The following is a 206,300-nucleotide window of genomic DNA, read 5'->3' on the forward strand; positions in this document are numbered from 1 at the left end:
GCCTTTCTTTTTAAAATCCTCATCATGTATTTGATGGGGATTTTTTTGTTTTATATTGAGTCGTGGAATTTAACCGCAAAGCCCGCAAAGGAGTTCTTGAATGGTATTAAAGCGCAAGGGACGCAAGGCTGGAGGGATTCTTTTGGAAACAAGATCTCAAATTACCCTTAAAGTGCGTTAGGGATCGCAGCGATATCCTTTTGCGGCAACTTAAATCTCCCAAAGCCCCCAAACCAATCCCGCAAAAGATTTAGTGAAGAGCCCGACCCACTGGGAAACGCCTATAAACAATAACTGAGGATATGATGGAGATAGATTGTGTCGAATTACGATCCTTTGGGTTTAGACCAGTGAAAAGCGAATAGGATATTTACTCAGAATGTACTAATCTAGCGACCTGTAAGATCTTAATTAAAACTATTCGCTAAAAAGCTAGTTCCTTCAAAGTTTTTAGTTGTAAATGTAGTGTAATTATTCAATTGAATACTAAAGGTGAAAATATCAAATTAACAGCTGCTGCGGCTGGAATTCAGGGTCTGGGAAGGGATATAAAAGTAAAACAATGTATAAAATGACAAAAAAAAAACTCCACTTTTAAAAGTGAAGCTTTTTTTTCTTTTATTTACCCAATCTTCTTTTCTCTTCTTCATTTCCGAAATCTCTTTGTTTAACGCTTATTTTAGTATTTCCGAAATTGTAAATTACAGAAAATCTAAAAAAACGACTGCTTTCATTCTGGCTGTAAACCTGTTTTATGCCATTCACTACAGAAACAAAATCTTTTAAATAAGCGGTATTGAATATATCATTGGCCAGAAAGGCAATCTGCATGCTTTTCTTAAAGAGATTTTGTTTTAAGGCAATATTCAAACCTGACATATAGCCTACAGTATATAATCCGCTTTTTACGGGAGAACTATAGGTGTAATCTACCTGTAATTTCGTTGCTTCGCCTAATGAAAAAGTATTGCTGGTAGAAAAATCAAGCTGAAGACCGTTGGTCGGAGTAGCATTGATTCCTGAAGTAAACGTCGTTTTCGAACCCAACAGATATAAAGTATTTTCTGTAGACCACCAATTCGTAATTTCAGCGGTATAACTTTCTCCGAAACCATAATTGATTCCTTTATAATAATTTTCTCTGGTGACCACCTGTGTATTCGTTGCCGGATCTGAAGTGAAGATTACACCATAACCATCGGTAATAGTATTTATGAAAAAACTGGTTCGTAAAACTTCTTTATAAGAATGTGATACTTCAAAATTATTACTAAACGAAGGTTTTAAGAATGGATTCCCCTCAGAATAGCTGTTACTGTTGATGTACGTGCGGAACGGATTTAATAAGTCAAAACGGGGTCTGTTGATTCTTTTTCCATAATTGAAGTTAAAACTGTTATTCTCGTTCTTTTTGTAAGTAAGATAAAAGGTTGGAAATAACTTAAAATAGTTATTTTTGATCTCCTGATTTAAATTCGCTGAATATCCATTGGTTTGTGTGTTTTCGGCTCTTAATCCTAATTGAAGATTAAATTTATCATTGAATTTCTTATTTCCGCTGACGTAAATTGCCTGATTGTTTTCTTGGTATTCAAATTCATTAGATTGATTCAGGTCTACTACGGGAGTTCCGCTCCTGTTGTCGTAAGACAACAGACTGCTTTCGCTTTTTGTAAAACTTACTTTAGCGCCATAAGACAAATTCACAAATTCAAGCGGATGTTCCATATCGGCTTTTACACTTCTGTTGTCAATATTCTGATTAGAAATATTTCTTCCGTATTGATCCAGACTTATAAAAATCATGTCCGGTGTATATTTTCTTGTGGTGAAATCACGATCGAATTTAGAATCGTAATTGAAATAATCAACATCTACTGAAAATTTTCGATTCAACGTATCTAATTTGGTCAGCAAGTGAAAATTGTAGGTTTGATTACCTGAATTTTTGTTGTTGAAACCATCATTCAAAACAATGCTGTTCATCTTGTTTTCAGTATCATAATTCTTAATGATAATGTCTGATTTGAAATTTGGGTTTTTACGATCGTTCAGATACTGAAAACCAACTGTAGTACGTTCAGAGATATCATAATCTAAAGCCAATTTTCCCGAAAGATTGTCTTCGTTGATTTTTGATTGTGCATTCATATGCTGTAACCCGTCAGGGAAATATAGTTTTAAATTTTCATCAGCATTTCTATAGCCTGATTTTGCATTTGCACTCATACTAAATCGAAATTTGTTTTTGTTGTAAAAGAAGTTGTTTCGCAGCGTATAATTACCATATTTGTTTTGATCGTAAGAAAGCGTGGTAGTATTCTTCCAGGAATCCCGTGTTCCTTTTTTTAAGTTGATATTAATAAGTCCGCCAGTGCCATTTGCGTCATATTTTGCTGGCGGATTAGTTATAATTTCGATGTTTTTGATGTCATTTGCCGAAATTGATTTCAGGAAACCATTTAGTTCTTCACCTGACAACTCCACAATACGGCCATCGATCATGACACGAGAGGAACCTTTTCCTAATATATTGATGGTATTGTTTTGTACGACTACTCCGGGAGCTGTATTGATCGCGCTAAGGGCATCGCCTCCGGTGGTTGAAACATTATTTTCAACATTATAAATCAGGCGGTCAATTTTTTGTTCGATGGTTCTTTTTTTTGTGGTAATAACAACTTCATCCAGGTTATTTGTCTTTTTAGTCAGGAGAATTAAACCCAGATCAATGTCTTTTTCAATAAGAATATCCTTTTCCCAATTCATTAAACCTTGCGGGCTTATCTTTATTTTGTAAAATCCTTTACTGATAGTGATTTCAAAAGTACCATCTTCTTTACTGGCAGTTCCGTCAACGATTTTTCCTTCCGGAGAGAAGACTACAATATTTTCCCAAGGTAATGCAGCGGTTTCGTCTGTTATTTTTCCTTTTAATTGGAATGTTGATTGCGCTAAACAAAATAATGGCAACAGTAAAAAAATAAAGAGGTTTGCTTTTTTCATGATTTCTAATTTTAAGCTTGTGATTAATTTGAGACAAAGTTGCTTTAGAAATATCCGGCAGGCGACCGATAAAAAAAAGTCGAACCAATTTCATCTCTAGAAATTGGTTCGACTTTTATGGCTGTGGAGTACGACTTTTTACAAACGGCTTATAAAGAGCTGTTTCTGTATGCAGTTGGGGTGAGTTCCGTGTATTTTTTGAAAGAAGTATTAAAAGATGATTTTGAGTTAAAACCCACTTCATATAAGATTTCTAAAATTGTAAGATCTTTTTTGGCCTGGTTTTTTAAAATTCCCATGGCTTTTTGAATGCGGTATTCATTCACAAAATCAAAAAAATGCTGATTCATATGATGATTGATCAAAACCGACAGCTCACGAACTGGTATGTTAATCTGATTTGAAAGTTGCTGAATGGTAAGGGAAGGATCAAGATACGGTTCCTGGGCGGTCATGTATTGTGTTAAGCTTTCGATTTGAGAAGCGATAACAGGATTTGCACTATTGTTGACTTCAGCCGAAATCTTGTCTGATTTGGGAAGAATATCTTTTGCCAGTTCTAATTTCGAGTTGATGCCTCTAAAAAGTTCAGGGTAATTCAGTGCCTTTAAAACAAACCAGCAGGTAATGCATAAGGCAAACAATCCTACGAATACATTTGCCCAAAGAAATATATCATGGAAAGCCGTATAACGCAGTAAATTTTTGGTGGCTACAATGCTGTGTGCCGCAAAAAAGACAATGGTCATTTGCATGAGCCATTTATAGGTCGAAGTGCTGGCATTAGCATAATTTTCAAGATAGACTTCTCTGTACTTTTTGAGAATCAGTAAGACACTTATGATGTAGAATACGTACTGAATTTCGACTATAAGCTGGAAAGAATACATTTCCGGCATTTTATTATGAACTTCAAAAACACGGCTTTTTTCGATACCATCGGCCAGATAGAATCTCGGAGTTAAAATTAAATTGACCAGTATAAATGGAATCGTATGCAGTAAATGTTTTGCCTTTAATTTAAAGTCAGTATAACAAACCGATAAAACGTAGAGATAAAACAAAGGCATGCCGAGTAGAGAAGTGGTCCATCTGAAAATCTCTAAATTTAAGTGGCTGCTGATAAAATCGAAAATAAAGAAACCACTGAGGTCAATTGCTGATAAAATAAGAAAAGCGGCAAATAATCGGTTAGCCTGTTTATTGCTTGTCTTTATGGTAAGTAAGAAAAAAGCAAGAAGCAGCGAAACAGAAATACCAATGGCAGCCACAATACTTAAAAATACCAATCTATTCATTGCTGTTTTTTTATCAAAAATAAGGTTTAATTGAAGAAAAACTACAATGGAAGTAAATTTGTTGCTTTCACTGAAAAGGAAGTATTGACGGCTTCTTTAAATAGTAATTGGTTTTTTATTACATGCCCGGCCAATACAAAACATTAAACTTATGGCCATCCGGATCCGCAAAGCAAAAGGTATAACCCTGTTCGTAATTTTGAGGTTCAGAGAAAACGCTTCCGCCGGCTTCAATAACTTTTTCGCGCCAGCCGTCAACTTCTTCTCTGGTGGTTGCAGAAAGTGAAAAGATAACTTCACTTTGTGTTTTCCAGTGTCCGATTGCGCCATTGATATCCGTTTCCAATTTTGATCTTTTAAAGAAATTGATAATGAATTTGTCTTTGCCAAAGTTGAAACTTGCATTCTCATCCGAACTGTATTTGTTGTTCGATTCAAATCCCAGTTTGGTATAGAATTCATATGTCGCTTTTAGATCGTCTGAGGCTAAATTTCCCCATATCATTTTAGGTTCCATGTTTCGAAATTTTGAATTAATAGAAAGTAAAAGTATGATTTTTAATGGTTTGCGTTGTTATGTTTAAATTAGGGAATATTCCGTTTTTATCAGGTTAAAAGTTCTCTCTTTACTTCTTAATTATTTTTTGTAAACCTCCGGATTGAAAAGTTCCATATAAATTTCCGGTTTGGGTAATGGAGTAAAACCATATTTTTATATAACCAGTCCGCGGTTGAAGTTAGTAAAATCCAGCGTCTTAAACCTTGCAGATTGGGATGCGTCATCACACTTTCCATTAGTTTTTTCGAAAGGCCCTGTCCACGATAAGCGTCCAAAACATAAATGTCGCCTAAATAGGCAATCGTAGAAAAGTCAGATATAACCCTGGCAAAACCTATTTGTTTGCTGTTGTGGAAAATCCCAAAATTCAGGGAATTATCGATGGACGTTTTTACTTTTTCAAATGGAATATTATCGCTCCAGCCTGAATCTTTCGACAGAAAATCATGAATGGCTACAAGATCCAGTTTTGTTTTGTCTGTTGTAATAAAGAACTCTCCAAATGTTTCTTCAGTGTTTTCCATTTCAATCAATTTAGATTTGTAGTGAACTTGTTTCTACGGTTGGATTAACGGTTATTTTACGAATTGAGTAATAAACAAAAATACAATTTTTCAGTTAAGTACTAAATTTGGATGATTTGCAGGTTTTGGTAGTATTACTTATCTTTTTGTCTGTTTTTTTTATAGAAGATTTAAACAATTTAAATAAACCAATTCTGAGCAAACATTTCTGTTTCGATTTAAAAAAAGTTATTAAATTGTAGTAAAAATATTTCTTATATTCGCTTTAGGAAAAGTAATCTTATTTCTTAAAAACCGATTATAAAAAGTTGATATTGTGTTATTTTACAACTTGAATTTGTAGGTTATTGGCGATTTTATAATAAAAAACGTAAATAAAGAATTTTACAAAATTACTAGAATTAAACAAATGAATTGTAAAAATTGTAATGCAGAAGCAACTCAGAATTACTGTCCGGAGTGTGGGCAGCCAATGAGTTTAAAAAGAATTGACAGACATTATATAACGCACGAAATCGAACATGTTTTGCATTTTGAAAGAGGTATTCTCTATACCATAAGAGAATTAATCACCAGACCGGGAGAAAATATAAAACAATTTCTCCTGGAAAACAGAAGTCGACTTGTAAAACCTATTATTTTTATAATTATAACTTCTTTGATTTATTCATTTGTAAATCATTTTTTCCATATTGAAGACGGCTACTTAAAACCGGACGAAAGTAGTACATCAACTGTAGGTGTAATTTTTAAATGGTCCCAGAATCATTATGGTTATGCGAATATAATAGAAGGGGTATTTATTGCGATCTGGACAAAGATTTTCTTTAGAAAGTACGGTTACAATTTTTTTGAGATTCTAATTCTGCTCTGTTTCGTAACCGGAATTGGTATGCTGATTTTTACAGTTTTCGCCCTACTCGAGGGTTTGACAAAAATTAACTTATTACAAATTGCAACTATTGCAAGTTTAGCTTATTGCAGTTGGGCTATTGGACAATTTTTTGACAAAAATAAACCAATGAGTTATGTGAAGGCCTTTGCAGCCTATCTGTTGGGAATGATAACTTTGGTAATTCTTGCTATTGTAATAGGAATACTAATTGACACACTTATTAAACATTAAAATTATGGAAAATAGAAAACCAGTATCCTTTACTCTTTTAGTTGTAGCAATCATTTTAGGGGTAACATTGTTTAAGCAATTCGACTTTAAAACGCTAAGATTTGAGCAGCCGGCCCTGGCAGTTATTTACCTGATTGTCTTTGTAGTTTGTGTTTACTTTCTAATAAAAAGACCCAAAAATCAATCTGAAAAATAAAAAAACTGTCAGTGACTGATTTTTTTTGAAAAATAGATTCCTGTCTTTTACATAAGTTCAATTATAAAAACCTCTCAGAAACGGGAGGTTTTTTTGAGCTCTTGCCAGGATAGCAGGAATAATTAGGAGAGATGGGTGTTTTATGATGGTCCTTGCAATTCATTTTATTCAGGATTTGAAGAAAATTTCTATAAGATTAAGTTGGGCAGTTTTTCTTTTCAATTTGGAAAAGTTTATAACTGATAGCAAAAATATTTTTTACATTCGCTTGCAGGAAAATAATTTATGTTGAAAAGTTAGCCAGAACAAGGGATATTGATATTATTTAATTGCTGCTATACATAAGTTAGCTGACATCTGGAAGAAAAACTCTCAAAAAAAAATTTAAATGAAAAATCATTTTTTATTATCGTTACTTTTTATAATTCTGGTTATTTGTCAACCGCAGCTTGTTAGCGGCCAGCAAAAGAATGCAATTTCAACTGCTGAATCTATTAGATTAGAGACTGACAGAATTTTTGAAAAATTAGTTAAATTTAGAAGAGACTTTCATGAAAATCCTGAATTAGCAGGCAAGGAAAAACAAACCCAGGAAACTATCAAACAATATTTGTTGGGTTTAGGACTTCAGGTTAAGACCGATAGCTATGGATACGGTGTTGTAGGCATTTTAAAAGGAGGTAAAAAAGGGAAGAGAATTGCCTGGAGAGCCGAGATGGACGCTCTTCCAAATGATTTTCCTGATAAAGCTGATTTCAAATCTACTGTAAAAGGTGTACAGCACGGATGCGGTCACGATGTTCACATGGCAATTGCATTAGGAATTGCTGAAGTACTTGCAAAAAATAAAAGTGCCTTGCATGGCACAGTCTATTTTATTTTTCAGCCTGAAGAAGAAACATTTATTGGAGCAAAAAATATGATTGCCAAAGGTTTGCTTTCCCAAATTAATCCTGACGAAATTTATGCATTACACGTAACAGCATTGCCAGTGGGGCAGATAATGGTTAAAACAAATGAAATGTTTGCCTATCAAAAAAGAGTACGGATTCAGCTTAAAGATGAATTATCTAATGGCGAAGCAAAAGAACTGACAAAAAAAATACACCACTTTTTATCTCGTGCCAGTACTGGCAGTAAGCCCTGGGAAATACAGCAGATCAGTGATCCCAACATCGGACTGATGAACTCCAATACAATTTTCAAAGATTACCTCATAATGGATGAGAATTTTATCACGTATTCTAAAAACGGAGCATTTTTTTTAGAAGCATATTTGTATGAGGCAGATTCCTCTAAACTGGAAGCCATTATACCTAAAATTAAACAAGTAATAGAATCAAGCGGTTATACCGACAAATTGCTTTCTGTTTCCTATATACAGGAAAACCCGACAATCCTTAATGACGAAAAGTTAACGAACATCGCAGTTAAAACTCTTGATAATATTTATGGAAAAGGTTTCGTGGTTATGGATTATGGCCAGGTTCCTTTTTTTAATGATGATTTTGCCTATTTTCAACAAAAGATTCCCGGAGTTTACTTTTTTCTTGGAGGTTCTAACATTCAAAAAGGCATTACTGCAATGAATCACGCTCCAAATTTTGAGGTTGATGAAGAGTGTATAAAAACAGGAGTCAAAAGCTTTTCCTTCTTAATTCTTGAAAGACTAGAATGAAGTGAAAACAAAAACCGGCTGCTTTATGAAATGTTTTTGTGAAAAGATATTATAAAGTCTCTAGCCGTTATAATGGTAACTATTGGCAAAACAGGTTTAAGAAATTATAACAAGAATATTGGGGTTCGTACCAAGTAAAAACTTGATATAATAATACTAATATTTCAAAAAAAATCATAACTCTTAGAAATAGCAATAATTTTTAATCATCTTTGACTTATTTATATCACTTTACTTTGAGTAAAATATAGTATCAAACATTTACAGAATTTTCATAGCAAAAATTAGATTTTTAATATAAAAAAAGTATGACACAAACTACCATAAAAGACAATGAATATATATCAATTTCCTTAAGCCCGTTATTCATTGTTTTAAAAAGGGAGTATAAAATTATTTTATCAGTTACTTCATTTTTTTTAATTATTGGAATTTTTTATCTCCTAAATGTTTCCAGGGAATATACGGCTACCAGTAAAATAATGCCTGAAGTCTCGTATAAAGCTTCCAATGGTATGGCAGGAATATATGACGTGTTAAAAAAATATAATAGCAATATTGATTTATACAATACCGAAATTACCAGTTCAGAACTTTATGCCGAAATTCTCAAAACAAATGACTTTTACGAATATATTCTTAAAAAGGAAGTAACCACAAATACTAATAAAAAAACAAGTTTTAAACTCTATTACGATTCTATTTTAGAAAATAAAAGTATCTTTTTTGGAAAAGGAAAATCATACTCTTCAACTAACATACAGGATATTCAAAAAAGAATTGCAATAAGTACTGCTAAAAAGAATAATCTTATTTTGGTCACGGTGAATCTTCCGGACCCTTCGGTTGCAGCAGATATTGCCAACTTTACAACTACATACCTGATAGATTATATTACCAAATACCGAACTGAAAAAGCCCGGCAAAAATTAAAGTTTATAGAGAATTTGCAGAAAGACGTTTCAAAAGATTCCGCTAAAAGCGAGGATTTAACAAAAGAAATTCAGGAAAATTTAATAGCATTAACGATACAAATGAAAATACAAATACAGGAAGATACACCTGTTTTTCAAATATTAGAAAAAGCACAGTCTTCTGTAAACAGCAGCGAACCTTCAGTACCTTCAACTCTTGCAATGTTTATTTTTGCAGGTTTGCTGGCGGGTGTTATCATTTCATTTTTAAAAAACGGTAATTATAAAATGCTGTTGAATTCGAATTAATTATTACAAGTAACAGATAAAAAAATTAAAATCTTTTCCATGGGTTCAGACCTTCTTTTATTAATTGTTTGTATAATAATTTTGCATAGTAAAGTTCAATAACCACGCTAACCGTAATAATTAATACTAAAAAAGGATTACTCCATTTATAATAAAAAGGATTAATGAAAAACTGAAGAATAAAGAAAAAATTACCTAAAAGCATAATGCTAATTATGATAAACGATTGACCTTGTGAGTTTCTTCTCTGAAAAAACATAGCTAACATACATGCCGGAGTAGCTAAAAGAATCAGCCATGCTGTCAAAACAGGTATTTCTGCCGAAGGAAAGTGATTTAAATATTGAGAAAAAAACTTATAACCCAAAAAGTTAATTAAAAAGCCAATCAAAAAAGCAAATACACTTATAAAATACCACTGTTTTTTTTCTAAGCCATAAAATTTATTAAAAGAGCTGTATCCGTATTTAAAATATGTATAAACAATACCCAGATCACAGAAAAACCAAAGTGCATTTGTAACCTGGGAATATAAATTGAGTGGAAAGCAAAAAGAAAAAACAAATTCCCAACCTAAATTTAAGGCAAGCGGTATAAGAGGCATACCATAGGTTTTGTCCTTTAACCCTCTGCGAGTGATAAGTACATAAGCAAAAATCCAAGAAAATACTCCCAATAATCCTAATAGTGCATTTATGTATTTCATTTTAATTTTTAATTTTTAAAAACTTCATTGCATTAAACAAAGTAGGTACATTAAATAAAATAATGGAAGCTACTAATAGTATTCCGTTTTGATGATTTTTAAAAGTGAGTAGTGCCAAAAGTGCAAAGGGAAGAATTGTGATATAAAAATCGAAAAATAAACTTCTGGACCTTTGATTTTGTAATGGTTTAAAAAAATAAAAATTTAGCTTAAGAATGATTTTAAAGACAACGACCAGCAAAACATAAATTAAAATCGGAAATACAAAAATTTTCCAGTCTATTGCCCACATAAATACCATAAAAGATATAATTTCTACAAACAAAATAAATCCCTGAAATAAATTTCCTGACAATTTAGATGTGCTGTTTACAAAAGTAGAAACGCCGGCTTTTATATCATTCTCATAATCGTCATATTGATGAATAATCAATGACCGCATCCCGAACGAAAATGTCATCCAAATACTTCCACTAATTATGAATACTAAATGATTCCCAATATCTCCTTTATACAAAAAAGAAAAAATAAAAAGTGAAGGGAAAAATTGAGAACCTAATCCGTCAAAAATGACACCCAGATATGTTTTTTCTTTTAAACGAAATTGTTTACAGGAATAGATGTAAAAACAAAACCAGCTTAGCCAATAAAATACTAAAGCATAAAAATTAGGAAATATAAAAAAAGAAAATAACATCCCTGCCAATATACTACTTCCCAAAACTAAAAATTGGCGATTTTTACCAAGATTTATCATTTTATTTTCTTTTCCTGCTACAGCATCATCTTCCTGGTCATAATAATTATTAATCAGACTCGCGAATACAGCTATACTTATTACACCAGATAAGAGAAACAAAATCAGAAAAATTTCTTGTCCAAAATCTTGTATATTTTCTTTGATAAAATACAAATAAATAAGCACCAAAAAAGGCGGCAATTTAAACCACCAGGTAGCTATTCTAATATGTTTAAAAAAATTCATCAGTTCTTAGAAATTGTAAATTGATGCCTTTTTCTGGTAATCTCTTTCTGAACTCCTTTTTTTACAGCTATTAGAAATAATTGCGGTTCTTTAACAAGGTGTGCTGCCAACTGTCTCATTTCTATTCCAATATTGCCTTTGCACAGCATTAAATAAGTTATTAATATTTTATTTTGAATAACTTTCAGATTAATAATGTCACGCTCATCATTGTCCAGATAAGAATTAAAGTTGTCGAGAATCAAATTCAAATCGTTAATATGTAATTTTCTAAAAGTTATTCCTTCCCTGCCATCACTTATATTTGTTTTGTCTCTGTTTTTTTTCCAAAAAACTTCATTAGTAAAACCAACGCGGCAGTTTAAATTTCTAAAAATCATTTCGAGTTGTAAAACCCAATCATCACCAATGTTTACCTGAGCATTCCATCCAAAAGTAATAGAAGATTTTTTGATGATTAAACCAGAGCTTGGTGCTATAGAATCAGTTAACAAAAGTTTTCGAAATTCAGTATAATCAAAATTATAAAAGCCTTTATTGGGAATATTTTTATGGTTTAAAAAGTTAGGAAAAATATTAACATGGTAATTATTAGAAAGATTGTGTTCCCAATTTGAAAAAAACATATCTAATTTATGTTCCAGCATGTATTCAATACTCTTTTCAAGATATTTAGTATGCCAAATGTCATCTGAATCAAGGGGAGCAATAATTTCTCCCCTGGCATATTGTAAACCCACATTTCGGGTATCAGATTGCCCGGTATGTTCTTTTTTGATGTATAGAATCTTGTTGCCAAAAGTCGAAACTATATTTTTTGTATCATCTGTAGAACCATCATCAACTATAATAATTTCAATATTTTTATAGGTTTGGTTTAGAGCGGCCTCAATTGTATCATGTAAAGAATAGTAACGGTTATAGGTAGGGATAATAACCGAAACAAGAGGAGAATTAGCAGAATTAATCAATTGAGATTATTTTTATTTTTAACAATTTATTTATTTTTAAAGGCACAAATCTAGTCAATTATTTAGATATCTAATGAAAATTATGTATTTATCAAAGAAATTTGAAATAAAAGACTCTTTAGCCTTAAAACAGTCAGTTTCAAGTGCTCATTGTTGTACAAAACAAGGTATTTCGGTTCATTTTAATTGAACTAATACTATGTCTAATCAAATGCTTAAATTATAAGCAGGGTTTAACAGCATACCAGACATGAGTGAAACATTCGGCTTTAAGAATACATGAAGAAAGGTGGGTACAGAATAAAAACAGATTATTCTTCTATTATTTTTTTTCGGTGCTCGATTCCCCAATCGGTCAGATTGTTAATTATAGTCTGAAGGGTTTTACCATGGTCTGTAAGTACATATTCAATACTTACTGGCTGAGTATCTAAAACGGTGCGTTTGATTAGTTTGTTGATTTCTAATTCTTTCAATTCCTTGCTCAGCATTTTGTTCGAGATACCCACTACATCGTTGAGAATATCAGAAAATCTTCTTTTGTTATAATAACAGATCGAGGAAATAATAGCTATTTTCCATTTTCCACTCAACACATCCATTGAATCCTGGACGGCCATCATCTCTTTTTTGTGCTTTTCTTTTTCGCGGTAGTTACAATCCATAAGAGGTTACTTTGTTACTTCAAGGTTACTGTTACTTTTAGTTACAAAGTTACTAAAAGAAATTAATGTGATCTACATTTGCATCTTTAATATTATAAAAAAGTATAAAATGAGTAAATTAAATAACAAAGTAGCCATAGTTACAGGCGCTTCAAAAGGAATCGGAGCTTCTATTGCCCAATATTTTGCAGCAGAGGGCGCAAAAGTGGTGGTAAACTATGCATCAAGTAAAGAAGATGCAGAGAAAGTAGTAAAAGCCATAACGTATAATGGAGGAATTGCTATTGCGGTACAGGCAGATGTATCTGTAGAAGCAGACGTGACAAAACTGTTTGAAGCAACAAAAAATGCTTTTGGAACATTGGATATTCTGGTAAATAATGCCGGTATTTATCAATATGCACCCATCGAAGAAGCCTTAGAGGAATCCTTTCACAGGCAATTTAATACCAACGTTTTGGGATCCCTGTTTTCCATTCAGGCTGCTCTGAAATTGTTTGGTGAAAAAGGAGGGAATATTATCAATATCAGTTCCGGTGCAAGTAATACACCGTTGCCAACAGGTGCCGTATATTCTGCTACCAAAGCAGCCTTAGATGCGATTACGATTTCTTTGTCGAAAGAATTTAGCGGAAGAAATATCCGTATCAATTCTATTTTACCGGGTGTAGTAGAAACAGAGGGTTCACATAGCGCCGGCTTTATTGGCAGTGATTTCGAAGCAAAATTGGTGGCCACTACACCACTTGGCCGTGCAGGACAGCCGGAAGATATTGCAAAAGTTGCCGTATTTCTTGCCTCTGATGACGCTGGGTGGATTACGGGAGAAAAAATTTCTGTTTCAGGAGGTATTTACGGAATATAAATTTCAGCTGTTAAAAAATTAAAACAAACAAAATGAGCAAACTAAAAAATAAAGTAACAGTAGTTACAGGCGGTAATAGCGGCATTGGATTCGGTATTGCGGAAGCATTCAGAAACGAAGGAGCTGTGGGTGCCATTACGGGAAGAAATGAGAAAACATTAAACGATGCTGTAGCAATCCTGGGTGCAGATTTTATAAGTATTGCGGGAGATGTCACGAATAGCAATGATCTGGAAAATACATTCAAAAAGACTTTCGATACATTCGGTAAAATCGATGTCTTGGTCGTAAATGCAGGAGGTGTTGTAGACGGTCAACAAATGGGTACCATAGATCAGGTGACAGAAGAAAATTATGACAGCTATATGAATCTTAATTTGAAAAGTGCCTATTTCACCGTACAAAAATCGCTTCCGTATTTAAATGACGGTGCATCGATCATATTAATCGGATCGAGTGCGGCTCATCGCGCGGCACCCGGTATGGCTATTTATGCAGCAGCAAAAGCAGCTATTTTAGCATTGGCCAAAGGTTTATCTCTGGATTTACTGCCAAGAAAAATAAGGGTGAATGCGCTGTCGCCGGGTTCTATTGACACACCTGTTTTCGGAAAACTTGTATCGGAGGAGCATCTGGAACAAGTCAAACAAATGTGGATAGACATTACGCCGGTAGGCAGACAAGGACTTCCGTCTGATATTGGGCATGCCGCTGTATTTTTAGCCTCAGATGATTCATCTTTTATAGTGGGTACAGAAATTCTTTCCGATGGCGGTCTTACCAATATCAGTTTAATGAAATAATTAATATGTTTTGTGGTTTTGCAATTTGTGTGGAAAGACGGAAATAAAATAGAAGCAATAAAAACTTTGTAAAGCGGGTTTTAAAATTTACAATAATTCTGAAGTTGTTGAAATAAATTTGTCAAATTATGTTTTTCCGTAATAAATAAATGTATTAATTATTGTTATTTGTTTTTAGATCGATTTGATCTTAACTTATAAACATATTATTATGGAAACAATCAGAGCTATTAAACCTGGTCCAAAACCAAAGACTGATGAAGGAAAAGATGACAGGAGACAACGAGTGACTCCTGACAATAAACCTAAACATCCTTCTCTCAAACCTCATGTCCATAAGCCTAAGGATTGAGATTAATTTAACAAAGTCATTTCATCATGGAATGGCTTTGCTGTTTTATTTCATAAAGTAAAAATGACTTGTAATGCAAATGGTAATTGATTTTTAATGAATGTTAGTTTAATGGTTTAGCTCCTAACTTTTGAATTAGTTCTAATTTCTTATATTCGTAAAAAAGTAAATCTAACTTATGATGAAATTTGGATAGATTAAGCAATCTTATTGTTTCTGTAAACTAGTTATAGTTATGAAATATTTAAAGTAAACTTATTGGTACAATTTGTCTTTTTGAGTTTTTAGGCGATTTCAAGAAATGTGAAATTGGTTATGAGCTTCTTACTGAATATCATGGTCAGGGAATTATGATCGAAGCCGCGGGTAAGGTTTTAGAATACGCAGTTAAGACACACGGACTAAAAACGATAGATGCACAAACGCATAAAGATAATTACAGTTCAGCTAAACTTCTTCAAAAATTAAATTTTAAGAAATTGGACGATGTCATCGAAAATAATCTAAATCTTATTTTATTTAGATTCACAACTTAATCAATCCGTATGCACAGCAGAAGTTACAAAAAATATAAAGGCATAAAAAAACTCCTTAATTTCTTAAGGAGTTTTTTTGTGGGCGATGAGGGGTTCGAACCCCCGACCCCCTCGGTGTAAACGAGGTGCTCTGAACCAGCTGAGCTAATCGCCCTATTTTACTAGGTTGCTATCGTTTCGTGATTGCGAGTGCAAATATACGTTAGTTTTTGAGTTCTGCAAAGAAAACACCGTAAAAATTTAAAGTTTTTTCGGGAATGTTTCTATCTCACTGGGGTTGAATTTATTATAAAACATATAAATTTCAACTTTTAGCAAGGATTTCGGCTTTGTTTAATTCAAAGGCAATTCGGCTACTACAAAAGTGCTTCCGCCCACATAAATAAAATCATTTTGGCCTGCGTTTTTCTTTGCTTCCAGAAAAGCAGCAATAACAGAATCGTATCGTTCTCCTTGTAAATCGTATTTTTTGGCGGCACTTTGCAAAATTTCGGTGCTCAGACCTCTCGAAGAATCCGGTCGGCAAAAATAGTATTGTGCCTTTTTAGGGAAAAGTGGTAAGATAGCATCCAGGTCTTTGTCGTTTACCACACCCAAAACAATATGCAGGTTATCGAAAGTTTCTTTCTGAAGCTGATTCATCACTACCGTCAGTCCGTGTTGGTTGTGTGCCGTGTCGCAAATTATTTTCGGATTTTCGCCCAACTGCTGCCATCTTCCTTGTAAACCGGTATTTTTTACAGTATTTAGTAAACCGCTTTTTAAATTATCAATCGAAACTTTAAAATCAGTTTGTGAGTTTAAAACAACAACAACCTGCTGAACAGTTTTTTTATTATGAAATTGATAATCGCCAAGCAAATCAGACGGAAAAACTCCGGAGATTAAATCGGCAGCAAAATAAATAGGTGCATTATTTTCTTCAGCTTTAGCTAAAAATACCGCTTCTGTTTCCTCCGTATATTCTCCAATTACAACGGGAACATTCGGCTTAATGATTCCGGCTTTTTCTCCTGCAATTGCAGTAGTGGTGTTTCCTAAAAATTGTGTATGATCTAAGTCGATATTCGTAATAACCGAAACGAGCGGAGTGATGATATTGGTAGCATCCAGACGTCCGCCCAGACCCACTTCAATAATGGCGATGTCTGTTTTTTCGGAAGCAAAATAATCGAAAGCCAGGCCCACCGACATTTCGAAAAAACTCATGTCATTAGACTCGAAGAAGTCTTTGTGTTTAGCGACGAATGCACAGACAAAATTTTCCGAAATTTCGGCGCCGTTTATTTTAATCCTTTCCCTGAAATCTTTGAGGTGTGGAGACGTATACAATCCGACTTTGTATCCCGATTCCTGTAAAACCGAAGCCAGCATATGAGAGGTCGAACCCTTACCGTTGGTTCCTGCCACATGTATGCATTTTAGCTGACGCTCGGGATTGCCGAGATGTGCCGCCAAAAGTGTAATGTTGGTTAAATCTTCTTTGTAGGCCGAAGCTCCCTGAAGCTGATACATGGGCAATTGGTTAAACATCCAATCTGTGGTCTCTTGATAGTTCATTTTATTTGATAAAGTAGTGTTGAATTGAAATAATTTCCCTTTTTTTTAGTTTAATACTACAATGAAAATTATCTTTAGTGCAAAATTGAAATATTTTTTAGAATTAATTATTAAAAACACGAATTAAAATATGTTTACCTTCCTTCAATTACAAGCAGATACTCTCGCAAACGCCGCATCTAACGTAGTAGTCGAAAAAATTGCTCCAAATACCGAAATCTCTGTTTTAGGATTTATCTTAAAAGGAGGTTTTTTTCTAATCCCGATTGCCCTTTTATTATTTTATACTTTTTATGTCATCATAGAACGTTATTTATACATCAGCAAAGCGTCTAAAATTGACGGCAGACTGATGCAGGACGTAGGCGATAAGCTGAATTCAGGAAATATTGAACTGGCCAGAACCATTGTGGAAAGAAGCAATACCGCTGCCGGAAATATCCTCAAAGAAGGCGTTTTAGTCATAGGAAGGCCAATTGCTGAAATCGAATCCAACATGGACCGTGCTGCTGATATTGAAATTGGTGAAATGGAAAGACGTCTGGGGCATCTTGGTCTTATTGCCGGTATCGCACCAACATTAGGTTTTATCGGAACTATTTCGGGAGTTATTAAAATTTTCTACAGCATTTCGGTTACAGAGAATATCAGTATTGGTAATATCTCGGGAGGTTTGTATGAAAAAATGATCAGTTCAGGATCCGGATTAATTGTGGGTATTATTGCGTATAGTGCCTATCACTTACTGAACGGAAAAATTGATGATTTTGCCTTGAAAATTCAAAAGCAAATATTAGAATTTGTCAATATAATTCAAAGAGCATAAGGTATGTCTATTAAAAGAAAAAGAAGATTTCATGCCGAGGTAGCGACTTCGTCGTTAAGTGATATTATGTTTTTCCTGCTGTTGTTTTTCTTAATTATCTCAACGCTGGCAAATCCTAATGTGATCAAGATGACTTTGCCGAAAGCCAAAGCCAATGAAAAAACAAATAAACAGCTGATCAGTCTGTCTGTGACGGAAGATAAAAAGTTTTACATCGACAAGGAACCGGTAGATTTTGAAAACCTGGAGACTTCGTTAATGTCAAAAATCGGTGACAACAAAGAACAAACGGTTGTAGTCAGAATTCCGTTTAATTTGCAGGTTCAGGATTTAGTAGATGTGCTGCAGATAGGAGTGAAGAACAATCTGAAGTTTGTGATTGCTACAAGTCCGAAGTAAGATTGATCAGTAGGGCGTGACCACAATAAAAAAATGGGCGAATCAGCATGATGTTGATTCGCCCATTTTTTTATTGCGGTCGGGCTATCCGCGCTACTTCGGTAGCCAGCTCCTATCCCTCACGCAAAAACAAAAACACAATCTTGTCATTTCGACGAAGGAGAAATCTTCACAAGTAGCTCCGCAACGAAAGTCCAATCTTTGTCGATCTTGCAACGAAGATTTCTCCTTCGTCGAAATGACAAAATGATCAATAAAAAAAGGCTTTCAGATGTACTGAAAGCCTTTTTTGTTATAATCGTTCTGTTTGCTAATCTGCATTCAGACTGAAATTGTAAATAATTTTCCCGACTTGTTTCGCAGGGGCATTGCTGTCAGCATCCCATTTGGTATTCATGGCAGCAATCTTGGCCTGGTCTAATAAACATCTGGCTAAATTGGTTGTTCCTTTTATGCCTGCGGTTGCGCTGATGGTTCTTCCGTTTTGGTCTACTGTGACTTCTACGACTACTTTTCCGGCTTCGTCACAGGTGTATTTTGGCGCAGGTTTAGACAATGCCTTTCGGTTTCCGAGAGAATAACCTGATCCGCCACCAGAACCTCCTCCGCTTCCGGCTCCGTAACCGCTTCCTGTACCAATTCCATTTCCGGTTCCGTTACCGCCGCCTGTTCCTCCTCCTGAACCACCACTTCCGTAGTAGCCGTTAGAGCCTAAGCTTCCGTTTGCTTTTCCTTTATTTCCGGCTGTTTTGTCATTACCGTCTCCTCCTTTGTTTGATCCTTTTAAAATGCTTGATAACGCATCATTGGTAGAATTGGAAACTTTTGGTTTCTCAGGAACAGGTTTTGTTACGGGTTTTTCAACCGGGGTATTTTTTTTTGGTTTTTCTTTTACGGGAATAACAACACTTTCTTCTGTGGATGTGTTTTCCTGGGTGATAATAGCTTCTTCAGGTGTTGCCTTTACAGGTGTTTGCCTGGCTTCGTTTTTTACATTCAAAACCTCACTTTTATAATTGGCTCCCGATCCTAAATCACTGTCTCCAAAATTTATGGTCACACCACCGCCACCGCCACCGGAAGCAAGTGCTGCATTGTTTTCCGGATTGTAAGGAGGCCAGAAACGAATAAAAAACAACAATAGTAAAATTACTGCGTAGATTACAGTCGAGATTAATAATGATTTCTTTTTATCGGAAGAACTGGCTGAGCTCATTTTGATTCTGAATTTTGGAATTGTATTAATAAACGTTTAAAAGTAGTAAAAATTGTTTAGAATCAAAGTGGGGTGGGAATTTAACCGCAAAGGACGCTAGGCATTGTGCAAAGTCCGCCAAGTTGTGATTTAATTTAATCGCTTCATTTTGTGGATATTTTTTTTACTCGCAGATTTGGAAGATTGAGCAGATTTTATTTCCTAAATAATTTTTTAAAATAGATCTGCTCAATCTTCCAAATCTGCAGGAAAGCTTAACTGCAAAGTTCGCTAAGCTGTTTGTATTTAATCTCGCAAAGACGCAGAGGCGCAAAGTTTTTTTAATCGTTTTTAATCTGTGTTTATATGTGGCAAAATTTTAATCCGCAAAGTTCGCTAAACTGTTTGTATTTAATCTAGCAAAGTCGCAAAGTTTTTCTTTTAGGTTTTTAAAATTGGCGTCTTTGTCACTTTGCGAGAAATATTCAATCGCTTTATTTTGTGGATATTTTTTTTGCTCGCAGATTGAGCAGATTTTATTTCCTAAATATTTTTTTTAAAATAGATCCGCTTAATCTACCAAATCTGCGGGAAAAATTTATCCCAGAGCTTGAAAAAATCATCATAAATCCTTAAATCTGTGGCAAAAAAAACGAGCCAGAAATGATCTGGCCCGTTTAGAAAAAATGTATAAAAAAATTATACTAACTGTTTCAGTGCAATTTCAAAAGCAGTTGCACTTATATTTGTTTTCGATTGATTCAGGGCATGTGCTTTGACAATCGCATTTTTTATAATCTCTGAAGTATCATTAAAAATAGCCTCATCTGTCATTTGTACTTTCTTCTCCATGAAATAAGCAAAAACTCTTGCCATCCCGCAGTTTGAAATGAAATCAGGAATCAAACTTACTTTGCTGTCTACTTCTTCCATAATAGAACCGAAGAAAATTTCTTTGTCTGCAAAAGGAACATTCGCCCCGCAGGAAATTACTTCCAGTCCGTTTTGAATTAAACTGTCGATTTGTGTTTGGGTTACCAGTCTGGAAGCGGCACAAGGTGTGAAAATTTCAGCGCCAATAGCCCAGATTTTAGAATTGATTTCTTCAAACGGAATCATGTTGTCAGCCACCAGTTTGTTTCCGTCTTTGTTTAAAAACAATGTTCTGATTTCTTCAAAAGAAAAACCCTCTTCTTTAATTAATCCACCATCACGGTCAATAATTCCGATTACTTTTGCACCCATTTCAGCCAGGTAAAATGCTGCGGCAGAGCCTACATTTCCAAAGCCCTGTACAATTGCTTTTTTACCTTTTATATCACCACCGTAAGTAGCATAAAAATGACGAACAGCTTCAGCAACACCGTAACCTGTAATCATATCGGCTACTGTATATTTGCGGGTAACATCAGGTGAGAATTTAGGGTTTTCGATTACTTTGATAACGCCCTGACGCAACTGACCAATTCTGTTGATTTTATCGGCTTCGGTTGGCTTAAAGTGTCCGTTGAAAACACCTTCCTGCGGATGCCAGACCCCGCATTCTTCCGTCATTGGGATTACTTCGTGAATTTCATCAACATTTAAATCTCCACCGGTTCCGTAATAACTTTTTAATAAAGGGGATACGGCTTTGTACCAACGTTGTAAAACTCCTTTTTTACGCGGGTCGTTAGGATCAAAATTAATTCCGGATTTAGCACCACCAATTGCAGGACCAGAAACAGAGAATTTAACTTCCATAGTTTTAGCCAGAGACAGAACTTCATTCATATCCAGACCTTTTCTCATTCTTGTTCCTCCACCAGCGGCTCCTCCACGAAGTGAATTAATTACTGTCCAACCTTCGGCTTCTGTTTCAGAATCTTTCCAGTTAAAAACAATTTCAGGTTCCTTATTTTCAAATTGCTGTAATAAATCTTTCATTTTGTTGTGATATGTTTATTTTGCGTAAAAGTATAAAATAGAATAATGCGAATAATGTATTTGGTATCAATTTTATTGAAACCCAAAAATAAAGCCGGAAAACACTATCGTTTCCGGCTTCATATTATATTAAAATTTAGGAATTTTATTTCCCCAATAAGTTTTCTTTTAAGGTTTGATCAACTGGTTTGTCTGAAAGCCATATGCCGAACAATGCTTTTTTGAAATCAAATCCCGGGATTTTTCCTTTCAAAACTTCATTTTTGTAAACATTGATGGTTTGGTCAAAAGGATTGTAGGCTAAAACAAATACATCTTTTTCTGTAATAGGATCACTTAAAAGTTTTTTGAAATCCTCAATTCTTGGACGTAATTCCTGAAGATTGCTTCCTGCTGATTTTTCAAAACCGGTATTCATGGCTTTAGTCAGTTTATTGGAAGAAACCATCGAAGATGTAATTTCTATACGAACTGCCATTTCGGTATCACTGTCAATAATAAATTGCGGGTCCTGACTTAATTGCGATAAATACAACGCCTGAACATACACTTCCAGCCACATTTTTGATCTTCCGCCAGCACCGTTAAGCTGCAAAGTTTTGTTTTGGAACTCAATTTTTCTGGGAACTGTAACACCATTAACTTCTAATGTATTTTGTGCAGAAACAGTCGAAAATTGTAGACTTAAAAGGAGTGTAAATGCTAGTAAAATCTTTTTCATACGCTATCAATAATTTATTTTTTTTAGGCAAAAATAATGTAATTTATAATTTTTGACTATTTAAAGTTAGTATTTTTTTTTAGTAAAACGTTTTTTTATTGCTGTTAGGCTATTCATAATCAAAATAGTAAGAGTTGTTTTACGTACATATACGTGTTTTTGTCTTTTTTGGTTTTTTTGAGATTATAATAATTTAAGGCATTTAGAAGATATCATTTTAAGCCATAATTTAACGCTTTAGTTTTAAAGAAAATGTTGTAAAATTGACGTTCATCAGACTAAAATTCAATATAATCACGAAAACGTTATCGTGATTCTTGATAATATCTTAAAATGATATGCGCGCATTGTTAATTCGCATTTAAAAATTATCTTTGGAAGCCTTTATTTAAGAAAAAAGACGGGCTTCAAAAAAAACAAAACAACAAAAACACAGAATATGGATTTCAATCTTACTGAAGAGCATTTAATGATTCAACAAGCCGCAAGAGATTTTGCTCAAAACGAATTGTTGCCGGGTGTTATCGAGCGTGACGAAAAGCAAATTTTTCCGACAGAGCAAGTAAAAAAAATGGGGCAACTGGGTTTCATGGGAATGATGGTTGATCCGAAATACGGCGGAAGTGGTCTGGATGCTATTTCTTATGTAATCGCTATGGAAGAAATTTCAAAAGTAGATGCGTCAGCTTCAGTAGTAATGTCTGTAAACAATTCATTGGTTTGCTGGGGATTACAGGAATTTGGAACAGAAGAGCAAAAACAAAAATATTTACCGGGCCTGGCTTCAGGTGAAATTCACGGCGCTTTTTGTTTAAGTGAGCCGGAAGCAGGTAGTGATGCGACTTCACAAAAAACTACTGCGGTTGATATGGGAGATCATTATATTGTAAATGGTACCAAAAACTGGATTACCAACGGTAACACAGCATCTGTTTATTTAGTAATTGCTCAGACACATCCGGAATTAAAACACAAGGGAATTAATGCCCTGATTATGACCAAAGATATGCCGGGCTTTTCTATCGGGCCGAAAGAGCAAAAAATGGGAATTCGTGGTTCAGATACCCACTCGTTAATGTTTAGCGATGTAAAAGTTCCTAAAGAAAACAGAATCGGTGAGGATGGTTTCGGATTTAAATTTGCAATGAAAACTTTAGCTGGAGGGCGTATTGGTATTGCTTCTCAGGCTTTAGGAATTGCTTCCGGAGCTTATGAACTGGCTTTGAAATATTCTAAAGAGCGTAAAGCTTTCGGAACAGAAATCTGCAATCATCAGGCGATTGCTTTTAAACTGGCGGATATGGCGGTAAATATCGAAGCAGCACGTCATTTATGTATGAAAGCGGCATGGGATAAAGACCAGCATAAAAATTATGATGTAAGTGGTGCAATGGCGAAGTTATTTGCTTCTCAGGTAGCAATGGATACGGCTGTTGAAGCAGTTCAGATTCACGGAGGAAATGGTTATGTGAAAGAATATCACGTAGAGCGTTTTATGCGTGATGCCAAGATTACCCAGATTTATGAGGGAACTTCCGAAATTCAGAAAATTGTAATTTCAAGATCCGTTATCGCAGGATAATTTCTTCTGAAATAATTATTATAAAAACCCTTTTGAAGTTTACTCTTCAAAAGGGTTTTGTTTTTAAGATGAAAATTTAATTACTTTTACAACAACTGAATTCGATTTTTATGTACGAAGATTTAAAATACTGGTATTTACGCGATCACAAATTGTTCCGCACGCTTAGTTTTGGGCAAATTAAACAATTGTGTATTATTACAGGTTTTAAAAAAGCATCGAAAGGAGAAATCATTTATTTTTCATCTTCTGATGTGCCCCGTATTTTTTTGCTTAAAAAAGGGAATATCAAAATTGTTGCCGTTGATGAAGACGGAAACGAAACCATAAAAGACATTATCCAGAAAGGGGATTTGTTTGGCGAACTGACTCTGGAAACAGACGATAAAGCCAATGAATATGCCAAAGTACTTTCTGATGATGTTGCGATTTGCAGTTTCCTAATGTCTGATTTTGAAGATTTATTACTGCGAAATCCAACATTGGCACTTTCGTATACGAAGTTTGTGGGTCTGAAAATGAAACGCATCAAAAACAGCTATGCCAATTTAATTTCTAAAGATGCCAAAACCAGATTGTATCAGTTCCTGAAAGACTGGGCAGAACAGGAAGGCGTCAGAAATGGCGATTCGGTTGTGATTGAAAATTATTTAACCCAAAATGATATTGCCCAGATTATCTGTACTTCAAGACAGACTGCCACTCAATTGCTGAATGAGATGGAAACCAATCATCTTTTAAGGTATACCAGAAAAGAGATTTTTATACCTAATATCACGCAATTATAAACTATTTTGCCTCAAGTGTAAATTAGCCGACAAATAGTTTTTTCATACCACAGTAGTTTTACATCATCATAAAAGATGAAAAATTATACACTATGAAAAAAGTACTCTTCATTCTATTCGCAGCATTCAGTACTGCTGCGAATGCACAAAATGCAGTTCCAAAATCTGCAACCGATATAGCGCCCTTGTTAATAGGAGAGAAAATTCCCAATTCGATTTTAAAATCATCAGAGAATGCAACAGTCAGTCTTTCTGATGTAGTCAGTAAAAAGAAAACTGTATTGGTTTTTTACCGTGGCGGATGGTGTCCGTATTGTAACCTGCATTTGTCTGCTCTGGCGGAAGCCGAAAAACAAATTCTTGATTTAGGTTATCAGATTGTTGCGATAAGCCCCGACTCTCCTGAAAATTTAAGGAGCACAGCAGAAATAGATAAAGTACAATATATGTTGCTTTCCGATGCAAACGGCGTCTTAATCAAAGAATTTGGAATTGCTTTTGAAGCTCCCGAAAACTATAAATCAGTTATTAACGTACATTCTAATGGAATGAACACGAGTCTTTTACCCGTTCCTTCTGTTTTTGTAGTAAACACAAATGGTGACATTCTGTTTGAATACGTTTCGCCTGATTTTAAACATCGTATAACCGCTGAATTATTGGTTTCAGTATTAAAAACCTTAAAATAAAATCAAGATGAAAAAGTTAATTGTACTACTATTTGTTTTAGCATCGGCGGCTGTTTTTTCGCAAAATGATGCAAAGAGAATCGCCCAGTTTAATTTAGAAAATAAAGTGGCGATTCAGGGATATGATCCGGTGGCTTACTTTAAACAAAATAAAGCGATAAAAGGTAAAAATGAGCTGACGGCTTCTTATATGGGAATTACCTATAAATTTTCGTCAGCGGCGAATAAAGAGTTGTTTTTGAAAAATCCTGCCGGCTTTGAACCGCAATTTGGTGGCTGGTGTGCGTATGCCATGGGAAGTGCCGGTGAAAAAGTGGAAATAAATCCGGAAACTTTTAAAATTACTGACGGTAAACTGTATTTGTTTTACAACGCCTATTTCAATAATACCCTGAAAAGCTGGAATAAAGACGAAACCAATCTGAAAGCGAAAGCGGAAGTGAACTGGAAAAAAATATACAAATAAACAGTTATGAAAACACAATTAATAAGCTGGATACTGCGAATAACTGCTTCAGTTATTTTACTGCAGACTTTGTATTTTAAATTTACCGGCGCACCCGAAAGCATTTATATTTTTTCGACTTTAGGAATAGAACCTTACGGAAGAATCGTATCGGGAATTGCCGAATTGATTGTAGTGATTTTACTTTTAATTCCCAAAACAACGTGGCTTGGCGCTTTGGGCGGATGTGGCGTTATGACCGGGGCAATTCTTTCGCATTTGTTTGTGTTGGGGATCGAAGTTCAGGGCGACTCCGGACTGCTTTTTTCTCTGGCTATAATCACATTATTCTGTTGCCTGATATTACTTTATCTGAATAAAAATATAATTATGAACCTTTTAAGAACGAAATAATTATGCTGCTAAAATCAATAAACCACAGTTTAGAGGAGTTGACAAATTTGTTAAATCAATTGTCCAATCAGTCGTATTCAAAATCGTGTACGGCTTTAAGTGACTCCAGTATCGGCGAACATACCCGTCATATTCTTGAAATGTTTCAATGTCTTGAAAATAGTTACGAATCGGGAATTTTAAATTATGATCATCGGGAACGCAATAAACGCATTCAGACCGAAACCCAGTTTGCAAAACAATGTATTCTTGATATAAAAATGGGTTTGCAAAAAGAAAATAAACCGCTCTATTTAGAACAAATGATCGACGGGCTTACTTTTAGGATTCAAAGTAATTATTACAGGGAATTGCTTTATAACTTAGAACATTGCATTCACCATCAGGCGTTGATAAAAGTGGCTGTTTTACAATTGGAGGATATTTTACTGAATGAAAATTTTGGTGTGGCACGTTCCACCATAGCCTATAGAAATCAATGTGTACAGTAAGTTTTGTATGTAATAACGACACCGTAATCATCACTTCTAACCGTGATGAAAAAGTGATTCGGCCCAGTGCCATTCCACCCAGAAGTTATACCTGCAATGGTAAAAATGTAGTATATCCGAAAGATCAAAAAGCAGGAGGAACCTGGTTTGTGGCTGATGCAAACGGAAATGTGTTGGTGCTTCTAAATGGTGGCATCACGAAACATACGGTGCAGTTTTCGTACAGGAGAAGCCGTGGGCTAATTGCCTTGGATATTATTTGCAGTGACTCTCCGAAAGATTTTTGGAGCGTGATTAATCTGGAAGAGATCGAGCCTTTTACGCTGGTGCTCTATCAGGATAAAAAATTGTACGAACTGATCTGGGATGGTTTAACCAAAATAACGACTCCGCTAGATGAAACGCAAAATCATATCTGGTCGTCTGTAACCTTATATCCGGATGAAATCAGAAAGAAACGATCACGTTGGTTTTTTGATTTCCTGAAAAATAAAAATGAAATTTCAGCTTCAGATATGCTCGGTTTTCACCGGAATACGGAAGGGGATGATTCTGAAAATGGCCTGATCATTAACCGGGAAAATACGCTGAAAACCTTAAGTATTACACAAGCGATCATCGGGCAGAATAAAACGGCAATAGCATATCATGACTTAGTTCTGGAACAGGAATTTTCGACAGCATTTATTAGTATTTAAAATCATATAAGATGAAGCTCTTTTTTCATAAAATCGCAAATTGGGAATATTGGCCGTTTCAGGTAGTGTATATTCCGATTTATTTTCTTTGGGCCTATTATGCCATCAAAGCAAGATCTATTTTTTTCTTTAATGCTTCCAATCCAAGAATTAAAAACGGAGGGTTTATTATGGAAAGCAAGAAGCAGATTTATGATTTGATACCCCGTAAATATTACCCTAAAACAATTCTGATTCCCAAAAATACGGATCTGAAAAAAATCGTTCAGCAGGTCATAGAGAAGCAAATTTACTTTCCGTTAATCGCAAAACCGGATATTGGTTTAAGAGGTTCGGGAGTGAAGAAAATCCACACCGTTTCGGAGTTGCAGCGTTATATGGAAAAAGCCAATTTCGATTTCCTTTTGCAGGATTTGATTCCCTACAAAAATGAAGTGGGTATTTTTTACGTACGCCATCCCAATGAAAAAGAAGGCAGGATTACAGGAATTGTGTCGAAGGAATTTTTGACTGTGGTAGGTGACGGAGCCTCAACAATTGAAGTGTTAATTCATAAAACGCCAAGATTTCAATTACAGCTGGATGCTTTACAGGAAGAATATGGGGATTTGTTAAATAAAATTTTAGCAGATGGTGAAGTATTCAACTTAGTGCCGTTTGGGAATCACGCCCGTGGTGCCAAATTTTTAGACGGAAGTCATTGGATTACCCCAAAATTGACCCAAACCATCAATCAGATTTGTGCGCAGATTCCGGAGTTTTATTTTGGGAGATTTGATATCATGTACGATTCTTTTGAAGCTTTAGAGAGAGGCGAGGATTTTCAGATTGTCGAATTGAACGGTGCAGCAAGCGAACCGACACATATTTACGATCCGAAACACTCTATCTGGTTTGCCTGGAAAGAACTGGCAAGGCACATTACGTATATGTATGAGATTAGTGTGGCCAATCATAAAAGGGGTTTTCCTTATTTAGATTATAAAGCCGGCATGCACGAGTATCGTTTGCATCAGGTTCAGAATAATAAAATTTTAAATTTTTAGAAATGCTGCAAAGAGCGCAAAATATTTCGGTGGGGTTTCTGGTGAGTTTTATTGGCTCTGTTCCTTTGGGTTATCTCAATCTGGCTGGACTGGAAATTTATTCCCGATCCGGACTTCACCATTTAATTTTATTTTTGTCAGGAGTTGTTTTCGTAGAAACGTTTGTGATTTATTTTACACTGCTTTTTGCAAAACGACTCGTAAAAAATACAAAACTGATGAAAATTATCGATCTTTTTGCGGTCGTGTTTATGTTCGTTTTGGCGTATTTGTTTTATTCAAATTCGCACGATACATCAGGTTCGAATGATAAGCTGAATTCCTATCTGATGTATTCTCCTTTTGTAATTGGAGTCATATTGAACTGTTTTAATTTTTTGCAACTGCCTTTCTGGACGAGTTGGAATTTATATTTAATTAATGCAAAGTATATTACGACCGAAAAAAAGTTAAAATATTATTATATTGCAGGAACTTTGGCGGGTGTTTTTTCAGGAATGTTAAGTCTTATTCTAATTTTACAGACTTTATTTCAAAAAACAAATTCATTTTCAAAGTATGTAATGCCTGTTTTTATTCCGTTGTTTTTTAGTATCATGGGAAGTATTCAGGTATTTAAGGTGTATAAAAAATATTTTAAATCAACTGCTTTGGAATCGTAGCTTCTGAAGCTAAAATTCTATTCATGAAAAAATTATACTTTCTGCTTCCATTGGTTTTATTAGCTTGTAAATCCAATAATTCAGCCGTAAACGACCCATCATCTTCAAAAGTAAGTTCTCAACCGGTTGAAATTACGTATAAGGTAGAACAGACAAACGTTTCGGATTTCTTAAAATACCTTTCTTCAGATGAATTGGAGGGGCGCGAAACCGGAACAAAAGGAATAGAGAAAGCGGCTGAATTCCTGGAAGGTTTTCTTAAGAAAAATAACGTAAAACCTTATTTTAAAACCTATCGCGACACGCTGACCAATTTTAAAACACCGACCTTTAATATTGTTGGGGTTATAGAAGGAAATGATCCTGAACTTAAAAAAGAATTTGTGGTGCTGAGTGCGCATTACGATCATATTGGTGTAGATAAAAACAAAAAAGAAGATGTGATCAATAACGGAGCCAATGATGATGCTTCCGGAGTAACAGCGGTGGCCGAAATGGCGAAATATTTCAGCGAAACAAAATCGAATAGGAGAAGTATTCTTATTGTGTTTTTTGCCGGAGAAGAAAAAGGTTTGCTTGGGTCTAAAAGCTTAGTGGAAAAACTGAAGGTTCAAAAATTCAATTTATACGCCCAGCTGAATATCGAAATGATTGGCGTACCTATGAAACGCGATTATCTGGCCTACATTACAGGTTTTTACAAATCGAATATGGCGGAGAAAATAAATGAATATACCGGAAAAAAGACAATCGGATTTTTGCCAAAGGAAGCCGAATATAAATTGTTTTACAGATCTGATAATTATTCGTTTTATGAAGCTTTCAAAAAACCATGCCAGTCAATAAGCACTTTTGACTTTGAGAATTTCGAATTTTACCATCATCCATCCGATGAATTCAAAGTGATGGATATTCCGCACATGACTTCTTTTATACAGGAGTTTTTACCGGCCGTAACTCAGATCGCAAATTCTAAGACGCAGGAAATTACAATGAAGAATTAACGGTTCGTTTTGAGTGTTTTGCTTATTTTTGCTTCATGAAAAATATTATTATTACAGGAACGAGCAGAGGTATTGGTTATGAATTGGCCCTGCAGTTTGCAAATGCCGGAAATCAGGTATTGGCGATTTCAAGAAAAATACCTCAGGCACTTTTGGAACATGAAAATGTAACGTGCCTGTCTGTCGACTTATCAAACGAATCAGAATTATATAAAGTAGAAGATTTTCTTTCTTCTGCCTGGAAAAAAGTAGATGCCCTGGTGCATAATGCCGGAGCTTTGCTTTTCAAGCCTTTCGCAGAAACCACCCAGGCAGATTTTGAAAGTATTTATAAAGTAAATGTTTTTGCAGTCGCCAATCTTACCCGAATTTGCCTGCCGTATCTTCAGAAAGGAAGTCATGTGGTCACAATCAGTTCAATAGGCGGTGTACGCGGAAGTCTGAAATTTGCAGGTTTGGCTGCGTACAGTTCCAGCAAAGGAGCTGTGGGTACCTTAACGGAATTACTGGCGGAAGAATACAAAGAAAAAGGGATTTCCTTTAATGTTCTGGCATTGGGTTCTGTTCAGACCGAAATGCTTCAGGAAGCTTTCCCCGGATATCAGGCACCCATTTCTGCCGAAGGAATGGCAACTTATATTTATGATTTTACTCTTAATGGCCATAAGTATTTTAACGGAAAAGTTTTAGAAGTTTCTTCAACGAACCCTTAAAGAGTTATGAGTTTTGAATTAGGAATGAAAGTGTGTGAAAACTAAAAAATTTAGAGGTTTCTTTTGCGAACCTCATGGAATTGTAAATTATAAGTTTTGAATGATGAGTGAAAGTATTGTGAAAACTAAAAGTTTTGAATTAGCGATAAGAGGCGTTAATTTTTATAAATGGTTAGTGTCAGAAAAGAAGGAATTTATAATGAGTAAACAATTTTTGCGTTCTATAACTTCAGTTGGAGCAAATGTTCGTGAGGCAGTAAATGCGCAGAGTAAAGCCGATTTTATTCATAAATTGTCAGTTTCTCAGAAAGAATGTGATGAATCGATGTATTGGCTGGAAATTTTAAATGCCACAGATTATATAAATAAGGTTGAATTTGAATCCATTCATCAACAATGTAATGAAGTTTTAAAAATTATAAAAAGCATTATCATTACATCCAAGAAAAATTTAATTTAGAAACTTATAATTCATAACTCATACTTCATAATTATTTTGAACGAAACTCTAGCAAGATATATACCCGAACATGCTGTAAAGCCTGTTTTTGATTTGATTGTGGCCAATCAGGTTCATCTGAAAATTGTAAATGAACGCCAGACGCGTCATGGCGATTACAGGAGAGGACCCAGTGGTAAACATGAAATCACGGTAAATGCCAGTTTAAACAAATATCGTTTTTTGATTACGCTGATTCATGAGATTTCACATTTGGTAGCGTTTGAAAAGTTTGGGAGAAACATCAAGCCACACGGAAATGAGTGGAAATATTCGTTTCAGCGTATGATGGTTCCTTTTATTCGTCCCGAAATTTTTCCCGCTCATCTGCTGCCGCTTTTAGCGAGGCATTTTAAGAACCCTTCGGCGAGTAGTGATACCGATACCACTTTGTCGCTGGCTTTAAAGCAATACGATCAGGAAAACGATAAAAATTATGTTTTTGAAATTCCGTACGGAAGTGTTTTCAGAATCAAGAACGGTAAAATATTCAAGAAACTGGCCGTTCGCACGAAACGTTTCGAATGCATCGAACTAAGTTCAGGTAAAACCTATCTTTTTAATCCAAATGCTGAGGTAGAGTTGATTAAAAATTCCAATTAAAAAAATTCAAATTCCAAGTTTCTAATCTCAATAAAAAAATCCCAAATCCAATTTAGACAGTTGGAATTTGGGATTTTTTTTATTGAATTTTAAAAAAGGTTTATCCTTTCAAATACGCTTCTCTTACTTTTTTGAACAAATTAGAAGAATACACAAATTTAACAATGTCTTTATTGTCAGTTCTGAAGATTTCTTCTTTAGTCCCCTGCCAGGCTTTTAGTCCTTTTTTCAGGAAAACAATATTTTCCCCGATTTCCATTACCGAGTTCATATCGTGGGTATTGATTACGGTTGTGATATTGTACTCTTCGGTAATTTCTTTAATAAGGTTATCAATCAAAGTGGAGGTGTTTGGATCCAGACCGGAGTTAGGTTCATCACAAAACAAATATTTTGGATTGTTTACAATAGCGCGGGCAATGGCCACACGTTTCTGCATACCACCTGAAATCTCTGAAGGTAATTTTTGATGGGCATCGACTAAGTTTACTCTTTCGAGCACAAAATCAACGCGCTCTTTTATTTTGGCTCTGTTGTCGTTGGTGAACATTCTTAAAGGGAAAGCTACGTTTTCTGCAACAGTCATCGAATCGAATAGCGCACTTCCCTGAAAAACCATCCCGATTTCAGTTCTTAATTCTCTTTTTTCATCCGGATCTAATTCAGAATAAACACGTCCGTCAAACTCAATAGTTCCGGAGTCCGGTGTATGAATTCCTAACAATGTTTTTAATAAAACGGTTTTCCCGGATCCACTCTGTCCAATAATTAAATTGGTTTTTCCGGATTCAAAAACGGTCGAAACGCCTTTTAAAACTTTACTGTCAGCAAATGATTTTTCTATATTTTTTACTTCGATCATTATCCTAATAATAATTGGGTTAATATATAATTAAAAAGAATGATACAAACCGATGTCCATACAAACGATACCGTACTTGCCTTACCCACTTCAAGAGCTCCACCTTTCATATAATAACCATGAAAAGAAGGGATTGTAGCCAATAACATGGCGAAAATCAGGGTTTTGATAAAAGCATAAGTGATATGAAAAGGAATAAATTCCATCTGGGCTCCCTGAATAAAGTCCTGACTTGTTGAAAATCCTCCGTAAGCACAAGCAAGCCATCCGCCAAAAACACCCAGAAACATACTAATTCCGATTACGAAAGGATACATTAATAAGGCTATTATTTTTGGAAAAACAAGATAGTTTAAGGAGTTAACACCCATAACTTCCAAAGCATCAATTTGTTCCGTAACACGCATGGTTCCGATACTCGAAGTAATGTAAGACCCCATTTTTCCTGCCATAATAACAGAAATAAAAGTAGGGGCGAACTCCAGAATTACGGATTGGCGTGTCGCAAAACCAATTAAATATTTTGGAATTAGCGGATTAGTTAAATTTAGCGCCGTCTGAATCGCTACAACTCCTCCGATAAAGAAAGAGATAAAGCAAACAATTCCGAGGGAGTCAATAATTAAATCGTCTATTTCTTTAAGGATTAGATTTTTCATGACAGGCCATTTGGTCTGTTTGTTGAAAATTTCCTTCAGCATTAAAAAATATCTTCCTATTTGGGATAAATAACGAATGAGCATCATAGTTTTTACAAATATTGGCTAAGGTAAAAAGAAGTTATGAGTTTAGGGTTATGAGTGAAGTCTTTTCGGCGGTTTCCGAATCAAATTAACTTTTCTTTCATTTTCTTCAAACGATAATTTCTAATAAATTTAGCCTGTTCCGGGGTAACTAGTAAAGGTGTTTTGGCTTTTTTGGCTTTCCAGAACCCTCTGATATAATCAAAAAAGAGAAAAGGTTTTTTCTTCATCATCGCCAGCTTTGCAGACGCAATTGCTGTAATCAGGAAGCCGTATCCCAGCGTATAAAAAGCTTCTCCCTGTTTGTAACGGGCTGTTTTGTTGTAGTTTGCACCTGTTGGTTTCAGGTGTTTTACGTGTAAGGAAGCATCTGTAACGATTTTCCAGTCGTAATATTTACACAGTAATTCGTCTACCGTATCCCAGCCCATAGCAGGTTTCAACCCTCCGATTTGCTGAAAAGTGGCTGCACGATACGCTTTTAGTGCACCACGGATGTGATCTTTATCGGTTAGGTTTTCTAAAATCCATTCGCCATTTTTTTCTATATAACAAAATCCTCCTGCCATTCCAATTTTCGGATCAGATTGAAAATGTTTGATAATAGTCTCGAAATAGTTGGAAGGGAAAATTAAATCGCCATCTATTTTTACGATAATGTCATAATCGGAATCTAAAGTTTCGAAACCTTTCTGAAAGGCCTGAATTACTTTACTTCCCGGCATATGAATAGCGTCTGAAGTTTTATTGACAACAGAAATAAACGGATTTTCCTTTGCGTAATTCAATACAATTTCCTCTGTTTTATCTGTCGAATTATCGTTGACAACAACAACTTTTGCCGGTAAAACAGTTTGCGAAATTAAAGAATCTAAGGTCAGACCAATAAGTTCTTGTTCGTTATGTGCGGGAATGACGATGTAATATCTCATAAATTTTCAAATTAAATCCCAGTTTTTTAAAATTCCAAATTCCAACAATTGAATATAAATCCCAATTTTCTAAAATTCCAAATTCCAATTTTTACCTGTGTGGTTTAAATTGGAATTTGGAATTTATCCCAAGAATTCGGGATGAAATTTGTTTAGGCTTTTATTTTTTCAGCGTAAACAATATAATATCTGTTGGTAAAGCTGCGTAAAAGTGGTCTTAGTCCAAATTTCTTTACCGGATTGGTCCATTTTTGTCTGTCGATAATTTTCCAGCCGGTTTTTTCTAAAAGCCAGTCCAGCTGCCAGTCTTCAAATTCGTGATAATGTCTGTCCCACATGTCTGTTTTGCTGCGGTATGCCGGAGAAAACCAAAGACGCATCGGAATTGAAATTAAAAGTTTGTCAGATTGGATTTCGCTTAAAATTGTAAACGGATTTAATAAGTGTTCGAAGATTTCGAAGGCTGTTACAACAGCTGTTTTTTCAGTTTTAAAAACATCCTGGTTCAAATCTAAATCTTCTCCGGTGGTGTTTTTTACAGAATAGCCTTCTTCTTTCATGATTTTAGAAAACGGATTTTCTACTCCTAAATCGAGGATGGATTCTGAGGTATTGATATGTTTTTGTAAAAATTCTAAAGTAAGTTTGAATCTTTTATTCGGAAACGTTTTTTCGTACATCTTATATTTTTTAACGGCAAAGGCGCAAAGATACTAAAAAGTCCGCATTTTAAAATGCGGACTTTTTAGTATTCAGTTTTCAGTCGCAGTTTTCAGTTTGAGCAGACTGAGAACTAAAAAATGCGACTGAGAACTATTCTTTTAGTATCGGTATACAAATGCGTTGACATTCATTCCGGCTCCAACAGAAGCAAAAATAACAACGTCACTTTTGTTGATTTCATGATTTTCTAATTTGCCTTGTATCAGCAAATCAAAAAGAGTAGGTACGGTAGCCACACTGCTATTTCCTAAATCATGAATACTCATTGGCATAATGTTTTCCGGTGGTGTCTTGTCGTATAATTTATAAAAACGGGCAACAATTGCTTCGTCCATTTTTTCATTGGCCTGGTGAATAAGGATTTTCTTTACCTCCTCAATTGCAATTCCGCTTTTGTCGAGGCATTCTTTCATGGCGCATGGCACCTGACTTAAAGCAAACTCGTAAATTTTACGGCCATACATTTTAATGTATTTAATATCCGGATCTAAATCGGGATTGTATGATTTTCCGAAGTATAAAAAGTTGGCTTCATCATTAGCGAAAGTAGCGCTTTCATAAGATAATAATCCTGCTTCATCATCAGACGCCTCCAAAATAGAAGCACCCGCACCATCAGAATAGATCATGGAATCACGATCGTGATCATCAACAACTCTAGAAAGGGTTTCTGCTCCAATGACCAAAACTCTCTTTGCCATTCCGGATTTTATAAAAGCATTAGCCTGAAGTACACCTTCAATCCAGCCCGGACATCCAAAAAGAATATCGTAAGCTACGCATTTAGGGTTTTTAATATCCAGTTTATTTTTAACTCGGGTTGCTAAACTTGGCAGAATATCCGTTTGATGTGTTCCGGTTTTTACATCGCCAAAATTATGGGCGAAAATAATATAATCTAAAGTTTCACGGTCGATGTTCGCATTTTCAAGTGCTCTTTCAGCAGCAAAATAGGCTAAATCTGAGGAAGTATGATGGTCTTCGGCATAACGACGATTTTCAATTCCGGTTATTCCTTTAAATTTTTTAATTACAACTTCATTTGGGTAAGCAAAAGGAGTTCCGTCTTCATTCAAAAAAACATGCTTGTCAAAGTCAGTATTGCTCACTTCTTTATTAGGAATGTAACTTCCTATTCCAATTATTTTTATTTTCATTATTCCTTACTAATTATCCGATAAATTTATCGCTAAATTATAAATAAAATTATGATAACCATCATAAAATATACTATGCATGCATATAATTATGGAATAGTAAATTTTTTATGTAATTATTGTTTATTTTTTAATGAATTTTGATTTTGCCTGAGATTTCAAACGTTTGAGATGAAAGTTGGGCTGAAGTTTTTTTTGTTTGAAACATGAAACTTCAAATAAAAAATAAACCCGACAGGTTTTAGAACCTGTCGGGTTTGGATATGTAATAAGAAAACGTATTTCTTAGTTTTCCATATAAGCTTCAATTGGAGCACAGCTACAGATTAGATTTCTGTCTCCAAAAGCATCATCGGCTCTGCGGACAGAAGGCCAGAATTTGTTTTCAGCGATATATTCTAACGGGAAAGCAGCTTGTTCTCTCGTGTAAGGGAAATTCCAGGTCTCAGAAGTCAGCATCGCTAAAGTGTGAGGTGAATTTTTCAATACATTGTTACTGTCTTCGATTGTTGCAGCTTCAATTTCTTTTCTGATCGAAATCATAGCATCGCAAAAACGATCTAATTCTTCTAAGTTTTCACTTTCGGTCGGTTCGATCATCAAAGTTCCGGCAACCGGGAAAGATACAGTTGGTGCGTGGAAACCGTAATCCATTAAACGTTTTGCGATATCGGTAACTTCGATTCCTTTTTGTTTAAAAGGACGACATTCCAGGATCATTTCGTGTGCTGCACGACCCATTTCTCCGGAATATAAAGTATCGTAATGTCCGTTTAGTTTTTCTTTGATGTAGTTTGCATTAAGGATTGCATGCTCTGTAGCGCTTTTTAGGCCTTCAGCTCCTAACATCGAAATATATCCGTAAGAGATCAGACATACCAAAGCAGAACCCCAGGGTGCAGCAGAAATAGCGGTAATGGCAGTTTCTCCTCCTGTCGGGATTACCGGGTTTCCTGGTAAGAAAGGAACCAATTGCGGTGCTACGCAAATAGGACCAACACCAGGACCTCCTCCTCCGTGAGGAATAGCGAATGTTTTGTGTAAGTTTAAGTGACAAACGTCAGCTCCAATGGTAGCAGGATTTGTTAATCCTACCTGTGCATTCATGTTAGCACCATCCATATAAACCTGTCCGCCATTATCGTGAATTAATTTTGTAATTTCCTGAATAGCACTTTCAAATACACCATGTGTAGATGGATAGGTTACCATTAAACAAGAAAGATTATCTTTATGAAGAATCGCTTTTTCGCGTAAATCTTCAACGTCGATATTTCCGTTTTCAAGAGTTTTAGTAACAACAACTTTCATTCCGGCCATAGCAGCAGAAGCTGGGTTTGTACCATGAGCCGATGAAGGAATCAAAGCGATATTTCTGTGATTGTCTCCACGGGATTGGTGGTACGCACGAATTACCATAAGTCCTGCGTATTCTCCTTGTGCACCAGAGTTTGGCTGCAAAGTAGTTCCGGCAAAACCAGTAATTACATTTAATTGCTGCTCCAGTTTTTTCAACATTTCCTGATATCCCTGTGCCTGGTCAAGCGGGGCAAAAGGGTGAATGTTGTTCCAGTTTGGATTACTTAACGGCAGCATTTCAGCAGCAGCGTTTAGTTTCATGGTACAAGAACCTAACGAAATCATCGAATGATTTAACGCTAAATCTTTACGCTCTAACATTTTAATATAACGCATCAGCGCTGTTTCAGAATGATATTTGTTGAAAACGTCATGCTGTAAGAAAGCAGAAGTTCTGTTTAAAGTTTCAGGATAATGGTTGGTTTCTGTCAATTCAGAAATTGATGTTGCTTGCGTACCAATTTCCTCAGCAAAAATAGCAAGAATCTCATTTACATCAGAAACGCTTGTAGTTTCGTTTAATGAAATTGAAATCGTGTTTTCGTCTGCGTAGTAAAAGTTTACTTCTTTCGCTTCAGCAACCGATTTTACTTTTTTCGAATCTGCTTTTACTAAAATAGTATCAAAGAAAGCGGAGTTCAATTGTTCAACGCCTAATTTTTTCAATTCATTTGCCAAAGTAGCTGCAGATGCATGTACTTTATCAGCAATGTATTGTAATCCTTTTGGTCCGTGGTAAACGGCATACATTCCGGCCATTACTGACAATAATACTTGTGCTGTACAAATATTTGAAGTTGCTTTATCACGTTTGATATGTTGTTCACGAGTCTGCAGTGCCATGCGTAAAGCACGGTTTCCGTTGGTGTCAACAGTAACCCCGATAATACGTCCCGGCATGCTTCGTTTGTATTCGTCTTTAGTTGCAAAGTAGGCAGCATGTGGTCCACCGTAACCTAACGGAATTCCGAAACGTTGTGTTGTTCCAACCACTACTGCAGCTCCCATTTCTCCGGGAGGCGTTAATTTTGCCAAGCTTAAAATATCGGCAGCAACCGCAACTTTAATTTCTTTTGCAGCCGCTTTTTCAATAAAAGCAGTATAATCGTAAACTTGTCCGTATTTTCCAGGGTATTGTAAAATAGCTCCGAAGAATTCAGTTGAAAAGTCAAAAGTTTCATGGTTTCCGATTACTAATTCAACACCAATCGGAGTTGCACGAGTTTGTAAAACGGAAAGTGTCTGAGGTAAAATTTCTTCTGAAACGAAAAATTTATTGACATTGTTTTTCTTTTGGTCACGGGAACGAACGTCCAGTAGTAAAGCCATCGCTTCGGCAGCGGCAGTTCCTTCATCTAATAAAGAGGCATTGGCGATTTCCATTCCTGTCAATTCGATTACGGTAGTCTGGAAATTTAAAATTGCTTCTAAACGACCTTGTGCAATTTCTGCCTGATAAGGCGTATAAGCCGTGTACCATCCCGGGTTTTCGAAAACATTACGCTGAATTACAGCAGGAACAATTGCCTGATTGTAACCTAAACCAATATACGTTTTGAAGATTTTATTTTTATTACCTAATTGCTGGATATGGTTGGAAAACTCATATTCCGTCATTGCCGGATCTAAGTTTAAAGGTGCTTTTAAACGAATATCATCTGGAAGGGTTTCGTAAACAAGTTGTTCGATCGATTCAACTCCAATTGTTTGTAACATGTGTTGAAGATCTGTTTCTCTTGGACCAATGTGTCTTAAAGCAAAAGCATCTGTTTTCATATAGTTGTAAAAGTGTTGTTTTTTGTCGCGCAAAATTAAGTATTATTAATAATTTAATGGGTATTTTTAACTTCAATTTTTATGAAATTTATAACTAAAGAGTTGATTTGTTACCAATTGATTAGATTTGAGCTATGAAACTTCCAAAGCAGGTATTAGATTTTTATTTAAACAGCAGTATTCACGTGGCTTTATCGTGTTATGCTTTGGTTCGGATAACCTTCCATGTATTTCATATTCAATATGATGAAGCTATGGCTTTGTTTGTTTTTTTCGGCACAATTGTGGGGTATAATTTTGTTAAATACGATGCTTTGGTCCGGGTTAAAAAAAAGCCGATCGGAAATCAGCTGAAAATTATTGCCTTTTTAAGCTTCATTTCCCTGGTTTTGGTCGGATACTATTTTTTTCATTTAAAGCGAATCACACAAATTGTTTCGGTTGCGATTTTTGCGATTACGGCACTTTATACCTTACCCTTTTTTCCGAATAGAAGAAATGCCCGAAACTGGGCCGGAGTAAAAATTTATATTGTAGCCCTTTGCTGGGTAGGGGCGACGCTGGTATTGCCTTATATAAATGCTGAAATTCCGTTTACAGGTAATTTTTTTATAAAATGTATACAGCGTTTTGTGTTGGTTTTTGTGCTGATTTTGGTTTTTGAGATTTTAGATCTGGCTAATGACGATCCGCATTTAAAAACGGTTCCGCAGACCATCGGTGTGAAACGAACTAAAATCTTAGGATTTTCACTGTTGATTCCGTTTTGGATTTTGGGGATATTGACGTTTACATTTCACGATCTGATTATTAATCTGATTATGGTGGTCACACTGATGTTATTTATTCTGTTTGCCAATCCAAACCGCTCTAAATATTACACTTCTTTTTGGGTAGAGAGCGTACCGATTTTTTGGTGGCTGATGATTGTGTTTCTTTAAAATAAATTTTAAGCTTTAGCCGAAATATAAAGTTAGGATAAAGCCCACAACGTTGTATTGTGTTTTACCTCCGGCTAAATCTGCAGCATCTGCTTGAAAAACTCCCTTTAGTTTCTTCCTGAAAAATAAATGATTTATTTTACTTTTTGTTGCCGGCTTTTTTCGCAACTGTTCATTAGAATCTTCATTTCCTGCAGAAAATATGCATATCTGAAGGTTATTAATAAATAATGCTTATGATGTTTTAAAATCATAAGCATTACTGTTAACTGTTATTTTAATACTATTTTTTAATAAATGTAATATTGGAGACGCCGTTATCTGACTTAACTTTCATAAAATAAGATCCTGACGATAGTTTTGAAACGTCAATTGAAGTAAGGTTTTTAGCATTTGGATATGCTAAAACAACTTGTCCTAAAAGATTGTATATCGTTAAAGATACAATTTCGATATCTTCTTTCTTGTCTATAAATAACACATCATTTACCGGATTTGGATACAAAACAAAAGTCTTCGCAGCTAAGAAATCCGGATTGCTAAGGTTTGCTTCAATTTTGGTAGTAGCTGTATTTGTTATTATAGCCGAATTATAGTCAAAATAAATACTGGATGAATTACTAAATTCATCTCCTGGTTTTAAAGTAGATTTTGTTTTGATCTTAAAGGCTACATAACCGTCATTATTAGCATCAGTAAAAGGTAAATTAATGCCCTCAAATAAAAACTCAACTTTTTTTCCTTCTGAAATTTTGGTGGTAAAAAGATGACTGCCCGTTTGCGGAATTAATGAGTTAATATCAAACTTACTGGTGTCAATAATATCGCTTACTGTTATATTTTGTGCTTTATAGGTGCCTGAATTCTCAAAACGAATGACATAATGAACATATTCTCCAACCTTTGAAGACTGAATTGTTGCTCCTTCTAAACAGGTTTTGTCATTAGGATCTAAAGAATTTATTACAATCTGGGCAAAAGTAAAAGCATTGTCTTTAGGAGTATCATCAGTTGCCGATGATAAGATTTCAACTTTATATTTTAAAATCGTTCCCGCATTTGCCGGAGGTGTATCTGTAGGCTTATTAACACGAATACTAAGTAGTATTTCACGACTTTCAAGTGGTGCTAAATTAGTAAAATTCCATTTTAAATTATCTGTAGACTTAATGGCTGTTGTTGGAGTTGTTGCTATAACATCCAATACGCTGTCATCGAAAGTTAAGTTTACTGAGCCCGACTGAAGCTGATTTCCTTTGTTTTTATAAAGGATCTTGTATTTGGAAGTAAAGCCCGGTACTGCTGCACTTATTGGAATTAAAGTAATTTCTAAATCAGGATGTGTTCCTATTGGTGTGATACAGAAATTAGAAATTAGCGGACTGATTTGAGAAGGGAAGTCCGTAGTTATGTTTTTAGGCTGGATATTAAAATAGCCCGGATTTTCTAAGTTTGGAGTGATTATATGTTTTCCGGACGGCAATGAAATAGCGTAGTCACCAGTATTATTTGCAATCAGTTCTGTGTTTAACCCAGCTGAAGCAATAGAGAGTTTTAAGTTGGGAAATGCTGCATCATTTACATTACAACCATTATTGTCTGAATCAAATTTGTTTTGGCCGGTTACCAGAAATGCATCTCCGCCTAATAGGCTTACAGACCCGTTACACCAGGTCCCATTGTAATTAGTGAAAGAACCCGCGATGAATATTTTTCCGTCAGGTTCTATTAAAATAGATTCAACAGGCCCATTAAAGCCTGACCCGATATTGAAACTGCTGTCCACAGTTCCATCATTATTTAAGCGTACTAAACGTTGCGTCATCAGATCGTTAAAATAGTTGAAGCTTCCGCCACATAAAATTTTCCCATCAGATTGAAAGGCAAAAGTGGCCCTGCTTGTAAAATTAAATGTTCCGGTATTAAACGAAGTATCGATACTTCCATCATTAGTAAGGCGTCGCAATTGGTAGGAACCCGCTACCAATATTTTTCCGTTGCCTAATAGTTCGAATTTGGTAACCAGAGTTGAACCAGTTTCATTTTTGAATGTTGTATCTACTGTTCCATTAGTATTTAATCGTATCAAACCGGGTCCGTTTATTAAGATTTTACCATCTGGCTGTATCACAATTTGTTTGGTATATAATTCCGAATCCGGAATATAATTAAAAGTGTTATCGCGCTCCCCATTACTGTTTAAACGAACGATTCCGCCAGTAACTGGAAGGCCTTTGTAGCTGTCAAAATAACCACCCACCAATATTTTACCATCAGCCTGTAGTGCGATGCAACTTACCTCCGGAGACTTTCCGTAAAATTTAAAATTCTCACCTATACTAAATGTCGGATCAATAGAATAATCGCTGTTTAACCTGATTAATCCATCGGCAGGGACAGTATTGTATTTCGTGAAATTACCTATTACCAAAAGTTTACCATCTGATTGTATAACACCATCTCTGCAGGAAGAAGCCTGATACTCATCGTTTGTATTCTTTTTATTATCGAATGCATCAAAGAGATTTTTGTTGACAGAAAGAGTTCCCTGACTGTTTATTAGTTTTATACCTCTGTGGTAAGGCGATCTTGATTCCCCTAGAAGAGCAATTTTTCCATTTCCTGTCCTAATTGCTTTTTTTACGGCTATTTTTGAACTTTTCTCACGATTTACCAGAGTACCATTGCGATCTAATTCGAAAAAAGATCCGACGCTGTAAGTATTATAAAAAGAATATTCACTTGGAGTAGAGATATCCGCTGCACAAACTAACATGTTACCATTTGGGCGGAGAATGATTGAATTTATTCCTGCATTGGTTCCTGTACCTGTTACAAAAGTTTTATCAAGACTTCCGTCACTATTTAAACGTATCAGGTTTCTTGAAGGAGCTCCATTATAGGGTGGAAATACTCCTCCAACCAATATTTTTTTGTCGGGTTGTTCCTTTACATAGGTTACTATACCACTACTACAGTAACCCAGAACTTCTCCTACTAGCTCCGGACAGGAAAAAGAGGTGTCTAAAGATCCGTCAGTATTTAATCTTAATAAGTGATTAACAGGTATATCTGCCGGTGCATTCTTTCCGCCGTAGGTACTAAACAATCCTCCTACTAATATCTTTCCATCCGATTGGATAGCCATAGTTCTGATAGGGCAGTTAAAATTATAATATCCGGTTTTAAAAGTAGTGTCAAAGCGACCTGTTGTAGTTAATCTGTAAACTTGTAAGTCCTGTAACGAATAATCACCTCCGGCTATAAATATATTGCCATCCTTATTTGGTGCAGAAGCTAATACTGTATTTGAAAAACTTCGGCTTAAATAGGAAGAATCAACTTCACCATCAGGATTTAATCTTGTTAAAGATACACCTGAGCCATAGATTAAATATAATCTGTCGTTTGAATCTACCTGTACTTTGTTGGCAATGCCTGCTGCTACGTTTTTGAAAGTCGTATCCAGACTGCCGTCAACATTTAGCCGGATTAAAGAAGTATTTAATTCCTTACCATCATAAGAATCAAAGAATCCTGCTAAAATTACTTTTCCTGTAGACTGTATTCCAATTGAAATAATTGATCCTTTTAACCTTTTATTCAGATCAAAAGTGCTGTCGTTGGATAAATCGGGATTGAGTCTTACAATACTGCCTGTTTTTTGACTTGTTCCATTAATTATGATGTATCCTGTAAATTTACCAATAATTATAGTTTTACCATCAGGGAGAGTAACACCATCCCATACATTGTCATTTAGGAATAAATCATGATCTGCAAAGTCATAAGTTATGTCAATAGCAGTAGGATTTTGAGAATGTAGTATAGAAAAAAATAAAAAAAATAATAGTAAGTAGAGTTTTTTCATTCAATAAGGTTTTTGATTGTGGTATTTTTAATTGGTTGTAAATGTATATAAAAACTCTATTTATTTTGTAGAACCAGGAGTGTTTTTAATAAGTTTATTTCTCTTAAAATATAGCCATAGCTTTATTCTTGAATCTGTTGTTCAGAAACTTCCTTTAAAACTTTATTTCTTGCCAAAAGAAAATTAGTTAGGTGTTTTTCGAGGAATAAAATGTCAAATAATTCTCCGAAAATTCCATAAGGTGTTTCATATTCTAAATAGTCTTTCATGATGGTAATGCCGTTTTTTTCTTCAAAAAAAATGCTGGTGCCGGAATGATTTAAATTTTCCTTCTTCCATTTCGTCCAGAAAATAATCATACAAATCCATTTGGGTAATTCTGCTTTTATGGGTCAGATAAAAACCAAAATGTTTGCCGCGCCAGGTAACGGTTTCATTGTAATTGATTAAGCCTGAGGTTATGCCGGCAATCGCTTTTTCATTGGAAGTAGCAGCTGATTTTTGATGTAAATCAATATCTCTGGCAGTATCAAAAGTGATTTGTTTCGAAGCGTTTATTTGGGTAACTAATTGTATTGTGGTCATGAGATGAGGTCTTTTAAGGTTTTTTCTAAAGTGTCAAATTCAAATTGAAAGCCATTTTCCTGCAATCGTTTCGGAATCACATTTCTGCTTTTTAAAACCAGTTCAGGTTCTGTTCTGATTATGGAGGATCCAAATTTCAATAAGGTTTCACTGATGGGAATTCCAAATGACGTTCCAACCGCTTTTCGTAACAGTGACATGAAATTTTTGTTTTCAATTGGTTTCGGGGATACTATATTTACAATACCTGTTATTTCTTTTTCAATTATAAAAGCAATAGCGCGGGCAAAATCGGCTTCGTGAATCCAGCTTATCAACTGATTTCCTTTTCCCTGTTTTCCGCCAAAACCCATTTTGGACAAAGCTTTTAACGGAATTAATGCACCGCCGTTTTTCCCTAAGACTATTGAAGTTCGTAAAGCCGTTTTTAAGGTCTTTGGAGTTTCGGTTTTGAAAAATGATTTTTCCCAGGACTGAGCAACATTCATAGAGAAATCATTTCCTATTTCGCCGGTAACCTCATCCATTTCCCGGTCTAAAGAAAAACGGTAGATCGTTGAAGTGGATGAATTCAGCCAGTGTTTTGGAGGATTGGCACATTGTAAGACCGCTTTATTCAAAACCTTTGTGCTTTCAATACGGGACAAGAGAATCTCCTTTTTATTTTCTTTGCTATAGCGGCAATCCACAGATTTTCCGGCAAGATTTATTAAAACGGTGGCGTTTTCCAATTCATTTTCCCAGCCGGAAAAAGTTTTAGCGTTCCAGTTTACATATTTGATTCCGTCAATTTCTTTTGATTGTCCTCTGGTCAAAATAACGATTTCTTCAAATTTATTTTTAAAGTGAGTGAGCAGACTTTGACCTAAAAAACCGGTTCCTGCTGCAATGATAAGTTTATTCATGATCTTTAGTAATTCAAAATTAATAGTAGAATAATAAATCGGTAAGCCACCCAGGTAAAGCATAAATAAGTTGGCAATTGTAATATTTTGACTCTTCTGAAATGCTCTATAAACATAATAAAAGCGGTAATGGCAAACCAGGCCAAAGTGATGTTTTCCGGAACATTTACTACAGTCTGCAGTGCGAGCATCGGAAGCAGTAATAAAGATCCCATTAAAGAAACCGTCATTAAGTTTCCGGCGTAATTCAGAATCGTCTTTTTGTCAGATTTCAACATAAACAGACTCTGGAAAAGAAGCTGACCTAAAGCAATCAGTATTTCTCTGGTACTGCCGGCTTGTGGCAAAACCGGGAGTAAAGCAGCATAATAATACAATACTATTGACGTGATTATACTTGCAAAACCAATAAATAAAAAGCGGTATTTATAATTGAAATCCGGAACACATTGCAATTTCACGTCTTTATTGATAGTACTTGGAATAATGACTTTTCGATTGTAAGAAATAAATGAATACAGTTTTTTCAAAAAGAACTTAACGGGTTTCAGGTTCCCGATTTTTTCAATTAAGGGAAAAGAAAAACCGATTACTTTTAGCAGGCTGTCAATCCCATAAAGAACTGTTTTATTTTGATTGTCAATTAAGGCAATTTCGTTTGAAGCACGTTTTATATCTACAAAGCTCTGTTCGTTTTCACTTAGCTGGCAATAAGATTTACGGCCATTTTCGTCTAACATTTTTGCTTTTATAAATCCTGTCGTATACACCTGACATAACGGACAGTCTTCGTCATAGAGTAAAGTTTGGTTTTGTAGCGTTTTCATCATTATTGATTGTTTTAAACTTTCAGAAAAAAATGAAAGTTTTAATTAAATTTTTTTAGTTTGGGACTTACTTCATGATTTTTAAAACCAGACGGCCTAACCAGTTTTCTTTAAACTCAGTCATTTTGTCTAACATATTATCTGCTTTCAAAACAAAGTCATACAGTTTATTGGTTTGATCCACAAAGTGTTTTTCTTCAGCTGAATCTTTTGCTTCAATAGAGGAGACTTCTTTAAGGATTTTAAGAGCCGGTTTAATTTCTCTTTTACTTCTTTCCCTGGCAATTTTGACAGCCAGTTCATCCAGATCTTTTTCAGCAGTAAAAAACTCTCTTCTTTCTCCGGCTTTGTACTCTTTGTAGACAATTCCCCAATCCATTAGGGCGCGTAGGTTCATGCTGGCATTTCCGCGGGAAATCTGTAATTCTTCCATAACATCTTCCATAGAAACGGGTTCGTTCGAAACCATCAGCAAAGCATGAATCTGAGCCATGGTTTTATTGATGCCCCATTGGGAACCTAATGCTCCCCAGGTCTGTACGAATTTATTTTTTGCTTCTTTGAATTCCATAGATCAAATGTAAGTAAAAGTTTTTAAACTTTCAAAAATAAATGAAAGTTTGTTTTAGGAAAAACGCAGTACTATTTTTTTTAAGAATAGTCTTATAGCTGTTTTCGCCTGCTTTATGACAAAGAATCTTTTTCTTACAACATTTTTTTTATTAGTTCTACAGGACTCATCTAATTTTGAGTCAGAAAAGAAAAGTACGCTAGCAAATTTATTTTCAAATTTTGTTTTTAAGTGAATTGGTAAATGATTCGTCTAATTTTTATGCTAATCCTTTCAATATCCGGAACAAAACAAATCAATCAAAAAGTGGAGCAGACCCCACTCTAATAAACGAGGCGGATTCTGAAAAGCCTTACGAGTAAGAAAACCCAAAAAAATTAAGTCATGCCAAAAAGTAAAATTATAAACGTGAATATCATTATAGACTCTAGTCGTTTAATTAATGATTTTAAAAGTCCTAGTAAGGATCAGAATAATCCAACAGGAATAGGTCATAACTATCAGTTCATGGTAGTTTCAGACGGTGCCAGCATCACAGGTCAGGGTACGGGAGATTTAAGTTTTGTTGCAAAACAAGGAGATATCGTTCGTTTTTATGCCACTTCAGAGTATAATAATTTCGATAATCCGGTAATATTATACAACCTATTTAAGTTTGGCGGGGATGATGTATTTCAAAACCCAAATTTCACCCTGGAGAATTTTCCGGGAGCAGATATCGTTGTGCCGACAAAATTTAATCCGTTAGACACTAAGAAAGCAACTCAGAATTTCTGGTTTGCCCAAAACACTGTAAATGCAAAAGGTGTAGAGAATTATGGTTTACGATTTGCATTATATGATTCCGATTTAAATATTTACGGATATTTCAGCTGGGATCCACAAATTACAGCCAAATAAATTTTAATTTTTAAGAGAGGTTCAGGTTTATGCTGAACCTCTCTTTTTTAATACAAAAAGGCCATGTCAAATTTGCAGATTAATATAGTAGTAGAAACATCACTTTTGTTAGAAGAGCATCCGAATGTTAGTATGGATATTGATAATCCTGCTCCGCTTTCTAATCACTATGCCTGTTTGGTTATAACAGGAGAGAAGGAAAAGATCAAAGGCTTAAAAAAGAATAAATTAAGTGTTGAAAGAACTTCTGTGGATGAATTAAGTTTTAATGTAGTTTCTGTAAGTGGAAATTTCGATAACCCTGTTGTTTTATATGATTTTACCGTTGATGAAGGAAATGATATTTTAGAACCGCTTTCCATTTTCAGTACAGAAATAGACACGATAGTTCCGGAGCGTTTTAATCCTTTGGAAACGGTTGCGGTTAAGCGGGTTTTTAGCACTAATAAATGTACGATACTGACTTCCGGTAAGGGGTCTTTCGGAGTACGATTTGCTGTTTTTGATGATGATTTAGCTATTGCAGGATATTTTGAATTCCCTGTTCTGTTATCCGTGAAATAGTTTTGATTCAGTTTTATCAAAAAGTTTGGAAGGAAAAAAAATTCCATGACATCTTTTTCCTCTTTCATGACTAAGAATTTCTGTCTCATGACATTTTTTCATTTAAAATGCTGTATCTAATATAGTTTTGAGTAAGGAAATTTTAAACCAAAGAACCATGGAAATTTTATTAGGAGATGATTATTTTGTAAAAGGTACAATCGGAAATATTAAAATACCAGGTGCACCGGTTGCTTCATTTGCTTTAGAAGTTTTGCCATTAAAAAATTCCGTAAAAGGAACAATTGTCATTACGCAGGCTATCAACATGCTGGAGAGTGATATTGTTGTGCAGGTAAAAGGTAAAATCCATGCTACCGGATTCGGACAGTTTACAAAAGTAGTGAGTTTGCAGGGACAATATCTTCAGTCTTTCTCCCCACTGGAAAAAGGTTCTTTTTTAGCTGATTTCGATGCTCATTTCGCTATCGATAACGCCTGGAATGGAATTGGAGGTTTTTCATGCTACAATTATCAAATCGAAAATGAAACAGTTGAGCCTTCAGAATGCTTTAAGGCGGAATTGGTATAAATTAAACTTCATCTTAAGTTCCGGAGTAGTCATTTTCAGAAAAGAGATTGACCAAAAAACAACCAAATCAAAACTATAAAAAAATGAAAAAAACAACCACAAAAATTATTACTCTATCCTTTATGGTAATAATCATCCTGTTTTTAGGATGCAAAAAAGAAAAGGGGCTTCTGGCGTCTAATGATTCCGAATATTTGCCTCAGGATGTGAAACAGAGCTGTACGGTGTCTGAGTCCGAATTTAACTCCTGGTTTGCGTCAGGTTCTGTAACCGAAAACGGATTAGTGACGCCGGCTAACAGCGTTACGTTTCCTCATAACAACAACTGTGATTTCTATAAATGGTCCGAACAAATGTTTTTGTGGGTAACATCGCCTGCTTCCGGAGCCTATGATGGAAAAGGAACAGTTTTGGAATCTTCTGTATTTTACAATGTTTCTCCTCCTGATTCCTTAAATAAACGTACACTGACGCAGCACAAACCGAATCAGGTGTTGCGTGCCGTAAGTAATATTAATCAAAGCGGACCCAACAGACTGCCAGTTTTGATCGATAAGTCCGGGAAAATGTTTGAGATTGAAGCTGAAAAAAGTGATGAAAAAGTTAAGGATGAATCTAATAAATTGATTCAGGTAGATCATATCGTGACTAATGCTTCAGGTTTGCATTCTTTTTTTGACACAAAAGGAAAAGTAATTAAAAATCCAAAACCGGTTATCGACAGTAAAATTAAGCCGTCAGAGGTGGTGCAGCAATTTAAAGTAGGTAATAAATCTATTTTTCTTGATTCCACTGGAAAAGAAGTGCAATCAGAACAAGGGCAGGCAGGTTCCCACGGAGCCTTGATGGGTGAAAATAAATCATTGGTATATTACATCACAATGGTTAATGACGTTTATGCTTATTTTTTAACCGGAGTGAATGAGAACCAGTTAAACGGAAATCAGTTTCCAACAACAGCCGCTGCAAGAGACAGTATCCTTGCGTATGCCAAAACAAAAGGCTGGGCGACACCTCCGGATCCGGATGCCCTGGCAATGGAATTAAAAACATCATGGGTAGAAGTTAAAGACTTGCCAAATCCGGAAACTTATGTAACGATCAAAGCGGTAATTCCTACTTACGATAAATCCAATCCAAATGCATGGGTAGAAAATGGAGAGACCACAACAACATTAGCACTCGTTGGAATGCATGTTGTAGGAAGTGTAGCCGGACATCCTGAAATGATCTGGGCAACATTCGAGCACGAGAAAAATTCACCAAATGATGCGTACACCTACAGAGATATCAATGATAAAATAAAACAGGTAAAAGCGGATACGGGTAAAGGATGGCTTTTTAATGCCAATGCGAATGATACAACAGGAGCTCAGAATATCCAGAATATGACAGTGGGTCACGATTCAATTTTGATTAAAGATCCATCTGTTAATAGCCCTACGGCGAGAAGAATTATGGCCTGGGGAGTTGCCTCCAATACAGTTCCTAACGGAGAAGATAAGACACCGGCCGATTCTAACAGTGAGATCATATCCATAAACAATGCTATTCGCAGCATGCTTGTCGGAAATGATATCAGAAAAAATTATTTATTAATAGGAGCAACCTGGACTTTTGGAGGCGCAGGACCCAACGGAAATGTGTATCCGTATGGAGCTGTTAATGACTCCATTCCTGCCGGAGATGCGATAGGTACAGGACAACTTTCTAATAGTACTATGGAAACGTATGTTCAGCCTTCGTCAACCGCTTCAACAGACAGCACGGCAATCTCTTGTTTTTCTTGTCACAATCAGAATAATGGTGTAAAACCAGGTGATTTAAGCCATGTTTTTGATGAACTTATCCCATTGCCTGCAAATAATAATAAGAAAGTTAAGAAAAAAAGTTAATTACAATTCTTGGTTAAAAAAAGCCAGTACTTCTGTACTGGCTTTTTATTTTATAATGAAACCCTGTGTTTTTTATCTTTTATCGTCTTTAGAATAATTAGATTCCGCATTGATATTGATCGGATGTCCTAAAAAATGCGGTTCCCGATTTCTCAGAACATCAAAAAAGGATTTAAAGGTAGAAAGATATTCCCTGAACGTAACGTATTTATAACCTCTGTATTCGCCTTTGTTTGCAGAAAATCCAATCGATTTTATATCAAGACTGTTCCCGATATAAATGGCACGGTTTAAATGATATTCCTGAGATATTAATGTTGCCTTTTTGATTTTAAAAATATGCTTTGCCCTGTACATTGTTGAATAGGTATCAAAACCGGCGTAATCAATAAATATCTTTGTTGTATCGACGCCATGATTGAAACAGTAATTTTTCATCACCGTCAATTCATCATATTCCTCGCGGCCATTATCTCCCGAAAGCAAAATTTTATTGATTTTTTTGGCTTTATATAAAAGAATTCCGGCGTCAAGTCTGTCTTTTAAATATTTGCTTGGCTGATCTCCATTAATTCCGGCACCAAAAATAATTCCGACATCATTTCTTGGAAACTTTTTAATCGAATAATAAATGTGTTTTTTGGTTGAAGATTTTACGTAATAGTTTACGGAAACAATTACAACCAATCCAATAATTGCAAGGTAAAGAATGATTTTAAAATATTTTTTCACTACTATATTTAGTATTAATCTTTAATGTCTACTGCATTTATAGTCTGAATTTTTCCATCAGCATAAACAACAATTTTTCCATTGATTTTCTTTTTGTTCTCAATCATTTTTTTTGAAGAAACCTTAAGGCCTTCAACTATTTTATTTTGTAACTCTTTGATTTTATCTTTAGTCATGTTGTATTTTTTTTATTTCATTAAATAGATCTTCATTAATAATAATTGGTTCCTCATTAATTTCTTTTTCTAAGATAAGAACAGGTGATTTATTAGAATTATCAAAAAGCATCACATTATCACATACATTTAAATAAATATTGAAAAAGTTTTTAATTCCTCTTATATACCTTCTTTCAATAACATCTTCGGGAATATTATGTCCTCCCTCGCTTACTCTGATTATTACTCTCTGTTTTGCAAGTTCGATCGAATTTAACCAAAAGAAAACCAATGTTACAAAATAACCCTGGTTTTGAGCTTTTTTTACAATTGAAATATAACTTTTTGCAGAAAGAGTTGTTTCAAATGCAAAGTCAGTTTCTTTTTGTAATAATTCATCAATACGATGAAGCATAATTCTACCAGCTTCAAAACTGACTTTTTCCGGCTGAAAAGGAGATAAACCTTTGGCAATTTCATCAGCATTTACAAACTCTTTACAATCCAGAATTTCAGGCAGGATTGTATATGAAGCAGTTGTTTTTCCCGCTCCATTACAGCCAGCAATTATATATAGATTTTTATCTTTCAATAGTTTTGAATATTAACAAAGGTATCAAATAATTACAGCAATCCCGCTCTCTTCAACAAAGCTTCCGGTTTCGGTTCCTGGCCTCTGAAACGTTTGTATAAAACCATCGGATGTTCTGTTCCTCCTTTTGAAAGTACATTTTCCTTGAATTTTGTTGCGACTTCTGTATTGAAAATTCCTTTTTCCTGGAAATATTCAAAAGCATCAGCGTCTAAAACCTCAGCCCATTTGTAACTGTAATATCCAGACGAATAACCTCCCTGGAAAATATGCGAAAAAGCAGTACTCATGGCATTCTCTTTTACATCAGGATACAATTGCGTATTGGCAAATTGCGCCGTTTCGAAAGTTTTAAGATCGGTAATGTTTGTCGGATCTTGTCCGTGCCACGCCATATCCAGTAGTCCAAAACTCAACTGGCGTAAAGTGGCCAGTCCCTCCTGAAAACTGGCGCTCTCTTTGATTTTCTGAACATATTCAATCGGAATGATTTCTCCGGTTTCATAGTGATTGGCGAACAAAGCCAACGCTTCCGGCTCGTAACACCAGTTTTCCATAATCTGACTTGGCAATTCTACAAAATCCCAGAAAACCGAAGTTCCGGATAAACTTGGATAGGTTGTGTTGGCCAGCATTCCGTGTAAACCGTGACCGAATTCGTGGAATAAAGTTGTTACTTCATTAAAAGTCAATAAGGATGGTTTGGTTTCTGTTGGTTTGGTGAAATTACAAACGTTCGAAATATGCGGTCTTTCGTTTACGCCGTCTTTTATAGCTTGTGATTTGAATGAAGTCATCCAGGCGCCGTTTCGTTTTCCTTTTCTCGGGAAGAAATCAGCGTAGAAGATCGAAACTAAATTATTTTCAGTATCCGTTACTTCATAAGTAGTTACTTCTTCGTGGTATTTATCAATGTCAAAAACTTCTGTGAAGGTTAAGCCGTATAGTTTTTTGGCGACAGTAAAAGCTCCGTTTAAGACTTTTTCTAACTGAAAATAAGGTTTTAGTTTTTCATCATCTAAATTGAAAAGCTGTTGTTTCAATTTCTCGGAATAATAAGCGCCATCCCATTTTTCCAATTGTTCAATTCCGTCCAGTTCTTTTGCGAAAGCTGTTAATTCGGCAAATTCTTTTTGAGCTGCAGGTTTTGCTTTTGCCAGTAAATCATTCAGGAAAGTGAACACTTTTTCCGGACTTTCAGCCATTCTTTCTTCCAGAACAAAGTGAGCATGTGTTTTATAACCTAATAAATTCGCCCTGTCGAAACGTAATTTGGCAATTTTCAACACATTTTGCTGGTTGTCGAATTCATTATGCTGAAAGGCTCTCGCTCCAAAAGCAATCGCCATTTTTTTACGCAATTCGCGATTATCCGCATACGTCAGAAACGGAAGATAACTTGGATGATCCAAAGTGAAAATCCAGCCTTCTTTTCCTTGGTTTTTAGCCAATAATCTTGCCGCTTCAATTGTTCCTTCCGGTAAACCGGATAAATCTTTTTCCTCTGTTAAATGCAATTCGAAAGCATTGGTTTCTGCCAGGATGTTCTCTTCAAATTGTAATTTTAATTTAGATAACTCCTTGTCGATTTCGCGTAATTTCTCTTTTTTATCTTCCGGTAAATTAGCTCCGTTTCTGGAAAAGCTTTTGTATTTTTTATCCAAAAGGGTTGTTTGCTCCGGCGTTAGATTCAGTTTTTCTTTTTGGTCGTAAACCGTTTTTATTTTAGCAAATAAAGCAGCGTTTAGCGTAATGTCATTTCCAAATTCAGATAATAAAGGTGAAACTTCCTGTGCAATTTTCTGCATTTCGTCATTCGTTTCTGCAGAATTCAAATTGAAGAAAACACTCGAAAGGCGATCCAGAATATCACCGGAAAAATCCATTGCCACAACCGTGTTTTCAAAAGTTGGCGCTTCGGGATTGTTTACGATGGCATCAATTTCGGCCTTGGCCAAAGCAATTCCTTCCTGAAAAGCAGGGATGTAATCTTCAATTTTAATTTGTGAAAAAGGTGCTGTATTATGTTTGGTGTTGAAATATTGTGTTAAGATGCTCATTATGATGTAATTATTTTATTTGTTGAAGTCGATATTTTTGAATTTCAAAGGTAGCAATTTATAAAAATCCAACGACCTAAACAAGATTGATTCTCGGTATTAAAGCCGAATCAAATTGTGTTATAGATATGTTATTTATTGCTGTAGCAGGTTTAAAAAGCTTAAATTGTAAAAATACGATTAGAATTATAAAATGCTGATCAGAAATTATAAAAACAGAAAACGATGAATTATCAAATTGTAATAAAGAATATAGAGACAGTTAATGAAGTAGAAGGATATTGGTCTGATGAAGATCTTGTTCAGTTATTAGAAAAATTCAATTATCCTGATGGGGCAACAGCAGACAAAGCAAGTTTACCGGAATTGCTGGAAATGGCTATATCAGATTACGAACCTAACGAAGCTGCCGAAATAGTCTTAAAATATAAATTTGCTGACCGATTAGGTGATGGCCAAATTGAACAAATATCGCACAACATGTTAATTGATAAGGTATGCGAGGAATATCCCGAAATAGACATGCAGGGAACTTTATTTCATATCAATCAATTACTTTTTAAAGCTTATAATGGAAAATTTCCAAATGCAAAAGCATCTGTTGTTCATTTTTCAATGACACCAACTGATGGCGAAAAACAAAAGTTGACTGCTGAAAACGTGTTGAAATTATTGAATAACGGTCTGTCTGATAGAAATCTTATCAAAAGATTGTTTGAAAATCAAATCTCTCAAAATATTCCGTTTCCTGAAGCTGAAGCTATTATTTGGGAATTGACCACCGAAGATGATATCAATTACAATTTGGTTACTTCAGAAAACTGGATAAATAAAGAGGATATAACGGAATATGAATTTGTGTCTGTTCTGGAAGAAATTGAAGATGAGGTTTAATTTCAAAAGAGATCCTATTTTAAACAACAAAGGCCTCACGTAATGTGAAGCCTTTGTTGTTTTAGTTTTCGGTCGACGTTTTCAATCATAGTTTACACTGAAAACTGTGATTGAAAACTGAAAACTATTTCAAGCCTTCCGCTGCTTTATTAACTGCAGCTTTCAGTTCTTCCTTGTATGAAATAATGGTATCAAGTACTTTTTTATCATGGCTTCCGATGATTTGTGCCGCTAAAATTCCCGCATTTTTTGCCCCGTTTAAAGCTACAGTGGCAACCGGAACTCCGCCAGGCATTTGCAGAATCGATAAAACCGAATCCCATCCATCAATAGAATTGCTTGACTTCACCGGAACTCCAATAACGGGTAGTGGTGACATCGAAGCAACCATTCCGGGTAAATGTGCAGCACCTCCGGCTCCGGCAATAATTACCGAAATTCCGCGGGTATGGGCATTTTTACTGAAATCGAATAGTTTTTCCGGTGTTCTGTGTGCCGAAACGATATCAACTTCTGTTTCGATATTAAATTGTTTTAGTATATCAATGGCATCCTGCATGACTGGCATGTCTGAAATGCTTCCCATTATAATGGCTACTTTGCTCATGTTTTTATTTTTTTATTTCAGTTTTCAATTTTCAGGTTTTGACTGCGACTGAAAACTGCGACTGTTATTTTTGTTTCAGGTTTCAAGTTTCAGGTTTTGACTGTGACTGAGAACTGCGACTGCTTTTTATTTGTTTCAGGTTGTAAACTGCGACTATAAACTGCGACTTACAAACTAATCACCTTAATCGTATTCTTCACATCCTCGGCAATACGTCTCGCTTCCACCATATTTTCATTTACAATGGTAACGTGACCCATTTTTCTAAAAGGACGTGTTTGCTTTTTACCGTAAATATGTGGCGTAACACCATTCCATCCTAAAATAGTTTCGATATTTTCGTAAACGACATCTCCGGAAAAACCTTCGGCACCCACTAAATTCACCATAACTCCGGCGACTTTACTGTCTGTGTTTCCTAATGGAAGATCTAAAATGGCACGTAGATGATTTTCGAATTGAGAAGTATAACTGGCTTCAATTGAATAATGACCTGAATTGTGTGGACGCGGAGCAACTTCATTTACCAAAATTTCATCGTCGCTGGTTTGAAACATTTCCACTGCCAAAAGACCAACATGATTGAATTTTTCAGAAACATTCAAAGCGATTGCCCGGGCTTTTTCCGCCACTTTTTCGTCAATACGGGCAGGACAAATTACATATTCTACCTGATTGGCTTCCGGGTGGAATTCCATTTCGACTACCGGATAGGTTTTTATTTCCCCGGATGGATTTCTGCAGACGATTACAGCCAGTTCGTTCTTAAACGGAACCATGGTTTCTGCAATACATTCTACATTGGGCAGATTATCCATGTCAGAAATCTGGCGAATGACTTTTACGCCATTTCCGTCATAACCAAATTCGGTACATTTCCATACAAACGGAATCGTCATTTCTTTGTTCCCAACTGATTTTTGCAATTGCTCCGGATTGTCAAAACGTAAATAGGCAGCTGTCGGGATATTACTTGACCTGTAAAAATCTTTTTGAACGCCTTTGTTTTGAATTCCTTTTAAGGTTTTTGGAGAAGGATACACTTTTACGCCTTCCTTTTCTAATTGCGTTAAAGCTTCCAGATTAACCAATTCAATTTCGAAAGTTAAAACATCAACCTGTTTTCCAAAATTGTAAACGGTTTCATAATCCATCAAATCTCCCTGGAAGAATTTATTACAGGCAATTTTGCTCGGCGCTTCGTCACTCGGATCTAAAACATAAGTCTGGATGTCAAATTTTCGGGTATCAGACAAGAGCATTTTGCCTAATTGTCCGCCACCTAAAATTCCTAATTTAAAATCAGAAGAAAAATAATTCATTGTTGTTGTGTTTTTGCAAAGATACTTTTTAATCTTTTTTTTGCCACGAATTTCATGAATTTCATGAATTTTTTCAACTTCTAATTTTAAGAACAATATAATTGGTGTAATCTGTGTTGAATTTAAAGGGAGTAATAGCTATTCTATTTTCTTTAAAACTTCCTTTGCAACCGCTTTATATGCTGCCGAATGATATGCATAGTCCTTGTTCAGAATAATTTGCAGTTCAGGATGTATCCAGTTATAATAGTTGCCCAAAATATACAAAGTTCTGATCGAATACGCTTTTGTAGCCACTTTTACATCGTTAATCAGCCAGTCGAACGAAGCTTCGATGCATTCCTGTAAATTGGTTTCAGAAAGCAAAATACTGTTTTCATTTTTCTTATAATGCGACTTTATTACCAGCTGGACAACTTTTGCAATCGGTCGTATCGCGCTTTCGTCTTTTAGTATTTTCAAATTAGAACAGAAGAAATCAAGATGAGGCTGCAGCCAATTTAGCTCTTCATAAGATACAAATTCTAAAATCCAGCACGCCTTATGATGGTTTTTGTCGGAGGGCGAAAAACAAACAGCAACTAATTCCTCAAAAAAAAACTTATTTTCTAAAATCTCCTTTGCCACTTTAAGGCGATTCTCCCGGTAAGCTGTGACATAGTTAAGTTTCGATTGAAGTTCAGAAGACATCTTATTTGATTTTGTATATAGCATCTAAAATAAGTAATTTAATGAAAGTGTTCCATAATAATTTACAGGAAGACCCGGATAATAATATCTTGGAGTCGCATTTCCGACCGCAACAGCATTAGGCAAAATTAAGGAAGCGTATTTTTCGTTGGTAAGATTGTTGATTCCGGCAGCAAAATTGGTCCTCAGGGAAGGTAGAATTTCAAATCCGTAACCAGCCTTAATATTGATAAGGTTGTAGGAATCCGAGTAGGCTGTGTTGGCATCATTTAGCGGAATTTCATCTACAAACTGATAATCAGCAGAAAAATAGAAACCTAACCCGGTATTAAGAATCAATCCGGCATTTACTTTATTCGCTGCAACTCCTGTTAATTTGTTTCCTGAAAAATCATTTCCGTTATCTGCGTATTCTTTAAATTCATAATTCCCCAAAGAACCCGAAAAATAGGAATTGATTGTGAAAAACGAATTAATAGGCCAATTGTGTTTTAACGTAATTTCGATACCTTCGTGAACTGTTTTGCCGGCATTTATGCCTACGTACTGATCGTCTCCAACCCGTTTTGCAACCAGCAGATCTTTTATTTCCATTCGGTAAACAGTAAATTCGGTGTACAGTTTTTTATTGAAAAAATAGAATTTCCCACCTGCTTCAAAGTTATAGCCACTCTCCGGTTTGATATCAGTATTGATGATTCCTTCGCTTGTAAGTGTTTCTTCGGTAGCCGGTAATGAAAATCCGCGGCTTGCCGAGAAATACAAAGTTCTTTCTTTACTTGTTTTAAATAACAAAGACAATTGCGGCGAAAGAATGCCGTCATAACTGTACTTTTGATTCGAATTGAGGGTGTGATTTTCCAATTCAAAGGCGGTTTTATTATAATTTAATCCGGCCTGAATTTCAAATTGCCTGGAAATTAAAGTCCTTATTTGCGAAAAAATATTGTAAAAATGTCTTTTCTGACCGTTTTCGGTAAGCTGATTTCCCTGTAAACTTCCCTGGCCATTGTTCTGCTGATACAAATTCTGGAAAGTATTGCCTTTATAATGATCTGAAAAATATTCGATCCCGGTTATAAATTGGTTTTCGGTTTCTTTAACTTTAAAACTTCCTGAAAACTGAGTTCTGGCACCGGCTGCAAAAGTATATTGGCGCAAAATATCAAAAGGTCTCGGTTCGTTACTGTCTTTATAATTGATAAAAACCGAAGTTGAATTCTGTATGGTTTCGTTGATTTTAAAATCATAAGCCAATCCGCCCAAAGTCGATTTGTATTCTTTGTATCCTTTTGAAGCGACCCAGGTTGGAGCGCCGGATCGCGGATTATTTTCAAACATCGTTTTGTTGATTGAACTTGGAATAAAAGATTTGAGATACGTGTAATTGGAAAAATAAATAAGCTTACTGTTTTTTCTTTTAAACAGTTCACCTGACAAAGTAATGCCTTCCCGATTATAAGCACTGTTTTCTCTCCAGCCATCTGTTTGCAGTTTATGATAACTCAGATTTAAACTGCCTTGTTTTTCATTTAAACTGTAATTCAGCGTGTTTTTTATTAAACCATAGGAACCAAAAACGGTACTTATTCCGGCATTTTGTCCCTGTGCTTTTGAAAGCTGAGGTGAAATTAAAATAGCACCTCCTAATCCCGCACCGTAAACACTGGAAAGGGGACCTTTGATGATTTCGACCTGACTGATGTTTTCAAGATCAATATCGTCAATCACGGTTTCACTGTTTCCCGAAGTTAGCGGAATACAGCCGTAAAAAGCCCTGATTTTATTCGTGCCATAAGGTGTTCTTGCGCCAATGCCGCGAATCGAAATCCGGGTGGTGGTAAAGTTCGCAGACTGCATAAAAACACCCGGAATTGTATTGATCACAGTGCTGATATCGGTCGCGTTATTTTGCAATAGATCTTTTTTGGATAAAATGCCAATAGAAGCCGGAGCATTTTGTAAGTCAGTATTAATGTAAAGCGGACTGATTACAACTTCTTTGAGTCTTTCTGTCTGAAGAGAATCAATAGTTTTGCTTTCCTTATTTTGTGCCTTGATAGTTTGGAAAAACAGCAACGCAAAAAAATAAAGAAAGCAGTATTTTTTTAGGATCATAAAAAGAAGCGGTTATTTATTGGCAGTTACTTTCCAGATGGTGTTTCCGCTGTCATCGTTTACCAGAAGTGCTCCGTCATTCATAACGGTAACAGCAACCGGACGGCCGTACACTTCAGCTTTTGCTTCGTCTGCAACAAATCCGGTTAGAAAATCTTCAGGTTTTCCGGAAGGTTTCCCATTGGCAAAAGGAACGAAAATAACTTTATAACCTGATATTTTAGCCCTGTTCCAGGAACCGTGCTGACCTATGAAAATTCCGTTTTTGTATTTCTTCGGAAAAGCATCTTTGTTATAAAATGCCAATCCAAGAGAAGCAGTATGAGCACCGACAGGAACATCGGGTACAATTGCTTTTGCTGCTAAATCTTTGCGTTCGCCTTTCATTCTGGGATCTAAAATGTTTCCATAGTAAGAATAGGGCCAGCCATAAAAACCATCTTTTTTAACGCTTGTCGCGTAATCAGGAACCAGCTCGTCCCCTAATTCATCACGTTCATTAACTGCCGTCCAGAGTTCACCATTGGCCGGATTCCAATCCATTCCAACCGGATTTCTGATTCCGGAGGCATAGATTTTTTCACCGGTTCCGTCAGGATTGATTTCAAGGATAGCAGCGCGGCGCACTTCTTTGTCCATTCCGTTTTCTCCAACGTTGCTTCCTGATCCGACAGAGATATAGATTTTTGTTCCGTCAGGATTTGCAAGCAGATTTCTGGTCCAGTGGTTATTATATCCGCCTGCGGGAAGTTCAACAATCTTTGTTCCTTGGGTTTCTAATTTAAGGGGATTGTTTTTATACGGATAACGATAAAGCCCGTCAGTATTCGCGATATAGAAAAAGTCTTTCAGGACCAGCATTCCAAAAGGTCGGTTCAGGCCTGAAATAAAAATGTTTCGGGTTTCAAATTTTCCGTCTTTATCGGCATCACGGAAAACGGTAATCTGATTTTTACTGGTTCGGGTGCCGCTTTCCACAATAAAAATATCGTTGTTTGGTGCAATGTATGTCCAACGCGGGTTTTCTAACCCATCTGCAAATTTAGATACTGTAAAACCTGCAGGTGCTATTGGTGTCTTTCCTTCGGGCCATTTCAGGACGCGACTGTTATTTGTTTTGGATTCGGTAGCATAGGGCGGAGGCAGTGTAATTTCGCCAATTGCCGTTTTTACAATATTAGCGGGCTGTTTTGCCAACGCTTCTTTTTCTTCTTTTTTGACCTGTCCATGACAGGCTGTGAATAGCAGTAATAATATTCCCGAAGAGATTTGCTTGATTATTTTCATTGTGATTTGGAGTTAAATATTTTAAAAACAACAATTTAGTAAATGTAAAAAATAATAGCAGAACTGAAATGTAAAAATTAACTGATATTTAACATTAAGAAAAAAGTCTTGTTTCAAAATAATTTGATACTAACAGTTTGGTTGTAATTCTGTATCTTTGCGCATTATTTTAAACATGAAAATAATGATACAACTTCACGATAAACAATTTGTTCCGTTTATTTCGGCAAAAGAAATTGATTTTGCTTTAACGAAAATAGTTGCACAAGTAGAAGATGATTTTGGAGATGATACGCCAATTTTTATTGGAGTTCTTAATGGCGCGTTTATGGTGGTTGCCGATTTTCTGAAAAAATACAAAAAACCCTGTGAGGTTTCCTTCATCAAAATGGCATCTTATGAAGGTACAGAATCGACTAATTCCGTTAAAGAATTAATCGGAATCAATCAGGATTTGTCCGGTAGATCTGTTGTTATAATTGAAGATATTGTCGATACAGGGAATACAATAGAAGAATTAAAACACATGTTTAAAGCACAAAATGTAAAGCATTTTAAAATTGCTACTTTGTTCTTTAAACCGGAAGCGTATAAAAAAGATATCAAGATCGATTATGTCGGAATCAGAATTCCGAATAAATTTATTGTTGGTTACGGTTTAGACTATGATGGTTTAGGACGGAATTTGACGGAAGTATATAAATTAGCAGAATAAATTTTTAAACAAACACACAACTATATATTCATTTTAAACTTCTTTGAAAATTAAGAAGTCAAGCAACACTCACACTTATTATGATTAACATTGTTTTATTTGGAAAGCCGGGAGCAGGAAAAGGAACTCAGGCAGAATTTTTAAAAGAAAAATACAAATTAACACATCTTTCAACCGGTGATATTTTTCGTTTTAATTTGAAAAACGATACAGATTTGGGTAAAAAAGCAAGAGTTTTTATGGATAATGGAGAGTTGGTACCTTGCGAAGTAACAACTGCAATGTTAATTGACGAAGTGAAAAAACACCCTGATACTGCAGGATTTTTATTCGACGGTTACCCAAGAACTTTAGATCAGGCCGAGGCTTTAGATAAATTTCTGCCAACAATTGGTTCAAGTGTTACAGCAACAATTGCCTTAGAAGCTGATGATGAAATTTTGGTTGCCCGTCTGTTAGAAAGAGGAAAAACAAGTGGAAGACCTGATGATCAGGACGAAGAGAAAATTCGTGTAAGATACCAGGAATACAATGAGAAAACAGCGCCATTAATTGGATATTATAAAGAACAAAATAAGTTTTATGCCGTAAACGGTATTGGAACTATCGAAGAAATTACAGAGCGATTAACGTCAGTTATAGATAATTTGTAGAAGCTTTTTCCAGCTGTCGTTTCATCCCGGAAGTCGGGATAAAAGAAAACTATTTTTCCATACCATAAAACAAGCTTCTTCGGATTACTGTTTTCTGGGAGGAAAAATTAGTTTTTTTAGTTCATGGCTCTTCAGGACACAAGGCTATAATACATTTAGGTTGCAAATTACATTTAACGAACTATTCAATAACGAATCAATTACAAATTGGAAATACTAATAATATTTTTTCTAATACTATTAAACGGAGTTTTCTCCATGTCTGAAATTGCACTGATCTCAGCAAGGAAAAACAGACTGGAAACAGCCGCTAAAAAAGGAAATAAAAGTGCAAAAATAGCGCTGGATTTAGCTAATTCCCCGAACAAGTTTTTATCGACTGTTCAAATCGGAATTACCTTAATCGGAATTTTGACGGGTATCTATTCAGGAGATAAAATCACAATTGATGTAGAGACATTTGTTAGAGGATTTGAAGTTTTAAAACCTTATGCGCACTCCGTTGCAGTTGGGATCGTCGTGGTAATTCTGACATTCTTTTCTTTGGTTTTGGGTGAATTATTGCCCAAACGAATCGGGTTAAATTATCCTGAGGCGATTGCGAAAATGGTAGCAATGCCCATGAAGATCGTTTCTATTATTACAGCTCCCTTCATCTGGTTGCTTACATCATCGACAGATTTTTTACTGAATGTGATGAGAATAAAACCAACCGCAGACGGAAAAGTTACAGAAGAAGAAATTAAAGCGATTATAAAAGAAGGAACAGAAGGCGGAGAAGTTCAGGAAATTGAACAGGATATCGTGGAGCGTGTGTTTCATATTGGTGACCGGAAAGTAAATTCATTGATGACACACCGTAAATCGGTAGATATGCTGCCATTGAATGCTGATAAATCAAAAATAAAAGAATTGGTTTTACAGGATTTACACACCGTTTATCCGGTTTATAGTGATAATTATGACGATATCGTCGGAATTGTGACACTTAAAAATATATTTGCCAATATCGAAAGCGACCATTTTGACTTGTCGGCAATTATGATAGATGCCCCGTATTTAATGGAGCAGACCACCGCTTATAAAGCGTTGGAAAATTTCAAAAAAACTGGTATTCATTATGCTTTAGTTTCAGATGAATATGGTGTTTTTCAGGGAATTATTACCTTAAATGATATATTGGAAGCCTTAGTAGGTGATGCTTCCGATTTTTATAAAGATGAATTTCAGCTTATCGAAAGAGAAGATGGTTCATGGCTGGTTGACGGACATTATTCATTACACGATTTCTTAACTTATTTTGAGTTGGATGAATTGACAAATGATTACGAGGTCAATACGGTAAGCGGAATGATTATGACCGAGCTTTCTCATATTCCGAAAGAAGGGGAGAAATTAATCTGGCAAAAATTTGTGCTTGAAGTCCTGGATATGGATGGCGTAAAGATTGATAAGGTGCTGGTGAAAGCACTAAAAGAGTAGAGAGAATTTGTTTCAGGTTTATAATGTTTCAGGTTTCAGGTTAAGTGCGTGGCGCCAACTTGAAACCTGAAACTTTAAACTTTAAACTATACATAAACAAAAAGAAAATGACAGAAGGAAATTTTGTAGATTATGTTAAGATATACGTTTCTTCCGGAAAAGGAGGAAAGGGATCTACACATTTACATAGAGAGAAATTTATTGAAAAAGGAGGCCCGGACGGTGGTGATGGTGGTCGTGGAGGACACGTATATTTAGTGGGGAATAAAGGACTATGGACATTGTTCCACTTAAAGTTTGCGCGTCATATTAAAGCAGGTCACGGTGGAGATGGCGGAGGAGACCGTAGCACAGGAGCTGACGGAGATGATAAATTTATCGAAGTGCCTTTGGGAACTGTTGTAAAAGACAAGGAAACCGGAGAAACTTTATTCGAAATTACCGAAGACGGCGAAAAAAGAATCCTGTCTAAAGGAGGAAAAGGAGGGTTAGGAAACTGGCACTTTAGAAGTTCTACGAATCAGACACCAAGATATGCACAACCAGGTTTACCCGGAGCAGAAATGGATGTTATCCTGGAACTTAAAGTTTTGGCAGATGTAGGTTTAGTAGGTTTTCCTAATGCAGGGAAATCAACTTTGTTGTCTGTTCTGACTTCTGCAAAACCAAAAATTGCCGATTATCCGTTTACGACCTTAAAACCAAACTTAGGGATTGTTGCTTACAGAGATTTTCAATCGTTTGTAATTGCAGATATTCCGGGAATTATAGAAGGTGCGGCTGAAGGAAAAGGTCTTGGACATTATTTCTTACGTCACATTGAGCGTAATTCGACTTTATTATTCTTAGTACCTGTTGATACTCCCGATATTAAAGGAGAATATGATATTTTGGTAAACGAATTGACAAAATACAATCCTGAAATGTTGGATAAAGAACGTCTTTTGGTTATTTCAAAATGTGATATGCTGGACGATGAGCTGAAAGCAGAACTGAAAGTAGAATTAGACATAGCCTTTAAAGATACTCCGTATATGTTTATTTCATCTGTGGCCCAACAAGGTTTGACAGATCTAAAAGACAAGCTTTGGAAAATGCTGAACGACTAAAATCAATATAATTTTTTAAAAAAGGTGTCCTGTTAACGGGGCACTTTTTTTGTTTCCGGGAATATTATATTCGTAAAAAACTACTAATTAAAAGGGAAGATCTGTAATTTTAAGAACTTACAGGATTACACAATTGCGAAAATGAGTTATATTCGCATTACTTAAACAAAATAACATGAAAAAAATAATTTTATTCTTAACCATGTGCCTGATGGCTTTTCCTGTAAGAGCTGATGAAGGAATGTGGTTTCTGATGTTTATCGAAAGACTGAACCATAGGGATATGGAAAAAATGGGCTTGCAATTAACAGCCGAAGAGATTTACAGCATTAATCATCACAGTCTTAAAGATGCTGTTGTACAATTTAACGGAGGCTGTACAGCGGAGATTGTTTCTAAAGACGGTTTGGTTTTAACCAATCACCATTGTGGTTACAACGCTATTGCAGAACTTTCAACAGCGGAACAAAACTACCTGAAAGATGGTTTTTGGGCAAAAGAAAGAAGCGCAGAGATGAAGCCAAAATCTTTGTACGTTCGTTTCTTTGTACGTATGGACGATGTTTCGAAAAGAATTTTGTCTAAAGTAAATGATACAATGACCGAAACAGAGAGAAACAAAATCATTCAGCAGGAAATCGCTTTGATTGAAAAGGAAAACAACGAAGGTGGAAAATATACAGTTTCAGTTCGTCCTTTCTTCCAGGGAAATGAATATTATTATTTCGTTTATCAGGATTATACAGATGTACGTTTAGTAGGTACACCTCCGGAAAGTGTTGGTAAATTTGGTGGTGATACAGACAACTGGGAATGGCCGCGTCAAACTGGAGATTTCTCTATGTTCAGAGTGTATGCGGATAAAGCCGGTAATCCTGCCACTTATTCTAAAGAAAATGTGCCTTTACAGCCGAAACATTACTTGCCGATAAGTATTAAAGGAGTTAAAGAAAATGACTTCGCGATGATTTTAGGGTATCCGGGAAGAACAAACCGATGGATGCCAGCGGGCGGAATTGATCAAAATGTAAAGTTTGCTTATCCTGCATGGGTTGAAGGTGCTAAAACCGGAATGGACCAAATGAAAAAGTATATGGATAAAGATGCCACTGTTCGTTTACAGTATGCCTCAAAATATGCTTCAACAGCGAATTACTGGAAAAACCGTCAGGGAATGATTGATGCTCTGACGAAAGCCGGAACAGCCGCTACCAAAGCGGAACAGGAAGATAAATTCTATGAGTGGGCCACTAAGCCGGCTAATAAGGATAAATATGAAAATGTAATTCCGACCATTAATGAGTATTACAGATCAACAAATGTAAAAGCGACTCACGATAATTACTTAATGCAGCTTTTGCGTACTTCAGCGTATGCAAGCGGAACGGCAAATTTAGGAAATGCCCTGATTGCTTATTATAATGAAAATGATGCTAAAAAGGCCGAAATGCTGCCTAAGATTACAACAATGATCGATAATATGTATGGTGAATTTTATGCACCACTTGAAAAAGACATATTAACAGCACAATTAAATTTATACGCTGCTAAAGGAGCTGAATATGGTTTAGCTACGCAAATAGCTAAAATGAAATCTCTTAATAATGGTGATTTTACGGCAGACGTTGCAAAAGCAACTGAAACAAGTTATTTTACTTCTAAAGAAAAAGTATTGGCATTTATGGCCGATCCGAAACCATTGGCCATTGTACACGATCCTTTGTATATCATCTCTAATGATTTGTTGACAAAGTACCGTTTTAAATCTGATGATCAAATGAAATCTGATGACGGTTTTGCAATCGCTTACCGTAAATTAGTGGAGGGTTTAAGAGAATCAAAACTGAATGCAATTCAGTATCCGGATGCCAATTCAACTTTGAGACTAACGTACGGAAAAGTTCGTGCTTTGCCGGAAGACAAACGCAACGATGCAAAAATCAATAATTATACGACCATGGAAAGTATGGTGAAAAAGTATAAAGCAGGAGATCAGGAATTTGATTTGCCGGCAAGATTGTTGGAATTAAACAAAGCAAAAGACTTTGGTCAGTATGCGGATAAAGCCGGATACATGCCTGTAAATTTTCTTACTGATAATGATATCACCGGAGGAAACTCAGGTTCACCGGTTCTTAACGGAAAAGGGGAATTAATTGGAATTGCATTTGATGGAAATATTGAAGCTATGGCAGGTGATGTTATTTTTGATCCTAAATTGCAAAGAACAATTAACGTAGACATTCGTTATGTACTTTGGATTATTGACAAATACGCAGGAGCCAAAAATATTATTGACGAAATGACGATTATTAAATAATCGGATTGATTTCTTAAAAATTAAACCCGACAGGTTTTTAAAACCTGTCGGGTTTTTTGTGTTTAAAATGGGCTTCGACTTCGCTCAGCCGGACATAATAATCTACAATGCTTATTTTGGAATTTGGAATTTATTTTTTGGAATTTTAATCAGTGCTGTTAATTCACTTTTACCCGAATTCCCTTCGTATGACTTGCAAATTCAGGAGCATACATACTTTCGATAGTGGTAATTCCATTAGAAAACTCACCGCTGTTATTGACACTTATGTCATATTCTATGACATAAGTTCCTTTGTTTATTTTGTCAAAGAACATATGTGTTGCAGCATCTTTAGTGCTCAGATAATATCCTAGCCTATCTTTGTATTGGTATTCCGATAGTACATTTACAGGTTCAAAACAAGAAGCTCTCATATCTTTTAGGTGTACAAATTCCATATCTTCTTTTGAAGTAATTATCAATCTTACAGTAACTAAATCTCCGGTTTTTAACGGGTTTTTGCTTGTGATTTTTTGTAATTGATCGCCTTTAAGGGAATTTTTCTTTAGATATAATTCTTTCGAAACAGATAATACAGCTCCGGAATTGTTTCTAATTTTATCCAAATCTTCAAAATACTGCCAGTAAACACCGCCAAAACCCGGAACTTTAGATTTGTTTTCAATTTTAATAGAAGCCATTTCTTTTTTGACTTCCTCTTTTTTCCAATTGAGTTTGATGTAACCCGTTTCAGCTTCTTTTTCGTTTTCTGCTAATTTTTTGGTTAGGATTTTTTCGTCTCCAATTTTAATAACCGTATTGTCTTTTACAGAAAGCCAGTCCGTTCCCTGCATCAGTAAAGCATAAATCGCTTCGGTAGTTGCTTTTGTGGTTGGCCAGTTTTTGGTCTGTTTGTTTTTTAGTAACCAGACTTTCATTGCATCAACAGATTTGGTGTCGTTATTTACTTCGGCGAAAGCTTCAATCAATAAGGCCTGAGTTTCTATGGGTGCCTGATACCAATACCAGCCCGATTTATTGGCAATCCAGTACATTCCCCAGTCTTCATTGTTAGATGCTGTTTCTTTTAGGCTTTCAATGATTTTTTTAGCAGATTCACTTTCTCCAAAACGATTTAAAGTTAAAGCAGCTAATCCCTTTTCGTATAGCGAATAGTTTAACCAGTCTTTTTTAGCCGTATCAAGATAGATTTTAGTTGCTTTTTTTAAAGTATCGGAAAGTGGATATTTATCCAAATAAAAACTTCTGGTATATAAGTAATGCAAATCAGAATAAGGATTAATCAAAATCAGTTTGCTTGTTCCTTTTACGTTTTTAGTGTGGACTTTATAATAATCTAAAAATTTATTGTCGAGGAACGAAATTCCTGTTTTTGCAATTTCATCAATTTTAGAAAGATTATCAGCAGTTTTATCCAGCTTAGATAAATGCCCTAATCCGGCTAAAATATGTCTTGTAATATATTCATTTTCATCATTCCCGTCAAACCACGAAAAGCCTCCGGACGCTTTCTGTTTTTGTTTTAGTTTTTGAAAGGTAGTTTCCTGTGAAGTTTTCATTTTCTCCAAATCGAATAAAAGTGCTACTTTTTTCTTCTTTTCGTCTTCACTTTGGGCGTCATTCAGCCACGGTGTTTCAGCAAGAATGATTGATTTTAGTTCTTCATTTTCTTCTAGCTTCGAAGTCAGTTTTCCTTCTTTCCTCCAATTTTCAAAAACAGTTGCGATTTTAGGATTACTCGAAATAATCTCCGACGCCAGGGCATTTGCATAGAATCTGGCAAAAGTCTGCTCGGCACATTCGTGCTCGTACTCCATTAGATAAGGCAAAGACTGAATCGCAATCCACGAAGGGTTTGAAGTGTATTCTAATGTAAACTGTTGATTTTTTAAGGTTGTTGAATTGTTGTTTTTAAGATTCTCAAAAGTGTATTCTTTTTTAGAATTTTCACGAACCCAAATCGGAATACTTTCGGTAACCAGCATATTATTGGTCAAAACCGGAAGAATGTTCTCTTCTCCGTCAGAGAAATTACCTGATTTTGCCAAAATTTTATATTGGACACCTTGTAAGCCATCTGGAATTGAAATTGTCCAGCTTGCCGTTGTATTTCCGAAAGCGGCAACGGTAAAGGTTTTAACGTTTTTTACATTGAGCATTTTCTCGTCAATGGGCTGCATGGTTATGGCATCAAAAAACTGTAAAATGGCAATTCCGGTTTTGGCTTTATCTGTAATATTCGAGATTTTAGCAGAAATTACAATCGTATCTTTCTCTCTAAAGAAACGCGGGAAATTTGGCAAAACCATCAATTCTTTCTGGGTAACCACACTTTTTTCCAAATAACCTGAAACGGCATCTTTGTTATGCGCTAATAATCTAAGTTTCCAGGCTGTTAAAGCTTCGGGTGAAGTGAAATTAAAACTAACATTTCCTTTATGGTCTGTTTTTAAATTCGGTAAAAAGAAAGCGGTTTCAGATAGATTTTTTCGGGCTTTTACCTGAGTCAGGTCTTCCATGGCTTTTTTGGTCGTAATAATTATGACTCCGTTGGCACCTTTGCTTCCGTAAAGGGCTGTCGCTTTATCACCTTTCAGAACGTCCATCGAAATGATATCTGCAGGATTTATACTTTTTATATCAGAAACCACTTCTCCATCTAAGATAAGCAAAGGATCTTGTCCGCTTAAACTGGCAGCTCCTCTTATTTTGATTCCCGTGACACTTCCTGCTAAAACCGTTTCTATTTTTGCCGCGTTGTAAACATTATTGTCTTCCTCAGCCATAGCTTCTGAAGAGACTCTCGTGACAGCAGATGTAAGGGAGGCTTTCTTTTTTTGCATCCCGTAAGCAGTAACAACCACTTCTTCTAAGCCATTTGAATCTTCGGTCAAGACAATGTCGAGGATCTTTTTGTTTTCTGCTTTATACGACTGGCTCTTGAAGCCAACGTAGCTAAATACAATTTCTTCTGTTCCTGTTGCTTCGATTTCATAATATCCGTCAAAATCACTGAGGGCTGTTCGCTTTGTTCCATTAATGAGAATAGAAACGCCCGGTAAGGGTAGTCCTGAAATATCAGTTATTATTCCTGAAATTATTTTTGCGTTAATTGGTTTTTTAATTTTTTTAGCAAGCTGCACCTGATATTCTCTTTGCAGGTACAGATTGTTGTTTCGGTTGGTAAAATCAAATCCAAACCACATCAATTTATTCGTTTCATTGTATAATTCGATGCGATTTAAGGGTTGGTTTAGATTTATAATCGACGTTGAAGTTTTTTCAAAACCCAACGTTGATTTCGTATTGCTTCCGTTATAATTGTAGTCATAAAGTTCCAAAGCATGCCAGTCTTTTTTAGTAAACTGATCTAAGGAACTGTCATACATTGAAGCCAAAATTTCGGCTTCTTTTTTTGTATTGGTTGCTTTTAATTGAAATGACCAGTTTTCACTGATTCCCGGTTGTATTTTATTTCTGAATGTTTCAATAGTAAAATCCAGTTTTGCGGGTAATTCGTTTAGCAAAATGGCGATTTGATTGTAAAAGGTCTCATTCTCAAAAATACTTTGAAAGCCAATTTTTATGCTTTTTTCAAATTCTTTCTTTAAAGGAATTTTGATCGTGATTTCATTATTTTGTAAATGAAAGGTGTCTTCAAAAAAGATGTTACTATTATAATTTCCTGTTGCCGTGATATAAAGTTCAGGTATAACCGAAACTAATTTTACTACTACAAAGCCATCTTTTTTAGGATCTTCATTGACTTGTTCGATTGTAAATAAAGTGCTTGGGTTGAATTTGTCTTTGCTTTGTTTGATATCAAAAGTTGTGGTGTTTTCAATAACGGTACTGAAACTGTCACTAGCTGAAAAAACAATTTTATACTTTCCGGATCTATAGTTTGAAATAAAATCCAGCGAAATTTTTTTGTCTGTTTCAGTATTGATTTTTTTCGAGTAAACCAGTATTTCATTTTTTGGATCGTTTAGCCTTTCTCTGTTTTGTTCATAAGGAAATAATCTTTCGAAATCTTCATTACTTATCGTTTCAATTTCTGGTCTATCCCATACACGCTCTTTAAATTTACTTGAAAAAGGGCTCACAAAATATATTTTGATTTCACCTTTAGCGGCTAAGAACTCTCCGTTTAAGTTTGTGCTTTCTAATTTAATTTCGTTTTTATTTTTGGTTTCAATTTCATCTGCGACAGAAGCTTTTAAAATCAAATCATGATAGCCTACTTTTACAGTAGTTTCAGTTTCATGTGTTTCGCCATTTATATCTGTAACTGTCGCCTTAATAAGGTAATTGAAGATTGGTAGTTGCTCTTTAATACTATTTTTAGAAGGTATGGCAACAAAATCGATAATAAAGTTACCAGCAGCATCGGTTTTGGTTTCGCCTTCTGCAACAGTTTCTTCAGTTTCGTTGTTGTAATAACCCCTGTAATAATTTACATTTCGGGTAACCGTATAGGTCACAGTTGCATCAGAAATTGTACTGCCGGCAAATGCTTTGGCACTACCTTTTACTTTAATAGACTGATTAATTTGAAAAGTTTCTTTTTTCGGTTCAAATGTAACCGCAAATTTTGGCCGTTTGTATTCTTCAACGCTAAAGTTATTTTCGGAATTTTGAAATTGCACATGATCCCAAAACGGATGGTCATTTGCTTCTTTGTTGTAGCTAATGTCTTTTTCGTAATTATTAGATTCTTCAGCATTTATTCTGAAAGTTCCGGTGAGACCAGTTTTAGGCAGGGTAAATTCACCGAAAAAAGAGCCAAACTCATTTGTGGTAACTTCAAATTCTTTTAGCTCTTTATAATTGGCATCCTGAATGCTGACCAGAAATGAAGTTTGGGCTACAACACTTGTTTTGTTGTTGTTTTTCTGAATTGCAATTCCTTTAAAATGTACAGTTTGCCCCGGACGGTAAATAGCCCGGTCCAGATAAAATTCAACTTTTCCTTTAAAGTCAGTGTCATCATCTGTATCACTTGAAAGGTATTGACTGTTGTAAATAAGATAGTTTTTATAAAGAGATATAGTGTCGTTTAGGGTAGAAAGTTCAATGTTTTCATTATTGAAAGTATCTTTCTTCTCGTTATATACTGCGATTCCTTTTTTATTGGTTACCAGATTGAAATGTGGAGATTTGATAGCAACATTCTCTATTGGTTTTCCTGTTTTTCGATTCAGAACCTGAAATGTTTCTTTGGAACCATCCTGTGAAGCCAAAGCCATTAAGTTTGAAGTGGTGATGGTTTCGTAAGCAAAAGCTTTCTTCTCTTTTAGATCGGAATCACTTTCAAAATAAACTAAATAAGATCCGATTTTTAAATTCGGCAAAAGAACTTCGGTTGTGTATTCGAAAAAATCTCCTTTGTTTATAAGCGAATAGTTTTCAGTTGCGATTGGTTGTGATTTTTTTATAAATGCTGCAGCTAAACTGTCTTTTTTATGGTATAAAGTTCTAAATTCAGCCAGTTGTTTCTGATTGATTTTAAAGAACGAAACTTTTAAATAATTTAAATTTTTATAACGAATGAAAGCCCTTGTGCTTTGATCACTATAGGTATATTTTTGAAGTTGAACGTTTATTGATTTTGAGATAATATTTTCTCTTTTTTGTATTGCCAGTTTATACGCATTCGATCTGTTGTTAATCTTTATGATGCTGTCCAGAGTGTTAACGGCTTTAATGTTATAATCAGGATGAATATCTTTTGATGCCTTTTGACTTAAAAGGAAAGCTTTCTCTAACTGAATTTTCTGGATTAGAAGTTCGTTTTTTGTGCTTTTTTGAAAACGAACCAGATCGCTAAAATAATCCTCGTGTGACGGTACTAATTTTGTTTTGCAAAATTGCATACGTTCCCACTGATTTTCTTCAGACGGATTGATGCTTTCTCTTTTTTGATATAGAGTTAAGCATTGACGTAAATTTTCATCTGTCACAAAATCGAAATTCAATTTTATAAAATCGGCAGAATTTCCCAGAAGCGCTTTTTGATACGTATTAAAATTGCTTTTTTCTATTTCCCAATAATTGAATTTTGAATTATAAATCAAGATGTTTTCATTGATAATGTAATCAAGCAGATTTTGATTCTTAAATTTCTCCAAAGTCGGATAATCAAAAATTGGCTCGTATTTTATCAGCAAAGTGTTTTTTAGAATAGCTTCGTTTTCGAGTGTTTGTTGTAGCGCTACACTTATTTGATTATTAAAGTTAGAGGTCGTCCATGTTAAAAAGTCTGTATCCAAAATGGTCGTATTAGTTCTTCGCTGAATAGAATACTTATTTTGATTATAATAATCATTCAGGCACTTTGCATAGACCAGATTTAAAATTGCCTTTGATGGAACTGAAACACGATTAATATCCGTTTTTAAATTATTTAAAATCTTGGTTTGGGCATTTTCATCGACAACCTGTAAATATTTAGATTGATAAAAAAAACACTTTATCATTTGCACTTCATCTTGATCTGAAACGGCTTTTTTATAAATTTTTGTAACAATTTCATTGGCAGACTTTATTTTGCCTTCATTTTCGAAAGCAATGACTTTATCCCATTTCTTTTCAATTTGTTGCGAAAACAGTACGGTTGAAAATAATAGGAATGCAAATAATATATTTTTCATAAGATGGTTTTAATCTATAGAGGACTATTTTAAAGGAAAGGTTGGGGCGATCTTAAAATAATTTTCGTACAAATTACTAATTTATATCTAAAAGCAAATTATCCATTTTATATTTCCCTATTTTTGAGATATGAAACAACTACTATTTATCTTATTATTTACGCCATTATTAATATGGTCACAATCTAATTTTGAAAAAGCGGAGAAGTTGTTTCATGTCAAAAAATACGATGAAGCACAATTGCTTTTTGAAGCAATTTTAAAAACAAGACCCTCCGATATAAAAACGATTGAATATTTAGGGGAGATTGCAGCCTATCATAAGTCATGGATAAAAGCGGGAGAATATTATAAAAAACTGAAAGAGCTTAAGCCAACAGAAGCAGAGTATTTTTATAAATACGGAGGGGCTTTGGCTATGAGGGCAATGGAGGTTAATAAATTAAAGGCTTTTGGATTGGTAGAGGATATGAAAGGAGCGTTTGAAAAAGCGATTGTTTTAAATCCTAAGCATATTCCGGCCAGATGGGCACTCATAGAGTTGTATTTGCAATTGCCCGGAATTCTGGGCGGAAGCGAGTCTAAAGCACTTTCATATTCTAATGAACTGGCAGCTTTGTCATTGGTGGATGGTTATATGTCAAAAGGCAGAATCGATGAATATTTTAAAAGATACGCCTCAGCGGAAAAATATTATATCAAAGCGAATGAAATTGGTAAATCAAAAACGACATTTCAAAAATTATATAATTTATATTTGAACAAATTAAAAGATCCTAAAAAAGCCAGGGAATTGAAGCAAAAGTTTGAGTCCTCATAATTAAATCTCAACCACTACATTTCGGGTAATAATAGGAGTTTGGAACTTAAAAAATTGGAATTTTAAATGAAAACACATTTCATCGCCATTGGCGGAAGTGCCATGCACAATCTGGCATTAGCATTGCATAACAAAGGATATCAGGTTACAGGAAGTGACGATGCTATTTTTGAACCATCAAAATCAAGATTGGAAAAAAAAGGAATTCTTCCTGCTGAATTAGGCTGGTTTCCCGAAAAAATCACTTCGGATATCGATGCCATAATTTTAGGGATGCACGCAAAAGCAGATAACCCGGAATTACTGAAAGCACAGGATTTAGGATTAAAAATATATTCATATCCGGAATTTTTATACGAACAATCTAAAAACAAAACGCGTGTTGTTATTGGAGGTTCTCATGGTAAAACGACAATTACTTCGATGATTTTGCACGTTATGCATTACCATAATATAGCCGTTGATTATATGGTTGGCGCACAATTGGAAGGATTTGATACAATGGTTCATCTAACGGAAGAAAATGATTTTATTGTTTTGGAAGGTGACGAATATTTATCTTCCCCGATTGACAGAAGACCAAAGTTTCATTTGTACCAGCCTAATATTGCTTTGATCTCCGGAATTGCCTGGGATCATATTAATGTTTTTCCAACCTATGAAAATTACGTAGAACAATTCGAAATTTTCATTGGAAAAATCACGAATGGCGGAATTTTGGTGTATAACGAAAATGATCCGGAAGTAAAACGCGTTTCAGAGGCGGCAACAAACCCAATTCGTAAATTAGCCTATCATACTCCGGAATATACCGTGAATGATGGTGTTACTTTATTAAAAACGCCGGAAGGGGATATGCCTATAGAAGTTTTCGGAGCACATAATTTAAATAATTTAGCCGGAGCCAAATGGATCTGTCAGAATATGGGTGTCGATGAAGCTGATTTCTATGAGGCAATCGCCAGTTTTAAAGGAGCTTCCAAACGTCTGGAAAAAATTGCCGAAGGAAAAGGAAAAGTGGCCTACAAAGATTTTGCACATTCACCAAGTAAAGTAGCTGCAACAACCAAAGCTGTAAAAGAACAATATCCAAACAGAACTTTAGTAGCTTGTTTAGAATTGCATACGTACAGCAGCTTAAATGCTGAATTCTTAAAAGAATATGAAGGCGCTCTGGAATATGCCGATGTTGCAGTAGTATTCTATTCACCTGATGCCGTAAAAATTAAGCAGCTTGAAGAAGTTACCTACGAGCAAATCGCAACTTCTTTTAATAGAAAAGATTTGATCATTTATACGAATCCCGCTGAATTTAAAGAATTTCTTTTTAATTTAAACCTGGAAAATTCCGCTTTGCTTTTAATGAGCTCAGGAAATTACGGAGGACTAAATTTTGATGAGGTAAAAGGGTTGATTAATTAGATAATTTGACAATTAGAAAATGAGATAATAGGCCAATTGCAGTTTTGTAATTGGCTTTTTTTTATTTTAAATTTTGATTGGAATTTGGAATTTAAAGTTTGGAATTTAAGTTTTGAAATTTTATTTCCAATAACGGTAGTGCCCTGTAATTTTATACTCAAATAAACAATCTTCCAGAACCTGACCTCCGCCAACATTGTGTACAATGAGATTTCTTTTTCCGTCTTTTGATTTTTTGTTGGTGACGATTCCGATATGAGGAAGTTTTCCGTTTATGATCCAGGTTACCATTTCTCCGGTTTTATAAGCTGAAGGGTTTTGACTTACGGCAAGTTTTTCGCCTTTTCTTTCAAAGAAAACTTCTAAATTGGGCACTCTTCGGTGATCGATGTTAGTGTCTGTTTTTGTCATTCCCCATTTTTCAAGATTGGGATATTCTGGAAAATTGGCGACCATATCCTCATGAACTTCTTTTTGTAAATCAATCCCTAATTTCCGGTAAGTTCGAATGATAACATCCGTACAGACTCCTTTGTTTTTAGGAATATCACCGTTCGGATATGCTATAGAAAAATAGGCAGGATCATAATCTATTGTTGGATCAACTAATGATATCGCGGCATCAGATAATTTTTCTTCAAATGTTTTTGAAGTGGAGTTTGTTGTAAAAGATGCAGTTTGTTCTTTTTCTTTTTGATGACAGGAATACAATAAGATTAGGAATAAAAGGATAGAAATCTGTTTCATCTTTTTTTATTCAAATTTAGGAATAAATAAAATTGTAATTTATGTTTATTTTGAATGAATTTTCTTCTTTTTTTAGTAGTTTAGCACGATAATATATTATTTAATTTATTACCAATGGAGGCTAAATATTTTCCTATTACAAAATGGTCAGACGAAGACAAGCCGCGTGAAAAATTAATGTCAAAAGGTAAAAGTGCTTTAAGTAACGCCGAGTTAATCGCTATTTTAATAGTTGCTGGCAGCAGAAATGAATCTGCTGTTAGTTTAAGTAAACGAATTCTGGCTAGTGCTGATAGTCTCAATGCACTTGGAAAAATGTCTGTTTCAGAATTGATGAATTTCAAAGGAATAGGGCAGGCCAAAGCAATAATGATTATAGCAGCCCTGGAACTGGGGCGTCGCCGAAGAGCTGAAGATACTGTTGAACTCACTAAAATTACATCCAGTAAATTGGTTTTTGATATCATGCAACCTGTAATAGGCGAATTACCGCATGAAGAATTTTGGGTGCTTTTTCTGAATAATTCGAATAAAGTGATTTCTAAATCGCAATTAAGCAAAGGAGGAATATCAGGTACAATTGTTGATGTACGTTTGGTTTTTAAATTGGCATTAGAAATTAATGCTACAAGCTTGATTTTGTGCCATAATCATCCTTCAGGAGCATTAAAGCCAAGTGATGCCGATATAAAGATTACAAAGAAATTGAAGTGGGCAGGGGATAGTTTAGATGTTAAAGTTTTAGATCATTTGATTATTACTGAAACAAAATATTATAGTTTTGTAGATGAAGGAATTTTTTAATATATGAGTACTATTATTACCGATATCTTTTTCGATTTAGACCACACACTTTGGGATTTTGACAAAAATTCTGAAATGGCTTTCGATCGTATTTTTAAAGCGAATTACCCGGGTATAAGCACAGCTGATTTTATAGAGAAGTACATGCCCATCAATCAGGCTTGCTGGAAATTATACCAACATGATAAAATTACCCATCAGGAGGTGCGTTATAATCGGCTAAAATTTTCATTTGATGCTCTGAATTATGAGATTTCTGATCCCGATATTGAGGCAATTGCAAATGATTATATAGAACTCTTAACAGAAAATAATCATCTTTTTGATGGGACGATAGAGATTTTGGAATATTTAAAACCAAAATACAAATTGCATATCATTACCAATGGCTTTGCAGGGGTACAGGATAAGAAAATCAGAAATGCCCAACTTTCGGGTTATTTTGCAACTATAACAAATTCGGAGCTGGCAGGTGTAAAAAAGCCAAATAGTATTATCTTTGATTATGCAGTGAATTTGGCTCAGGCATCCAAAGAGAGATGTATTATGATTGGAGACTGTCTAGATGCAGATGTAAATGGGGCGTTAAATGCGGGCTTAGATGCCATTTTCTTTAATGATAAGCAAATTGAAGCGCCTGAAAATATTAAACAAATAAATCATTTATTAGAACTTAAAAAATATTTATAATTATGAGAATTAAATTTTTGTTGATTGCACTTTTAGTTTCAGTTATCGGATTTTCGCAATCTGTAAACGATTATAAGGCTGTGATTATTCCGTTAAAATATGAATTTATTAAAACCGATAATCAATACAGACTAGCAACAAGTACTAAATCAAATTTAGTGAAAGCCGGTTTTAAGGCATTTTATGTCAACGAAGAAATTCCTGCCGAATTTAGTGATCGTTGTCAGCTTTTATACATAGATGTAAAAAAGGAAAATGGGTTTTTGGTAACAAAGCTTTTTGTTCAGTTAAAAGATTGCTACGGAAAAATAATTTATACTTCCGAAATTGGAAAAAGTAAAGAGAAAGATTATGAGATTGCTTACAGAGAAGCGCTTGATCAGGCATTCGTATCTGTAAATGCTTTACACTATAAATATAGCGGAAATGCCGTTGTAACATCTACTGCTAAAGTATCTAACGCAGCTGCATCACTTCCTGTTGTATCTGCTGCAGTTGTTGCTGCTCCGGTTGCAGATGTTTCAGATCCGAATTTGCTTTACGCACAACCCACAGAAAACGGATATCAATTAATTGATAAAACGCCAAAAGTAGTAATGAAATTGCTTAAAACATCTCGCGCCGATTCTTTTATAGCAATTAAAGACGGTATTCAGGGAACGTTAAATGCTAAAGATAATCAGTGGTTTTTTGAGTATTACCAAAATGATAAAATGGTATCTGAAAAAATATCTGTTAAATTCTAAAATATAAAATACGGTTTAATAGCCATATTTATCTTTCCAACGGTTCTTTAAAAATTCGCGGTTGCTGTTCTCTCTAGAATTGCTTCCCGGATTATAAAGAACCGTTTCTTTTATGGCATCCGGCAAAAACTCCTGATCTGCAAAATTATTGGCATAATCATGAGAATATTTGTAATCTTCGCCATAACCCAATTCTTTCATTAATTTAGTCGGAGCATTGCGCAGGTGAATCGGAACTGGTAAATCTCCGGTTTGCTTAACCAGTTGCTGCGCATTTCCTATTGCCATATACGAAGCATTGCTTTTTGGGGAAGTAGCTAAATAAATGGCGCATTGACTCAATATGATACGGCTTTCAGGATAGCCAATGGTCGAAACAGCCTGAAAGGTATTGTTGGCCATAATAAAAGCCGTCGGATTCGCATTTCCGATGTCTTCACTCGATAAAATCAACATTCTTCTGGCAATAAATTTTACATCTTCGCCGCCTTCAGTCATTCTCGCTAACCAATAAACAGCTCCATTCGGATCACTTCCCCGGATTGATTTTATAAATGCAGAAACAATATCGTAATGTTGTTCTCCGGTTTTATCATACAAAACGGTATTTTGCTGAACCAATTCAAATACACGATCGTTTGTAATCACAATTTCTCCATCTGGAGAGGCATTCACTACCAATTCAAAGATATTAAGAAGTTTTCTGCCATCTCCGCCAGAAAGTCTTAATAAAGCTTCGGTTTCCTTCAGGATTATGTTTTTTGAAGCTAATTCAGTGTCAGTCTTCATCGCACGCTGCAAAAGGGCTTCCAGATCATTTTTGCTGAAAGCATTCAATATATAAACCTGACAGCGTGATAATAGGGCAGGTATGACTTCAAAACTTGGATTTTCTGTAGTAGCACCAATTAATGTGATCCAGCCTTTCTCTACGGCTGCCAAAAGGGAATCTTGTTGGGACTTACTAAATCTGTGGATCTCGTCAATAAATAAAATTGGGTTTCTGGCAGTAAATAATCCGCCACTTTGTTTTGCTTTTTCAATTACATCACGAATATCTTTTACTCCGGAGTTTATGGCACTCAAAATATAAAAAGGCCGTTTTGATTCCTGTGCTATAATCTGGGCCAATGTAGTTTTTCCAGTTCCCGGAGGCCCCCAAAAGATTAAGGAAGGGATAATTCCTTTCGATATCTGTTGGGTCAACGAACCATTAGGCCCAACCAAATGATGCTGACTAATATAATCTTCTAATTTTTGTGGGCGAATACGCTCTGCTAACGGTGCTTCCATTTTGTAAAATTACTATTTTCAATTCAATTTTGTTGTTTTAAGGAACTATTTACTGCTGTCTGCTATATCTTTTCCGCCTAAAGAAACCAGAAAAAGATGCATCCCGAAGTCCCGGGGCCATCAGGGCTAAAAAAAGGATTTAAGAATATTTTCGGTTAGCTGACAAATTATCAGTAAATTATATTTGGATAGTTTTTTGATAATTAACATTGAACCTATTATAGGAATTATGAATGACGATCATTTTAAATTTTCAAATGCTGTTATCGGTCTTCCGGTATTTTTTGTGCTTTTTCTTTGGATAATATACTGGTTTCAAATTCGTTTCGACTTTGATTTTTACCAAAACGGAATTTATCCCCGTGATTTTTCAGGTTTACAAGGCGTTTTATTTAGCCCGTTCATTCATGAAAATTTAGGGCATTTGTATAATAACTCTATTCCTCTTTTAGTATTGTTGGCTGCGATGCAGTTTTTTTATCCAAAACATACTTATGCGGTTATCGGTTATGGTATTTTATTCTCCGGTTTGATTACCTGGATCATTGGCAGGCAAAATTATCATATTGGAGCCAGTGGATTAATTTATGTTTTGGTAAGTTTTATTTTTTTTAAAGGAATACAGACCAGATATTATAGATTAGTGGCATTGTCTTTTTCTGTCGTTCTGCTTTATGGCGGGATGATTTGGTACGTTTTTCCGGATATTGATAAGACGATTTCCTGGGAGGGACATTTGGCTGGTTTTATAACCGGTTTTATGCTGACTCTTTTTTATAAAACTCCGGATTATGCCAAACCAATTGTTTACGAGTGGCAAAAACCGGATTTCAATGCGGAAGCCGATCCTTTTATGAAACATTTTGATGCAGACGGTAATTTTGTCAATACTGAAATTCCGGAAGAGGAAGCAGAAGATGTTTTGACTTATTTTAATTCAAATCTTCTGGTTAATTACACGATTAGAAAAAATGATGAATTAGATAAAAAGGAATAGCTGGAATTAGAAGCTTTTAGTTCCGATAATAAATATACAGAAGAAAGAATTAATTTGAAATTCTGTTTTCAAACTTCATAAAAATATCCATAACAGTAATTTTTAAAAACTGTTATGGATATTTTATTACCATTTTAAAGTTAAGTAATAAAGCATTAAACTCTTCACTACCAATCTAAACTTCTCAGGGGTTTAACTTCTTTGACGGACAGCCTCGTATAAAAAAGCACCACAAGCTACCGATACATTTAAAGAACCTATTGTTCCGAACATTGGGAGTTTTGCTTTTTCATCTACAATTTTAAGTACCGAAGGGTTTATTCCGCGGTCTTCAGATCCCATTATTATAGCTACTGGTTCATTCAATGATAAGTCATAAATGTTGTGCTCTGTTTTTTCAGTTGCAGCAACAGTTTTAATTCCGGAGCCCTGAAGATAAAATATAGCATCTTTAATATGCTCCACTTTACAGATTGGAACATTAAAAACAGCACCTGCCGATGTTTTTACAGTATCTCCGTTTACGGGAGCAGATCCGGCTTTTTGAACAATAATTCCGTTTACGCCAGTACATTCAGCAGTACGGATAATAGCGCCGAAATTTCGCGCATCTGAGATTTGATCCAATATTAGAAACAGAGGTTTTAAGCCAGATTCTATGGTAGATTCAACAAGGTGTTCTAAATCAATAAAACCAATAGGTGAAATTGTTGCTACAGCACCCTGGTGATTATTTGGTGTTAGTCTGTTTAGTTTTTCTACAGGAACATAAGAGAAATTTATGTTGGCGCGTTTCATCACCTTCATTAAATCTTTCATTAATTCACCAGAAATTTCTTTTTGGATGAATACTTTGTCTACTTCTTTACCTGCCTGAATTGCTTCTATAATGGCTCTAATTCCAAATATTTGATGTTCTTTTTCCATAGGGCAAATATAGGCATAATGTTTATATAAAAAAAAACCACTCTGAATGAACAGAGTGGTTTTAATATTTTTATTTGAGAATAAATTAGAATTTATCCCAGAATAATTTTGTTGTCAATAAATCTCCACCGATAGCTGTAGATGCAGCTTTCCAGTTAGAGCTGTTTACTTGTTGCTCAAGTACTGGGTATGCCATTCTTACAGGAACTTTACCACCAGCATTGATAATAGCGGTAGCAGGAGCTGTTAATACAGGGAAGTCTAATCTTCTCCAGAAATTCCAGGAAGTCTGCGCTTGGTTAAACATAGCTACCCAAGCTTGCTCCCCAATTGATTTTTTCCAGTTAACAGCATCATAAGGATGAGTTGCAAGGTAGGTTACAGCTTCAGCCGGAGTACCGCCCCATTCTACTATAGAAGCAGTTACAGCTGTGTTGTAAGCCGTTGCTGCAGCAGCTGGATTCCAACGAGCATTAGCTTCTGCGATATAGAAAGCAACTTCTGTATAGTTTAAAATAATACCAGGAGTTGTAGCAGTGTAAGCAAATGCACCGATATTAGAAAAATCTCCAAATTCACCACCTTCACCTATAACTTGGCCAACATAACCACCACCTTCTACCTCATCAAAATAGTGACCAATTCGTGGATCATTTGTTGCGTTCATATAATCAACTAATGTTTTACCTGCAAAAAAGTCATTTCTACCACTAGCTGATAGATTTTCAAATAAAGGATTGTAATTTGGTGATGCTGCCAAATATTGAAATTGACAATTGTCAGCTGGAGATGTCATTACTCCGGCAGTGATAGCAGAAGTAGCTGTTGTTTGTGCTAAACTTGGATTTGAATCTGCAATTCCAATTGCAAGTTTCAATTTTAAAGAATTAGCAAATTTGCGCCATTTTGAAGCATCACCACCATAATATTTATCACCATCAGTGAAAGTGTCAAAATCATGATCTTCATCTACAGCTACTAAATTTGGAATTGCAGCATCGATTCTCGAAATTAAATTTTGATAAATAGTAGCACCATCATCATATGCAGGCAAAGGAAAAGCAATAACGTTACCAGCCTGAGTGTAAGGAATATTACCAAAGGTGTCTACTAAGCGCTGGTAAGTAAAAACCTCTAAAATTTCAATTATAGCTAATTGATTTTTTTTATTAGTTGGCCAGTCTGCTAATTCAGTTGCAGTTGGTGAATAAGCATTAATTATCTCTTTAGCTTTACTAAGATTTTTTAATACATTCACATAATTGAGCGTATATATTGAATTGGAAACATTTCTGTTTGTAAAGTCATAATTACTTTCATTCACGTAGGTTGTTTCCTGCCAATATTGCATGGTAAGCCTAAAGTTATTTTCATTTACGCTTGGTGTATTCAGGTAATCGCTTAATTCTTTTTCTGCATAATTAATTAACGATCCCGGCACAGTGGTGTATGCACTGTTTGGGTCTGTATTTATATCTTCACTAACACAAGCTGTAAGCAACAGTCCTGTTGTTAATATTGCTATGATTTTTTTCATTTTTATTTTTTTTAAAAATTAACTTTGACATTAAAAGAAATATTTCTTGTTGTCGGCATAGGTCCTGATTGGTATCCTGATGTGTTACCTGAAGATAATCCAGCTTCTGGATCAGAGTATGGTAAGCTTTTGTCAATGATCCAAAGATTGTTACCTATTAAGCTAAATGAAGCTCCTTTAACAGATTTTCCTAAGATACTTTCAGGAAGATTGTATGTGAAAACAACTTCTCTTAATTTTACAAATCCTGCATCGTAAACAAATGCAGCAGCAGGAGGATCTGTTCCGAAAACCTGGCTTGATTGAGATCTGTCTAATCTTGTAGTATTTGTTATGTATTGTGGTTGAGTTCCTCCTGGAGTGTAAGCAGGATTTGCCATAACACCTTGTAAAATTTCACCACCACCATTAGCTAATGTATTTCTAATTGGATTTCCTAAGTCATTGTTTCCAACTGAATTAGCATAGATACCAGTTCCGTATCCGTAATATTGATCCAATGAGAAAACACTTCCTCCTTTTTTTACATCAATTAAGAAGCTGAAAGAAAGATTTTTGTAAGTGAATTTATTGTTGATACCACCTGCCCAATCAGCTTGATATGTTCCTAGCTTGTTGTCAGTAGTTGTAGAAACTACGTAAGCACCATTATCTCCGATAATTCTGTTTCCAGATGCATCAAGTACGTAAGTTGTTCCCCAGATTTGACCGTAATCCTGGTTAAGAGGAGCATTAATACTTACACCACCTTGAAGAGAGTTGATATTAATGTTTTCAATACCCGGAGCCAATTCTGTAACTTTCGTATTAGGGTTAGACCAGTTGATATTTACATCCCAAGCAAAATTAGCCGTTTTAAAAGGAGTAGCGTTAAGTGTAACCTCAAATCCTTTTGTTGTCAATGTACCAGCATTAACAGTGTTGAATGCTGATCCGGTAGCTGTTGATACAGGTAATGGTAAAATTTGATCGTATGCTTTGTTTTGGAACCACGCAACATCAAATCCAACTCTGTTTTTTGCAAATTGCATGTTCAAACCTAATTCGACGTTGTCTAATTGTTGTGGTTTTAAGTTTGCATTTTTTGCAGTAGTGTTGTAAGAGTAAACTGCTGTTCCAAATGGAGTTCTTGCAGTGTAAAAATCTTGTAATTGGTTAGGATCTGTATCAGAACCTACCTGAGCGTAAGCTGCTCTGAATTTACCAAAATTGATGAATTCAACATCTTTTAACCAGTTTGAGAAGATAACACTTCCAGAAACTGCAGAATACCAATATGCATTGTTATCTAACGGTAAAGCAGATGATTCATCTCTTCTTACAGAACCTTCTAAATAGTATGTTCCTTTGTAGCCTAAAGTTGCTTGTGCAAATAAACCAAGTACTTCTTTCCTTGTATCTATGATTCTAGGTAAAGCCGGAGCTGATACAGAGTTAGAAATAGTATACAATCCAGGAACATATAATCCTCCTGATGTCGATTGTTGATTAGAGAATTTGCTTTGTACGTTGTAGTTAGTACCAAGAATAACATTAAGGTTTAGTTCCTCAGCTAAATCTCTCTTGTAAGTTGCTAAGAAATCATAATTTTGTTCGCTGTAATCATAAATATCCAAAGCGTAACCAGATGGCTGAGCAGGAAGATTTGCAAGATTTGCATTAGATCCTAAAGTTGCCGGAACTGAACCCGCAGCTATTCTATCCTCGGTTCTCATAGTGAAACCATCAGTACCCATTCTACCTGTGAAACTTAAACTTTTAGATACATCATAGGTTACACTTGCGTTTGCAGCAAATCTCTTTCTGCTATCATTGTTGTAGTTTTGGTATCTTCCGAAATAAGGGTTATCCCAATACGCAGGAGAGATATTTGCAGCACTTGTCATGTTCCAAGTATAGTTTTGGTTGCTCATGTTGTAAAAATCTCTTTGATCATTAAGATCAACGTTGTTCGCCCACCATTGTCTGAAACCAGCAATTTGATTTCCTCCGTAACCAGTTGTATTTCTGTTACGTGTATTTTGTGCTACATAAGTTGCGTTAAATGTAGAACTTAATTTATCGCTAAATTTATAAGTTGCTGAAGCATTAAAGTTGTTCTTGCTTAATAAAGAATTTGGTAAAATGTCAGAACTGTTTGTGTTAGCATAAGTTAATCTGTAAGTTGCTTTATCGCTACCTCCACTTAATGCAATATTGTTTACAGTTGATGTTGCAGTGTCAAAAAATTCAATTGGACCATTTTTTGCTGCAACCCATGGGGTTCTTTGTCCAAAAGTAGCAGAACCTGGAATAAATGAATTGTATTGGTAAACTAAAGAACCATCATATTTAGGTCCGTAAGAAGCATCATCCCCAGTTCTAGCTCTTGGCTGTCCTAAGTAAGTTGAAAATCTTTGTCCGAAATATCCTTGACCGTATTCTGTTTGATATTCAGGGAAAGTTTTTTTATCTACAGTACCCATAGTGTAAGAAGATGAAAACTCTACAGCCATGTCATTTCTTGCTTTTCCTTTTTTAGTAGTAATAATGATCGCACCATTTTGTGCTCTTGATCCGTAAAGAGCTGTTGCAGCAGCACCTTTTAATACGTTGATCTCAGCAATGTTATTTGGGTTGATATCAGAAGCGGCATTACCATAATCGTAACCACCTCTACCATTTTTTTGATCCAAACTGTTTACGTTATTGTTCAAAATTGGCACACCGTCAACTACGAATAATGCCTGGTTATCTCCTAAAAGAGATTTGAAACCTCTAAGAACAACGTTTGTAGATCCTCCAAAGTTAGTACCTTGAGTTACACTAAGACCAGCAACTTTTCCAGATAAGTTATTTACGAAGTTTCCAGTAGGAACAGTTCCTACTTGTTCTGCTGATACTGATTGAGCAGAGTAACCAAGAGATTTTTTCTCTCTTTTAATACCTAAAGCTGTTGTTACAACAACTGCTTCAAGTTCATTTGCGTCAGCACCTAATTTTACATTGATTAGTGATGAACTTGCAGCTATTTCCTGAGATTTCATCCCAATGTAGCTAAATACCAAAACTTGGCTTGTTGATGCTTTGATAGAGAATTTACCATCAAAATCAGTTTGCGTTCCAGTTTTTGTTCCTTTGATCAATACACTTACACCTGGCAAAGGCATACCTGTATTATCGGAAACCATCCCTGAAACAGATCTTTCTTGCGCGAAAGTCAGTTGCGCCACTAGTACTAATAAAAGCACTAAGAATCCATTGAACTTTAGTTTCATTTTTAAATATTTTGAATTAGTATCGCAAAACTCTTAATAATTTGTTAACTTTCCTAATAAATAAAAATCTTTTTTTGATAAACCCTAAAATTTAACATTATAACATATGTTTATGATAGTGTTATATAATTGAAGGTCTTGAATGTTTTCTCCTCCATTTGTGAGGATAATTTTTAATAAACCGTTTTTGGTCTGTATTGCGGTACCAGCGCCGATTCCTATTAATTTTTTAATTTTATTTTTATTCAAAGTGCTTGTCAGGTCTTGGTATAAGCCGTAATCTGTAACAGAGTGTATGAATAAATTTTTGGAGACAATATATCTGTATTCTGTAAGAATTAATGTGTTGAAATTTGACTGCAAACTGTTTTCTAAAAATCCCCTAATTGAATTTATTCCGCCAAAACGTTGCAATTCATTTGAAATGTAGTTTTTACTTTTTAAATAGAAATTTTGTGAATTTATGTTAAGGAAGTTGTTTTCATTTAATTCAAAATTGTATGAAATGTTAAGGCTGGTATAAAATTGTTTGCTTGATTCTGCAGTTTCAGGGTTGTTACTTGTGTCTCTTTTACCGTATCCAATTATAAAGTTTGCAAAAGCCTTTTTAGGAAAAAGATTGTTTGTGTTGTCTGTTTTTTTATACTCTAAAGTCGAAGTGATGTATGAGTTTTTATAATCACTAATTGAAAGGTTGTTGGTGTTTTGAATGTCACTTGATTCTGTCGATTGGTAGCCCAGATATATTTTTGAATTATAATTAAGATAGTAACCCAGATCGATGGCAGTTTTGGTGTTTTGAAAAGTGCTGTCCTGTTTGAATATGTTTAACTGCGCTTTGATTCCCAGAGAGGATTGAAATATATACGGAATTTCTAATTTGGCGTCGAATGTTTTTTGTTGATTTCCGTCACTTTTCCAATACAGGGAGAATTTTTCTCCGGAATGAAGAATGTTTTGTAAAGTAATATCAAGATATCCATTCAGATTTACTTTTTTATTTTCATCATTTGAAAAGCCGATATAGCCATCAAAATTGTTGGCTCTTCTTTTTTCAATATAAGTGTAGATTTTTGTAGAATCGTTAGTGAATAATATTTCAGGATACTTTGTCTGGGAGATAAATTCAAAACTGTTTATATCTTCGTATAGCTGTTTTGTAATTTCCTGATTGAATGTTTTGTTAAGGTATTTTTTGTTAAGTTGTTTTAAATGTCCTTTCGGAAAAAAATCCTTCCCGCTGTTATTTGTGTAATTCAGGATAATTGAATTTACAGTTCGTTTTTTTTCGGATTTAAAATTTAGGTCAGCATAAATTATTGAATTCTTTCTTTGGATATTTTCAAGTTTTATTTTGCTCAGAGCGAAACCCTGTTTTTCTGCTTCAGTTATTTTTTGATTTAAATAATTTTCAATCTCTTTGTAAGGGATGATTACAGTGTCATTTTGAGTTTTAGGTGAATTAAAAAATAAATTATTCCTACCTATATATATATGAATGTTTTTTATTTTGTTTTCAAGACTAATTATAGATAGGTAGGTAGAGTCGTTCGTTTTGTTAGTTTCTGTTATTTTATTGTCCAGATAGCCTTTCTTTAAAAGGATATTGGATGTTTTGTTTGTTTCCTCAAATACTGATTTTATATTGTTGTGTTTTGTTGAGTAGTTTATGGAGTCGATTATTTTGCTTTCATTTTGATCGCTTCCTTTAATTTGTAAATAAAAATGTTGGGCATGGCAGCTCAATCCTATAATGAAAATCAATATGTTTAGAAGTTGTTTCAAGTGTTAAGTGTGGTTTATTAAATGTATTGCAAATATCTATTGTTTGTTTCTAAAATCATAAGGATAAATAATGTTATTGAAAATTAATGAATTAACGTTTGTATAGTGAAAAATATTTTATACATTTGCAACCCCGTAAAAAGCGGGAATTTAATATACATAATAAATTTTTAGTATTAATTATGCCAACAATTCAACAATTAGTAAGAACAGGAAGAACTCAGATAACTAAGAAGAGTAAATCGGTTGCTTTAGATTCTTGTCCTCAAAGAAGAGGGGTTTGTACGCGTGTTTACACTACTACACCAAAAAAACCAAACTCTGCAATGCGTAAAGTTGCGCGTGTACGTTTGACAAATGGTAATGAGGTGAATGCTTACATCCCTGGAGAAGGACACAATTTACAAGAGCACTCGATAGTATTAGTTAGAGGTGGAAGGGTAAAAGATTTACCAGGTGTTAGATATCATATCGTTCGTGGAGCGCTTGACACGTCAGGAGTTGCAGGAAGAACGCAAAGAAGATCTAAGTACGGTGCTAAACGCCCAAAAGAAGCAAAAAAGTAATTTAAAACGTTAAGAGTTGGAGGTTAGGAGTTAAGGGTTACGGATTAAAGATGAAAGTCATAAATCTGAAACACATAACATTTAACGGATAATCTATAACTTTTTATTAAAAAAAAGACATGAGAAAAAGAGCGGCAAAGAAAAGACCACTTTTACCAGATCCGAGGTTTAACGACCAATTGGTAACACGTTTTGTGAACAACTTGATGTGGGATGGTAAGAAATCTACAGCTTTCAAAGTATTTTATGATGCAATTGACATCATCGAATCTAAAAAGCAGGATTCAGAAAAATCTTCATTAGAAATTTGGAAAGATGCTTTAACAAACGTTATGCCTCACGTAGAAGTACGTAGTCGTAGAGTAGGTGGAGCTACATTTCAAATTCCAATGCAAATTAGACCAGACAGAAAAATTTCTATGGCAATGAAGTGGTTAATACTTTATTCAAGAAGAAGAAATGAAAAATCTATGGCACAACGTTTAGCATCAGAATGTTTAGCTGCTGCTAAAGAAGAAGGTGCTGCTGTTAAGAAAAGAATGGATACTCACAAAATGGCAGAAGCTAATAAAGCTTTCTCTCACTTTAGATTTTAATTCGTAAAGAAATGGCTAGAGATTTAAAATATACAAGAAACATCGGAATCGCTGCGCATATTGATGCTGGTAAAACAACAACAACTGAGCGTATCCTTTTTTACACTGGAAAGTCACATAAAATTGGTGAAGTACACGATGGTGCTGCAACAATGGACTGGATGGCTCAAGAGCAAGAAAGAGGTATTACAATTACTTCAGCTGCAACAACTTGTGAGTGGAATTTTCCAACTGAGCAAGGTAAAATTTTGCCTGAATCTTTGCCTTACCACTTTAATATTATTGATACTCCGGGACACGTTGACTTTACCGTAGAGGTAAACCGTTCTTTACGTGTACTTGATGGATTGGTTTTCTTATTTAGTGCTGTTGATGGTGTTGAGCCTCAATCAGAAACTAACTGGAGACTTGCAGATCAATATAGAGTTCCTCGTATGGGATTCGTAAATAAAATGGACCGTCAAGGATCTAACTTTTTGGCAGTTTGTCAACAAGTTCGTGATATGTTGAAATCAAATGCTGTTGCAATCACTTTGCCAATTGGTGAAGAAAATGATTTCAAAGGTGTTGTAGATTTAGTAAAAAACCAAGCTATCATATGGCATGATGCTACTCAAGGGGCAACTTTTGATATTGTGCCGATTCCTGAGGATATGTTAGCTGAAGTTAAAGAATACAGATCTGTTCTTATTGAAGCAGTTGCTGATTATGATGAAAATCTTTTGGAGAAATTCATGGAAGATGAAAGCTCTATTACAGAGGAAGAAATCAACAGCGCTTTAAGAGCTGCTACTATGGATATGGCTATCATTCCGATGATCGCTGGTTCTTCTTTCAAAAACAAAGGAGTTCAGTTCATGTTAGATGCAGTTTGTAAATATTTGCCTTCTCCAATGGATAAAGAAGGTATTGAAGGGATTCATCCTGACGATGCTGAATTATTAGAAGAAGATCAAACTAAAATCTTGCGTAAGCCAGATGTAAAAGAGCCGTTCGCTGCTTTGGCATTTAAAATTGCTACTGACCCATTCGTAGGTCGTTTGGCTTTCTTCCGTGCTTATTCTGGACGTTTAGATGCTGGTTCTTATGTTTTGAACACTCGTTCAGGAAATAAAGAAAGAATTTCTCGTATCTACCAAATGCACGCTAACAAACAAAATCCAATCGACTATATTGAGGCTGGAGATATTGGAGCTGCTGTTGGATTTAAAGATATCAAAACTGGAGATACATTGTGTGATGAAAAACACCCAATTATTCTTGAGTCTATGAAATTCCCTGCACCGGTAATTGGTATTGCGATTGAGCCTAAAACAAAAGCTGACGTTGATAAAATGGGTATGGCTTTGGCTAAATTAGCTGAAGAAGATCCTACATTTACAGTTAGAACTGATGAGGCTTCTGGTCAAACAATTATCTCTGGTATGGGTGAGCTTCACTTAGATATCTTAGTGGATCGTATGAAACGTGAATTTAAAGTTGAAGTGAACCAAGGTGAGCCTCAGGTTGAATATAAAGAAGCGTTTACAAAAACTGCAACTCACAGAGAAACTTACAAGAAACAATCTGGAGGTCGTGGTAAATTCGGTGATATCGTATTTACACTTGAGCCTGCTGATGAAGTTGATGGTAAAGTTCCAAAAGGATTACAGTTTATTAATGCTGTAAAAGGTGGTAACGTTCCTAAGGAATATATTCCATCTGTAGAAAAAGGTTTCCGTGAAGCTATGAAAACTGGTCCTTTGGCTGGTTATCAAGTGGATAGTTTGAAAGTAACTTTGACAGACGGATCTTTCCACCCTGTCGATTCTGATGCACTTTCTTTTGAGTTAGCTGCCAGAATGGGTTATAGAGAAGTAGCTAAAGCTGCTGGTGCAATTGTTCTTGAGCCAATCATGAAAATGGAAGTTATTACTCCGGAAGAAAACATGGGAGATATCGTAGGTGATATCAACCGTCGTAGAGGTCAGGTTAATGACATGGGTGACAGAAACGGTGCTAAAACTATTAAAGCTGATGTGCCTTTATCAGAAATGTTTGGATATGTAACAACATTAAGAACATTATCTTCTGGTAGAGCTACTTCAACAATGGAGTTTTCTCACTATGCAGAAACGCCTTCTAATATTTCAGAAGCGGTAATTAAAAAAGCAAAAGGTAACGCTTAATTCTTAAGAAAATGAGTCAAAAAATCAGAATAAAACTAAAATCTTACGATCACATGTTGGTAGATAAGTCTGCTGAAAAGATCGTAAAAACAGTAAAAACTACTGGAGCAGTTGTAACAGGTCCAATTCCGTTACCAACTCACAAAAAACTTTTCACTGTACTACGTTCTCCGCACGTTAACAAGAAAGCGAGAGAGCAATTCGAAGTAATGTCATACAAAAGATTGATTGATATTTATTCGTCTTCATCTAAAACAATCGATGCTTTAATGAAACTTGAATTGCCAAGTGGAGTAGAAGTAGAGATCAAAGTATAATTTTTTATTATATTTATAAAAAAAAAGCGGAACAGAAATGTTTCGCTTTTTTTTGTTTGGTTAATTTTCTTTTGCGCTCAATTTTAAATATTTGGTTTTTAATGTTTTGGTTCGTTTTTGACAAGCATGTCTTTTGTATGGCGAGCTGGCGATGTTTTTAATTTTCGAAATAGGTGATTTATGTGGTGAATAGGGTCTGTAATAAAAATCAATTTTTGTTTTCTTTATGTAAAAATAACGTAGGCTTAATGGTGTATTTAGTTTTTGAAAAGCTTTTCTAATTGATTTAATTTTTGTAACTGTTTGGTATATTCGATTTTAATGTCTACTTTTGCACTCCCTGTTTGGAAATTTCTGTTATTTTCAAATTGAAGGGAATTTTAGTAATTAATAATTAATATTTATGTCTGGGTTAATTGGTAAAAAAATCGGCATGACTAGTATTTTCGACGAAAACGGGAAAAACATTCCTTGTACAGTAATCGAAGCTGGGCCGTGTGTTGTTACCCAAGTCAGAACCAAAGGTGTTGACGGGTACGAAGCGTTGCAACTTGGTTTCGATGACAAAAACGAGAAACATTCCACTAAAGCGGCTTTAGGTCACTTTAAGAAAGCTGGAACTGTTGCTAAGAAAAAAGTCGTTGAATTTCAAGATTTTGCAACTGAACAAAAATTAGGAGATCTTATTGATGTTTCTATTTTTGCTGAAGGAGAATTTGTAGATGTACAAGGTGTATCTAAAGGTAAAGGTTTTCAAGGGGTTGTTAAACGTCACGGATTTGGTGGTGTTGGACAAGCAACTCACGGTCAACACAACCGTTTAAGAGCGCCAGGTTCTGTGGGAGCTTCTTCATATCCATCTAGAGTATTCAAAGGAATGCGTATGGCTGGAAGAATGGGAGGAGACAATGTAAAAGTTCAAAACCTTAGAGTTTTAAAAGTAGTGGCTGAAAAGAACCTGCTTGTTATTAAAGGATGTATTCCTGGACATAAAAACTCTTATGTAATCATTCAGAAGTAATGGAAGTAAAAGTATTAGATTTCAACGGAAAAGATACTGGAAGAAAAGTTCAACTTTCTGATTCAGTATTCGCAATTGAACCAAACAATCACGCTGTATACCTTGATGTAAAGCAATATCTTGCTAATCAAAGACAAGGAACTCACAAAGCTAAAGAAAGAGCTGAAGTTGCAGGAAGTACACGTAAGATTAAAAAACAAAAAGGAACAGGTACAGCTCGTGCGGGAAGTATCAAAAATCCATTGTTTAAAGGTGGTGGAACAGTTTTCGGACCAAGACCAAGAAGTTATTCATTTAAATTGAATAAGAGCTTGAAAAGATTGGCAAGAAAATCAGCTTTCTCAATCAAAGCAAAAGAGTCAAATATTATCGTTCTTGAGGACTTTAAATTTGAAACTCCAAACACTAAAAATTTCATTAACGTTTTGAAAGCTTTAGGGTTAGAAAATAAAAAATCTCTATTTGTGTTGGGAGAGTCAAATAAAAATGTATATTTGTCGTCACGCAATTTGAAGACCTCTAGCGTTGTAAGTAGCTCAGAATTAAGCACTTATGATATTCTAAACACTAATAATTTAGTGCTTTTAGAAGGTTCTTTGGAGTTAATTGAAGAAAATTTAAGCAAATAATAGGAATATGAGTATCATAATTAGACCTATAGTAACAGAAAAAGTAACCAAAGAAAGTGAAGTTTTAAACCGCTTCGGATTCGTTGTTGACAAAAAAGCAAACAAAGTTCAGATTAAGAAAGCTGTTGAAGCTGCTTATGGAGTAACTATCGTTTCAGTTAACACGATGAACGTAAGACCGGACAGAACTACAAAATACACTAAAAGTGGTTTGATCAGTGGAAAGACAAATGCAATTAAGAAAGCGATTGTTCAAGTACAAGAAGGAGAAACAATTGATTTTTACAACAATATCTAAGATAGAAAAATGTCAGTAAGAAAATTAAAACCTATTACCCCAGGTCAGCGATTTAGAGTTGTGAATGGTTATGACGCCATTACAACTGATAAGCCGGAACGCTCTTTGATAGCGCCGATAAAAAACTCTGGAGGTAGAAATAGTCAAGGAAAGATGACCATGCGTTATACGGGTGGTGGTCACAAGCAGAGATATCGTATTATTGATTTCAAACGTACAAAAGAAGGAATTCCGGCTACAGTGAAATCAATCGAATATGATCCAAATCGTACTGCATTTATCGCTTTGTTAGCTTATGCTGATGGAGAGAAAACTTATGTAATTGCTCAAAACGGATTGAAAGTTGGTCAGAAATTAGTTTCTGGTCCTGAATCTCAACCGGAAATTGGTAATACATTGCCTTTAAGCAGAATTCCTTTAGGAACTGTAATCTCTTGTATTGAGTTACGTCCAGGTCAGGGAGCGGTAATCGCTCGTTCAGCTGGTACATTTGCTCAGTTAATGGCAAGAGATGGAAAATATGCTACAATTAAAATGCCATCTGGTGAAACAAGATTGATCTTGTTAACTTGTTCGGCTACAATTGGAGCTGTTTCTAATTCAGACCACCAATTAGTTGTATCTGGTAAAGCAGGTAGAACAAGATGGTTAGGAAGAAGACCTAGAACAAGACCTGTTGCAATGAACCCTGTTGATCACCCGATGGGTGGTGGAGAAGGACGTTCTTCTGGTGGACATCCACGTTCAAGAAATGGAATACCAGCAAAAGGTTATAGAACTCGTTCTAAGAAAAACCCGAGTAACAAGTATATCGTAGAACGTAGAAAGAAATAATAAGATATGGCACGTTCATTAAAAAAAGGACCTTTCGTTCATTATAAGTTAGACAAGAAAGTTCAGGAAAACATTGAAAATGGTAATAAAGGAGTAGTAAAGACTTGGTCTAGAGCTTCTATGATTACTCCGGACTTTGTTGGACAGACTATCGCAGTTCATAACGGTCGTCAATTTGTACCAGTTTACGTAACAGAAAACATGGTAGGTCACAAATTAGGAGAGTTTTCACCAACTAGATCTTTTAGAGGTCATGCTGGAGCAAAAAATAAAGGTAAAAAATAAGAAGCAATGGGAGTTCGTAAAAGAGAAACAGCAGATGCGAGAAAAGAGGCTAATAAGTCTATTGCTTTCGCAAAATTGAATAACTGCCCTACTTCACCTAGAAAAATGCGCTTAGTAGCGGACTTGGTAAGAGGTCAGAAGGTAGAGAGAGCACTTAACATCTTAAGATTCAGTTCTAAAGAGGCTTCAAGAAAATTAGAGAAACTATTATTATCTGCAATCAACAACTGGGAGCAAAAAAATAGTGAAGGTAATTTAGAAGAAGCTGGATTATTTGTTAAAGAGATCAGAGTAGATGGTGGAATGATGTTGAAAAGACTTCGTCCAGCTCCACAAGGTCGTGCACACAGAATAAGAAAACGTTCTAATCACGTAACAATCGTGCTTGGAGCTATCAATAACACACAAAGCAATTCTTAAGCAGCATGGGACAAAAGACAAATCCAATTGGAAATAGACTTGGTATCATCAGAGGGTGGGACTCAAACTGGTATGGTGGAAATGATTACGGTGATAAACTTGCCGAAGATCACAAAATCAGAAAGTATATCCACGCTCGTTTATCAAAAGCTAGTGTATCTAAAGTAATCATCGAGAGAACTTTGAAACTTGTAACCGTTACTATCACTACTGCCAGACCTGGTATCATTATCGGAAAAGGTGGACAAGAGGTAGACAAGTTGAAAGAAGAACTTAAGAAAGTTACTGACAAAGAGGTTCAAATCAACATCTTTGAAATTAAAAGACCTGAATTAGATGCTTATCTTGTGGCGACAAGCATCGCTCGTCAAATCGAAAGCCGTATTTCTTACAGACGTGCAATCAAAATGGCTATTGCTGCTTCTATGCGTATGAACGCTGAAGGTATCAAAGTTTTGATTTCTGGTCGTTTGAATGGTGCTGAGATGGCGCGTTCAGAAGGTTTCAAAGAAGGTAGAATTCCTCTATCAACTTTCAGAGCTGATATTGATTATGCTTTGGCTGAAGCTCACACTACTTATGGTAGAATGGGTATCAAAGTATGGATCATGAAAGGTGAAGTTTATGGAAAGAGAGATCTTTCCCCACTTGCAGGAATGGATAAAAAACAATCCGGAACTGGTGGTGGTAAAGGTGGAGATTCTCCGAGAGGAGACAGAAAACCTTTTAATAAAGGTGGTAAACCAGACGCTCGTAAAAGAAAGTAAATTTTTAAACTAAAGAAAAATGTTACAGCCTAAAAGAACAAAATACCGTAAGGTACAAAAAGGTAAAATGAAAGGTAACTCTCAAAGAGGGCATGAACTTTCTAATGGAATGTTTGGTATTAAATCTGTACATGAAGATGGAATGTTCTTAACCTCTCGTCAAATCGAAGCTGCGCGTATCGCTGCAACTCGTTTCATGAAGAGAGAAGGACAATTATGGATCAAAATATTTCCAGACAAACCAATTACTAAGAAACCTCTTGAGGTACGTATGGGTAAAGGTAAAGGTGCCGTTGAATATTGGGCTGCCGTTGTTAAACCCGGAAGAATTATGTTTGAAGTTGGAGGAGTTCCTTTATCAGTTGCAAAAGAGGCTTTACGTCTTGCAGCTCAAAAGCTTCCAGTAAAAACTAAGTTCGTCGTTGCTAGAGATTTCGAAGCATAATTTATAGTATATTATGAAACAATCAGAAATAAAAGATCTTTCTGCAGCGGAGTTGCAAGAAAAACTTAGTCAAACTAAGAAGATATATGCTGACCTAAAAATGGCCCACGCTATTTCTCCAATTGAGAATCCACTTCAAATTAGAAGTGTAAGAAGAACAGTTGCAAGATTGGCTACAGAGCTAACTAAAAGAGAGTTACAATAATTGTATTCTGCTGAAAGATGGAAGAAAAAAGAAATTTAAGAAAAGAAAGAATTGGTGTTGTTACTTCAAATAAAATGGATAAATCTATTGTTATTGCTGAAGTAAGAAGAGTAAAACACCCATTATACGGTAAGTTCGTGTTGAAAACAAAGAAATACGTTGCACACGACGAAACAAACGACTGTAACATTGGAGATACTGTAAGAATTAGCGAAACGCGTCCTTTAAGTAAAACAAAATGTTGGAGATTAGTTGAAATCTTAGAAAGAGCTAAATAATTATGGTACAACAGGAATCAAGACTAAAAGTAGCAGATAACACGGGAGCAAAAGAAGTTTTAACTATCCGTGTTTTAGGAGGTACCAAAAGAAGGTATGCCTCTGTTGGTGACAAGATTGTAGTATCTATTAAAGATGCAACTCCTAACGGTAACGTTAAAAAAGGAGCTGTTTCAACTGCAGTTGTTGTACGTACCAAAAAAGAAGTGAGAAGAGCCGATGGTTCTTATATCCGTTTCGATGATAATGCATGTGTTCTTTTGAACGCTGCAGGGGAAATGAGAGGAACACGTGTTTTTGGTCCGGTAGCAAGAGAACTTCGTGAAAAACAATTCATGAAAATTGTATCATTAGCACCAGAAGTGCTTTAATTCGTTTTAAGATGATAAAGCTAAAAATTAAATCAGGAGATATCGTAAGAGTTATTGCTGGAGACCATAAAGGTGCTGAAGGTAAAGTTTTACGTGTTTACCGTGAGAAAAATAAAGCGATAGTTGAAGGTGTAAACATGGTTTCGAAACATACAAAACCAAGTGCTAAAAACCCTCAAGGTGGTATCGTTAAGAAAGAAGCTTCTATACAAATATCTAACATTTCACTAATTGATCCTAAAACAAAGGAAACAACTAGAGTTGGTATTAGAGTAGAAGGAGATAAGAAAGTAAGATTTTCGAAAAAATCTAATCAAGTACTATAGTAATGGCATATACACCTAGACTAAAAGAAGAATATAAGAGTAGAGTAATCTCTGCTCTTAAAGAGGAATTCGGATATACAAACGTAATGCAAGTTCCAAAATTGGAAAAAATCGTTTTGAGCCGTGGAGTTGGTGCAGCTGTATCTGATAAAAAACTTATTGACTATGCAGTTGATGAGTTGACAAAGATCACTGGACAAAAAGCAGTATCTACAATTTCAAAGAAAGACGTTGCGTCTTTCAAATTGAGAAAAGGGATGCCTATTGGAGCAAAAGTTACTTTACGTGGTGAAAGAATGTATGAGTTTTTAGACAGACTTATTACTTCTGCTTTGCCACGCGTTAGAGATTTTAGTGGTATCAAAGCTACTGGTTTCGACGGAAGAGGTAATTACAACCTTGGAGTTTTGGAGCAAATCATTTTTCCTGAAATTGATATTGACAAAGTAAACAAAATTTCAGGTATGGATATTACATTTGTTACTACTGCAAAAACAGACAAGGAAGCAAAGTCATTATTGGCTGAATTAGGATTACCTTTTAAAAAGAATTAAGACATGGCTAAAGAATCAATGAAAGCCCGTGAGGTGAAAAGAGAGAAAACGGTAGCTAAGTATGCTGAGAAAAGAAAAGCTTTGAAAGAAGCCGGAGATTTTGAAGGTTTACAAAAATTACCTAAGAATGCTTCACCAGTTCGTTTACACAATCGTTGTAAATTAACAGGTAGACCTAGAGGTTATATCCGTCAATTTGGTATTTCACGTGTAACTTTCCGTGAGATGGCTAATAATGGATTAATTCCTGGAGTTAAAAAAGCATCTTGGTAATCTCGCAATAAGTTAGTACTTTTGCAAACCAAAAAATAATTTTAATTGATTAAAGGTTCGGGAGGCGAGTGCCTCCCGAAAACCATAGTCGCAATCAAATACATATGTATACAGATCCTATTGCAGATTATTTGACTAGAGTTCGTAACGCTGTGGCTGCAAACCACAAAGTTGTTGAAATTCCAGCTTCTAATCTAAAAAAAGAAATAACTAAGATCTTATTTGATCAAGGTTATATCTTGAGTTACAAATTTGAAGACAACTCTGTTCAGGGTTCAATCAAAATCGCTTTGAAGTATGATAAAGATACTAAAGAGCCTGTAATTAAAGATATCCAAAGAATTAGTAAACCTGGTTTACGTAAATATGCTGGTGCTGCCAAATTACCAAGAATCCTTAACGGATTAGGAATTGCTATTGTTTCTACATCAAAAGGTTTAATGACCGGGAAACAAGCTAAGCAATTAAATGTAGGTGGTGAAGTAATTTGTTACGTATACTAATTTTAAAGACTAAATAAGATGTCAAGAATAGGTAAAAGCCCAGTTGTAATCGCTGCCGGAGTAACTGTTGAAGTTAAAGACGGTATCGTTACGGTAAAAGGAAAAAAAGGTCAACTAACTCAGGAGTTTTCGGACATTACTGTAAAAGTTGAAGGCGATCAAGTTCTATTAGAAAGATCGTCTGATCATAAAGACCAAAGAGCAAAACACGGATTATACAGATCATTGATCAATAATATGATTATTGGTGTATCTGAAGGTTTTACAAAAGAACTTGAATTAGTTGGAGTTGGTTATAGAGCTTCAAACCAAGGTCAAAAGTTAGATTTAGCTCTTGGATATTCTCACAATATTGTTTTAGAAATCGCTCCTGAAGTGGCTTTGGAAACAATATCTGAAAAAGGTAAAAACCCTATCGTAAAATTAACATCATTTGATAAACAACTTTTAGGTCAGGTTGCTGCGAAAATCAGAGGTTTCCGTAAGCCTGAACCATATAAAGGAAAAGGTGTTAAATTTGTGGGTGAAGTATTAAGAAGAAAAGCAGGTAAATCAGCTTAAAAAATAAGATTATGTCATTAACAAAATCTGATAGAAGACAGAGAATTAGATTCAGAATTAGAAAAACGATTAGTGGTACTGCTACTAACCCAAGACTATCTGTATTTAGAAGTAACAAAGAAATTTACGCTCAACTTATTGATGATGTAAATGGAGTTACTATATTAGCTGCATCTTCAAGAGAAAAAGAAATAGGAAAAGGTACTAACGTTGAAATCGCTACTGCTGTTGGAAAACTGGTTGCTGAGAAAGCGTTAAAAGCCGGGATTGATACCATCACTTTTGACAGAGGTGGTTATTTATATCACGGTCGTATTAAATCATTAGCAGAAGGCGCAAGAGCGGCTGGACTTAAATTCTAATATATTATGTCTAAATACAAAAATGTAGAATTGGTAAAACCAAGTGGTCTTGAACTTAAAGATCGTCTGGTAAGTGTTAATCGTGTTACTAAAGTTACAAAAGGTGGTAGAGCTTTCGGTTTTTCTGCTATTGTAGTTGTAGGTGATGAAAACGGAGTAGTTGGTCATGGATTAGGAAAATCTAAAGACGTTTCTGAAGCAATTGCGAAAGCAGTGGAAGATGCTAAGAAAAATTTAGTAAAAATTCCTTTGAACGGACAATCTGTTCCTCACGAACAAAAAGGTAAATTTGGTGGTGCACGTGTATTCTTAATTCCTGCGTCTCATGGTACAGGAGTTATTGCTGGTGGAGCTGTTCGTTCAGTTCTTGAATCAGTAGGTATTCACGACGTATTATCTAAATCTCAAGGATCATCAAATCCTCATAACGTGGTAAAAGCAACTTTTGATGCTTTATTACAAATGAGAAGCGCTCATACTGTTGCAAAACAAAGAGGTGTTTCTTTAGAAAAAGTTTTTAAAGGTTAATTCAAGGAAATTATGGCTAAATTATTAGTAAAACAAGTAAGAAGCAAAATCAACTGTCCTCTTTCTCAAAAGAGAGGTTTAGAAGCTTTAGGTCTACGTAAAATGGGACAAGTTGTAGAGCATGATTCAAACCCTGCTATCCTTGGTATGATAAACAAAGTTAAACACTTAGTTTCTGTCGAAGAAGCTAAATAACAAATACTGTTATGAATTTAAGTAACTTACAACCAGCTGAAGGGTCAACACACAATCAAAATAAAAGATTAGGTAGAGGAGAAGGTTCAGGAAAAGGTGGTACTTCTGCAAGAGGTCACAAAGGAGCAAAATCTCGTTCTGGTTATTCTAAAAAGATTGGTTTTGAGGGAGGGCAAATGCCACTTCAAAGACGTGTGCCTAAGTTTGGTTTCACAAACATCAATCGTAAAGAATACGAAGGTGTTAATTTAGATACGCTTCAATTATTAGTAGACAATGGTGTAATTACTGATTCTGTTTCTATGACAGATTACGTAGCAAACCGTCTGGCTACCAAAAATGAAATCGTTAAGATTTTAGGTAGAGGAGAATTGAAAGCAAAATTAAAAGTAACTGCACACAAATTTACTGCTACTGCAAAAGCTGCTATTGAAGCTGCTGGTGGAGAAGCTGTAACTATATAACTTATCTATTAAGATGAAGAAATTTATTGAATCAATAAGTAATGTTTGGAAAATCGAAGAACTGAAAAACAGAATCTTAATTACATTAGGGTTGTTATTAGTATATCGTTTTGGTGCACATGTTACGCTTCCTGGAATTGACGCAACTCAGTTGACAGGTTTAGCAGGGCAAGCTTCTAATGGTTTAACTGCCATTTTTGACATGTTCACTGGAGGAGCTTTTGCAAAAGCTTCAGTTTTTGCTTTAGGTATTATGCCTTATATTTCTGCATCTATTGTTGTTCAGTTAATGGGAATTGCGATTCCTTATTTACAAAAACTTCAAAATGATGGAGAAAGTGGTAGAAAAAAGATTAATCAAATCACTCGTTGGTTGACTATAGCTATTACACTGGTTCAAGGTCCAACTTATATCTACAATTTATACAGAACGTTGCCTGGAAGTGCATTCTTACTAGGTTTTAATTCACCTGAATTTTTATTCTCTTCTGTTATTATCTTAGTTACTGGTACAATTTTTGCTATGTGGCTTGGAGAAAAAATTACGGATAAAGGTATTGGAAATGGAATTTCATTGTTGATTATGGTTGGTATCTTAGCTCGCTTACCGCAAGCTTTTATACAAGAATTTACAACCAGAGTTACCAATAACAATGGAGGTCCAATGTTATTAGTTATTGAAATTATTGTGTGGTTATTAGTAATCATCGCTTGTGTATTGCTTACAATGGCAGTACGTAGAATTCCTGTTCAATACGCTCGTCGTACAACAACAGGAGATTACGAGCAAGATTTAGCAGGTGGTAATAGACAATGGATTCCTCTTAAGCTTAATGCTTCGGGAGTTATGCCAATTATTTTTGCGCAAGCAATTATGTTTATTCCTGCAGCTGTAGCTGGATTGTCTAAATCAGACACATCACAATCTATCGTTGGAGCATTTAGTGACATATTTGGATTTTGGTATAATTTTGTTTTTGCAACTTTAATTATTGTATTTACATTTTTCTATACTGCTATCACGGTACCTACTAACAAAATGGCTGATGATTTAAAGAGAAGCGGTGGTTTCATTCCAGGAGTTCGTCCGGGAGCTGAGACTTCAGATTTTCTTGATAAAGTGATGTCTTTAATAACTTTCCCAGGATCTTTATTCCTTGCTTTGATTGCTGTGTTCCCAGCTATTGTTGTAAGTATTATGGATGTACAACAATCTTGGGCAATGTTTTTTGGAGGTACCTCATTAATAATTATGGTTGGTGTTGCGATAGATACTATTCAACAAATCAATTCATACTTGTTAAACAAACATTATGATGGTTTAATGAAGACTGGTAAAAATAGAAAAGCAGTAGCTTAATATATTTATGGCAAAACAATCAGCAATAGAACAAGACGGATCAATCATCGAAGCATTGTCAAATGCGATGTTCCGTGTGGAGTTAGAAAATGGACATATCGTAATTGCTCATATTTCCGGTAAAATGCGTATGCATTACATCAAATTACTACCTGGTGATAAGGTGAAACTAGAAATGAGTCCTTATGATTTGTCAAAAGCAAGAATTACTTATCGATATTAAAGGATATTCACTATGAAAGTTAGAGCATCAGTAAAAAAGAGAAGTCCCGAGTGCATCATTGTGCGTAGAAAAGGGAGATTGTACGTAATAAACAAAAAGAATCCTAGATTTAAACAAAGACAAGGATAATTATGGCAAGAATAGCAGGGGTAGATATCCCGAAAAATAAAAGAGGTGTTATAGCACTTACCTATATCTTTGGATTAGGAAGAAGTAGAGCTATTGAGATTTTAGAAAAAGCTCAAGTTAGCCAAGACAAAAAAGTTCAAGATTGGAATGATGAGGAGATCGGAGCGATTCGTGATGCAGTTTCATTTTACAAAATTGAAGGAGAATTACGTTCAGAGGTTTCTTTAAACATCAAACGTTTAATGGATATTGGTTGTTACAGAGGTATCCGTCATAGATCTGGTCTTCCGTTAAGAGGACAAAGAACTAAAAACAACTCTAGAACAAGAAAAGGTAAAAGAAAAACTGTTGCGAACAAGAAAAAAGCAACTAAATAATAAGTAATATGGCTAAAGCAACTGCAAAAAAACGTAAAGTTATCGTTGAATCAACGGGTGAAGCTCATATTTCTGCCACTTTCAACAACATCATTATTTCTTTGACAAATAAGAAAGGTGAAGTTATTTCTTGGTCTTCAGCTGGTAAAATGGGTTTCAGAGGTTCTAAAAAGAACACTCCGTACGCAGCTCAGATGGCAGCAGAAGATTGTAGTAAAGTAGCTCTTGAGGCAGGACTTAAAAAAGTAAAAGTTTATGTAAAAGGACCAGGAAACGGACGTGAGTCTGCTATTCGTTCTATTCATAACGGTGGAATTGAAGTTACAGAGATTATCGATGTTACTCCAATGCCTCACAACGGATGTCGTCCTCCTAAAAGACGTAGAGTTTAATACTCAAAATTTATAGTATAACCTAGATTGAACATAGATTATCGAAGGATAAGACCTGAATTCATAATCTCAATCTTAAACAATTTAAAATGGCAAGATATACTGGTCCTAGTACAAGAATCGCTCGTAAATTTGGCGAAGCAATCTTCGGAGATGATAAATCTTTCGAAAAAAGAAATTACCCACCTGGACAACACGGGATGGCTAAAAAAAGAGGAAAAAAATCTGAGTACGCTGTTCAGTTAATGGAAAAGCAAAAAGCTAAATATTCTTATGGAATTTTAGAAAAACAATTCAGAAATTTATTCGAAAAAGCATCAGCAACTAAAGGAGTTACTGGTGAAGTTTTATTACAATTATGCGAAGCAAGATTGGATAACGTAGTTTTTAGAATGGGTATTGCTCCTTCTAGAAGAGGTGCACGTCAAATTGTATCTCACAGACACGTTACTGTAAATGGTGAAGTTGTTAATATTCCTTCTTACCACCTTAAGCCTGGTGATAAAGTTGCAGTTCGTGAAAAATCTAAATCTCTAGAAGCTATCGAACGTTCTTTGTCAAATTCAAGTCATGTTTATGAATGGATTACCTGGAACAATGATCTTAAAGAAGGAACTTTCGTTTCTGTACCTGCAAGACTTCAAATTCCAGAAAACATTAAAGAACAATTAATCGTAGAGTTGTACAACAAATAATAATTGACTTAGTCGAAATTTATGGCAATATTTAATTTTCAAAAGCCCGATAAAGTTATCATGATCGATTCAACCGATTTTGAAGGTAAATTCGAATTTAGACCTTTAGAACCTGGTTATGGATTGACTGTTGGTAATGCACTTAGAAGAGTTTTGCTTTCAGCATTAGAAGGTTATGCAATTACATCTGTTCGTATCGAAGGTGTAGATCATGAGTTTTCTACTATTTCAGGTGTTGTTGAAGATGTTACCGAAATTATCCTTAATCTAAAACAAGTACGTTTTAAACGTCAAATTGAAGATATCGATAATGAAGCAGTTACTATTTCTGTTTCTGGTAAAGATCAATTAACAGCAGGTGATTTTCAGAAATTTATCTCAGGTTTTCAAGTGCTGAACCCAGACCTTGTTATCTGTAATTTAGATCCGAAAATCAAATTGAACTTCGATTTAACAATCGAAAAAGGTAGAGGATACGTTCCTGCTGAGGAGAACAAAAAACAGAACGCTGCAATTGGTACCATTTTTACAGATTCTATTTTTACTCCGGTAAAAAATGTAAAATATGCAATTGAAAACTTCCGTGTTGAGCAAAAAACAGATTACGAAAAATTAGTTTTTGAAATTAAAACTGATGGTTCTATTAATCCAAAAGATGCCCTTACTGAAGCTGCTAAAGTTTTAATTCACCACTTCATGTTATTTTCTGACGAAAGAATTACACTCGAGGCTGACGAAATTGCACAAACAGAATCGTATGATGAAGAGTCATTGCATATGAGACAATTGCTTAAAACTAAGCTTGTTGATATGGACTTATCTGTGAGAGCATTAAATTGCTTGAAAGCGGCTGAAGTTGATACACTTGGTGATTTAGTATCGTTCAATAAAAATGACCTGATGAAATTCCGTAATTTTGGTAAAAAATCTTTAACTGAACTTGATGAACTTGTTGCAGTTAAAAATTTAACTTTCGGAATGGATTTAGCTAAATACAAACTAGATAAAGAATAATTCAATCCGCTACGGCGGATTAAATTTAAAATAGCAATGAGACACGGAAAAAAATTCAATCACTTAAGCAGACAGACTGGACATAGAAAAGCTATGTTGGCTAATATGGCTTGTTCTCTTATCGAGCACAAACGTATTAACACTACTGTTGCTAAAGCTAAAGCGCTTAAACAATTCGTTGAGCCTTTAATCACAAAATCAAAAGAAGATACGACTCACAATCGTCGTATTGTTTTTGCTTACTTACGTAGCAAATATGCTGTAACTGACTTGTTCAGAGACGTAGCTGCTAAAGTTGGTGACCGTCCAGGTGGATACACTCGTATCATTAAAGTTGGAAATCGTTTGGGAGATAATGCTGATATGGCAATGATCGAACTTGTAGATTTCAATGAACTTTACAATGGAGGTAAAAAAGAAGTTAAAAAAGCAAAAAGCCGTCGTGGTGGTAAAGCAAAAAAAGCTGAGGAAACTTCTGAAGCTCCAGCTGCTGAGTCTGAATCGACTACTGAAGCTTCTGAATAATTATGAAAGTAATGATTCTATAGAAATCAAGGATAAACTAATTTTTAGTTTATCCTTTTTTTTTGCATTTTTTAAATTGAAATTTAACTTATTTCACTAGTTAGGTTTTATTTTTATGAATGAAATTTTTATTTTTTTTTGGAAGGCCTCTTTTAAAGAAGTAAATTTGCAAAATATCTAATTATAAATGAAATGGGCTTGCCGGGTTTCATTAAACAATTATAAAAAACAATACAACTAAAGAATGAAATACACTAAACGACAAAGCGCCATTTTATTACTAAGCGATGGGACTATTTTTCACGGAAAATCTATTGGTATTAGTGGTAAAACTTTTGGAGAGGTTTGTTTTAATACGGGAATGACCGGATATCAGGAGATTTTTACAGATCCTTCTTATTTTGGGCAAATTATGGTTGCAACGAATCCTCATATTGGAAATTATGGTGTTAATGATTTAGAAATTGAATCTGATAGTATCAAAATTGCTGGCTTAGTTTGTAAAAACTTCAGCTTTAACTATTCCAGAGAAGACTCTTCCGGAAGTTTAGAAGATTATTTTATTAAACAAAATTTAATCTGTATTTCGGATGTTGATACCAGAGCCCTTGTAAGTTATATTCGTGACAATGGTGCGATGAATGCGGTTATTTGTACGGACGATACTTCGATTGAAGATTTGAAAAAAGAATTGGCAAATGTGCCAAATATGGAAGGTTTAGAGTTGGCATCGAAAGTTTCAACTACTGAGCCTTATTTTTTTGGTAATGAAAATGCTTCCTATAAGATTTCTGCCTTGGATCTTGGAATAAAAAAGAATATTTTAAGGAATCTTGCCAAGAGAGATTGTTACATAAAAGTATATCCTTACAATTCGACTTATAAAGATATGTCGGAATTTAATCCGGATGGATACTTCTTGTCAAACGGGCCTGGTGATCCGGATCCTCTTTTTGGAGCTATCGAAGTAGCAAAAGATATTCTTGCTGATGACAAACCTTTATTTGGGATTTGTTTAGGACATCAGATAATTGCTTTGGCAAACGGAGTTCAGACTTACAAAATGTTTAATGGTCACCGTGGAATCAATCACCCTGTTAAAAATTTAATTACAGGTAAAGGTGAGATTACTTCACAAAATCATGGCTTTGCAGTAAACAAGGAGCAATTAAACAATCATCCGGATTTAGAGATTACACATTTACATTTAAACGACGAAACTGTTGCCGGTATGCGTATGAAAAATAAGAATTGTTTTTCAGTACAATATCATCCGGAAGCTAGTCCGGGACCACATGATTCCTCTTATTTGTTCGATCAGTTTGTTGAGAATATTAAACTTGCTACTGCTAAAACGATATAGTTAATAAGTAAAGGTGTTTAATGGTTAAAATGCATTTTTTCTATTAAATATTTTTATAATTTCGAAAAAAAATATAATTTATTAATAAAAAACAAAAATAATGAGTATTATAATTAAAGTTCACGCAAGACAAATTTTTGATTCCAGAGGTAATCCTACTATTGAAGTTGATGTTGTAACAGAAAACGGAGTTTTAGGAAGAGCTGCTGTTCCATCTGGAGCTTCAACTGGAGAACATGAAGCTGTTGAACTACGTGATGGAGGAAAAGCATTTCTTGGAAAAGGAGTTTTAAATGCAGTGAATAATGTAAATACCGTTATTGCTGAAGAATTAGTTGGAACTTCTGTTTTTGAACAAAATACAATTGATCAGTTAATGATTGATTTAGACGGTACTCCAAATAAATCTAAATTAGGTGCTAATGCAATTTTAGGAGTTTCTTTGGCTGCTGCAAAAGCTGCTGCTAATGAACTTGGATTACCATTGTACAGATATGTTGGTGGGGTTTCTGCTAATACATTGCCTGTTCCAATGATGAACATTATCAATGGAGGTTCTCACTCTGATGCTCCTATCGCATTCCAGGAGTTTATGATCTTCCCTGTAAAAGCAACTTCTTTCTCTCATTCTATGCAAATGGGAACTGAAATTTTTCACAGTTTGAAAAAAGTATTACATGACAGAGGCTTAAGTACTGCTGTTGGTGATGAAGGTGGTTTTGCTCCGAATTTAGCGGGTGGTACTGAAGATGCTTTGGATACTATCAAATTAGCAGTTGAAAATGCCGGATATACTTTTGGTGACGAAATCATGATTGCTCTTGACTGTGCTTCTGCTGAATTTTATGTAAACGGTAAATACGATTACTCTAAATTTGAAGGAGAAACTGGTAAAGTAAGATCTTCTGTTGAGCAAGTTGAGTATTTGGCTGAATTAGTAGCTAAATATCCAATTATCTCTATTGAGGATGGAATGGATGAAAATGATTGGGATGGCTGGAAACTTCTTACTGAAAAAATTGGACATAAAGTTCAATTAGTAGGTGATGATTTGTTCGTTACTAATGTTGAACGTTTGTCTACTGGAATTGAAAAAGGAATCGCTAATTCAATTTTAGTAAAAGTTAACCAAATTGGTACTTTGACAGAAACTATTGCAGCTGTAAATATGGCTAAAAATGCAGGATATACTTCAGTAATGTCTCACCGTTCAGGAGAAACAGAAGATAATACTATTGCAGACTTAGCAGTAGCTTTAAACTGTGGTCAAATTAAAACAGGTTCTGCTTCCCGTTCTGATCGTATGGCAAAATACAATCAGTTATTGAGAATTGAAGAAGAGTTAGGAAGTACGGCTTACTTCCCGGGATTAAACGCTTTCAAGATCAAATAAAAGTAAGAGTTATATATTAAAATTGAACCATTCGTTTCTGCGAATGGTTTTTTTTTGGAGTTTTAACAAATTCATAGCAGGATTCTTTTTTTAATTAGTCTTAAATTCCTTAGATTTGATAAATTATTATTTTAAAGATTTATTTCCGATATATTATGTCAAAAATAGCTACATTAGAAGTAGATGGTCAAAAAATTGAACTTCCGGTAATCACTGGGAGCGAAAATGAATCAGCTATCGATATTAACAAATTACGTGATTTAACAGGTATTATTACAATTGATCCTGGATACAAAAATTCTGGTTCTTGTAAAAGTGAAATCACTTTCTTAGACGGAGAATTAGGAATTTTGCGTTACAGAGGATACTCCATTGAAGATTTAGCTGAAAAGGCTAGTTTTCTGGAAGTATCTTATCTTTTAATTTTTGGAGAACTTCCAACATCCCAGGAATTGGAGCAGTTCGAAAATGGTATCAAAAAACATACTTTGGTCAACGAAGAAATGAAAAATATCATTGACGGTTTTCCAAAAACAGCACATCCAATGGGTGTTTTATCTGCCTTGACAAGTGCTTTAACAGCATTTAATCCAAAAGCGGTAAACGTTGAGAATGAAAAAGAAATGTACGAAGCCATTTGTAAAACAATGGGTAAATTTCTTGTAATTGCTACCTGGACCTATAGAAAATCTATGGGATATCCATTAAATTACTACGATAACACAACAGGTTATGTTGATAATTTTATGCAATTAATGTTTAAATTGCCTACAGGGCCTTACTCGGCAAATCCTGTTATCGTTGATGCTTTAGATAAATTATTTATTCTTCATGCAGATCACGAGCAAAACTGTTCTACTTCAACAGTAAGAATGGTTGGTTCTTCTCATGCTGGTTTATTTGCTTCTATCTCTGCTGGTGTTTCAGCTCTTTGGGGACCACTTCACGGAGGTGCAAATCAGGCGGTTCTTGAAATGCTGGAAGAAATTAATAAAGATGGTGGCGATACCGATAAATTTTTAGCGAAAGCAAAAGATAAAAACGATCCTTTCCGTTTAATGGGATTTGGTCACAGAGTTTATAAAAACTTCGATCCAAGAGCTAAAATCATCAAAAAAGCAGCTAAAGAAGTGTTAGAGACTTTAGGAGTTGATGATCCTATTTTAGAAATTGCTAAAAAATTAGAATCAGCTGCTCTTGAAGATGATTATTTCAAATCAAGAAATTTATATCCAAATGTAGATTTCTATTCCGGAATTATTTACAGAGCATTAGGAATTCCAACTGATATGTTTACCGTAATGTTTGCTATTGGCAGATTACCGGGATGGATCGCACAATGGAAAGAAATGCGTGAAAATAAAGAACCAATCGGACGACCTAGACAAATTTATACAGGACACCCATTAAGAGACTTTAAGTCTAACAAATAAAATAACTTTAAAAGCTTCACTTAACTGTGAAGCTTTTTTTATATTTGCCCAAAATATAATAAAGTTATGTTGCAATTAAATGTAAAGAACGAAACGTCAAGATTACGTGCAGTAGTTTTGGGTTCTGCTGTTCATAATGGGCCGACTCCATCTATTGATGAAGCTTATGATCCTAAATCATTGGAACATATTAAGGCAGGAACTTATCCTATTGAAAAAGATATGGTTGCTGAAATGGATGCTTTTAATGCTGTTTTTCAAAAGTATGATGTAAAAGTCTATCGTCCTGAGATGATAGAAAATTATAACCAAATTTTCGCCAGGGATATTGGTTTTGTTATTGACGATACTTTTGTGAAATCTAATATTTTACCGGACAGAGAAAGAGAATTAGATGCAATTCAATATGTAATTGATCAGATGGATGCCACAAAAGTGGTTCGCCCTCCGGAAGAAGTTCATATTGAAGGAGGCGATGTAATGCTTTGGAATGATCATATTTTTATCGGAACTTATAAAGGAAGTGATTACAAAGATTATATTACTGCCCGAACCAATATGCAAGGCGTAAACTATATTAAAGAATTATTTCCGAATAAAATTGTCAAAGAATTTGATCTGGTTAAATCTAAACTTGAGGCAAGGGATAATGCGCTGCATTTAGATTGTTGTTTTCAGCCAGTGGGAAAAGACAAAGGAATTATCTATAAACGTGGATTTCGTGAGGAAGCTGATTATTTGTATTTAGTCAACCTTTTTGGAAAAGAAAATCTATTTCATATCGAAAGAAATGAAATGTACCATATGTTTTCGAATGTATTTTCAATAGATACGAATGTGGTGGTTTCAGAGAAAAATTTTACCAGACTCAACAATTGGCTACGTGCCAATGGGTTTACGGTTGAAGAAATTCCGTATGCTGAAATTGCGAAACAGGAAGGATTGTTGAGATGTTCGACTTTACCATTAATTAGAGATTAGAAAATAAGTTTCAAGTTTCAGGTTTCAAGTTTCACGTTCTTTACGAAACTTGAAACCTGAAACAAAAAAATATAAAGAAAATGAAACAAACTACAAATGCCATCGTAATGATCCGGCCAGTTGCTTTCAGAATGAACGAGCAAACGGCTGTAAATAATTATTACCAAAAAGTATTAGACGGACTTTTGCCAAGTACTGTAAATGCAAAAGCACAACAGGAATTTGATGATTTCGTTGAAAAATTGAGAGCGGTAGGGGTTGATGTTACAGTGATTGACGATACTTTAGAAACGGATACGCCAGATAGTATTTTTCCAAACAACTGGGTTTCATTTCATGAAAATGGCGATGTGGCTTTATATCCTATGTTTGCCGAAAATCGTCGTCAGGAACGTCGTGAAGATATTTTAGACACTCTTGAAGATAAAGGTTTTGTAATTTCAAATATAATAGATTACACGTCGGCTGAAGAAGACGGGTTTTTTCTGGAAGGAACAGGAAGTTTACTTTTAGACAGAGCTAATGCAAAAGCATATTGTGCTTTGTCACCTCGTGCCGATGAGGAATTATTTATCGAATTCTGCGAAGATTTTGATTATGCACCGGTTATTTTTGAAGCTTTTCAAACCGTTGATGGTGAACGCAAACTAATTTATCATACAAATGTTATGATGTGTTTAGGGGAAACTTTTGCTGTTATCTGTGCAGATTGTATTGATGATAAAAAAGAACGCAAAATGGTTTTAGATAACCTGAAAGCCGATAAAAAAGAGATTATCCTGATTACAGAAGCTCAGGTGAATAATTTTGCCGGGAATATGCTGGAAGTTAAAGGTACAAATGATAAGAAGTATATTGTAATGAGTGCTTCGGCTCACCAAAGCTTAACTCCAAAACAAATTGCGCAACTAGAAGGTCATGCTGAAATTTTAAGTTCAAGCTTAGATACTATCGAAGCTTGTGGCGGAGGAAGTGCAAGATGTATGATGGCGGAAGTATTTTTGCCAAGAAGTTAAAAGTTAAAAGCGAAATAATAAAATTTGATATTAAAAAGGCTCAACTATTTAGTTGAGCCTTTGTTTTTTTATAAATTATGATGTCTAATGTTACTTATTGATTAGTTTTTCAAGCCTTGCCATCATTTCATCTTTTTCTTTCAGCATACGCTCGTATAACTCAATTTTTTCTTCATGCAGCTTGATTAGTTTCTCAATTGGATTATTATTGAAAGTTGGATTGTAATTTATCAAGCCCTGAGTATCGTGAAAAGTATTAGAAATAATATTTATAGCCTGCTCTTCATCAAAATTCTGAAAAGCTTCCACAGGAATTTTTAAGGCATGTGAAATTTGATCCAGGATATCATCTTCAATTACATCTTTTTGCTCCAGCATAGAGATTTTCTTTTGATTCCAGTCATTTCCCAGATCAAAAGCTAATGACTCCTGTTTGATACCAAGCATTTCTCTGAAACGTTTTACGTTTCTTCCCTGATGTATTTTCTGTTCCATAATAAATATAAATTTTCTGAAGGCTCAAAGATAAAGCCATTGGATTAAAAATTCTGAGATTTAAAGATAAAAAAATATCCTATAAAACATCGATTTTGTCAGAATATTACAGTAAAAAATAAATTTACATCAAATTTCCTTTTACAATATTAATGATTGAACTAACGATATATTGAATTCCGATTGATATAACAATAAAACCAACAATTCTGGAAATGGCCACAATTCCTGATGCTCCCAGTATTCGGGCTAAGTAATGTGCGCTTTTTAGAATAGCAAAAATTGCTACAGCAATAGCAAGAATTGCTAAAGTTGAAATAATAATTTCTTCCATTCCGTGATGTTCCTGGTAAAAAGCAATCAACAAAGAAATTGAACCGGGGCCGGCTAACATTGGAATTGCTAATGGAGTCAAGGCAATGTCGTTTCGTTGTTGAGCTTCATTTTCAATTTTTTTATTGATCCCTCGTTTTTTGTTGAATTTTCCGGAAAGCAAGGAGAATCCCGAGCTTACAATTACAATTCCGCCCGCAATTCGAAGTGCATCAATACTGATTCCAAAAAAAGTCAATACATACTGACCGATAAAATAAGAAACAATCAAAATGATAAAAACGTTTATCGCAGTCCATAATGAAATTCTCGAGCGCTCTTTCTGAGAATCATGCTGTGTCAGTCCAACAAAAATAGGAACTGTGCCGATTGGGTTTAATACGGAGAAAAGAGCAGCAAATAAGTAAATGAATAAATCCATATTGTTTGGGTTAGTGGAGTAAAAATAGTCAATTTTTAATATTTCACGGCATATTCATGTTTGGAGATTGTTTTTTTATTGCTACTATTTCTGTGAAAATAACGTAAAATAAGCTCATTCTTTTTGATTACTTTTGTAGCATATTTTAAAATGATGAAAAACAAAAAAACTCTAGTTCTGGGTGCTAGCACAAAACCAGATCGCTACGCTTATAAAGCTATAAATGCATTGGTCCAAAAAGGACATACTGTTTTGGCAATTGGCCAAAATACCGGTGAAGTTGCCGGGGTAAAAATTTATACGAAAGCTATTCCAGTGAAAAATATTGATACTGTAACTTTATATTTAAATCCTTCCCGTCAACGTGATTACTATAATTATATCATAGAAGCACAGCCAAAAAGGGTAGTCTTTAATCCCGGAACTGAGAATCCTGAATTATATCAATTGCTGGAACTAAATAATATCAAGGCAGAGGTTGCGTGTACATTAGTTTTATTGGCTACAAATCAATATTAATTTTCAGAACTTTTTTCGGTATCTTTTTTGCATATTAGCGATGCTAAATGAGTTTCAGTGTTAGTAAGCCAAAATAAAAGAACCATAAAAATAGTACTTTTGAAGGTATGGAATTTTCATCAAAATTAATAGAAAAAGCAGTCAATGAAATGTCGCAATTACCCGGAATTGGTAAGAGAACGGCTTTGCGATTGGTTTTGCATTTATTAAAACAACCGAAAGAACAAACAGGTTTTTTGTCTCAGGCATTGCTAAACATGCGTGAGGATATAAAGTTTTGTAAAAGTTGTCATAATATTTCAGATACAGAAGTCTGTGAAATCTGTGCTAATTCAGCAAGGAATCATCAGTTGATTTGTGTGGTTGAAGACATTCGGGATGTAATGGCAATTGAGAATACAGGCCAATACAAAGGTATTTATCATGTTTTGGGCGGAAAAATTTCTCCTATCGAAGGCGTCGGTCCAAGTCAGTTAAATATTTCAAGTCTGGTGGAAAAAGTAAAATCCGGAATTGTAAAGGAGATTATTTTTGCATTAAGCTCAACAATGGAAGGTGATACGACAAATTTCTATATCTACAAACAAATTGCGGAGTCAGATATTGTAATTTCAACAATTGCAAGAGGTATTTCAGTTGGGGATGAGTTAGAATATGCGGACGAAGTTACACTTGGACGAAGTATTTTGCATCGTATTCCGTTTGAAAAAACGTTCAAAAACAATTAAATAAGATCAATTAAAAAGTAGATTTCCTGAAGATTAAAGGAAAACCTATATTTGCCGATAAAATATTTACAATGACAAAAAACAGCTTTTATATATTACTATTGATTAGTGTATTATTTACATCTTGTATTCCTGTAAAAGACTTGGTGTATTTACAAGATAAAAATACTTCCGGAGAGCAAAATACTATCGCTGCTGTCGAGTCTAAGCCTTACAGATTACAAACTAATGATGTTATAACCGTTGATATAAAGGCGATTGACCCTAAGCTGGTTGCTATTTTTAGTAAGTCTACAACAGGAGGGGCAACGGAGAAATCAGAGTCAGCTTTGTATTTTGAAGGTTTTACCGTTGATGATCATGGAAATATCAGAATGCCGATTTTAGGAGAAATAAATGTTATTGGCTATACCCTTGAAGAGGTGAGATTGATCATTGAAAAAAAATTGCTGGAAGAATATTTTAAAAGTGAGGCTAATATTTTTGTTACAGTAAAATTAGCAGGCTTCAGATATACTATAAATGGTGAGGTTGGAAGTATGGGTACAAAAACATTATTTCAGTCGCATGTAAATATTATGGAGGCTATTGCAAATGCGGGTGATATTACAACCGTAGGCGACAGAAAAGCGGTAACCGTAATTCGTCAGACACCGACCGGAGTTCAGATGCATGATATTGACCTTACAGATGTGAATGTAATGAAATCTCCCTATTATTATTTACAGCCTAACGATTACATCTACGTAAAACCATTAAAACAAAAAACATGGGGTACAGGACAGACTGGTATACAGTCCATCAGTACTGTTATCACTTTGCTGTCGCTGGCAACAACAGTTTATTTGCTCCTTAAAAATTAAAAACAGATTCAAAGATGTTAGATATAAAAGATTTTTCGATGTTTGAAAATCATTCGAATTTTGATTTTAAAGGGCTTTTATTAAAGATTCTCAGTTATTGGAAATGGTTTCTTATTAGTTTAATCATTGCATTTGCAATTGCATATCAGGTAAATATTCGAAAAGAAAAGATTTACGGAATGCAGACAATGATTTCTATTAAGGAAGAAAGCAATCCGTTTTTTACGTCAAATACAAGTTTGGTTTTTAACTGGGGAGGAATTTCTGATCAGGTAAACGGGATTTCGACCATATTAAAGTCCAGATCACATAATGAGCTTGTTGTTGATAAATTACAGTTCTATATTGATTATCTTACTCAGGGAAAATATAATTTGGTTGATTCGTACGGAGAAGTACCTTTTTATTTAAATATTGATAAATCCAGCGGGCAGCTTGCCAATACTTTAATCAGTATTAAATTTTTAAGTGAAAATGTATATGAAATCAGGATTCCCTTTGAGAATAATTCTGTTTCCTTAATAACATATTCGAAAAACTCTTATTCCAATACGTCGGTTCAGCCAGTAGAATTTGTAAAAAGATATAAAGTCGGAGAGCAGGTCACACTGCCTTTTCTAAATTGGAAATTGCAAATCAATGACAATCCCGGATTTTATAAAGGGAATGAGTATTTTGTTCGATTTAATGATTTTGATAATACGGTTTCGAATTACAGAGCAATTAATGTAGACGATGATGACAAGGGAGGCTCTTTGCTGACGTTATCATTGCAGGGTACAAACAAAGCAAGGATGGTTGATTATTTGAATTCGACAGTAAAAATGTTGATCAAAATTCAGCTTGACGGGAAAAATCAATTTGCAAACAATACAATACGATTTATTGATAGTACTCTTGTTGCAATGGAATCTCAGTTAAAAGAAAATGGGAATGAATTAAAGTCTTTCCGAAAAGATAAAAATATCTACGAGATTGAAGATGGCGGAGCTAAATTTTCTGATAAAATAATGGATTTTGATGTACAGAAAGATCTGATTTCGAGAAAAATTGCTTACTATAATTCATTAAAAACGTATTTGAATAACAGTGTAGATTATTCCCGATTACCCGCCCCGTCAGTTGCAGGAATTGAAGATCCGAATATTGTTGTGAATGTTTCAAAACTGATTGCGCTTTCTACACAAAGGTCAGAAATGGCCTATGCAGTAAAAAGTGATAAGATTTTTAAGGATTTCGACAATCAAATGCATGCCGTGAAGGATGTTTTGCTTGAAAATATCATTAGTGCAAAATCATCATTATTGTATGATTTGTCGATGATAAACGCAAAAATTGGTCAGGCAGAAACTACCGTTAAAAGACTTCCGGAAGAACAACAGGAATTGTTGAAGATTAAAAGGAAATATGATTTAAATGATAATATTTACACTGAATTTCTTCAAAAACGAAATGAAGCAGAAATTGTAAAGGCTTCTAATTTGTCGGATATCCATTTTATTGATCCCGCAAAAGATATAGGCGGAAATTTAATTGGCCCTAAAACTTCTGCAAACTATGTCCTGGCTTTGTTTCTGGGGATGTTAATTCCTTTATTGTTTGTGTTTGTGATTTTCTTCGTTAATAATTCAATTCAAAATATAGAAGATATAAGTAAATTAACGCAGATTCCTATTATTGGAGTAATTGGTGTTAATAAAGACAATATAAACCTGGCAGTATTTGACAAGCCTAAATCTGCACTTTCAGAATCCTTCAGGACCATTCGTTCTTCGTTACAGTTTCTTTATAAAAAACAGCGGGTAAGCGGAGCAAAAACATTAATGATTACTTCTTCGATAAGCGGTGAAGGAAAGACATTTTGTTCCATAAATATTGCAACTGTTTTTGCTTTAAGCGAAAAGAAAACAGTGATAATAGGTTTAGATTTGAGAAAACCAAGATTGGCTGACGAATTTGGTCTGACAAATAATGTGGGCGTAGTGAATTACCTTATTAAGCAAAAAAGTCTGGAGGAAATAACAAATTCAACCAATATTGCAAATCTTGATGTTATTCTTTCCGGTCCGATTCCGCCAAATCCATCTGAGCTTATTTTAAGTGAAGCGATGAAAGAATTGATAGACGAATTAAAACAAAAATACGATTATATTATTCTGGATACTCCTCCGGTTGGGTTAGTGTCAGACGCTTTAGAGCTGGCTCAGTATGCAGATGTAACCTTGTATATTGTGAGACAAAACTATACTAAAAAGGATATGATCACCTTGTTGAATAACCGAATAAAAAGAGGAGAACTTAACAATGCGAGTATCGTTTTAAACGGATACGAGAATAAGGCTAAATACGGCTCCGGATACGGATATGGTTATGGCGCTTATTCTAACGGATATCATGAAGAAGAAGAAGAAGAAAAGAGTTTTATAAAATCTATTTTCAATAAATGGAATAAAAAATAATTTGAAATACATGGGAATAGCAGCTCAATATACAATTTTAATTACGGGAGGTGCCGGCTTTATTGGTTCCAACTTATGCGAGCATTTTCTAAAAGCGGGTCATAAAGTTGTTTGTCTGGATAATTTTGCGACAGGGCACCGCCATAATCTGGAAGATTGTATTGAGAACCCGAATTTTAAATTAATTGAAGGTGATATTCGTAATATCACCGATTGTCTTTTAGCAGTGAAGGGAGTCGATTTTGTGCTGCATCAGGCTGCTTTAGGTTCTGTTCCGAGATCTATAAATGATCCGATAACGACAAACGATGTTAATGTATCCGGTTTTTTAAATATGTTAACCGCCTCCCGCGATGCTAAAGTGAAAAGATTTATATACGCCGCAAGCTCTTCGACATACGGAGATTCTGAAGGATTGCCAAAAGTAGAAGAAGTTATTGGTAAGCCACTGTCACCATACGCCATAACTAAATATGTAAACGAATTATACGCTGAAATTTTCAGTAAAACATATGGGCTGGAAACGATAGGATTGCGTTATTTTAATGTTTTTGGAAGAAAACAAGATCCTAATGGAGCCTACGCAGCAGTTATTCCTAAGTTTGTTATGCAATTTATGAATTATGAAAGCCCGGTCATTAACGGTGATGGAAATTACTCCCGTGATTTTACCTATATCGATAATGTGATTCAAATGAATGAACTGGCTATGATAAGCCAAAATAAGGAGGCAGTAAATACCGTTTATAATACGGCATTCGGAGATCGTAATACTTTAAATGATCTGGTAGGATATTTGAAAAAATATTTAGCGGAATTTGACCCGAAAATTGCTGATGTAGAAGTTGTTTATGGCGCAAACAGAGCGGGAGACATTCCGCATTCACTGGCAAGTATTGACAAAGCCAAAAATAAGCTGGGATACAATCCAAAATATTCTTTACAGGAAGGATTAAAGGAAGCGGTAAGCTGGTACTGGAATAATTTGAAATAGAAATCAAAGATTAAGATAATAAATAACTAAATGGAAGTAACCAAAATTTGTTGCATTGGTGCAGGTTATGTCGGAGGACCGACAATGGCAGTAATTGCTCAAAAATGTCCACATATTCAAGTGACTGTTGTTGATTTGAACGAACAAAGAATTAAAGACTGGAATGATCCGGATACCAATAATATTCCGATCTATGAGCCGGGACTTTCAGAAATTGTTGCAGAAGCGAGAGGCAGAAATCTTTTTTTTTCGACTGAAGTCGAAAAAGCAATTGATGAAGCTCAGGTCATTTTTATATCAGTAAACACTCCAACTAAAACCTACGGAAAAGGAAAAGGTATGGCAGCTGATTTAAAATATATTGAATTGTGCGCGAGACAAATTGCAAAAGTTGCAAAAGAAAATAAAATTGTAGTTGAAAAGTCAACATTACCAGTTCGTACGGCAGAGGCAATCAAAAGTATTCTGGATAATACCGGAAACGGAGTCCAGTTTCAAATATTATCTAATCCTGAATTTCTGGCGGAAGGAACGGCTGTTACGGATTTATTAAATCCGGACAGGATCTTAATCGGTGGAGATACAACTCCCGAAGGAGAAGCTGCAATTAATGCCTTAGTTGATGTCTACGCTAACTGGGTCAGCAAAGATAAAATTCTGACTACAAATGTTTGGTCTTCAGAATTGTCTAAACTTACAGCAAATGCATTTTTGGCGCAACGTATTTCATCTATAAATGCAATGTCAGAACTATGTGAAAAAACGGGTGCTGATGTAAGTGAAGTGGCTAGAGCAATTGGTATGGATAGCCGAATAGGGTCAAAATTTTTAAAAGCGTCTGTTGGTTTTGGAGGTTCCTGCTTTCAAAAAGACATTTTGAATTTAGTTTATATAGCAAAATCATATGGCTTAAATGAAGTGGCAGATTATTGGGAACAGGTTATTATTATGAATGATCATCAGAAACGAAGATTTTCAAATAAGATTGTTCAAACCTTATACAATACTGTCGCCGATAAGAAAATTACATTTTTAGGATGGGCATTCAAGAAAGACACAAATGATACCCGTGAGTCAGCAGCAATTTATGTAGCGGATGATTTGATTAATGAACAGGCTAAAATCTCGGTTTATGATCCGAAAGTTTCAAGAAATAAAATGCTGGCGGACTTAAATTATTTAGAAAGCAGATCAGTTGAGGAAAATAATAATGCAATTCTTGCGTTTGATAATCCTTATGATGCTTGTAAAGGCTCACATGCCATTTCAATTCTTACCGAATGGGATGAGTTTGTCGCTTATGACTGGCAAAAAATTTATGATTCAATGCATAAGCCGGCATTTCTTTTTGATGGCAGAAATATTTTAAATGCTAAAGAACTGGAGTCAATTGGCTTTGTTTACAAAGGGATAGGTTCTTAATTGAAAATTAAGATTGATATAAGATTTGATGCGAAATGAGATAAAGAAAAGAGTGAAAATTTTATTTCAATATAAAAAAAATTATGAATTGGTATGTAGTGTATACTAAGCCCAAATGGGAGAAAAAAGTTTCGGAAAGGCTAAATCAAATAGGTGTTGAATGCTATTGTCCTCTGATAAGTCAGATTAAACAATGGTCGGACAGAAAGAAAAAAATTGAGGTACCGCTTTTTAATTCCTATGTTTTTGTTCAGTTGCCGGACGCTGATAGGAACACAGTTTTTCAGGTTGCCGGGGCAGTGCGATATTTGTTTTGGTTAGGAAAACCCGCAATTGTGAAAGATGAGGAAATTAATATCATAAAAAATAGTCTCACGGATTTAAATGTTAGTGAAATATCAGTCACTCCATTTCAGGTAGGAGACCGAATAAAATTAGAATCAGGGGTTTTTAGTAATCAGGATGCAATTGTTCAGGAGGTATCAAAAACGCATTATATCCTGGTTTTAGAATCTTTAGGATGTGTTTTGAAAATAAAATATAAATAATTTATTTTTTTACTTGTTATAGATTTATACAATAGAAGATGAAATGCTTTTTTAGCTTTTTATCTTCTGTTTTTTTTAAATGCAAACTTAAGGTCTGATTCATAAAGGTTTGCTTTGTTTTTTAGCCTTTTAATTTTTAGTCAGTTAAGTTCTACTGTAAACGGTATTGAATAAGTTGACTTAATGTGTTATATTTGCCTAAAAGGGATTTTGAGTTATCTGTGTCAGCTTTAATGTGACTCAGAGTGGCGAAGCCGTGAATTGTAATGAAAAAAGTGGATAAAAACGACTACAAAATAGACAAAAACATAAAAATAGCTATTATTGGTTTAGGTTATGTTGGTTTGCCATTGGCCAGATTATTTGCTACCAAATATTCGGTTATAGGTTTCGATATAAACGAATCAAGAATTGCATCTTTAAAATCCGGAACAGACACAACATTAGAAGTTGATGATGTTACTTTGCAGAAAGTATTAGTAAATAATTCGAGTCAGAATACCGGATTATATTGTACCAGTTCTTTAGATGATCTGGCAGCTTGTAATTACTTTATAATAACAGTTCCAACACCAGTAGATAAAAATAATCGTCCGGATTTAACGCCTTTGTATAAATCCAGTGAATCAGTTGGTAAAATATTGAAAAAAGGGGATATTGTGATTTACGAATCAACAGTATATCCGGGTGTTACAGAAGAGCAATGTGTTCCTGTTTTAGAAAAAGTTTCAGGATTAAAGTTTAATGAAGATTTTTTTGCAGGATATTCCCCGGAAAGAATAAATCCCGGAGATAAGGAACATACGGTCGAGAAAATTCTAAAAGTTACATCAGGATCCACATTAGAAATTGGTTTGAAAGTAGATGCTTTATATAAATCAGTTATTACCGCAGGTACGCATCTGGCTCCTTCCATAAAAGTAGCAGAAGCCGCTAAAGTGATAGAAAATTCTCAACGGGATATTAATATTGCTTTTGTTAATGAATTAGCCAAAATATTCAACTTAATGGGGATTGATACTCAGGAAGTATTAACTGCGGCAGCTACAAAATGGAATTTTTTGCCCTTTAAGCCAGGCTTGGTTGGCGGACATTGTATTGGTGTAGACCCTTATTATCTGGCTCAGAGGGCGCAGGAGTTTGGTTATCATCCTGAAATAATTTTAGCAGGTCGACGTTTAAATGATAGTATGGGAGAATATGTTGCTTCGCAAATAGTAAAGCTCATGATCAAAAAAGGAATTTCTGTTAATGGTGCAAATCTTTTAATGCTTGGAATTACTTTTAAAGAAAACTGTCCTGATGTTCGAAATACAAAAATTGTAGATGTTGTAAAGGCATTAAAAGAGTACGGAATTATAGTAACCATATTTGATCCAATTGCTAATGCAAATGATGTAAAAAAAGAATATAATTTAATAACAATTAACAATATTCCGGATGATAAATTTGATGCGATTGTTCTGGGAGTAGCACATGCAGAATTTTTAGAATTAAATTTCTCAGAACTTCAAAAAGAAGATAGTTTAATATATGATGTAAAAGGAGTTTTAGGAGCTATAGCTGATAATAGATTATAGTAACTAAAGGTCTTTTTTTATTTTAAGAAAAATGAAAACAAAAAATTCAATTATACATGTCATTTTAACTGGTGGAGTTGGTAGTAGATTATGGCCTCTTTCCCGTAAAAGTCAACCTAAACAATATTTAGAGATATTTGAGAATAAATCATTATTTGAAATGACAGTGGAACGCAACAGTCATTTAGCGGATAAAGTAATGGTCGTTGGAAATGTAGACAATCATCATTTAAGTGGTAAAGTGATGGATAAAACCGGAACAGGCTACTTAAACATTGTGGAGGCAACTCCAAGAAATACAGCTGCTGCTATTGCCTTTGCTGCATTTGCATCAGATCCTGATGATATATTAATTATTACTCCGTCAGATCATATCATTGATAAGATGGAAGATTATAATAAAGCTATTAATGAAGCCATTCTAAAAGCGGAAGACGGCTATATAGTAACATTCGGAATTATTCCAACTAAGCCCGAAACAGGTTACGGATATATTGAATCAAAAGGAGATAAAGTACTGTCATTTCGAGAAAAACCAAATCAAACTACAGCAAAAGAATTTATTGCGAGAGGTAATTTTTTATGGAATAGCGGAATGTTCTGTTTTAAGGCAGGAGTTCTTTTGGATGAATTAAAGCAATTTCAGCCAGAGGTTTATGAAAAATCTAAGGCAGTTTGGGAAGCAAATGAAAAAGGGCTTCTTAATTTAGATTTGTCGATGGAAATTCCGTCAATTAGTATTGATTATGCCGTGATGGAGCGCAGTAAAAAAATTAAAGTGGTACCGGCTTCATTCTCCTGGTCAGATTTAGGTTCTTTTGAATCTGTTTATGACTATTTGCTTTCAAAAAATCATCCTGTTGATAAAAATGGAAATATGGTCATTGGTTCTGGAAAACATACTACTTTTCTGGGATTAAAAAATATTATTTTTGTATATACCGATACAGCAAATCTAATTTTGCAAAAAGAAAACTCACAAGATGTAAAAGACATATACAGTGAGTTGGAAAAAATAAATTCAGATTTATTAAATTAATTAAAATTTAAAATGAAAAAAATACTTATAACAGGTGGTGCCGGTTTTATTGGATCGCATGTAGTTAGACGTTTCGTAAATAGATATCCAGATTATCAAATTTTTAATTTAGATGCTTTGACTTATGCAGGGAATCTGGAAAATATAAAAGATATTGAAAACCACCCAAATTATCATTTTGTTAAAGGAGATATCGTGGATGAAGCATTTATCAACGAATTATTCCTAAATTATAATTTTGATGGAATATTACACTTAGCAGCAGAATCCCATGTAGATCGTTCTATCGAAGATCCCTTGGCTTTTGTGAAAACAAATGTTATTGGTACTATGAATTTGTTAAATGCTGCAAAAAATCAATGGAAGGATGATTTTACAAATAAAAGATTTTATCATATAAGTACAGATGAAGTTTACGGTTCTCTGGGAGCTGAAGGCCTTTTTACTGAAACTACAGCATATGACCCTAATTCACCTTATTCTGCATCAAAAGCAAGTTCAGATCACTTTGTGAGAGCTTATGGAGAAACATATGGCTTACCTTATGTTTTAACTAACTGCTCTAATAATTATGGCTCGTATCACTTTCCTGAAAAATTAATTCCTCTTTTCATAAACAATATTATAAATAATAAGCCATTACCCGTTTATGGAGATGGAAATTATACGCGCGACTGGCTTTTTGTAGAAGATCATGCTATTGCAATAGATTTGGTTTTTCATAATGGGAATAACCATGAAACTTATAATATTGGAGGATTCAATGAGTGGAAAAATATAGATTTGGTTAAATTACTATGCCAGATCATGGATCAAAAATTAGGAAGAGCTGAAGGTACTTCTCAAGAACTAATAACTTACGTAAAAGACAGGCCAGGTCATGATTTGAGATACGCAATTGATGCATCTAAGATTAACAAAGAACTAGGATGGAAACCTTCGGTGACTTTTGAAGAAGGGTTAGAAAAAACAATAAATTGGTATCTTGAAAATGAAGAATGGCTACAGAATGTAACTTCAGGCTCTTATAAAGATTATTATAAAAAACAATACTCATAGATTTATTTGTATCAAATATATTTAATATGAAAAAAATAATATACGTTCTTACTCTGTTTATTCTTTTACTTACTTCCTTACATGTTAATGCTCAAGATATCCTTAGGTCTAAAGATTTAAGTACAGTAAATGTAGATTATTTGACAGATAGCGATATAGCTAAAATTGATGCACAATTAAAAAGCAATAATACTACGATCGAACAAGTTGAATCAATGGCACTTTCCAAGGGAATGAGTCAGACAGAATACGATAAACTGAAGTCAAGGCTTAATGAATATGCAGGTAAATTTACTAATAGGCCAAAAATTCAGGAGAACTCAAATGAATCTGATCGAAAACAAGTCAAAATTATTAATGAAAAAGTCAAAGATTCAGCTAACTCATTAATTTTTGGTTCAGAGCTTTTTGATAATCCTACTCTTAATTTTGAACCAGATTTAAAATTAGCAACTCCAATGAATTATATGTTGGGGCCTGGAGATGAATTACAAGTAAGCGTATATGGCGTTCAGGAATATAATGCAAGCATCCCAGTAAGTGTTGAAGGGAAAATATCAATTCAAAATGTTGGACAAATAGCCGTTTCAGGAATGTCAATTGAAGCTGCGACCCAAAAAATAAAAGCAGCAATTGCTAAAGTATATAGTACGGTTAGATCTGGACAATCTCAGGTAAGTATTAGTTTAAGTCAAATACGAACTATTAAAATAACAGTAGTTGGAGGTAAACAACCTGGTAATTATTCAATCTCATCCTTAGCTACAGTATACAATGCTTTACATTTAGCTGGTGGTCCGGGAAAAAATGGGAGTTATAGAAATATCGAATTAATTAGAAATAATAAAGTTTTTAAAAATATAGATATTTATAGGTTTTTAGTTAAAGGAGACCAATCTGATAATGTTAGCTTAAAGGATAATGATGTGATTAGAATTCCAGCATATAGCCAAAGAGTAACAGTTGAAGGAGAAGTAAAGCGCCCTGGTATTTTTGAGATGAAAAAAGGAGAAACGTTTTCTGATCTATTAAATTTTGCTTCAGGATTTAATGAATTTGCATACACTGCTTCTGTAAATGTTGTGCAAAAAACAGGTAAAGAATTTAAAGTTCATGATATAAACGAAAGTGAGTTTAGTACTTATAATCCACAATCAGGAGATGTTTTTAAAGTGACGAAAATTTTAAGCCGATTTGAAAATCGTATCAAAATAGAGGGGGCTGTTTTTAGACCTGATTATTACTCTTACATGGAAGGTATGAGAGTTTCAGATCTTATTACAAGAGCTGAAGGACTTAAGGAAGATGCTTACAGCAAAAGGGCAAGAATTATTCGTTTAAAATCTGATTTAACTACAGAAATAGTAAATATAGATTTAAGTGCTGCCTTATCCGGTGATACAAATGCGGACATTGAATTAAAAAGAGAAGATATAGTAACAGTTTATTCTATTCTGGATTTCAGAGAAGAGTATAAAGTCACTATCGACGGAGAAGTAAAAAAGCCTGGTACATATGATTATTTTGATAACTTAACTTTAAATGATTTAATTGCACAAGTTGGAGGTTTAACTGGTTCTGCTTCTAAAAGAGTTGAAATTGCAAGAATGGTAAAATCGGATGTAATAGATGATTCTGATCCAAAACGAATTGAATTAGTAGAACTTGAAATTACTGCAGACAATAATGAACAAACCAAGAATTTTATTCTAAAGCCTTTTGATGTCATAAATATTCGAAGAATTGCTGTTTATGAAAAACCACAAATGGTTTTAATTTCCGGCGCTGTAGCTTATCCTGGAAAATATGTTTTAGCAAACAAAAAGGAAAAAGTATATGATATAGTTATGAGAGCTGGAGGGTTAACTTCTATTTCTAATATTGAAGGAATGAAAATCAAGAGGCCTATTAAACAAGAAGAAATTGATAAACTAGAAAGTATAAATTTAAATCTGTCTAAAAATGATTCTTTAAAAGAACAATTGGAAGACTTAAAGTTTTCAACTATTCCAATTAATTGGGAAAAAATACAAAAAGATAAAAATCATTATTCTAATGTTACTTTATTTCCAGGTGACGAAATTCAGGTAGCAGTTTATAATGAAGGAGTAAAAGTAACAGGTAATGTCTTATTAACATCTGAAATTCCTTACAGAAATGGAAAAGGATTTAGATATTATATTAATGCAGTAGGTGGAGTAAACAATAAAGGCTGGAAAAGAAAAGCTTATATAATATATCCTAATGGAAAAGCTGATGTAACGAAATCATTTTTATTTTTTAGATCATATCCTACTGTAGAGCCAGACTCTCAAATAGTTGTTCCGGAAAAACCTGAAACTAAGAAAATGAGTACCGGGGAGTGGGTAAGTATTGGAAGTGTTCTAACAAGTTTAGCATTATTAATTGTTACTGCTTTTAAATAATTATGGATATTAAACCAATAAGCAACGATGAAATATCGTTAAAAGAGTTAATCGAAAAAGCTAAGGACTGGTATAGTTTTTTATGGTCGCAGTGGAAAAAGATATTTTTGGCCGGACTAATTGGTGCTGTTATAGGATTAACATATTCTTTCACTAAAAAACCTATTTATACCGCTAATTTATCGTTTGCACTTGAAGACGAAAAAGGAGTCGGCGGAATCGGAAGTGCATTAGGACTTGCCAGCACACTTGGATTAGATTTAGGGGGTAGTGGGGGAGGAATTTTCACCGGGTCAAATTTGACAGAATTGTTTAAATCCAGATCGATGGTTGAAAAAACATTATTGTCTCCGGTAAATGTGGACGGCAAAGTTATTTCTTTAGCAGAAATGTATATTCAGAACAATAAATGGAGAGATAACTGGAGAGAAAATTCTAAACTAACTTCAATTCAATTTTTACCAAATAGCGATAGAAAAAACTTTTCCAGAATACAGGACAGTATAATCGGTGCTATGTACAGTAATCTGTCTAAATCTAGTTTATCTGTTGGACAAAAAGACAAAAAAGTTTCTATAATTAATATTGATGTTTCTTCAACTAATGAATTGTTTGCCAAGTATTTTTGTGAGGCATTGGCAAAAGAGGTTTCTGATTTTTATATTAAAACCAAAAGTAAAAAAGCACGTTTAAATATGGCAATTTTACAAAAGCAAACAGATTCAATTCGGGGTGAATTAAATGGCGCTATTACAGGTGTAGCTGCTGCTAACGATAATACTTTTAATTTGAATCCGGCACTTAATGTACGGCGCGCCCCTTCCATGAGAAGGCAAGTTGATGTACAGGCAAATACAGCAATATTAACAGAACTTGTTAAGCAAACTGAATTGGCAAAAGTAACTTTACGAAGAGATACACCTTTAATTCAGGTTATTGATCGTCCAATTTTGCCTTTGTCAAAAGAACGATTTGGAAAGATGAAGGGAATAATTCTAGGGGGATTTCTAGGAGGATTTTTGATTTTAATTTATCTCATTATTAAACGGATATTTAAGCAGTTACTTTAAATATATTTATAAATACTTATAACAATTACATATGTTAAATAATAAAACGATACTTATAACCGGAGGAACTGGTTCTTTGGGTAAGGCCTTGACAAAGCATATTTTTAAAACTTATCCATCAGTTAAAAAAGTGATTATCTTTTCAAGAGACGAGCAAAAACAGTTTCAGATGGCACAAGAATATCCTACAGATAAATATCCGCAAATACGTTTTTTACTAGGTGATGTTAGAGATGAGCAAAGATTGATTAGAGCTTTTCAGGGAGTAGACTATGTTATTCATGCAGCGGCTATGAAACATGTTCATTTAGCAGAATATAATCCTGATGAATGTATTAAAACAAATATTGGTGGTGCTCAAAATGTAATTCATGCAGCAATGCAGACTAATGTACAAAATGTAGTTGCATTGTCAACAGATAAAGCTTGCGCTCCTATTAATCTTTATGGCGCAACTAAGCTAACATCAGATAAGTTATTTGTTGCAGCTAATAATATAAAAGGTTTTAATCCTATAAAATTTTCAGTAGTAAGATATGGAAATGTTATGGGATCTAATGGTTCTGTAATTCCTTTTTTTATTAATAAAAAGAAAGAAGGGAAGTTACCAATTACAGATTTAGCAATGACACGCTTTAATATCTCTCTTCAGGGAGGGGTAGATATGGTCATGCATGCTATGGAACACGCATGGGGTGGAGAAATCTTCATACCTAAAATACCGTCTTATAAAATTACTGATGTTGCAGAAGCAATCGCACCAGATTGCCCAATTGAAGTAGTTGGAATTAGACCAGGTGAAAAAATACATGAAGAAATGATTACAGCATCAGATTCTTTTTACACGTATGATCTTGGGAAATATTATACAATACTACCTTCCGTTCCAAAATTTAAAATAGAAGAGTTCTTAAATCATTTTAAAGCAGTAAAAGTTGAGGAAGGATTTAATTATAATTCAGGCTCAAACGAAGATTGGGAAACTGTTAATTCTTTAAGGGGGTTAATAAAAGAGCATGTTGATGCAAATTTTGAAATTTAAAAAATGAATAAAAATGTTCTAATTACAGGTGTTAGTGGTATGCTTGGCAAATCTGTATGTAGAAGTTTTCTAAAATCTGAAAAATATCATGTATACGGTATTTCAAGAAAAGTTGATTATTCAGTTTCTGGAGTAACCATGTTTTATGGTGATTTGTCTTCAGCAGATTTTGTGAACTCAATTGATCACATTTTTTTTGATGCTATTATTCATTGTTCGGCTGAAGTAAATGTAAATTTATGCGAAAAAGATAGAGATTTAGCTTATAAATCAAATGTTGAGGCTACTATGAATGTCTTCTCAATATTGAAAGCAAAAAAGTATATATATATATCTACTGACTCTGTTTTTGATGGTGATAATGGTGATTATCTTGAAAATTCAAAAGTAAATCCTCTAAATTATTATGCCGAAACAAAGTTTTTAGGTGAGAATGCTGTTAAAGAATGTACTCCAAGTTATTATATTTTAAGGACAAATATTTATGGATTTAACAAACCAATAAAAAATTCACTTTTTGAATGGGGATATTCTGAGCTAAACAAGGGAATTGAACTAAATGGATTTGCTAATATGTTTTTTAATCCATTATATGTTGGGCAATTAGCGGAGTTAATCGAACAAATAGTTGAAAAAGATATAGAGTTTGGAGTTTATAATACTTCGTGTGATGATAAAATATCAAAATATGATTTTCTGCAAAAAATAGCACGAGAATTTGGTTTTTCTTCAGATTTAATAAAACCAGTTATTTTTAAGCAAACTGATCTTATTGCAAAAAGAGCATTAAATACAACCTTAAACAATTCTAAAATTCATAAAGCAATTAAAACTTTTGATTTCTCAATAAATAAAGGTTTTTCTATGTTAAAAAAAGATTTAAAAAATGAGTAAAAAAATTAAATTTGGAAATAGAGTTATTGGTAATGGTGAACCGCTATATTTCATTGCTGATATAGGCGCTAATCATGATGGTAGTCTGGAAAAAGCATATAGATTAATAGAATTGGCAAAAGAGGCAGGCGCTGATGCTGCAAAATTTCAAAATTTTCAGGCTTCTAAGATTGTCAGCAAAGTGGGTTTTGAAAACTTAGGCTCTCAGTTGTCGCATCAGGCTTCATGGAAAAAAAGTGTTTATGAAGTATATGAAGATGCAAGTTTATCTTGGGATTGGACGCCATTATTAAAAGCGAAATGTGACGAAGTTGGAATTGATTTTTTTACAAGCGCGTATGATTTTGAATCAGTTGATGAGGTTGATCCATATGTTGATTTATATAAAATAGGATCAGGTGATATTACATGGGTTGAAATTTTAGAATATATAGCAAAAAAAAATAAACCTGTTTTACTTGCAACAGGTGCATCAGAAATGACAGATGTAGTTAGAGCAATGAATGCAATTGAAGCAATTACTGATGACGTAGTCTTGATGCAATGTAATACAAATTACACTGTGGATAAAGATAAATTTAAGTATGTCAATTTAAACGTTCTTAAAAATTTTGCACTTAGATTTCCTAATGTAATTCTGGGATTATCCGATCACACTTTTGGGCATGCAACAGTTTTAGGAGCTGTAGCATTGGGTGCTGTAGTTATCGAAAAACATTTTACTGATAATAATGAAAATGAGGGACCGGATCATAAATTTGCAATGAATCCAAAGTCCTGGAGAGAAATGGTCGAAAACGCTAATGAGGTCTATTATGCATTAGGTGACGGTATAAAAAGGATTGAAGAAAATGAAAAAAAATCTTTAGTTGTTCAAAGGAGATCTTTACGTTCTACTGCCAATTATGAAATTGGTCATGTAATTACCGAAGGAGATTTAGAGGCTCTCAGACCTATAACAGAAGATGGTTTTGCACCTTATCAGTTGAAAGATCTTTTAGGAAAGAAATTGACTCGTTCAATTGGAGAAGGAGAACACATTACAAAAAATCATATTCAATAAAAATATGTTAAAAGGAAAAATAACTGGCTTACGCGCCCTTGAAAAAGAGGATTTAGTTTTTCTACGTGATTGGCGAAATAATCCTGATTTTAGGAAAAACTTTAGAGAACATAAGGAGCTTAATTTACAAAATCAAGAAAACTGGTTTAATAGAACCTACAGTAATCCAAATGATTTTATGTTTGTTATTGTAGATTTAAAAAATAATGAACCAATAGGGGCATGTGGCCTTTTGTATACAAACTGGATCAACAGATCTAGTGACTTTTCATTTTATATTGGTTATAACAATCTTTATATAGATGAAGTGTATGCTTTTGATGCTGCAAATACTCTTATAAAATATGGCTTTGAGGATTTAAATTTAAATAAAATATGGATGGAGCTTTATGAATATGATTTAAAAAAAATTGACTTTTTCAAAGACCGATTTAATTTTAAAGTTGATGGTAAATTGAGACAAAATGCTTTTGCTGAAGGTAAGTATTGGGACTCATTTATTATATCATTGTTAAAGTCTGAGTTTTAAGAATGGAAAAAAAAATTGCTATAATACCCGCAAGGGGTGGAAGTAAAAGAATACCGAGAAAAAATATTAAAGATTTTTTTGGTAAACCCATAATTGCTTATTCGATTGAAGTTGCTTTACAAAGTGGCTTATTTGATGAGGTAATGGTTTCAACAGATGATGAAGAAATAGCTGATATTGCAGTTAATTATGGTGCGAAAGTACCCTTTTTACGTTCTTCAGAAAATTCTGACGATCTTGCAGCCACAGCGGATGTTTTACTGGAAGTTATTGATAAATATAAAAAGGAGTTTAATATTGATATTAAAACAGCATGTTGCATATATCCAACATCTCCTTTGACTCAGATAAGTCAATTAATAGAAGGGAATCGTTTATTGGAGGTAAATAATTACGATTCAGTATTTCCGGTTGTTGCATTTAGCTTTCCAGTTTGGAGAGGAATAGATTTAGATAGTCAAAATCTGGTAACAATGCAGTGGCCTGAATTTTATAATTCCCGGTCACAGGATTTAAAGACTCTGTATCATGATGCAGGACAATGGTATTGGTTTAATAGTGATTCTTTAAAGGAGAGTAAAAAGCTTTACATGAATAAAAGTTATGGTTATGTTTTGGACGATACCGAAGTTCAGGACATTGACAATATGGTTGATTTTAAGCTGGCAGAGTTAAAATATCAATTATTGAAAGACATACTGTCTTAGATTTTCCTCCAATATAAGATGAAAATCATATTGTGGGTTAAAGATTAAAATAAATGTTTCTTTTAATGAAGTTCCAATTTCAAGTATAATAATGAGGTTATTTGAAGTTTTTGAGTGAATAATCAAAAAGAACGAAATGAGATGAATTTTATAAATTAAATAAATATTTTGAATGCTTTTTAATTCGATTAGTTTTGCTGTTTTTTTGCCAATTATTTTTATTTTATATTGGTTTGTAACTAATAAGTCTTTAAAATTTCAAAATTTCTTATTACTGGGAGCAAGTTATTATTTTTATGCTTGTTGGGATTGGAGGTTTTTATTTCTATTAGTTTTCTCAACACTCTTAGATTTCTATTCAGCTATAGCAATGTCAAATGCAAAAAATGATCGAATTAAGAAGTTTTGGTTTTGGTTAAGCATTTCCATAAATCTGGGTTTTTTAGGGATTTTTAAGTATTATAATTTTTTTGCTGAATCATTTTCCAGTGCAATCTCTAATTTTGGATTCCATATAAATACATGGACTTTAAATATTATTTTACCTGTAGGTATTTCATTTTATACATTCCACGGCTTATCTTATGTAATTGACTGTTATCAGAATAAAATAAAAGAAGAAAGAAATTTTATCGATTATTCTCTATTTGTCAGTTTCTTTCCTTTATTAGTAGCTGGCCCAATTGAAAGGGCAACACACCTTCTTCCTCAAATAAAAAATCAAAGAATATTCAATTATGAAAATGCTATTTCTGGTTTAAGGCAAATTCTTTGGGGTTTATTTAAAAAAGTTGTAATTGCAGATCAATGTGCCCAATATGCAAATATGGTATTTAATAATTCTGAAAATTATTCTGGAAGTACTTTATTGATAGGGGCTGTTTTTTTTGCTTTACAAATTTATGGTGATTTTTCAGGATATTCTGATATAGCACTTGGTGTAGCAAGATTATTTGGTTTTGAGCTTTTGAAAAATTTTGCGTTTCCATATTTTTCAAGAGATATAGCTGAGTTTTGGAGAAGATGGCATATTTCACTATCAACATGGTTTAGAGATTACTTATATATCCCACTTGGTGGAGGAAGAGGTGGCACCTGGATAAGAATCCGAAATACGTTTGCAATTTTTTTAGTCAGTGGTTTTTGGCATGGCGCTAATTGGACTTTTATTGTCTGGGGTGGATTAAATGCTTTACTAATGATGCCTTCTATTGTCAACCATACTAACAGGGCTAACCTAGAAATAGTGGCAAAAGGTAGTTTGTTGCCTACATTTAAAGAGTTATTCCAAATGTGCTCTACATTTCTTTTAGTAGTTTTTGTTTGGATATTTTTCAGAGCAGAAAGTCTTATTCATGCATTTCAATATATTGGCGGAATTTTTTCAAATACGATATTTTCTTTGCCTGCGATACAGATACCAAAAAGACTTATTTTTATAATTTTTATTTTTATTTTTATTGAATGGCTAGGGAGAGAAAATGAATTTGCTCTGCAAAAAATTAATTTAAGAACTCCAAAACTGTTAAAGTGGGGATTATATTACGTTTTAATTTTTTTGATACTTTATTATGCAGGTTCTGATGAACAATTTATTTACTTCCAATTTTAATATGAAAAAATTTTTACGGACGATTTTTATTTTTGTTATTTTTAGTTGTTTTATAAGTGCATTATTTGGCTTTATTATAGTTATAAAGTATAAAATTACAGCTAAAGACATTCCTGCATTACATTTTTCAGAAAGCTACTCATTTAATGAAAAAATGATGTTCTTGTTAAACAAGAATAAAAATATCAATACTTTGGCAATTGGCTCATCAATGACGTTATACAATTTGAACTCTGAAGTAGTAAAAAAAGAATTGAAATCAGATAGTTTCCTAAATACTGCTTCGTGGGGCATGTCTATAAAAGACGATTACTATTTTTTAAAGGCATTACATAAATATTTTAAAATAAAACAGTTATTGCTATCGGCTAACATAGGGGATTATTCACATGATGTCGATGAAAAAAAAATAAAATATGATTATGTGGAAAATTTCCTGATCGATAAAAAATCTTTTAGCTTAGAAAACTTTAGTATTAAATACTATCTTGATAATTTTGAATTTGCAAGGAAAGTAAGAAGTTGTAAGGGGTGTGATGAAAGTTTACAATTTGATCAGTCGGGCGGCGTAACTCATAAGAAGAAAGGTTTTTTGATCAATAATGAAAGATGGAAAAGTAATGGGCTGTCTGGAGAAATTAATGAAATTCAGTATAATTATTTGGATAGTATCGAAAATTTTTCAAAAAAAAATAAAATTAAACTTATAATTTTTGAATCTCCTTTTCGAGAAGGTATTTATACTAAATTAAGTACGGCTAACAAGAAAAAGTTTCAAATTCATTTGCAAAAGGTTAGAGATATTTGTAAAAAAAATAATTCATTATATGTGGATGCTAATAATCGACTATGGCCTGATTCACTTTATGTAGATGCAAAACATTTTAATGAAGATGGAGCAAAATTATATACTAAATACTGTTTTGATATCATTAAAAAATAACTCATAATTTCACATGAAAAAAAAACTACTCAGCTTATTTGTTGGTTTGCTAATGTGTACGGCGTGTACTTCACAAGATTACGATGATGATGATAGTTTTATCACTCAAAGAATTACAGATAATCAAGATAGCCATCAAGGTTTTACAGATTTAGTATTTTTTGATAATCAGTTTTTTTTAGTATTTCGAGAATCAAGCAGCCATGCATATGGTGCTGATGGTACTGTGAAATTGTATAGTAAAGGAAATGATGATAAATGGACTTTTATAAGAGAATTTAAAGTTGATGGATTTGATTTGCGTGATCCTAAATTTTCAATTCACGATAATAATTTAATGCTTTACATACATGGAACCACTTTTGAAGGTAAAAAAGTTGTTGGTTTTACCGATTACAATTCTAGCTATTCAGTAGGTAAGGGTTGGAACGAATTACAAGATGTTAAGTTAGATAATTTGAAATCGAGCGCAGAAAAATTAAAGGGTAATGAAGCCTGGCCGTGGAGGGTTACATGGTACAAGAATGTTGCTTACAGTGTTGGATATAATTATTCCGGAATATTTGATTTATATAATAGTGACAATGGATTATTTTTTAAAAGCACCAATAGCTTTTCAAATATTGTCAAGATGCCTACAGAGGCCACTCTGAGAGTTAGTAATGAAGGTCAGTTTTATGTTTTAGCCAGGAGAAATTATGGAAGTGCAATTATAGGTAGATCAAACACTTCTCTAAGTGATTGGGATTGGTTGTACGAAATACCAATTGTTAATTTTGGCGGACCTAATTTTTTATTGACAGGGAATAACAATATGTTAATTTCAGGTAGAGAAAATGACCAACTTGTATTGGGAGAATATGATATGGCTGAGAAAACATATAATCGACTTTTAACGTTAAAAAGTGGTGGTGATTGTGGATACGCAGGTATGGTTAGAAAAGAGAACTTTTTATGGATCAGTTACTATTCATCTCATGAATCTGCTAAGGGATCTTCAATATATATAGCTAAAATTAATTTGGATAAATTAAAAGGTTATAAAGAATAATCTAAATCCAATAAATAGTACTTTTATACACATTACTTAATTTTTTTTGCCGTATTTATTATCATTAAATACACATTTTGGAGGTTATATATGGATACATATCTTATTAAATATTTGAGAGACAATTTAGATAATGAATTGTCAAAAAAATATATAGATTTTTTTAAAATTGAGTTAGACTGGCATATTTATAATTCAGAGAGACATATCTCAAAAGAATATCATAGAAATAGGGAAAAAGGCTGGAAAGAGAAGACAGTGTCTCTATTACAATATTCAAATGCGATTTTTAAGAAACCTTCACATTCAGAAAAACTGAATATTTTATCGACGATAAATTTTTCTGAAAGGAACTTGTTAGCTAACGCAGGTTTTAATCCTTATTCTCCTGTTTGGCAACCAATGGGAAGAAAAAATATCTTCGGAGATTTAAAAACAATTAACTGGCATAAAAAAATTCAAAATTTAATTCAAAAGAAAGATTTTTATGAATATCTAAATGAAAATTTATATGAGGAATTAGAAGACTTTCAAAAGTATTTAATAGACAAGTATAGAGAAAAAGACTTTAGAGCTTTATTAGTTAGTAGTGATCAATATTTCTATAGCAAATATTTTATTGATGTGTTTAAAAAACTTGACAGACCATCATTAGTTTTCTCTCATGGATTACCGGCAATATACTCAACAGATGTAGATAATAGGTCCGATTACTTGATGGTTTGGAGCGAAAAAATCAAGCAAAATTATATTAATTCAGGTTTCGATGAAGCAAAAATCAAAGTTATTGGAAACCTTAAATATAAAATGATACCTAATAATAAAGAATTAAGATCTAATTTGTCAGATGTACTTATTGTTCCGGTATCATCAATTCTTTGGCATCAACATGAATATGATAATACTGTCGTTGTCGATAAGAGTATGATTGTTTTGTATTTATATAAAGTGCAAAAAGTATTAAAAAAATTGGGAGTTAAAAAAGCCAGATACAGACCACATCCATCGATTGATAAACAATGGGTTCATGCTTTTTTAGATCAGGATTTCTTTATTTGTGACAATGAATCTCTTGAAGATTCTCTTAAGCACTCATCTTTGGTAATAGGAGCAACCTCTACAGTACTATTGGAATCTTTAGTAAATGGTGTTAACTATCTGGTATTTGAGCCTAAAGAAGAAAATAATATAAACATGGCAGGACTTAAGTTAGTTCCTCCATTTGATGGTTCTGATGAAAAAGTTATGATTGCATGTAATGAAGATGAATTGGAAAAAATGCTACGATTTAATGCTTTAACAGATTACAGTCTTGTTCGTGACTATATTCAGGATTTTGATATATCAATTTTAAAAGAATTGATAAAATAATTTTATGACAGATAATAAAAAGTTAGTTAAGAATACTACAATTTACGCTTTAGGAGACATCGTTCCCCGATTACTTGGATTTATAAGTTTCCCTATCCTTACCCGATATTTATCTCCTGCAGATTATGGTATTGTAAATTACGTGGGAACACTTACAACTTTTATGTTGGCCTTAGGTTTTTTGTGTATAAATACTTATTATTTAGTTTTTTATTATAGATGTGAAGATGACATCACAAGGAAAAAATTATTAGGAAACCTTACTTCTTTTGTCATTTTATTTAATGTGTTTATTGTAGTATTGTTTGTGCTGTTTGGGCCCTATTTTTTTTCATTGCTGGGAAGTAATATTTCTTTTTATCCTTATATTTTAATAGGTGTTTTTACAAATTTTTTTAATATTTTTTCTATACTTCCTTCAGCATTATATAGACTTTTGGAAAAGCCTTTAATGCTTACCATGATCAATATTTCAAGAGGAATAATAACACTTGTACTAACACTTGTGTTAGTAGTCTATTTTAATTATTCTGCATTAGGAGTTTTATTGGCGGGACTGTTGGTTAATTTTATATACGCATTTGTTTTTTTATATATTTCCAGAAAACACATTATATGGAATCTTTGCCTTAAACAAATAAAGGAAGTTCTGTTATTTTCTTTACCACTTGTCCCGGGTACTTTAGCCTATTATGTTACAACAATTTCTGACAGGATTTTGATCGACAAATATCTTAGTTTAAATGATTTGGGTATCTATAGTACAGCGTCGACATTGGCATTGATCCTTAATATTTTCGCTTATGGAGCTTATAAGGCTTTTGAGCCTTTTATATTTAAAACCTGGGGGACTGACGGATTTATTAAAACATTTGAAAATATAAGGAATGGCTTTGTCTACGTTTTACTTATTGGCGTTTTATGCTTAAGTGTATTTTCAAAAGAGTTTTTTCAAATAATGTCAAATCCGCAATTTCATGGAGCATATTGGTATGTTCCAATGATAATAATTGGAGTGTACAGTTCTTCTCTAAGTATGTTATACGGCACTATTATTACAGCACAATCCAAGACCAAGATAAATTCCCTTATTAATATTATTGGTGCCGGTATCAGTATTGTTTTGAATATATTTTTACTTCCTTTATATGGCCTTGTAGTTGCAGCCCTTGTCTCTAGTTTTTCTATGACTGTAATGTTATCCATTTCAATGTGGTATTCACGATTACAAATTAGTCATATCAGGCCTTTCATTAGCATCCTGGTGATCTCAACTGCTATATTTATTTTGGTATATATTATCGATATTGATAGTATACTACTTTCTATATTAATTAAATCTATTGCGATATTAATAGTAATCGCAATTTTATCATTAACTCTTGCCATTAATCCGATTAAGAGCATTATTGGATTCTATAAAAAATAATTAATTTATGATAACAAAAGCCCGTTTAATTGCATTTTATTTACCACAGTTTCATCCAATACCCGAGAATGATGAGTGGTGGGGAAAAGGGTTTACAGAATGGACAAATGTAGGAAAAGCCAAGCGTTTGTTTCGAGGACACGAACAGCCTAAAATTCCTGCAGATTTAGGCTATTATGATTTACGCTTAAAGGAAACCAGAAAAGCTCAGGCAGATTTAGCAAGAGAACATGGTGTTGAAGGATTTTGTTACTGGCATTACTGGTTTGGTAACGGAAAAAGATTAATTGAGCAGCCCTTTAATGAAGTTGTAAATTCAGGAGAACCGGATTTTCCATTTTGTCTGGCTTGGGCAAATGACTCCTGGATGGCTAAATTATGGAATAGCGAAGGGACATGTGTAAAAGAAACACTGCAGGAACAGCTTTATTTAGGAGATGAAGATTACACTGAGCATTTTAATGCACTTTTGCCTGCATTTAAAGATAAAAGGTACATACGTGTAGAGGATAAACCACTCTTTATGATATACAAACCGTTAGAGTTTCCTGATGTTACCCGTTTTATTGAATTGTGGCAGGAGCTGGCAAAACAAAATGGGCTTAAAGGAATTTATTTTGTCGGACAAACTCCAAACATAAAAAAAAGAGAAAAGATCTTATCAAAAGGATTTGATGCTGTTAATATTGTAAGATTGTTTGAATATGTAAGATACGGCAGAAGCATAACAAAAAGGGCTATCGATAAAATTAAAAGAAAGATATTTAGGCTCCCGTTTGTTTTTCAATATAAAGACGCAATGAAAAATTTTGTCGGAATAGAAGATTCTGATTTAAATGTAATGCCTTCGATCGTACCCAATTGGGATCACACACCGCGTAGTGGCCTGGGAGGACATGTTTATCTTAATTCTACACCTGAACTTTTTGGGAAACATGTTGAGCAGGTATTAGAAAAAATAAAAGATAAACCTGAAGACAAGCGTATCGCTTTTATCAAATCATGGAATGAGTGGGGAGAAGGTAATTATCTTGAGCCAGATTTGAAATATGGCTTGTCCCATCTTGAAGAATTGAAAAAAACCTTAAATGCCTTTGAAAAATAAATGTATGAAAAAAATACTCATCGTTTTTGGAACAAGACCAGAAGCTATAAAAATGGCGCCACTGGTAAAGGAGTTTCAAAATCATAAGGATAAATTTGAGACAAAGGTTTGTGTTACTGCTCAGCATAGAGAAATGTTAGATCAGGTTTTAGATTTTTTTGAAATTGTTCCGGATTTTGACCTCAATCTCATGAGACCGGGTCAAAATTTATCTCAACTGACATCGGATGTTATCTTAGGATTAAAACCAATACTTGAAAGCTTTACACCGGATTTTGTTTTTGTTCATGGCGATACTACAACATCTACCGCTGCTGCTTTGGCTTCTTTTTATGCAAGTACAAAAGTTTGTCATATAGAAGCAGGTTTAAGAACTCATAATAAATTTTCTCCCTTTCCGGAAGAGATGAACAGACAGTTAACCGGTCGCTTGGCCGATTTGCATTTTGCTCCGACTCAACAAGCGAAAAAGAATCTGCTGGATGAAGGAATTAGCGAAAAAATAATCTTTGTAACCGGTAACACCGTAATTGACGCTCTTTTATTAGCAAAAGATAAAGTTGAAAATATTGAGGATAGTCAAATAAGTTTTTTAAAATCTATAATTGACCCTTTAAAGGAATTAATTGTTGTCACAGGGCATAGAAGAGAAAATTTTGGGGATGGTTTTATAAATATTTGTCATGCTTTAAGACAGCTTGCATTAGAACAAAATGTACAGATAATTTATCCTGTTCACTTAAATCCAAATGTTAAGGAACCTGTATTTTCAATCCTGGGTAACATACCAACTATAAACCTAATAGATCCTTTAGCTTATCCGGGATTTGTCTGGTTAATGAAACAGTCTAAAATAATAATTACCGATAGTGGTGGCGTTCAGGAAGAAGCACCAAGCCTTGGAAAACCGGTACTTGTAATGAGAGATACTACAGAAAGACCAGAAGCAGTAGCAGCTGGAACGGTAATCCTTGTAGGTACTAATACCGAAGAAATTGTTAAACAGGCAACCGCTTTACTGACAGATGATAATTTATACGAAAAAATGAGCAAAGCACATAATCCGTATGGTGATGGTTTAGCAAGCTATAATTGTGTTAAAATATTTTTGGATGGAAAGTAAACTGCTGATTTTAGCACCGTATCCCACAGCCGAGAATAGTAAGGACGGAATGATTAGTCGTGTAAAAGCTATTGATACTTTACTGGAAAACACACCACGAACATATTTATATGTTTCATTGAGGAATTTTAAAGAAAGTAAAAATTATAAGCAAGGAATAGTAGATGTATATTCCCTCAATCTTTTATTACATTTCGGGACAATATTAAAATTAATAAAAGATCATAAATATATCTATTCACATTCTATTTACATGTTGAGTTTTTTATGGATTCTGATTTCCAAAAAAAATAATTCTTTGACCCTTGATTTACATGGAGTTGTTCCGGAAGAGGAAAAATATTTTAATAAAAGTAAAATTAGAGCTTCGTACTATAAATTTGTAGAATCTCAGGTTTTTAAACGGTTGAAGAATGCAATTTGTGTTACAGATACTATGAAAATTCATTATCAAACAAAGTACAAATGGTTTAAAGGTGATTTTTTGGTTTATAGTATTGTGCCAGATAATTTACACGTACAGGATACATATACAATAGATGGCATAAAAGAGAAAAATAAAGAGAAAATACAGGTTGTATACAGCGGCGGTGCGCAAGCGTGGCAAAATGTTGATTTAATGATTGAATTTATTAAAAAAAATCAATCACCACGTATTCATTATACAATTCTTACTGGTGATAAAAAGACTTTTGAGGATAAATTACTGACAAATAATGTAAACTTAGATTCTATTACAATCACTAGCAGGAATCCTTCCGACTTATGGAAAGATTACATAGCTGCAGATTATGCTTTAATATTAAGAGACGAAAATATAGTTAATAAGGTAGCTTGTCCCACTAAATTAATAGAATACTTGTATTACGGTTTAGTACCAATTGTTTTATCCGAAGAAATAGGAGATTATAAAAAAATGGGATATGACTTTATTAAAATAAATGATTTTGACAAAAATACCATTGAAAAGCCATTAGGAGCTAGTTTTAATAACATTAATATAGCTAAAAAGATTATAGAAATAAACGAGTCTGTTGATTTGCATAATTTTATATTGAAACAACTTTAAGTCTTCAGATGATTTTAATACTGCTTTTTACATTTTTTACATTTTTAATGATTTCTCTCTTTCCTCCGGAAGATAGAATGATAAAAAATGCAATGTACATATGTCTGGGCCTGATTTTAATTTTCATTGCCGGTTTTCGGGGAGAAGGCGTTGATAGGGATTATAATAATTATGTAGAAATGTTTCATCAGCGGGAGTTTATTGTGATGGAACCTTCTTTTGTAGCTATCTCAATGTTTATTGAGGCTGTTTTTGGAGACAACCCTTTATTTTTGTTTTTAATTTTTGCCATACTGGGAGTCTCAATTAAATTAATTGCCATAAAGAAACTGACTAGTTTATGGTTTTTATCTGTATTGGTTTATCTAAGCAACTTTTTCATATTGCATGAAATGACTCAGATTAGGGCAGGGATAGCCTCTTCTTTTTTACTGTTGTGTATTAAGCCAATTTATGACCGTAATCTGAAGCTTTTTTTGCTGTTTGCAATACTTGGAATTTCCTTTCACTATTCTGCTTTAGTAATTTTACCATTATGGTTTTTAGGAAATAAACCTCGCAAGAAATGGATGCTTTTTTCGATTCCTTTTGTCTATTTAATTTATTTTTCCGGAATAAATTTAATAGGTATTATTCCGATACCGGGAATACAGGAGAAAATTCAAATGTATCAGAAATTGCAGGAAATTGGTGATCAGGAATCCACGGCAATCAATGTTTTTAATCTTGTTTTTTTATCTAAAACTGCAATATTTTATTTCTTGTTATTTAAATATGATCTAATACTTTATTACAATAAGTATTTTACAATTTTAATGAAAATTTATTGCATCGCACTGATGTTATATCCTTTGCTTGCAAGTGTTCCCGCAATTGCAGTTCGTATAAATGAATTGTATGCCATTGTAGATGTTATATTGATTCCACTACTATACTATGCATTTAAGCCAATTTACTTTTCCAGAATGATAGTGATTTCTATAGGATTTACACTTTTGCTTGTTGTACTGTTTTACGTAAAATTGATTACAAATTAATATATGAAATCTTTTTAATAAATAATTTTAATAATATGCTTTCTGCAGTTGTAGTCTTATATAATCCTGACGATACCATTCTAGAAAATATTGGTAGCTATCTTAATTGGGTAAACTTTATCTATATTATTGATAATTCGGATAAGCCAAACGGCCATAAATTTTCTGATTTAGGTCCCAAAATTCAATATGTTTTTAATAACGGAAATCTTGGTATTGCGCAGGCTCTTAATATAGGATGTAAGATGGCCCTGGCAAATGGTCTTGAATGGATTGTTACAATGGATCAGGATAGCAAATTCCTGAATTTCACGGATAATGTAAAGGACCTACTATCAAGTACTACCAATAAAAATATTGCTCTTTATTACCCGGATTACATAATTGATGGTAAATTATACGATAAATCTATAAAAGAAGAGAATGAGCCCATCATTGTAATGACATCGGGAAACATTATAAATTTAAAAATTCATGAAAAAATAGGTGGATTTGAAGAGAAATTATTTATAGATTATGTTGATATAGAGTATTGTTTGAAACTTAAAAAAGAAGGATATAGCATTGCCAATTTACCAAATGTAGTATTACAGCATGAACTTGGAGATTCAAAACGCACTTCTTTTCTTTTTGTAAAAGCAATTGTGACGAATCACTCCAGTATCAGGAGATACTACATAACAAGAAATAGATTATATGTTAGAAATAAGTATAAAGATGTTTCAAATACCTTTGCAAAAATAGAGACAAGAATTTTTATAAATGATATTTTGAAAATTCTGATGTTTGAGAGCCATAAGATATCAAAAATTAAAAGTATAATTAAAGGTTACCTTGATTATCGTAACAATTGTTTTGGGATTTACAATAAATAATTAAAGGTATTACTACTAACTATACTAAATTTAAGATGAAATGATATCAGTATGTATTGCAACATATAATGGGGAAAAATATATTAGAGAGCAGCTTTTATCTATACTTTTTCAGTTAGAATCACATGATGAAATTATAATTTCAGATGATCATTCAACTGATGAGACGATCTCAATTATTAAATCTTTAAATGATAACAGGATTAAAATTTTTTTCAATGTAAAAAAAGGATATACCAATAATTTTCAAAACGCTATACTGCAAGCCTCAGGAGACCATATTTTTTTGTCTGATCAGGATGATGTCTGGGAAAAAAATAAAGTTAAGGTAATGTCTGAATTTTTAAAGGAGCATGATTTTGTTGTGAGTAATGCAAAAATTGTTGATGAAAATTTAGTACCGACCGGCTTGACTTTTTTTGAAATGCGGGGTGGCGGTACGAAAGGATTTTGGAGTAATTTAATTAAGGCAAAATATTTAGGCTGTTGCATGGCTTTTAATAAAAACATACTTCCTAAATTGATACCATTTCCTCAAAAAGTCAAATTATGTCCTCATGATTTATGGCTGTCTTTGATTTCGGAATTTTACTATAAGACGTATGTAATTAGTGAACATTTGGTTTTATATAGAAGACATGGTCATAATGTATCAACAGGAGCTGCAAAAAGCACAAGTTCTTTTTTGTTTAAGGTGAAGTTCAGAGTGTATTCTTTTTTTAAAGTAATTTGCAGAGCTACAGCATAATTTTAATAACATGATATTTAAAATATTTTGGATTATCAGAGCTTTGTTTTACAAAGTTTTTATAGGGAAAATCGGCTTTCCGTCATACATAGGGAAACCTGTTTATCTGGGAAGAATTAATCGGGTTTTTATAGGTAAAAAGGTGCGTATTTTTCCGGGTGCAAGAATTGAAGTAATTGACGATTTATCTTCAATTGTTTTTGAAGATGATATTTCTGTTGGCCAAAATCTTCATATTATTTCTGGTGGGAACCTTATTATTAAAACCAGAACAACTATATCAGCGAATGTTTTTATAAGTAATGTAGACCATGATTATCAAGCAATAGAGGTTCATATATTAGACCAGCCAAATATAATTAAAGAGACCTTAATTGGCGAGAATTGTTTTATTGGTTATGGTGCGGTAATTCAGGCAGGAACTATATTGGGAAATCACTGCATTGTTGGATCAAACGCAGTGGTCCGGGGAAGTTTTCCGGATTATTCTGTAATAGTTGGAGCACCGGCAAAAATTGTTAAAAGATATAATGCAGATAAAAAACAATGGGAAAAAACAAATCCCGAGGGAACATTTATATAAATAAGTATTAAATCATGAAAAATATTTTGATTACGGGAGGGGCTGGATTTATAGGCAGCAATCTTTCTTTACAATTAATTAATAAAGGCTATTCAATAACAGTTTTAGATAATTTATCAACACAAATACATGGTGAAGACCCTAAAGTTACTTCTCCTCTTTACAAAAGCATAAAAGATAAAGTTACTTTTATTGAAGGTACAGTAACTTCTCGCGCAGATTGGGAAAAAGCCTTAAGAAACCAAGATGTTGTTGTCCATTTTGCAGCTGAAACAGGAACGGGGCAATCCATGTATTGTATTGAAAAATATACGGAGGTTAATATTCAGGGTACTGCTATTATGCTAGATATTCTGGCAAATAGTCCGCATCAGGTAAAAAAAATTGTAATAGCTTCATCCAGATCGATCTATGGAGAAGGAAAGTATATCCATCCTGAATTGGGAGCAATTTATCCAAGTTATAGAAATGAAAAGGATATGTTAGAAGGAAAATTTGAATTGAATTATAAAGGCAGTTCAGATTTAATATTAGTAGCAACAGATGAAGAATCAAAAATCCATCCATCATCTGTTTATGGTATTACAAAACAGAATCAGGAACAAATGATTATGACGGTTTGCCCAACTATAGGAATTGCTCCGGTGGCGTTTAGATATCAAAATGTATATGGCCCGGGACAATCACTTTCTAATCCTTATACGGGAATACTATCCATATTTTCGACCCAGATTAGAAATAATAATCCAATTCAAATATTTGAAGATGGAAAAGAATCAAGAGATTTTGTTTTTATCGACGATGTCGTTCAGGCGACTATATTAGGTATTGAAAAAGAAGAAGCAAATGGTCATGTATTTAACGTAGGAACAGGCGTGCCAACAGATGTGGTTGAAGTGGCTAATTCGTTAATAGAGGCTTATGCTATTAATGTTCCTGTAACTATAACAGGTCGATTCAGATTAGGTGACATTCGCCACAATTATGCTGATTTAACGAAAATTAAAGAAAGACTGGGATTTGAACCCAAATTTACTTTTAAAGAAGGTATTAAGAAATTTTCGGCATGGGTATTAGACCAGGAAATCCAGGAAGATAAATTAAGTAAATCTCTGGACGAGATGGTAAAAAAAGGCTTGTTGAAATAATGGAGGATAAAAATTTTAATAATAAAAAGATACTTTTTCTTTCTGTAAAATTATTCAATTATGAGAATATTATTGCTGAAAAACTAAGGTTCCTTGGTGCAGAAGTAGATTATTATGATGAAAGACCCAATAATTCAAATTTTAGTAAGGGTATAATCAGATTAAAAAGAAGTCTTTATAATGTGACCATAACCAAGTACTATAATGAGATTTTAGAAACAATCCGCACAAAAAAATATGACTATTTCTTTTTGATAAAAGGAGAAGTAGTTCCTCAGTTTTTTATTGACAGGATAATTGAATTGAATCCCAAAATTATATTACTCTATTATACGTTTGATTCATTTGAAAATAACCCTAATGGTATTGCCATTTTAAAAAATTTCAATAGAAAGTATACATTTGATCCTAAAGATTCTGAAATTTATAATTTAAAATTTCGGCCATTATTCTTTTCTGATGATTATCACAAACTGGAAAGTCACAATAATCCCATCTATGATTTGTTATTTATCGGTACAGCACATTCTGACAGATATATTATTAGCGAAAAAGCCAGCATATGGTGTCTGAAAAATAAACTTAAAAGTTTTGCATTTTATTACTCACCCAGTAGAATTGTGTTTTTGTTTTTTAAATTGTTTGATTCTTCTTTCAAAAAATTCAATTACAATAAAATTTCTTTTTTTAGTTTAAAACATGAACAAATAATAGAATTATACAAACAGTCAAAAGTTGTTTTAGATATAAATCATCCAAATCAAATAGGTTTAACAATGAGAGTGTTTGAAGCATTGGGTAGCGGAAAAAAAATAATTACAACAAACGTTGATATAAAAAGATATCCATTTTATAATGAAAATAATATTTATATCATTGATAGAAATAATATTGAATTCAACTACGATTTTTTCAATTTAAAATTTGAAGAGATAGACGAAAAAGTTTACGAAAAAATGTTTATCTCCGGATGGCTTAAAGAATTGTTTTTTGATGATTTTTCTTTTAATTGGCTGCAAAAATAGATATAGAGATACAATATAATGAATATACTTCTAACAGGTTCAAATGGTTTTTTAGGTTCGATTATAAAAAAGGAATTAGCTAAGAATTATAATATCACTTCTTTATCCAGATCAAATTCTTTTTATAACGTTTCATTAGAAAAAGAAATCCCTGATTTTAACCAGGAATTTGATTTAGTTATTCATGCAGCGGGTAAAGCACATAGTATTCCAAAAACAGAGCTCGAAAAAAAACAATTTGACGATGTAAATTTTTTAGGAACATCAAATATTTTAAAAGGTTTAGAGAAATCCGGCCTGCCAAAACAATTTATTTTTATTAGTTCCGTTGCTGTTTATGGCCAGGAGGAAGGGTATAATGTTAATGAGGAACATCCTTTACTTGCCTCTGACCCGTATGGATTAAGTAAGATTAAAGCAGAAAATCTCGTTATTGAATGGTGTAAAAAAAACAGTATTACTTATACAATTTTGAGATTGCCGCTATTAGTAGGGCAAAATCCTCCCGGTAATTTAGGAGCGATGATAAAAGCTATTAATAATGGATACTATTTTAATATTGGAAAAGGACAAGCCAGAAAAAGTATGGTCTTGTGTAAAGATGTTGCATTATTACTCCCAGTTGTGGCACCAGTAGGCGGGATTTATAATCTTACTGATGGTTTTCATCCTAGCTTTCATGAATTAAGTATGGCTATTTCTAAGGGAAAAAAGCATTTTTCTTTACCAGCCTCCCTGGCTAAAATCATTGGAAAAATGGGTGATGTAATAGGAGATAAAGCGCCTGTTAATTCTTTAAAAGTAAAAAAAATAATTTCAGATCTGGTTTTTGATGATTCGAAAGCCAGAAAATTATTGAATTGGAATCCGGAACCAGTTTTGGTTTTTTTTAAAAATGAAAAGTTACAAAGTGATAAAAAATAATATTTAATATGAACATAGAAAAAACATTTATAAAAGATTTAGTAGTAGTGGAACCAACCGTTTTTGGAGACGAGAGAGGTTATTTTTTTGAATCTTACAGTAAAACTAAATTTTCAGATTTAGGGATTGAAATTGAATTTGTTCAGGACAATCAGTCTTTTTCTAAGAAAGGTACGTTACGCGGACTTCATTATCAAAATCCTCCTTTTGCCCAGACTAAATTAGTTCGTGTTTTAGAAGGAGAGATTATTGATGTTGCTGTAGATTTAAGAAAAGATTCACCGACTTATGGTAAAGCGTTTAGTATTTTGTTATCGGCAGAAAACAAAAAACAGTTATTAGTACCGCAAGGTTTTGCACATGGTTTTTCAGTAATAAGCGAAACGGCCTCTGTCATGTATAAATGCGATCAGTTTTATAATAAAGCCTCTGAGGGCGGAATTAAATTTGATGATCCGTCTCTAAATATTGATTGGGGAATGGATTTGGAGAACGCCATTGTTTCTGAAAAAGATCAGATACTTCCTTTTATTGAGAACTGTAATAGCTTATTTTAATGGAAAAAATTTTAGTAACAGGCTCTAATGGCCAATTAGGTTCAGAATTAAGATTATTATCTGGAAATTATCCTCAATTTGAATGGATTTTTGCAGACAGAAATCAGATTTCTTTGGATAATTTATCAGTTTTAGAAAAACAGTTAGAACAAATTGATCCCAATATAATTATTAATTGTGGTGCTTATACAGCTGTAGATAAAGCTGAATCTGAAGAGGAACTAGCGGATACAATTAACCACTTAGCGGTTGGTATTCTGGCAAACTGGTCTTCAAAAAATAATTCAAAATTAATACATGTGTCTACTGATTATGTGTTTGATGGGACATCATCTACAGCTTTGACAGAGAATGCACCAACAAATCCCATAAATGTTTACGGAGCAACTAAACTGGCAGGGGAACATTTGTGTCTGCAGAAAAATCCGGAAGCAATAATCCTTAGAACATCTTGGGTTTATTCAAGTTTTGGAAATAATTTTGTAAAGACAATGTCGCGATTAATGATCGAAAGAGATACACTTAGTGTGGTAAATGATCAGATAGGAAGTCCTACTTATGCTGCTGATCTGGCACAAGCTATTATAACAATAATTACACATTCGAATTGGACGGGTGGAATTTATAATTTTTCTAATGAAGGCGAAATTAGCTGGTATGAATTTGCATTAGCAATAAAAGAAATTGGAGGTTATACTTGCGAAGTAAGCGGAATCCCTTCTTCTTCATATCCTACTCCTGCAAAAAGACCGGCGTATTCCTTATTGGATAAATCGAAAATTAAAAAAGAATTTCAGGTCGCTGTTCCAAATTACAAAGAGAGTTTAAAAGTAATGATGAGTTTATAAAATTTAAATATCATTTGATTAAATAAAAAAAATATGAAAGGAATTATATTAGCAGGAGGTTCAGGAACAAGATTACACCCCTTGACATTAGCTGTAAGTAAACAGCTAATGCCAGTTTATGATAAACCGATGATCTATTACCCGCTTTCAACTTTGATGATGGCAGGTATTAATGAAATATTAATTATATCTACACCACATGATTTACCTCATTTTAAGAAACTGTTAGGGGATGGGAGTGCTATTGGATGTAAATTCAGCTATGCGGAACAACCGAATCCAAATGGATTAGCACAAGCTTTTGTAATTGGTGAAGAATTTATTGGTAATGATAAAGTCGCATTAGTTTTAGGAGATAATATCTTTTTCGGAACTCATATGCAGCAATTATTGAAAGAAAATGCCAATCCGGAAGGAGGAGTTGTTTTTGCCTACCATGTTTCAGATCCTGAACGTTATGGAGTTGTAGAATTTGATGACGATAAAAAAGCTATTTCGATTGAAGAAAAACCATTAGAACCAAAATCAAATTTTGCAGTACCGGGACTCTATTTTTATGACAACTCTGTTGTTGAAATTGCTAAAAATATCAAGCCAAGTGCCAGAGGTGAATATGAAATTACTGATGTAAATAAAGTATATCTGGAACAGGGAAAATTAAAAGTCGGAATTCTGAGCAGAGGAACAGCCTGGCTGGATACAGGAACTTTTAACAGCTTAATGCAGGCTGGGCAATTTGTTCAGGTTTTAGAAGAACGTCAGGGATTAAAAGTGGGTTGTATCGAAGAAATTGCCTGGAGACAGGGATTTATAACTTCTGAGCAGTTAAGAAGTTTAGCCGAACCTCTAAAAAAATCAGGTTACGGTGAATACCTTTTGAATATTTTAAAATTTAAAATTTAACCCGCGAAATTCATTGTTTTTGAAGTTCTTATTTAGCTTATGATTTACACCATAATATTTCTTATTTTATTTATAATCGAGTTGTTATATTTTAAAGTGGCAGATCGCTTTAATATTATTGATAAACCAAACTTAAGAAGTTCTCATACCGAAATTACATTAAGAGGCGGCGGTATCATTTTTTGGTTTGCGGCTTTGCTTTACTTTGCTCAAAATATACCCTACAATTATTTTTTCTTTACTGGAATTACCCTGGTCACTTTGGTAAGCTTTTGGGATGATATTCAGAGTTTGTCCAATAAAATTAGAATATCGGTTCAATTTCTGGCTATTAGCCTGATTTTTTATGATTTAGGGGTTTTTATCAATGTGCCTTTAATCGGAATCGTTTTTGCCTATATTTTTGCTATCGGGATTATAAATGCTTACAATTTCATGGATGGTATCAATGGTATAACAGGATTGTATACCTTAGTTGTCATGGGATCTTTATGGTATGTGAACAAAAATCTGCAGCTTTTTACAGATGCAAGTTTTATAATCTATGCCATGTTGGCTAGTCTGGTTTTCTTGTTTTTTAATTACAGAAAAAGAGCCAAATGTTTTGCGGGTGATGTAGGTAGTATTGCAATAGCTTTTTGGGTTATTTTTCTAATTTTGAAATTGATTTTAATCACTAATTCGATTATCTGGCTTTTGTTTTTAGCAGTCTATGGAGTTGATGCAATTTGCACAATTTTGCACAGATTATATCTGAAACAAAATATTTTTGAAGCACACAGGTTGCATTTTTACCAGATATTAAGCAATGAATATAAAATTCAGCATCGTATTGTATCTGTAATTTATGCAGTAATACAAATTATTATTTCAGCCATCGTTATCTTTTTATATGACAAGCTGGAAGCAATTACACTTTTTGTTGTAATTATTGTACCATTGGTTTTGATTTATTCTTTGAAGTTTTACATGATTCGAAAAGCAAGTTTAAAAATAATTTAATGGAACCTAAGGTAATTCAGGGAGGAAACTTTTCAGACCATAGAGGAACTATCTCCTATGTAAATGATTTTAGTTTTAAAGACATTGAAAGATTTTATATTATAAGTAATTCTGACGCTAACCCAATCAGGGCATGGCAAGGACATAAACTTGATGCTAAAAATTTCTATTGTCTAAGCGGATCTTTTAAAATTCATTTTGTGAAAATTGATAATTGGGAGAAACCATCAAAGGACTTGGTTATTGAAACTATATTTACAAGTGCTTCAGATAGTAAAATTATTCATATTCCTGCAGGATATGCTAATGCTATAGAGTCTTTGGAAAGTAACTCGAAATTAATTTCATTTTCAACTTTACCTTTATCCAAAGTAAGTGAAGATGACGTTAGATATGATTCAAATTATTGGAAAATTAATGACTGATAAAAGGATTTTTTTATCATTGCCGCAATTAAGCGGCGAAGAGCAAAAGTATATTCAAAAAGCTTTAGATGATAATTGGATTACCTCGGGTGGTCCAAATGTGAATGATTTTGAAAATGATTTGCAGGAATTTCTACAGGATGATGTTTCCGTCGCGGCGTTAAATTCGGGGACCTCTGCGATTCATTTGGCACTAATTTTACTCGGTATTAAAGCCGAAGATGAAGTCATCTGTCAAAGTATGACATTTTCCGCATCTGCGAATCCTATTTTATATCAGAAGGCGACCCCCGTTTTTATAGACAGTGAAGCTGAAACCTGGAACATTTGTCCGGAAACCCTCGAAATTGCAATTAAAGACAGAATAGCTAAGGGCAAAAAACCAAAAGCAATTATAGCAGTTCATTTATACGGAATGCCTTACAAGGTTGATGACGTTCATGCTATTGCTGATAAATATGGAATTCCTGTTATTGAGGACAGCGCCGAGGCTCTGGGAAGTCATTACAAAGGTAAAAAATGCGGTACTTTTGGCGCCTTTGGAATTTTCTCCTTTAATGGAAATAAAATCATTACAACCTCCAGCGGGGGAGCCCTTATTACTCACTCTAAAGATTCCAAAGAAAAAGCGATCTTTTACGCCACCCAATCTAGAGATGAGGCCATTCATTACCAACACAGTGAAATAGGATATAACTATAGAATGAGTAATGTTTGTGCCGGAATTGGAAGAGGACAAATGAAGATTTTGAATTCTAATTTAAAAGTTAAAAAACAAATTCACGATTTTTACGTTAGCATTTTTAAAGATGTAAAGGAAATAACTGTTTTTGAAAATATAAATCAGGATTATGATTCAAACTACTGGTTGACGACTATTTTAATAGAGCCTGGTTTGAATATAAACAGAGCTGTTTTATTACAGGCTTTTGAAGAAAAGAATATAGAATCCAGACCTTTGTGGAAACCGATGCACTTACAGCCCCTGTTTTCTCAATATCCTTACTACGGCAGTACGGTTTCTGAAGATTTATTTGAAAAAGGTTTGTGCCTGCCATCAGGGACCAGTTTAAATAGTGCGGAAAAAGAAAGAATTAGAGAGGTCGTAAATAAATTATTTCAGGTCCAAGAATAGAATCGATTGGGTTTCTATGAGACATCAATATTATTTACTTTTAAATATAAAAATACAGTTTAATTCAAATTTTATAACATATGAGTAGGACTAGACATGTTATTTTTAAATGAAAAGAAATTTTTAATATCTTTAATTTGTATTTTTGTAATAATTACAATTAAGATTATCAAAGAAAACCAAATTGAATACAGATAAACAAACCAAAGTCACGGATTTCCTGCATACTTTTTTTTCGCCAAGAAATTTAAGAGCCAATATTAATAACCTTAGTTATTTGCCAAGGTGGATTATCGTTGGAATAGATGTAATGGTCCTGATTTTTTCTTTTACGTTTACCTACATGTTATTTGAAGGAACAGCATTAGGATATATTATAACTTCACATCATTTTTATTTCGTAGGCAGTCTTATTTTTGTAAATGTATTTTTCTTTTGGTTGTTCAGGACCTATTCAGGTATTATAAGGCATTCTTCTTATATTGATGCGATCAAACTGCTGTTTTCACAGATGTCGGTTTTAGTATTTTTCTTATTTTTAAATTTAGTATTTGAATTATATTTTGGTCACAAAGCTTTTTTAAATACGGCCCTTTTTATCAATTTGGTGCTGTCATTTTGCGGATTATTTTTATATCGCGTAATTGTAAAACAAACTTTCGAATTATATTTCTCAGAGAAAACGAATTCTAAACTAATCAGAACAGTTATTTACGGAACTGATGCCAATGCTATTTCAGTAGCGAATGCTTTAAAATTTGAAACTCCGTCAAGATTTAAAATTGTTGGTTTTGTCGATAAAAATAATCAGAATGCCTCTAAGCGAATGCTGGATCTTCCTATTTTGATTTTAAGAAAAAAATTACCTGCTTTAATGCGATCTGTAGCTGCAGAGGGTGTAATTATAGCCGATAAAAGTTTATCTAAAGAGGAACAATTAATTATTGTAGACCAATGTTTGGAGTTTAACTACAGGGTTTACACCGTGCCACTTATCTCCGATTGGGAAAATCAAAAAGAGATTTCCCAAAAAGTAAAAAATATACAAATTGAAGATTTATTGGAAAGAAAACCAATAGTACTGGATAGTAAATCGATTTCGAAACAATTAAAAGATAAAACGGTATTAATTACAGGCGCAGCAGGGTCAATAGGAAGTGAAATAGTAAGGCAGGTATTAGGATTTAATCCTAAAAGAATTATTATTCTGGATCATGCCGAAACACCACTCCATAATTTATGCTTAGAGATTTTGAGTGTCGATTCTGAAACTAAAATCGTAGCTGTAATTGCCGATGTGAGAAGTAAAAAAGCATTAGAAAAGGTTTTCAAAAACTACAGTCCTCACGTTGTTTATCATGCAGCTGCCTATAAACACGTTCCTTTAATGGAAGAAAACCCGGCACAAGCCATATTGACAAACATTAAAGGTACCCGCAACTTAGCCGATTTATCCTGTAAATACAATGTTCGTAAATTTGTGATGGTATCTACTGACAAAGCAGTTAATCCCAGCAATGTGATGGGAGCCAGTAAAAGAATTGCAGAGAAATATGTTCAGTCTTTATTTTTAAAAAATCAACAAGAGAATTTTGAGGTAGTAACGAAGTTCATTACTACCCGTTTTGGTAATGTCTTAGGCTCAAACGGATCAGTAGTCCCATTATTTACCAAACAAATTGCTGCCGGAGGACCGGTTACCATAACACACCAGGATATTATTCGTTATTTTATGACTATTCCTGAAGCATGCCAGTTGGTATTAGAAGCAGGAGCAATGGGTAACGGAGGAGAGATTTACATTTTCGATATGGGAAAACCGGTAAAGATTATTGACTTAGCAAAAAAGATGATCAAACTTGCAGGTTTTATTCCTGATAAAGAGATAAAAATAAAAATCGTTGGCTTAAGACCGGGAGAGAAGCTCTATGAAGAATTATTAAATGATACTTCTAAAACATTGCCAACCTATCATAATAAAATCATGATAGCTCAGGAGATACAAGATGAGTATGAAAACTTGCACATTGAGATTGATGAACTTATCGGAATTGCAGATTTCTATGACAACGACGATATTGTTGCTAAGATGAAGAAAATCGTTCCGGAATTCAAAAGTATGAATTCGACTTTTGAAGTTTTGGATAATTAATTTTGAATATTAATTATGGATTGAAATAAGATATAAAAAGGTGTTTTTTTAAAACGCCTTTTTGCTTTTTGAATATTTTTTAAAAGACTAAAAATCTTGTTAATTGCGTATGATAGTAAGGAAGCCCCCTGTCTATTTTAAATAATATTATTGCAATTTAATTGTAATACAACTGAAAATGAACAATACAAATACTACTAATGACTGGCTGTTTGAAATAACACCAAAGAATAACTTCTTCACCCTAAATCTTAAAGAAGTCTGGCAATATCGGGATTTACTATTTTTGTTTGTAAAACGAGATGTTATTACAGTTTATAAACAAACGGTATTAGGACCATTATGGTATCTTATTCAGCCTTTGTTTACATCAGTAACCTTTACCATAATATTTAATAATGTTGCCGGAATCAATACCGGTAATGTACCTCCGTTTCTGTTCAATCTGGCAGGCATAACGGTTTGGAATTATTTTACAGCTTGCCTAAACGGTACTTCTGATACGTTTAAAGCGAATGCAGGAATATTTGGAAAAGTCTATTTCCCCAGAATTATAACGCCTATCTCAGTCGTAATTTCTAATTTGATTAAATTCGGGATACAATTTTTTATTTTCATTGCTTTTTATTGTTACTACTACATTCAGGGGAGGGACCTGAGCCTGAACGGTATGGTGTTGTTTTTCCCTTTACTTATTGTTGTTATGGGTATTTTAGGATTAGGATTAGGAATGTTGATTTCCTCTATGGTAACAAAATACCGTGACTTTAGCTATTTAATTACTTTTGGAATACAATTACTAATGTATCTGTCAGCAGTAATGTATCCGATGGAGTTAATTAAACAAAAACTGCCTGCTTATGGCTGGATTGTGCAATACAACCCATTAGCTTATATTATTGAGACCTCCCGTTATATGCTTTTAAATGTTGGAGAGATTTCCCTTTCAGGATTACTATATACTTTTGTGGTTACAATTGCAGTATTCGTTATTGGTATTTTAGTTTTTAATAAAACGGAAAAGAGTTTTATAGACACTGTTTAATTCAGTCAGTTTTAGAATAGCGTAACGTTTTTAGGTAATTCAGGCATCACAATTTACAACTTACAATTGAAAAAAGATATCATATTAAAGGCAGAAAATATTTCTAAACAATATCGTTTAGGAGAGGTCGGGACAGGAACGTTGATTCATGACCTGAATCGATGGTGGCATCAAATTCGGGGTAAAGAAAATCCGTATTTGCGAATAGGAGATACCAACGATCGTTCTAAAAAAGGAACTTCAGATTATGTCTGGGCTTTGCAGGATATTAATTTTGAGGTGGAACGCGGACAGGTATTAGGAATAATTGGTAAAAACGGCGCGGGAAAATCAACACTTTTAAAGATATTATCAAAGGTAACAGCTCCAACTACGGGGAGTATAAAATCGCGCGGCCGTATTGCTTCGCTTCTTGAAGTTGGAACAGGTTTTCATGGAGAAATGACTGGTCGTGAGAATATTTTTCTAAATGGTGCCATTTTAGGGATGACGAAAAAAGAAATTGCTTCAAAACTAGATGAAATTATAGGATTCTCAGGTTGCGAACGGTATATAGACACTCCCGTAAAAAGATATAGTTCCGGAATGACCGTGCGTCTGGCTTTTGCCGTAGCAGCTTTCCTGGAACCTGAAATTTTAGTAATTGATGAGGTTTTAGCCGTAGGAGATGCCGAGTTTCAAAAGAAGGCAATCGGTAAAATGCAGGATATATCAAAAGGAGAAGGGCGCACTGTTTTATTCGTGAGCCATAATATGGCAGCAGTGAAGAGTTTGTGTACCAGAGGAATTATTTTAGAACATGGAAAAGTTGTCTTTGAAGGAGAAATAGAAAATGCTGTAAGTTACTATCTTGGCGGTGATGCCGAAGCAATGAACTTAAAAACATTTGGAAAAGAATATGATCTTCCGATCTTTAAATTAAATGAAATTTCGTTAAATAATTCCGGACGGACTTCAGATGATGTTTTGCGGGAAAATGAACTAATTATTCTTCATACCAAAATAGATATAAAAGTAAAGGACGCACAAAGATATCATATCACCTATCACTTATTTAATGAAATGGGAGAGGTGATGTTCTCGTTTTCGAATGCTGGTTCATTTTCTTTAAAAAACGGACTAAATGATATCACATGTGATTTTCCTGAATCCTTTTTTCAATCCGGACAATACTTTTTGTCGCTCTTTATAGTCGAAGATGCAAAGAAGCCCATTTTTATCGAAAGCGATATCATTTCTTTTACGGTTGTAGATTCCGGAAGGGAATTAGGAACCTATATGGGCAGGGAGCCAGGCTACATAAAGCCACAATTTGACTGGAAAATAAAATAAACCAGCATCCAAACGTATAAATAATTTAGACTTATATTTTTATTTTAACAGCTTATAAATCCTTTTGAAGTTAGTTGAATTAATAGATTTACTAATTTTCCCAAATAGCATAACCCATAATTTAAATAGTAACCAATGTCGAAAAATCTAAAAGTAACGGTATGCATGATTACTTATGGGCATGAGAAATTTATTGAAGAAGCAATAAATGGTGTCCTTATGCAGGAAATTGATTTTGATATTGAATTGCTTATTTCTAATGATGCATCACCCGACAAAACAGATGAAATTGTTAAGTCAATTATTGAAAATCATCCCAGAGGAAGTTGGATCAGATATATAAAACATGACTCAAATATTGGAATGATGCCCAATTCCCTGTTTGTTTTGGAAGCCAGTAAAGGGGAATTTATTGCAGTTTGTGAAGGCGATGATTATTGGACGGACCCCTTAAAACTGCAAAAACAAGTTGCTTTCTTAGAAGCAAATCCGGAATATGTAATGTGTTTTCATCGCTGCCAATTCCTTACGCTTGAAAACGGTAAAAATAAATTTGTTGATCAGGAGCTTGAAGTGATTGATTATGAATATAATTTATACGGTTTGTTGTATCATTGGAATATTCCTACTGCATCAATTGTATTTAAGAATGTATTTCTGGAAGAAGACAATGTTTTTCCATATGACTTTTTAAAAGTTCAAAGCGGGGATATTGCACTTGCGTCTTATCTGTTTCAATTTGGAAAATTCTTTCTTTTTAAGGAAATCATGAGTGTTTACAGGGTTTTTGGTTTGGGAGTATCTGTGACGCACAAAGATTTAAGAATGATTCATTACAGGGCCAATTTATATTTTAGAATAAACGAATATTATAATTTCAAATATGAAGCGGAAATTTATCAGGCATTACATGATGTAATGAACAGATATGCACCGGTTTTATGTCTGGAAAAAAATGCAGTAAATAATTACTCTACAAGAAAATTAATATATATTCTTTACCGTAGGCTGAAAAGGAAAATAACAAAAAGATGAATCCTCTTGTTTCTGTAATTGTACCCAATTTTAACCATGCTAATTTTCTTGAAAGAAGGTTAGAGAGTATATTCAATCAGAGTTACTCCAATATTGAGGTTATTTTATTAGACGATTGCAGCGTTGATAACAGCCGGGAAATTCTTTCTGAATATGCTAAAAATCCTAAAGTAAGTCATTGTGTCTTTAATGAGATAAATTCAGGAAATACATTTATACAATGGCATAAAGGAATACAATTGGCGAAAGGAGATTTTATCTGGATTGCTGAATCAGATGATAGTTGTAAACACAATTTAATAGAGGAATTAATCAAGCCTTTAATTGAAGATGAAAAAATTGTTTTATCGTATGCACAATCAAATAAAATCAATGAATTAGATGAAATTACAGGAAGCTGGCTGGATTATACTTTAAATTTGGATAACTCAGCATTCGACAGGAAATTTGTAATGGAAGGTACTGTATTTGTCGAGAAATTTTTAATTCATAAAAATGTTATTCCAAATGCAAGTGCCGTTATTTTTAGATATCAAAAAAATATTTCAGAGTATATTACAGTAGACAAGGAGTTGCGATATTGCGGTGACTGGATTTTTTACTTTAAACTACTCCTCAACAATAAAGTAGCATTCACGCCTGAAAAATTAAATAACTTCCGCTATCACTGTCAAAGTGTAATTGCAAAAGCCCTGAAAGCTGACGATAAAATGAGATTGTTGAACTTAGATATTGTCATGCGATCTAATATGAAGGAATTTTTGCAGCTAAATAAGTCTTCCAATTATTGGAATATTATTGCTGTAAATGCCAAAATTGTTAAAGAAATCAAGTACAATAAAGCATTACTATTCTTTGAAAATAAAGAATATGGTAATTGGTTTAAATATCTTATCATGATTCCGAAGACCTTTATTATGAAAAATAAATATGTAAGAAGATTGAAGAAAAGATTGTTTTTATATTTAAATCTGAAAAATAAGGAATGATTTCTATTATTGTATGTTCCCGAAAAAATCAAATCGATCCGAAATTTGAAGATAACATCCGCAATACCATCGGGAGTGATTTCGAGCTTGTGATAATTGATAATTCGAATAACAGATATTCAATTTTCGAGGCGTATAATGCAGGTATTCAGAAAAGCAAAGGAGATATCTTATGCTTTATTCACGATGATATTTTATTTCACACTGAAAATTGGGGAATGATTTTGGAATCAGAATTTAATGAAAATACTGATTATGCCCTTATTGGAATTGCAGGTTCAAGAGTTAAAACCCAATTTCCAACCGGCTGGTGGGATTGTGAAGACCAATACAAAGCAATTAATATAATTCAGCACGAAAAGGGAAATGTAAGAAGGGAATGTTTTGGATTTGAAAATGAAAATATCACTGAGGCAGTTGTTATTGATGGCGTATTTATGGCTTTAAAAAAGGACTTAAATATTGTATTCGATACCAGACTAGAAGGATTCCATTGCTACGATTTAAATTTATCCTGTGCGGTAATTGAAAAAAACAAAAAAGTTGGAGTAACCAAAAAAATTCTGATAGAACATTTCTCTATTGGTCAGTTAAATAAAAATTGGTTGCTGTCAGCAATAGTGTTTCATAAAAAATACCGTCAGCAATTAAAACGTAATAATTCGAATAGTGAACAGGAGATTTTTGCCGGCAAAAAATACATAGAGTATTGTCTGCAATTTTTAGGCAAAAAGAAGAGTTTGATCTATTTGTTTACCATTTTGCAATTCAGCTCCTCCATAAAAACGATTTTTACTTTAGAAAAATACTTCTTTAATAAGTTTTTTAACAAATGAAAACAAGTGTAGTAATAGTCACTTTCAACGGTATGAAGTGGATAGAGAATTGTCTCGAATCTATCCTGGGTAATACGGAATTGCCGGAAATTATAATTGTTGATAATTGTAGTTCCGACAATACGGTTGAATTTTTAAAGAATACATATTTTCAAAAAATTAAACTCATCGAGTCCAAAGAGAATTTAGGATTTGGACGGGCAAATAATCTCGGGATAGCAAAAGCGTTTGAATTAAACAGTGATTTTATTTTTTTATTAAATCAGGATACGGTTATCGAAAAAGATACAATAGAAAAGCTCCTGGCGATTTCATTAAAAAATCCTGACTATGGAATAATAAGCCCCATACATTCCAACGGAGACAATTCTTCATTAGACTTAAGTTTTCTGTATTACATTAACCAGCAATGTTCAGCTCTGATTTCTGATTTTGTTTTGGATAAAAAAAGGAAAGAGCTTTATCCGGTAGAAATGATAAATGCGGCAGCCTGGTTCTTACCAGTAAAAACTTTCGAAATTGTGGGTGGATTTGATCCTCTATTTTTCCTGTATGGAGAAGATGATAATTTTTGCCAGAGAGTATTGTATCATAATTTAAAAATTGGAATTACAACCGCAACGATTATAAAACACGACAGCGGTAATAATTTTAAAGTTGATTTTCCAAAAGGCTCCAAAAATTATTACAATAAATTTTTAAACAGGATTAAAGTTAAATTTGCGAATGTGAATTCGGAAGACTTTAGAAAAATCAATACCCTGAAAAGACATTTTCTGAAAGAAGCGTTGTTAAGTTTGTTAAAGTTTAAATTTGATGAATTTACAATCTATAAAACCAAGTATAAACTGATAGATAAAAAAAGTTTAGAGGCGAGTGTTTTAAAGAACAGGCAAACAGGAAAGAAATATTTAGTATAGCGATATGGAATCAAATATAAATAGTTTAGTATCTGTAATTATTCCATGTTACAATGATCATGTATACATTCAGGAAGCAATTGACTCTGTTAATAATCAGACGTATCAAAATATTGAGATTGTTATTATTGACGATGGATCACGCAGAGAAACAAAAGAATTTCTTAAAAAGATACAACAGGAAAATTTAACCATTTTATATCAGGAAAATGCCGGCCCGAGTTCTGCAAGAAACAACGGAATAAGGCATGCTAAAGGAGATTTCATTCTCACACTGGATGCCGATGATTACTTTGATGCTACTTTTGTCGAAAAAGCGATGTTCGTTTTTAATCAGGAATCGAATGTGGGATTAGTTACTTGTAATGGCTATATATTTAATGAAAATGGAGTTGTAGATGAGATTATTTCAGAAGAAGGAGACGCAGGCCACTTTCTTTTTAATAATAGCGCCATTGGAAATTCTTTATTTAGAAAGAAATGTTGGGCTGCTATTGGAGGATTTGATGAAAATATGAAGAAAGGCTACGAAGATTGGGACTTTCATGTTGGTCTGATCAAAGCGAACTGGAAAATAAAAGTGATAAAGGAATACCTTTTTCATTACAGAGACAAACCCAATTCGAGAAATTCCCAGGCCGATAAATTTCATAAATATGATTTGTGGAAATATATTTATATCAAACATAAAGATGTACTGGTCAATAATCAGGAGGTGATGATAAATACTGTTTTTTCGCAAATGGAAATTTTAGAAATGAATTGTCATAATCTTCGTGGATCAATGGACTACAGAATAGGAAATAAGATATTAAAGCCTTTTCGTTTTATAAAAGGTCTTGGCTTTAAAAGAAAATAGAAAAATGGAAAATTCTAAACTGGTTTCGATTGTTATTCCTTGTTATAATGACAAAGCCTATATTGAAGAAAGCGTCAACTCGGCTTTAAACCAATCTTATGAGAATACTGAAATCATAATTGTTGATGACGGATCCGATGAAGCAACCAAAAAGATTCTATCGGGATTTAATCATGTCAAAATAAAACTGATTACCCAGGAAAATAAAGGTTTAAGCGCTGCAAGAAACGCAGGAATTGCAAATGCTCAGGGGGAGTATATTCTAACCTTAGACGCCGATGATTTTTTTGAAAATTCTTTCTTAGAAAAAGCCGTTCCGGTTTTAGAATCAGATCGTTCGGTTGGTGTTGTAGGTTGTTTTACGCAATGTTTTGTCGATAAAAACAGAATCATATTCAAATACCGTCCAAAAGGCGGATCTATCGGTGATTTTTTATATGGTAACAGTGCCGTTGGAAATTCACTCTTTAGAAAACAATGCTGGCTTGATGCGGGCGGATATGACGAAAAAATGAGAAAGGGGTATGAAGATTGGGAATTTTGGATTTCGGTAACCAAACGAAACTGGAAAATATACATCATAGAGGAATTTCTTTTTAATTACAGAAAGAAAGAAAATTCAATGCTGCAAATTACAAATCTCCTGCATGAAGAGGAGAACTACCAATACGTACTCAATAAACACAAAGAATTGTACATAGAGGATTTTGATCAGACGATAGCGTTTTTGCAGAAAAGGACTTTGAAGTATAAAACAAACGAAATTAAGAGACTGACTTCCATTGATTACAAATTAGGAAACAGCATTCTCAAACCTTTTCGATTCCTAAAAAAAATCTTCAAAAGTAAAAAATGAGCAAGCCTTCACTTTCTGTGATAATTCCGGTATTTAACAGATCTCATCTGATTGAAGAAACACTGAACAGTATCTTGTCCCAAAATTTTGCCGATTGGGAATGCATTATAGTTGATGATCATAGTACAGATACTACCTGGGAAACCATTTCAGCATTTATAAAGAAGGATGACCGTTTTAAACTTTATCGGCGTCCGGAAAATTTAGTAAAAGGAGCAAATTCCTGCAGAAACTTTGGATTCCTGAAAAGTAAAGGCGATTTTGTAAATTGGTTTGATAGTGATGATATTTATTTACCAAATGCTTTTGAAGAATTTAGCAGGCATTTTAATCCTGATCTGGATGCTGTAATCTACAAATTGAATTTTGTAGCTTTAGAAACAGGCAATTTTCTAAAACAAAATAAAATCCAGTCCGATACTACTATTGAAGATTATTTAGTCGGTAACATAGCATTTTATGTTTCAGGGCCCGTTTGGAACAGAAATTTTTTGTTGAATCAGGAAATGCTTTTTGATCCGGAAATCAAAAACCTCGATGACTGGGATTTTAATTTGAGAATGCTTTATGCGGATCCTAAGTTGACCTATATGGACTCCTCTTATGTTTTATACAGAATCCATGCGGAGTCATTGTCTCACGAATTAGCAAAATTAAACTTTGAAGAAATACTTTCGGAGTTTAATGCGAGAGAGAAGCATTTGAAATTAGTAAAGAATAGGAAACAATATAGCAGATTAAAACTCTTTATAAAAGACAGGCATCACTATTTTTACAAGATTGCAATGATTGATAATAATAAAAATAAATACTATTTTTTTAAGGAACTGCAACTAAGACAAATTGAGCTTTTGGATCTTAAGGCGGTCATCAGCACCTCTTTTGGATTCATTCTGTACACTGTGTTTAAAAAAGGCTATAAATTTTTATGAGAATTCTTTTTATCTCCATGCCGTCCATCCATGTCATTCGCTGGATTGAAAATCTAAAAGATACTTCTTTTGAGTTGTATTGGTATGATATATTGGGAAGAGGGAAATTGGAGACTTTAGAAACGGTCCGGCAATTGTTGGAAACCTCAAAAAGAAAAATTCCCCATATCAAAGGAGAATATTTTCTTTCTAAAAAAAGACCGGGATTGTATTCGTTCATCCGTCCTTTTCTGGAGGTAACCGAAAATGAAGCCCTTGAAAAAATTATTAAAGAGATCTCTCCGGATATAATTCATAGTTTTGAGATGCAGTCCTGCTCGTATCCAATCGTAAAAACGATGAATAAATTTCCCGAAATCAAATGGATCTATTCCTGTTGGGGAAGTGACTTGTTTTACTTTCAAAATAATAAGGAACACCTTCTAAAAATCAGGAATGCACTTTCGAGAATAAATTTCATACACACAGATTGTCTGAGAGATTATCAGATCGCAAAAGAATTAGGGTTTAAGGGCCAGCATCTCGGCGTAATTCCGGGAGGAACCGGCTACAAATTAGAAGAATTGGATCCTCTTAAATTGCCTTTTTCAGAAAGAAAAATAATCCTTTTAAAAGGGTACCAGCATAAATTCGGCAGAGCACTTAACGTTGTAAAAGCACTACAGAAAAATCTCTCCCTGCTGCAGGATCATGAGATCGTTATTTTTGGAGCACATGCACAAATCAAAGCGTATGTCGAGCAAAATAAACTTCCCTTTCGAATATTTGACAGGGATGAATTATCGCAAAATCAGGTAATGAAATTAATGGGAGAATCTCTCTTATACATTGGAAACAATATTTCAGACGGTATGGCAAACACCATGCTTGAAGCAATCGTTATGGGAGCCTTTCCCATTCAGTCTAACCCGGGTAATGTTTCGGCAGAAATTATTACACATGGAAGTAATGGTTTATTAATACAGGATCCCGAAAACATTGATGCAATTGCGGAGCTGATTATTCAGGCAATTGAAAATAAAGCAATGCTGGAAAATGCGAATAAACTAAATGAAAAAATTGCCATTGAAAAATTAGACTATCACGTTAATCAGCGAAAAGTAATAGCTTTATACCAAAATCTTGAAATAAAATCTTAAATGCGAATAGGCTTTAACCCAAATAAAGACAAACCTCAGGAGCCGAATGATTTTTTTCATCAGGTTGTAATTCCTGTGTATATACCTGATCAGGAAGGTTATTTTAAAGATAGTTTTAAGATTTTGCAGTATTGCCTTGAATCTTTACAGAAGACAGTTCATCAAAAAACATACCTTACAGTTGTAAATAACGGCAGTAATAAGGATGTGACTGAATATTTAAATGGTCTTCAAAAAACAGGAAAAATACAGGAAGTCATAAATGCTACCAATATCGGAAAACTAAATGCCGTGCTGAAAGGTATTTCGGGGCATGATTTTGCATTTGTAACGGTTGCAGATTGTGATGTACTCTTTTTAAAAGACTGGCAAAAAGAAACCTACACTGTTTTTGAGAATTTTCCAAAAACAGGCGCAGTTTGCCCGACACCCTCTTCAAGATCCCTCAAAAGTTATACATTTAATATCTGGTTTGAACTTCTCTTTTCAAAATCACTTCGTTTTACAAAAGTTAAAAACCCTGAGGCGTTAAGAAATTTCGCAGCCAGTGTTGGAAAACCGAATATGTACAGTAGTGTGCATCTTGAAAAATATCTTACCGTTAATAATGGCAATTTTAAAGCTGTTCCGGGAGCAGGACATTTTTTGACAACCTACAGAAAAGAAGTTTTCGAAAATATTGATACCAAATACTCTCCTTTTATGCTTGGTGGTGACAGCGAAGCAAAATTACTCGATTTTCCGGTGGTTCAAAAAGGAATGTGGAGACTTTCAACAGCGGATAATTTTGCGTACCATTTAGGAAATGTAGAGGAGAAATGGATGCAGAAAGCCTTAGAGGAAATACAGCCCAATGATTTCTTTCCAAATGAACCTATTGTTTTGCGAAAAGTCAAATCATCAAAAATGGCATTTTTATTACAATATAAAGTGTTCTCAAGAATCATTACACAAAAAAAAATATGGTATTATTGCCTTAAACTAAAAGGCCTTTCCAAAGAAGAAGTGCTGCAATATACTCAGAAATATGAATAATGCTATAAAAGTAATCCTGATTTCCCAATCACCTCTTCCTTTTGCAAAAATTGGAAGCTGGACGACCCTTTATAAAAATTATTTAGAGCACAATCACAAAATCGATTGTATTGTCTGTCCTGAACCGGAGCATTTATTTGAAGGAATACAGTACAGTTTTACACAACTTACGTTTTGGCACAAATTGCAGCGTAAGTTTCTGAAGCGTAAAAATCCGGAATATTTTCAGGCTCTTGATAAAATAATTGTTCCCGGTCAAAAATACATTATCCAGATTGTTGACAATTATGGAATGGTTAAAGCCTTAAATAAATATCTTATTGCGAAAGGAATCGATAAACAATGTTACATTCAGTTCTTTTACCATGGTTTTGCACCATTTGTAAAATCAGGATCAGGCCATGATTTTTATGAAATCATTGACGAAATCATTGTACTTACAAAAGCGAGTTATGAAGTGCATAAAAAAAGCATTAATATACTGCCGGGCCATTTTTCGGTTTTAAATAACGGCATTGACACAAAGAGATTTAAGAAAGTTTCCGAAACCGAAAAAATCAAACTAAAAGAACAATTAGGTTTTGGAGATAAGAAAGTCTTTATCTGGTGTTCACAAGATCGTCCGAAAAAAGGGCTGCATTTAATTTTAGAACTTTGGCAAAAAAAATATTCGCTCGAAAATAATATCCAATTAGTAGTCATTGGTTGTGATCCAAGGCCCAAAATGGAGGGAGTGGTTTTTTTGGGTAAAATTCCAAATGATGAACTCCCAAAATATTATCAGGCTTCAGATTGCTATCTTTTCCCTACTTTATGCCAGGAAGGTTTCGGCATGAGTCTCATAGAAGCTTTACATTGCGGAAATTATTGTATTGCATCTGCCATGGGCGGTGTTCCCGAAGTTTTGCAGCATGGAAAACTCGGGAAATTAATCGAAAATCCGCATTTTATTGCTGAATGGGAAACAGCAATAGATGAGTTTTTAGGGGGAAGTACCAAACTTCCTGAAGTTCCGGATGAATTGTACGCTATGGAGGACTGGAACATAAAAATGAATCAGATTATTAATCAGGCAAAATCCAGATTTTAGCAGACAATCCAATTGAATTTATGAGAATAGAGCAGTTAACCTTTACCAGATTTCTTGCAGCAGTTTCGGTTGTTGTTTTTCATTATGGTGGAAAAAGTTTTCCTTTCAAAAATGACAGTATTGCTTTTATATTTCGTAACGCCGACGTCTGTGTCAGTTACTTTTTTATCTTATCCGGTTTTGTAATGATCATAGCCTACGGAAATAAAACCATTATTTCAGCCGGAGATTATTTGCGAAACAGAATGGCCAGAATCTATCCGGTCTATTTTTTGGCAATACTGATGATGCTTTTACTGCAATTCAGAGAAAAAAACATCGATTATTCGGGTTTATTTTTGAATATTTTCATGATTCAGGCCTGGGTTCCGGGTAAAGTGCTTTCCCTTAATCCGCCGGGATGGTCTTTGTCTGTTGAATTATTGTTTTACGCCATATTTCCTTTTGCATTCAATACAATCTTTAAAAAAGTAACCTTAAGGCAAATTGCTGTATATATCATTTTGTTTTGGCTTTTGACTCAGGTCATTTTTCAGCTGTTCTTTTTTCTTTACGATGAAAATCAGTTTACTGTGGTTAAGGATATTTTGAAATACAATCCGTTAATGCATCTCAATGAGTTTCTTGTCGGAAACCTTGCCGGACTTTTTTTTATAAAGAGTCTGAAAGAGAAAAAAGGGAATTATGATTTTATCATTGTGATCCTTGCAGCTTTGTTGATTTTGGCATTAAAATTTCCGTTCGGTTTAAATTTTCATGACGGATTGCTAAGTGTACTCTTTATTCCCCTAATCTTTTTTATCTCCTTAAATGATGGCATGATAACGAAATTATTCAGGAACAGAATATTTGTATTTTTAGGTGAAATAAGCTTTGGAATTTATATTTTGCAGCATCCTGTTTATTCCTTAATAAGTGCCTACAGTGTTAATAAATACCTGCATTTAAATGATCCTACAATTGTCTTTTTTATCAGACTTTTGATCCTGATTGTCTTTTCGGCAGTAGTATATAAGTATCTTGAAAAACCCATTCAAAATAAAATAAAGACTTTAAACAAAGCGGTCCTTCCTGTAAAAAGTGAATCATTGTAACAATTTAGGAGTTCCCGAATACAGCCAGAAACAGGAAATAAATTATATCGAAAGAAAGATAGTGTAAGTATAGTATGAGAATAGACCAATTGACCTTTACCCGATTTATCGCTGCGACTTCAATTTTCATCTTTCTTATGGGGGAGGAAGTATTTTTATTGATGACGCACGCTTGTCCTTTATTTTTCAAAATGCCAATATTGGGGTCAGTTACTTTTTTATATTGTCAGGCTTTGTAATGATTATTGCGTATGGCAACAAACCTTTTGTTTCCTTCACGGAATATTACAGAAATAGGTTCGCAAGAATTTATCCGTTATACTTTTTTGCCATCATTCTGGTTATTTTTGTACAGTTGATAGATCGGAGATTTGACTTTTTAGGTTTTTTTCTAAATATTTTCATGATTCAGGCCTGGATTCCGGGAAAGGCTCTTTCCTTTAATTTTCCTGCTTGGTCATTGTCAGTAGAGGCTTTGTTTTATGCCGTTTTTCCTTTTGTTTTTAATAAAGTCTATCAGAAAATAAGCATTAAGAGGTTCTCCGTTTATATTATTTCGTTTTGGATTTTCATTCAAATCGTAACCAGTGTACTGTTTGCCTATTTTGGAGAAAGCGATTCCATTTACACAGGTGAGTTTTTACGATACAATCCCTTATTACACCTTCATCAATTCTTAGTTGGAAATCTGGCCGGATTATTTTTTATAAAATACCTCCAGCATAAAAAAAGGAATTATGATCTATTGATTTTTGTGCTTACGGGTCTGGTGCTTTTAGCATTAAAATTTCCATTTCAACTCAATTTTAATAGTGCCTCAGCATTACTCTTAATGCCTATAATCATTCTAATTTCGCTAAACACAGGATTAATTACCAGATTATTTCAGCATAAAATATTGGTGTTTTTAGGAGAGATTAGTTTTGGAATTTACATTCTTCAATATCCGGTATGTTTTTTTATAAGCAACTACAGGATTAATAAATACCTTCATATTGAGGATTTGAACCTTGCTCTTCTGATACGATTCGGTGTACTGATCCTGGTTTCCTCAATAACCTATCTTTATATCGAAAAACCAATTTTGAAGATAGTAAAAGGAAAGCAAAAAGCGCTGACACTTTCTGAAAATCCAGCCTGATAAAAACGAAAAATAATGAAAACCATAGCTATCATACCGGCTCGCGGAGGCTCAAAAAGAATTCCGGATAAAAATATTCAGCTTTTTGGAACACTGCCTTTGTTGGCACATTCTATTTTATATGCGAAGCAGAATAGCACTGTAATTGATGAGGTGTATGTGTCAACAGATAGTGAAGAAATAAAAAAAACAGCACTGCAGTTTGGAGCGAAAGTCATTGACAGGCCAGCTGCTATTTCGGGTGATCTGGAGCCTACTGTTTCGGCATTACGACATGCCTTAGAATCTCTTGAAGGTAATAATGTCGAAAACGTAATTTTACTTCAGGCTACGAATCCGTTACGGCCACAGAATTTGTTAGTCGAAGCTTTTGAAGTATATCAGCAGGAAAACCTGGACAGTTTATTTACAGTGACCCGAAATCATCAGAAATTTGGAAAAATAGCAGGCAATAAATTTATTCCGTTTAATTATGCCATTGGCCAGCGAAGCCAGGATTTAGAACCTCTTTTCTTTGAAAACGGATTAATATACATCACAAAAGCATCATTGATTCGGAATGATATTATTATTTCAGAAAATGCGTTTCCGTTCGAAGTAAATCATATTTTTGCAAAAGTTGATATTGATACCCCGGAAGATCTGGAGTATGCGGAGTATCTGTTTCAAAAACAATTACAATAAAAAAATACCATTCTTTTATGAACCCATTTATAGAAATTGCCGGTAGAAAAATCGGACCCGATTTTCCACCCTTAGTTATTGCCGAAATAGGAATTAATCACGAAGGTTCTCTTGTAGTGGCCAAAGAAATGGTTGATGCAGCACACAGAGCGGGCGTTGAAGTTGTAAAACATCAGACGCACATTGTGGAAGACGAAATGAGCGGTGCCGCAAAAAAAGTAATTCCCGGTAATGCAGATGTTTCTATTTATGAAATCATGGAGCGTTGTTCTCTTAATGAAGCTGATGAATTAGAACTTAAAGAGTATGTTGAAAGTAAAGGAATGATTTTTATTTCGACCCCATTTTCACGCGCAGCAGCAGAAAGATTAAAGAAATTTGACATACCCGCTTATAAAATTGGTTCCGGAGAATGTAACAATTACCCTTTATTAGAACATATTGCTTCTTTTGGCAAACCTGTAATTTTAAGTACCGGTATGAATACCATAGAAAGTATTCAGAAAGCTGTAGCGATTTTCGATAAGCATCATATTCCTGTCGCTTTACTGCACACGACCAACCTATATCCAACGCCAATACATTTGGTTCGTTTTGGTGCCATGACAGAATTACACGAGGCTTTTCCCGATAAAGTATTCGGATTGAGTGATCATACCTTAAATAATAATGCCTGTTTGGGAGCTGTTGCCCTTGGTGCCAGTGTTTTAGAACGACATTTTACAGATCATATGCAGCGAACCGGTCCGGATATTATTTGCAGTATGGATGAAAAAGCTTGTGGCGAATTAATTATCTCCAGTGCAGAAATGGCCTTAATGCGTGGCGGAACAAAAAAACCGGCATTGGAAGAACAAGTCACAATTGATTTTGCTTTTGCAACCGTTTGTGCCATAGCATCTATTCAAAAAGGAGAAAAATTATCTAAAGAGAATATTTGGGTAAAACGTCCGGGAACCGGCAAAATCCTGGCAGAACATTTCAATGATCTAATTGGAAAAGTGGCGACAAGAGCTATAGAAAATGATGAGCAATTGGATTTTTCTGATTTTCAATAATATAAAAAGAAATGATATCTATTGTTATTAGGAATAAAAACGAGGCTAAGGCACTCGAAAATATTTTGTCTGTTATTACGACACAGTATGCTGACGATTACAGCGAAATCTTAATTGTAGATAATTATTCTACAGATAATAGTGTAGAAATCGCGTTGAAATATAATTGCACAGTCCTGAACATAAAAGATTTTACCTACGGACGGGCAATAAATGTAGGTATTGAAGCAGCAAAAACAAAATATGTTTTATTGTTAAGTGCTCATGCAATTCCTGTCGGGAAAAGTTTTTTTAAAAATACATTAGAAGCTTTAGCGGACACTGAAAACGTAGCGGGAATCAGATACATCAACAGTTTTGAAAACTATAAAAGAGCTGCGAAAAATAATTTTACAGTATTTAAGCCTTTAGAGAATGGTTTAATGGCCGCTTGTGCTTTAATAAATAAAGAGGTCTGGGAGCAATTTAAATTTAATGAAGAACTGGACGCTATTGAAGATAAAGAATGGTCAGAGCGAGTATTCAATAATGGTTTTCAACTATTAGATCTGAATGAAACGTATTTTTATTTCATAAAAAGAAGTGCAAAGGCCAATATTTCGAGATACAAAAACGAAACGGTCTCTGAATATTTTTTAGCAAAAAAAACATTCCCGGGAATAATGGCAATTTTGGGGTCTTTTTTTAAGAAAGTAATTTTTACAAATACCGGTAATTACTTTAAATTACTACATCATGATATCCTGATTTTGAAAGCCAAATTTGAAATCCGAAAAAAGTTAAAAAAGAAAGTATCCAATTAATGAAAAAAATTCTTTTCCTAACCGGAACACGTGCTGATTTTGGTAAAATAAAATCATTGATTTCAATTCTGGAACAACAACCGGATTTTGAAGTCTTTGTATTTGTAACCGGAATGCATCTGCAGGAAATTTATGGGTATACGTTGATAGAAATTGAGCGATGTAATTTTAAAAACGTCTTTACTTTCGAAAATCACACGCACGAAACAACAATGGATTTAACTCTGGCGAAAACCATCGAAGGTTTATCAGGTTATTGTAAAACCATCGATCCGGATATGATTGTGGTACATGGTGATCGGGTTGAAACACTCGCAGGCGCTATTGTTGGCTCTCTGAATAATATCCTGGTGGCTCATATTGAAGGGGGAGAAGTTTCAGGTACCGTTGATGAATTAATCCGTCACAGCGTGAGCAAATTAAGCCACATTCATTTTGTGTCGAATAAGGAAGCTAAGAAAAGGCTCGTTCAGATGGGAGAAATAAAAGAATCTGTTTTTACAATTGGTTCACCCGATATAGATATTATGTTTTCGGATAAACTTCCTGATTTGGAAACGGCAAAAAAATATTATCAGGTTCCCTTTGAAGAATTTGCTATCGTAATGTTTCATCCCGTGACGACAGAATTTCAAAGCATGGAGAAATACACGGCAGATTTTGTCGATTGTTTGCTGCAGGACCATCATAATTATCTGGTTATTTTTCCAAACAATGATTTAGGAAGTCAGTTCATTCTGGACTCTTACAACAGATTAAAACAAAATACCAGATTCAGGATTTTTCCGTCACTTCGTTTTGAATATTTTCTGACCTTACTAAAAAACAGTCAGTTTATTATCGGTAACAGCAGCGCCGGAATTCGCGAAGCTCCGTATTATGGCATTCCGATCATTAATATCGGAACCCGTCAGCAAAACAGAGCCGTTCATGCCGATATTATCAATACCGATTATTCTCAGGAAAGTATAAAAGAAGCCCTTTCTGTTATAGACGCACACAAAGTTCAGGTGGCAACCAATGATTTTGGACAGGGAAATAGCAGTGAATTATTTTTGGATTCCCTAAAGAAAAGCGATATTTGGCAGCTGAATCACCAAAAGCAGTTTAAGGATTTTTAATGAAAAACAACAACACTTTTATGGTATCAGTTACTGTTATTGTCTTTCATTTAAATGAATAAGTAAACGAAAAGTAAAATGAAACAGTTTTTGCGAAAAATAGCGTGGGTATTTCTGGGAAAAGGATATCTGGACTTTTTAAGAGGTCAGAACAAAACCTATTTGCATCAGGCTAAAAATGTAACGATTGGCTATAAAACCTATCATAACGGTGCATTTGTCTGGCAGTGGCATCAAAACTCACAATTAGAAATCGGGAAATACTGTTCTATAGCAAACGATGTTCATTTTATATTAGATTCAGGGCATCATATGCTAAGTGAGGTCACAAGCTATCCTCATTTTAATCATCTTGTTAACAAAGATTTGCCTATTGGTAACCGAACTCAGTCTGATTTTAAAAGAAATATACAAACAGAGGAAAGTAAAACCATAATTGGCAGTGACGTTTGGATTGGAATGAATGCCATAATTTTGCCCAATGTAAAAATTGGTGACGGCACTACCATTTTAGCAGGTACAGTGGTAACAAAAGATGTTCCGGATTATGCAGTTCTCGGAGGCATTCCGGGAGCAATTGTAAAAATGAAATATGATCTGGATACCATCGACAAAATGAAAAAAATAGAATGGTGGAACTGGAGCCCACAAAAAGTCGAAGAAAATGTGGGAGATTTTTATATCCCAATTCATGATTTCATTATCAAATGGCAGAAATAATCCAATTGTAGCAATAAATAAATTGCAGTTGTACTATAATAATTAATTTAATTTATGTTTTTTAACTCCTTAGCGTTTGCGGTTTTTTTACCAATCGTTTTTTTTCTGTATTGGTTTGTCTTCAATAAAACCAAAAGCACACAAAATGCCTTACTGATTGTTGCGAGTTATTATTTCTATTCCTGCTGGGACTGGAGATTTTTATTTCTATTGGTTTTTTCTACTTTTCTGGATTATTACACCGGTATTCAAATCGAAAAAGGGAAGTCTGAAAAAAGTCGGAAATTTTGGTTTTGGCTCAGTATTATAATCAATTTAGGGTTTCTGGCGATTTTTAAATATTATAACTTTTTTGCCGCTTCTTTTTCAGAATTATTGGGCTCTGCGGGAATTAAGGCAAGTCCGATTTTATTGAACGTGATTCTTCCGGTTGGGATTTCATTTTATACTTTCCACGGATTATCCTATGTTATTGACATCTATTACAAGCGAATAAAAGCTGAATATAACTTTGTAGATTATTCGCTCTTTGTCAGCTATTTTCCGCTTTTAGTGGCAGGTCCGATAGAAAGAGCAACGCACTTATTGCCACAGGTAAAAGTAAAGCGAGAGTTTAGTTTTCAACTGGCAAAAGAAGGAATTTATCAAATCATTTGGGGATTGGTTAAGAAAGTAGTTATTGCAGATACTTGTGCCACCTACGCAAATGCTATTTTTGATCATTATACTTCCATGAATAGTTTCTCCCTTATTTTGGGAGCCATATATTTTGCATTTCAAATTTACGGAGACTTTTCAGGGTATTCAGATATTGCATTAGGGGTTTCAAAATTGTTTGGTTTAGACCTGTTGCGAAATTTCAATTACCCGTATTTTTCGAGGGATATCGCCGAGTTCTGGCGTCGTTGGCATATTTCGTTATCGTCGTGGTTTCGGGATTATTTATATATTCCGCTGGGGGGCAGTAAAGGCGGTCTCTGGATGAAAATCAGAAATACGTTTATCATTTTTGTGGTCAGCGGATTCTGGCACGGAGCCAACTGGACCTATGTGGTCTGGGGATTTATAAATGCGGTTTATTTCCTGCCTTTACTTTTATCCAACAGCAACAGAAATAATATGGATGCCATCCAGCTGAAATTTAATTTCGATTCGGTAAAAGTAGTACTGAGTATTTTCTATACTTTTTTCCTGACCTGTATCGCCTGGGTATTTTTCAGGGCCAAATCGATAACAGATGCAGTTTTGTATTTAAAACGTATTATTACCAACAGGGATTTTAGTTTTCAATATTTAGACAATGAACGCTACAGTTATGAATTGCTGCTAATGATTGGTTTATTTGTTTTGGTTGAATGGAATAACAGAAATAAAATCGAACCGCTTTCAGGAAAAAGAAGCATGCTCAGAATGGCCCTTGCTATAGCAGCAATATTGGCTTTCGGAACTTATTCAGATTATAAAGAATTTATATATTTTCAGTTTTAATGAAGAAATTTTTAATTTATACGGTCACAATTTTAGTCATAACAGTTTTTGTAGCCGTTATACTGGACGGATTGTATACAGTCGTTTTTATGCAATCTAAAAACCGCGGAAAGGTCGAGACAGTTGTCAATTCAAAAGCTAAAAAATATGACGTGGTAATTCTGGGCTCGTCCCGTGCCAACAACCATTTTGTAGCACAAATGTTCGAGGATAAAGGATTAAAAGCTTTTAATTACGGAATGAGCGGCGGCCATTTATTTGAAGCCTCACTGATGCTTAAATTAATGCTTGAAAGGAAATATGAGATTAAAAATGTAATTTTAGAAGCCGACTTAAACCTTTCTGGTGAAAAGCAGGCAGAAGGAATCTCAGCCCTGTTTTTGCCTTATATCCATAATTCTGAAACGATCAGAAAACACTTTGAAAACGAAGAGGATTTCAACGAGTTATATTATATTCCGTTTTACAGATATATTAAGTATGATGGGAAAATTGGATTTAGGGAAGTTTTTTTTACAACAATTCATAAAAAGACCTCAATGCTCGATAATTTAGGATATTACCCGCTTTTAAAAACGAAAGGGGCAAATATGAAAAATAATATTGTAAACCTGAATCCGCTTCCGCACAATAAATACTATGAAGAAATTAAAAATATCTGCAAAGCCAATAATATTAATTTTATAGCCGTAATGACACCAATGTGTGAGAATGTGAAAGGAATGAATTACTTTGACAAAGTAAAAAAGGCATATCCTGAAATTCTTAATTATGAAAATGTGGTGGTCGAAGATAAATATTTTTCATCCTGCGGGCATATGAACGATACCGGAGCGAAACTTTTTACAGCGAGAATTATAAATGACTTTTTTGTCAAAAAATAACCAAATCCGGTTATTAGGAATTATAAGTCAATGATGGAATTTGTATTATTTTTTTATTAAATTTTTGAATGGAGAAAGATAAAATTTTATTGCTCTTTCCAGATGGAGTCGGAATTAGAAACTATCTGTATTCTACTGTTTTTAAAGACATGGAGGAGGATTTGGTGCTGTTTCATAATTTTGATCCGGAGACTGTAAATGCGATCAAAACTAATGTGGACATTGATGATGAAATTACGATTCCTGCTTACAAAGAATCAGTCAAGGAGAAATTTTTAAGAGAATTGATTTGTCTTTCGAGGCTGTATTACAATACTCAAAAAGTAAAAAACCCCTCGTTGCTGACCAATTGGAACTGGAGCCAAAAGACATTTTCAAAAAAGTTTTTTTATAAATTAATGGAGACAACAGCTCCGTTTTTCAGGAAATATTCGACTATTCTGAAATTAGAAGAAAAATACCAGAAAGCAATTCGTCAGAATCCTTTTTATGATGAGGTAAAAGAAATTTTAGAAAAAGTAAAACCCAAGGTTGTTTTCTGCTCCCATCAGCGGGCCTTAAAAGTAGCAGGCATATTTGCAGTTGCGGCTGATTTGGGAATAAAAACGGCAACAGTGATTTATTCCTGGGATAATTTACCCAAAGCCCGAATGGCTTTACGGGCAGATCATTATTTGGTCTGGTCGGATTATATGAAAAAGGAACTGGAACTGTATTATCCCGAAATCCCATCGGAAAACATTCATATTACAGGAACTTCTCAGTTCGAGTTTTATGAAGATGAAAAAAACATCATCAACAAAGAAACGTTTTTTAAGACATACAACTTAGACCTGAATAAAAAGATAATTTGTTTCTCCGGTGACGATACTAAAACCTCTCCCGATGATCCCGCTTATCTGAATGATATGGCTGAAGAACTGACAAAAGCCAATCTGCAGGACGAGTATCAAATTTTGTTTAGAAGATGTCCGGTAGATTTTTCGGGCAGATACGAATCGGTTATCAGTAAGTATTCAGATCTTATAAAAGAAGCCGCCCCTTTGTGGTATTTTAATACGGCAAACGAATGGAACACGGTTTATCCGTCAATTGAAGATGTGAAATTGCTGATCAGCACCGCTTTTTATTCGGACATCGTTGTAAATGTTGGTTCTACCATGGCCTTTGATTTTGCCATGTTTAATAAACCTTGCGTTTTTATCAATTACGATCAGCCAGTCAAAAATATAAAAGAATGGTCCGTGAAAACCATTTATCAATTTCAGCATTTTAAAAGCATGCCTGATAAAGAGGTAGTTATCTGGCTGAACCACAAAGATGAAATTGTCGAAAAGCTAACGCTTCAAAAGAATTGCAGCACAGCGATGATGGAATGGAAGAAGATTGTACTGGAAGATTATAAAAATGCCTCGATGAAAATAAGGGAAACTATTAAAGCCAATTAAAATGCATATTTGCTTCTTAACAAATGAATATCCGAAAGAAGGGTTTCCTCATGGCGGAATAGGAAGTTTTGTGAAGACTTTAGCTGTGGCACTGGTTAAAAAAGGCATTCGGGTTTCTGTAATTGGTATCAATTATACTTTAAATGATGAGACCGAAACGGTAGATGGCGTTCGTATTTATCGTTTGAAACCAAGCAATGTAAAAATGATTTCCTGGTATTTTAATTTTAAGGCTATTAATAAAAAGATAAAGGAAATTCATAAAGACTATCCTATCACTATTGTTGAAGCTTCTGAGCTGGGTCTTGCATTTATTAAAAAAATAAAAAATATTAAATACATCATCAGACTTCATGGAGGCCATCATTTTTTTGCTGAAAGCGAAAACAGGAAAGTCAATAAATGGAAAGGATTTCAGGAAAAACGATCTTTTAAAAACAGCGATGCTTTTATTGCCGTCTCCCAATATGTAAAAAGCCACACCGAAAAGTATTTAAGTTATAATGACAAACCGGTGAGTTACATTTATAATCCAATAAATACAGCATTATTTCAGCCAATTATAAAAGAGATTCCTGCCTCTAAAATTGTTTTTGTAGGCACTGTGTGCGAAAAGAAAGGAATTCGACAGTTAATACAGGCCTTTCCATTAGTTAAAAAAGAATATCCGGACGCAACTTTAGAAATATACGGAAGAGACTGGTTTTTTCCCGACGGCAGTTCTTACACACAGTTGCTTAAGGAAAAAGAGTTACCCCGGTTAGCAGAAATCGCAAGTCATATTCATTTTCACGGACCTGTTCCGTATACTGAAATTCCGAACGTATATGCAGGTGCTTCTATATGTGTGTTTCCCTCTCATATGGAAACCCAGGGTTTGGTCGCCCCGGAAGCCATGGCGATGGAAAAAGCGGTCGTTTTTACCCAATTGGGCCCGGGACCTGAAACAATAGAGAATTATAAAACAGGATTGTTATGTGATCCGCATAGCCCTGCAGATATAGCCGAAAAGATTATCTGGATTTTCGCAAACAGGGAAAAAGCAATAGAAATGGGGAAAACGGCGAGGCAGGTCGTACTTGAAAAATACGGTTTAGAGCATATTGTTTTTCAAAATATTGATTTTTATAACATGTAAGTCCTTTTGAATTCATAGATTTAAAAAAGTCCTCATTCCAAAAGGTTCGTACCAAATTAAAAATAATTTTAAAACGGAAAATTTAGTTAAGAAATAAAATGAAAACAATTTTAATAGCACATAATTACACCGAAAGTTCATTCGCTTTTATGAGTTATTCCTTAGCTCGCCATCTGGCAGGTCAGGGCAATAAAGTTGTATTTATTTCGCACAAACCATTTTTCAGTGAACCGTTTAAAGAAACTATAGAAAAAGGAGAATTGTCTGTTTATTCGTGGCCAACAGAAAACAGGCCGGTGAAATTTAAGGATGCACTTTGGTTTGCCGGACTCTATCTCAGATACAGACCAACTGTCGTGATCAGTCATTTTGTAAATGTGAATATAACCACAATAGTATCAAAAGTACTTTCGTTTGGGAAGGTCAAAACATTCCCGTACTATCACACCTTGTCAAATCAGATTCAGCAGGATGTTTCGAGTTCAGCCTTAAAAAGAAATTTTAAAAAATACAGAAAGAAACTACTTTATAAATGGTTTGCAGATCACGTAATCTGTCCTTCAGATTTAGCTAAAGAAGATCTGGAACGCTATTTTGATTGTTCTAAAGGGATAAAGGTAGTAAATCCGATGAAAGACAGGTTTGAGATAAAAAGCGCTCTAAATTCAGCTGCTATCGTAGTCTCTTATTTAGGACGACTGGAACCTTCAAAAGGAGTTATTGATTTGATTAATGCTTTTTTACAATATAAAAATAAGTTTCAGGCGTCAAAAATTATTTTGAATATTGCGGGAAGTGGCAGTCAAAACGATCAAATTGAGGAATTAATTGGTACTAATCCCAATATCAATTTCGTAGGGGCGTTGTCATACGATAAAATTGATGCCTATTTAAATCAGAGCCATTACACGGTTATACCATCAAAATTTGATAATTTACCCACAGTTGGTTTAGAATCTATGATGAATCAGACCCCTTTATTGATTTCAACTGCGACAGGACTTTCTACGGAATTACAAGACGGGTTGGATTGTTTTCAGTTTACGCCGACTATAGCCGAAATGGTGCTGCTTTTTGAAAGAGTAGAAAATAGTTTTGAGAATCAATATGAGATGGGAATTAACGCAAGAAAGACCTTTACAGAAAAATTCGGAATCGATAGCTACAGGGCAAAAATGAAAAAAATAATCGGAAGTAATTAAGAAAAAACCAGACGCATTCAGAATACTATTTAAAAAATCGTTTCGATCTATAAAAAAATATCATTAAATCTATGAACTTTACGATCATCACTCATGTTCTGCATAAAAAAGAACATTCTCATTTAATGGGTTACGGCCCGTATGTATGGGAGATGAATATCTGGTTTAAATATGTAGATACCGTTACCATTGTTGCTCCTTTGCTTAAAAATAAAGTCGATAAAATTGACTTGCCTTACCAACATTCAAAGATTGATTTTCAGGAAGTTCCTGCTTTGGCATTAACTACGCCTCTTGGTGTTTTAAAAAGTCTTCTTTATTCACCTTTGGTATCGTGGAGAATTTTTAAAGCAATGCAGGGTGCTGATCACATTCATCTGCGCTGCCCGGGGAATATTGGTTTGTTAGGCTGCCTGGTGCAGATTTTATTTCCAAATAAAATAAAAACAGCCAAATATGCAGGCAATTGGGATTCAAAAAGCGAACAGCCGTGGGCCTATCGTTTGCAGAAATATATTTTAAACAATACTTTTTTAACCAAAAATATGCAGGTTTTGGTATATGGTGACTGGGAAAACCAATCTAAAAATATAAAACCATTTTTTACAGCAACCTATTCAGAATCTGATAAAGAAAACATTGAAAAACCGGGATTCGATCCCGTTATAGAATTGATTTTCGTCGGAAGTTTAGTTAAAGGTAAAAATCCATTATATGCCATTCAATTAGCCGAACACTTAATTAAAAAAGGGAAAAAAGCCGTTTTAAATTTATATGGAGAAGGAGCTGAAAGAGAAGTTTTACTGCAATACATTAAAGAAAACCAATTAGAACAGTCTGTTTTATTGCATGGAAATCAAAATCAGGAAGTTGTAAAAAAAGCATATAAAAAAAGCCATTTTGTACTCCTGCCATCCAAAAGTGAAGGCTGGCCGAAAGCAATAGCCGAAGGAATGTTTTGGGGATGTGTTCCTCTGGCTACCAAAGTTTCCTGTGTGCCTTTTATGCTGGATTACGGAAACAGAGGTGTCCTGCTGGACATGAATTTAGAAAAAGATATAGTTCAACTGGAGAAAATACTCCAAAATGAAAATGAATTCTTTTCCAAAAGCAGGCAGTCAATAGAATGGTCGCAGAATTACACGACAGATGTTTTTGAAACGGAAATTAAAAAGTTATTAGCAAAATGAGAATTGTACAGCTTATTGATTCCTTAGAAACAGGAGGAGCAGAGAGAATGGCGGTGAATTATGCGAATGCTTTAGCTAAAAAATATACTTTTTCGGGATTAATTGCAACCCGAAAAGAAGGGTTGCTTTTAGGTCAGATTGATGAAAAAGTGTCTTATCTTTTTCTAAAGAAAAAAAAGAGCATTGATCTAAAAGCTCTTTTTAAATTGAGAAAGTACCTGAAGAAAAACAAAATTGACATTATCCACGCGCATAGTTCTTCTTTTTTTAGTGCCGTTTTAGTAAAATTAACCCTTCCCGGAGTAAAAATCATCTGGCACGATCATTATGGAATTTCTCAGGATTTAACGTTAAGAAAGAACATAAGCCTGAAATTGGGATCATTTTTTTTTAAAGGTATTATTTCAGTAAATACAGCATTACAAAATTGGGCAGCTTCTTATTTGTTCTGTTCCAATATAATCTACCTCCCGAATTTTATAGAGCAATCAGTACATTCAAATGAAAAATTAGCGTTATTTGGATCGGAAGGAAAGAGAATAATTTGTGTCGCGAACTTACGTCCCCAGAAAAATCATGAATTACTGCTAAAGGCAGCCAGCTTAATCAGGGATAAATTTCCGGATTGGAGTTTTCATTTGTTTGGCAAAGATTTTAAGGACTCTTATACTGAGCGATTAAATGAGATGGTTGTGGAATTGAAACTTCAGGATACCGTTTTTTTTTATGGCGCGGTAAAAAATGTGGGCAGCGCTTTGCAACAATGTGATATTGCGGTTCTGCCTTCTTTTTCAGAAGGTCTTCCTTTGGCAGTTTTGGAATATGGTTTGTATAAACTGCCTGTTGTGGCAACAAATGTGGGAGAAATTTCAAAAGTAATTACTTCCGAAAAAGAAGGAAAAATTATTGAATCAAATAATAGCAGTCAATTTATCGAAGCGATTCAAATCCTGATAGAACAAGAGGAATTAAGAAAGGAAATGGGATTGAATCTGAATAAAAAAACCCTGTTGGATTACAGTGAAGAAACTATATTGAAAAAATATGTGTTTTGGTTGCAATCTTCACCTAATTTTGTTCTCCGGAAACCAATTAAAAAATAATGAAAAATCTAAAACAGCCCTATATCTATCTTCTCATCATACATGTTGTAATTGGCTTGTTGGTTTTTGTGGTGCCTTTTATTTCAAAAATATATACGTTATCGATTTTTGTTTTTGGGCTTCTGTACGTAATAAAAAATAAAAACAGAAATAACGAAGTGCTTATAATGTCAGCCTATGTTATTACTGCAGAGGTACTCTTGAGGATGACCAATGGCGCAATTCTAAATGAATTTGGTAAGTATGCTGTTATGATTTTTATGTTTACAGGTATTGTTTATTCCGGGTTTTCGAACAGGGCCTTTATCTATTGGATATTTTTTATATTACTTATTCCAAGCGTAATTTTATCTGTTTTTTCTCTAAACATTGATACCGATATCAGAAAAGCGATTGTCTTTAATATTTCAGGTCCGGTTTGTCTGGGGATTTCTGCTATTTATTGTTATGAAAGAAAAATAACTTTCGAGAGATTAAAATCGGTTGTAACGGCCTTAGCGCTGCCCTTAGTTTCTATTGTGGTTTATCTCTTTTTGTATTCACCAAGTGTAAAGGATGTTGTTAGGGGAACGGATTCTAATTTTGCCACTTCAGGAGGATTCGGACCCAATCAGGTCTCGACTATTTTGGGATTGGGAATTTTTGTCTTTTTTGCACAAATGTTATTAAACTCTAAAAATAAATTCCTGCTCATGGTTAATGGTTTCCTTGTTCTCGTATTTGCTTTTAGGGGAATTGTTACATTTTCAAGAGGTGGTGTGATGACAGGTGTGTTGATGATCATTTTGCTGTTAATCGTATTGTATAATCAGGGAAATTCTAAGGCCAGATCTAAAGTTGGATTTATAATTATTCTCACCTTCGTGGCAGGAATAGGGGTTTGGGGATATTCTTCGATACAAACCAGCGGACTGATCAATAAAAGATACGCCAATCAGGATGCCTTGGGACGAGACAAAAAAAGTAAATTATCCGGAAGGGAAGTACTTATTGCTTCTGAATTTCAAATGTTTTTAGACAATCCAATCTTAGGAGTGGGTGTTGGGAGAAATAAAGAAATCAGAGAAGAGGAAACAGGAATCGAAGCTGCGTCTCATAACGAGATCACAAGAATGATGGCTGAACACGGAACTTTGGGTATCATCGATCTAATGATTCTGTTATTTACTCCTTTATTGTTATTTGTGAATAACCGTCAAAATATATTTGCCCTTTCTTTTTTGGCTTTTTGGCTGTTGACCATTAATCATGCAGCGATGAGACTGGCTGCTCCTGCGTTTATTTATGCTTTGGCACTTCTTTCAGTCCAAATTAATATTCCCGAAAAACCTGAAAATTCACTTGATTAAATCCTTTTTTTTATAATACATTTGCTTCGAGTTAATTACCCCAAATTAAACCGTAGAACTAATGTTTTTAAATAAAAAAATTCATTTCGAGATATCGGAACGGAAAGTACTGCTTCATATATTAGATGCAGTATTTGTCTTAGGGACACTCTTTTTACTGAGTGTAACTACTGATTTTAAATACTTTATATTTTCAAGTGCCAATTATTATTGGGAGATTGTATTGATTTTCTACATATACATGTTCGGATCTATTTTCGAAATGTATAATTTACAGGTGGCCAGCAATCAGTTTCAAATTCTTAAAAGCACCATCTTTACCGTAAGCACAACCGTAATTTTTTATCTGCTGACTCCTGTTTTATCACCCGAATTGCCCAAACACAGAATCGCAATTGTTATATTTTATTTTGCTGTTCTTTCTTCACTATTACTCTGGCGATATCTGTATGTCTATTTCTTAGCTTCTCACCGATTTATCCAGAACGTGGTTTTAATATGCGATCAGGACCAGGTTGAAGAATTGGTTTTAGGACTTGAAAATGTAGATCCGCATTATAAAATAGCGGGCTTTGTAAACTCTGACTCCATTTCTAATGAAAATCTTGATTTTCATTATGTCAAAGAAATCAAAAAGGAAGATCTGGAAGTTTTCGTTTCAAAAAATAACATTTCGGAAATTGTAATTGCTTCTCAGAATACTGATGGAATTACAACAGATTTGTATCAGAAACTATTACATTTATTAGAATCCGGAAACGTAATTAGAGAATATACACAAGTTTACGAAAGTAAAACACAACGCATTCCGGTACACTATATCTCAAGGGATTTTTATCGGTTTTTCCCTTTTAGCCGAAGCAATAATAATAAATTATACCTGTTTTTAGTTCGTTTTATTGAATTCTTGTTTTCATTCATTGGCTTAATAATCTGCTTTGCCCTTATTCCTTTTATTTTTATTGGAAATGCTATCGGGAATAAAGGAAGCCTGTTTTACACCCAGGATAGAGTCGGCAAAAACGGAGTTGTTTTTAAAATCTATAAGTTTAGAACAATGGTTGAAAATTCGGAAGCTGACGGAGTTGTTTTTGCAACTTCAAATGATAAACGTATTACTCCGTTTGGAAAATTTATGCGTAAATCCAGAATAGATGAATTACCTCAATTCTTTAATGTCATTATTGGAGATATGGCTGTAATTGGCCCAAGGCCGGAGCGTCCTTTCTTTGTTGAGGAAATTGCGCAAAGAATGCCTTTTTATGAAACAAGACACGTTATAAAGCCAGGTCTTACAGGCTGGGCGCAAGTCAATTATTCTTATGGTGAATCTATAGAAGAAAGTCTGATAAAACTGCAGTACGATTTGTATTACATCAAGCACAGAAGTATTTTTCTGGACGTGAGTATTACTTTTAAAACGATCACAACAATTGTATTCTATCGCGGACAATAATTTAGATAATAATCGGAATACGTTTTTTGTTTCGAATCGCTACTCGTACGAGAACAAAACCACTCGTGATTATAATTGGCAGTACAATTAAAAAGTGTGCCTTATTGATCATGAAAACGGCATAAACGACCAGGAAAATTAAATGTAAAACAGCAAATCGATACGTCCATCTTTTGTTTTTGGCGATGGAAAGAAAAATCAGGATCAGTAAAAAAGGACTGAATAAAAGCGTGTTGTAATTCATCGACAGTTCCAGGTGAAGAGAATAAAATCCGACAATAATAAAAAATATTCCTATTAGGGACAGAATCAAAAGATAGATTTTATCTACTATTTTATTATGCGCTAAAACAACAAAGCCCAGTATAAAAAGATACGTGTACACATTATTCCACCAGGAGGAGGGCGTTTCTTTTTCGAAACTTAAAAGAGTTTTACTGGTGCTTACCAATGGCTGATTTTGGAAAGTAGTTTTTTCCAAACTGTTCTTTAACTCAAAAGGCAAGAATATTTTTGTTCCTAATTGATCCACTTTTGTTCCGAAAATAATACTTGTCCCTAATTTTTCATAAAAATGCCCGTCAAAGTAAGGATATAAAATCGATCTGTAGGTGATGTCCGTGTTTCCTTTCTTTACCAGTACATCCTGACCTAAAGAGGCATTGATGATATCTACTACCATCGAGGTACAGTTCTTGTCAATAAATTTATAAGTGTAATAACGATCTTCAGAAAACAGGGTGGAGTTTAATTTATCAAAAAGAATTTGTTTTAAATCAGGAGAAATAAGCAATTCCTGCTCATAAACACTTCTTCTTTCGGAAGTATAATCACTTAGAAATTCAGTAAACGGGCGCGCACTTACAAAATATTGTAAATCCCCTTTTGCAAATTTTGCAACGAAATTAGGCGTTCTGAAATCAAAATTCCCATAATTATATACAACATCAATGTTATTTACCGGATCCGCTACTCGAATAGCAGTATGTCCAAAATACGAATAGCTTTCGTTGCCCAGACCACATGTAATAACGCTTATTTTTGCTTCTTTGGATAGGGGTAAGTTTTGGCTGAAACCACTATTAAAACTTAATAACAATAAAGTAAAAAATATTATTCTGAAAATTACTTTTTTCATGATTTAAAATTTTAAGAAGTCCAATGGTCTGTAATTATTATCTAAAGATACCTAAATCTACTTTTAATGAAAAAATATTGGAGTACAAAGCAGTACTTTGATTGCCCAGATCCGTTAAGGCATAATCTACCTGAATGCCTTTATATTTGAAACCCAAACCAATATTGGGTTGAAAATTTATTTTTTCAGTGTTGTCTAATTGAGTCACATTCTGAAAATTTCCCGCTCCCGCTCTTAAAAAAACCAAGTCAGTATAACCAAATTCAAAACCCACTGCAGGATCTATACTCACCACTTTTGACGAAATAATATCGTTTGTCTGTTCAAAACGCATGTTTAGGTTTGTGGCCACCAAAAGGCTGTAATCATTATGAAACTCAATTTTTCTCGATATGCCTAACTGTGCTTTTGGTAAAGTGATCTCGGTACTTTCCGGTAATTCATTATTTTCTCCCGGAATAGCATTGGATATTTTTTTATATTCCTCCTCATCAATATTCCAGACATTATAAGTGGTTGTAATATCGCGGAGCATCAGGCCAAATTTCCAGTCGTTTTTTTCGAATTGAAGTCCGAAATCAAAACCAAATCCCCAGGAATTGGCAAACTTTCCTATGATACGACGTATCACTTTTGCATTTACACCATATTGAAATCCTTCTACAGGTAATTTTCTGGCGTATGAAAAGGTAAAGCCATAATCAGCAGTTGAAAAAAGACTAATTCGGTTGTAATCAATATTTCCCTGATTGTCGATTAGTTCGGTGGTATCTAAAATATCATCCACGCCAAAACGAATCATCGAAATTCCCCAGGCACTTCTGTCATCAATCGGACTTGCATATCCTATGTAATCATACTGCGCGATGTTGGCAAAATAATTAGCGTGCATCAGCGAAATCTGATGATCTTCAAGATGCGTCAGGCCGGCAGGATTCCAATAAACGGAATTCACATCATTTGTCGAGGCAACAACAGCGCTGGACATTCCAAGGGCAGCAGCATCAACACCAATATTCATAAACTCATTCGAATATTTTCGAACAGTCTGCGCATAATGTGCGGTAGAACTCCATAATAATAAAAGCGCGAAAAGTTTCTTCAACGGATATTTTTTTTGTAAACCGGGGTCTGTTTTAATTTTTACCAAAAATATAATATTTTACGCATCTAAATTTATTGATTTTGATAAATATTGCGAAAGTCAGAATTTTGGATAAAAAACTCCTTAAAAAAGATATTTTAGATTCACTTATTGTGCTAAATTTGTTGCTCACGATTATCAAAATTTATAAAGATGAATATTAAAAAACACATTCCTAATTTAATTACATTAATCAATCTTTTTTGTGGTTGCATAGCAGTTGTTTATGTTTCTGAAGCCAATTATTTAATGGCTTTTTACATGGTTTGTCTGGGTATATTTTTTGATTTTTTTGATGGATTTTTTGCCAGATTGTTTAAAGTTTCCAGTCCCCTTGGACTGCAATTAGACTCTTTGGCTGATATGGTGACCAGTGGGGTAGTACCGGGTTATGTTATGTTCAGTTTATTTTCTAACAGCGGACACGAATTGGGTACAAATGCCTTCATTCCGTTTTTAGGATTCATTGTTACCCTGGGTTCGTGCTACAGACTGGCTAATTTTAATATAGATACACGTCAGACAGATTCTTTTATTGGTTTGCCAACACCGGCAAATGCTTTGTTTATTTTAAGCCTGCCTTTGGTTATAGAATTTTCTGATTCACTAATGGTACTTGAAATTTTAACAAACCAATGGGTTCTGCTTCTTATTACATTGGTTAGTGCTTATATCCTAAATGCTGAAATTCCTTTATTTTCATTAAAAATTAAGAAGTTTAACTTTAAGGATAACGCATTACAAATGTCATTCTTACTGATTTCTTTGATTTTGTTAGTATGGCTTCATTACATCGCAGTTCCTGTTATCATTGCTTTTTATGTGTTATTGTCGATAGTAAATAATAAGTTCTTGAAAAAATAGTTTTTTGTTGAATGAAAAGAAAACCTGTTACAAGAAAACAAAATTATAATCGAAAAGCGAGCTCTGGCTTCTCGATTGGTAAATTTTTTCGATACCTGACTCTGATTGTTTTTATTGGCCTTTTCCTCGGAGGTGTTTATCATTATCGCAGAGGATTAGCCTATTACTTAGGTTTTAAAACCGAAAAACTTTCCGAAAAAGAAATAGAAGACAAGCGACTTTCCGATGTGCGAAATTTTCAGGTTCTCGCGAAACATGAGGGAAAATCTATCGGTTTGGATGTATCCGAATATCAGGGAAAAATCAGCTGGTCGTATGTAGATACTTTAGAGCAGAAATATCCAATAGATTTTGTGTTTATCAGAGCAACCGTCGGCAGGGACAGAAAAGATTTTCAGTTTAAGAGAAACTGGATGGGTGCCAAAGAAAATAAAATGATCCGTGGCGCTTATCATTATTACCGTCCAAATGAAAATTCTATCGAACAGGCCGATCTTTTTATTAAAACAGTAAAATTGGAAAAAGGCGATTTGCCGCCAGTTCTGGATATCGAAAGATTACCAAAAAATCAATCGCTGGACAGTCTTAAGAAAGGGTTGAAACGCTGGTTGCTGAAAGTAGAAAATCATTATAAAGTACGTCCGATAATCTATACAGGAGAAAGATATTATGCTGATTTCCTGAAAGATGAATTTGGAGAATATTTGTTTTGGATTGCCAACTATAATTTCTACAGAGAAAAAATCGAAGATGACTGGCTATTCTGGCAGTTTACAGAAAAAGCAACAGTGCCCGGAATTGAGCATACAGTCGATGTAAATATTTACAACGGAGATTTACAGCAATTGCAATTTATAACCGTTGATTGAGTTTTCAGTCTCAGTTTTCAGTCTGTTAACTGAGACTGAGACCTGTGACTTATTTTAGAACTCGAGTTTCTTCTTACGCAATTCGAAGTTCTGTCCAAGATAGACACGGCGAACCATCTCATCTTCAACCAGTTCTTCTGGAATTCCGGCTTTCAGGATTCCCCCTTCAAACATTAAGTAGGTTTTATCCGTAATCGCTAAAGTTTCCTGTACGTTGTGATCGGTAATAAGAATTCCGATGTTTTTGTTTTTCAGTTGTGCTACAATTCGCTGGATATCCTCAACGGCAACCGGGTCAACTCCTGCAAAAGGCTCATCCAGTAAAATGAACTTTGGATCAGTAGCCAGTGCACGTGCAATTTCGGTACGACGGCGTTCTCCTCCCGAAAGTAAATCGCCGCGGTTGGTACGAATGTGTTCTAAGCTGAATTCTTCAATTAAACTTTCCATTTTTGCAATTTGCTCTTCTTTAGAAAGTTTGGTCAGTTGCAAAACGCTTAGAATATTATCTTCAATACTTAATTTTCTAAAAACAGAAGCTTCCTGTGCCAGATAACCAATTCCCTGTTGCGCACGTTTGTACATCGGATAATCGGTAATATTTAAATCATCCAGAAAAATATTCCCCTGATTTGGTTTTACCAATCCTACAATCATGTAAAATGAAGTCGTTTTTCCGGCACCGTTCGGGCCTAGTAGACCAACGATTTCTCCCTGGTTTACTTCAACGGAAATTCCTTTTACAACACTTCGGCCTTTGTAGGTTTTGATTAAATTATCGGCTCTTAATTTCATTTGTTCAATTAGATAATTAGGTAATTTGATAATGAGATAATTGAAAAATTAGCTCAATTTAATTTATAAGTAAATTAGGAGAGACAAATTAAAAGTAAAATAATGAATCAATTAAGTAAATTAACATTTTGAGTTAAAATTATCTAATTGACTAATTATCTAATTTTCTAATTAGCAGCAGCTTCTTCTAAAGCTTCCCAGAATTCATACGCTCTTCGTAAATGCGGAATTACAATTGTTCCTCCAACCAAAGTTGCGATTCCCATTGCTTCCATCATTTCTTCTTTTGTAACGCCTTCTTTATGGCTCGTTTCTAAATGGTATTTTACGCAGTCGTCACAACGCAAAACAGCCGATGCCACTAATCCTAAAAGCTCCTTTGTTTTTACATCAAGAGCTCCCGGTGCATAAGCGTTAGTGTCAAGATTGAAAATTCTCTTTACAATTTTATTATTGTCAGCTAGTAATTTTTCGTTCATTTTAGAACGATAGTCGTTAAATTCTTGAATGATATCAGACATTTTCTTTCATTTTATTTTTATAAACAATCCTTGAAATCAGGATACTCACCTCATAAATAATCAGCATAGGTATTGCTACAATCGTTTGGCTCACAACGTCCGGAGGGGTAACAATGGCGGCGATAATCAAAATGATGATTACAGCATATTTCCAATATTTCCTTAAGAAAACAGGTGTTACTAAACCTAGTTTCGTTAAGAAATAAATAATAATAGGCAATTCGAAAAACAATCCGCTGGCCAGAACACTGGTTTTAACCATTCCCATATAAGATTCCAGTGTAAATTGATTCTTTACTACATCACTCACTGAAAAGGTAGCAACGAAGTTTACAGACATTGGAATTACGATATAATAGCCGAATAAAACACCCAAAAAGAAAAGTAAAGAAGAAGTGAAAATAAACACTTTGGCATTTTTTCTTTCTTTCTCATACAAAGCCGGGCTTATAAATTTCCAAAGTTCCCATAAAATATAGGGGAAACTCAAAATGAATCCGGCGAGAATACACATCCAGACAAAAATATTAACCTGACCTTCCATTTCGGTATTCTGAATGATAAAATTCAGTTCCGTAATACAAATGCTGTCGGCAAACCCCAGTTGATGTGATAAATCACAAAACCATACGTAGGTAAAAAAAGTAGGTCTTATAGGTCCTAAAATAATTTGATCAAATAAATAATCACTTATAAAATAAGTGACAAATGCCATGATGCAAATTGCAATTGTGCTTCTAGCCAATAACCATCTTAATTCTTCAAGATGATCTAAAAACGACATTTCGTTCAGATTTTTCTTTGCCATTATACGATTCCCTCTTTTAATATGTCATGTAAATGTAAAACGCCTCTGTAGGTTCCGTTATCGGAAACAATCAATTGGGTTATCGAAAAATCTTCCAGAATGTTTAAGGCCTCTACTGCCATAGTATCAGAGGATACTAGTTTTGGGTTTTTAGTCATAATATCTCTAGCGGTTAAATCAGCAATTGTATCTCTGTCGTTCAACATTCTTCGGATATCCCCATCGGTAATAATGCCGATTATTTTATCGTTTTCTATTACAGCGGTCACACCTAATCTCTTTTCGGATATCTCAAATATAACTTTTTTAACTGATGTTTCAGGAGCTACCATCGGTTTTAACGAATGTTCAATCATATCTTTTACACGAAGCAATAGTTTTTTTCCCAAAGCCCCGCCAGGATGATATACAGCAAAATCTTCCGGTTTGAAATCGCGCATTTCCATTAAGCAAACGGCAAGAGCATCTCCCATTACAAGCTGTGCCGTAGTACTGTTTGTTGGTGCTAAATTGATTGGGCAGGCTTCCATGTCAACAGTAGTGTTTAAAACATAGTCAGAACCTTTTGCCAGAAATGAAGTTATGTTGCCGGTGATTGCAATTAAAGTATTTCCAAAACGTTTTAATAGCGGAACTAATACTTTTATTTCAGGGCTGTTTCCGCTTTTGGAAATGCAGATTATAATATCTTCGCTTTGTATCATTCCCAAATCACCATGAATCGCTTCTGAGGCGTGTAAAAACATAGAAGGTGTTCCGGTTGAATTAAAAGTAGCGACCATTTTTTGTGCAATAATGGCGCTTTTTCCTATGCCGGTAACGATCAGTCGGCCTTTAGTTTCGTATATGCGTTGGGTTGCTTCGTAAAAATTTTCGTCCAAAAAATCAATTAGCTTTGTAATTGCTTCGCTTTCAGAGAGTATTGTTTTTTTTGCTATGGCTAATATATTTTCTTTTGTGATCAAAACAGAATATTTAAAATTTGTATGTATAAAAGAAAGTTGTATCTTTATGTGTTGCAAATTTATACAAATTACCATTAACATAAAGAATGAATTCAAACGAAATTGAAATACACAAGGAATTAAAGAAGTATTTCGGCTTTAGCCAATTTAAGGGCTTGCAGGAGCAAGTCATTACAAGTATCTTAGGTAAGACGAACACTTTCGTTATTATGCCTACAGGCGGTGGAAAGTCTCTTTGTTATCAATTACCCGCTTTAATTCAGGATGGAACGGCTATTGTTGTTTCCCCTTTGATTGCTTTGATGAAAAATCAGGTAGATGCAATTCGAAGCCTTTCTTCAGAAAACGGAATTGCACACGTGCTGAATTCCTCCCTCACCAAAACGGAAATTGCACAGGTAAAAAAAGATATAACTTCCGGTCTGACCAAACTTTTGTATGTAGCACCGGAATCTTTAACAAAAGAAGAGTATGTTACTTTTCTGCAAAGCGTGCCCATTTCATTTGTTGCGATTGATGAAGCACATTGTATCTCGGAATGGGGGCATGATTTCAGGCCGGAATACAGGAATCTGAAAAACATAATCAAACAATTAGGTCAGGTACCTATTATAGGTCTTACGGCCACTGCAACACCAAAAGTTCAGGAAGATATTCTTAAAAATCTTGACATGTCTGATGCGAATACCTTCAAAGCATCCTTTAACAGACCCAATTTATACTACGAAGTTCGTACAAAAACTAAAAATATAGAATCGGATATTATTCGGTTCATCAAACAACACAAAGGCAAATCAGGAATTATTTACTGTTTAAGCCGCAAAAAAGTAGAATCCATAGCCGAAGTTTTACAGGTAAACGGAATTAGTGCCGTTCCGTATCACGCAGGTTTAGATGCTAAAACACGAGCCAAACATCAGGATATGTTTCTGATGGAAGATGTAGATGTGGTTGTGGCAACCATCGCTTTCGGAATGGGAATTGATAAACCGGACGTTCGTTTCGTCATTCATCATGATATTCCAAAATCACTGGAAAGTTATTATCAGGAAACAGGTCGTGCAGGCCGTGATGGAGGAGAAGGACATTGTCTGGCGTATTACTCTTATAAAGATGTAGAAAAGCTGGAAAAATTCATGTCCGGAAAACCGGTTGCAGAACAGGAAATTGGCTTTGCCTTATTGCAGGAAGTAGTGGCTTACGCCGAAACTTCCATGTCAAGAAGAAAGTTCCTGTTGCATTATTTCGGTGAAGAATTTGACGGCGAAGCTGGGGAAGGTGCCGATATGGACGACAACGTTCGAAATCCTAAAACCCGTATTGAAGCCAAAGATCAGGTGGTTAAACTGCTGGAGATTGTTCGCGATACCAAGCATATTTATAAATCAAAAGAAATCGTATTCACTTTAATCGGCCGTATCAACGCTGTAATTAAAGCGCATAAAACAGATACACAATCTTTCTTCGGTAAAGGTTCTGATCATGATGAGAAATATTGGATGGCCTTATTAAGGCAGGTTCTCGTAACCGGTTATTTATCTAAAGATATCGAAACGTACGGAATCATAAAAATCACTGAAGCAGGACTGGATTTTATTAAAAGCCCGGTTTCTTTTATGATGTCGGAAGACCACGAGTACAATGAGTCTGAAGATGAAGCAATCGTAACGGCGTCTAAATCATCCGGTACCGCAGATGAAATTTTGATGGGAATGTTACGCGAGCTGCGAAAAAAAGTAGCCAAAAAACTCGGAGTTCCTCCGTTTGTTGTCTTTCAGGATCCTTCTCTTGAAGATATGGCACTGAAATATCCGATTAGCTTAACCGAATTATACAACATCCACGGAGTTGGTGAAGGAAAAGCGAAAAAATACGGAGGGGATTTTATTACCTTAATTAATCGCTACGTAGAAGATAATGATATCATTCGTCCCGATGACTTAGTAGTAAAATCAACCGGAGTAAATTCAGCCAATAAATTATATATCATTCAGAATATAGATCGAAAACTATCACTGAAAGATATTGCTTCTGCCAAAGGACTTACAATGGATAGTCTGATTAAAGAAATGGAGCAAATTGTATACGCCGGAACCAAACTTAATATCAAATATTGGGTGGATGATATGCTTGATGATGATCAGCAGGAAGAAATTCACGATTATTTCATGGAATCAGAATCCGATAAAATCGAAGACGCCCTGAAAGAATTCGATGGTGATTATGATATTGATGAATTGCGCTTGATGCGTATTAAGTTTATTAGCGAGGTTGCCAATTAAAAAAGTTAACAGTCTCAGTTTACAGTTTTTTACTGAGACTGAAAACTGAGACTGCGACCTAAATTACTCTTCAAATACTTCCCCCCGATGCGGTTTCAAAGCATCTCTTACCTGAATCATATTTTCATCGGTGACCACCATAAAAGCGATGGCCTGCATTTCGTTTATTACTTTAAAACCAGTAATATTCAACGGAAGTTTTTCGATAACAATATATTCTTTCAAGTGAATTTCATGATGTTCCGCTGTTTTTGCCGAGGCCGGACCGCGAAAATCCCAAATCAATTTTATTTTTCTGGACATATTTTTAAGATGCAAAGGTTGTGAGGTGCAAAGGTACAAAGTCTATTTTACGAAGAAGAGAAAAGTTGATGCATAATTAACCGCAAAGTGCGCTAAGATTTTTTTAAAGGTATTGTTTTACAAAACACAAAGTTCGCAAAGCTTTGTGTTTTCTATGCATACAGTAAAATTAAATCTTAGCGCACTTTGCGGTTAATTATATAAAGTCAGTTCAAAATAGTATTTTTGCATGTTCTTTTCATAAATAGAAAAGCTAATAGCATAAATAAGATACAATGCCAAGAGAACTTTTACTTCAGGTAACACCCGAAATCGCTGCAAACGAATTACTGCTTCACGACCATTTGTCTAAACAGTTAAAAGTTTCCCCTAAGGAGATTCAACATGTTTCTATTCTGAAACGATCGATTGATGCGCGTCAAAAAGCGATAAAAATCAACTTAAAAGTTCTGATTTATTTGCAGGGCGAACCTTTTCAGGAAACCAAAATAGAATTGCCTGTATACAAAGACGTTTCTAAAGCTCAGGAAGTAATTGTTGTTGGAGCTGGCCCGGCCGGACTTTTTGCTGCATTGCAATTGATAGAATTAGGATTGAAACCAATTGTATTGGAACGCGGAAAAGATGTACGCGGACGCCGTCGTGACCTGAAAGCCATAAATGTAGATCATTTGGTTAACGAAGATTCCAATTATTGTTTTGGTGAAGGCGGAGCAGGAACCTATTCTGACGGAAAATTATATACACGTTCTAAAAAACGCGGCGATGTAACCCGAATTTTAGAACTTCTGGTCGCTTTTGGAGCTTCTGAAGATATTTTGGTAGAAGCACATCCGCATATCGGAACCAATAAATTGCCTAAAATCATCGAAGACATTCGAAACAAAATTATCGAATTTGGAGGTCAGGTTTTGTTTGATACCAGGGTTACCGATATTTTGGTTAAAAATAATGAAGTAGAAGGAGTTGTAACCCAAAACGGAGATACGATTCAGGCGAATAAATTAATCCTGGCAACGGGACATTCTGCTCGTGATATTTTTGAATTATTAGACAGAAAGAAAATTTTTATCGAAGCAAAACCTTTCGCGTTGGGTGTTCGTGCAGAACATTCACAGGAATTAATAGACAGTATTCAATATAGCTGCGATTATCGCGGTGAACATTTGCCTCCTGCGCCTTATTCTATTGTAAAACAAGTGAACGGACGCGGCATGTATTCGTTTTGTATGTGCCCGGGGGGTGTAATTGCACCCTGTGCAACGAGTCCGGGAGAAGTGGTTACAAACGGCTGGTCACCATCAAAAAGAGATCAGGCAACGGCAAATTCCGGAATCGTGATCGAACTAAAACTGGAAGATTTTAAACCTTTCGAAAAATTTGGCGCTTTGGCCGGAATGGAATTTCAAAAAAGTATCGAGCAAAAAGCATGGCATCTGGCCGGGGAAACCCAAAAAGTGCCGGCGCAAAGAATGATCGATTTTACGCAGAATAAAGTTTCAGCTGATATTCCTAAGACTTCTTATGTTCCCGGAACTACTTCGGTTGAAATGGGACAGGTTTTTCCCGGATTCTTATCGCAGATTTTACGCGAAGGTTTTAAGGAATTCGGAAAATCAATGCGTGGTTATTTAACCAATGAAGCGATTTTGCATGCACCGGAAAGCAGGACGTCGTCTCCGGTTAGAATTCCGAGAGATCCTATTACGTATGAGCATTTGCAAATAAAAGGCTTGTATCCGTGCGGAGAAGGAGCAGGTTACGCAGGCGGAATTATCTCAGCAGCCATTGATGGTGAAAAATGTGCCCTGATGATTGCGGAAACTTTAAAATAAGATAATTTTATGAAAAACTTCTTTTCGAATTTTTTTGGTAGAAATAACGACCCGAAATCAATCGTTTCTTTTGATGTTATGGATGCGGTTTATGCATATTTGTATAATAACGAAAATAAATTTGAATTTAAAATGAAAGGAATTCACGAAACTGTTTCAGTGAATTTATATTCATTTCCGGGTTCGTTTGATTATGAAGAAGCGCAAAATGAAATCAAGAAAGCGGGTTTTAAAAACGCCTACGAAGTCTTAAATGAATTATATGCAAAACTTAATATTGGTCCCGTTTCTGAGGCACAAATAGAGGAGGGATTAGAATTTGATTATATTCACATTCAGTTTTACACGCAGCCAACTCCGGAAATGAAAAAATAGCTGAAACATGTTTTGCATAATTTTATCGTTTTCTTTTGCTGCACCAATAGCCTGGAAACAAACGATATCAGGATTTTATACAACCATAATTTTTTTCTGGATTATACAAAAGCAATTTTAGATACGGAATATATTGACATCAATGCTCCTAAAAATGAAATTCAAACCATTGGATTTAAGGAGTTTGAAAGGGTTTTGCAGGGAATTTGCCAGTATTTGAAAATTGAAATACCGGAAGCCATTCTTCTGCCTTCTCAGGATAATTTATTACAAGAAGAAATTGAAGTTACAGTTAAAACTTTTGAAGAATTTATTAAGCTGGTTTCAAGAGGAAATGTAGAAGAAAAGTTGCTTCAGAAACAAGCGAAAAAGCTTTTGAAAAATTACCAAAAGGGCACAAACGAATATCGTGATGTTGAAGGTCATTTTGATTTTTTTGAAAGTATCGATTGTTGGAACAGTGACTGGAAATTCGACCCCGAAGACGCAGAGTATTTTATTTCAGAAATGATAGGAGAAGATTTAAATTTCGAATATCCGGAGGAAACATACAGTCATGATTTGTTTCCCTATATTCAGTCTGCTTTAGAAAAACATAATCTGGAATTAATGACGTACGACACGCATGGAGACAATTATTTGTTTTTTGTCGCCAATAAAAATGAGGTAAACAGAATTCTGGAATTATCTGAATTGACAAAGATTGAGGTGAATCGGTTATAAAATGTGAATTGAATTTTTACCTTTTACCTAGAATAACAAAATTGCATTGTAAAAACTGAGACTGAAAACTGAGACTGAAAATTTTTTCCGCGTGAGGGATAGGAGCAGGCTACCGAAGTAGCGCGGATAGCCCGACAGCAATATAAAAAAGGGCGATTAAGCGATGCTAAAGTGAGCCCTTTTTTATATTGGTGGCACGCCCGGATTATTATTTACGGAATCAAAATTATTTTCCCTGTACTTTTTCGGCTTTCCAGATAATCGTGCGCCAGTTTTCCTTCTGATAATTTAAAGGAAGTTGGAGTCGAAAGCGTAATTTTTCCTTCTATAATCCAATTAAATAACTGGTTGGCTCTTTTGATTCTTTCTTCTTTAGAATTTAAATAACTCCATAAATCACCTCCGGTTAAAGTCTTGGAAGTATCCATCAGCATTCTCGGATCTACAGGAGCAGGATCACCTCCGGCCATTCCGAAGAAAACGACCTGTCCGCATTCTTTGGTGACTTCAAAACTTTCTGTTAAAGTGCTTCCAATACTGTCATACACCACATCAACACCTTTTGGGATTGTTTTAAAAAGAGTTGATTTCCAGTCTTCCTGATATAAAAAAACATGATCGGCACCTTGCTCAAGAGCGACTTTTGCTTTTTCTGATGATGAGGTCAAACCAATAACATTTGCCCCTAAAAGTTTGCTGATCTGTGTTAAAAACTGACCCACTCCGCCAGCAACAGCGTGAATTAATACCGTTTCACCTTTTGCGGTTTTATGGCTGTCTGTAGCCAGATAATGTGCTGTTAAGCCTTGTAATAATATAGAAGCTGCAGTTTCGAAAGAAATGGCTTCCGGTAAAGGAAGGACATGATTGATATTTACCGCCACAAATTCTGCATTGGCAAACGGAACATCCGCGAAAGCGATACGGTCTCCGGCTTTGTATTCAGAATTATTATTCGCGTCAACTACGATTCCGGCACCTTCATAACCTGCAATAAAAGGCGGGTTTCCTTTTAAGTGATAATTTCCCTTTCGTCTGTAAACATCGGCGAAGTTCAGTCCTATGGCTTTCATTTCGACTAGAATTTCATCGTTTTTTAGTTGTGGATTTGGAATGTCTCTATATTCTAAAACATCAGAATCCCCAAAAGAAGAGAAGGTAAGTGCTTTCATTTTTAAGTATTTTAAGAAAGCAAAGTTCGTGAAAATTAGTTTTCAGTTTGTGATTTTTTAGCCACAGATTAAAAGATTAAAAAGATTTTTTTAGAAATTATTGAATCAGGATCTCTGAAATTTCTTTAACCTGTGGCAAAAAACAAACTATATTTTAGGAAATTTCATTTCATTAAAAGTGCTTTTTTGCTTGGCTAAAGCTTCGATTTCGTCCCATTTTCTTGGGGAATCAATGGATAGATTTTCATATGAATCCTTTTTGATTAAGATATCATCTTCGATACGAACACCAATATTCCACCATTTTTTGTCGCATTTACTGTTTGCTGAAATATAAATTCCCGGCTCGACAGTGATGATCATGTTTTCTTTTAAAAGGCTTTCCGGACCTTTAAAATTTCCTTTGTCATGAACATCCAGTCCAAGAAAATGCGAGCATCCGTGAGGATAGTAAAGACTTACTTCTTTTAGGTCTTTGATGATTCCCAGTTTTAATAATCCGTTTGCCAGAACTTCTTTGGCTTTATTATTCAACTCTAAAAGAGGAGTGCCTTCTTTACAAATGGCAAAAACGGCTTCCTGAGCATCGTAAACCAATTGATAAATGGCTTTTTGTTCCGCTGTAAATTTTCCATTTGCCGGAATGGTTCTGGTGACATCGGCAGAATATCCATGATATTCAGACCCGACATCCATTAGCAGCAATTGATTGTCGATTTTAGTACTGTTGTTTTCTCCGTAATGTAAGATGCAGCCATTCGCACCGGTACCCACTATTGGCGAATAACCTTCCGCTTCGGCACCATATCTTCTATGGATATACGCATGAATTCCATCGGCTTCATTTTCGCTCATGTCAGGTCCGACAGCTTTCATTACCTCATTGTGGGCAATACACGAAAGTTTAACGGTCTTGCGCATTAAAACCAATTCCTCTGGAGTTTTTATTTCTCGAAGTGTACTTGTAATAGATCTGAATAACTCTAATGAACTCTCGTCTTCTTTCATGATTCCGGCTTTGGTTTTAAAAGTCTGAAGTAAACCGGACAAGTCAGCTCCGCTTTTATCATTGCCAATATCGGTTGGAATTTTATCGTAAATTATTTTATCGAATTTTTTAAAATCAATAGCGAAATCTTTAAAAGTGCTTCCGTTGTAGGCTGTTGCGATTCCCAATAGAGATTTTGCACCATCAACGCCCAGGCGCCTTCCGGTCCACATTTCGCGTGCAGCATTTTTTTCACGGACAAAAAGCACTTCATTGTATGTTTCACCGGTTCCCTGTGTTTCCTTGAAAATCAATAAAACAGCATCGGGTTCTTTGTAGCCCGTTAGATAATACAAATCAGGATTCTGATGGAAATTGTAATTGATATCTCGGGAAAAAACTCTTTCCGGATACGAGAAGACAAGCGCTACGGAATTGGCCGGCATTAGCGCTCTGAAAGCTTCACGACGTCCTTTGTGAAATTCTTTTGAAAGATAATCAGTTGGCAGATTTTCCTGGGAATGAATCTGGGAAGTTGTAATTGCGAATAAAAAAAGCAGAAGGAAACGCTTCATTTTTTTGATGATTTTGGTTGATGATTTGATTTTTTAGCGAATGCAAATTACAAAAAAAATGAATTAAAAAAGGGTTGTCCCGAATTACACGAATTCACACTAATTTTTATTTCAAAATATTGTAATTCGTACGAATTCGTGTAATTCGTGGCAAAAAAAAAGCCGCTCATTTTCATAAGCGGCTTTCTGCTGGAATTAATAACTATTTCTTTTTCAACTTATTTTTAAAGACTTTTTCAAACTTTTCTATTTTGGGCTGAATCACCATTTTACAATATGGCTGGTTTTTGTTGTTGGCATAATAATTCTGATGGTAATCCTCGGCCTTATAGAACTTACTGAAAGGTTCTACTTTTGTCACAATCGGACTGTCATACACTTTTGCTTTGTTTAGTTCGGCAATAATACTTTCCGCCGCTTTTTTCTGTTGTGCATTCTGGTAGAAAATTACAGAGCGATATTGAGTGCCTACGTCGGCTCCCTGTCTGTTCAATGTTGTTGGATCATGAACGGTAAAGAATACTTTAAAAATTTCATTAATATCGGTTACCGTTTTATCGTAAGTAATCTGAACCACTTCGGCATGGCCCGTAGTTCCGGTGCATACCTCCTCATAAGTTGGGTTGGCCACTTTTCCTCCGGAGAAACCGGAAACAACGGATTTTACTCCGTTTAAATTTTCATAAACTGCTTCAACACACCAGTAACATCCTCCGCCAAGCGTGATGGTTTCCAGGTTTGAAGTTTTCTTTGCTGTTTTATCTTGTGCAAAACCGCTTAGTGATAAGGCAAAAATGCATATTAAAAATATATTTTTCATTGTTTATTATTTAGAGTCGGGGATAAAATCAAGAGCAATCGAGTTCATGCAATACCGTTTTCCGGTTGGTTCCGGACCATCATCGAACAAGTGTCCTAAATGCCCTTCGCATCTGCCGCATAAGGCTTCGATTCTTTCCATTCCCAGAGAGTCGTCTTTTTTGTAGATCACGCTGTTTTTATTGTCCTGTTCAAAAAAACTGGGCCATCCGCAGCTGCTTGAAAACTTGGCTCCGGATCTGAAAAGTTTGTTGCCGCAGGAAGCACAGTAATAAGTTCCTTTTTCATCCGTATTCCAATACTTTCCGGTAAAAGGTCTTTCGGTGTCGGCCTCGCGCATTACCGCATAAACATCTTCAGGCAGTACTTTTTTCCATTCAGCATCACTTACGTTTAGTTTAGTAGTATCTGTATTAGAGTAATATGGGTTTCCGGGTTTGCTGATTTTGTTTTCCATCATAAGAGTTTTTGTGTTTTCTTTTTTCTTGTTTTGTCCGCAGGCTTGCAGGATAAAAAGCGGAATTAAAAAGCAAAGGCTGAAAAATTGTGTTTTTGTTTTTGAGATTTTCATGAGGCTTTATTTTTTAGTAGTTCAAAGGTACGGCGAGAGTTTGTTTAGAAATGTCGTGCACTTTACAATTGAGATTTTTTTAAGTATGATTTAACTTTTTCTTATTTACGTAAAGGACCTGTATTTAGTTTTAAGGCTTGTTTTTAAAGGTTTTTATTTGAAATAACCAATTGCAACGTTTTGGAAATTAATAACTTGTAAAAATAGCGGCTCGTTAAACTTTTCACAATCTCTTCTGAAATTTTCAAGCCATTTCTTTTTTCGTATTTTTGTTTGTACAAAACGCCCTGATGATAGAAGAAAACGTAATATTAGTCAATCAAAATGATGAGCAAATTGGCTTGATGCCAAAATTAGAAGCACATGAAAAAGCGCTGCTGCATCGTGCTTTTTCTGTTTTTATCTTAAATGGTAAAAATGAAATAATGTTACAGCAACGTGCGCGTCAAAAATATCACTCACCTTTGCTTTGGACGAATACCTGCTGTAGTCATCAACGGGAAGGAGAATCGAATATTGAAGCAGGAAGCCGGAGATTATTTGAAGAAATGGGTTTTAAGGCTGATTTGAAAGAGCTGTTTCATTTTATATACAAAGCACCTTTTGATAACGGCTTAACTGAACACGAACTCGATCATGTTATGATCGGTTATTATAATGACAATCCGGCGATCAATCGGGATGAAGTGGAGGATTGGAAATGGATGAAAATAGAAGATGTAAAAGACGATATTGAAAAACAGCCCGAAATTTATACCGTTTGGTTCAAAATAATATTTGATGAATTTTATCATTATCTAGAAGACCATAAAATTTAAACCATACTAACCAGAAACCTAAATGAAAGTAACCATATCAAGAAAAGCACATTTTAATGCTGCACATCGATTGCATAGGAAAGATTGGACATTCGAAAAGAACAATGCTGTTTTTGGAAAATGTAATAATCCTAATTTTCATGGTCACAATTATGGTTTAACAGTAAGTGTTACAGGAAAAATTGACCCCGAAACCGGTTTTGTTTTAGATGTGAAAGTATTAGCGGACATTATACTCGAAGAGGTAGAAATTCCGTTTGATCACAAAAACCTGAATCTGGACGTTCCCGAATTTCAGGATTTGAATCCAACAGCAGAAAATATTGCCGTTGTGATATGGAATAAAATCAGAAAAAGAATTCAGCCTGATTTCGACTTGGAAATCATTCTGAATGAAACGGACCGCAATTTTGTAACCTATAAAGGAGAATAAAAAAATGTCAATAAAAACAGGAGATATAGTTCCGAATTTTACTGCAAAGGATAGTCACGGAGAAGTTTTTGAAAGCCAAAGTGTTTTGGGACGAAAACCGCTCGTGATTTATTTTTATCCAAAAGACAATACACCGGGCTGTACCACCGAAGCCTGCAGCTTTAGAGATCAATACGAAGATTTTAAAGATCTCGGGGCAGAAGTTATCGGGATAAGCAGCGATAGTGTAAAATCACATCATAAATTTGCCAATAAGCACCAATTGCCTTTTATATTGTTATCGGATCAGGATAAAAAATTAAGACACCTTTTTGGTGTTCGCGATAATTTATTCGGTCTTTTGCCGGGAAGAGTAACCTATATTATAGACAAGAATGGAGTTGTTATCCTGATTTTTGATAGTATGAATGCTTCAAAGCATATTCCTAAGGCATTAAAAACAATTAAAGAATTAGTATTATAGATTGAAAAAATAGCAGTACATCAACATTAAATTAATAAAGATATTAGCCCTCAAAAACTATGAAGCCAAAAACATACCCTTTGCAATTTGACCCTATTTTAAAAGAAAGAATCTGGGGAGGAGAAAAACTAAAAACAATTCTTAACAAACCAATTGTTTCTAAAATCACGGGTGAAAGCTGGGAATTGTCTACTGTAGAAGGCGATGTAAGTGTAGTTGCTGACGGATCTTTGAAAGGTAAATCATTAATGGATCTTATCGATGAAATGCCGGAAGAAATCCTGGGAACGAAAGTTTATCAGCGTTTCGGAAAACAATTTCCTTTACTTTTTAAATATTTGGATGCCCGTGAAGACCTTTCCATACAAGTGCATCCAAATGATAAACTGGCAAAAGAGCGTCACAACTCTTTTGGTAAAACCGAGATGTGGTACGTAACGCAGGCTGATGCTGATGCCAGAATAATTGTGGGATTTAAAGAAGATTCCAGTAAAGAAGAATATCTAAAACATTTAAATGATAAAACTTTAGTTTCGATTTTAGATGATGTGAAAGCAAAACCGGGCGATGTTTTCTTTTTGGAGACCGGAACAGTTCACGCAATCGGTGCCGGTTTGGTTGTAGCCGAAATTCAGCAGACTTCTGATATCACGTATCGCTTGTATGATTTCGATCGTAAAGATGCACAAGGAAATACAAGAGAGCTTCATGTAGACTTAGCGCTTGATGCTATCAATTACAATAAAGTCGAGACACAGAAAAAATATGAGACCAAAACAAATGTATCCAATACAATAGTTGATTGTCCGTATTTTACAACCAATTTTATTCCGTTGGAAGATAAAGTTACGGTTTCTAAAACGGGAGAAACTTTTACGGTTTATATGTGTATTGAAGGAAGTTTCGAAATTGAATATGACGGTTTTAAACAATCTTATAAAAAAGGAGATACGGTTTTAGTTCCTGCTGAGATAAATACATTTTTTGTGAGCGGAAAAGCTTCAATTTTAGAAATTTACATTTCATAGCACGTAATAAAAAGATTATGTGTACTTTTGCAGTCGCAAATTAAAATAAAAATAAAAATGGCAAACGTTAAAAATTTAAAGAAAGACATCAACTTCGTATTGGGAGATATTATTGAGGCAATTTACTTATTCGAAATGTCTACAACTGGAAATCCTACTCCGGAAACGAATGCTTTGATTGATCAGGCTATAGCTGCTTTTGATTCTTTGATCACGAAAGTGAATGCTAAGAACGTTGAAAACAAAAAAGCGCACTTCAAACAAATCAATGTTGAATTGGAAGAAACTGCTAATCAATTGATTGCTAAAATCAACGAATTGTAAGCAAAAAAAAGTATAAAAAAGTGCAAATTTATTTTGGTAAAACGAAAAACCGCTTTATATT

206 protein-coding genes, 1 tRNA gene and 1 pseudogene are annotated in these 206,300 nt (G+C 34.4%); 154 read left to right on the forward strand and 54 right to left on the reverse strand.

Going from position 1 to position 206,300, the window contains the following annotated elements; all coding sequences use genetic code 11:
* Nucleotides 1–618 precede the first annotated feature (618 nt).
* From EV142_RS12725 to EV142_RS12740, 4 genes are all read right to left on the reverse strand, one after another.
* Nucleotides 619–3,006 (reverse strand): TonB-dependent receptor domain-containing protein, encoded by a 2,388-nt coding sequence (locus tag EV142_RS12725; protein WP_132036283.1) that lies wholly within the window; start codon nucleotides 3,004–3,006, stop codon nucleotides 619–621.
* A gap of 149 nt (nucleotides 3,007–3,155) precedes the next feature.
* A complete protein-coding gene (locus tag EV142_RS12730) occupies nucleotides 3,156–4,304 on the reverse strand; it encodes a helix-turn-helix domain-containing protein (protein WP_132036284.1) in 1,149 nt (382 codons plus the stop codon).
* A 118-nt stretch (nucleotides 4,305–4,422) separates the two neighbouring features.
* A complete protein-coding gene (locus EV142_RS12735; protein WP_132036285.1) occupies nucleotides 4,423–4,821 on the reverse strand; it encodes a VOC family protein in 399 nt (132 codons plus the stop codon).
* 116 nt (nucleotides 4,822–4,937) lie between these two features.
* Nucleotides 4,938–5,387 (reverse strand): GNAT family N-acetyltransferase, encoded by a 450-nt coding sequence (locus EV142_RS12740; RefSeq protein WP_238698713.1) that lies wholly within the window; start codon nucleotides 5,385–5,387, stop codon nucleotides 4,938–4,940.
* 409 nt (nucleotides 5,388–5,796) lie between these two features.
* On the opposite strand from EV142_RS12740, the gene EV142_RS12745 reads away from it, so the two are divergent.
* From EV142_RS12745 to EV142_RS12760, 4 genes are all read left to right on the forward strand, one after another.
* Nucleotides 5,797–6,513 (forward strand): DUF3667 domain-containing protein, encoded by a 717-nt coding sequence (locus EV142_RS12745; protein WP_132036286.1) that lies wholly within the window; start codon nucleotides 5,797–5,799, stop codon nucleotides 6,511–6,513.
* Nucleotides 6,514–6,517: 4 nt separating this feature from the next.
* The gene (locus tag EV142_RS12750) at nucleotides 6,518–6,709 is read left to right on the forward strand and encodes a hypothetical protein (protein ID WP_132036287.1); all 192 of its coding nucleotides are present in this window, start codon (nucleotides 6,518–6,520) and stop codon (nucleotides 6,707–6,709) included.
* 388 nt (nucleotides 6,710–7,097) lie between these two features.
* Nucleotides 7,098–8,387: a M20 metallopeptidase family protein gene (locus tag EV142_RS12755; RefSeq protein WP_132036288.1), complete on the forward strand. Its 1,290-nt coding sequence runs from the start codon at nucleotides 7,098–7,100 to the stop codon at nucleotides 8,385–8,387.
* Between the two features lie 308 nt (nucleotides 8,388–8,695).
* Nucleotides 8,696–9,610, forward strand: a complete 915-nt coding sequence (locus tag EV142_RS12760; RefSeq protein WP_132036289.1) for a Wzz/FepE/Etk N-terminal domain-containing protein — start codon at nucleotides 8,696–8,698, stop codon at nucleotides 9,608–9,610.
* 25 nt (nucleotides 9,611–9,635) lie between these two features.
* On the opposite strand, the gene EV142_RS12765 is transcribed toward EV142_RS12760, so the two are convergent.
* The 4 genes from EV142_RS12765 to EV142_RS12780 all read right to left on the reverse strand — a co-directional run bounded on the left by EV142_RS12765 (nucleotide 9,636) and on the right by EV142_RS12780 (nucleotide 12,937).
* On the reverse strand, nucleotides 9,636–10,316 hold the full coding sequence (locus EV142_RS12765; RefSeq protein ID WP_132036290.1) for a transmembrane-type terpene cyclase: 681 nt from the start codon (nucleotides 10,314–10,316) through the stop codon (nucleotides 9,636–9,638).
* A gap of 1 nt (nucleotide 10,317) precedes the next feature.
* Nucleotides 10,318–11,301 (reverse strand): UbiA family prenyltransferase, encoded by a 984-nt coding sequence (locus tag EV142_RS12770; protein WP_132036291.1) that lies wholly within the window; start codon nucleotides 11,299–11,301, stop codon nucleotides 10,318–10,320.
* Nucleotides 11,301–12,272: a glycosyltransferase family 2 protein gene (locus EV142_RS12775; RefSeq protein ID WP_132036292.1), complete on the reverse strand. Its 972-nt coding sequence runs from the start codon at nucleotides 12,270–12,272 to the stop codon at nucleotides 11,301–11,303. The genes EV142_RS12770 and EV142_RS12775 overlap by 1 nt, the downstream gene beginning before the upstream one ends.
* A gap of 311 nt (nucleotides 12,273–12,583) precedes the next feature.
* Nucleotides 12,584–12,937 carry a winged helix-turn-helix transcriptional regulator gene (locus EV142_RS12780; RefSeq protein ID WP_164502530.1) on the reverse strand — a complete coding sequence of 118 codons (354 nt, stop codon included), beginning with the start codon at nucleotides 12,935–12,937 and terminating at the stop codon, nucleotides 12,584–12,586.
* A 109-nt stretch (nucleotides 12,938–13,046) separates the two neighbouring features.
* On the opposite strand from EV142_RS12780, the gene EV142_RS12785 reads away from it, so the two are divergent.
* The 3 genes from EV142_RS12785 (at nucleotide 13,047) to EV142_RS24685 (ending at nucleotide 15,493) form a co-directional block, all read left to right on the forward strand.
* Nucleotides 13,047–13,802: an SDR family NAD(P)-dependent oxidoreductase gene (locus tag EV142_RS12785; protein WP_132036293.1), complete on the forward strand. Its 756-nt coding sequence runs from the start codon at nucleotides 13,047–13,049 to the stop codon at nucleotides 13,800–13,802.
* 32 nt (nucleotides 13,803–13,834) lie between these two features.
* On the forward strand, nucleotides 13,835–14,605 hold the full coding sequence (locus EV142_RS12790) for an SDR family oxidoreductase (RefSeq protein WP_132036294.1): 771 nt from the start codon (nucleotides 13,835–13,837) through the stop codon (nucleotides 14,603–14,605).
* Between the two features lie 609 nt (nucleotides 14,606–15,214).
* On the forward strand, nucleotides 15,215–15,493 hold the full coding sequence (locus EV142_RS24685) for a GNAT family N-acetyltransferase (protein WP_132036620.1): 279 nt from the start codon (nucleotides 15,215–15,217) through the stop codon (nucleotides 15,491–15,493).
* A 79-nt stretch (nucleotides 15,494–15,572) separates the two neighbouring features.
* Here EV142_RS24685 and EV142_RS12800 read toward each other — a convergent pair.
* Both EV142_RS12800 and EV142_RS12805 read right to left on the reverse strand, forming a co-directional pair.
* A tRNA-Val gene (locus EV142_RS12800) sits at nucleotides 15,573–15,647 on the reverse strand.
* A 179-nt stretch (nucleotides 15,648–15,826) separates the two neighbouring features.
* Entirely contained in the window at nucleotides 15,827–17,053 is a 1,227-nt protein-coding gene (locus EV142_RS12805) for a bifunctional folylpolyglutamate synthase/dihydrofolate synthase (protein ID WP_132036295.1), read from the reverse strand.
* Between the two features lie 130 nt (nucleotides 17,054–17,183).
* Here EV142_RS12805 and EV142_RS12810 point away from each other — a divergent pair, with 130 nt between their 5' ends.
* Nucleotides 17,184–17,879: a MotA/TolQ/ExbB proton channel family protein gene (locus EV142_RS12810; RefSeq protein WP_127338580.1), complete on the forward strand. Its 696-nt coding sequence runs from the start codon at nucleotides 17,184–17,186 to the stop codon at nucleotides 17,877–17,879.
* Between the two features lie 3 nt (nucleotides 17,880–17,882).
* Nucleotides 17,883–18,278, forward strand: coding sequence for an ExbD/TolR family protein (locus tag EV142_RS12815; RefSeq protein ID WP_127338579.1), 396 nt, complete (start codon nucleotides 17,883–17,885; stop codon nucleotides 18,276–18,278).
* A 310-nt stretch (nucleotides 18,279–18,588) separates the two neighbouring features.
* On the opposite strand, the gene EV142_RS12820 is transcribed toward EV142_RS12815, so the two are convergent.
* From EV142_RS12820 to EV142_RS12830, 3 genes are all read right to left on the reverse strand, one after another.
* Nucleotides 18,589–19,494, reverse strand: coding sequence for an energy transducer TonB (locus tag EV142_RS12820; protein ID WP_132036296.1), 906 nt, complete (start codon nucleotides 19,492–19,494; stop codon nucleotides 18,589–18,591).
* Between the two features lie 678 nt (nucleotides 19,495–20,172).
* The gene (locus tag EV142_RS12825; protein WP_132036297.1) at nucleotides 20,173–21,399 is read right to left on the reverse strand and encodes a Glu/Leu/Phe/Val dehydrogenase dimerization domain-containing protein; all 1,227 of its coding nucleotides are present in this window, start codon (nucleotides 21,397–21,399) and stop codon (nucleotides 20,173–20,175) included.
* A 145-nt stretch (nucleotides 21,400–21,544) separates the two neighbouring features.
* Nucleotides 21,545–22,120, reverse strand: a complete 576-nt coding sequence (locus EV142_RS12830; RefSeq protein ID WP_132036298.1) for a chalcone isomerase family protein — start codon at nucleotides 22,118–22,120, stop codon at nucleotides 21,545–21,547.
* A gap of 439 nt (nucleotides 22,121–22,559) precedes the next feature.
* On the opposite strand from EV142_RS12830, the gene EV142_RS12835 reads away from it, so the two are divergent.
* From EV142_RS12835 to EV142_RS12895, 13 genes are all read left to right on the forward strand, one after another.
* A complete protein-coding gene (locus EV142_RS12835; RefSeq protein WP_072960457.1) occupies nucleotides 22,560–23,702 on the forward strand; it encodes an acyl-CoA dehydrogenase in 1,143 nt (380 codons plus the stop codon).
* A gap of 110 nt (nucleotides 23,703–23,812) precedes the next feature.
* Complete coding sequence (locus EV142_RS12840; RefSeq protein ID WP_132036299.1) at nucleotides 23,813–24,490, forward strand: Crp/Fnr family transcriptional regulator; 678 nt, start codon at nucleotides 23,813–23,815, stop codon at nucleotides 24,488–24,490.
* A gap of 92 nt (nucleotides 24,491–24,582) precedes the next feature.
* On the forward strand, nucleotides 24,583–25,179 hold the full coding sequence (locus tag EV142_RS12845; protein ID WP_132036300.1) for a peroxiredoxin-like family protein: 597 nt from the start codon (nucleotides 24,583–24,585) through the stop codon (nucleotides 25,177–25,179).
* A 7-nt stretch (nucleotides 25,180–25,186) separates the two neighbouring features.
* Entirely contained in the window at nucleotides 25,187–25,645 is a 459-nt protein-coding gene (locus EV142_RS12850; RefSeq protein ID WP_132036301.1) for a YHS domain-containing (seleno)protein, read from the forward strand.
* 6 nt (nucleotides 25,646–25,651) lie between these two features.
* A complete protein-coding gene (locus EV142_RS12855; protein WP_132036302.1) occupies nucleotides 25,652–26,038 on the forward strand; it encodes a DoxX family protein in 387 nt (128 codons plus the stop codon).
* Between the two features lie 2 nt (nucleotides 26,039–26,040).
* Nucleotides 26,041–26,529 (forward strand): DinB family protein, encoded by a 489-nt coding sequence (locus tag EV142_RS12860; RefSeq protein WP_132036303.1) that lies wholly within the window; start codon nucleotides 26,041–26,043, stop codon nucleotides 26,527–26,529.
* The gene (locus tag EV142_RS12865; protein WP_132036304.1) at nucleotides 26,517–27,227 is read left to right on the forward strand and encodes an NRDE family protein; all 711 of its coding nucleotides are present in this window, start codon (nucleotides 26,517–26,519) and stop codon (nucleotides 27,225–27,227) included. The genes EV142_RS12860 and EV142_RS12865 overlap by 13 nt, the downstream gene beginning before the upstream one ends.
* Before the next feature lie 11 nt (nucleotides 27,228–27,238).
* The gene (locus tag EV142_RS12870) at nucleotides 27,239–28,273 is read left to right on the forward strand and encodes an ATP-grasp domain-containing protein (RefSeq protein WP_132036305.1); all 1,035 of its coding nucleotides are present in this window, start codon (nucleotides 27,239–27,241) and stop codon (nucleotides 28,271–28,273) included.
* Nucleotides 28,274–28,275: 2 nt separating this feature from the next.
* Nucleotides 28,276–28,935, forward strand: a complete 660-nt coding sequence (locus EV142_RS12875) for a hypothetical protein (RefSeq protein ID WP_238698714.1) — start codon at nucleotides 28,276–28,278, stop codon at nucleotides 28,933–28,935.
* 23 nt (nucleotides 28,936–28,958) lie between these two features.
* Nucleotides 28,959–29,939, forward strand: a complete 981-nt coding sequence (locus tag EV142_RS12880; protein ID WP_132036306.1) for a M20/M25/M40 family metallo-hydrolase — start codon at nucleotides 28,959–28,961, stop codon at nucleotides 29,937–29,939.
* Between the two features lie 35 nt (nucleotides 29,940–29,974).
* A complete protein-coding gene (locus tag EV142_RS12885) occupies nucleotides 29,975–30,652 on the forward strand; it encodes an SDR family NAD(P)-dependent oxidoreductase (RefSeq protein WP_132036307.1) in 678 nt (225 codons plus the stop codon).
* Nucleotides 30,653–30,755: 103 nt separating this feature from the next.
* The gene (locus EV142_RS12890) at nucleotides 30,756–31,112 is read left to right on the forward strand and encodes a four helix bundle protein (RefSeq protein ID WP_132036622.1); all 357 of its coding nucleotides are present in this window, start codon (nucleotides 30,756–30,758) and stop codon (nucleotides 31,110–31,112) included.
* A gap of 36 nt (nucleotides 31,113–31,148) precedes the next feature.
* The gene (locus EV142_RS12895) at nucleotides 31,149–31,754 is read left to right on the forward strand and encodes a SprT-like domain-containing protein (protein WP_132036308.1); all 606 of its coding nucleotides are present in this window, start codon (nucleotides 31,149–31,151) and stop codon (nucleotides 31,752–31,754) included.
* Nucleotides 31,755–31,854: 100 nt separating this feature from the next.
* Here EV142_RS12895 and EV142_RS12900 read toward each other — a convergent pair whose 3' ends face one another.
* The 6 genes from EV142_RS12900 to gcvP all read right to left on the reverse strand — a co-directional run bounded on the left by EV142_RS12900 (nucleotide 31,855) and on the right by gcvP (nucleotide 39,306).
* Complete coding sequence (locus EV142_RS12900; RefSeq protein WP_132036309.1) at nucleotides 31,855–32,616, reverse strand: ABC transporter ATP-binding protein; 762 nt, start codon at nucleotides 32,614–32,616, stop codon at nucleotides 31,855–31,857.
* The gene (locus tag EV142_RS12905) at nucleotides 32,616–33,362 is read right to left on the reverse strand and encodes an MlaE family ABC transporter permease (protein WP_127338563.1); all 747 of its coding nucleotides are present in this window, start codon (nucleotides 33,360–33,362) and stop codon (nucleotides 32,616–32,618) included. The genes EV142_RS12900 and EV142_RS12905 overlap by 1 nt, the downstream gene beginning before the upstream one ends.
* A gap of 80 nt (nucleotides 33,363–33,442) precedes the next feature.
* Nucleotides 33,443–34,291: a glycosyltransferase gene (locus tag EV142_RS12910; protein WP_132036310.1), complete on the reverse strand. Its 849-nt coding sequence runs from the start codon at nucleotides 34,289–34,291 to the stop codon at nucleotides 33,443–33,445.
* 152 nt (nucleotides 34,292–34,443) lie between these two features.
* A complete protein-coding gene (locus EV142_RS12915; protein ID WP_132036311.1) occupies nucleotides 34,444–34,971 on the reverse strand; it encodes a class I SAM-dependent methyltransferase in 528 nt (175 codons plus the stop codon).
* Between the two features lie 141 nt (nucleotides 34,972–35,112).
* Nucleotides 35,113–36,171 carry a 3-oxoacyl-ACP synthase III family protein gene (locus tag EV142_RS12920; RefSeq protein ID WP_132036312.1) on the reverse strand — a complete coding sequence of 353 codons (1,059 nt, stop codon included), beginning with the start codon at nucleotides 36,169–36,171 and terminating at the stop codon, nucleotides 35,113–35,115.
* 285 nt (nucleotides 36,172–36,456) lie between these two features.
* On the reverse strand, nucleotides 36,457–39,306 hold the full coding sequence (gene gcvP, locus EV142_RS12925) for an aminomethyl-transferring glycine dehydrogenase (RefSeq protein WP_132036313.1): 2,850 nt from the start codon (nucleotides 39,304–39,306) through the stop codon (nucleotides 36,457–36,459).
* A 134-nt stretch (nucleotides 39,307–39,440) separates the two neighbouring features.
* On the opposite strand from gcvP, the gene EV142_RS12930 reads away from it, so the two are divergent.
* A complete protein-coding gene (locus EV142_RS12930) occupies nucleotides 39,441–40,247 on the forward strand; it encodes a UbiA prenyltransferase family protein (protein ID WP_132036314.1) in 807 nt (268 codons plus the stop codon).
* A 283-nt stretch (nucleotides 40,248–40,530) separates the two neighbouring features.
* On the opposite strand, the gene EV142_RS12935 is transcribed toward EV142_RS12930, so the two are convergent.
* From EV142_RS12935 to EV142_RS12955, 6 genes are all read right to left on the reverse strand, one after another.
* Complete coding sequence (locus EV142_RS12935) at nucleotides 40,531–44,118, reverse strand: DUF7619 domain-containing protein (protein ID WP_132036315.1); 3,588 nt, start codon at nucleotides 44,116–44,118, stop codon at nucleotides 40,531–40,533.
* A 122-nt stretch (nucleotides 44,119–44,240) separates the two neighbouring features.
* Nucleotides 44,241–44,387: an SRPBCC family protein gene (locus tag EV142_RS24595; protein ID WP_306462572.1), complete on the reverse strand. Its 147-nt coding sequence runs from the start codon at nucleotides 44,385–44,387 to the stop codon at nucleotides 44,241–44,243.
* A 22-nt stretch (nucleotides 44,388–44,409) separates the two neighbouring features.
* Entirely contained in the window at nucleotides 44,410–44,703 is a 294-nt protein-coding gene (locus tag EV142_RS24600) for an SRPBCC family protein (RefSeq protein WP_306462573.1), read from the reverse strand.
* Entirely contained in the window at nucleotides 44,700–45,608 is a 909-nt protein-coding gene (locus EV142_RS12945) for a TIGR01777 family oxidoreductase (protein WP_132036316.1), read from the reverse strand. The genes EV142_RS24600 and EV142_RS12945 overlap by 4 nt, the downstream gene beginning before the upstream one ends.
* Nucleotides 45,609–45,613: 5 nt before the next feature.
* The gene (locus EV142_RS12950; RefSeq protein WP_238698715.1) at nucleotides 45,614–46,438 is read right to left on the reverse strand and encodes a thiol-disulfide oxidoreductase DCC family protein; all 825 of its coding nucleotides are present in this window, start codon (nucleotides 46,436–46,438) and stop codon (nucleotides 45,614–45,616) included.
* 64 nt (nucleotides 46,439–46,502) lie between these two features.
* Nucleotides 46,503–47,006 (reverse strand): GbsR/MarR family transcriptional regulator, encoded by a 504-nt coding sequence (locus tag EV142_RS12955; protein ID WP_132036317.1) that lies wholly within the window; start codon nucleotides 47,004–47,006, stop codon nucleotides 46,503–46,505.
* A gap of 384 nt (nucleotides 47,007–47,390) precedes the next feature.
* On the opposite strand from EV142_RS12955, the gene EV142_RS12960 reads away from it, so the two are divergent.
* The 4 genes from EV142_RS12960 (at nucleotide 47,391) to EV142_RS12975 (ending at nucleotide 50,936) form a co-directional block, all read left to right on the forward strand.
* Nucleotides 47,391–47,906: an inclusion body family protein gene (locus EV142_RS12960; protein ID WP_132036318.1), complete on the forward strand. Its 516-nt coding sequence runs from the start codon at nucleotides 47,391–47,393 to the stop codon at nucleotides 47,904–47,906.
* 63 nt (nucleotides 47,907–47,969) lie between these two features.
* Nucleotides 47,970–48,470 (forward strand): AidA/PixA family protein, encoded by a 501-nt coding sequence (locus tag EV142_RS12965; protein ID WP_132036319.1) that lies wholly within the window; start codon nucleotides 47,970–47,972, stop codon nucleotides 48,468–48,470.
* A 157-nt stretch (nucleotides 48,471–48,627) separates the two neighbouring features.
* Nucleotides 48,628–49,041, forward strand: coding sequence for a DUF1842 domain-containing protein (locus EV142_RS12970; RefSeq protein ID WP_132036320.1), 414 nt, complete (start codon nucleotides 48,628–48,630; stop codon nucleotides 49,039–49,041).
* Between the two features lie 83 nt (nucleotides 49,042–49,124).
* Complete coding sequence (locus EV142_RS12975; protein WP_132036321.1) at nucleotides 49,125–50,936, forward strand: hypothetical protein; 1,812 nt, start codon at nucleotides 49,125–49,127, stop codon at nucleotides 50,934–50,936.
* A 72-nt stretch (nucleotides 50,937–51,008) separates the two neighbouring features.
* Here the strand turns inward: EV142_RS12975 and EV142_RS12980 are convergent, their stop codons facing one another.
* From EV142_RS12980 to EV142_RS12990, 4 genes are read right to left on the reverse strand one after another with little or no spacing between them, the layout of a single operon-like run.
* Complete coding sequence (locus EV142_RS12980) at nucleotides 51,009–51,668, reverse strand: SanA/YdcF family protein (RefSeq protein WP_132036322.1); 660 nt, start codon at nucleotides 51,666–51,668, stop codon at nucleotides 51,009–51,011.
* 14 nt (nucleotides 51,669–51,682) lie between these two features.
* Nucleotides 51,683–51,844, reverse strand: coding sequence for a hypothetical protein (locus EV142_RS24060; RefSeq protein ID WP_154339901.1), 162 nt, complete (start codon nucleotides 51,842–51,844; stop codon nucleotides 51,683–51,685).
* The gene (locus EV142_RS12985; RefSeq protein WP_132036323.1) at nucleotides 51,837–52,418 is read right to left on the reverse strand and encodes a zeta toxin family protein; all 582 of its coding nucleotides are present in this window, start codon (nucleotides 52,416–52,418) and stop codon (nucleotides 51,837–51,839) included. The genes EV142_RS24060 and EV142_RS12985 overlap by 8 nt, the downstream gene beginning before the upstream one ends.
* A 32-nt stretch (nucleotides 52,419–52,450) precedes the next feature.
* Nucleotides 52,451–54,478, reverse strand: a complete 2,028-nt coding sequence (locus tag EV142_RS12990; RefSeq protein WP_132036324.1) for a M3 family metallopeptidase — start codon at nucleotides 54,476–54,478, stop codon at nucleotides 52,451–52,453.
* A gap of 225 nt (nucleotides 54,479–54,703) precedes the next feature.
* Between EV142_RS12990 and EV142_RS12995 the strand changes: the two genes are divergently transcribed.
* On the forward strand, nucleotides 54,704–55,372 hold the full coding sequence (locus tag EV142_RS12995) for a hypothetical protein (protein WP_132036325.1): 669 nt from the start codon (nucleotides 54,704–54,706) through the stop codon (nucleotides 55,370–55,372).
* Nucleotides 55,373–55,496: 124 nt separating this feature from the next.
* On the opposite strand, the gene purE is transcribed toward EV142_RS12995, so the two are convergent.
* The 5 genes from purE to EV142_RS13020 form a co-directional block, all read right to left on the reverse strand.
* Nucleotides 55,497–55,979, reverse strand: a complete 483-nt coding sequence (purE, locus tag EV142_RS13000; protein ID WP_132036326.1) for a 5-(carboxyamino)imidazole ribonucleotide mutase — start codon at nucleotides 55,977–55,979, stop codon at nucleotides 55,497–55,499.
* Between the two features lie 167 nt (nucleotides 55,980–56,146).
* Complete coding sequence (locus tag EV142_RS13005) at nucleotides 56,147–57,301, reverse strand: 5-(carboxyamino)imidazole ribonucleotide synthase (RefSeq protein ID WP_132036327.1); 1,155 nt, start codon at nucleotides 57,299–57,301, stop codon at nucleotides 56,147–56,149.
* A gap of 138 nt (nucleotides 57,302–57,439) precedes the next feature.
* A complete protein-coding gene (locus EV142_RS13010; RefSeq protein ID WP_238698716.1) occupies nucleotides 57,440–57,991 on the reverse strand; it encodes a hypothetical protein in 552 nt (183 codons plus the stop codon).
* Nucleotides 57,992–58,015: 24 nt separating this feature from the next.
* The gene (locus EV142_RS13015; RefSeq protein WP_132036329.1) at nucleotides 58,016–60,109 is read right to left on the reverse strand and encodes a TonB-dependent receptor; all 2,094 of its coding nucleotides are present in this window, start codon (nucleotides 60,107–60,109) and stop codon (nucleotides 58,016–58,018) included.
* A gap of 12 nt (nucleotides 60,110–60,121) precedes the next feature.
* Nucleotides 60,122–61,396 carry a PQQ-dependent sugar dehydrogenase gene (locus EV142_RS13020; protein WP_132036330.1) on the reverse strand — a complete coding sequence of 425 codons (1,275 nt, stop codon included), beginning with the start codon at nucleotides 61,394–61,396 and terminating at the stop codon, nucleotides 60,122–60,124.
* Between the two features lie 184 nt (nucleotides 61,397–61,580).
* Between EV142_RS13020 and hpt the strand changes: the two genes are divergently transcribed.
* The 5 genes from hpt to EV142_RS13045 all read left to right on the forward strand — a co-directional run bounded on the left by hpt (nucleotide 61,581) and on the right by EV142_RS13045 (nucleotide 67,675).
* Nucleotides 61,581–62,111 (forward strand): hypoxanthine phosphoribosyltransferase, encoded by a 531-nt coding sequence (gene hpt / locus EV142_RS13025; RefSeq protein ID WP_132036331.1) that lies wholly within the window; start codon nucleotides 61,581–61,583, stop codon nucleotides 62,109–62,111.
* An 80-nt stretch (nucleotides 62,112–62,191) separates the two neighbouring features.
* Nucleotides 62,192–62,764, forward strand: coding sequence for an adenylate kinase (locus tag EV142_RS13030; RefSeq protein WP_127338540.1), 573 nt, complete (start codon nucleotides 62,192–62,194; stop codon nucleotides 62,762–62,764).
* Nucleotides 62,765–62,971: 207 nt separating this feature from the next.
* Nucleotides 62,972–64,246, forward strand: a complete 1,275-nt coding sequence (locus EV142_RS13035) for a hemolysin family protein (protein WP_132036332.1) — start codon at nucleotides 62,972–62,974, stop codon at nucleotides 64,244–64,246.
* A 107-nt stretch (nucleotides 64,247–64,353) separates the two neighbouring features.
* On the forward strand, nucleotides 64,354–65,355 hold the full coding sequence (gene obgE, locus EV142_RS13040; protein WP_132036333.1) for a GTPase ObgE: 1,002 nt from the start codon (nucleotides 64,354–64,356) through the stop codon (nucleotides 65,353–65,355).
* A gap of 175 nt (nucleotides 65,356–65,530) precedes the next feature.
* Nucleotides 65,531–67,675, forward strand: a complete 2,145-nt coding sequence (locus tag EV142_RS13045; RefSeq protein ID WP_132036334.1) for a S46 family peptidase — start codon at nucleotides 65,531–65,533, stop codon at nucleotides 67,673–67,675.
* Between the two features lie 158 nt (nucleotides 67,676–67,833).
* Here the strand turns inward: EV142_RS13045 and EV142_RS13050 are convergent, their stop codons facing one another.
* On the reverse strand, nucleotides 67,834–74,331 hold the full coding sequence (locus EV142_RS13050) for an alpha-2-macroglobulin family protein (RefSeq protein ID WP_132036335.1): 6,498 nt from the start codon (nucleotides 74,329–74,331) through the stop codon (nucleotides 67,834–67,836).
* Nucleotides 74,332–74,461: 130 nt separating this feature from the next.
* Between EV142_RS13050 and EV142_RS13055 the strand changes: the two genes are divergently transcribed.
* A complete protein-coding gene (locus tag EV142_RS13055; RefSeq protein WP_132036336.1) occupies nucleotides 74,462–75,151 on the forward strand; it encodes a tetratricopeptide repeat protein in 690 nt (229 codons plus the stop codon).
* Nucleotides 75,152–75,217: 66 nt separating this feature from the next.
* Nucleotides 75,218–76,573, forward strand: coding sequence for a UDP-N-acetylmuramate--L-alanine ligase (locus EV142_RS13060; protein ID WP_132036337.1), 1,356 nt, complete (start codon nucleotides 75,218–75,220; stop codon nucleotides 76,571–76,573).
* 120 nt (nucleotides 76,574–76,693) lie between these two features.
* Here EV142_RS13060 and EV142_RS13065 read toward each other — a convergent pair whose 3' ends face one another.
* Nucleotides 76,694–77,320: a DUF1287 domain-containing protein gene (locus EV142_RS13065; protein WP_132036338.1), complete on the reverse strand. Its 627-nt coding sequence runs from the start codon at nucleotides 77,318–77,320 to the stop codon at nucleotides 76,694–76,696.
* A 114-nt stretch (nucleotides 77,321–77,434) separates the two neighbouring features.
* Here EV142_RS13065 and radC point away from each other — a divergent pair, with 114 nt between their 5' ends.
* From radC to EV142_RS13080, 3 genes are read left to right on the forward strand one after another with little or no spacing between them, the layout of a single operon-like run.
* Complete coding sequence (radC, locus tag EV142_RS13070; RefSeq protein ID WP_132036339.1) at nucleotides 77,435–78,124, forward strand: RadC family protein; 690 nt, start codon at nucleotides 77,435–77,437, stop codon at nucleotides 78,122–78,124.
* Between the two features lie 3 nt (nucleotides 78,125–78,127).
* A complete protein-coding gene (locus tag EV142_RS13075; protein ID WP_132036340.1) occupies nucleotides 78,128–78,814 on the forward strand; it encodes a YjjG family noncanonical pyrimidine nucleotidase in 687 nt (228 codons plus the stop codon).
* 2 nt (nucleotides 78,815–78,816) lie between these two features.
* Entirely contained in the window at nucleotides 78,817–79,560 is a 744-nt protein-coding gene (locus EV142_RS13080; protein ID WP_132036341.1) for a hypothetical protein, read from the forward strand.
* 15 nt (nucleotides 79,561–79,575) lie between these two features.
* On the opposite strand, the gene EV142_RS13085 is transcribed toward EV142_RS13080, so the two are convergent.
* On the reverse strand, nucleotides 79,576–80,853 hold the full coding sequence (locus EV142_RS13085) for a replication-associated recombination protein A (protein WP_132036342.1): 1,278 nt from the start codon (nucleotides 80,851–80,853) through the stop codon (nucleotides 79,576–79,578).
* 229 nt (nucleotides 80,854–81,082) lie between these two features.
* Here EV142_RS13085 and EV142_RS13090 point away from each other — a divergent pair, with 229 nt between their 5' ends.
* The gene (locus tag EV142_RS13090; RefSeq protein ID WP_132036343.1) at nucleotides 81,083–81,850 is read left to right on the forward strand and encodes a rhomboid family intramembrane serine protease; all 768 of its coding nucleotides are present in this window, start codon (nucleotides 81,083–81,085) and stop codon (nucleotides 81,848–81,850) included.
* A gap of 192 nt (nucleotides 81,851–82,042) precedes the next feature.
* Here EV142_RS13090 and rlmB read toward each other — a convergent pair whose 3' ends face one another.
* The 4 genes from rlmB to EV142_RS13110 form a co-directional block, all read right to left on the reverse strand.
* Entirely contained in the window at nucleotides 82,043–82,777 is a 735-nt protein-coding gene (gene rlmB, locus EV142_RS13095; RefSeq protein ID WP_132036344.1) for a 23S rRNA (guanosine(2251)-2'-O)-methyltransferase RlmB, read from the reverse strand.
* Between the two features lie 85 nt (nucleotides 82,778–82,862).
* Nucleotides 82,863–84,314 (reverse strand): SusD/RagB family nutrient-binding outer membrane lipoprotein, encoded by a 1,452-nt coding sequence (locus EV142_RS13100; RefSeq protein WP_132036345.1) that lies wholly within the window; start codon nucleotides 84,312–84,314, stop codon nucleotides 82,863–82,865.
* An 11-nt stretch (nucleotides 84,315–84,325) separates the two neighbouring features.
* Nucleotides 84,326–87,571 (reverse strand): SusC/RagA family TonB-linked outer membrane protein, encoded by a 3,246-nt coding sequence (locus EV142_RS13105; protein WP_132036346.1) that lies wholly within the window; start codon nucleotides 87,569–87,571, stop codon nucleotides 84,326–84,328.
* 84 nt (nucleotides 87,572–87,655) lie between these two features.
* On the reverse strand, nucleotides 87,656–89,356 hold the full coding sequence (locus tag EV142_RS13110) for a BamA/TamA family outer membrane protein (protein WP_238698718.1): 1,701 nt from the start codon (nucleotides 89,354–89,356) through the stop codon (nucleotides 87,656–87,658).
* A 182-nt stretch (nucleotides 89,357–89,538) separates the two neighbouring features.
* On the opposite strand from EV142_RS13110, the gene rpsL reads away from it, so the two are divergent.
* From rpsL to ctlX, 37 genes are all read left to right on the forward strand, one after another.
* Nucleotides 89,539–89,922 (forward strand): 30S ribosomal protein S12, encoded by a 384-nt coding sequence (gene rpsL / locus EV142_RS13115; RefSeq protein WP_007136570.1) that lies wholly within the window; start codon nucleotides 89,539–89,541, stop codon nucleotides 89,920–89,922.
* A gap of 119 nt (nucleotides 89,923–90,041) precedes the next feature.
* The gene (gene rpsG / locus EV142_RS13120) at nucleotides 90,042–90,518 is read left to right on the forward strand and encodes a 30S ribosomal protein S7 (RefSeq protein WP_007803600.1); all 477 of its coding nucleotides are present in this window, start codon (nucleotides 90,042–90,044) and stop codon (nucleotides 90,516–90,518) included.
* Between the two features lie 11 nt (nucleotides 90,519–90,529).
* On the forward strand, nucleotides 90,530–92,686 hold the full coding sequence (fusA, locus tag EV142_RS13125) for an elongation factor G (RefSeq protein WP_132036347.1): 2,157 nt from the start codon (nucleotides 90,530–90,532) through the stop codon (nucleotides 92,684–92,686).
* 11 nt (nucleotides 92,687–92,697) lie between these two features.
* Nucleotides 92,698–93,003 carry a 30S ribosomal protein S10 gene (rpsJ, locus tag EV142_RS13130; RefSeq protein ID WP_007803605.1) on the forward strand — a complete coding sequence of 102 codons (306 nt, stop codon included), beginning with the start codon at nucleotides 92,698–92,700 and terminating at the stop codon, nucleotides 93,001–93,003.
* A gap of 403 nt (nucleotides 93,004–93,406) precedes the next feature.
* On the forward strand, nucleotides 93,407–94,024 hold the full coding sequence (gene rplC / locus EV142_RS13135) for a 50S ribosomal protein L3 (protein WP_089478369.1): 618 nt from the start codon (nucleotides 93,407–93,409) through the stop codon (nucleotides 94,022–94,024).
* Nucleotides 94,024–94,653 (forward strand): 50S ribosomal protein L4, encoded by a 630-nt coding sequence (rplD, locus tag EV142_RS13140; protein ID WP_132036348.1) that lies wholly within the window; start codon nucleotides 94,024–94,026, stop codon nucleotides 94,651–94,653. The genes rplC and rplD overlap by 1 nt, the downstream gene beginning before the upstream one ends.
* 7 nt (nucleotides 94,654–94,660) lie before the next feature.
* Nucleotides 94,661–94,951 carry a 50S ribosomal protein L23 gene (gene rplW, locus EV142_RS13145; RefSeq protein ID WP_017495018.1) on the forward strand — a complete coding sequence of 97 codons (291 nt, stop codon included), beginning with the start codon at nucleotides 94,661–94,663 and terminating at the stop codon, nucleotides 94,949–94,951.
* Nucleotides 94,952–94,960: 9 nt separating this feature from the next.
* Nucleotides 94,961–95,785: a 50S ribosomal protein L2 gene (gene rplB / locus EV142_RS13150; protein WP_059114053.1), complete on the forward strand. Its 825-nt coding sequence runs from the start codon at nucleotides 94,961–94,963 to the stop codon at nucleotides 95,783–95,785.
* A 6-nt stretch (nucleotides 95,786–95,791) separates the two neighbouring features.
* Nucleotides 95,792–96,070 (forward strand): 30S ribosomal protein S19, encoded by a 279-nt coding sequence (gene rpsS, locus EV142_RS13155; RefSeq protein WP_007803626.1) that lies wholly within the window; start codon nucleotides 95,792–95,794, stop codon nucleotides 96,068–96,070.
* Between the two features lie 6 nt (nucleotides 96,071–96,076).
* Nucleotides 96,077–96,490, forward strand: a complete 414-nt coding sequence (rplV, locus tag EV142_RS13160) for a 50S ribosomal protein L22 (RefSeq protein ID WP_007803631.1) — start codon at nucleotides 96,077–96,079, stop codon at nucleotides 96,488–96,490.
* Between the two features lie 5 nt (nucleotides 96,491–96,495).
* Entirely contained in the window at nucleotides 96,496–97,257 is a 762-nt protein-coding gene (rpsC, locus tag EV142_RS13165; RefSeq protein ID WP_007803635.1) for a 30S ribosomal protein S3, read from the forward strand.
* 19 nt (nucleotides 97,258–97,276) lie between these two features.
* Entirely contained in the window at nucleotides 97,277–97,702 is a 426-nt protein-coding gene (gene rplP / locus EV142_RS13170) for a 50S ribosomal protein L16 (RefSeq protein ID WP_007803637.1), read from the forward strand.
* 13 nt (nucleotides 97,703–97,715) lie between these two features.
* A complete protein-coding gene (rpmC, locus tag EV142_RS13175; protein WP_007803639.1) occupies nucleotides 97,716–97,907 on the forward strand; it encodes a 50S ribosomal protein L29 in 192 nt (63 codons plus the stop codon).
* A 17-nt stretch (nucleotides 97,908–97,924) separates the two neighbouring features.
* Nucleotides 97,925–98,185 carry a 30S ribosomal protein S17 gene (gene rpsQ, locus EV142_RS13180; RefSeq protein ID WP_059114054.1) on the forward strand — a complete coding sequence of 87 codons (261 nt, stop codon included), beginning with the start codon at nucleotides 97,925–97,927 and terminating at the stop codon, nucleotides 98,183–98,185.
* A gap of 2 nt (nucleotides 98,186–98,187) precedes the next feature.
* Entirely contained in the window at nucleotides 98,188–98,556 is a 369-nt protein-coding gene (rplN, locus tag EV142_RS13185; protein WP_007803649.1) for a 50S ribosomal protein L14, read from the forward strand.
* A gap of 11 nt (nucleotides 98,557–98,567) precedes the next feature.
* A complete protein-coding gene (gene rplX, locus EV142_RS13190) occupies nucleotides 98,568–98,882 on the forward strand; it encodes a 50S ribosomal protein L24 (protein WP_007803650.1) in 315 nt (104 codons plus the stop codon).
* A gap of 2 nt (nucleotides 98,883–98,884) precedes the next feature.
* Nucleotides 98,885–99,436: a 50S ribosomal protein L5 gene (gene rplE, locus EV142_RS13195; protein ID WP_017495015.1), complete on the forward strand. Its 552-nt coding sequence runs from the start codon at nucleotides 98,885–98,887 to the stop codon at nucleotides 99,434–99,436.
* A gap of 3 nt (nucleotides 99,437–99,439) precedes the next feature.
* The gene (gene rpsN, locus EV142_RS13200) at nucleotides 99,440–99,709 is read left to right on the forward strand and encodes a 30S ribosomal protein S14 (protein ID WP_007803655.1); all 270 of its coding nucleotides are present in this window, start codon (nucleotides 99,440–99,442) and stop codon (nucleotides 99,707–99,709) included.
* 104 nt (nucleotides 99,710–99,813) lie between these two features.
* Nucleotides 99,814–100,212, forward strand: a complete 399-nt coding sequence (rpsH, locus tag EV142_RS13205) for a 30S ribosomal protein S8 (protein WP_017495014.1) — start codon at nucleotides 99,814–99,816, stop codon at nucleotides 100,210–100,212.
* An 18-nt stretch (nucleotides 100,213–100,230) separates the two neighbouring features.
* Nucleotides 100,231–100,773, forward strand: coding sequence for a 50S ribosomal protein L6 (gene rplF, locus EV142_RS13210; RefSeq protein WP_131426018.1), 543 nt, complete (start codon nucleotides 100,231–100,233; stop codon nucleotides 100,771–100,773).
* An 11-nt stretch (nucleotides 100,774–100,784) separates the two neighbouring features.
* Complete coding sequence (gene rplR, locus EV142_RS13215; protein ID WP_132036349.1) at nucleotides 100,785–101,135, forward strand: 50S ribosomal protein L18; 351 nt, start codon at nucleotides 100,785–100,787, stop codon at nucleotides 101,133–101,135.
* 3 nt (nucleotides 101,136–101,138) lie between these two features.
* Nucleotides 101,139–101,663: a 30S ribosomal protein S5 gene (gene rpsE / locus EV142_RS13220; RefSeq protein WP_085950926.1), complete on the forward strand. Its 525-nt coding sequence runs from the start codon at nucleotides 101,139–101,141 to the stop codon at nucleotides 101,661–101,663.
* A 12-nt stretch (nucleotides 101,664–101,675) separates the two neighbouring features.
* Nucleotides 101,676–101,858, forward strand: a complete 183-nt coding sequence (rpmD, locus tag EV142_RS13225) for a 50S ribosomal protein L30 (protein ID WP_017495010.1) — start codon at nucleotides 101,676–101,678, stop codon at nucleotides 101,856–101,858.
* A gap of 11 nt (nucleotides 101,859–101,869) precedes the next feature.
* Nucleotides 101,870–102,322, forward strand: coding sequence for a 50S ribosomal protein L15 (gene rplO, locus EV142_RS13230; protein WP_007803667.1), 453 nt, complete (start codon nucleotides 101,870–101,872; stop codon nucleotides 102,320–102,322).
* A 13-nt stretch (nucleotides 102,323–102,335) separates the two neighbouring features.
* Nucleotides 102,336–103,682: a preprotein translocase subunit SecY gene (gene secY, locus EV142_RS13235; protein ID WP_132036350.1), complete on the forward strand. Its 1,347-nt coding sequence runs from the start codon at nucleotides 102,336–102,338 to the stop codon at nucleotides 103,680–103,682.
* Between the two features lie 7 nt (nucleotides 103,683–103,689).
* On the forward strand, nucleotides 103,690–103,905 hold the full coding sequence (gene infA / locus EV142_RS13240; RefSeq protein WP_007136545.1) for a translation initiation factor IF-1: 216 nt from the start codon (nucleotides 103,690–103,692) through the stop codon (nucleotides 103,903–103,905).
* A 12-nt stretch (nucleotides 103,906–103,917) separates the two neighbouring features.
* Nucleotides 103,918–104,034: a type B 50S ribosomal protein L36 gene (gene ykgO / locus EV142_RS13245; RefSeq protein ID WP_072945378.1), complete on the forward strand. Its 117-nt coding sequence runs from the start codon at nucleotides 103,918–103,920 to the stop codon at nucleotides 104,032–104,034.
* A 2-nt stretch (nucleotides 104,035–104,036) separates the two neighbouring features.
* A complete protein-coding gene (rpsM, locus tag EV142_RS13250; RefSeq protein WP_132036351.1) occupies nucleotides 104,037–104,411 on the forward strand; it encodes a 30S ribosomal protein S13 in 375 nt (124 codons plus the stop codon).
* An 8-nt stretch (nucleotides 104,412–104,419) separates the two neighbouring features.
* Nucleotides 104,420–104,803, forward strand: a complete 384-nt coding sequence (gene rpsK / locus EV142_RS13255) for a 30S ribosomal protein S11 (RefSeq protein ID WP_007803677.1) — start codon at nucleotides 104,420–104,422, stop codon at nucleotides 104,801–104,803.
* Between the two features lie 89 nt (nucleotides 104,804–104,892).
* Nucleotides 104,893–105,498: a 30S ribosomal protein S4 gene (gene rpsD / locus EV142_RS13260; protein ID WP_035619621.1), complete on the forward strand. Its 606-nt coding sequence runs from the start codon at nucleotides 104,893–104,895 to the stop codon at nucleotides 105,496–105,498.
* A 21-nt stretch (nucleotides 105,499–105,519) separates the two neighbouring features.
* On the forward strand, nucleotides 105,520–106,512 hold the full coding sequence (locus EV142_RS13265; RefSeq protein WP_127338520.1) for a DNA-directed RNA polymerase subunit alpha: 993 nt from the start codon (nucleotides 105,520–105,522) through the stop codon (nucleotides 106,510–106,512).
* 36 nt (nucleotides 106,513–106,548) lie between these two features.
* Complete coding sequence (gene rplQ, locus EV142_RS13270; RefSeq protein WP_127338519.1) at nucleotides 106,549–107,037, forward strand: 50S ribosomal protein L17; 489 nt, start codon at nucleotides 106,549–106,551, stop codon at nucleotides 107,035–107,037.
* 244 nt (nucleotides 107,038–107,281) lie between these two features.
* A complete protein-coding gene (gene carA, locus EV142_RS13275) occupies nucleotides 107,282–108,400 on the forward strand; it encodes a glutamine-hydrolyzing carbamoyl-phosphate synthase small subunit (protein ID WP_132036352.1) in 1,119 nt (372 codons plus the stop codon).
* 100 nt (nucleotides 108,401–108,500) lie between these two features.
* A complete protein-coding gene (gene eno / locus EV142_RS13280) occupies nucleotides 108,501–109,793 on the forward strand; it encodes a phosphopyruvate hydratase (protein ID WP_132036353.1) in 1,293 nt (430 codons plus the stop codon).
* Between the two features lie 155 nt (nucleotides 109,794–109,948).
* On the forward strand, nucleotides 109,949–111,226 hold the full coding sequence (locus tag EV142_RS13285; protein WP_132036354.1) for a citrate synthase: 1,278 nt from the start codon (nucleotides 109,949–109,951) through the stop codon (nucleotides 111,224–111,226).
* Between the two features lie 66 nt (nucleotides 111,227–111,292).
* Nucleotides 111,293–112,207, forward strand: a complete 915-nt coding sequence (locus EV142_RS13290; RefSeq protein ID WP_132036355.1) for a dimethylarginine dimethylaminohydrolase family protein — start codon at nucleotides 111,293–111,295, stop codon at nucleotides 112,205–112,207.
* An 80-nt stretch (nucleotides 112,208–112,287) separates the two neighbouring features.
* Nucleotides 112,288–113,223 carry a citrulline utilization hydrolase CtlX gene (gene ctlX, locus EV142_RS13295; protein WP_132036356.1) on the forward strand — a complete coding sequence of 312 codons (936 nt, stop codon included), beginning with the start codon at nucleotides 112,288–112,290 and terminating at the stop codon, nucleotides 113,221–113,223.
* A 90-nt stretch (nucleotides 113,224–113,313) separates the two neighbouring features.
* On the opposite strand, the gene EV142_RS13300 is transcribed toward ctlX, so the two are convergent.
* Nucleotides 113,314–113,718 carry a helix-turn-helix domain-containing protein gene (locus EV142_RS13300; protein WP_132036357.1) on the reverse strand — a complete coding sequence of 135 codons (405 nt, stop codon included), beginning with the start codon at nucleotides 113,716–113,718 and terminating at the stop codon, nucleotides 113,314–113,316.
* A 124-nt stretch (nucleotides 113,719–113,842) separates the two neighbouring features.
* A complete protein-coding gene (locus EV142_RS13305) occupies nucleotides 113,843–114,472 on the reverse strand; it encodes a MarC family NAAT transporter (RefSeq protein ID WP_132036358.1) in 630 nt (209 codons plus the stop codon).
* A gap of 153 nt (nucleotides 114,473–114,625) precedes the next feature.
* Here EV142_RS13305 and EV142_RS13310 point away from each other — a divergent pair, with 153 nt between their 5' ends.
* The 67 genes from EV142_RS13310 to EV142_RS13640 all read left to right on the forward strand — a co-directional run bounded on the left by EV142_RS13310 (nucleotide 114,626) and on the right by EV142_RS13640 (nucleotide 186,426).
* Nucleotides 114,626–114,991, forward strand: a complete 366-nt coding sequence (locus EV142_RS13310; protein ID WP_132036359.1) for a CoA-binding protein — start codon at nucleotides 114,626–114,628, stop codon at nucleotides 114,989–114,991.
* Nucleotides 114,992–115,098: 107 nt separating this feature from the next.
* Nucleotides 115,099–115,719, forward strand: coding sequence for a recombination mediator RecR (gene recR, locus EV142_RS13315; RefSeq protein WP_132036360.1), 621 nt, complete (start codon nucleotides 115,099–115,101; stop codon nucleotides 115,717–115,719).
* A gap of 71 nt (nucleotides 115,720–115,790) precedes the next feature.
* Entirely contained in the window at nucleotides 115,791–116,582 is a 792-nt protein-coding gene (locus EV142_RS13320) for a polysaccharide biosynthesis/export family protein (protein WP_132036361.1), read from the forward strand.
* Nucleotides 116,583–116,596: 14 nt separating this feature from the next.
* Nucleotides 116,597–119,041, forward strand: coding sequence for a polysaccharide biosynthesis tyrosine autokinase (locus EV142_RS13325; protein ID WP_132036362.1), 2,445 nt, complete (start codon nucleotides 116,597–116,599; stop codon nucleotides 119,039–119,041).
* Nucleotides 119,042–119,051: 10 nt separating this feature from the next.
* Nucleotides 119,052–120,035 (forward strand): SDR family oxidoreductase, encoded by a 984-nt coding sequence (locus tag EV142_RS13330; protein WP_132036363.1) that lies wholly within the window; start codon nucleotides 119,052–119,054, stop codon nucleotides 120,033–120,035.
* A gap of 30 nt (nucleotides 120,036–120,065) precedes the next feature.
* Nucleotides 120,066–121,457, forward strand: coding sequence for a UDP-glucose 6-dehydrogenase (locus tag EV142_RS13335; RefSeq protein ID WP_132036364.1), 1,392 nt, complete (start codon nucleotides 120,066–120,068; stop codon nucleotides 121,455–121,457).
* Nucleotides 121,458–121,540: 83 nt separating this feature from the next.
* Nucleotides 121,541–122,005, forward strand: coding sequence for a UpxY family transcription antiterminator (locus EV142_RS13340; protein ID WP_132036365.1), 465 nt, complete (start codon nucleotides 121,541–121,543; stop codon nucleotides 122,003–122,005).
* A 266-nt stretch (nucleotides 122,006–122,271) separates the two neighbouring features.
* Nucleotides 122,272–123,585, forward strand: coding sequence for a nucleotide sugar dehydrogenase (locus tag EV142_RS13345; RefSeq protein WP_162304648.1), 1,314 nt, complete (start codon nucleotides 122,272–122,274; stop codon nucleotides 123,583–123,585).
* A 31-nt stretch (nucleotides 123,586–123,616) separates the two neighbouring features.
* A complete protein-coding gene (locus EV142_RS13350) occupies nucleotides 123,617–124,624 on the forward strand; it encodes a mannose-1-phosphate guanylyltransferase (protein WP_132036366.1) in 1,008 nt (335 codons plus the stop codon).
* A gap of 12 nt (nucleotides 124,625–124,636) precedes the next feature.
* Entirely contained in the window at nucleotides 124,637–125,683 is a 1,047-nt protein-coding gene (rfbB, locus tag EV142_RS13355) for a dTDP-glucose 4,6-dehydratase (RefSeq protein ID WP_132036367.1), read from the forward strand.
* Between the two features lie 26 nt (nucleotides 125,684–125,709).
* Complete coding sequence (locus tag EV142_RS13360) at nucleotides 125,710–128,109, forward strand: SLBB domain-containing protein (RefSeq protein ID WP_132036368.1); 2,400 nt, start codon at nucleotides 125,710–125,712, stop codon at nucleotides 128,107–128,109.
* A 2-nt stretch (nucleotides 128,110–128,111) separates the two neighbouring features.
* Nucleotides 128,112–129,179, forward strand: coding sequence for a Wzz/FepE/Etk N-terminal domain-containing protein (locus EV142_RS13365; protein ID WP_132036369.1), 1,068 nt, complete (start codon nucleotides 128,112–128,114; stop codon nucleotides 129,177–129,179).
* A gap of 31 nt (nucleotides 129,180–129,210) precedes the next feature.
* Nucleotides 129,211–130,221 (forward strand): UDP-N-acetylglucosamine 4,6-dehydratase (inverting), encoded by a 1,011-nt coding sequence (gene pseB / locus EV142_RS13370; RefSeq protein WP_132036370.1) that lies wholly within the window; start codon nucleotides 129,211–129,213, stop codon nucleotides 130,219–130,221.
* A 3-nt stretch (nucleotides 130,222–130,224) separates the two neighbouring features.
* Nucleotides 130,225–131,115, forward strand: coding sequence for an SDR family oxidoreductase (locus EV142_RS13375; RefSeq protein WP_132036371.1), 891 nt, complete (start codon nucleotides 130,225–130,227; stop codon nucleotides 131,113–131,115).
* Nucleotides 131,108–132,178: an N-acetylneuraminate synthase family protein gene (locus EV142_RS13380; protein WP_132036372.1), complete on the forward strand. Its 1,071-nt coding sequence runs from the start codon at nucleotides 131,108–131,110 to the stop codon at nucleotides 132,176–132,178. The genes EV142_RS13375 and EV142_RS13380 overlap by 8 nt, the downstream gene beginning before the upstream one ends.
* Nucleotides 132,179–132,182: 4 nt before the next feature.
* The gene (locus EV142_RS13385; RefSeq protein ID WP_132036373.1) at nucleotides 132,183–132,707 is read left to right on the forward strand and encodes a GNAT family N-acetyltransferase; all 525 of its coding nucleotides are present in this window, start codon (nucleotides 132,183–132,185) and stop codon (nucleotides 132,705–132,707) included.
* Nucleotides 132,708–132,709: 2 nt separating this feature from the next.
* Nucleotides 132,710–133,414, forward strand: coding sequence for a pseudaminic acid cytidylyltransferase (gene pseF, locus EV142_RS13390; RefSeq protein WP_132036374.1), 705 nt, complete (start codon nucleotides 132,710–132,712; stop codon nucleotides 133,412–133,414).
* 172 nt (nucleotides 133,415–133,586) lie between these two features.
* Nucleotides 133,587–135,026, forward strand: coding sequence for an MBOAT family O-acyltransferase (locus EV142_RS13395; RefSeq protein WP_132036375.1), 1,440 nt, complete (start codon nucleotides 133,587–133,589; stop codon nucleotides 135,024–135,026).
* A 1-nt stretch (nucleotide 135,027) separates the two neighbouring features.
* Complete coding sequence (locus tag EV142_RS13400; protein WP_132036376.1) at nucleotides 135,028–135,969, forward strand: hypothetical protein; 942 nt, start codon at nucleotides 135,028–135,030, stop codon at nucleotides 135,967–135,969.
* A gap of 13 nt (nucleotides 135,970–135,982) precedes the next feature.
* Nucleotides 135,983–137,020 carry a hypothetical protein gene (locus EV142_RS13405; RefSeq protein WP_132036377.1) on the forward strand — a complete coding sequence of 346 codons (1,038 nt, stop codon included), beginning with the start codon at nucleotides 135,983–135,985 and terminating at the stop codon, nucleotides 137,018–137,020.
* Nucleotides 137,021–137,134: 114 nt separating this feature from the next.
* Nucleotides 137,135–138,391 (forward strand): hypothetical protein, encoded by a 1,257-nt coding sequence (locus EV142_RS13410; protein WP_132036378.1) that lies wholly within the window; start codon nucleotides 137,135–137,137, stop codon nucleotides 138,389–138,391.
* Nucleotides 138,392–138,395: 4 nt separating this feature from the next.
* Nucleotides 138,396–139,820, forward strand: coding sequence for a lipopolysaccharide biosynthesis protein (locus EV142_RS13415; protein WP_132036379.1), 1,425 nt, complete (start codon nucleotides 138,396–138,398; stop codon nucleotides 139,818–139,820).
* Between the two features lie 7 nt (nucleotides 139,821–139,827).
* The gene (locus tag EV142_RS13420; protein WP_132036380.1) at nucleotides 139,828–140,925 is read left to right on the forward strand and encodes a glycosyltransferase WbsX family protein; all 1,098 of its coding nucleotides are present in this window, start codon (nucleotides 139,828–139,830) and stop codon (nucleotides 140,923–140,925) included.
* 4 nt (nucleotides 140,926–140,929) lie between these two features.
* Entirely contained in the window at nucleotides 140,930–142,048 is a 1,119-nt protein-coding gene (gene wecB, locus EV142_RS13425; protein ID WP_132036381.1) for a non-hydrolyzing UDP-N-acetylglucosamine 2-epimerase, read from the forward strand.
* A complete protein-coding gene (locus EV142_RS13430; protein WP_132036382.1) occupies nucleotides 142,038–143,117 on the forward strand; it encodes a glycosyltransferase family protein in 1,080 nt (359 codons plus the stop codon). The genes wecB and EV142_RS13430 overlap by 11 nt, the downstream gene beginning before the upstream one ends.
* A 92-nt stretch (nucleotides 143,118–143,209) precedes the next feature.
* Complete coding sequence (locus tag EV142_RS13435; protein WP_158286330.1) at nucleotides 143,210–144,154, forward strand: EpsG family protein; 945 nt, start codon at nucleotides 143,210–143,212, stop codon at nucleotides 144,152–144,154.
* Nucleotides 144,155–144,189: 35 nt separating this feature from the next.
* Nucleotides 144,190–145,029: a glycosyltransferase family 2 protein gene (locus EV142_RS13440; RefSeq protein ID WP_132036384.1), complete on the forward strand. Its 840-nt coding sequence runs from the start codon at nucleotides 144,190–144,192 to the stop codon at nucleotides 145,027–145,029.
* Nucleotides 145,030–145,069: 40 nt separating this feature from the next.
* The gene (locus tag EV142_RS13445; protein ID WP_132036385.1) at nucleotides 145,070–145,777 is read left to right on the forward strand and encodes a glycosyltransferase family 2 protein; all 708 of its coding nucleotides are present in this window, start codon (nucleotides 145,070–145,072) and stop codon (nucleotides 145,775–145,777) included.
* A gap of 10 nt (nucleotides 145,778–145,787) precedes the next feature.
* Nucleotides 145,788–146,360 carry an acyltransferase gene (locus tag EV142_RS13450; RefSeq protein WP_132036386.1) on the forward strand — a complete coding sequence of 191 codons (573 nt, stop codon included), beginning with the start codon at nucleotides 145,788–145,790 and terminating at the stop codon, nucleotides 146,358–146,360.
* A 14-nt stretch (nucleotides 146,361–146,374) separates the two neighbouring features.
* The gene (locus EV142_RS13455) at nucleotides 146,375–147,508 is read left to right on the forward strand and encodes an NAD-dependent epimerase/dehydratase family protein (RefSeq protein ID WP_132036387.1); all 1,134 of its coding nucleotides are present in this window, start codon (nucleotides 146,375–146,377) and stop codon (nucleotides 147,506–147,508) included.
* Nucleotides 147,509–147,759: 251 nt separating this feature from the next.
* Complete coding sequence (locus EV142_RS13460) at nucleotides 147,760–148,533, forward strand: CgeB family protein (protein ID WP_132036388.1); 774 nt, start codon at nucleotides 147,760–147,762, stop codon at nucleotides 148,531–148,533.
* Nucleotides 148,534–148,551: 18 nt separating this feature from the next.
* Complete coding sequence (locus tag EV142_RS13465; protein ID WP_132036389.1) at nucleotides 148,552–149,457, forward strand: NAD-dependent epimerase/dehydratase family protein; 906 nt, start codon at nucleotides 148,552–148,554, stop codon at nucleotides 149,455–149,457.
* Nucleotides 149,458–149,465: 8 nt separating this feature from the next.
* A complete protein-coding gene (rfbC, locus tag EV142_RS13470) occupies nucleotides 149,466–150,014 on the forward strand; it encodes a dTDP-4-dehydrorhamnose 3,5-epimerase (protein ID WP_132036390.1) in 549 nt (182 codons plus the stop codon).
* Complete coding sequence (rfbD, locus tag EV142_RS13475) at nucleotides 150,014–150,862, forward strand: dTDP-4-dehydrorhamnose reductase (RefSeq protein WP_132036391.1); 849 nt, start codon at nucleotides 150,014–150,016, stop codon at nucleotides 150,860–150,862. The genes rfbC and rfbD overlap by 1 nt, the downstream gene beginning before the upstream one ends.
* Nucleotides 150,863–150,895: 33 nt before the next feature.
* The gene (rfbA, locus tag EV142_RS13480; protein WP_132036392.1) at nucleotides 150,896–151,765 is read left to right on the forward strand and encodes a glucose-1-phosphate thymidylyltransferase RfbA; all 870 of its coding nucleotides are present in this window, start codon (nucleotides 150,896–150,898) and stop codon (nucleotides 151,763–151,765) included.
* A gap of 39 nt (nucleotides 151,766–151,804) precedes the next feature.
* Nucleotides 151,805–152,767 carry an MraY family glycosyltransferase gene (locus tag EV142_RS13485; RefSeq protein WP_132036393.1) on the forward strand — a complete coding sequence of 321 codons (963 nt, stop codon included), beginning with the start codon at nucleotides 151,805–151,807 and terminating at the stop codon, nucleotides 152,765–152,767.
* On the forward strand, nucleotides 152,767–153,192 hold the full coding sequence (locus EV142_RS13490) for a cupin domain-containing protein (RefSeq protein ID WP_132036394.1): 426 nt from the start codon (nucleotides 152,767–152,769) through the stop codon (nucleotides 153,190–153,192). Before EV142_RS13485 ends, EV142_RS13490 begins: the two co-directional genes overlap by 1 nt.
* Nucleotides 153,185–154,327: a DegT/DnrJ/EryC1/StrS family aminotransferase gene (locus EV142_RS13495; RefSeq protein ID WP_132036626.1), complete on the forward strand. Its 1,143-nt coding sequence runs from the start codon at nucleotides 153,185–153,187 to the stop codon at nucleotides 154,325–154,327. Before EV142_RS13490 ends, EV142_RS13495 begins: the two co-directional genes overlap by 8 nt.
* Nucleotides 154,328–154,511: 184 nt before the next feature.
* Nucleotides 154,512–156,479 carry a polysaccharide biosynthesis protein gene (locus EV142_RS13500; protein WP_132036395.1) on the forward strand — a complete coding sequence of 656 codons (1,968 nt, stop codon included), beginning with the start codon at nucleotides 154,512–154,514 and terminating at the stop codon, nucleotides 156,477–156,479.
* Nucleotides 156,480–156,657: 178 nt separating this feature from the next.
* On the forward strand, nucleotides 156,658–157,524 hold the full coding sequence (locus tag EV142_RS13505; protein ID WP_132036396.1) for an ABC transporter permease: 867 nt from the start codon (nucleotides 156,658–156,660) through the stop codon (nucleotides 157,522–157,524).
* 66 nt (nucleotides 157,525–157,590) lie between these two features.
* Complete coding sequence (locus EV142_RS13510; protein ID WP_132036397.1) at nucleotides 157,591–158,856, forward strand: ABC transporter ATP-binding protein; 1,266 nt, start codon at nucleotides 157,591–157,593, stop codon at nucleotides 158,854–158,856.
* Between the two features lie 135 nt (nucleotides 158,857–158,991).
* Nucleotides 158,992–159,891 (forward strand): glycosyltransferase family 2 protein, encoded by a 900-nt coding sequence (locus tag EV142_RS13515; RefSeq protein ID WP_132036398.1) that lies wholly within the window; start codon nucleotides 158,992–158,994, stop codon nucleotides 159,889–159,891.
* Nucleotides 159,888–160,880, forward strand: a complete 993-nt coding sequence (locus EV142_RS13520; protein ID WP_132036399.1) for a glycosyltransferase family 2 protein — start codon at nucleotides 159,888–159,890, stop codon at nucleotides 160,878–160,880. Before EV142_RS13515 ends, EV142_RS13520 begins: the two co-directional genes overlap by 4 nt.
* The gene (locus EV142_RS13525) at nucleotides 160,877–161,716 is read left to right on the forward strand and encodes a glycosyltransferase (protein ID WP_132036400.1); all 840 of its coding nucleotides are present in this window, start codon (nucleotides 160,877–160,879) and stop codon (nucleotides 161,714–161,716) included. The genes EV142_RS13520 and EV142_RS13525 overlap by 4 nt, the downstream gene beginning before the upstream one ends.
* The gene (locus EV142_RS13530) at nucleotides 161,713–162,636 is read left to right on the forward strand and encodes a glycosyltransferase family 2 protein (protein ID WP_132036401.1); all 924 of its coding nucleotides are present in this window, start codon (nucleotides 161,713–161,715) and stop codon (nucleotides 162,634–162,636) included. Before EV142_RS13525 ends, EV142_RS13530 begins: the two co-directional genes overlap by 4 nt.
* A 4-nt stretch (nucleotides 162,637–162,640) precedes the next feature.
* Nucleotides 162,641–163,495, forward strand: a complete 855-nt coding sequence (locus EV142_RS13535) for a glycosyltransferase family 2 protein (protein WP_132036402.1) — start codon at nucleotides 162,641–162,643, stop codon at nucleotides 163,493–163,495.
* Nucleotides 163,496–163,499: 4 nt separating this feature from the next.
* On the forward strand, nucleotides 163,500–164,351 hold the full coding sequence (locus EV142_RS13540) for a glycosyltransferase family 2 protein (RefSeq protein ID WP_132036403.1): 852 nt from the start codon (nucleotides 163,500–163,502) through the stop codon (nucleotides 164,349–164,351).
* On the forward strand, nucleotides 164,348–165,283 hold the full coding sequence (locus tag EV142_RS13545; RefSeq protein ID WP_132036404.1) for a glycosyltransferase family 2 protein: 936 nt from the start codon (nucleotides 164,348–164,350) through the stop codon (nucleotides 165,281–165,283). Before EV142_RS13540 ends, EV142_RS13545 begins: the two co-directional genes overlap by 4 nt.
* The gene (locus EV142_RS13550) at nucleotides 165,280–166,422 is read left to right on the forward strand and encodes a glycosyltransferase (protein WP_132036405.1); all 1,143 of its coding nucleotides are present in this window, start codon (nucleotides 165,280–165,282) and stop codon (nucleotides 166,420–166,422) included. Before EV142_RS13545 ends, EV142_RS13550 begins: the two co-directional genes overlap by 4 nt.
* Entirely contained in the window at nucleotides 166,423–167,457 is a 1,035-nt protein-coding gene (locus EV142_RS13555) for a glycosyltransferase family A protein (protein ID WP_132036406.1), read from the forward strand.
* On the forward strand, nucleotides 167,450–168,547 hold the full coding sequence (locus EV142_RS13560) for a glycosyltransferase family 4 protein (protein WP_132036407.1): 1,098 nt from the start codon (nucleotides 167,450–167,452) through the stop codon (nucleotides 168,545–168,547). The genes EV142_RS13555 and EV142_RS13560 overlap by 8 nt, the downstream gene beginning before the upstream one ends.
* Nucleotides 168,548–168,567: 20 nt before the next feature.
* A complete protein-coding gene (locus EV142_RS13565; protein ID WP_132036408.1) occupies nucleotides 168,568–169,641 on the forward strand; it encodes an acyltransferase family protein in 1,074 nt (357 codons plus the stop codon).
* A gap of 223 nt (nucleotides 169,642–169,864) precedes the next feature.
* Nucleotides 169,865–170,782, forward strand: coding sequence for an acyltransferase family protein (locus tag EV142_RS13570; protein WP_371311643.1), 918 nt, complete (start codon nucleotides 169,865–169,867; stop codon nucleotides 170,780–170,782).
* 15 nt (nucleotides 170,783–170,797) lie between these two features.
* A complete protein-coding gene (locus tag EV142_RS13575; RefSeq protein ID WP_132036410.1) occupies nucleotides 170,798–171,466 on the forward strand; it encodes an acylneuraminate cytidylyltransferase family protein in 669 nt (222 codons plus the stop codon).
* A 17-nt stretch (nucleotides 171,467–171,483) separates the two neighbouring features.
* Nucleotides 171,484–172,524 (forward strand): N-acetylneuraminate synthase family protein, encoded by a 1,041-nt coding sequence (locus EV142_RS13580; RefSeq protein ID WP_132036411.1) that lies wholly within the window; start codon nucleotides 171,484–171,486, stop codon nucleotides 172,522–172,524.
* Nucleotides 172,525–172,535: 11 nt separating this feature from the next.
* Nucleotides 172,536–173,327: a glycosyltransferase family 2 protein gene (locus EV142_RS13585; protein WP_132036412.1), complete on the forward strand. Its 792-nt coding sequence runs from the start codon at nucleotides 172,536–172,538 to the stop codon at nucleotides 173,325–173,327.
* Nucleotides 173,327–174,448 carry a UDP-N-acetylglucosamine 2-epimerase gene (gene neuC, locus EV142_RS13590; RefSeq protein ID WP_132036413.1) on the forward strand — a complete coding sequence of 374 codons (1,122 nt, stop codon included), beginning with the start codon at nucleotides 173,327–173,329 and terminating at the stop codon, nucleotides 174,446–174,448. The genes EV142_RS13585 and neuC overlap by 1 nt, the downstream gene beginning before the upstream one ends.
* A gap of 78 nt (nucleotides 174,449–174,526) precedes the next feature.
* Nucleotides 174,527–175,168, forward strand: coding sequence for a CatB-related O-acetyltransferase (locus EV142_RS24605; RefSeq protein ID WP_132036414.1), 642 nt, complete (start codon nucleotides 174,527–174,529; stop codon nucleotides 175,166–175,168).
* Between the two features lie 54 nt (nucleotides 175,169–175,222).
* Nucleotides 175,223–176,656: an MBOAT family O-acyltransferase gene (locus EV142_RS13600; protein ID WP_132036415.1), complete on the forward strand. Its 1,434-nt coding sequence runs from the start codon at nucleotides 175,223–175,225 to the stop codon at nucleotides 176,654–176,656.
* Nucleotides 176,656–177,540, forward strand: coding sequence for a hypothetical protein (locus EV142_RS13605; RefSeq protein ID WP_132036416.1), 885 nt, complete (start codon nucleotides 176,656–176,658; stop codon nucleotides 177,538–177,540). Before EV142_RS13600 ends, EV142_RS13605 begins: the two co-directional genes overlap by 1 nt.
* Before the next feature lie 68 nt (nucleotides 177,541–177,608).
* Entirely contained in the window at nucleotides 177,609–178,988 is a 1,380-nt protein-coding gene (locus tag EV142_RS13610; protein ID WP_132036417.1) for a UDP-glycosyltransferase, read from the forward strand.
* 1 nt (nucleotide 178,989) lies between these two features.
* Nucleotides 178,990–180,126: a glycosyltransferase family 4 protein gene (locus EV142_RS13615; RefSeq protein WP_132036418.1), complete on the forward strand. Its 1,137-nt coding sequence runs from the start codon at nucleotides 178,990–178,992 to the stop codon at nucleotides 180,124–180,126.
* Between the two features lie 98 nt (nucleotides 180,127–180,224).
* Nucleotides 180,225–181,328 (forward strand): glycosyltransferase family 4 protein, encoded by a 1,104-nt coding sequence (locus tag EV142_RS13620; protein ID WP_132036419.1) that lies wholly within the window; start codon nucleotides 180,225–180,227, stop codon nucleotides 181,326–181,328.
* A gap of 71 nt (nucleotides 181,329–181,399) precedes the next feature.
* Nucleotides 181,400–182,518, forward strand: a complete 1,119-nt coding sequence (locus EV142_RS13625; RefSeq protein ID WP_132036420.1) for a glycosyltransferase — start codon at nucleotides 181,400–181,402, stop codon at nucleotides 182,516–182,518.
* Nucleotides 182,515–183,621, forward strand: coding sequence for a glycosyltransferase family 4 protein (locus EV142_RS13630; protein WP_132036421.1), 1,107 nt, complete (start codon nucleotides 182,515–182,517; stop codon nucleotides 183,619–183,621). The genes EV142_RS13625 and EV142_RS13630 overlap by 4 nt, the downstream gene beginning before the upstream one ends.
* Complete coding sequence (locus EV142_RS13635) at nucleotides 183,621–184,970, forward strand: O-antigen ligase family protein (RefSeq protein ID WP_132036422.1); 1,350 nt, start codon at nucleotides 183,621–183,623, stop codon at nucleotides 184,968–184,970. The genes EV142_RS13630 and EV142_RS13635 overlap by 1 nt, the downstream gene beginning before the upstream one ends.
* Nucleotides 184,971–185,031: 61 nt before the next feature.
* On the forward strand, nucleotides 185,032–186,426 hold the full coding sequence (locus tag EV142_RS13640) for a sugar transferase (RefSeq protein WP_132036423.1): 1,395 nt from the start codon (nucleotides 185,032–185,034) through the stop codon (nucleotides 186,424–186,426).
* A gap of 1 nt (nucleotide 186,427) precedes the next feature.
* Here the strand turns inward: EV142_RS13640 and EV142_RS13645 are convergent, their stop codons facing one another.
* Together EV142_RS13645 and EV142_RS13650 are read right to left on the reverse strand one after the other, a co-directional pair.
* A complete protein-coding gene (locus EV142_RS13645) occupies nucleotides 186,428–187,564 on the reverse strand; it encodes a lipoprotein N-acyltransferase Lnb domain-containing protein (RefSeq protein ID WP_132036424.1) in 1,137 nt (378 codons plus the stop codon).
* Between the two features lie 37 nt (nucleotides 187,565–187,601).
* Nucleotides 187,602–188,669, reverse strand: a complete 1,068-nt coding sequence (locus EV142_RS13650) for a putative type IX sorting system protein PorV2 (RefSeq protein WP_238698721.1) — start codon at nucleotides 188,667–188,669, stop codon at nucleotides 187,602–187,604.
* A 192-nt stretch (nucleotides 188,670–188,861) separates the two neighbouring features.
* Here EV142_RS13650 and EV142_RS13655 point away from each other — a divergent pair, with 192 nt between their 5' ends.
* Nucleotides 188,862–189,572, forward strand: coding sequence for a CDP-alcohol phosphatidyltransferase family protein (locus EV142_RS13655; RefSeq protein ID WP_132036425.1), 711 nt, complete (start codon nucleotides 188,862–188,864; stop codon nucleotides 189,570–189,572).
* 11 nt (nucleotides 189,573–189,583) lie between these two features.
* Nucleotides 189,584–190,441, forward strand: coding sequence for a glycoside hydrolase family 25 protein (locus EV142_RS13660; protein ID WP_132036426.1), 858 nt, complete (start codon nucleotides 189,584–189,586; stop codon nucleotides 190,439–190,441).
* Nucleotides 190,442–190,495: 54 nt separating this feature from the next.
* Here the strand turns inward: EV142_RS13660 and lptB are convergent, their stop codons facing one another.
* The 4 genes from lptB to EV142_RS13680 form a co-directional block, all read right to left on the reverse strand.
* Nucleotides 190,496–191,236: an LPS export ABC transporter ATP-binding protein gene (gene lptB, locus EV142_RS13665; protein WP_132036427.1), complete on the reverse strand. Its 741-nt coding sequence runs from the start codon at nucleotides 191,234–191,236 to the stop codon at nucleotides 190,496–190,498.
* Nucleotides 191,237–191,403: 167 nt separating this feature from the next.
* A complete protein-coding gene (locus tag EV142_RS13670) occupies nucleotides 191,404–191,757 on the reverse strand; it encodes a carboxymuconolactone decarboxylase family protein (RefSeq protein ID WP_132036428.1) in 354 nt (117 codons plus the stop codon).
* Nucleotides 191,750–192,565 carry a twin-arginine translocase subunit TatC gene (gene tatC / locus EV142_RS13675; RefSeq protein WP_132036429.1) on the reverse strand — a complete coding sequence of 272 codons (816 nt, stop codon included), beginning with the start codon at nucleotides 192,563–192,565 and terminating at the stop codon, nucleotides 191,750–191,752. Before tatC ends, EV142_RS13670 begins: the two co-directional genes overlap by 8 nt.
* The gene (locus EV142_RS13680) at nucleotides 192,565–193,530 is read right to left on the reverse strand and encodes a KpsF/GutQ family sugar-phosphate isomerase (protein WP_162304649.1); all 966 of its coding nucleotides are present in this window, start codon (nucleotides 193,528–193,530) and stop codon (nucleotides 192,565–192,567) included. The genes tatC and EV142_RS13680 overlap by 1 nt, the downstream gene beginning before the upstream one ends.
* Before the next feature lie 86 nt (nucleotides 193,531–193,616).
* On the opposite strand from EV142_RS13680, the gene recQ reads away from it, so the two are divergent.
* Entirely contained in the window at nucleotides 193,617–195,812 is a 2,196-nt protein-coding gene (gene recQ / locus EV142_RS13685; RefSeq protein WP_132036430.1) for a DNA helicase RecQ, read from the forward strand.
* A 63-nt stretch (nucleotides 195,813–195,875) separates the two neighbouring features.
* Here the strand turns inward: recQ and EV142_RS13690 are convergent, their stop codons facing one another.
* Nucleotides 195,876–196,115, reverse strand: a complete 240-nt coding sequence (locus EV142_RS13690) for a hypothetical protein (protein ID WP_132036431.1) — start codon at nucleotides 196,113–196,115, stop codon at nucleotides 195,876–195,878.
* A gap of 275 nt (nucleotides 196,116–196,390) precedes the next feature.
* Here EV142_RS13690 and EV142_RS13695 point away from each other — a divergent pair, with 275 nt between their 5' ends.
* The 3 genes and pseudogenes from EV142_RS13695 to EV142_RS13700 all read left to right on the forward strand — a co-directional run bounded on the left by EV142_RS13695 (nucleotide 196,391) and on the right by EV142_RS13700 (nucleotide 199,048).
* A complete protein-coding gene (locus EV142_RS13695) occupies nucleotides 196,391–197,950 on the forward strand; it encodes an NAD(P)/FAD-dependent oxidoreductase (protein ID WP_132036432.1) in 1,560 nt (519 codons plus the stop codon).
* A gap of 78 nt (nucleotides 197,951–198,028) precedes the next feature.
* A pseudogene (locus EV142_RS24760) lies at nucleotides 198,029–198,541 on the forward strand (DUF7821 domain-containing protein); the annotation flags it as partial.
* Complete coding sequence (locus EV142_RS13700) at nucleotides 198,542–199,048, forward strand: DUF6630 family protein (RefSeq protein ID WP_442562009.1); 507 nt, start codon at nucleotides 198,542–198,544, stop codon at nucleotides 199,046–199,048.
* Nucleotides 199,049–199,260: 212 nt separating this feature from the next.
* On the opposite strand, the gene EV142_RS13705 is transcribed toward EV142_RS13700, so the two are convergent.
* From EV142_RS13705 to msrB, 4 genes are all read right to left on the reverse strand, one after another.
* Nucleotides 199,261–200,220 carry a quinone oxidoreductase family protein gene (locus EV142_RS13705; RefSeq protein ID WP_132036433.1) on the reverse strand — a complete coding sequence of 320 codons (960 nt, stop codon included), beginning with the start codon at nucleotides 200,218–200,220 and terminating at the stop codon, nucleotides 199,261–199,263.
* A gap of 147 nt (nucleotides 200,221–200,367) precedes the next feature.
* Complete coding sequence (locus EV142_RS13710; RefSeq protein ID WP_132036434.1) at nucleotides 200,368–201,783, reverse strand: aminopeptidase P N-terminal domain-containing protein; 1,416 nt, start codon at nucleotides 201,781–201,783, stop codon at nucleotides 200,368–200,370.
* Nucleotides 201,784–201,985: 202 nt separating this feature from the next.
* Nucleotides 201,986–202,603 (reverse strand): peptide-methionine (S)-S-oxide reductase MsrA, encoded by a 618-nt coding sequence (msrA, locus tag EV142_RS13715; protein WP_132036435.1) that lies wholly within the window; start codon nucleotides 202,601–202,603, stop codon nucleotides 201,986–201,988.
* Nucleotides 202,604–202,609: 6 nt separating this feature from the next.
* Nucleotides 202,610–203,173 carry a peptide-methionine (R)-S-oxide reductase MsrB gene (gene msrB, locus EV142_RS13720; RefSeq protein WP_132036436.1) on the reverse strand — a complete coding sequence of 188 codons (564 nt, stop codon included), beginning with the start codon at nucleotides 203,171–203,173 and terminating at the stop codon, nucleotides 202,610–202,612.
* A 290-nt stretch (nucleotides 203,174–203,463) separates the two neighbouring features.
* Between msrB and idi the strand changes: the two genes are divergently transcribed.
* Genes idi through EV142_RS13745 form a run of 5 tightly spaced genes read left to right on the forward strand, consistent with a single transcriptional unit; the run spans nucleotide 203,464 to nucleotide 206,239 of the window.
* Nucleotides 203,464–203,991 (forward strand): isopentenyl-diphosphate Delta-isomerase, encoded by a 528-nt coding sequence (gene idi / locus EV142_RS13725; protein WP_132036437.1) that lies wholly within the window; start codon nucleotides 203,464–203,466, stop codon nucleotides 203,989–203,991.
* A 22-nt stretch (nucleotides 203,992–204,013) separates the two neighbouring features.
* Nucleotides 204,014–204,424, forward strand: coding sequence for a 6-carboxytetrahydropterin synthase (locus tag EV142_RS13730; protein WP_132036438.1), 411 nt, complete (start codon nucleotides 204,014–204,016; stop codon nucleotides 204,422–204,424).
* Nucleotides 204,425–204,428: 4 nt separating this feature from the next.
* Nucleotides 204,429–204,887 (forward strand): peroxiredoxin, encoded by a 459-nt coding sequence (locus tag EV142_RS13735; protein ID WP_132036439.1) that lies wholly within the window; start codon nucleotides 204,429–204,431, stop codon nucleotides 204,885–204,887.
* Between the two features lie 59 nt (nucleotides 204,888–204,946).
* Complete coding sequence (locus tag EV142_RS13740; RefSeq protein WP_132036440.1) at nucleotides 204,947–205,915, forward strand: type I phosphomannose isomerase catalytic subunit; 969 nt, start codon at nucleotides 204,947–204,949, stop codon at nucleotides 205,913–205,915.
* 57 nt (nucleotides 205,916–205,972) lie between these two features.
* Nucleotides 205,973–206,239 carry a hypothetical protein gene (locus tag EV142_RS13745; protein ID WP_132036441.1) on the forward strand — a complete coding sequence of 89 codons (267 nt, stop codon included), beginning with the start codon at nucleotides 205,973–205,975 and terminating at the stop codon, nucleotides 206,237–206,239.
* Nucleotides 206,240–206,300: the final 61 nt, after the last annotated feature.

Source organism: Flavobacterium circumlabens (assembly GCF_004345565.1).
Taxonomy (GTDB): Bacteria; Bacteroidota; Bacteroidia; order Flavobacteriales; family Flavobacteriaceae; genus Flavobacterium; species Flavobacterium circumlabens.

Bases quoted from the DNA above. Each gene is read 5' to 3' on its own strand.
- EV142_RS12725 (WP_132036283.1), bottom strand. From the start codon at position 3,006: ATGAAAAAAGCAAACCTCTTTATTTTTTTACTGTTGCCATTATTTTGT.
- EV142_RS12730 (WP_132036284.1), bottom strand. From the start codon at position 4,304: ATGAATAGATTGGTATTTTTAAGTATTGTGGCTGCCATTGGTATTTCT.
- EV142_RS12735 (WP_132036285.1), bottom strand. From the start codon at position 4,821: ATGGAACCTAAAATGATATGGGGAAATTTAGCCTCAGACGATCTAAAA.
- EV142_RS12740 (WP_238698713.1), bottom strand. From the start codon at position 5,387: ATGGAAAACACTGAAGAAACATTTGGAGAGTTCTTTATTACAACAGAC.
- EV142_RS12745 (WP_132036286.1), top strand. From the start codon at position 5,797: ATGAATTGTAAAAATTGTAATGCAGAAGCAACTCAGAATTACTGTCCG.
- EV142_RS12750 (WP_132036287.1), top strand. From the start codon at position 6,518: ATGGAAAATAGAAAACCAGTATCCTTTACTCTTTTAGTTGTAGCAATC.
- EV142_RS12755 (WP_132036288.1), top strand. From the start codon at position 7,098: ATGAAAAATCATTTTTTATTATCGTTACTTTTTATAATTCTGGTTATT.
- EV142_RS12760 (WP_132036289.1), top strand. From the start codon at position 8,696: ATGACACAAACTACCATAAAAGACAATGAATATATATCAATTTCCTTA.
- EV142_RS12765 (WP_132036290.1), bottom strand. From the start codon at position 10,316: ATGAAATACATAAATGCACTATTAGGATTATTGGGAGTATTTTCTTGG.
- EV142_RS12770 (WP_132036291.1), bottom strand. From the start codon at position 11,301: ATGAATTTTTTTAAACATATTAGAATAGCTACCTGGTGGTTTAAATTG.
- EV142_RS12780 (WP_164502530.1), bottom strand. From the start codon at position 12,937: ATGGATTGTAACTACCGCGAAAAAGAAAAGCACAAAAAAGAGATGATG.
- EV142_RS12785 (WP_132036293.1), top strand. From the start codon at position 13,047: ATGAGTAAATTAAATAACAAAGTAGCCATAGTTACAGGCGCTTCAAAA.
- EV142_RS12790 (WP_132036294.1), top strand. From the start codon at position 13,835: ATGAGCAAACTAAAAAATAAAGTAACAGTAGTTACAGGCGGTAATAGC.
- EV142_RS12805 (WP_132036295.1), bottom strand. From the start codon at position 17,053: ATGAACTATCAAGAGACCACAGATTGGATGTTTAACCAATTGCCCATG.
- EV142_RS12810 (WP_127338580.1), top strand. From the start codon at position 17,184: ATGTTTACCTTCCTTCAATTACAAGCAGATACTCTCGCAAACGCCGCA.
- EV142_RS12815 (WP_127338579.1), top strand. From the start codon at position 17,883: ATGTCTATTAAAAGAAAAAGAAGATTTCATGCCGAGGTAGCGACTTCG.
- EV142_RS12820 (WP_132036296.1), bottom strand. From the start codon at position 19,494: ATGAGCTCAGCCAGTTCTTCCGATAAAAAGAAATCATTATTAATCTCG.
- EV142_RS12825 (WP_132036297.1), bottom strand. From the start codon at position 21,399: ATGAAAGATTTATTACAGCAATTTGAAAATAAGGAACCTGAAATTGTT.
- EV142_RS12830 (WP_132036298.1), bottom strand. From the start codon at position 22,120: ATGAAAAAGATTTTACTAGCATTTACACTCCTTTTAAGTCTACAATTT.
- EV142_RS12835 (WP_072960457.1), top strand. From the start codon at position 22,560: ATGGATTTCAATCTTACTGAAGAGCATTTAATGATTCAACAAGCCGCA.
- EV142_RS12840 (WP_132036299.1), top strand. From the start codon at position 23,813: ATGTACGAAGATTTAAAATACTGGTATTTACGCGATCACAAATTGTTC.
- EV142_RS12845 (WP_132036300.1), top strand. From the start codon at position 24,583: ATGAAAAAAGTACTCTTCATTCTATTCGCAGCATTCAGTACTGCTGCG.
- EV142_RS12850 (WP_132036301.1), top strand. From the start codon at position 25,187: ATGAAAAAGTTAATTGTACTACTATTTGTTTTAGCATCGGCGGCTGTT.
- EV142_RS12855 (WP_132036302.1), top strand. From the start codon at position 25,652: ATGAAAACACAATTAATAAGCTGGATACTGCGAATAACTGCTTCAGTT.
- EV142_RS12860 (WP_132036303.1), top strand. From the start codon at position 26,041: ATGCTGCTAAAATCAATAAACCACAGTTTAGAGGAGTTGACAAATTTG.
- EV142_RS12865 (WP_132036304.1), top strand. From the start codon at position 26,517: ATGTGTACAGTAAGTTTTGTATGTAATAACGACACCGTAATCATCACT.
- EV142_RS12870 (WP_132036305.1), top strand. From the start codon at position 27,239: ATGAAGCTCTTTTTTCATAAAATCGCAAATTGGGAATATTGGCCGTTT.
- EV142_RS12875 (WP_238698714.1), top strand. From the start codon at position 28,276: ATGCTGCAAAGAGCGCAAAATATTTCGGTGGGGTTTCTGGTGAGTTTT.
- EV142_RS12880 (WP_132036306.1), top strand. From the start codon at position 28,959: ATGAAAAAATTATACTTTCTGCTTCCATTGGTTTTATTAGCTTGTAAA.
- EV142_RS12885 (WP_132036307.1), top strand. From the start codon at position 29,975: ATGAAAAATATTATTATTACAGGAACGAGCAGAGGTATTGGTTATGAA.
- EV142_RS12890 (WP_132036622.1), top strand. From the start codon at position 30,756: ATGAGTGAAAGTATTGTGAAAACTAAAAGTTTTGAATTAGCGATAAGA.
- EV142_RS12900 (WP_132036309.1), bottom strand. From the start codon at position 32,616: ATGATCGAAGTAAAAAATATAGAAAAATCATTTGCTGACAGTAAAGTT.
- EV142_RS12905 (WP_127338563.1), bottom strand. From the start codon at position 33,362: ATGATGCTCATTCGTTATTTATCCCAAATAGGAAGATATTTTTTAATG.
- EV142_RS12910 (WP_132036310.1), bottom strand. From the start codon at position 34,291: ATGAGATATTACATCGTCATTCCCGCACATAACGAACAAGAACTTATT.
- EV142_RS12915 (WP_132036311.1), bottom strand. From the start codon at position 34,971: ATGTACGAAAAAACGTTTCCGAATAAAAGATTCAAACTTACTTTAGAA.
- EV142_RS12920 (WP_132036312.1), bottom strand. From the start codon at position 36,171: ATGAAAATAAAAATAATTGGAATAGGAAGTTACATTCCTAATAAAGAA.
- gcvP (WP_132036313.1), bottom strand. From the start codon at position 39,306: ATGAAAACAGATGCTTTTGCTTTAAGACACATTGGTCCAAGAGAAACA.
- EV142_RS12930 (WP_132036314.1), top strand. From the start codon at position 39,441: ATGAAACTTCCAAAGCAGGTATTAGATTTTTATTTAAACAGCAGTATT.
- EV142_RS12935 (WP_132036315.1), bottom strand. From the start codon at position 44,118: ATGAAAAAACTCTACTTACTATTATTTTTTTTATTTTTTTCTATACTA.
- EV142_RS24595 (WP_306462572.1), bottom strand. From the start codon at position 44,387: ATGAAAGACTATTTAGAATATGAAACACCTTATGGAATTTTCGGAGAA.
- EV142_RS24600 (WP_306462573.1), bottom strand. From the start codon at position 44,703: ATGACCACAATACAATTAGTTACCCAAATAAACGCTTCGAAACAAATC.
- EV142_RS12945 (WP_132036316.1), bottom strand. From the start codon at position 45,608: ATGAATAAACTTATCATTGCAGCAGGAACCGGTTTTTTAGGTCAAAGT.
- EV142_RS12950 (WP_238698715.1), bottom strand. From the start codon at position 46,438: ATGATGAAAACGCTACAAAACCAAACTTTACTCTATGACGAAGACTGT.
- EV142_RS12955 (WP_132036317.1), bottom strand. From the start codon at position 47,006: ATGGAATTCAAAGAAGCAAAAAATAAATTCGTACAGACCTGGGGAGCA.
- EV142_RS12960 (WP_132036318.1), top strand. From the start codon at position 47,391: ATGCCAAAAAGTAAAATTATAAACGTGAATATCATTATAGACTCTAGT.
- EV142_RS12965 (WP_132036319.1), top strand. From the start codon at position 47,970: ATGTCAAATTTGCAGATTAATATAGTAGTAGAAACATCACTTTTGTTA.
- EV142_RS12970 (WP_132036320.1), top strand. From the start codon at position 48,628: ATGGAAATTTTATTAGGAGATGATTATTTTGTAAAAGGTACAATCGGA.
- EV142_RS12975 (WP_132036321.1), top strand. From the start codon at position 49,125: ATGAAAAAAACAACCACAAAAATTATTACTCTATCCTTTATGGTAATA.
- EV142_RS24060 (WP_154339901.1), bottom strand. From the start codon at position 51,844: ATGACTAAAGATAAAATCAAAGAGTTACAAAATAAAATAGTTGAAGGC.
- EV142_RS12990 (WP_132036324.1), bottom strand. From the start codon at position 54,478: ATGAGCATCTTAACACAATATTTCAACACCAAACATAATACAGCACCT.
- EV142_RS12995 (WP_132036325.1), top strand. From the start codon at position 54,704: ATGAATTATCAAATTGTAATAAAGAATATAGAGACAGTTAATGAAGTA.
- purE (WP_132036326.1), bottom strand. From the start codon at position 55,979: ATGAGCAAAGTAGCCATTATAATGGGAAGCATTTCAGACATGCCAGTC.
- EV142_RS13005 (WP_132036327.1), bottom strand. From the start codon at position 57,301: ATGAATTATTTTTCTTCTGATTTTAAATTAGGAATTTTAGGTGGCGGA.
- EV142_RS13010 (WP_238698716.1), bottom strand. From the start codon at position 57,991: ATGTCTTCTGAACTTCAATCGAAACTTAACTATGTCACAGCTTACCGG.
- EV142_RS13015 (WP_132036329.1), bottom strand. From the start codon at position 60,109: ATGATCCTAAAAAAATACTGCTTTCTTTATTTTTTTGCGTTGCTGTTT.
- EV142_RS13020 (WP_132036330.1), bottom strand. From the start codon at position 61,396: ATGAAAATAATCAAGCAAATCTCTTCGGGAATATTATTACTGCTATTC.
- hpt (WP_132036331.1), top strand. From the start codon at position 61,581: ATGATACAACTTCACGATAAACAATTTGTTCCGTTTATTTCGGCAAAA.
- EV142_RS13030 (WP_127338540.1), top strand. From the start codon at position 62,192: ATGATTAACATTGTTTTATTTGGAAAGCCGGGAGCAGGAAAAGGAACT.
- obgE (WP_132036333.1), top strand. From the start codon at position 64,354: ATGACAGAAGGAAATTTTGTAGATTATGTTAAGATATACGTTTCTTCC.
- EV142_RS13045 (WP_132036334.1), top strand. From the start codon at position 65,531: ATGAAAAAAATAATTTTATTCTTAACCATGTGCCTGATGGCTTTTCCT.
- EV142_RS13050 (WP_132036335.1), bottom strand. From the start codon at position 74,331: ATGAAAAATATATTATTTGCATTCCTATTATTTTCAACCGTACTGTTT.
- EV142_RS13055 (WP_132036336.1), top strand. From the start codon at position 74,462: ATGAAACAACTACTATTTATCTTATTATTTACGCCATTATTAATATGG.
- EV142_RS13060 (WP_132036337.1), top strand. From the start codon at position 75,218: ATGAAAACACATTTCATCGCCATTGGCGGAAGTGCCATGCACAATCTG.
- EV142_RS13065 (WP_132036338.1), bottom strand. From the start codon at position 77,320: ATGAAACAGATTTCTATCCTTTTATTCCTAATCTTATTGTATTCCTGT.
- radC (WP_132036339.1), top strand. From the start codon at position 77,435: ATGGAGGCTAAATATTTTCCTATTACAAAATGGTCAGACGAAGACAAG.
- EV142_RS13075 (WP_132036340.1), top strand. From the start codon at position 78,128: ATGAGTACTATTATTACCGATATCTTTTTCGATTTAGACCACACACTT.
- EV142_RS13080 (WP_132036341.1), top strand. From the start codon at position 78,817: ATGAGAATTAAATTTTTGTTGATTGCACTTTTAGTTTCAGTTATCGGA.
- EV142_RS13085 (WP_132036342.1), bottom strand. From the start codon at position 80,853: ATGGAAGCACCGTTAGCAGAGCGTATTCGCCCACAAAAATTAGAAGAT.
- EV142_RS13090 (WP_132036343.1), top strand. From the start codon at position 81,083: ATGAATGACGATCATTTTAAATTTTCAAATGCTGTTATCGGTCTTCCG.
- rlmB (WP_132036344.1), bottom strand. From the start codon at position 82,777: ATGGAAAAAGAACATCAAATATTTGGAATTAGAGCCATTATAGAAGCA.
- EV142_RS13100 (WP_132036345.1), bottom strand. From the start codon at position 84,314: ATGAAAAAAATCATAGCAATATTAACAACAGGACTGTTGCTTACAGCT.
- EV142_RS13105 (WP_132036346.1), bottom strand. From the start codon at position 87,571: ATGAAACTAAAGTTCAATGGATTCTTAGTGCTTTTATTAGTACTAGTG.
- rpsL (WP_007136570.1), top strand. From the start codon at position 89,539: ATGCCAACAATTCAACAATTAGTAAGAACAGGAAGAACTCAGATAACT.
- rpsG (WP_007803600.1), top strand. From the start codon at position 90,042: ATGAGAAAAAGAGCGGCAAAGAAAAGACCACTTTTACCAGATCCGAGG.
- fusA (WP_132036347.1), top strand. From the start codon at position 90,530: ATGGCTAGAGATTTAAAATATACAAGAAACATCGGAATCGCTGCGCAT.
- rpsJ (WP_007803605.1), top strand. From the start codon at position 92,698: ATGAGTCAAAAAATCAGAATAAAACTAAAATCTTACGATCACATGTTG.
- rplC (WP_089478369.1), top strand. From the start codon at position 93,407: ATGTCTGGGTTAATTGGTAAAAAAATCGGCATGACTAGTATTTTCGAC.
- rplD (WP_132036348.1), top strand. From the start codon at position 94,024: ATGGAAGTAAAAGTATTAGATTTCAACGGAAAAGATACTGGAAGAAAA.
- rplW (WP_017495018.1), top strand. From the start codon at position 94,661: ATGAGTATCATAATTAGACCTATAGTAACAGAAAAAGTAACCAAAGAA.
- rplB (WP_059114053.1), top strand. From the start codon at position 94,961: ATGTCAGTAAGAAAATTAAAACCTATTACCCCAGGTCAGCGATTTAGA.
- rpsS (WP_007803626.1), top strand. From the start codon at position 95,792: ATGGCACGTTCATTAAAAAAAGGACCTTTCGTTCATTATAAGTTAGAC.
- rplV (WP_007803631.1), top strand. From the start codon at position 96,077: ATGGGAGTTCGTAAAAGAGAAACAGCAGATGCGAGAAAAGAGGCTAAT.
- rpsC (WP_007803635.1), top strand. From the start codon at position 96,496: ATGGGACAAAAGACAAATCCAATTGGAAATAGACTTGGTATCATCAGA.
- rplP (WP_007803637.1), top strand. From the start codon at position 97,277: ATGTTACAGCCTAAAAGAACAAAATACCGTAAGGTACAAAAAGGTAAA.
- rpmC (WP_007803639.1), top strand. From the start codon at position 97,716: ATGAAACAATCAGAAATAAAAGATCTTTCTGCAGCGGAGTTGCAAGAA.
- rpsQ (WP_059114054.1), top strand. From the start codon at position 97,925: ATGGAAGAAAAAAGAAATTTAAGAAAAGAAAGAATTGGTGTTGTTACT.
- rplN (WP_007803649.1), top strand. From the start codon at position 98,188: ATGGTACAACAGGAATCAAGACTAAAAGTAGCAGATAACACGGGAGCA.
- rplX (WP_007803650.1), top strand. From the start codon at position 98,568: ATGATAAAGCTAAAAATTAAATCAGGAGATATCGTAAGAGTTATTGCT.
- rplE (WP_017495015.1), top strand. From the start codon at position 98,885: ATGGCATATACACCTAGACTAAAAGAAGAATATAAGAGTAGAGTAATC.
- rpsN (WP_007803655.1), top strand. From the start codon at position 99,440: ATGGCTAAAGAATCAATGAAAGCCCGTGAGGTGAAAAGAGAGAAAACG.
- rpsH (WP_017495014.1), top strand. From the start codon at position 99,814: ATGTATACAGATCCTATTGCAGATTATTTGACTAGAGTTCGTAACGCT.
- rplF (WP_131426018.1), top strand. From the start codon at position 100,231: ATGTCAAGAATAGGTAAAAGCCCAGTTGTAATCGCTGCCGGAGTAACT.
- rplR (WP_132036349.1), top strand. From the start codon at position 100,785: ATGTCATTAACAAAATCTGATAGAAGACAGAGAATTAGATTCAGAATT.
- rpmD (WP_017495010.1), top strand. From the start codon at position 101,676: ATGGCTAAATTATTAGTAAAACAAGTAAGAAGCAAAATCAACTGTCCT.
- rplO (WP_007803667.1), top strand. From the start codon at position 101,870: ATGAATTTAAGTAACTTACAACCAGCTGAAGGGTCAACACACAATCAA.
- secY (WP_132036350.1), top strand. From the start codon at position 102,336: ATGAAGAAATTTATTGAATCAATAAGTAATGTTTGGAAAATCGAAGAA.
- infA (WP_007136545.1), top strand. From the start codon at position 103,690: ATGGCAAAACAATCAGCAATAGAACAAGACGGATCAATCATCGAAGCA.
- ykgO (WP_072945378.1), top strand. From the start codon at position 103,918: ATGAAAGTTAGAGCATCAGTAAAAAAGAGAAGTCCCGAGTGCATCATT.
- rpsM (WP_132036351.1), top strand. From the start codon at position 104,037: ATGGCAAGAATAGCAGGGGTAGATATCCCGAAAAATAAAAGAGGTGTT.
- rpsK (WP_007803677.1), top strand. From the start codon at position 104,420: ATGGCTAAAGCAACTGCAAAAAAACGTAAAGTTATCGTTGAATCAACG.
- rpsD (WP_035619621.1), top strand. From the start codon at position 104,893: ATGGCAAGATATACTGGTCCTAGTACAAGAATCGCTCGTAAATTTGGC.
- EV142_RS13265 (WP_127338520.1), top strand. From the start codon at position 105,520: ATGGCAATATTTAATTTTCAAAAGCCCGATAAAGTTATCATGATCGAT.
- rplQ (WP_127338519.1), top strand. From the start codon at position 106,549: ATGAGACACGGAAAAAAATTCAATCACTTAAGCAGACAGACTGGACAT.
- carA (WP_132036352.1), top strand. From the start codon at position 107,282: ATGAAATACACTAAACGACAAAGCGCCATTTTATTACTAAGCGATGGG.
- eno (WP_132036353.1), top strand. From the start codon at position 108,501: ATGAGTATTATAATTAAAGTTCACGCAAGACAAATTTTTGATTCCAGA.
- EV142_RS13285 (WP_132036354.1), top strand. From the start codon at position 109,949: ATGTCAAAAATAGCTACATTAGAAGTAGATGGTCAAAAAATTGAACTT.
- EV142_RS13290 (WP_132036355.1), top strand. From the start codon at position 111,293: ATGTTGCAATTAAATGTAAAGAACGAAACGTCAAGATTACGTGCAGTA.
- ctlX (WP_132036356.1), top strand. From the start codon at position 112,288: ATGAAACAAACTACAAATGCCATCGTAATGATCCGGCCAGTTGCTTTC.
- EV142_RS13300 (WP_132036357.1), bottom strand. From the start codon at position 113,718: ATGGAACAGAAAATACATCAGGGAAGAAACGTAAAACGTTTCAGAGAA.
- EV142_RS13305 (WP_132036358.1), bottom strand. From the start codon at position 114,472: ATGGATTTATTCATTTACTTATTTGCTGCTCTTTTCTCCGTATTAAAC.
- EV142_RS13310 (WP_132036359.1), top strand. From the start codon at position 114,626: ATGAAAAACAAAAAAACTCTAGTTCTGGGTGCTAGCACAAAACCAGAT.
- recR (WP_132036360.1), top strand. From the start codon at position 115,099: ATGGAATTTTCATCAAAATTAATAGAAAAAGCAGTCAATGAAATGTCG.
- EV142_RS13320 (WP_132036361.1), top strand. From the start codon at position 115,791: ATGACAAAAAACAGCTTTTATATATTACTATTGATTAGTGTATTATTT.
- EV142_RS13325 (WP_132036362.1), top strand. From the start codon at position 116,597: ATGTTAGATATAAAAGATTTTTCGATGTTTGAAAATCATTCGAATTTT.
- EV142_RS13330 (WP_132036363.1), top strand. From the start codon at position 119,052: ATGGGAATAGCAGCTCAATATACAATTTTAATTACGGGAGGTGCCGGC.
- EV142_RS13335 (WP_132036364.1), top strand. From the start codon at position 120,066: ATGGAAGTAACCAAAATTTGTTGCATTGGTGCAGGTTATGTCGGAGGA.
- EV142_RS13340 (WP_132036365.1), top strand. From the start codon at position 121,541: ATGAATTGGTATGTAGTGTATACTAAGCCCAAATGGGAGAAAAAAGTT.
- EV142_RS13345 (WP_162304648.1), top strand. From the start codon at position 122,272: ATGAAAAAAGTGGATAAAAACGACTACAAAATAGACAAAAACATAAAA.
- EV142_RS13350 (WP_132036366.1), top strand. From the start codon at position 123,617: ATGAAAACAAAAAATTCAATTATACATGTCATTTTAACTGGTGGAGTT.
- rfbB (WP_132036367.1), top strand. From the start codon at position 124,637: ATGAAAAAAATACTTATAACAGGTGGTGCCGGTTTTATTGGATCGCAT.
- EV142_RS13360 (WP_132036368.1), top strand. From the start codon at position 125,710: ATGAAAAAAATAATATACGTTCTTACTCTGTTTATTCTTTTACTTACT.
- EV142_RS13365 (WP_132036369.1), top strand. From the start codon at position 128,112: ATGGATATTAAACCAATAAGCAACGATGAAATATCGTTAAAAGAGTTA.
- pseB (WP_132036370.1), top strand. From the start codon at position 129,211: ATGTTAAATAATAAAACGATACTTATAACCGGAGGAACTGGTTCTTTG.
- EV142_RS13375 (WP_132036371.1), top strand. From the start codon at position 130,225: ATGAATAAAAATGTTCTAATTACAGGTGTTAGTGGTATGCTTGGCAAA.
- EV142_RS13380 (WP_132036372.1), top strand. From the start codon at position 131,108: ATGAGTAAAAAAATTAAATTTGGAAATAGAGTTATTGGTAATGGTGAA.
- EV142_RS13385 (WP_132036373.1), top strand. From the start codon at position 132,183: ATGTTAAAAGGAAAAATAACTGGCTTACGCGCCCTTGAAAAAGAGGAT.
- pseF (WP_132036374.1), top strand. From the start codon at position 132,710: ATGGAAAAAAAAATTGCTATAATACCCGCAAGGGGTGGAAGTAAAAGA.
- EV142_RS13395 (WP_132036375.1), top strand. From the start codon at position 133,587: ATGCTTTTTAATTCGATTAGTTTTGCTGTTTTTTTGCCAATTATTTTT.
- EV142_RS13400 (WP_132036376.1), top strand. From the start codon at position 135,028: ATGAAAAAATTTTTACGGACGATTTTTATTTTTGTTATTTTTAGTTGT.
- EV142_RS13405 (WP_132036377.1), top strand. From the start codon at position 135,983: ATGAAAAAAAAACTACTCAGCTTATTTGTTGGTTTGCTAATGTGTACG.
- EV142_RS13415 (WP_132036379.1), top strand. From the start codon at position 138,396: ATGACAGATAATAAAAAGTTAGTTAAGAATACTACAATTTACGCTTTA.
- EV142_RS13420 (WP_132036380.1), top strand. From the start codon at position 139,828: ATGATAACAAAAGCCCGTTTAATTGCATTTTATTTACCACAGTTTCAT.
- wecB (WP_132036381.1), top strand. From the start codon at position 140,930: ATGAAAAAAATACTCATCGTTTTTGGAACAAGACCAGAAGCTATAAAA.
- EV142_RS13430 (WP_132036382.1), top strand. From the start codon at position 142,038: ATGGAAAGTAAACTGCTGATTTTAGCACCGTATCCCACAGCCGAGAAT.
- EV142_RS13435 (WP_158286330.1), top strand. From the start codon at position 143,210: ATGTACATATGTCTGGGCCTGATTTTAATTTTCATTGCCGGTTTTCGG.
- EV142_RS13440 (WP_132036384.1), top strand. From the start codon at position 144,190: ATGCTTTCTGCAGTTGTAGTCTTATATAATCCTGACGATACCATTCTA.
- EV142_RS13445 (WP_132036385.1), top strand. From the start codon at position 145,070: ATGATATCAGTATGTATTGCAACATATAATGGGGAAAAATATATTAGA.
- EV142_RS13450 (WP_132036386.1), top strand. From the start codon at position 145,788: ATGATATTTAAAATATTTTGGATTATCAGAGCTTTGTTTTACAAAGTT.
- EV142_RS13455 (WP_132036387.1), top strand. From the start codon at position 146,375: ATGAAAAATATTTTGATTACGGGAGGGGCTGGATTTATAGGCAGCAAT.
- EV142_RS13465 (WP_132036389.1), top strand. From the start codon at position 148,552: ATGAATATACTTCTAACAGGTTCAAATGGTTTTTTAGGTTCGATTATA.
- rfbC (WP_132036390.1), top strand. From the start codon at position 149,466: ATGAACATAGAAAAAACATTTATAAAAGATTTAGTAGTAGTGGAACCA.
- rfbD (WP_132036391.1), top strand. From the start codon at position 150,014: ATGGAAAAAATTTTAGTAACAGGCTCTAATGGCCAATTAGGTTCAGAA.
- rfbA (WP_132036392.1), top strand. From the start codon at position 150,896: ATGAAAGGAATTATATTAGCAGGAGGTTCAGGAACAAGATTACACCCC.
- EV142_RS13485 (WP_132036393.1), top strand. From the start codon at position 151,805: ATGATTTACACCATAATATTTCTTATTTTATTTATAATCGAGTTGTTA.
- EV142_RS13490 (WP_132036394.1), top strand. From the start codon at position 152,767: ATGGAACCTAAGGTAATTCAGGGAGGAAACTTTTCAGACCATAGAGGA.
- EV142_RS13495 (WP_132036626.1), top strand. From the start codon at position 153,185: ATGACTGATAAAAGGATTTTTTTATCATTGCCGCAATTAAGCGGCGAA.
- EV142_RS13505 (WP_132036396.1), top strand. From the start codon at position 156,658: ATGAACAATACAAATACTACTAATGACTGGCTGTTTGAAATAACACCA.
- EV142_RS13515 (WP_132036398.1), top strand. From the start codon at position 158,992: ATGTCGAAAAATCTAAAAGTAACGGTATGCATGATTACTTATGGGCAT.
- EV142_RS13520 (WP_132036399.1), top strand. From the start codon at position 159,888: ATGAATCCTCTTGTTTCTGTAATTGTACCCAATTTTAACCATGCTAAT.
- EV142_RS13525 (WP_132036400.1), top strand. From the start codon at position 160,877: ATGATTTCTATTATTGTATGTTCCCGAAAAAATCAAATCGATCCGAAA.
- EV142_RS13530 (WP_132036401.1), top strand. From the start codon at position 161,713: ATGAAAACAAGTGTAGTAATAGTCACTTTCAACGGTATGAAGTGGATA.
- EV142_RS13535 (WP_132036402.1), top strand. From the start codon at position 162,641: ATGGAATCAAATATAAATAGTTTAGTATCTGTAATTATTCCATGTTAC.
- EV142_RS13540 (WP_132036403.1), top strand. From the start codon at position 163,500: ATGGAAAATTCTAAACTGGTTTCGATTGTTATTCCTTGTTATAATGAC.
- EV142_RS13545 (WP_132036404.1), top strand. From the start codon at position 164,348: ATGAGCAAGCCTTCACTTTCTGTGATAATTCCGGTATTTAACAGATCT.
- EV142_RS13550 (WP_132036405.1), top strand. From the start codon at position 165,280: ATGAGAATTCTTTTTATCTCCATGCCGTCCATCCATGTCATTCGCTGG.
- EV142_RS13555 (WP_132036406.1), top strand. From the start codon at position 166,423: ATGCGAATAGGCTTTAACCCAAATAAAGACAAACCTCAGGAGCCGAAT.
- EV142_RS13560 (WP_132036407.1), top strand. From the start codon at position 167,450: ATGAATAATGCTATAAAAGTAATCCTGATTTCCCAATCACCTCTTCCT.
- EV142_RS13565 (WP_132036408.1), top strand. From the start codon at position 168,568: ATGAGAATAGAGCAGTTAACCTTTACCAGATTTCTTGCAGCAGTTTCG.
- EV142_RS13575 (WP_132036410.1), top strand. From the start codon at position 170,798: ATGAAAACCATAGCTATCATACCGGCTCGCGGAGGCTCAAAAAGAATT.
- EV142_RS13580 (WP_132036411.1), top strand. From the start codon at position 171,484: ATGAACCCATTTATAGAAATTGCCGGTAGAAAAATCGGACCCGATTTT.
- EV142_RS13585 (WP_132036412.1), top strand. From the start codon at position 172,536: ATGATATCTATTGTTATTAGGAATAAAAACGAGGCTAAGGCACTCGAA.
- neuC (WP_132036413.1), top strand. From the start codon at position 173,327: ATGAAAAAAATTCTTTTCCTAACCGGAACACGTGCTGATTTTGGTAAA.
- EV142_RS24605 (WP_132036414.1), top strand. From the start codon at position 174,527: ATGAAACAGTTTTTGCGAAAAATAGCGTGGGTATTTCTGGGAAAAGGA.
- EV142_RS13600 (WP_132036415.1), top strand. From the start codon at position 175,223: ATGTTTTTTAACTCCTTAGCGTTTGCGGTTTTTTTACCAATCGTTTTT.
- EV142_RS13605 (WP_132036416.1), top strand. From the start codon at position 176,656: ATGAAGAAATTTTTAATTTATACGGTCACAATTTTAGTCATAACAGTT.
- EV142_RS13610 (WP_132036417.1), top strand. From the start codon at position 177,609: ATGGAGAAAGATAAAATTTTATTGCTCTTTCCAGATGGAGTCGGAATT.
- EV142_RS13615 (WP_132036418.1), top strand. From the start codon at position 178,990: ATGCATATTTGCTTCTTAACAAATGAATATCCGAAAGAAGGGTTTCCT.
- EV142_RS13620 (WP_132036419.1), top strand. From the start codon at position 180,225: ATGAAAACAATTTTAATAGCACATAATTACACCGAAAGTTCATTCGCT.
- EV142_RS13625 (WP_132036420.1), top strand. From the start codon at position 181,400: ATGAACTTTACGATCATCACTCATGTTCTGCATAAAAAAGAACATTCT.
- EV142_RS13630 (WP_132036421.1), top strand. From the start codon at position 182,515: ATGAGAATTGTACAGCTTATTGATTCCTTAGAAACAGGAGGAGCAGAG.
- EV142_RS13635 (WP_132036422.1), top strand. From the start codon at position 183,621: ATGAAAAATCTAAAACAGCCCTATATCTATCTTCTCATCATACATGTT.
- EV142_RS13640 (WP_132036423.1), top strand. From the start codon at position 185,032: ATGTTTTTAAATAAAAAAATTCATTTCGAGATATCGGAACGGAAAGTA.
- EV142_RS13645 (WP_132036424.1), bottom strand. From the start codon at position 187,564: ATGAAAAAAGTAATTTTCAGAATAATATTTTTTACTTTATTGTTATTA.
- EV142_RS13655 (WP_132036425.1), top strand. From the start codon at position 188,862: ATGAATATTAAAAAACACATTCCTAATTTAATTACATTAATCAATCTT.
- EV142_RS13660 (WP_132036426.1), top strand. From the start codon at position 189,584: ATGAAAAGAAAACCTGTTACAAGAAAACAAAATTATAATCGAAAAGCG.
- lptB (WP_132036427.1), bottom strand. From the start codon at position 191,236: ATGAAATTAAGAGCCGATAATTTAATCAAAACCTACAAAGGCCGAAGT.
- EV142_RS13670 (WP_132036428.1), bottom strand. From the start codon at position 191,757: ATGTCTGATATCATTCAAGAATTTAACGACTATCGTTCTAAAATGAAC.
- tatC (WP_132036429.1), bottom strand. From the start codon at position 192,565: ATGGCAAAGAAAAATCTGAACGAAATGTCGTTTTTAGATCATCTTGAA.
- recQ (WP_132036430.1), top strand. From the start codon at position 193,617: ATGAATTCAAACGAAATTGAAATACACAAGGAATTAAAGAAGTATTTC.
- EV142_RS13690 (WP_132036431.1), bottom strand. From the start codon at position 196,115: ATGTCCAGAAAAATAAAATTGATTTGGGATTTTCGCGGTCCGGCCTCG.
- EV142_RS13695 (WP_132036432.1), top strand. From the start codon at position 196,391: ATGCCAAGAGAACTTTTACTTCAGGTAACACCCGAAATCGCTGCAAAC.
- EV142_RS13705 (WP_132036433.1), bottom strand. From the start codon at position 200,220: ATGAAAGCACTTACCTTCTCTTCTTTTGGGGATTCTGATGTTTTAGAA.
- EV142_RS13710 (WP_132036434.1), bottom strand. From the start codon at position 201,783: ATGAAGCGTTTCCTTCTGCTTTTTTTATTCGCAATTACAACTTCCCAG.
- msrA (WP_132036435.1), bottom strand. From the start codon at position 202,603: ATGAAAAATATATTTTTAATATGCATTTTTGCCTTATCACTAAGCGGT.
- msrB (WP_132036436.1), bottom strand. From the start codon at position 203,173: ATGAAAATCTCAAAAACAAAAACACAATTTTTCAGCCTTTGCTTTTTA.
- idi (WP_132036437.1), top strand. From the start codon at position 203,464: ATGATAGAAGAAAACGTAATATTAGTCAATCAAAATGATGAGCAAATT.
- EV142_RS13730 (WP_132036438.1), top strand. From the start codon at position 204,014: ATGAAAGTAACCATATCAAGAAAAGCACATTTTAATGCTGCACATCGA.
- EV142_RS13735 (WP_132036439.1), top strand. From the start codon at position 204,429: ATGTCAATAAAAACAGGAGATATAGTTCCGAATTTTACTGCAAAGGAT.
- EV142_RS13740 (WP_132036440.1), top strand. From the start codon at position 204,947: ATGAAGCCAAAAACATACCCTTTGCAATTTGACCCTATTTTAAAAGAA.
- EV142_RS13745 (WP_132036441.1), top strand. From the start codon at position 205,973: ATGGCAAACGTTAAAAATTTAAAGAAAGACATCAACTTCGTATTGGGA.